Genomic DNA, 229,708 nt, shown 5'->3' with positions numbered 1-229,708 from the left:
ACCAATTTCGCCTCGGTGCTGCGGCCGGCGCTGATGCAGGCCGCCGGCGCCGCCATGTCGTCGACCGCGACTTCCGGTTCGCGTGCGATCGAACCAGCGGGCCGCGCGGTGCGCATCGCCAATGCCGGCCTGCAGCGCGTGCTGGCGACGCGGCTGGTGCAGCGCGTCGCTGCGCCCTTGCTGACGCACGACTTCAACACCTGGATGGAAGTGCAGGCCTCGACCGAGCCGCTCGACGACGGCGCGCACAGCCTCGTGCCGCAACAGGAGAAGCTCGCCGCGATGGGCATACAGCCGTCGCGCGGCGCCGGACCGCAGGCCGAGAACTGGGCGACGCGCACGCCCAACGGCTATGCGCAACTGTCGCTGCTGCAGGTCGACAAATCGCATCTGCCGCCGGAACTGGCTAGGCGCTTCGGCAAGCAGCCGTTCCAGGTGGCGGCGGCGATCGTCAATACCGCCGAGCGCAAATAGGCCGGCGCAAGGCTGCCGGGCTACGAGCTCAGCGTCAGGCCCAGCGCCTGCAGCGTTTCAACGGTCAGACCGCCTTGCGTGAGGCCCTTGCTGTCCTGATAGGCGCGCAGCGCCTGGCCCGAACGTGAGTTCCAGCGGCCATCGGTGGCGCCCGGGTTGAAGCCTTCGCTGGCCAGCGCCTGCTGCACGCGGCGCAGCAGCTGCGGCGTGGCATTGGTGTCGCAGACCACGCTGACCCACTGGTTGCGCGCCGGCGCGACTTCGATCACGCGCACCACGTCCTCGTACACCGGCGGCGTCGGGATGCGGATCTGGCGTGCGGGCTCGACCAGCTCGCGCACGCGGCGTTTGATGCTGCGCTCGGGCGCGTCGACCAGCTTGGTTTCAGCCGGCGTGATCAGCTTGCGATGGCGCACGGTCTTGTACACGGCCGGCTGCTCGACCGGCTCGCTGCGCGCGGGCTCGACCAGCAGCTTGCGTTTGACGATCTGGAATTCGACCGGCCCTTCGACCGCGCACATTTCGCCGCTGACCGGATCCGGCTTGAGCACGGTGCCGGTGCGCGTGACCACGCGCTCCTCGATGGTTTTGTACTGCGCCGGCCGCACTTTGTCGTGAGAACCGGCGGGCCGCACCAGCACCTGTTCTTCGCTGACTTCGTACTCGGCGGCCCGGGTCACGACACGGCGTTTGCCCGCCGGCCGGATCTCGGTCTTCTCGACCCATTGGTAGCGCGCCGGCACGGTTTGGACGCGCTCTCCGGCCGGGGTCTTCAGCACCGACTCGGTCTTGCGCTGGTAGCGCGCCGGCTGCACCAGCTGCGCCCAGCATTCGCCGGGCTGCGCGCGCGGTGGTTCGGCCAGCAGCAGGCCGTCCTCGGCGGCGCTCGCGGCGAAGCACAGCAGGCCGGATGCGAACAGCAGCGCGGCGCGACGCAGTTTGCGGTTCAAGACAGGGCGCCTCAGCCGGCCGTGGCGCGTCCGGCGGAGGGCACGCCGAGGCGTTCCAGCGTCTCCAGCGTGATGCCGCCCTGGGCCATGCCCTGCGAGGCCTGGTAGCGACGCACGCCCTCCGCGGTGCCGCTGCCGATGCGGCCGTCGAGCGGGCCGCTATAGAAGCCGGCACTCTTGAGCGCCTGCTGCAGCGCGCGCACGGTGTCCGGCGTCGCATTGGTTTCGCACAGCACGCCGCGCCATTGCATGTGGCCGTCGGCGACCTTCTCCTGGCGCGTCACGGTCTGGTATTCGGCGGGGATGGCGATGCGGTTTTCGCGCGCCGGCTCCGCCAGTTTGCGCACTTTCACCGTCTGGTATTGCGCCGGCACTTCTTCCTTGCGCACCTCGGCTTCCTTGACCAGCACCTGGCGGCGCACGGTCTGGTATTCGGCCGGGACCGGAATGCTGCGCGTGCTCGCCGGGCGGTCGACTTCCTGATGCGTGACGTCGCGGTACTCGGCCGGAATCTCGACCAGGCACATGATGTCGCCGGTCAGGTTGTCGACTTTCTCGACCAGGCCGCGGCCGCGCTTCCATTCCTGCGACGCCGGCTTGACCAGCTGGCGCTCGGTGGTGGTCTTGTAGGTCGCCGGAATCTGCTCGATCTTCTCGCCGGCCGGCTTGACCAGCACCTGCTCTTCTTCCCAGCGGTACTGTGCCGGCACGACTTCGACGACACGCTCGCTGGCCGGCTTGACCATCACCGTCTGCTCGTCCCATTCGTAGCGTTCCGGCAGCACGTCGATGCGCTCGGACGCGGCCTTCTTCAACACCGTTTCGCTGACCGTCTTGAACTGCGGCGGCGTGTAGACGCGGGCATAGCATTCGCCCGGACGCGCACGCAGCGGCAGGCTGGTATCGAAGCCGGCAGCGGAGGGAGCTTCCTGCGCCAGGGCTGGCGCGGAGACGGAGGCCGCTGCCAGCAGGCCGGCGGCAAAACGGTGGCGAAGCATGGATTCTCCCGGGTGTGCGGCAAGCCTAGCCGGGCACCGCAGCCACGCCAAGCGGACAATCCATACCGGTCATCAATTTCCCAGCGATCCCTTGCTTCTACGCGGCGTTCACAAAATCCCGTTCCTCCCGAGTAGCGCCGCAGGCGCGTATCGAGGGACACAGCGGCGATGCGTCCCTCGATACGTTCGCTGCGCGAACTACTCGGGAGGAACGAAGGGCCGCTGGGTGGTTACAACCGCACCTTGAGCAGCGCGCGCGAGCGCGTCCAGATGTAGCCGACCACGGCCAGTGTCGCGATACCGCCGGCGATCACCGAGGGCACGGTGCCGAGCAGCTTGGCGGCGAGGCCGGATTCGAAGGCGCCGAGTTCGTTCGACGCCGAGATGAAGATGCTGTTGACCGAGGACACGCGGCCGCGCATGTGGTCCGCCGGCAAGGTCTGCAGCAAGGTGTTGCGGATCACCACGCTGACGCTGTCGAAAGCGCCGCTGGCGAACAGCGCCGCAGCCGACAGCCAGAACGTCTCGGAGACCGCGAACACCAATACCGCGACGCCGAAGCCGGCGACCACGGTCAGCAGCGTTGCCCACGGACGGCGCGTCGGCGGATACCAGTTGCAGGCGATCACCGTGATCAGCGCGCCGGCTGCCGGTGCCGCGCGCAGCAGGCCCAGGCCCTGCGGCCCGACCTTGAGAATGTCCGCGGCGAAGATCGGCAGGATCGCGACCACGCCGCCGAACAGCACCGAGAACATGTCCAGCGAGATCGCATACAGCAGGATCTTGGTCTTCCAGACGTAGGCGATGCCCTCGCGCAGGCTGGCCCACAGCGCCACCGGGTTCGGCGCCGGCGCCACCGGCTGCTTGGGGATGCGCCCGATCAGCACGATGTTGAGCAGCACCATGCCCAGCACCACGCACAGCGTTCCGGTCAGGCCAAGCAACACGTAGAGGAAGCCGGCCAACGCCGGGCCGGCGATCGCGCCGGACTGGAAGAAGGTCGCGCTCCAGCTGGCCGAGTTCGGATAGATCTCGCGTGGCACCAGGAACGGCCGCAGCGAGGCCGAGGCCGGCGAGTAGATGCCGCGCGCCAGGCCGAGCAGGAATACCGAGCTGTAGATGATCGCCAGCAGCGCCGGCTGCGGCAGCATCGCCTGAGTCGAAGGCAGCATCGCCCAGATCAGCAAGGCCGAACCGGCGGCGATGACGCTGCCGGCGATCTGCATCAGCCGGGTTTTTTCGCGGCGGTCGGCGAGATGGCCGCCGAACAGCGCCAGCGCAATGAACGGCAGCGCCTCGGCGAGGCCGACCAGGCCCAGCGCCAGCGGATCGTGGGTGAGCTGATAGAGCTCGTAGCCGATCACCACTTCCTGGATCAGCGTGGCGGTGCTCAGCAGCAGGTTGGCGGTGATCAGCCGGCGGAACGGCGCCAGCCGCATTGCAGCGTAGGGATCGTGAGCAGGGCGATTCATGAAGTCGCGCAGGGTACAGATACCGGCGGAAAAGCGCAGCCGGTTAGCGATGCTTTTGTAGGAGCGGGTCCTACCCGCGACTGAGGCCCCACCGGCGCAGTCGCGGGTAGGACCCGCTCCTACAGGGGCAGCTGCGTTTTCTGTCGCCCACGAAAAAGGCCGGACGGCTTGCGCCGTCCGGCCCTGGTTACCGCTTGACGCTGAGGCTTACTTCGCCAGCACGCGGAACTCGACGCGGCGATTCTGGGCGCGGCCCTCGTCGGTGTCGTTGGTCGCGACCGGCTTGGTCTCGCCGTAGCCCTTCGCGGTCAGGCGGCTGGCCGGGATGCCCTGGGTGACCAGGTAGGCCTTGACCGAGTTGGCGCGGTTCTGCGAGAGCTTCAGGTTGTAGGCATCGCTGCCCTTGCTGTCGGTGTGACCGGCCAGCTCGACCTTCATGTTGGGATCGCTCTTCAGGCCAGTGGCGACACCGTCGAGGACGGTCTTGCTGTCGGCGGTCAAGGTTGCCTTGTTGAACTCGAAGTTGACGTTCTGCAGCACGATGGTCTGGGCTTCGCGGACGCAGCCTTCGGCATCGACCTTCAGGCCGTACGGGGTGTTCGGGCACTTGTCGGCGTAATCCGGCACGCCGTCGCGATCGCTGTCGATCGGGCAGCCGCTGGCATCAACCGTGGCGCCACGCGGGGTGTTCGGGCACTTGTCGAGGTAGTCGGCAACGCCGTCGCCGTCGGAGTCGACCGGGCAGCCCTGGGCATTGACCGGCGCACCGCGCGGGGTGTTCGGGCACTTGTCGAGGTAGTCCGCCACGCCATCGCCGTCCGCATCGAGCGGGCAGCCGCGGCTGTCGACCTGGACGCCGGCCGGGGTGTTCGGGCAGGCATCGTTCGGGTCGACCACGCCGTCGCCGTCGGCATCGAGCGGCTTGCGCTTGCCGATGTCGGCCTGCAGCGCCAGACCCACTTCGAGGTCATACAGCGGGCTGTCGTCGCCGCTGGCCGAGCCGTGGTCGCTGAACACGGCGACGTAGCGCGCTTCCGGACGCAGCTTCAGGCCTTCGGTCAGCGGCACGAAGAAGCCCAGGCCGACATTGGCGTAACCGGCACCGCCGTTGTCGCCATTGACCTTCTCGCTGGTGTAGCCACCGCCGGCGAGGATGAACGGCTGGAAGCCGCCGGTGGTGAACGGGAACACGAAGTCGCCGCCGCCGCCCCAGGCCGAATCCTTGCCCGAGCCGACGTCGCGCTTGCCCTGCAGGCCAAACACGTTGCCTTCGAACATCAGGCCGCTGTCGAGACGCGTACCGATGAAGGCGCGCGAGCCCCAACCGTCGTCCATGTTGCGGTTGGAGTCGGGGTGATTCCAGAAGGCGCCGCCGCCGATATAGGCTTTGGGCTCTTCATAACCGGCAGATTCGGGTTCTGCGGCGATCGATTTTTGCGTGAATCCGGCAACTGCGCAGAACGCGGCAGCCGAAAGCGCAAGACAACGCAGTCGGGACGACATGGGCAACCTCCTGTTAGGGGTAAACAACAGCTCGATATTTTTTGGACTTTGTTCGCCGTCAACCCCGGGAGATCCCTCCCCCCGAATGTCGCGCCGGCCACTCAACAGCCGCTATGGTTAGCTGAACGAATTAATTTAACCTGAATGGGGCGAATGTAAGCCTCGGTATAGAGAGCAGTTTCTGCTCTTTCGCCGCGTTTTTCCGTCGACGCTACTGGGCGCCGCCGTGCTCTTTGGTGTCGAGAAAACGGACGTCCGGGTGGCGCTCCTGCGTCATCGACAGATTGACGCTGCTGGAGGCCAAGTAGACCAGATCGCCGTAGTGGTCTTTGGCGATGCGCGTCTCGTTCTTGTCGACGAAGGCCCTGAACAGCTTCTCGTCGGTCCCCACCACCCAGCGCGCGCAGTACACCTGTACCGGTTCGAACACGCATTCGACGCTGTACTCGTCGCGCAGCCGGAACTGCACCACGTCGAACTGCAGCGTGCCGACGGCGCCGAGGATGATGTCGTTGTTGGTCAGCGGCCGGTAGACCTGGGTCGCGCCTTCCTCGCTGAGCTGGTCCAGGCCCTTGTTCAGCTGCTTGGCCTTCAGCGGGTCCTTCAGCACGACGCGGCGGAACAGGTCGGGCGCGAAGTTGGGAATGCCGGTGAAGCGCAGCGCCTCGCCTTCGCTGAACGAGTCGCCGATCGCGATCGTGCCGTGGTTGTGCAAGCCGATGATGTCGCCCGGATAGGCTTCCTCCACCGACTCGCGGTCCGCGGCCATGAAGATCAGCGCGTGGTTGACGCGCACCGGCCCGCCGAGGCGCACGCTGTGCAGGGCCATGCCCTTGCGGTAGACCCCGGAGCAGACCCGCAGGAACGCCACGCGGTCGCGATGCTTCGGATCCATGTTCGCCTGGATCTTGAACACGAAGCCGCTGAATTTCGGCTCGGTCGGCATCACTTCGCGGCCTTCGGTCAGCCGCGGCAGCGGATCCGGCGCCCAGTCGGTGAAGCCGTTGAGCAGCTCGCGCACGCCGAAGTTGTTGATCGCCGCGCCGAAGAACACCGGCGTCAGCTTGGCCGCGCGATACCGCTCCAGATCGAAGTCGGTGCCGGCCATCTGCAGCAGCTCGATTTCGTCCTGCAGCGTCTTGAAAACCGCACCGAAACGTTCGGCCAGCCCGGGCGTGGCGATACCGTCGATGGTCTCGATTTCGGAGACGCGGTGCTTGTCGCCGGAGTACAGGTAGAAGCGGTCTTCGAGCAGGTGATACACGCCCTTGAAATCGCGGCCCATGCCCAGCGGCCAGGTGATCGGCGTGCACTGGATGCCGAGCACTTTTTCCACTTCGTCGAGCAGCTCCAGCGGCGGCCGGCCTTCGCGGTCGAGCTTGTTGACGAAGGTGATGATCGGCGTGTCGCGCAGCCGGCACACTTCCATCAGCTTGATCGTGCGGTTTTCCACGCCTTTGGCGGCGTCGATCACCATCAGCGCGCTGTCGACCGCGGTGAGCGTGCGATACGTGTCCTCGGAAAAGTCCTCGTGGCCCGGCGTGTCGAGCAGGTTGACGATCTTGCCGTTGTACGGGAACTGCATCACCGAGGTGGTGATCGAGATGCCGCGCTGCTGTTCCAGCGCCATCCAGTCGGAGGTGGCGTGGCGCGTCGCCTTGCGGCCCTTGACGGTGCCGGCCAGCTGGATCGCGCCGCCGAACAGCAGCAGCTTCTCCGTCAGCGTGGTCTTGCCGGCGTCGGGATGGCTGATGATCGCGAATGTGCGGCGGCGCAGCGCCTGCTCGGCAACGGTGGACATGGGGTGCAGCCTGAATGCGGGGTGCGAATTGTAGCGGTGTGTGGGCCGTCGTAGTCCGGGTGAAACCCGGGTGCACGATCCCGGGCTCCGCCCGGGCTACGTCAACCGACAGCGCGTCGATGCACCGCGAACAGCGGGTGCGCACCGAATTTTTTCGCCAGCTCCAGCTCGCCGGCGTACTCGGCCGAGAAGCGCTCCGGCGATTCCAGCATCAGCTGGGCGACGAAGGCGTCGGAGCCGAACACCGTGCCCGGCGGCGTCACCGGCTCGATACGCGCGGCGAAGCTGATCTGCGAACCGTAGAACACCGGCGTGCCGCGCAGCGCGTCGACATCCTCGAAAGCCGGCGCGTAGTGCGCGGCGACGCGCAGCTCCAGCTGCGCCGCGACGCCGCGTTGGCGGCGCTGCGCCTCCAGCGCGGAGAGGATGTCGGCGGCGATCTCGGCCGCGGTGGTGGCGTCGCAGGTCACCACGTGCAGCGCGTCACCCCAGGTGGCGCTGTGCAACACCTTGCGGCCGTAATGGCCCAGGCGCGTGCTCATCGTGCCCATGATCTCGCGCCAGAAGCGCGGCATGTCGGTGTCGGCGATGCGGCCGAAGCCGACGAAATCGGCGAACAGCACGCCGACCATGCGCCGGCCCGCTGCCGGCACCGGCCCTTCGACGTATTCGCCGACCTGGCCGGGCCGGCAGAACACGCGCGTCTGCCGGCGCTCGATCCAGGCCGAGCGCCATTCGCAGCCCAGCCTCAACGCGGTCTGCAGCGATGCGCCGAGCGCGGTGCAGGCGAGCTGGTGCGCACGCCACGGCACCTCGTCGTCGAGAAAGCCGGGCACGATCGCGACACGCTGTGCGCGCGCCAGCACCTCGCCCAGGCGCTGTGCCGTGGCCTCGCCCCACTGTGCGTTCCAGCTCGCGCGCGCCTCGGCCGCGGGCTGGCTCAGCGTCGGATACAGATGCACGCCGCGCTCGAGCAGCAGCGCGGCGATGGCCAGGTCGACGCGGTCGAGCAGTGGCATGAACACCAGCGCGCCGCGGGGAATGTCGGCCTCGATGCGCAACTCCAGCGCGGCTTCGTCGTCCACGCCGGCGCCGCTGTCGGGGCGTCGCCGCAGCAGCATCAGCGGCGGCATCCGCAGCGGTTCGAGCAAGGCCGGATCGACCTGCAGTTTCCGGCACAGCCGGCGCAGCTGCTGCAAGGTGCGGCCGCGGCGCACCACGTCGTTGACGCAGCGTTGATTGGCCTGGGCGAGGCGCTCGCGGCACAGCGTCTGGTTGCCCAGATGCAGTGCGGCTTCGGCGCCGGAAACCAGGTGAAAGAACTGCTCGAGCTCGCGCTCCGGCTGCAACTCGGCCAGGCGCTCCTGCACCTGTTGCGCCAGCTCGCGCGCCGGCGCCGGCCGCCCGGCCATCAGCAGCATCGTCGCCGCGTTGATGCCGCTGTACGGCCCGTGCCAGCGCCGGAACGAGTCCGCGTAGGCCTCGGCCGCACGCAGGAAATGCGCGACCGCTTCGTCGCCGCTGTTGGCCAGGCCCAGATCCTTTTCGAGCCGGCCGTGCAGCGCCAGCCAGTCCTCGTCCAGCTCCTGCGGCAGCAGGACCAGGCTGCGGTAGTGCTCCATCGCCAGCCGCGTGCCGCCAACGTTGGCCAGCGCCAGGATGCGCAGATATTCCATGCGCCGGGACCGCAGGCCGCGTTTGAGCGCGCGCGACAGCAGATCGTGGCAGCGCAGGTCGTTGCCGTCGCGCATGGCCGCCTCGGCTTGCGCCAGCAGCGCCTCGGCCTGGCCATCGGCCGAACCGTTGCCGCGCTCGGCCGCGGCCTCGACGAAGGCGACGCCGGGGTCGATCACGATCAGCGGGTGATGGCGGGCGCGCTCGCTGGCCGCGTCGGCGAGCGTCGAAAAGCGCGTTGGAATGCGCTGCGGATGGCGCCGCCATTCCACGACCTCCGCCGTGCCGCCGGGCTCGCCGAGCTTCTGTGCGCGCAACACCGCGACCAGCACGTCGGACTGCTCGGCCAGGCAGGCGGCGAGCGCCCGATATTGCTCGGTGCGCCACTTGCTGGAGGCGGCGAGCGCGTCCAGATCGGGCTCGGCCGGGTCGTACAGCAGCACGCGGCTCTGCGCATCGGCGAGCAGCTTGTTGATCGCATCAAGGCAGCGTTCGCGCGCGCCGTCGCCGAGAGTCTGCCCGTCTGCTTCGGCGCGCAGCAGCCAGTCGCGGAACAGCCATTGCGGCGGCACCGGCAGCAGCGCGACGCTGGCGCATTCGATGCCGCAGCGCTGGAACCATTCGCTGGCGGTGCGATTGAATACCAGGTCGATACCGGGGGCGGCGCCGGTCATCAACACCACTTTGCGGATCGGCGCCTGCCGGTCGATGTCCGGCAGCACGCGGTGCAGCAGGTGCGCCCGGGTTTGCGCCTCTTCCAGCGGAGACAGCAGCAGGTGGCCAGTGCCGCCGAGCACCAGCGCGGCGTCGCCGCCGCTGCCCGCCAACTGGCGGCGCTGCGCCAGCCATTGCTTGAGGCCGATGTGATCGTGGATCGCCGGTTTCACGTTCCTCTCCACCATGGGCCGTCGACGGCGTGGCGATGGACTGTCGATGCAAGTCTAGCGGCTGATATCGGGAAACCGTGTCAGCAAATGACGCTAGACGCTATACAGCTGCGCTGCTCACACTGCATGTCGGGGATGTCATGTGCAAAGTAGCCGCGAGGGGATTGCGTGTCTGAGCAGCCGTACCGGTATTGGGCGTTCATCAGCTACAGCCATCACGACGTGCGCGCGGCCGAGCAGTTGCACCGCTGGCTGGAGCGCTATGCCGTGCCGCGCCGGCTGGTCGGCCGTGCGTCACCGGCCGGGCCGTTGCCGCGGCGCTTGTTCCCGATCTTTCGCGACCGCGACGAGCTGCCGAGTTCGGCCGAGCTCGGCGGCGTCATCAACCGCGCGCTCGGCGAGTCGCGCTACCTGATCGTGCTGTGCTCGCCCGAGGCCGCGAAGAGCCGCTGGGTCAACGAGGAAATCCGCCAGTTCAAGGCGCTGGGGCGCGCCGATCGCGTGCTCGCGCTGATCGTCGACGGCGAGCCGAATGCGCGCGATCCGCAGCGCGAGTGCTTTCCGCCGGCCTTGCTCTGCGACGAGGCCGCCGATGGCGTTTCGGCGCCAATACCGGTCGAGCCGATCGCCGCCGATGCGCGTCGCGAAGGCGACGGTGAGGTGCTGGCGCGGATGAAACTGGTCTCGGGCCTGCTCAATGTCGGCCTCGACGAACTGCTGCGCCGTGAGCGACGCCGCCGCATCCGGCGCCGCATCGGCTGGGCCGCCGGCATTGCCGCGGTGATCGCGCTGGCCGCCACGTCGCTGGCCATACAGCGCGATCGCTTTCGCGAGACCGAGCGCCTGCGCCGACTCGCTCAGCTGGTCGAAAACGGCCGGCGGGAACTGCTCGCCGGCTCGCAGATGCGCGCCGCGGTGTTTCTGTCAGCAGCCTACAGCGAAGGCGTCGACACGCCGGCGCTGCGTTTCATGCTGCACCAGGCGATGCAGCCGATCGACGCGCTGAACCAGGTAATCGACAGCGGCGCGCCGGTGCTCAAGCTCAAACTCAGCGGAGACGATCACACGCTGGTGACGCTGTCCTCCGCCGGCGAACTGCGCGCCTGGTCGCTGCCCGACGCCAAGCCGATCGCACGGTTTCCGGTGCTGGATGTCGGCGGGGTGCAGAGTTATTGCGGGCCCACACTCAGTGAAGACGGGCGACGAGTAGCGCTAGCCAGCATCGCGGCTTCAGGCGATCGCGGCGTGCTGAAAGTCTGGTCTTTGCCCGATGGCGAGCTGTTGCTGGATCAAGCGATTGCGGCGATGAACTGCTCCATGGCATCGCCGTTCAATCGTGACGCGTCAGCCATCGTCGCAATTGCGCCGGACGAGAGACCGCGCGTGTGGTCATTGAATAGTGGGGTGAGCTGGGCGCCGCCAACGTCAATGCTGGCAAGAACTAGCGTCGCGAGCTTTAGCCCAGATGGGCAATGGCTTGCTGCCGGTAACCGGGACGGAAGCGTCTGGCTATGGAAGTACGGTGAAATCGCATCCGCGCGCCGTCTGATCGGGCTCAACGACGTAGTAATAGGCGTGGATTTCTCAGCGGCGGGTGATCTGCTGGTAGCAAGTTCGGACGATGGCGCAATGCGTGGCTGGGATCTTCCTGATGCCAAAGTCGCTTTCGCAGGTGGTCACGCGCAGCAGGTTTATCGAGTGGAACTGGCGAGCCGAGCGAAACGGCTTCTGTCTTCCGGCCTCGATGGCGAGCGTGTCTGGCGTACCGACACCGGCGGTTTGCTGTATGCCGGTACCATAAATACTCGTACTTCCAGCGCGCTGCGTAGCGACGGCGAGCAGCTTTGCAAGATCGACTGGCGACAGGCGGTTATAGCAGACGTTGTGAGTTCAAAGCCGCTGTTTAGACTGGATACGGACACGACGTCGGCGCTGTTCACTCGCGGCGGGACACAGCTGCTAAGTGCGGATTCGGCCGGCAATGTGATGCTATGGAGTGATCATTTCCGCCCACTGGCCAGCGCCACGCATGGCAATAAAAAGGGTGAACCGCCGACTTGGTGGTCGGCGTCGGTCGATTTCACACAGATCAGCGACGGTCGCCTCGTTAGTGGGGGGCAGGACGGTCGGTTGCTGCTATGGAGCGCGCGTGACTTGACGCCGCTTAGAAGCCTCGGTGAACTGAGTGCGGCGATCACGACGATTGCGAGCGATGGAACCCGGGTCGCAGCAGCGAGCGTTGCCGGCGAAATCGGTGTGTGGGATGTAACCAATCAACGCGAGCTGCTGCGCCTGCATGCCGGCGGCGTGTTCGTCAGTACCTTGCTTATGAGCCGCGATGGCCGTTACTTGTTCTCGGGCGATCGATCGAATAAGGGCAAGCTATGGCGCATCGATGACGGACAGATGCTGTCGGAATATGCAATGGATTCGCGGTTTGCGGCTGATTTCAGCCCCGATTCGCGGCATCTGGCAATCGGCCAGCAGCGCGAGGTTCAGCTGATTGAACTGGCGTCGCTCACCGTTGAGCAAAGAGTTCCATTGTCCAATGACTCTCCCCTAGTAGGCTGCGTCAATTTTGCGGCGGACTCTAAGCAACTGGTCGCCATGGCCGACGACGCCAGCGGCGTGGTGCGCTTGCTATCCACGCAGCAACCGCAGCAAAGACAGACTGTTGTCAACAACTCGACTGGTTGTTTCAAAGCCGAGTTTTCGCACGACGGCAAGAAAGTGCTGCTCGAAGGCACTGGCTTATCAGCGACAATCTGGGAGCCGGAAACCGGAAGACTGCTGAAAGTTGGGGAGCATGCAGGAACAGTGTTCGACGCTCGTTGGAGCGCCGACGATCGTTTCGTAGTTACGGCTGGCACTGATGGCCTGGCTCAGCTGTCGGATGCAAGCAGTGGCATCTTGTTGCAGAATCTGGCGATTCACGCTGGTCAAGTTACTGCTGTGGCCTTTTCGGCCGATGATGGGACGGTATACAGCGCAGCCGACGACGGGCGCCTGCGCTCTTGGGATGCACGCTTGGAATCGAGGCCCGCCAGCAGTGTGGCTGACCGGCTCGCTTGCATTAGCCCTTGGCGACTCGAGGGGGTTGCTTTGGTGCAGCGACCGCTCAACCTCGGCGTTTGTTTCGGCAAGGTGCCGTCACCTTAGCGAGGTCTATTCGGTATCGGGATCGTTGGAGCCTCGCCCTCCGGCACCGGCGTCGGACGCGGAGGTGCAACCGGCGGCGTGGACGGGATCTTTGTCGCATGGCTGTGCAGACGCATGAGTCTCTCCGTATCAGGGCTAAATCCGGCCCGGCTACAGTCTGCTGCGACATTTTCTTACAGAGAGTGCGCTATTTCTCGCTTGCTTCTCACCATGTTTTCGCCGAATTCCAGAACGCCGCGCCGCCGCTGAGATTGGGATCGGCGCTCTGGTTCCAGCGATAGCTCGGCGTCGCATTCACCAGATCGGAACCACGCTGCTGCTGCGTCAGCCACGAGCGCAGATCCAGGCCCAGTGCGAGCGCGTCGATCGGGCTCGCCGTGCCGGGCACGAACCATAGCGGGTTCACGTCGCGTTGCCAGCCGCCGGTCGAGCGCTAGATTCAGGCGGAGCGCGACCCAAGAATGATGTCGCGCTCGACAAGGCCGTACAGCAAGGTAGATCCGGCTTCGACAATGGCCTGCGGATCGGTGTTTTCCAGCTCTGCCGCGAGCGTCTGCAGCAGCTCGCGCGCGCTCAGCTCGGCCTGCGCTTCGATCGCGCGGATCAGCAGCAGGGTCAGCGCGTTGATCTCCATGAAGCGCACCGCATCGGCGCGATCGCGATAGACGATCAGGTACGTGGCCGCGTCCGGCGCGGTCTGCGGCTGATATTCCGCATTGAGCCGATGCACCGGGAAGCGATAGCTCAAGGTCCAGGCCAGCGGCGACAGCAGCGGCGGCCTCTCCAGCGAAAACAGCGTCTGCGGCGTCTTGCGCGGCAGCTCGATCGCGTCGCTGGCCAGCGCCAGTTCCACCCATTCGTAATGACACAGCTCGGCGAGCCACGGCGGATCGCCTGCGCGCTCGCCGGCGCTGGCGTCGAGCCAGGCGATGAAGTCTTCGGCCAGATGCCGCAGCTCCGGGTTCTGGCAACGATGTTCGGCAAAAAAGCGCTGCACGCGCGCATGCCAGACGTCGTCGGCACTGATCGCGCGCAGCACCGGGAACGCGCGGCTCAGCGCGCGCTCGATGTTGTTGTAGACCAGCCGCCGATAAACCTGCAGCGCCTGCGGCGCGATGCCGTCGGGCGCAGGCAACTGCGGATCGCGCAGCGCGGCGGTCAGCGCGTATTGCATCGTCGCCAGATCAGACATGCGGCGGCTCGTTCGAGGCGCGCGCCTGGTGCTCGCGCACCGCCTGCAGCTCGGCCATCAGCTCGGCCCACGGCGGCAGATTGAAGTCGCGCTCCAGCACCGTCGGCAGCACGCCGTATCGCGCGTAGGCTTGGGTCAGCAGCTTCCACACCGGCGCGATCACTGCCTCGCCATGCGTGTCGATGCGCAGACCGTCGGCCTGCAGCTGATGCCCGGCGATGTGCAGGCCGCGGATGCGCCCCGCCGGCAACGCGTCGAGCAGCGCGATCGCGTCTTCGCCGTGATTCATCGCGTTGACGTAGACATTGTTGATGTCGAGCATCAGATCGCAGTTGGCGCGATCCAGCACCGCGTTGATGAACTGCGCCTCGCTGAGTTCGCCCGGCAGGCGCGCGTAGGCGCTGATGTTCTCCAGCGCGATGGTGCGTTCCAGCACGTCCTGCACGATCGCGACGCGCGCGGCGACATGCTCCACCGCCTCGGCCGTGAACGGCAGCGGCAGCAGCTCGTAGAGCTGGCCGTCGTCGCTGCAGAACGACAGGTGATCGCTGTAGTCGTCGATATCGTGCGCGTCGAGGAAGGCGCGCACGCGTTTCAGCCAGTCGATATCCAGCGGCTGCGGCCCGCCGATCGACAGCGCCAGGCCATGCGCGCGCAGCGGATAGCGCTCGCTCAGCGCCCGAAAGCGGCGGCCGAGCGCACCGCCGACTTCCATCCAGTTTTCCGGCGCGGCTTCGAGAAAATCGGGGCCGCTGCTGGCCGCTGCGCCGGTGGCGGCGTCGGCCTGCGACAAATCGTCGAGCAGGGCCCGACGCAGGCCGAGCCCGGCTCCGTCCATCATCGGCCGCTTACTGCTTGGCCGGCGGCTGCTTCTGCTGCTGCTCGGACGCGACCTTCTGCTTCGCCGCGGCATCGGCAGGCTTGGCGTCGGCCTTCTTGTCGGCGGCCGCGTCGGCGCCCATGTCGCCACCGCAGCCGCCTTCGCCGCAGCTGTGCTCGGCCGGCTTCTTGGCCGCCGCGTCTTCCGCTGAGGCAACCGCGTAGCCGGAGGCCAGGTCCGTGGCCTGGAAGGTCGCCGCCTGCGCGCCGATCGCGCCCAGGCCCAGGCCGGTGCCGATCAGCAGCGCCAGCGGCTTGTTGCGGAGGCTCGGTTTGTTCATCGCTAAAACTCCAGGGCGGGGTGCTAGCACCGCGTGAATGGGGGTGGGCCGGCGGCCCGGCGCTCATGGTAGCGGCCCGCCGCCGGGCTGTCCCGCCGCGCGCCGGTTCGCGCACGGTGATCGGCTATCATTTGCGACCCGTCGACGCGCTCCGCGGGCCGCAGCACGGGCCTTTAGCTCAATTGGTTAGAGCAGGGGACTCATAATCCCTTGGTTGTCGGTTCAAGTCCGACAGGGCCCACCATTTTTCGTATGGCTCCGGCAGTTTGTGCGGGTAACTAGGGTTTGAAACATCGTTTCAAACCTCGATGGAATTTGCCGAAGGTTTGAAACAGCTTGTGTGGTTTTCAGCATCGAGTGAGACCGGGTCTCACCGGATGGTAGAAAGCGCTGCCCCGACCCGCTGGACCTTCCCGGCGTGACAGCCGGGATATACCTCCCCGTATCTCTAAAATCGACCGGCTGGACCGATGGCGGCGGGGAAGGTGCCTCCGAAGGCCGCCAGTACCACACGATGCGTTTCGGGCTTCTGCTTCCCGTGGGCCACCAATAGGCATTCCTCCCTGTTCCGCAGCCCATAGCTGGCGCAAACTGGCGCGTGACGGGTCACGGTAGAGGGGCCGTGACGCGGCAAGCGACGTGGGCCAAGAACAGGGGACGTGGGTGAACTCAGCCGAGCAGAAGCGAATCGTGACAGAACAGTTGTTGGCTGCTTACAAAAAGCCGGTGCCGGCACCGGCAGAATTTCCCGGATTCGAGCTATCGGTGGACGAGGAACGGTTTCCCGCCGTCGTGCAGGAGACCTCCTACAAGGCCTTCGCTCCGGCGAACGTCGGCGTCCACCTCCCACGGTTCCAGGCACTGGCCGAAAAACTAGCGTCTGAGCGTCCGGCCGTCGTGCGGGCGCTGATCGAGGAGGAAATCGAGTGGGCGGCCGGTATCGAGGCGGGCTTTTCTCCCGAACTTCGTCCCCGCTCGCTCAGGCGATACCGAGCCGCCCTCTCCGTCCTGGTCGATCTGCTGGGCCAGAATTGGGCCTATCGCTTTCGCGACCACCAACTCGAGATGGCTCCGCCCGACTTCACGGAGGCGTCAAGTTCACCCGAGGGCATCGCGAAGCAGAAGCGGCAAATCCGGCTTGCAATGAAAACTGAGAGGCTGGCACAGCTTCAGCCCGAATCGGTTCGTCGATTCATTTCAGAAATGGAGACGACCCGATCCCACTACGGGAAGCCGGAATGCTCGATCCTGGACTTGGTTGCTGACGGCCAGGCGTTGGTCACCGACCTGACCGCCGCCAAGGTCGCCTTGGACGCGGGCAATGCCGAACCGTTTCTCGGCGTCGTACAGCCTTACCTGCAATTGGCGGCCGAGGACGATCGCTGTCCCGAGACCGGCCTCCGGCTGATCGATATCTGGCGGTACTTCCGCTATTTCTGGTCGCTGCCGTATTTCAGTACACCAGGCCGCAACCTGTTTTACTTGGTCCGGGACCGGGCTCGTCCGTTCCATCCCGTGATCGGCATCGCGGCGCTCGGCAACTCAATCGTCCGCCTGGCAGACCGGGAGCGGTTCCTCGGTTGGGACATCGAAGGCATCCAAGCATCGGTCGACGCCGCCACTGATCCAGTTGAGCGGCAGACGCTCCTGGAACATCTGTATCGCCATTATCTACAACAGCTCGAAACCGATATTGCGTCGCTGGATCCTAAGGGCCTCGTAACCGCGGCCGAGCTTGCGGCGCCGACCATGGATTTGGTCCAGCGGCTACTTTCTGATGCCCGCGAGAGCGCCTACCGCAGAAAAGAATTGCTGCGCTCACATGAGGCGCGGGCGCCCGGGCAGGCCGGTGACCGCGCCCGCCCAGTAGATCCGTCCAAGCTCAGCAGCATCCCCGAGAACGTCCGCTCGCTGGCGGACAAGAGCGTTGAGGAACTGTTCAAGCAGAAGCGCGCCGCCCAGTACGCCGAGTTGCTGCGAGCGAAGCTGGTATTCCGTTCTGCGGCGAAGGCCGGCGAGTCGGAAGGCATGTCGATGCTGCTGCGCGACGAGGAGGGTCGCCGTGCTCTCGGCATTGCCATCCGGACGGTGAAGCAGTCGCACATCGGCTCCAGCATCATGGATATCATCATTGCCGGAGCCGTGCCGCCCTATAACGAGCTGCTGGGCGGCAAACTGGTTTGCATGCTGCTGGCCAGCCCGCAGGTCCGGTACGACTACTTCCAGCGCTACTCGAATTCGCCGAGCGAAATCGCATCGAAAATGCGTGGCGCGGCCCACGCCCGAGCAGCTGACCTGGTCTTTCTCGGCACCACCAGCCTGTATCACGTGGGCAGTAGCCAGTACAACCGTGTGCGGGTGCCGGCATCGATACGCGGCGAGAGCGCCCCTGGCGAGGTGAAGTACCAGCGCCTGGGCGAGACCCGCGGGTACGGCTCAGTGCATTTCAGCGATCGCACCCGTGATCTGCTGGAAGAAATGCTCAAGGACGAGCAAGGCGCGACGTTCATTACCCGCACGTTTGGCGAGGGGGTCAACCCCAAGCTACGCCTGGTGCGAGAGGGCCTGAACGTGATCGGGCTGGACCAAGATCACTTTCTTCGTCACCAGTGTCGACGGATCATTTACGGCGTGCCACTCGCGCACAACACCGGCGCCTACCTTCGTAACGAAGTGGACACGCCCCAATACATTCTTCCCTCGGAAACCCAGGAAGAAGCACTGCGGTGGAGCGATTCGATTGCGGACCACTGGAAAATTAGGTGGCTCAGCAACCGGATCAAGAACGCCGACGTATTGAGCCGCGTCGCAGCATCGTCGAGCCGGGAAGAGATTCGGATCAGCCAATCCATCGGGCCAGGCGAGTCACCCTTCAACGCACCTCAGCGGGGCAGCGTCGGTAAGGGTGGTGCCGGCGGGGTTGTCGGCGGCAGCGGTGGTGGAAGTGGCGGCACGCCGCCGCCACCCGCCGGCGAGATCGGCGTCCGCTTTATCCAGCAGCTCTACAACCATCGCAACTGCTATGCGGACCGACTGAGCGAAACGCAACTGGATGCGATCCATGTCGAAACGACCCTTGAGCCTTTTATCCTCGAACTGCTGAAAGCAGGTAAGGACGTCATCCTCACTGGCAACCCAGGCGACGGCAAAACGCATCTGATCATGCGGATGATGCCTCGCATTAAAGAGTTGAAGGCTGAGTGTCATGCCGACGCCACGGCTGAAGAGTCGTATGAAACCTTGCTCGATCTCTGGAAGGCCGCACGAAAGCGAAGAAAGCCGTTCTGCCTCGCGATCAACGAGTGGCCGTTGCTTGAGTTCGTGAAAGCCCATGGGGATGAGTTCAAGCCCTTGCAGGAGATCAGGAGCCAGGTCGAGAAGGGCGTCATCTACCAGGATGAACCGGCCAAAGCGTTGAGCGTGGTGGTCATCGACCTCAACAACCGCAACCTCGTCACGAAAGCTGTTTACGAGCGTCTGGTGGCCACGCTGACCTCGGACCGGTTTTACCCGGAATGCCCGCAGTGCCCAGCTCGTTACACGTGTGATGTGCCGAGGGCCCGCACTGCACTGCAGCAGCCACGCGTTGCGGACCGACTGTTCACCCTACTCGAACTGACGACCAAGCGCGGCCATCACGTCACGATGCGCGACCTACAGGGGTTTCTCGCCTTCGTCCTCACCGGCGGCCGATCCTGCGAGCAACTGGTCAGCCCAGAAAGCGAATCCGCGCATCGGGCCTATTCAGACCTTGCCTTCGAAGGGGAAAGCGATCTGTTCGATGCCGTGCGTGCCGTGTTCGACCCTGCTCATGTGACGCATCCCCTGTACGACGATGCACTCTGGATGGGCGACCTGGATCCGTCCGGCTGGACCCCGCTTGGCCCACCGTCACCGCCACCTAGCCGAGTTCCGGATCTCAGCCTGACAATCGAGGCGATGCGCACGGCGAAACGCCGCTTCTACTTCGAAAACGAAAGCGGCGCAGACCTGCTCAATTTGCTCCCGGCAGATGAGATGTATTTCTATAAGGCCCTGCAGAACGCGGCCACCGACAACGAGGGTGTCGTCCGCGAGTTGACGCGCTTGATCAATCGCTTTTTTGACCCTCGCGATACCAAGGACAACGCTGTACGTCTGTGGAGTCGCCACTGCTATGACGCCCGTTGGTCGCCTACCTACATCTCGGTGCGTTCGATTGGAACCGATACCTTCCGCATCCAGATTCCGAGGCTGCCAGCACACACGACACCGGCGTTTCACTTCCAGGCCGATCACCTGATCTTTGCGGCATACCAGAACGACAAAATGGTCGCTCAGTTGACGGTCGATCTGCCGCTGTATCAGACCCTTTACGACGCCCGTCGCGGTCTGCCGATGGCATTGCGCTCGGCGGAAGTAACCAAACGTCTGGATAAGTTTTTTAACGAGTTGGGACGCTCATTTCAGAAGGCGCAAAACATCGAAGAAGTCCACATCAAAAATTTCAAGTCCGGGGCCAGCCTTGAGTTCCGTGTCGATCGCCGCCAAATGCGCTACGCGCTGTAATTTCAATGAATCTCCAGGACTATTTTCGCGAGGGCGTGGTCGCACCGCTCGGTTATTCGCCCAACTCGTCATCGATCAAGCCGGTCCACATAACCAACGGCCTGTGTCGCGCCGCCCTTGGTGAATACTACGACCCGAAGCTGCTGAATCACGCGCTGATACGCTGGGCCAAGAAGGGCACGGAGGAGCGGCATCCCACCAGTGATCTCATCGAGGATGCCAGGGATCATCTGGGCGACTTCGCCGAACCCGGTCGTATCGGGCAACTCAATGACCTTCGGGAACTACTCAAGGGTGTATTGGGTGCCGACAAAGCAGTGTTCGACAAGAACGAGTATTGCTCCTACACGCTTACGCACAAAACCCACGTCACACGCGACAGCAACGACCGTGACACCGGTGACTTTCTGTACGGCGTCCTGGCTGCAGATGTCGGGGCGGGCGAAAGCCCGATGCTCGCTCTCATCCGCGAACTGCTGAGCGACGCCTCCGACGAACTGTCGGTTGTCTCGCTGCCCCTTATTCAGGGGGTAGAGCCTCGCGAATACGATCCGGCCGCCGACGAGGCGCCGGACTCATTGGCGCTGCGTCGGCCTGCCCAGGGCGGCGGCTTCAAGTCCCATATCCTGCGCGATATCAGGAAGAGCTTCGATACGCTCGCGGTTTTCGAGCGTGCCAATGGCAGCAAGCTTCATTCGTTGCGCCGGCTCGCCTGTTTCTCGACCTTTGCCTTATACCTTCATCTGACCCATCGCGGTCTCGAATATGAAGATGGTCGCCAGTACGCAACGCAGCGGCCGCTCATGCTTACCGACTTCACCAGCAGTGGATGGTCGGCGGTTGCCGCGGCCAGTCATGCCAGTTATAACCTCGCGTCGAAGCGGATCGAAACGCTGATTCAGCACGGGGTTCGCGAGGTGCTGATCCGCGAGCATCGAGAGCGCTGGACGGGCAAGCAGATTGAAGAATTCATCGGTGAGATCGGCCTGAAAGGCACGCAGAAGAAGCAAGATCACGTCCGCGCCCATTTCTTGGAGGTGTTCCGCTCTTACTCGGTAGGCAGCACCAACCTTGAAGCGTTGGTCAACGCGATCGTCGACATCATGCTGGAAGAGTTGTCGGGCACGCCCACGGATTTTGCGCGCGCCCTCGGCGTGTGCGGCGGACTACTCGCGCCTCGTGGTCAACGCGCCGTTAAAAAGCGGTACGCCCCTAGCCCAGAACTGTTGGAAGTCCTGTTGGCGACGTGCGTAGAGCCGGGTCAAGAACTCGAGTTGTCGGAACTCTCTGAGATTTGGCGGGACCGCTTCGGCATCGTCACCGGTGCACTGCCTGGCGATTCAGCCGACCTCGCAAAATTCTCGATCATGGATGCCACCAGAGAAGACCTTGTCGGCAATGCCAACGCGTTGCGTGACACCTTGATCGATATCGGGTACGCCCGTCGTTATGCCGATGGCGTGACGATTATTCGCTTGGACAGGGCCACCAAATGAGCAGCATCGAAACGACCACGGGCGAGGTCATTGCCCGGGCGGTCATTGCGCAAGCGAAGAACCAAGCCTTCGGCGTCCTGGTCAAGGATATGCCGGCATTTGAGCCGTTGGCTCTGTTGCGAGGACTCAGCGTTTCTCAATCCCGTATTCGCGTTCGGCTTGCCATGGCGGGGTACAGCCCCGCGATCACGAAGATCCTGAAGGAGGCTGCGGTAACGGCGGGTTACATCACCGATTTCTTCGTCACAACGGTGGAAGGTGCAGAGCGCTGGCGTAATAAGGCCGAGGTCAAAGAGCCCATCGTCGTTGTAACCCCGAAGGACTTAGCCAAGCTCACGTCGCTGAACCGCTTCAAGACCCTTCGGTCGGAAGATCTCTACGACCAACTCTGCACGGAAGGGCGTGAGAAGTTCGGGGTGAATGACGCGCAGCGCCAGTTGTGGAAGGCGCTGCAGCACAAGAAAGTCCGGCAGTCGGTGCCGCTCGAGGGATTGCTGGCCTACTTTTCCGCCCTCAGCGCCTGCGTCCTTGAAGGCGAGATACCCGACAGTTCGAAGAACAACCTGTATTCGATTGGCCTGCTCCCCGACGCCGAACTCTTTGTTGTGCCCACGGCCGCAAAAATATCGCAGCGCCTGGAAGAAAACCGGCGAATCGTTGGGCAGATCGAGGTGTTGTCGAAAACGGATCGCCAGCGCATTTCGAAGGCGCTCGCGGTCCAGAAAGATACGACTGCCGGCGTGGAACTGCAAAAGATCTACCGCAAGGTGATGGAGTTCTACAAAAACCAGGACCCAGCCCGCCTCAGCGAACTGAGCCTGCAGGCCGTAAAACGACTCTTCCAGGCCAAGATCCAGGCAGACCAACCGCCCAACCCCACCGGAGACCCAATCCCGGAACCTGGCGACGACACCAACATTGGCGGCGGCGGCGACGACAGCGCCATCCCGGATCGGCCGACACGCAGCCCCACCATTCGGTGCGTCGACTTCATCCTCGATGGCAACGATGACGCGCTGGATTCTCTGGGAGAAGCCGTCGATGAAGCGATCAACGCCGAAGATGACGACGACGCGCCGGAGGTCAAAGACCCCGAGTCCGGCGCTGTCCTCAACGTCGAGTCCAAGCACCCGTTCCTGAGGCTGGTCGAACTCACCGTCAGTGAAGATGCCTGGGGCGGAAAGCTTCTGATCCCAGGCGAAGCCAAAACCCTCGACGAGGCTCTAGCTCAGGTCGAGAAAGCGGACCGGATCCTGTTCAATCCGACAGATGAGGAGTTCGACCTGCGCGGAATGCTGCAGGAAGTTACCTCGGTCCTGCAGGGCGATACCACGCTACTCAATGCGTTCGATAGCTTCAAATCGACCCGCCTTACCTTGGCCGCGCATGTACGCGGCCTCGTGCTGGAACCGCTGATCAAGCTCAATGCGAGCCCGACCATGCGAGCGGCGGCGCAGGAATATCTGCGCTCCTACGAAGTTCTGGTGGAAGGCTTGAAGCGGTCCTACGAGGCCATTTCCGAGTCGTCACCTGATGGCGTGCAGATCCTTTGCTCGCGCTTCCTCTCACTGGACACCATCATTCTTCAATGTGGAGGCGTCACGCGCGTGGTGTTGTCGCCGCTGCACCCGCTGCATCTGTGGAAGTTCATCGAGTTGTCCCATCAACTCAGAATCCAGGCCGGAAACATCACGCAGCAGGAGCGCGACCTGCTGCGTAGCCGCGTCGAGGAACTACCCAATTTCCTGACCACGCTATTCGTGCCGGCGCTGGTCACGGGCGGCGTGCACCAGATCTTGCCCGAGGCCGGCGTCCGCCAGGGCATTCCATATTTCGAACTCGCGGCCCACCAGTACGCCGGCCGCGATGGTCTCGCCGAGATCGCCAAGCTCTTCGACAAGTTCTGCACGCTTCACCCCCACGCTCGCCTGGGACTGCGCCTGGCATTTATCGATCCGCCCGACATTGACTTCGTTCTCAAGGAAGTTGTGCGGCTGACGGACAACTCGGCCAGCGAACTCGAACGGGTTCACGTTCGCCTGTTCTTCACCCAGCGGGTTACGCCCGCGGTGGGCGCGTTGGGTGGCGGTGCCGAAGATGAGGAAGGCGCCGAGCGGTTCAAGGGCATCGGCTCAGCAGGTGGCTTCACCTTGGAGGTCGATGACGAGGTCAAGAAGATCGACCAGATTGCCGAGGACCTGAAGAAGCAGCCGGCGCACATCGCAGTGCTGTTTGATCCGTCGAATGCCAAGACCTTGCGACTCAGCCGCATGCCGTCGCTCGCGGTGCATCCGATCTGTCTGCCGATGCAGTTCAAGTTCGACAAGATCACCAAGTCGGTCCGCGTAGTGCCGGCTGCCGACGGTGGACTGTTCGGCGATCACAACGACCTGCGGAACCGGGTCAGCAACGTCATTACGGGATCCTTCTATGGCGTCGCCGCTGAACTGCGAACCGAGGCACAACAGCTCCAGAAGCTGACCCAGGGATGCGTGTGGCTGGTCGTGGCAGACCGCGCCCAGGAGGGTGCGCTTTCCATTGGCGTGCCGCGGATTTCTCTCAAGCGTGCCGGCAAGCGCGACATCACCGTCTACGCGCGCGACAAGGCCAAGTTCGTCGCCGAGTTCGATCGGCAGTTGCGGAAGGCCAACTACACGCCAAGCAAGATGGCGGTCGAACGCTTGATCGACGATCTTGGCGGGCTGCTAACCGATGGGCTCCTGGCACTGGTGTCCAAGGGCGGTACCGTGTTGGATGAGCGCCGGACTCAGGGGCTGGTCGGAACACTCGTGAGCGCCGCGTGGTACCGGCGCAACCACGAGAAGAATCTCCTGGTAAGCATCGACAGCCCAGAAGCGCGCCGCTGGTTGGAATTGAGAGAGGACGCAACGAGGGCTGATCTCTTCGGCATCTGTGACGAAGCCGACGGTTCCTGCGTTCTCGACATCATCGAGGTGAAGACCTACGCCGAGCCGGACGACGCCTATCACGTCGTCAATGGTGAGGTGTCTGGCAAAGCGGTTGACCAGCTCGTCAACACCGCCCGCATCATCGACGAGATTTTTCAGCTGGATCCAGGCGCACAGAACATCGTCGCGCCCCAGCGGCGTGAGGTGCTGCGGCAGCACCTGTTCCGTGAGTGCTTCCTGGAAGGGCATACCGACATCCAGAAGGACTACTGGAGCCAGCGGCTCAACGCGATTTTCGCGTTGGACGTGAAGCCGCGTGTTCGGCTCTCGCTGGCGGTGGTCGGTCTTACGCAGAGCCGCCAATCGTCGACGCGCGTCCTGAAGGCCGGCGGTCGTGACGTTCGGCTGATTGAACTGACGGAAGATGAAGTCCGTCGTCACATCAGCGATCAGGTTGTGCCGTTGGCATCGTCGCCGGCGGCGAAGGCTGTCCCGCCAGATGCCGAACTGACTCCGACACCGGCGGCGCCGACCAAGCAAGCACCGGCAGCCCCGAAGGCAGCAACTCCGACCGCCGCGCCACGTTCGACTCCATCGCCTGTCGTGCCGGCGACGCCGAAAGCGAGCAAATCGGCACCGCCAGCCGCGGCCGCGTCAGAACCAGCGCCCGAGTTGCCTGATGTCGAAACTATCGGGGACGAGGAAAGCCGGCTCATCGTGAAGCAGGCCGAACATTTGAAGCGGATCCTTCGCGAATACGGTGTGCAGGTTCAGGAACTCGACTCGGCCAAAGCCCAGATCGGGCCCAGCGTCATTCGATATCGCGTCCGGCTGAAGGCCGGCTCGCAGGTCAACAAGCTACGTTCGCGGGCAGAAGACATCGGCCGAGAGCTCGCATCGCGGACAACGCCCTTCATCGACAACATCGCGGGCGAAAACTATGTCGGCATCGATCTGGAGCGTCCGGTACGCCAGATGATGCCGTTGCAGGCGGCGATCGACGAGTTGGCGCCACCCTCCGGCCTGCAGTTGCCGATCGCAGTCGGTGTCAGCCCGTCGGGCGAGCATATCCGCCTCGACATCGTTCAGCTGCCGCATCTGTTGGTGGCCGGCTCGACGATGTCGGGCAAGACGGTCTTCCTGCATGCCATCTTGCTGTCGCTGATTTCCAAGTTGGGGCCGGACGGGCTCGAGTTGATCATCATCGACCCCAAGGCCACGGACTTCGTCCTCTACAACGGACTGCCTTACCTGCGCGGTGGCGTCGTCATCACCGAGGCCGAGGACGCGATCGAGGAACTGCGGCGCCTGACTGGGGACGAACTGCGCGAGCGGACCCGGCTGTTGCAAACGGCCCGGTGCCCGAACGTCTCGGAATACAACCTCACGCACCCGCTGACACCGATCAAGCCCATCGTCGTGGTCATCGACGAATACGCCGACCTGATGGCGGTGCTGAGCAAGAAGGATCGGCAGGACTTCGAGCGGGAGATCAATCGGCTTGCACAGCGGGCGCGATCGGTGGGCATCCACCTGATCCTGGCGACGCAGCGGCCGACGGCGGATATCGTCACCGGCCTGCTAAAGGCGAACATGCCGTGCCGCGTTTCGTTTCGCCTGCCGCAGCGGGTCGACTCCCAGACAATCCTCGACCAGACGGGCGCCGAGAACCTGTTCGGCAAGGGCGACATGCTCCTGCTGCTGAACGATCGGCTCCTGCGACTCCAGGGCTACTTCATGCCGCCCACGGAGATGAGCGAATTGCTCACGGCTCGTTTCCCAGGCAGCGGCATGCCGACGTTTCCCGAACCCATCGACGATTCGGTGGATTTGACCGTCGACGACTCGGATCGGGCCAATCATGAAGATCTCGTCGGTGAAGTCACCGGGCTGACGGTCGACGGGCAGTCGAGTCGCCTCGACAGCGGTGCCGCCATGACCATCGAAGTCGTCGTTAAAAATGGTGAGGAGGTCGAGGTCACCGGATCATCCGGCGAAGTCCTGAAGCAGTCGATCGTGGCCGCCTGGCGGCATGTCCAGCAATCCGCCAAAGCCTACGACATCCCCGAAAAAAATGTGAAGGGCAAAGGCGTCAGCGTCCACCTCGTGAATATCGCCGAGTATCGCGAAGGGCCTTCTGCCGGCCTTCCGTTCGTTGCCGCTATGGTCTCGGCCCTGACCAACCGAGCCGTGCGCCACGGTGTTGCGCTAACTGGCGAGGTGTCGCTAAAGGGGAAGGTCGGAGCAGTGGGTGGCATCCCGCAGAAGATCGTGGCGGCCTATCGTGCCGGCCGGCAATTGGTCTTAATTCCTGCGGCGAATGCGGCTGACCTTCGTTACGTGCCGACGCAGGTCACGGACACCATCGAAGTAAAAATGGTGGATACGGCGGCGGCCGCTATCCTGGCTGTGCTGGTTGAGTAAGTATCGGCGCTTATGGCGACTACTGTCCGAATTATGGCTTTCGTTAGCTTCTGATTTGCAGTCTGAATTCAGTTACGGCCAGAATTCTAATCCTTTCACATAGATCTGAAAATGTCCCTACCCGAATTTCTTGCTACTGCAACCGCAGACAAGGGTGTTCGCTCCACGAGTTCCAGACATCATCCGGCTTCGGATTTCAGGCAGTACACGATCCATTAGGGAACCTCTGAATAACTCACCGAAAGTCGATGCGGTGACTGCGGCGCTGCCTTCATGATTGTTTTCTGCGAAGCCGACTGATTCATTTATCGGCCTGAGCTGATCAAAAGACGCTTACCGGTGACAATTCATCCCACATTGAGTATCAGCGGGCGCAATTCCCCCGTCATCGACAGCAATTTCTTTCGCACCATCCACAGATTCGACAGCGCAAACAGGGTCATCACCTGCGCCGTGTTTTTCGCCAGGCCCTTGAAGCGCACCTTGTTGTAGCCGAACTGCCGCTTGATTACGCGAAACGGATGCTCGACGAAGGCGCGAACGCGAGCCTTGGCATATTCCGCCTGCTGAGCCGCGCGCTTTTGACTGCCTTCCGGCATCGCACGAATCCGGCTTGAGCGAGCCGCGATCTGCCACTGCAGTTTCTTTCTCACCACGCGCTTGTCTGCGCCCGTGTAGCCCGCGTCGGCATAGACTACTTGCTCCCTGCCGTGCAGCAACTCGTCCACCACCGCGATGTCGGCTTCATTGGCAGCGGTTACCACCACGGTGTGCACCAAGCCAGAATCCACGTCCGCGCCGATGTGCGCCTTCATGCCGAAAAAGTACTGATTGCCTTTCTTGGTCTGGTGCATCTCGGGATCGCGCTCACCGTCGGCGTTCTTGGTCGAACTCGGCGCCGAAATGATCGTGGCATCCACCATGCTGCCGCGCTTGAGCAGCAAGCCTTTGCGCCCCAGGTAGGCATTGATTCGGGTGAAAAGCTCCAGCGCTAACCCATACGTTTCCAGCAGGTGTCTGAAATTCAGAATCGTGGTCTCGTCCGGAATCGGCCGCGTCAGCGACAGCCCGGCAAACTGACGCATCGAGGCGACTTCGTACAGCGCCTCTTCCATCGCCGGATCCGACAATCCGAACCAGTTCTGCATGAGGTGAATGCGCAGCATCGTCGCCAGCGGATACGGCGGCCGTCCATCGCCGCCCACCGGATACACCGGCTCGATCAGCGACAGCAGCAGCTTCCACGGAACCACCTGGTCCATCTCGGCTAGGAAAATCTCCCGACGTGTCCGTTTTCGCTTGCCCGCGTACTCCGCGTCCCCGAAACTCAACTGCATTGCTCCCGCTCCGATTCTTTTCTAGCCACAGATCGCAGCAACCATCACGCCACTCGCAATGGGTTTTTCAGACCTTCCTTAGCAGAGGGTGCGGACTTTAAGCTGGCTACCAGATTAAGAGTGCAGTGACCGGGCTAACTACTCGCCTTCAGATGACCCACGAGCGGCCAAGAGGCGAGAGAGTTGAAACCGAATTGAACATGTCGAAACTTCCAGCTCTGCTTTTACCAGTGAGACCACTTCGTCATGACTGGCTATTTGACCAGACAGATACTCTGGGATCGCCCAGCTTTCAAGCGCGACACGAATTTTAAGCGTCCGATCTGCTTTGCGCCGCGCGATAGCCTCTGCCCGCCTTTTAACAAGGTCGTGGGACAATTTTTCGAACCAGCAATAAGCAGTTGCGGTATTGATGCGGAAATCTCGGCATAGCCGCTTTAGAGCGACCGGAACGGCATCGCTGCCATCGCTGAGTGCGCTTTCAATCACCTGCTTGAACTGATTTCGCTTTCCCCGAGTCCTAAAGGCTCGAGGTCTGACGGTTGCTGTAGATGACATCGCGGACGAGAGGCGAGCGATTCGGGCGGCCTCCAAGGGCGAGTCGAGTATTAACGGCAACGGGACTTCTGTCGTCAGGGACAGATCAATCAATGAACTCAACGCCGGCTGTCTCCTCGGCGTTCGGAAACGCTCGACTCTACCGCCGACAGCAGATTTTCTTACGTTTCCCGCGCCGGCGCGTCGAGTGTATTCATTCATGAACAACGCAGTAGAGTCGGACTGGTACCGAAACGTCGGTTCTGATGCGCCCAATGCAATGATGGATAGCAGATCAGATTCGCCCGCCGTTGGACGCCGTTGCGTAGTCCACGCAGATGCAGGCGCTATAAGATCACAGCAACAGCGCTTGCACTGACTCATGCGACGCGCCTGATAGTCGAGTTGACGCTCTCCACACGATGCGCAGGTCGAATGCAAGGACAACCGGTGCTCGCGGCACCGCGTGATCATCTGCAACGACCATGAGAGCTTTTCATACTCTGGACTGCCGATGGCGCGCATTTCATTTACGCACGCGGGGCACCAGGACCGATACTGTCGAAGTACGCCGGGGCCGAACGTGGGTAACAAACTCTCGAAGATCAGCAGGGTCATCGAAGAGATGTCACGCCTATCCAGGCCGAATTCCAACCATCTGACGGTTGTCCGCGCGCTAGAACCGAAGCCGTTCATCATCAGGGACTGAGGGCCTGCGCACCGCCCGGTAATCCCTTTTCCGAACGCTATGATTCCTGTCCGTGATCTGAGGTGATTCGCGAGCTGATAGGAACTCACCCCGTGCAAAGCGGCGAGCCTGCAGAAATAGCTTGCTAATCCTTCTACTTCACAACCGATTCCTAACTCGGTTCCCAGTGGTCGACTCACGCAAGACACCGTGAAGCTCGTATTTCGTAAGAGAAACTCTGCATTCGAACGCTACTTGTACTGGGTGCTGCGAACACCCGGCTATCGGAGCTATTGCGCTGGACGAGCGATGGGCAGTGCCGTCGTCGCCTTGAGGCGAGAGGATTTTCTCGCTTACAGAAGTCGCAACCACTGTGATTCACCTTGGCAAAGGCGACATTGATCAGTTCCGGGTCGTCGTGCCGCCGGATTGCAAAGCAGAGTCGTTTGGGAAGCTCTGTCAGCCCATGTACGACAAGATCGTCGCCGGCAAGCAACAGTCGGCCTCCCTTGAAGCACTGCGGGACACGCTACTCCCACGCCTCATCTCCGGCCGTCTGCGCCTCCCCGACGCCGAGCGTCTCGCGGCCTCCGTGTGCTGAGCTTTTCATCCGCCGCGCCTCGTTGGCAGTATCTGCCAACGAATGCTAGGGTACGGTCATTCCATCGGCACCGGAGATCGAGCCATGCCTACCCGTAATGTGGTGCTCAGCGATCATCAGCACGCGCTGGTCGAGTCGCTGGTGCAGTCGGGCTCCTACCAGAACGCGAGCGAGGTGCTGCGTGAGGGCTTGCGCCTGATCGAGCAGCGTGAGCGCCTGGACGCCGCCAAGCTCAAGGTCCTGCAACAGGCGGCGAATCAAGGCTGGGATGACATCGCCGCCGGCCGTTACGTGGATGTCGCCAATGACCAGCTGGCCGACTTCATCCGCGCTCTCGGCGTCGAGGCCGCGCGCCGGGTACGGCCAGCCGGCTGATGCAGCCCTACCGGCTGTCCGCTGCGGCGCGAGCCGACATCGTCGACATCCTGGCTTGGTCGCTGGAGCAATTCGGTGAATCGGCGAGCCGGCGCTACGAGGCACTGCTGGTTGCGGCCTTGCAGGACGTGGCCACTGAGCCTGCAGGAGCGGGCAGCCGGAAGCGACCGGAACTGGGGAAGGGCGTACGCGCCTGGCATCTGCTTTCCAGCCGGGATCATGTGACGATGGATCAGGTCCGTCAGCCTCGGCACTTCCTGATCTACCGTGTGGAGCCAGGCCTGATCGTGATTGGCAGAGTGCTGCACGAGACGATGGACCTGGCCCGCCACCTCGACCCCGCGTCCTGGGAGTGAGTGCCTGATGGCCTTCCTGTCCGAAGCTGCAATCGAACAAGCCCTGCTGGCGCAGCTGCGCGGCCTGGGCTATGCGATCGCCCGCGAGGAGCTGATCGGCCCGGATGGCAGCGCGCCGGAGCGTGAAAGCCACGATGTGGTGCTGCTGCACCGGCGGCTGCGCGATGCCGTGCACCGCCTGAATCCGCAGCTGCCCGCGGACGCGAGGGCCGAGGCGCTGCGCCGGCTGACGCAAACCGAATTCCCGGGCCTGCTGGAGGAAAACCGCCGCATCCACGGCCTGCTGACCGAGGGCGTGGCCGTGGAGTACCAGGGCGAACGCGGCGAGGTCAGCGCCGGCACCGTCGCGCTGATCGACTTCGAGCAGCCCGAGCGCAACGACTGGCTGGCGGTGCAGCAGTTCGTGGTCATCAGCGGCCAGCTCAAGCGGCGGCCGGACGTGGTGCTGTTCGTCAACGGCCTGCCGCTGGCCGTGATCGAACTGAAAGCGCCCGGCAGCGCGGGCGCGCACCTGGCGGGCGCGTACAACCAGCTGCAGACCTACAAGCAGCAGATTCCGGCGCTGTTCCACACCAATGCGCTGCTGGTGACCTCGGACGGCATCGCGGCACGCGTGGGCTCGCTGTCCGCCGATCTCGAACGCTTCATGCCCTGGCGCACCACCGACGGCCGCGACGTGCTGCCCAAGGGCCAGCCGGAGCTGCCGACCTTGATCGAGGGCCTGTTCGAGCCGCGGCGCTATCTGGACCTGCTGCGGCACTTCACGGTGTTTGGCGAGACCGGCTCGGGGCTGGCGAAGATCGTGGCGGGGTATCACCAGTATCACGCGGTGAACCGGGCGATCGAATCGACAATCCGCGCCTCCGGCGGGCCAGCGGCCATTGCCGAGGAGCCGGCCGCTTACGGATTGCCGAGCGTGACCACACAGGCCAGGGGCGACCGGCGCGCGGGCGTGATCTGGCACACGCAGGGCTCGGGCAAGAGCCTGCTGATGGCGTTCTACGCCGGGCGGCTGGTGCAGCACCCGGCGATGGAGAACCCGACGCTGGTGGTGCTGACCGACCGCAACGATCTGGACGACCAGTTGTTCGGCACGTTCTCGATGTGCAAGGACCTGATCCGGCAGACGCCGGTGCAGGCCGAGAGCCGCGAGGATTTGCAGAAGCTGCTGGCGCGCGCTTCGGGCGGCGTGATCTTCACCACCTTGCAGAAGTTCGGCGAGCAGGCCGAGCCGCTGACGACGCGCCGCAACGTGGTGGTGATCGCCGACGAGGCGCACCGCTCGCAATATGGTTTTCGCGCCAGGCTCGATGCCAGGACGGGCGCGGTGTCCTACGGCTTCGCCAAATATTTGCGCGATGCGCTGCCGAATGCCTCCTTCATCGGCTTTACCGGCACGCCGATCGAAGCCACCGACGTCAACACGCCGGCGGTGTTCGGCCACTACATCGACATCTACGACATCAGCCGCGCGGTGGAAGACGGCGCGACGGTGCCGATCTACTACGAGTCGCGGCTGGCGCGCATCGAGCTCGACGAAGCCGAGCGGCCGAAGATCGACGCCGAAATCGAGGCGCTGACCGAAGACGAGGCGCAGGACCAGCAGGAAAAGATCAAGCGCAAGTGGTCCACCGTCGAGGCGCTGGTGGGCAGCGATAAGCGGCTGGAACGGGTCGCGCAGGACCTGGTGACGCACTTCGAGGATCGGCTGGCCGGCCTCGACGGCAAGGCGATGGTGGTGTGCATGAGCCGACGCATCTGCGTGGCGCTCTACGACGCCATCGTCAAGCTCAGACCCGACTGGCACAGCGCCGACGACAACGCCGGGGCGGTGAAGATCGTGATGACCGGCGCGGCCAGCGATCCCCCCCAATGGCAGCAGCACATCGGCAACAAGACGCGACGCGATCTGCTCGCCAAGCGCGCGCGCAAGGCTGGTGACCCACTCAAGCTGGTGATCGTGCGCGACATGTGGCTGACGGGCTTCGATGCGCCGTCGATGCACACCATGTATGTGGACAAGCCCATGCAGGGCCACGGCCTGATGCAGGCCATCGCGCGCGTCAACCGCGTGTTCCGCGACAAGCCGGCGGGCCTGATCGTGGACTACATCGGCATCGCGCAGAGCCTCAAGTCGGCGCTCGCGCAGTATTCGCAGCGCGATCAGGACACGACCGGCGTGGACGAGGCAGAAGCAATCGCCGTGCTGCTGGAGAAATACGACGTGGTGCGGGCCATGTTCGGGCCACAGGATGGCAAGGGCGGCTTCGATTACGCCACGGCACTGAGCGGGTTACCGCAGCAGCGGCTGGCGATGATGGCGGGCGCGATCGAATGGGTGCTCGACCGGCAGCAGGCGTGGGCCGCAGCCGAGACCACGAAGGACGGCAAGAAGGCGGCGCATCGCCGCTATCAGGACGCGGTGCTGGCCTTGTCCCGCGCCTATTCGCTGGCCTCGGCTTCGGACGAGGCGCGAGATATTCGAGAGGAGGTCGGGTTCTTCCAGGCGATCCGCGCGGCGCTGGTGAAGTCCGCCACCGGCTCGGGAGCGATTTCGCAGGAACGTGACTTTGCGATCCAGCAGATCGTGAGCCGCGCGGTGATCTCAACCGAGATCGTCGACATCCTGCAGGCGGCCGGCATCCAGTCGCCGGACATCTCGATCCTCTCCGACGAGTTTCTGGCCGAAGTGCAGCAGATGCCGAAGAAGAACCTGGCACTGGAAGCCCTGCGCAAGCTGCTCAACGACGGCATCCGCTCGCGCAGCAAGTCCAACATCGTCGAGACCCGCGCGTTTTCAGAGCGGCTGGAAGATGCGATTGCGCGCTATCACGCCAACGCCATCACGACTGCCGAGGTGTTGCAGGAGCTGATCGGGATTGCCAGGGACATCCGCGCCGCGCGCCAGCGAGGTGAGGAGCAGGGGCTATCCAACGACGAAATCGCCTTTTATGACGCGCTGGCCGAGAACAGCTCGGCACGCGAGGTGATGGGCGACGAAAAGCTGCGGGTGATCGCGCATGAGCTACTGAAAAGCCTGCGCGAAAACGCGTCGGTGGATTGGGCACACCGCGATTCCGCGCGCGCAAGAATGCGAGTGTTGGTCAAGCGCATCCTGCGCAAATATGGCTACCCGCCGGATTTGCAGGATGCGGCAGTGCAGATGGTCTTGCAGCAGGCCGAAGCCTTGTCATCGCAATGGAGCGAGTGACCGCTCCCGGCACCAAGCGGTCGGCGTCGCAAGGTTTAACCCCCTATCGGAGCAGCCAGGCTATTCCGATAGGGGTTTCAGATGGCCGCGTGCCCGCTACGAGTTCGTATAGCGGCTTACAAATGCCCAAATCTCCTCAGTGGCATCGATATCAGCGCTGGTGCGGCCGATGATCGGCACCGGCAAATATTGCCAGCCGCCGGGCCAAGCATGGCCGCCGTCATTGACCGTGTAGAGACGGACCTCGCCACCGCTCCCGCAGCCAGAATTCTGAGTGAGGCTGACCGTGGTCGCGTCATTGGCAACGTCGGGAAGATTGGTGACAACCGACGCTGACGCGCTGCAGTTGAGCAAGGACAGCCAGAAGTCGAACGCGTATGGCGCGGACTGCACGCCGATGCGCCCGCCGTTATAGGGAACGATGGGGTCCGCTGCGCCCGACATGAACATGATGGGGCGAGGATTCGCCGGCGAACAGGCGCGTGAAAGCCCACCGGTAATCGTTCCGGCAACCAGGGCGGTCGCTGCGATCAGATCGGAACGCTCACAGGCGAAGCGCTCGGCCATGAAGGCGCCCATCGAGAGCCCGCTTGCGTAGATTCGCGACGCATCAGCGCGAAAGTTATCCGTCAGGATCGCAATTGCATCAGCGATGAAGCCTACGTCGTCGATCCCGGTCGGATTGGCCGGATCGCCGTTCCAGGTTCCATTGAGGGCGTCGGGCAGAACAACCCAAACACCTTGGGCTGCGACCAAATCAGCAGCGTTGGTGATGTTGCCCTGGTTTTCAGCCGTGCCCCCATTGCCATGCAGCATGAGGAGGATCGGGGCATTTTCGAGCGCGGGTTCCGGGCGAATGACGACGAAGCGGCGTTCCGATCCATCGTGCGTAAACCTGATATCGAAAGCGGCCGTACCGCGGGCCAATGTCAGATTGCGACCCTGTATGCGAATCACCGTGCGCGCGAATAAAGGACTGGCGGATTGAGCAACGCCAACCAACACATTTCCTACCGGACTTGTCACCGTGCCCGAGATGTTGGCCAGCGTTCGCAGAACCGTACCGGTCGTCGTTTGAACCAGGCCGGCCTGTGGAGCGGCCGAAACTAGGAGTAGCGGAATAACGAGCGCGAGACGCAGTGCCGACTACAGTAGAGATCCTTTCATGACAGCTCCTTTGGCAGTTCACAGCGAAAACAAAAATCGGTTTAAATAAGGCCTCGAAATTTTGCCTCGTCCATTCGGATTAGTTCCCCTGCGAACCCGGAAAGCAGGCTTGTGGTAGCGCGCTCGATGCGATCGACCGCGATTGCCAGATTCATTTCGTCCGGCACCGCAGAACGCTATCGAACGGACCACGGCCACCAGATCGGGCGACCGGCTGCAGCCGGTGCACTTCGAGGGCACTGAACGACACATCTTTGCTACAGATCTTGGCCGCTTGCGGACGATTCAAAAAAAACGGCACTTGATGAAACTATTAATAATCCTGAAGTGGCCGCTTATCGGATTAGCCCGTGCACTGGCATCAACGCGCCGGCGCAGACGCCAGTAAAACGTTCTGCCCGCATGGCGTCGTCGGCAGGGCTCTGAATCGGATCGACCAGAGGCGCCGGTCGTTCCCGATCTCAGTTCAGCTTTGAACGATTGAACACCAGCGCGCCAAGGGCGGTCGCGGTCTTGTCGTCGCAGCGCGGCGTTTTTGCGAACTGCGGATAAGTCTTCAACAGGTTCTCGGTGGTCATCACATCGCGCCAGCGCGTGTGGGCCACGCACACCGCGCCGGTGGGGCTCCAGCCCGCCTCGAATCCGAACTGCGGGTCGGCCTGCGACTCCGACGACTGGATGCCGATGTGGTCGTACACATCGATATCGGTGCCATTTTTTGTGTGCGGGGTGCCGTCGCCGACGTAATCGGCGCGGACCATGTGCACGCAGGCTGCGTGGTACGGCAGCAGATCTTCGCCATGCGGGCCCTTGGCCCAGGGCTTGTAGCCGAAGCGGACGCATTTACCGACTGCACCCGATGAGCAGGTCAACGTGATCGGGGCTTCGCGGCCGGGATGGCCTTCCGGCAGCGCAATCGGAAAACCCCAGGTTTCACCGTAGAAATTGGCTTGGCAGGCGGGCTTCCATTCGCCGGCTTCGTTCTGCACCTGGAACTCGTGACGCAGGATGTCCGGGTCTTTCGGGTCCGGCACGATCGAGGCAAGCTTGATCGACGCCACTTTGCCGCCCTCGATCGCCATGTGCACGATCGCGCCCTGCATTTGCTGGCCGCTGAGCACGCGGCCGTCCGCCAGCTTGAGCACGAAGCCGGTGTGCTCGGCGGTGAGGTCGGGCGCCGTCACGGTATCCGCCGCGATCGCGCGAGGGCCGGCAACGGTCAGCATCAGGGATAAGCAGGCCAGCAGGGTTCTGAGTTTCATGGGCGTCCAGGGATAAGAAAAAGGCACCGGCCCAGCCGTCTGGACCGGTGCTGCTTCGGGCAAGGAGCATCCTGCCGGTAGGCTTACTTGGTTTCGCTGGCGACTTCCGGCAGCGTGACCGCGACGATCTGGTGATTCTGGATGCCGGTGAGGGCGGTGCCGTTGAAGGTGATGCCGTTGAGGTTCACGCCGTTGAAGGTGATGCCATTGAAGGTAATGCCGTTGAGGTTCACGCCGTTGATGCTGAGGCCGTTGCGAACCACATCGGCATGGGCCGGGGCGGCGATGGCGGAGGCGGAGAGGACGAGGGCGGCGGCGAGGGTCTTGAAGGATTTCATGGTGAGGCTCCTGAGCTGGGTTTGGGTAAGTGGCCGAAGCGCGTCGCTTCGATGGATGCCAAGTTACGCCGTACCCGTATCAGGAATAGTTCCGATCGCTGAAACATGATGTCAGCCGAATTTCGATCCGCACTCGATGCCGACGTAGCGAGGATCGATTTCCTCGTGGCAGACCGATGCGCTGGCGGTAATGGAGCCGCCTTCCGGCTCCCTCAGCAGAGCGCCGACGGCGCCGACCTCGCCCGGCGTCCGTGACTTGGTCGCTCTGCAGCCTCGGCAGTGCGGGCATCTCCGAGGTGGGCGTCGTCGCAACACGGCAGGTCGGCGGGCTGCCGTAGCTTGAACGCCACTGATGCCGGGCAGTGCGTATCCGCCTCGCCGTCTGCGACAATCGACGGAGTCCGGCTCCAGACCTGCCTTGAAACAGCGCTCCTTCCTCACCGAGCTGCAACGGCGCAACGTGCATCGCGCCGTGGTGTTCTATGCCGGCGCGGCCTGGCTGCTGATGCAGGTCATCACCCAGGGCGGGCCGGTGTTCGATCTGCCGGCGGCGACGCAGCGCTGGGCGATCACCGCGCTGCTGATCGGTTTTCCGTTCGCGATGCTGTTCTCGTGGTTCTACGAGTGGACGCCGCAGGGCATCAGGCTCGAGAGCGAGATCGAGCGGGGCGAGTCGGTGACGCGCCGGACCGGAAAGGCGATGGACCGCTGGTTCATCGCGGTGCTGTCGCTGGCCGTGGTGCGGCTCGATCCGTCCCGGGATCCGCTGCGCGAGGAGCCGGCGTTCAAGCAGCTGCTCGCCGACGACGCGGCGCCGCCGGCCGCGGCCAGCGCGCCCTGATCAGCTTCGCCTCAGAGTGCCGACAGGCGCTCGACGCCCAGCGCCGCGGCGCTCAGCCCCATATCCGCCATTTCCTGCGGCGTGCCGCGGCCGAGCAGCTGCGCGGCGGCGTAGCGCGACAGCGCCGGCGCGGTCTGGATGCCGTAGCCGCCCTGGCCGGCGAGCCAGAAAAAGCCCGGTGCATCCGGCGCAAACCCGGCGACCGGCGAGCGATCGGCGACGAAGCTGCGCAGGCCGGCCCAGCGGCTGTGCATGCGGCGGATATCGAGCGTGGTGGCGCGCTCGATGCGATCGACCGCGATCGCCAGATCCATTTCGTCCGCTACCGCGTCGCAGGGCTCGCTCGGGGTTTCGTCGCCGGGCGAAATCAGCAATCGCCCGGCGTCGGGCTTGAAGTAGAAGTCCTCGTCGATATCGAGGGTCAGCGGCCAGCGATCCATGCCGTCGTGGCGCGGCACGTCGACCAGTGCCGCGGTGCGGCGCAAAGGCTGCAGGCCGATGCGCGCAACGCCGGCCAGCGCCGCCAGCTCGTCGGCCCAGGCGCCAGCGGCGTTGACCAGCAGCGGCGCCTCGAACATGCCGGCGGCGCTGTACACGCGCCATCCGCCGTGATGTCTTTCGATCGCGGTGACGCGCGCATCGCACAGGATCCGGCCGCCGTTACGCCGCAGCATCGCCGCATAGCCCTGGTGCAGCGCGTGCACGTCGATGTCGCTGGCGCCGTGGTCCAGCAGTGCATCGGCGACGTAGTCGCGACGCAGCAGCGGCATGTGTTCGCAGGCCTGCGCCGCGCTCAGGCGGATGCCGGTGCCGAGCATGTCGCCCTGGCTGGCGAGCGCCTCCAGCTCGGCGCGCTGATCGTCGCGCGCAACGAACAGAAAGCCGCGCGGCGTCAGCAGCGCGTCGGCGGCGAAGCCGGCCGGCGGCTGCGTGAAAAAGGCGCGGCTGGCACGCGACAGCAGGCGCACGGTCGCGCCGCCGTAGCTTTCGGCGAACACCGCGGCCGAGCGGCCGGTGGTGTGATAACCGGGTTGCGATTCCTGTTCGAGCACCAGCACGCGCTGGCGCGAGCCGAGTTGGGCGGCGGCACCGACACCGGCGATGCCGGCGCCGACCACGATCACGTCGAAGGGCTGCGGAGCTTGAGTCATGCGCCATGCTAGCCAGGGCGTGGCGGCCGGGCATCTGTGCTTTTACCGGTACCGGCGGCCGATACTGGGTGCCGATCCGGCTCCCGGTGTGGTTTCAGGTGATATCACGGACTCAAATGCGGGCGCACTGCCGAAATAATCGAAGCATCGGGCTGCACTGCGCAGGCCGTCCTGCCGATGGCCTGGTGATGAAAAAATTCTGCGCGCGATGCCTTTGCATGGTGCTGGGGCTGATGCCTGGTGTGCTGATGGCGCAAGCCGCCGAGACGGCGACGGTGACGCCGGCGGCCGCTGCAAGCGACGAGGCCGAGCCCTCGCTGGCGGTGATCCCGCTCGCCGCGCAGGACGAAGCCGCCGCGCCACTCAAGCGCGCCAGCGACGATCAGCCGGTCGAACTGGAAGAAGTCGTGGTGACCACCACCAAGCGGCCGCAGGCGGCGCGCGCGATCCCGATCAGCATGGCGGTACTCGAAGGCGACAAGCTCGAAGAGCTCGGCGTGCGCAAGCTCAAGGACATTTTCGCGCTGGTGCCGGGCGTCAACATGCAGGACGAAATCGGCGGCCTGCAACGCAAGATTTCGGTACGCGGCGCCGGCCCCGACACCGGCACCAACCAGACCGTCGGCGCGGTGTTCGGCGACATCCCGATCTCCGATCCTTATGGCGCGACCACGATCGTCGATCCGAATCCCTGGGACATGAGCACGGTGGAAGTGCTGAAAGGCCCGCAGGGAACGCTGTTCGGCGCCACCTCGCTGGCCGGCCTGATCCGCTACGTGCCGAACTATCCCAAGCTCGGTACCTGGGAGGGCAAGGGCTTTTACGAATACACCTCAGTGGATCGCGGCGGCGCCGCACCGGCCTACGGCGTTGCGCTCAACGCGCCGGTCGGCGACACGATCGCGCTGCGCGCCTCCGGCATCCTGCAGAAAACCCCCGGCGTGATCGACAGCGACAATCCTTCGCGCGAGCAAAAGGACATCGACAAGGGCCGCGGCTGGAACGGCCGCGTGATGGCGCTGTGGCAGCCGCTCGAAGCATTCACCGTCAACGCCTGGTACACCAAGGAGGAGCGTCGCGCCGACGACTTCAATCTGGTCACTTACGCCGACGGCACGTACACGCGCAACGACGCGCCGACCGCCTCGCCGTACGCCAACGGCTATCAGCTCGGCACGCTCGACCTGCGTTACGCCTTCGACTGGGCGACGCTCGTATCGCTGACCGGCTATCAGAAAAAGCATAGCGAAAACGACATTGATTCCAGCTACCTGGTGCAGCCGCTTGCGCGCGCCGGCGTCAGTTTCCTGCGCGGCGATCGCCAGGTGAATACGCACGGCCTGCTGCAGGAGCTGCGCCTGGTATCGCCCAACGACGGCCGCTTCACCTGGGTCGGCGGCGTCTACTACAGCACGTTCAGCGAGAGCATCCGCTCGCGTCTGAATGTGTCGAACGATCTGATCGACCAGGCCACTGCGCTGCTGCCGGTGGAGCAGCTCGCGAGCCTGTTGCCGCTGCTGTCGTCGCTGCCGTCCCTGATCAGCGACGACGGCATCAGCGCCTCCAACAGCGGCTACGATCCCCTGAAGGCCGACGAGCAGGCGATTTACGGCGAGGCCAACTACGACTTCAGCGATCAGTGGCGGCTGACACTCGGCAGCCGCCTGTACCAGACCAAGGTCGAGGGCACGCTGATCGCCAGCGGTGCGTCCAGTGCCAACAACGGCGCCTCGCCTGGCAGCACCGAAAAAGGCTGGAGCCCGAAGATCGCGCTGACCTATCGGCCGTTCGAGGACATCATGCTGTACGGCAATGTCTCGCGCGGCTTCCAGTTCGGCGGCTTCAATCTGCCGACGGTGCCGTCGCCGGCGGTTCCGCTGACGTTCGAGTCCAGCACGCTGTGGAATTATGAAATCGGCGCGCGTACCGACTGGTTCGATCGCAAGCTGCGCGTCGACGTCACCGCGTTCTTCCTGGACTGGAAGAATCCGCAGGTCAGCCAGACCGCGCCCGATGGCCTGAGCACCTATGTCGACAACGTCGGCGGCACGCACAACATCGGCGTGGAAAGCACGCTGCGCTGGAAGACGCCGCTGCCGGGCCTGGTCATCGAGCAGAGCGGCTCGTATATCGAGGCGCGCACCACCACCGAGTTCACCGACAGCTCCGGCAACGAAATCCCCAAGGGCACGCTGTTCCCGAGTTCGCCGCTGGTACAGGCGGTGACCACGCTCAGCTACAGCCGCATGTTCGGGCCGTGGCTGACGCAGCTGTCGCTGATCAACTCGCTGCAGGGCAAGGCCTACAGCAACATCGCGCACACCGTTACCGTCGGCGACTACGATCTGCTGAATCTGGTGGTGAATCTCGGCCGCCTCGACTGGCCCGGCTCGCCGACGCTGACGCTGGCGGGCAACAACCTGACCAACGAGCAGAAGCTCGCCGCCGGTTTCGGCCCGGCGCCCGGCGCGTCCTCGCCGACGATGAGCCTGGTCGCGAACTCGTCCTACGTTTACACGCTGCCGCGCTCGGTCGCGATGCGGCTGTCGCTGGAGTTTTAGAAAGCCGCGATGATCGAAGACCGCCATATCGATGTTGGCGCACAGCGTCTGCATGCGCACATCGGCGGCGTCGATGGCGCGCTCCCGACCATCGTGCTCGAAGCCGGCGGCGGCAGCATCCTGCCGACCTGGAGTGGTGTCGAGCAGGCGCTGGCGGCGCAGACGCGCGTGCTCAGTTACGAGCGTGCCGGCATCGGCGAAAGCAGCGGGCCAGTGGACAGCGTGTCGGCGGCGGCCGTAGCCAGGCGGCTGGATACGCTGCTCGAAGCCAGCGATATTCGCGGCCCGCTGATCCTGGTCGGGCATTCGCTGGGCGGCCTGTACATGCGCTACTACGCGCAGACGCGAGCCGACCGCGTCGCCGGCCTGGTGCTGCTCGACACTACGCCGCAGGATCTGCCGTTTGCGCGCTTTTTCACGGTGAAGCCGACCCTGGTGCTGTGGCTGCTGCATGGCCTGGCGCGTGTCGGTGTGCTGCAGTGGCTGGTCAAGAGCTTGACCCCTTCAGGCAAGACCGCGGAACTGTCGGCCGAGCATCTGGCCGCGCTGAGCCGCTTCCGCCACGTCAAAACCGTGCTCGGCGAAATCGGCGCGCTGCGACAGATCCAGGCCGAAGTCACGGCGCTGCCGCCGGCACTGGCGCTGCCGACCTTGACGATCAGCGCCGGCCGCCACGACAAACGGATCAAGCCGGCGCAGGCCGAGCACTTCCGCCGCAGCCACGAGCAGCTCGCCGAGCGCGGCGCTGCGCCATTCAGTCATCATCAGCGCATGCAGGATGCCACGCACATGTCGATGCTGACCGATCCGTCGCAGGCCGCGATCGTCGCCGCGACGATCCTCGACTTCGCGCGCCAGCTCGCCCAAAAGGCGCGTGCATGAGCACGACAGAGCCGGAACGCATCTCCGCGATCGACACGCTGCTGCAGGCCAGCGCACGCGGCGACGCGCCGGGCTACATCGTCGGCATCGCGCAGCACGGCCGGCTGCTGGTTCGCCGTGCCAGCGGCCTGGCCAGCGTCGAGCAGGCGGTCGCCAACACGCCGAAGACGCGCATGCGCATCGGCTCGGTCAGCAAGCAGTTCACCGGCCTGGCGATGATGCTGCTGGTCGAGGACGGCAAGCTCGATATCGACCAGGCCGTTCGCACTTATTTGCCGGAGCTGAGCGGGCCGAACGGCGCGCCGACGCTGCGCCAGTGCCTGAATCACAGCAGCGGCCTGCGCGATGCGCTCGATGGCGCCGCCTACTTTCTGACCGAGGGCCTGTTTCCGCAGATCCCGGCGGGCCTGTCGCATCGCTGGTCCTCGCGTTTCAGCGACGCGCATTTCGCGCCGGGCGAGGCCTGGAACTACAGCAATTATGGCTATCTGTTGCTGTCGCTGGTGATCGAGAAAGTCTCGGGGCTCACGCTGGGCGACTTCATGCAGCAGCGCCTGTTCGCGCCGCTGGGCATGGTCGACAGCCAGCTGTTCCCGGACGACATGGAACTGCTGCAGGGCCTGGCGAACTCGCATATCCGCATGCCCGACGGCCGCTACCGGCGCGGCATCTATCCGAGCGCCGAACTGCTCGGTGCCGGCGGCATCGTCTCCACCGTCGACGACATGCTGCGCTGGGCAGCGAACCTGCGCGAACCCAAACTCGGCAGCGCGGCGAGCTGGGCCGAGATGCTGCGGCCGCCGCGCTTCAACAACGGCAGCGAACACAACTACGGCTTCGGCATCAAATGCCAGCTGCATCGCGGCGTCGAGCTGCGCTGGCACGACGGCTCGACTTTCGGCTCCAAGAGCGCGCTGCTGAGTTACCCGCAGCAGGGCCTGGACATCGTGGTGATGGCGAACCGCTCGGACGCCGAGCCCGGCGCCATCGGCATCAGGATCGCCGAGACCTTGCTGGCCGACGTGCTGGCCCCGGCCAAGCTCAACGTGGACGCCGCCGGCCGCGAAGCGCTGATCGGCCATTGGTACTCGCGCGAATCGCGCCGCGTCTTCAGCATCAGCCCGCATCAGGGCAAGCTGATGTTCGCGATCAATGCGTCGCCGGAAGGCCTGTTGCGCGTCGAGGACGACGGCGCGATCGGCAACGATTCCAGCGCCGGGCCGCTGCGTCTGCTCAGCGCGGTCGAGGATACGGCCACGCAGATCGACGTGCAGCTGTGCGGCCAGCGCGAGACCTATGCGCGTCTGCCGGAGACGGCACCGCCGCTCGACGAACTCGCGGCGCAACTGGTCGGCCACTATTACCTGCAGGATTTCGCGACGCCGGTGCGCATCGTCTTCGAGCGTGGCGAGCTGCATATCGACCTGGACTCGCGTTATCAGCCTTGCCGCATCCGGCTGACGCCGGTGTCCGACGAGGTGCTGCTGTGCTCGCTGAGGTTCTTCGGCGCGCCTCTGCAGGGAACGCTGAGCCTGCAGCGCCGCGACGGCGCAGTCAGCGGTTTCTACTTCAGCCTGCAGCGCAGCTGGAATCTGTACTTCGCCCGCAGCGAGGCGCGATGAAAATCTTCGTCGCGACGCTGGCGACCGAGACCAATACCGCCGCGGTGGTGCCGACCGGCCGCGTCGACTTCGAGGCCTACGGCGTCTATCGCACCGACGCCAGCCTGCACGCGCCCGACGGCGTCGGCGTGCTGCACGCCGAAATCAAGCGGCTGGCGACAGCGGACGGGCACGGCGTCGTCGAGAGCCTCGCCGCCGTCGCGCAACCTTCGGGCCTGACCTTGCGCGCGCTGTACGAGGAATATCGCGACGGCATTCTCGACGATCTGCGCGCGGCGCTACCGGTGGACGCGGTGCTGCTGAACCTGCACGGCGCGATGGTCGCGCAGGGCTATGACGACTGCGAAGGCGATCTGATCGAGCGCGTGCGCGCTATCGTCGGGCCGCAGGTGGCGATCGGCGCCGAGCTGGATCTGCATTGCCATTACAGCGCACGCATGCACCGGCACGCCGACATCATCATCGCGTACAAGGAATATCCGCACACCGACAGCATCGAGCGCCTGCGCGAGCTGTATGCGCTGCTGGTGCAACAGGCGGCCGGCAAGATCCGGCCGACCAGCGCGGTGGTGGATTGCAAGATGATCGGCATCTGGCATACCACGCGCGAGCCGATGATGTCCTTCGTCGAGCGCATGCGGTCGCTGGAAGGCCGCGATGGCGTACTGTCGGTGTCGCTGGGCCACGGCTTCCCCTGGGGTGATGTCGCCGACTGCGGCGCCAAGCTGTGGGTGATCACCGACGGCGATCTGCCGAAAGCCGAAGCGCTGGCGCAGCAGCTGGCTCGCGAGTTCCGCGAACTGCGTGCACAGACTTACGATCCGCCACTGTCGATCGCCGACGCACTGGCGCAGGCCAGTGCCGCCGCGCAAGGCCCGGTGGTGCTCGCCGATGTCGGCGACAACGCCGGCGGCGGCGCGATGAGCGACAGCACGTTCCTGCTGCGCGCGATGCTCGATGCCGGCATCGGCAACGCGGCGATCGGCATGTTCTGGGATCTCGGTGCGGTGGCCTTGTGCCAGAGCGCCGGCGTCGGCGCCGAACTGATGCTGCGCATCGGCGGCAAATGCGGGCCGATGTCCGGCGATCCGGTCGATGTCAACGTCACCGTGCGCGCGATCGTCGAAGGCCACGGCCAAAGCGGCCTCGGCTCGTACCGCCCGCTCGGCACCGGCGTGTGGCTGCGCAGCGAAGGCGGCATCGACATCGTGCTGAACACCTCGCGCGCGCAGGTGCTGTCGCGCGAATGCTTTGAGAACCTCGGCATCACGCTGATCGACAAGCAGATCATCGTCGTCAAATCGACCCAGCACTTTCATGCCGAGTTCGCACCGATCGCCAGCCAGGTGCTGTACGTCGGCACGCCCGGCTCGACCTCGCAGGCCTTCGCCGAAATGAGCTTCAGCAAGCGCGACAATGATTTCTGGCCGCGCGTCGAGAATCCGTGGTAACGCGAAGCCAGCTGTAGGAGCGGACCCTGTCCGCGACTGTGAACTCGCAGGTCGCGGACAGGGTCCGCTCCTACAACGCGAAAACGAACAAACGCGGAGCCTCCATAAAATCACCGAACCTGTAGGAGCGGGCTCGCCCGCGACTGTGCTCTTCCAGCGCCGGGTCGCGGGCAAGCCCGCTCCTACACGTGCAGCGCCACCAATCCCGAGACTCACGCGCCAGCCACCGCCCCACACTCGCCACACAGTCCTCATCCGCGCAACGATCAGCTACGACTACGCCGTGATCGGCGCCGGCATCCGATTCGACCTCGCAGGCCTTCGCTCAGATGAGCTTCAGCAAACGCGACGCCAGCTGTAGGAGCGGACCCTGTCCGCGACTGTGAGCTTGCAGGGTCGCGGACAGGGTCCGCTCCTACACTCCGAAATCGGGCCGACGCGGAGCCTCCATAAAATCACCGAACCTGTAGGAGCGGGTTTGCCCGCGACTGTGCTCTTCCAGCGCCGGATCGCGGGCAAGCCCGCTCCTACCGGTGCAGCGCCACCAATCCCGGTACTTCCTCGGATACCCACGCGCCAGCCACCGCCACACCATCCTTCTCCGCGCAACGATCCGCATGCCCGCCCTCCTGGCCGCGCGTCGAGAATCCGTGGTAACGCGACGCCAGCTGTAGGAGCGGACCCTGTCCGCGACTGTGAACTCGCAGGGTCGCGGACAGGGTCCGCTCCTACAACGCGAAAACGAACAAATGCGGAGCCTCCTCAAAACGCTGCACCTGTAGGAGCGGGCTTGCCCGCGACTGTGCTCTTCCAGCGCCGGGTCGCGGGCAAGCCCGCTCCTACACGTGCAGCGCCACCAATCCCGGTACTTCCTCGAATACCCACACGCCAGCCGCCGCCCCACCATCCTTCTCCGCGCAACGATCCGCATGCCCGCCCTCCTGGCCGCGCGTCGAGAATCCGTGGTGACGCGACGCCAGCTGTAGGAGCGGACCCTGTCCGCGACTGTGAACTCGCAGGGTCGCGGACAGGGTCCGCTCCTACAACGCGAAAACGAACAAATGCGGAGCCTCCTCAAAACGCCGAACCTGTAGGAGCGGGCTTGCCCGCGACTGTGCTCTTCCAGCGCCGGATCGCGGGCAAGCCCGCTCCTACCCGTGCAGCGCCACCAATCCCGGTACTTCCTCGGATACCCACGCGCCTGCCACCGCCCCACACTCGCCACACAGTCCTCATCCGCGCCACGATCCGCATGCCAGCCCACTACGACTACGCCGTGATCGGCGCCGGCATCGCGGGTGCCGCTTTTGCCGCGCGCATCGCGCCGCAGGCCAGCGTGCTGCTGCTCGAGGCCGAGGCGCAGCCGGGGTATCACAGCACCGGGCGCTCGGCGGCGCTGTACACCTCGCTGTATGGCAACGAGCTGATACGCGCGCTGTCGCGTGCCAGCCGCGACTTTCTCGGCGCGCCGCCGCCGGGATTCACCGAGCATCCGCTGCTGACATCGCGCGGCCGGCTCTATGTCGGCGGCGAACACGAGCGGCACATCATCGAAGGAATCGCCGAGTCCCCGCTCGCGCGAACGATGAGCCCGGCACAGGCGCGCGCCTGGGTGCCGGTGCTGCGGCCCGAGGCGGCGGCTCACGCGGTGCTCGACACCAGCGCCCACGACATCGACGTCAACGCGCTGCATCTGGGCTTCCTGCGCATGGCGAAGGCGGCCGGCGCGCCGCTGGTGTGCAATGCCGGCGTGCAGGCACTGGAGCGTGGCGACGGTTGGCGCATCACCACCGCCGCCGGCGAGTTCCGCGCGCGCGTCATCGTCAATGCGGCCGGCGCCTGGGCCGATACGCTCGCGAGCCTGGCTGGCGTTCGTCCGCTGGGCATCGCACCGCTGCGCCGCACCGCGATCCTGATCGACAGCCCCGATGCGGCGGGCAGCGCCGCATGGCCGGCGGTGATCGCGGCCAGCGGCGCGTTCTACTTCAAGCCCGACGCCGGTCTGATTCTCGCCTCGCCCTGCGACGAGACGCCGAGCGAGCCCTGCGATGCGCAACCGGAAGAACTGGATATCGCGATCGGTGTCGATCGCATCGAGAGTGTGACCACGCTGGCGATCCGCCGCGTCGCGCGCGCCTGGGCCGGCCTGCGCAGCTTCGCGCCGGACCGCTCGCCGGTGGTCGGCTACGACGCCGGCTGCGATGATTTCTTCTGGCTCGCCGGGCTCGGCGGCTACGGCGTGCAAACCGCGCCGGCGCTGTCGACGCTGGCAGCGAGCCTGGCATTGCGTCGTGCGGCGCCGGCGATATTCGCCGAAAGCGGCATCGACGCCGCGGCGATGTTGCCAGCGCGTCTGACGGCCGTCCCGGTTTCCGACAAGGAACAAGCATGAAAATATTCGCCGCGACGCTGGCCACCGAAACCAATACCTTCACGGCGGTGCCGACCGGCCGCGTCGATTTCGAGGTCTATGGTTTTTATCGCGGCAACGGCAGCGTGGCATCGCCGCAGGGCATCGGCGTTTTCCACGCCGAGCTGAAAAGACTCGCGCAGCAGGACGGTCACACGGTGATCGAAAGCATCGCCGGCTTCGCCCAGCCTGCAGGCCGCACCCTGCGTGCCGTCTACGAGGACTATCGCTCGCAGCTGCTCGAAGACCTCGCCGCCGCGCTGCCGATCGACGCGGTTCAGCTGTACCTGCACGGCGCGATGGTCGCTCAGGACTACGACGACTGCGAAGGCGACATCATCGCCCGCGTGCGCGATATCGTCGGCAGCGCCGTGCCGATCGGCGTCGAGCTGGACCTGCATTGCCACACCACCGAGCTGATGCTGCGCAGCGCCGACCTCATCATCTGCTACAAGGAATACCCGCATACCGACAGCCTCGATCGCCTGCGCGAGCTGTATCGGCTGACCCTGCAGCAGGCTGCCGGCCAGATCACGCCGGTGACCGCGATGTACGACTGCCGCATGCTCGGCATGTGGAACACCACGGTCGAGCCGGTGAAGTCGTTCGTCGCGCGCCTGCAATCGTTCGAGAGCAAAGACGGCGTGCTGTCGGTGTCGCTGGGCTACGGCTTCCCGCTGGGCGACGTTGCAGACGCCGGTGCGCGGCTGTGGGTGGTCACCGACAACGACCTGGCCAAGGCCGAAGCACTCGCGCAACGGCTGGGCCGTGAATTCTGGGACATGCGCTTTGATGCGCTGCAACTGCCGACACCGCTGCCGCAGGCCATCGCGCAGATCCGGGCGCACCGCGACGGCCTGCTGGTGATGGCCGACGTCGGCGACAACCCCGGCGGCGGCGCGATGGGCGACAGCAACTTCGTGCTGCAGGCGCTGCTCGATGCCGGCATCGGCGACTTCGCGATCGGCTGCTACTGGGATCTGGGCGCGGTCGCGCTGTGCAGAAGCGCCGGCGTCGGTGCGAGCCTGGATCTGCGCATCGGCGGCAAATGCGGCCCGATGTCCGGCACGCCGATCGACCTGCGCGTCACCGTGCGCGCCATCGTCGAGAACCACAGCCAGTTCGGCCTCAACGCGCGCTACCCGATGGGCTGCGGCGTCTGGGTGCAGGCCGACAAGGGCATCGACATCGTGCTGGTCACGCAACGCGGCCAGGTGCTCGCGCCGGAAGCGTTCGAAGGGCTCGGCATCAAGCTCGGCGACAAGAAGCTGGTCGTCGTCAAATCAGCCCAACACTTCTTTGCGACCTTCGGCGCCATCGCGGCGGAGACGATCTACGTCGGCGCACCCGGCGCGACGGCCAAGGACTTCAGCGTGATTCCGTACAAGAAGCGCAGTCTGGATTTCTGGCCGGTGGTGGAGAATCCCTGGAGCGCCTGAGTCGTACCGATACCGGTGGTTCTCGCTGGCGAAGCAGACGGTTGAGACTTATGCGACGTATCGCAATGACACGCTGAAAGACGCCGTTAAAGTGAGGCTCGCCCTTAGCGGACGGTCGCCGCCATGCCGCAGCAGTTCTCACTGTTGGAAACCGAGCCTGATTCTGCGGCCCAGTCCGCTGCCGCGATCACGCCAGCCGGAAAGTTCAGCAACTTCATCGTCTATGTCGACGAAAGCGGCGATCATGGCATGCAGACGCTCGATCCGAATTATCCGGTGTTCGTGCTGTCATTCTGTGTGTTCTACAAGCGCCACTACGCCGAAAAAGTGGTGCCTGCGCTGGAGAAGTTCAAGTTCAATCATTTCGGACACGATCTGGTGCTCCTGCACGAACATGAGATACGCAAGGAGACGGGACATTTTCTGTTTCCAAGCCGCGAGCACAAATTTCATTTCATCGATCAGCTCAGCGGCATTATCGAGTCGAGCAACTTCATTCTGATCAGCTGCGTGATCGACAAGCAGCGGCTGCGCGGCAGCGGCAATGCAAGGCCGGAAAATCCTTATCACCTGGCGCTGGGCTTTTGCATGGAAACGCTTTACGAGTTCCTTCAGGAGAAAAATCAGGATGGCAGGACGACACACGTCGTCGTCGAGTGCCGAGGCAAGAAGGAGGACGCCGAGCTCGAACTCGAGTTCCGACGCATTTGTGATGGAAGCAATCGGATGGGCAAGAGTTTGCCTTTCCAGATCGTCTTCGCCGACAAGCGGGCCAACTCATCCGGCTTGCAGCTGGCGGACCTGGTGGCACGGCCAATTGGCCTCAACTTTCTGCGGCCAGAGCAGCCCAACCGTGCCTTTGACATGCTCAAGAGAAAGTTCTACTGCGCCGGTGGCCGCGAGCATGTTGGGGTCGGCTTCGAGAATTGGGGCCTGAAGCTTTATCCGGTCCCAGAAAGCGAAAAGCCCCGGTGATCTCACCGAGGCCAGACGCCGACCGGGATCTCCCAGTCCACTTGCGCGCAGCTTAAAGGATTGGATTTTGCGGGGCAACACGGTGCCCTGTCAGCGGTTTTGGACGATCAGCTCAGCGCCCGCACCAACTCCGTCCTCGAACTGATCTCCAGCTTGCGATAAATCGAGTTCAGCTGGAACTCGATCGTGCGGCGCGAGCGCGACAGGTGTTCGGCGATCTTGTCGTTGCGCAGGCCCTGGGCGACGAGTTGGGCGACGCGGCGTTCGGTCGGGGTCAGGCGTTGCAGCGCGAGCATTGCCGATTGCGACAGCGCCTCGGACGCTTCGCCGGCGACCGGCTCGTCGAGGAAGGTCAGCACATAGCTCGGGCTCATCTGCAGGCCGGCGAACTGCCAGTTGCGATCGATCTTGACCGACAGGCCTTTCAGTGAGGGATGCGACAGCCGCACCGAGGCGGCAGCCTGATCGTCGGTGTTGCTGCCGGCGGCGCCGTCGAACATCGCTTCGACGCCGCCGGGCAGTGCAAAGCGCGCTTCGCCGGGCTCGGCGGCGCGCAGGCCGCGATTCCAGCGGCCGCATTGTTTCTCGGCCTCGTTGTTGGCGAACATCGATTCGCCGGCGGCGTTGACGAACATCACCGTCAGCGGCACCTGTCGCAGAAAATGCTCGTAGCTGATGCGCCGGCTGTGCTCGCTCTCCATCGCGCGCACGCGGCGCAGGCTGGCTTCGATCATCGGGTGCAGCTGTTCGAGAAAAGCCTGTTCGTCTGCACTGATCAGCGAGTGATCCGGTGGCCGGTGGATGCTCAGCACCGCGTCGGGCCGCGCCTCGTGCCAGAACGCCAGATGGATGAACTCGTTCCATTCCGGATCGGGCTCCTGGTCCAGGCGCCGGCGATGCGCATCCGGATCTTCCGACACGATCTGCGAGTAGGTGTAGAGCTTGATCTGCGGATGCCGCGCCAGGTAAGGGCCGGAAACCGTCAGGCTGGTGGCCGGCACGTAGTCGGCGTTCTTCGGCGCGACGACGTGGTGCCGCGCTTCGGTCGGCTCGTAGTTGACGATGTTGAACATCAGGCTGCACGAGCGGTGCGGCAGCTTGCTGGCGACGAGCTTCAGGCAGGCCTTCCAGATGCTTTCCAGATCGAGCGCGCTTTGCAGGTCAACGACCAGCGCGTGGTGCGGGTCGGTGGGCGCTGCGCGCTGCGGGGTCAGGGCACTCATGGCTTGCAGATTAGCAATCGGCATCGGTGCTATCCATCGTGAGCCCCACCTGTAGGAGCGGACCCTGTCCGCGACTCGCGCTGCCCGAGCACAGTCGCGGACAGGGTCCGCTCCTACAGGGGTGGCGACGACTCGGCGCCGTCGCGCGCCTGCAGCGCTTGCCGCGTCGCCTGCTGGCGCGCGCGGTCGATCGGGAAGCGCCAGATCAGCGCGGCGCCGCAGGCCATGCCGACGGTCGGCAGCCAGGCCGCGATCAGCTTGATCGCGAACGCGCCCTGCGCGGTCTGCTCGGTGGCCGAGGCGCTGAAGCCGAGCACGTCGAGCAGATACAGCCCCGCCGCACCGGCGACGCCGGCCATGGATTTGCCGGTGAACGCGGACACCGCCGAGTACAGTCCGCCGCGATCTTCGCCGCTACGCAGGCGCTCGTCGTCGACGACGTCGCCCATCATCGACGGCACCGCGATTGCGGTCGCCATCAGGCAGAAGTTGGTGATCGCGTTCGCCGCCGCCACCAGCCAGAGTCCGTCGGTGCCGATAGGCGCGAAGCCGATGGTGCTGTAGGCCAGCGCGCTCAGTACCAGCGACACCGCCCACACCCGGTGGCGTTCGAACTTCATGAAGATCCAGCCCCAGAACGGAAGGCCGAGCAGCGCGAACGGCGTGGCCACGAGCATGATGGTCGGCAGCTGTTCGGACAGATGCAGATACGAGTCGATGAACAGGTAGTTGACCGCCACCGCCATGCTGCAGATGAAGGCCACCGGCACGAACGCCGACAGCAGATGCAGCATCGCGCGGTTGCGGGTGATCGCGCGGACCAGGCCGCGCCAGTCGCCGAGCGCGAGCGGATTCTGGCTCGGCAGCGGCGCGTCGCCGTTGGGCACGCGTGCCAGCGCATACGCATTGATCAGCGGCACGCAGACGGCGATCGCAATGGCCGCGAACGACAGGGTCTGCAGATTCATTTCGCTGCTCGCGGTCAGGCCCAGCGCCTTGGACAGTTGCGGCACCGCGAAGAACACCATGCCGCCGACCACCATCGCGATGCTGCGCCAGACCTGCACGCGAGCGCGCTGCGCGTAATCGCCGGACAGTCCGTAGCTCCAGGCGCCATACGGGATCTCGGTCAGCTTCCAGCCGACGTAGGTGACGATGGTCCAGACCGTGTAGTAGGTGATGCTGACGTTCGCCGGCGGCCGGTACAGAAACCACAGGCCGAGCACGGTGACGAGGGTGCCGGCCGCGATCCAGGGCTTGCGGCTGCCGGTCTTGCGGTAGGTGTAATCGGAGAGCTGGCCGATCAGCGGATAGGTGATCGCGTCGAAGATCCGCGACAGCAGCATCGCGCTGGCGATGGCCGACAGCGACAGGCCCGCGTGCTTGGCGTAGATGCCCTGCACGCTGGACTCGGGCGCGTGGGTGAAGCCGAGCATGATCGCCGGCAGCGCGAACGCAAACAGCAGGCCGCGGCCCAGCACGGTGTCCTGTTTCACGGGTTCCTGTTGACGCGGTTCATGGTCGGTTCTGGCTGCGAATGGTGGTGCCTGCGGCCAGTACAACAGCCGGCCGCCTGCGCCAGCCACAGTGAAACTACCTGAATATCGCGCGCGGCGGCGCAAAGGCTGTCGATGGCCGGAACCGGCCACTAGGATGGCGTCTTCGCGTTGTGACGACGGTTGCGGAGCATTCCATGGACTCAGTGCTTTTCGAAAATGCCAGGCTGTTCGACGGCCACTCGCCGGAGACGCCGGACGGCATGTTCGTGCTAGTCGAGGGCTCGCGCATCCGCGAAGTGTCGGATCGCCCGATCCGCGCCGACAACGCGCACAGGATCGACTGCAGCGGCAAGACGCTGATGCCCGGGCTGATCGACAACCACGTGCACATCTACGGCGAGTCGCTGAAGCTGGCGCCGCCGGAGCCGCCGATCACGTATCGCGCGCAGTACGCGCAGAAATTCCTGCGCCATATCCTGTCCTGCGGATTCACCAGCGTGCGCGATGTCGGCGGCGGCGATCACGGCATGGCGATGGCGCTGCGCGACGGTTTTCTCGACGGCCCGCGCTTTTTCTACGGCGGCGTCTTCATCACCCAGACCGGCGGCCACGGCGACATGCGGCCGATGCACCAGGGCAGCGACTTCTGCAATTGCGGCTCGCTGCGCAACTCGTTCTCGGTGGTCGCCGACGGTGTCGTCGAATGCACCAAGGCAGTCCGCGAAGAGCTGCGCAAGGGCGCGCACCACATCAAGATCATGGGCTCCGGCGGCGTGGTCTCGACCACCGATCCGCTGGACCGCTGCCAGTATTCGGACGCCGAGATCAGCGTGATGGTCGAGGAGTGCCGCCGTCACGGCGCCTACGTCGCCGCGCACTGCCACCCGGCGGAAGCGATACGCCGCTGCGTCGCACTCGGCGTGCGCAGCATCGAGCACGGCACCCTGATCGACGAAGCCACCGCCGAGTTCGTCGCCGCCAGCAAGGCCTACGTGGTGCCGACGATGGCGACGATCTTCGCGCTCAAGGACATCGGCCGCGAGATCGGCCTGAGCGCGGATTCCTACGACAAGCTGTTGATGGTCGCGGACCGTGCGGTCGCCGGGCTCGCGGTGATGAAGCGTGCCGGCGTCAAAATGGGTTTCGGCACCGATCTGATGGGCCAGGCGCATACGCGCCAGGGCTCGGAGTTCAGCCTGCGCCGGCAGGTGCTGCAGCCTTTCGACATCCTGCATTCGGCGACCGCGATCAATGCGGAGATCCTCAACATGCAGGGCCAGCTTGGCGTGGTCGCGCAGGGCGCGTTCGCCGACCTGCTGGTCGTCGACGGCAACCCGCTGCAGGACATCGAGCTGCTCGCCGCCAACGGCGCGCATCTGCCGGTGATCATGAAGGATGGGCGGTTCGCCAAGCTGCAGATGTAAACCACGATTTCCCAACTGTAGGAGCGGACCCTGTCCGCGACTCTGCTCTGCAAGGGTTCAGTCGCGGACAGGGTCCGCTCCTACAGGTCCATCCAACAGGAGCAGTTCAAATGATCCAAGCCATCGGCACAGCGCGCGCGCTCTCCAACGGTCTGTCGATCCCACTGACACCCGCGATCCGCGCCGGTGATTTCGTTTTCGTCTCGGGCCAGCTCGGCATCGACGATGCCGGTGTGGTCGTCGCCGACGATGTCGCCGCGCAGGCGCGTCACGCGATGGAGCGCATTCGCGCGGTGCTGGCGCTGGCGAATGTCGAACTCAGCGCGGTGGTCAAGATGTCGGTGTGGCTGACCGACAAGGCCGACTTTCCCGCGTTCAACGCGGCCTATCGCGAGTTCTTCCCGGATCGTCCGCCGGCGCGCTCGACCGTGGTCAGCGATCTGCTGATTGCCGGCGCCAAGGTCGAAATCGACGCGATCGCTTACGCCGGCTGAAGCTTTAGCCCCAGAAGCCCGGCCACGGCGGCGACATCAGGCCGCGCACGCAGGCCGGTGCGCCGGGCCAGTCGCCGACTTGCAGCATCGGGCCGTCGAGGTCGTTGATCTCGCACAGCTGCGCCAGCACCAGCGACGGCGCCATCGCCAGCGAGCTGCCGCACATGCAGCCGCTCATCAAACGAAAGCCGAGCTTCTGCGCGGCGCGCGCCAGTTGCAGCGCCGTGGTCAGGCCGCCGGTCTTGTCGAGCTTGATGTTGATGAACTGGTAGCGGCCGATCAGCCGCGGCAGATCGGCCGCGGTGTTGATCGACTCGTCGGCGCAGATCGGGATCGGGCTGGCGTAGCCGTACAGCGCGTCGTCGAGCCCGACCTTGACCGGCTGTTCGAGCAGATCGACGCCGAGCTCGACCAACGCCGGCATGTAGGTTTGAAGTTCGGCTACGGTCCAGGCCTGGTTCGCGTCGACGACGAGTTTCGCTTTCGGTGCCGCCGCGCGCACCGCGCGCACCGCCGCGATCGGATCGCGCTGCGCGACCTTGATCTTGATCCACGGATGCTCGGCCAGCGCGCGCGCTGCCTTGTCGTACTCGGGCAGCGTGCGAATGCCGATGGTCACCGCGCTGGTGATCGCGTTACCGCGATCCAGGCCAGCGCCGCGCCAGGCTGGAATGCCGCTGAGCTTGGCTTCCAGATCCCACAGCGCCGCGTCGAGCGCATTGCGCGCGCCGCCGGCCGGCAGCAGCTTCAGCAGGTCCTGGCGGTCGGCGCCGGCTTCGATCGCGGCGCGCACGCCTTCGATGTCCTGCAGCAGCGTCTGCTGCGTTTCGCCGGCGTAGGGCACGCCATGCGCTTCACCGCGGCCGGTCGCGCCTTCACACGACAGCTCGACGACGACCATGTCCGCCGTGGTCTGCGTGCCGCGTGCGATCACGAACGGCTCGATCATCGGCCAGGCCTGCGCGTAGGCCTTCAGCGTGCGCTTCATGCCGCGAGCATCCGCGCGATCACCGCGTCCAGCGAGGTCTTCAGCGGGTCGAAGCAGGGCAGGCCGAGTTCGGCTTCGGTCTCGGCGAACAGCCTCGCGCGCTGCTCGTCGTCCAGCGCCGAGCTGTTGAAGCTGATGCCGACCATGCGCGCCTTCGGGTTGGTCAGCCGCGCCGCCTGCAGGTATTGCTCGATCGCGATTTTCAGCGACGGCGTCGGATAATCCGGCGAGCCCCAGATGTGCGTGCGATGCGGGTCGTGGCACAGCACCATCGCATCCGGCTGCGAGCCGTGGATCAGCCCGAGCGTGACGCCGGCGTAGGCCGGATGGAACAGCGAACCCTGGCCTTCGACGATGTCCCAGTGATGCGCGGCCGCATCCGGCGACAGGCATTCCGCCGCGCCGGCCACGAAGTCCGAGACCACCGAATCCAGCGGGATGCCGCTGCCGGCGATCATGATGCCGGTCTGGCCGCTGGCGCGAAAATCCGCGGCGATGCCCTTTGTTTGCAGCGCCCTGGTCAACGCGAGTGCCGTGTACTTCTTGCCGAGCGCGCAGTCGGTGCCGACCGTCAGCAGGCGCAGGCCGCTGCGTTTGCGGCCGCTGCCGACCGGCAGATTCTCCGGCGGCTTGCGTACGTCGATCAGGCGCACGCCGCGCGCCGCTGCCGCGTCGGCCAGGCCCGGAATATTCGACAGCGGGCTGTGCAGGCCGCTGACGATATCCAGCCCGGCCTCGATGCCGGCGAACAGGCTGGGAATCCAGCTCGCCGCGACCTGTCCGCCGATCGGCGCGATGCCGATCAGCAGCGAGCCCGCGCCTTTTTCCGCGGCCTGCGCCGGCGTCATTTCCGGCAGCTCCAGCGACACCTCGCAAGCCGGCAGGCTGAGCTGCGCGATGCAGGCTTCCGGCGCCCAGTCGCGCAGGCCGAAGGCCGTCTTGGCGCGCGAAAAATGGCGGGCTTCGCCGAGAAACAGCAGATAGGGCTTGCGCAGCACCACCGTGGTGGCGAAGGTCGGGGCGGCTTGCGGGTTCAATGGGATCTCGTCAGTGAATTGTTGACCAGGCCAGTAGAGCAGCCGCGAGCGCCGGGCTACATCCGTGAAAATGCTGTAATGCCGCGCGCTGCACCGTCATGCCCGCCTTCGCGGCAATGACCCGGCGTTCCGGTGTTTTCATCGATGGCGCCGGCGGCGCCGTCGCTGCACAGTCGGCAACAGCGGGCGACTCCGACTCCGTTCCTGCCGAGTTGCGGGCCTGCCTGCGTACCCACTCGGCAGCGTAGCGGTGACGCTCGACAATCAAGGGCACAAAGCAATGCAAGCGAACGCCACGACTGCCGAGAAACTCGACGCGCTGTTCCAGCCCTGGAACCGCAGCGATGCGCCCGGCCTGGTCGTCGGCGTCGCGCAGCACGGCCAGCCGATCTATCGCCGCGGCTTCGGTCTCGCCAGCGTCGAGCACGGCACGCTCAACACGCCGCAAACGCGCATGCGCATCGGCTCGACCAGCAAGCAGTTCGTGGTGCTCGCGGCCTTGCTGCTCGCCGAAGACCGGCTGATCGATATCGATGCGCCGATCAGGCAGCTGCTGCCGGAGCTGAGCGGGCCCGCCGGCGATCCGACAGTGCGTCAGCTGATGCAGCACACCGGCGGACTGCGCGATCCCTACGATCTGCCGGGCCTGCTGTTCTGCCGCAGCTTTCCGGTGATGCTCCACGCCGGTGCCGGGCTGGAACTGAGCCAGCGCTTCGGCAGTGCCAACGACGCGCCCGGCGAGCGCATGGTTTACAACAACAACGGCTATCACCTGCTGTCGCTCGCGGTGGAGCGCGTCGGCCAGATGCCGCTGGCCGGGTTTCTGCAGCAGCGCATCTTCGATCCGCTCGGCTTGCGCGATACGCAGCTGCTGCCCAGCGACATGAGCATGATCGCCGGCATCGCCTCGCTGCATCTGCCGCAGGCCGATGGCCGTTATCGTCGCGGCCTGTACCCGTCCGAAGAACTGCTGGGTTCCGGCGGCATGGTGTCGAGCATCGACGACATGCTGCGCTGGCTGGCGCATCTGCGCAGCGCCGACAAGCTCGTCGGCCGCGCCGCGAGCTGGCAACAGATGCTGCAGCCGGCGCGCTACAGCAGCGGCGCCAGCGGCGAGTATGGCCTGGGCCTGATTTGCGAGACCTATCGCGGCGTCGGCATCGTGCATCATGCCGGCGCGGTGCTCGGCGGCACCTGCCAGATGCTGAGCGTGCCGGAGCACGCGCTGGACATCATCGTGATGTTCAACCGCATGGATGGAAACGCGTCGGCGATGGCGCTGAAAGTGATCGACAGCGTGCTCGGCGATGCACTGCCCGCGGCTGACGTGCTGCCGATCGCCGAAGGTCGCGACGACGTCATCGGCCGCTGGTACTCGAGCGCATCGCATCGCCTGTTCGGCATCGTCGCGCATCCGCAGGAAGGCCAGCCGCCGGTGTTGGCGCTGTCGGTGCATCAACAGTTGATGGGCGTGCTGAAAACCAGCGAGGCCGGGCTGCGCATGAACAGTCCCGCGCACGGCGCGATCGAGGTGCTGCTGGCGGCGGGCATCGACGGGAAACCCGGGCAGCTGGCCTTCACCGTCAGCGGCCACCGCGAATCGTTCACGCGCCTGCCGGATGCCGGTCCTGCCGCCGCCGATCTGGCTGCGGATCTCGTCGGCCGCTATCGCTACGACGACTTCGATCGCGAGCTCGCGGTGATTTTAGAGGACGGCGCGTTGTACCTGGACCTGCGCCCGGACTACGGCCAGAGCCGCCTGCGGCTGACGCCGTTCTCCACAGCGGTCTGCGGCTTCGAGCTCGGCGGCACGTTCCCGATCCCGCTGCCGACCCTCGGCAGCCTGTCGGTCGAGCGCCGCGACGGCCGCGTTACCGGCCTGTGGCTCAACAGCGCGCGTACGCGCGATCTGTGGCTGCAGAGAACCTAGGGAACCTACTGCAGGCTCAACTGCATGCGCACGTCGCCGTCGCTGCCGCTGCTGGCGGATTCGCGCGCGGTCAGGAACAGGCGTTCGGGCTGGATTTCGCCATGCGCGAGGATCGCGGCCTGCACCTGGCGCGCGCGGTCGATGGCGAGACGTTTGAGCTGCTCGGCGTCGGGTTTGAGTTTGGGTATGAGCGCGGCTTCGACGAAGGCGGTGCGCGCGGCGAGCTTGTCGTCGGCGTTCGGTTCCGGCGACAGCGCGCTGTAGTCCGGATCGGCGCCCAGCAGCTGGCGATGCTGCTGCTCCAGCGCTTTCAGTCGTTGCCTGGCGTCGGCATCGGCTGCGATCGGGCCGAGCAGCTGCTGTCGCGCCAGCGCGGCGCCGTCCTCCGAGTCCAGCGCGGCCAGCGGAATGTCGAGCTTCAGCTCCGGTCTTTCGATCAGCGCATTCGCCAGCTGATCGAGCTTGCGCCGCTCGGCTTCGCCGAGCTCGGCGCTGCCGGCGGCGAAGCTGACATAGGCCAGCTCTTCGCCATTGCCGCCGAACAGCGAGGCCAGCGCGGTGAACGGCGCGGACACCGCTTTGACCAGCAGGTTGCCGAGTACCTTGCCGACCATCGCGCCGATGTCGAAGGCCGGGTCGTCGAGGCTGCCGCGTACCGGCAGCGCGAGGTCGATGACGCCGTGGCGGTCCTTGAGCAGCGCGGCGGCGAGCTTGATCGGCAGCGGCACCGCATCCTTGGAGCCGGTGGCATCGCCGAACTCCAGCTGGTCGAGGATCACATGGTGTTCGGCGGCCAGCTCGCGGTCGCGGATCTGGTAATGCAGCTCGGTGCTGAGCTTGCCCTTGACGATGTTGTAGCCGGCAAAACGGCCGGAATACGGGTTGAAACGCACCAGATCCATGTTGTGGAAGCTCAGCTTCAGATCGCTGTAACGATCGAACTGCGACGGCGTCAGCTCGCCGCTGATCAGCACCGGCGCGAACTCGTCGACCTTGCCGGCGAGCTCGATGGTCGCGCGCACCGCGGCATCGCTGCCCAGCGCGCTGATGTCGCCGGCCAGCGCGAAAATGCCGGCGGAAAAGTTCGGATCGATCGACCGGTCGGTGAACTGCATCTGGCCTTCTTCGACGTGAATCCTGCCGATGGTCCAGGGCAGCGCCGGCGAGGTTTTTTGGGTGACGCTTGCTTTGTCCGCTGCATCGGGCGCGGGAGTCGGCGGTGCAGAGCCGGGCGCGGCCAGCGCGGTGGCGATGTTGATTTCGCGCGTCGCTGAGATCGTCACACGGGTCTCCGGCGCCAGCAGATCGATGCGCTCGATACTCAGCCGCGCCGGCATGCTGCGGTAGTCGATGCCGGCGACGCGCAGCTCGCGCCACTTCAGCAGCTCCTGTTTCAGCGCTCGGTCCTGGACATCGAGTTGCGACAGTGCGGCGCTGCCGTCGAACGCGATCTGCGCGTCGGCCGGCGCCGGTGGCTGCGCGTACCGCAGCTTGCCCTTGGCCGACAGCAGCCCGGATTGCAGCGCGACGCCGCTGTGCATCGCGACATAGGGCTGCAGCACGGTCAGATCGATGCCGCTGGCGTCCAGCGCCAGGTTTGCCGACAGCGGCTGCGGCACCACGTCGCCCAGCGCGCGCAGTTTGCCGCTGCGACCGAGCGTGCCGGACAGCTCGATCTGCAGCGCGGCGCTCAGATCGGACGACACATTGCGCAGGCTGGCATTCAGCGGCGACAGCGAAAGCTGCAGTGCCGGCTCGACACTGTGATCGCTGACGCGAATGTCGTTGTCGATAAGATCGACGCGTTGCACCGCGACGCTCCATTGCGGGCCGGCCGGTGAGCCGGACGCGGCCGGCGGCGTATACAGCCGCGACAAATTGAGGCTGCCGTCGGCCGCGCGCTGCGCGTCCGCCTTGAGCTGGTTGATCTCGATGCGCTGCAGCTTGACCGCGCGCTGGCCCAGGGAGACATCGAGGCCCAGCAGCGACAGCTCGGCGATCGACAGGGTCGGCGCCGCTTCGCCGGCCTCGGCCAGGGCCAGCCGATACAGGCTGATTTTGGGGATGCGCAATTCCAGCGACGGCGCGTCGGCCAGTGACAGCTGATAGTCACCGCTGAGTTCGCCGCTGCCCGACACCAGGTGTACCGGCAACGGCTGCTGCAGAAAGCGCGTCAGCGTTGCGGCCTGCAGTTTGCCCAGCACGAAATGGCCCTGTGACGTGAGCGGCTGCAGGCTGAAGTCGCCGGACCAGCTCAGGGTTTCGCCGCTGCTGGCGGCGGCGCTGAACTGGTAGCGGTTCCGGTGTGCCGGCGCGGTACGGAAATCCTGCAGCGTGAATGCGATCGGCGAGATGACGCTGCTGAAGGTCTCGGGCCGGCTGCGATCCTCGAACCAGAGGCGGCCTCTGGCGATGCTCAGCTCCGTGACGCGCAGCGCCGGCAGCGCCGACGGCGGCTCGGCGCTATCGGCGGAAGGCGGCAACAGGCGCTTCCAGTTGAGGCTGCCACCGGCGTCGATCAGCAGCGCGATATCCGGCGCATCGCAGCGTACCGCGCTCAGCACCGCGCCGCGCTCGAGGATGGAATGCAGCAGGTCGAGATCGACATACAGCGCATCCAATGCCACTAGCGGCTGGCCGTCGGCTTCGCTGAGTTTGAGCGCGTCGATGCCGAGTTCGAACGTAAACGGATTGACGCGGATCGCGCCGATCTGGAGCTGGCGGCCGAGCCTGCCGGCCTGCTCTTGCGCGAGCGTGCGCAGCAGCCACGGCAGGCCGACGAAGCCGGCCAGCGCATATGCCAGCAGCAGGATCGCGGCGGCGATGGGCAGCCGCCACCAGCGACGGCGTGGAAGGCGATCGGTCGGCATCGGGCTGGCAGGCTCCGCTTCGGGTGGCGGTCGGGGTCGTGAAAGCAGCGCCTACTCTAGCTCGCGCCGGCACGGCTTACCGGCCTATGCTGTGGCCGGGCACCACGCCCGATTCCCTGGGGAGGGGATACATGAAGAAGCGGTGGATGGGAGTTTTGCTGGCACTGGCCAGTGCAGCGGTGTCGATGTCGGCTCAGGCCGCCAAAGGCGATCTGCTTTTCAAGCTGAAGAACAAAACCTCGGCAGCCTTGACCGAGTTTTATGCCTCGCCGCCGGGCACCGAGGACTGGGAAGAGGACATTCTCGGCCAGGACGTGCTCGAGCCCGGTGAAAGCGTCAAGATCACCATCGGCGATCGTCGCGAGGATTGCCGGTATGACCTGAAAGGCGTGTTCGAGGACGGTGAGGCGGTCGAGCAGCGCAAGGTCGACTTGTGCGACACCGAGGTCTACGAGTTCACCGAGTAGCGGGCACTGAACGTCGGTCGGCAAGGGAGTGCCGGCCTACCGTCGGGCGTCGCCGCCACGGCCAGCGCCGACGCGATCAGCGCGAGCAGTACTACAGCAGCTGCAGTGCCGCCACCGCCGCGCCGCAAATCAGCAGGAACGGAAGCGAGAACGCGTGCAGCACGCGCATGCCGCCGGGCGCGCCCGACAGGCGCAGCGCGATCAGGTTGGCCAGCGAGCCGATGAACAGGCCGAAGCCGCCGACGCTGACGCCGGCGGCCAGCGCCGGCAGATCGTGCACCAGCGGCGCCAGCAGGATCGCCGCCGGCACGTTGCTGACCAGCTGCGAACTCAGCAGCGCGGCGAGATAGCCATTGAGACCGCTGGCGATCGGCAACGACGCCAGCCAGGCCGCCACCGCCGGCAGCGACGCCAGCAGGCGCATGTCGACGAACATCAGCGCGATGATCGGCAGCAGGCTCCAGTCCACCTGGCCAAGCACGCGGCGATGCGCGATGACGAACACCAGCGCGACGATCGCCAGCGCCGGCCACAGCAGGCCGAAGTTCAGCGCCAGCACGAACGGTGCGAACAACCCGGCCGAAGTCCACAGCAGGCGCTTTTGTGGCGGCGTCTGCGGCTCGCCGCCGCGCAGCGACACGGTCGCATCCGGTAGCGCGAACCAGGCCACCGGCAACAACAGCGCCAGCATGATCGCCACCGCCGGCAGCATCATCACCACGAACTCGCCGAAGCCCATGTGCGAGAACTGCCACAGGAACAGGTTCTGCGGATTGCCGATCGGCGTCAGCGCCGAGCCGGCGTTCACCGCCAGCGCCTCCAGCGCGACGATGCGCGCCAGCGGCAGCTCGGCCTGCTGCGCCAGTGCGCGCGTCAGCGGCACCAGCAGGAACAGGCAGACGTCGTTGGTGACCACCGCCGACAGCGCCGCGGCCAGCGCGGTCAGCATCAGTGCCAGCGCACGCAGGCGGGTCACGCGCTCGAGTACCCGGCGCGCCAGGGCCTGCAGCGCGCCGCTGCTTTCGATGCCCTTGGTCAGCATCAGCAGGCCGGCGAGTGCGGCGATGGTCTGCCAGTCGATCAGCCGCGCGACCGCCAGCGGCGGCTGCGGGCGCAGCGCCAGCAGCAGGATCGCGGCGACGGCCAGCGTCAGCAGCAGCCAGTCATCGCGCAGGACTCGGGACAGGGTTTTTCTCATGCGGAGGCGAATCGTCGCATACCGCCAAGGGTTCCACCCGAACCCCGGGATGGCGGATTCAGGCTTGCGTCAATCCGCCGCCACCGCATGCGCCGCGCCGCGAGGCCGCCGCGTGAACCACACCAGGCCGGCGACGGCGAAGCTGATCCAGCCGCAGATCCAGAAGAAATCCAGCGCCGACATCAGATACGCCTGGCCAGTCATCGTGCGGGTCAGCGCGCCGACCGCCTGCTGATCGTTCAGGCCCAGGCCGTTGAGCCCGGTGACCGCCTGCTGCAGGCGCGGATCGTAAATGCTCGTGGCCTCGGCGAGCCGCGTCTGGTGCAGCGCCGCGTGGCGATCCCAGAACGTGGTGACGATCGAGGTCGCGAACGCGCCCGCGGTGATGCGCAGAAAGTTGGACAGGCCCGAGGCCGCCGGGATTTTGTTGTCCGGCACGCCGTCGAGCAGGATGGTCAGCATCGCGACGAAGAACATCGACATGCCGATGCCCTGCACCAGCAGCGGAATCATGTACGTCAGGTAGCTCGCGTCGGCGGTGTAGCCAGCGCGCATGAAGTACGAAATGCCGAAGATGATGAACGCGGCCATGCCGAACAGGCGCGGATCGAAGCGGCCGATGTTCTTGCCCACCAGCGGCGACAGCAGCACGGCGACCACGCCGCTGGGTGCGGCGACCAGGCCGGCCCAGGTCGCGGTATAGCCGAGCCAGGTCTGCATCCACAGCGGCTGCAGCACCACCGAGCCGAAGAACAGCGCATAGCCGACACAGAACGCGAGCACGCCGAAACTGAAGTTGCGGTTCTTGAACAGGCTCAGGTCGATGATCGGGTTCTTCTCGCCGAGTTCCCAGATGATGAAGGCGACGAAACCGACCGCGGCGACGATCGCCTCGACCACGATCGCGCTCGACGCGAACCAGTCATGATCCTTGCCGGTGTCGAGCATGATCTGCAACGCACCGACCCAGACCACCAGCAGGCCAAGGCCGACGCTGTCGATCGGAATCTGCCGCGTCGGTGTCTCGCGACCCTTGAGCCCGCTCCAGCAGATCGCCGCGCAGAACAGGCCCACCGGCACGTTGATCAGGAAGATCCACGGCCAGGAATAGTTGTCGGAAATATGGCCGCCGAGTATCGGCCCGCAGATCGGCGCGACCAGGGTCGTCATCGACCAGATCGCCAGCGCCGTGCCTTTCTTGTGTGGCGGGAAAATCGACATCAGCAGGGCCTGCGATCCGGGAATCATCGGCCCCGACACCGCGCCCTGCAGCACGCGAAACATGATCAGCGACGACAGGCTCCAGGCGACGCCGCACAGGAACGAGGCGATGGTGAACGCGAGCACCGACAGCACGAATACGCGCACCACGCCGAAGCGCTGCATCAGCCAGCCGGTCAGCGGCACCGAGATGCCGTTGGCGACCGCGAACGAGGTGATCACCCAGGTGCCCTGATCGCTGGACACGCCCAGGTTGCCGGAGATCGTCGGAATCGACACGTTGGCGATCGTGGTGTCGAGCACCTGCATGAACGTGCCGACGGCCAGCGCGGTCGCCACCAGCGCATGCGAGCCCTTGACCGGCGGCAATGCCGGCGGCGCGCCCGCAGCTGCATTGCTACCGGCGCCGCTCATTGGCTGCGGCCGGCCGCATCGACCGCCAGGCCGGCGTTGTCGGCGATGATCCTGGCGATCTTCGCGTCGATCTCGTCGTTATGGTCTTCCGACATCACCGTGCGCTGCGGCTGCGCCCGCACGGTGGAGGCGACCAGCGAGCCGGAGGTGTCGTGCAGATCGACTTCGACTTTCATCGACAGGCCGACGCGCAGCGGATGCGCGGCCAGCTCCTGCGGATCGAGCGCGATGCGCACCGGCACGCGCTGCACGATCTTGATCCAGTTGCCGCTGGCGTTCTGCGCCGGCAGCAGGGCGAAGGCGCTGCCGCTGCCGGCGCCGAGGCCGGCGATCTTGCCGTGATAGGTGACGTCGCCGCCGTAAAGATCGGCATGCAGCTCCACCGGCTGGCCGATGCGCATGCTCGGCAGCTGCACTTCCTTGAAGTTGGCGTCGACCCAGGCCTGGTCCAGCGGCACCACCGCGAGCAGCGGCGTGCCCGGCGCGATGCGCGAGCCGATCTGCACGCCGCGGCGCGCGACCACGCCAGCGACCGGCGCATTGATCCTGGTGCGCTTCAGCGACAGCGCCACTTCACGCACCTTGGCCGCGGCCGCGAGCACCTGCGGATTGCTTTCGATCTGCGTGCCGCTGATCTGCGCCTGCGTCGTCACCAGGCTTTCGTTGCTGACGTTCAGCGCGGCGCTGAGGCTGGCAACCTGGTCCTTGGCATGCTGCAGTTCCTCGGCCGAGACGCTGCCGTCGCCGGCCGACATCTGCCGGCGCTTGAGGTCGGACTGTGCGGCACTCAGTGCAACCTGGCGCTCGCGAATCTGCGCCTTGATGCCGTCGGCCTGCGAGAACACGCCGCGCACGCTGCGCACGCTGCGCGCGAGTTCGGCTTCGGCCGAGGCCATCGCCACTTCCGCGTCGGCGGGATCGAGTTCGAGCAGAGCCTGGCCGCGTTCGACGTGCTGGGTGTCGTCGACATGTACCGCGATCACGGTGCCGGCGACCTCGGAGGTGATCTGCACCAGATCGCTTGCGACGTAGGCGTCGTCGGTGCCTTCGAAGAACCTCGCGTGCGTGTACCAGTAGATGCCGTAGCCGACGAGCGCGGCGACGACGACGATGCCGAGCACGATCAGCCGGCCGCGGCGCTTGTTGTTGTTCGGCGCAGCAGCAGGCGCGGCCGCGGGATTTTGAGGGGTCTGATTCATGATTGCGCTCCGGAACCGGCGGCGGCGGAAGTAGGGGAAGTAGCGTTATCGGTATTGATCGCGGCGCTGTCGGACGGCGGCTCGAAGCTGCCGCCCAGCGTCAGCAGCAAGGTCACGCGCGAGATCACCAGATTGGCGTTGATGCTGATCATGTTGGCGCGCAGGCCGAGCAACTGCGTCTCGGCATTGAGCACGGTGAGCTGCGAACTCAGGCCGGACTGGTAGCGGCTTTTCGCCAGGTCGTAGGCAGCCTGCGCTGCGCTCAGGCTCTGCGCCGATTCGCCATGCTGGCGCATCAGCGAGTCGCCGCGGCTGAGCGCGTCGGAGACATCGCGCACCGCGCCGAGCACGGTGTCGTTGTACTGCGACACCGCGCCGTCGATCTCCGCGGTCGCGCCGATGTAGCCGGCCTCGAGCCGGTGCGCGTCGAAGATCGGCAGATGGATCGCCGGGCCGGCGCCATAGGCGGCGCTGTTGGAATCCAGCAGCTTGTCCAGGCCGACAGCCTGAAAGCCGGCGAAGGCGCGCAGGCTGATGTCCGGATAGAACGCGGCTTTGGCGGCGGCGCGATCGGCGGTGGCCGCGTCGATGCGCGTCTTCGCCGCGATCACGTCGGGTCTGTGCGCCAGCAGATCCATCGGCAGCGCGTCGGGCAGCGGCAGTGCCGCGTCGAGCTTCAGCTGCGGGCGCTGGATCTTGTCGTACCAGTCGGCGCCGTGGCCGGCGAGCGCGGCCAGGCGATGCACGGCGACGTCGCGCTGGTTTTCGGCCATCAGCCTTGCGAGCCGCGCCTGCGGCAGCATCGCCTCGGCATTCTTCACTTCCACATTGGTATCGAGCCCGGCGCGCACGCGGCTCTGCGCCAGCTGCAGCAGCGAGGCGCGCTGTGTCTCGGCGTCGGCGGCGACATCGGCGAGTTCGTAGGCGCGATACAGGTCGACATAGGCCTGCGCGATCGAGCCGGCCAGCGCGAGCCTGGCGCTGGCGCGATCGAGTTCGGCTGCGTAAGCCTGCATTTTCGCCGCCTGCAGCAGGCTCGCCTGGCGGCCCCAGAAATCCAGGTCCCAGCCCAGGTTCAGGCCGAGTTCGCCGATCCAGTAGACGCCACCGCCACCGGCGCCGAAGCCGACGGATTTGGGTGGCGCCGTGTAATTCTCGGACAGGCGCTGGCGCGTTTCATTGCCGTCCAGCGACAGCTGCGGCTGGCTGCCGGCACCGGCGGCGAGTGCCTGCGCCTGCGCGCGGCGCACCCGCGAGATCGCCTCGTCCAGCGTCGGGTTGCGCGCCATCGCCTCCTCGATCAGCGAGTCCAGCTGCGGATCGCCGAAGCCCTTCCACCACTGCTGATCGACCGCGAGCATGCGTTGCTGCGACAGGCCGAGCTGCTGCGCGTCGACCGCCTTGATCGCCGGCTCGGTCTTGGGCACCGCGGCGCAGCCGGCCGCCAGCAGCATCGCGGCAGGCGCCAGCACGGTCGCCATGGTCTTGAGTGTTTGCATCAGGATTCTCCGGCGCCGGTTGCCGCCTGCAAGGTGTCGATGAGCTTGGTCAGCAGACGCGACAGTTCGTTGAATTCGGTTTTGCTGAAGCCGGCCAGCGCGGTGTTCAGGCGCTCGACGACGATCGGTGTCAGCTGGTCGGTGATACGCGTGCCGGCTGCCGTCAGCGCCAGGCGCACCACGCGGCGGTCTTCCTTGCTGCGCAGGCGCGAGACGTAGCCGCGTTCCTCGAGCTGGTCGATCATCCGCGTCAGCGCGCCGGTGTCGTGGCGCAGCGCGCGGCACAGATCGCTGGCTGTGACTTCCTTGCCTTCCTTGAGGCGGATCATCACCACCCACTGCACGAACGACAGATCGTGGCCGGCAAAGGCCTCGGTGGCGCGGTCGACCATCAGCAGATGGGCGAGCTTGACCAGGTAACCGATGCTCTTGCCGGAGCTGAAACTCTTGACGTCGTAATGCTGGGCCATCTGAATTAGCTGCCTAGGCAGATATTGACGCGGCAGATACTGATCCTGCAGAAACTGCCTGTCAAGATTTTTTCAGAGGGCTCCCGGCAAGGGGCAGGGCTGCAGCCGGTGGTGTGCTCCGGTGCCGCGCCGGCGAGCCGGCGCTGATCAGGCCGCGGCGGACTCAGGCTCGCGGACCAGATAGAGCCGTGCCATCAGGCTCACGAACAGCAGCACCCACATGCCGTTGAACGTGATCACCGCGCCCAGGTCGGCGCCGGTGTCGCGGTAGGTGCGGATCTCCCAGACCATGTAGAAGGTCATCGCGTAGGCCATCATGCCGCTCATGAACGTGGCCAGCGCGCGGTAGCCGGGATGCCGCTGGCGGCCGCGCAGGAACACGATCAGCGACAACAGGTAGAACCAGCCGAAGAAGTAGGTATCGAACTCGTTGACCATCTGCAGCCAGATCGGAATGTTCGAATACAGCGGCTCGACCTGGGTGTAGGCCAGCCAGCCGCGCCCGGCCCAGCTTGCGGCGCACGGTCCGTCGGCGCCCAGTGCCAGCCCGTCCCAGCCGCAGCCCAGCAGGAACAGTGGGGTGTAGACCAGGGACGTGAACCCGGCCAGTGCGAACAGCAGCATCAGAAAGCGGTCGAGCCAGCGCGCCATGTCGGTTTCCCCGTGGTTTTGATGCAGCGTGATCGGGAGCCGGCATCGGCGCGTAGTCCGTGCGGGGGATGAACCGCGGGGGCGGCTGCGGGAGACTGCTGGCATGAGCCCGGATGCCGCCGAAACCGCCGTCGTGCCCGCCGCCACGCCGGGCCGTGTTGGCCGGCCGCCGCGCGTCAACCTGCAGCTGATTCTCGACGCGGCGCTGGAAATCGGCCTGGACCGGGTCAGCTTGCCGATGGTCGCCGAGCGGCTCGGCGTCGGCTCGTCGACGCTGTACCGCCACGTGCGCAATCGCGACGAGCTGCTGCGGCTGGCCACGGTCAGGCTGGCGATGGAACGGCGGCTGCCGAGCGCGGCCGATCTGCACTGGTCGCAGCTCGCCGCGCGCTACGCCGAAAACCTGTTCGAATCGCTGGCGCGCGAACCGCTGGTGATCCAGGAGCTGATGCGCGGCCGGCTGGGGCCGGACATCGAGGTCGATTACCTGGAGCCGTTTCTGGCGGCGATGCACCAGCACGGCTTCTCGCCCGCCGAAGGCCTGCATCTGTTTCGCGCGATCGGCATGCTGACGGTCGGTGCCGCGGTCGCGGCGACCGCGCAGCGTGCCCGTGCCGATGCGGGTGACGAGCAGGACGCCTTCGTGCGCGCGCTGGCGGACCGCGCCGCCGACGAGTTACCGCTGATACGCGCGGCGGTTGCGGCGCAGGTGGATCTGGGTTCCGGCGACTGGAAGCGGCTGTTGCAGCATCTGCTCGCCGGTGTCGCACAAACGCGCGGCGAAACGCTACCCCCGCCACTGTAGGAGCGGACCCTGTCCGCGACTGTGCCCCCGGAGCCTCAGTCGCGGCCAAGGCCGCTCCTACAGGTTCACCTCATTGCCGGGGTACTTATTTCGGATGATGTAAGCCCGCCGCAGCCATCAGAGGATGCTGACGACCCAGCATCTTTCGATACGAATACGAGCCCGGCGCAGCGGTACACCGCCAGGGCTCACGCGATGAGGAGAACGGTATGAAGCGTGGAATCCGCCTGAGCGGCTGTGTGGCCCTGATCGCCGGCTTGCTGTTGCCGATCACGGCAAGCCTGGCCAAGGTCACGCCCGAAAAGGCCGCCGAACTCGATGGCCCGCGGCTGACCTGCGGCGGCGCCGAGCGCGCCGGCAGCGCCACCGGCGTCGCCGAATACACCGGCAAATACGTCGGCAAATGGCCGGGCATGAAGGGCCCCAGCGGCTACGAGCCCGGCCCTTATGCCGACGAGAAGCCCAAGTTCACGATCACCGCCGCCAACATGGCGCAGTACGCCGCCAATCTGACCGAAGGCCAGAAGGCGATGCTGAAGAAGTATCCGAACTACAAGGTCAACGTCTATCCCAGCCATCGCGACTTCGGCTTCCCGTCCTGGGTCTGCGATACCTCGAAGAAGAACGCGGTCAGCGCCGAGCTGGTCGACGACGGCCGGGGCGCCACCGGCACCGGCGGCGCCTCGTCGTTCCCGATTCCGCAAAGCGGCCTGGAAGTGATCTGGAACACCACGACCTCGTTCCGGCCCAGCACCGAGAAAGCGGTCTGTGATATCGCCAACGTGTACGCCAACGGCAGCGTCGCCTGGGGTCGCAACAAGTTCATGACCTACAACCTGATGAACGATCCCGCCAAGCGCCTGCAGTTTGTGGATCAGCGCATCAATGCGTATTTCTACACCGGCTACTCGCTGCCGGAACGCGACAAGGGCTATGTCGCGGTCGGTTTCCAGCCGAACAATTTCGCCAAGGATCACACCCAGGCCTGGCAGTACCTGCCCGGCACGCGGCGCGTGCGCCAGGCGCCGGAAATCGGCTTCGACTACCCGGTGCCCCCGGCCGGCGCACGCACCATCGACGACGACTACGGCTTCAACGGCTCGCCGGAACGCTACACCTGGAAACTGGTCGGCAAGAAAGAAATCTACGTGCCGTATCACAACTTCAAGATCAACGATCCGGCGCTGAAGTATTCCGACATCATCAAGCCGAACGTGCCCAACCCGGACTACATCCGCTACGAAATGCATCGCGTGTGGGTGCTCGAGGCGACGTTGAAGGAAGGCGTGCGCCACATCTACAAAAAGCGCCAGATCTACGTCGATGAGGACAACTGGCAGGTGCTGTGGGCCGACAACTACGACGGCCGCGACCAGCTGTGGCGCATCTCGATGATCACCTATCACTACTCGCAGGAATCCGCGAGTTTCCACCGCGGCGCCTCGTTCTACATGGACCTGACCGCCGGTGCCTACGAAGCGGGTTATCTGGTCAACGAGCGCGGCAACGACTGGTGGCGCATCAACACGCCGATGTCGGCTTCGCTGTTCACGCCGGAAGCGGCAGGCCGCGCCGGTCACTGAGTCGGGGGTTCGACCATGAATGCTGCTACCGATATGCCGATGCAGGCCGATGCGATCCGCGCGGTGTTCGATCGCGTCAAGGCGATGGCGCCGGCGCTGGTCGACACCACGGCCGAGCAGCGCATCGCCAAGATTCAGCGTCTGATGAAGACGATGATGAAATATCGCGAGCAGATTTATGAAACCGGCAGGCTCGAACGTGGCCTGACGCCGCCGGACATGGACGGCGAGCTGGTGATGCTGAAGTTCGAGGCCGATTTCATCGCCAAGAACCTGCGTGACTGGATGACGCCCAAGCCGGCGCCGGCCTCGCTGATGACCCTCGGCAAAAAGTGCTACGTGCGCTACGAGCCCAAGGGCACGGTGCTGGTGCTGCCGAGCTGGAATGCGCCCTATGTGATCGGTTTTCTGCCGGTGCTCGGCGCGATCGCCGGCGGCAACAGCATCATCATCAAGCCCAGCGAGCTGTCGCCGCATTCCTCCGCGCTATGCGCGAAGATCGTCAAGGAGGCGTTCCCCGACGGCGAGCTGAGCCTGATAGAAGGCGGCGCCGAAGCCGCGCAGGCGCTGCTCGCCTGCCCGTTCAATCACATCTTCTACATCGGCAACAACCACGTCGGCCGCATCGTCATGAAAGCGGCGGCGGATCATTTTGCCTCCGTCACGCTGGAGATGGGCGGCAAGAATCCGAGCATCATCGACGTCAGTGCCGACGTCGAGGACGCGGCACTGAAGACCAGCTGGGGCCGCATGTGCAACGCCGGCCAGGCCTGCATCGCGCCGGATTACGTGCTGGTGCACGAGTCGGTCGCGCATCGCTACACCGCTGCGCTGGTGCGGGAAATCAGCGCGATGTACAACCCGCGCGGCAGCGGCTTCGAAAACAACCCCGAGTTTCCGCGCATCATCAACGCGCGTCACTTCGAGCGCATCAAGGGCCTGATCGACGATGCGCGCGCCAAGGGTGCGACGTTCGAAATCGGCGGCGACTATCGCGCCGAGGATCGCTACATCGCGCCGACCGTGGTCACCGGCGTGACCGAGGACATGCGGCTGATGAAGGAAGAAATCTTCGGGCCGGTGATCGCGATCGTGCCGTACCGCGATCGCCAGGAAGTGATCTCGTATATCGCGGCTCGCGACAAGCCGCTGGCGCTGTATGTGTTCTCGAAGGATAAAGAGGCGACCGAGTTTTTCATCCGCCACACGACCTCGGGCAGTAGCGTGGTCAATCACAATGTCGTGCAGTCGGGCACCAATCCGCATCTGCCGTTCGGCGGCGTGAATTCCAGCGGCATCGGCCGCATGGTCGGCTTCGCAACGTTCAACGAGTGCTCGAACGCGCGCGCGATCGTCGAGGAAGGGCCGCCGCTGCAGGACCCGCGCGAGATGTTTCCGCCGCTGACGGACAAGTACAAGAAGCAGCTGTCGGGGCTGGTCACCGCCGAGAAGCCGATCCCGTCGTTTGTCGTGCCGATGATCACGGCCGTGATCAAGCTTCGCTCCCTGTTCTTTCCGAAGCACTGAGCTAAGGCTGCGCTTCCCGATCGGCGGCAGTCAAAAGCGCCGCGCTCGACCTGTAGGAGCGGACCCTGTCCGCGACTCACACTCCGACGGCGCAGTCGCGGACAGGGTCCGCTCCTACAGGTTCGGATACTTCGCTGTACCGGGTTCCAGGGTGTGCCTTCTTCGGCCACGCGGGCGAGGCCTGCAAACCCGCAGAGCACAACAACACGACAGCGACAGCCAGCACCGCTCGCTCACGACAGATTCAGACACACCGCCCCATTCTGAAACCATGGATGGCGCGATCCCCGAACTGCGAGCGACGAACGCCGAAACGACCGAAGCGGCCCAAACCGCCGCGCGCGCCGCCGGCCTGCGCTACGTTTCCGATCGCGACCCCGGTATCACCCGCATCAAGACCAAGGCCGGTTTCCGCTACCTCGATGCCCGAACCAGAAAACCGGTAAAGGACGACGACACGATCGCGCGCATCATCCAGCTCGCGATCCCGCCGGCATATAAAGACGTCTGGATTTGCGCCCAGCCAAAAGGTCATCTGCAGGCCACCGGGATCGACGCCCGCGGCCGCAAGCAATACCGCTATCACGCGCAATGGCGCGCCGCGCGCGACGGCAGCAAGTTCGAACGCATGATCGAGTTCGGCGAGGCGCTGCCGAAGCTGCGCCGCAAAATAAAGCGCGATCTGGCGTTGCCAGGCCTGCCGCGCGACAAGGTGCTCGCGGTGCTCGCCGCGCTGCTGGATTCGACGCTGATTCGCGTCGGCAACGTCGAGTACGCGCGCAGCAACCAGAGCTTCGGCCTGACCACCTTGCGTGACCGGCATGTGCAGTTCGTCCGCGATGGCCGCGCGATGTTCCGCTTCCGTGCCAAGGGCGGGGTCGATCGCGAAGTCGTAATCAGTGACAAGCGCCTGGCGCGCATCGTCCGTGCCTGCCGGCAGATTCCGGGGCAGCAGCTGTTCCAGTATCTGGACGACGACGGCCAGCGTCACGGCGTCGATTCCGGCCAGCTCAACGACTACCTTCGTACCGCGCTCGGTGCCAGGGACGGCGACGAAGGTTTCACCGCAAAAGACTTCCGCACCTGGGGCGGAACCCTGCGTGCGATCGCGCTGATGGGCTGCACGCCGCTGCCTGCGGTCGCCAGCGAACGCGCGCTGACCACGTGCATCGTCTGCGCGATCAAGCAGGTGGCGAGCGAGCTGGGCAATACGCCGGCGGTCTGCAAGAAGTCCTACATCAACCCGGTGGTGTTCGAGGCCTGGCGCGCCGGCCACCTGCACCGGGTGATACGCGAGGACCTGCGCCACGCGCCGCGCAGGGCCGAGCAGCTGGCACTGAGTTTTCTGAAGCAGCAGGCGCGCCGCAGTGCAAAGAAGTGAAATACGGATGCCGCTGGCGCGAGCGCATGAAACGATCGGTCAGCGGGGCTCAGCTGGTTAAGGCGGACTCCCCGCGGAACCGATGAATCCGGGATTCAAGTGGAGTCGCGCAGATCGGCGGTCGCGGACGGGGTCCGCTCCTACAAGGGCGTGATGGATGCGTGTAGGAGCGGACCCTGTCCGCGACCGGGCAAGCGGGTCACTTCAACGCGTCGCGGACCCATCCGGCGCGCGCTGCGCCACGTTCAGCGATCCGCCGGTGGGCCGCGACAAATCCGCGGCGCTTTGCAGGCCGAGCAGAATCAGGGTGGCGGCGGCGATGGCGATCAGGATCGGTTTCATGATGGGTTGCTCGCTCACGAGGCACCGGTCCTGGCGTCCTGGCCGAACAGAATTTTCTTGGCGGCTTCGTCCACGGTCGGTGTCTGGTTGATGCGCTCTGCGAGCTGATATGCGCGAACCGTGCCGGGCCGCGCGGCGATCGCGTGGAACCAACGCGAAAGATGTGGAAAATCTCCCAGATCCTGGCCCTGATTTTCGTGAGGCACGATCCACGGGTAGATCGCCATGTCGGCGATGCTGTAGGCCTCGCCGGCGATGAACGCCCTGTCAGCCAGGCGCCGGTCGAGCACGCCGTAGAGCCGGTTGGTCTCCTTGACGTAGCGCTGGATCGCGTAGGGCAGCTTTTCCGGCGCGTACTGGCTGAAATGATGGTTCTGCCCGGCCATCGGCCCCAGGCCGCCCATCTGCCAGAACAGCCATTGCAGCACTTCATTGCGGCCGCGCAGATCGGCCGGGATGAACTGCCTGCTCTTGTCCGCCAGGTACAGCAGGATCGCGCCGGACTCGAACAAGGAGATCGGTGCGCCGCCGTCGGCCGGCGCCTGATCGACGATCGCCGGAATGCGGTTGTTCGGCGCGATGCTCAGGAACTCGGGCCTGAACTGCTCGCCGCGGCCGATATGCACCGGCAGCAGGCGATAGTCCAGCGCGCTTTCCTCGAGGAATAGCGTGATCTTGTGGCCGTTGGGCGTGGTCCAGTAGTACAGGTCGATCATGGCGCGGCGCTTTGCGGCAGGTAGGTGGTGTTGAACGAGCTCCAGCTGGCCAAAGCCCTGGCTTTCTTCGGCGCGTTCGCGGCGGACAAGGCCAGGCGCTGTTGCTGCTGCGGCGCCGAGACCGCGACCGGCTGATCGTTCAGCGATTTCACCGGCGCCTCGTTCCAGCCGCCGCCGAGTGCCTTGTACAGCGCGATCAGGCCGGTCGCCGATCCGGTGCGGGCCTGCACCAGGCGATCCTGCGCCTCAAGCTGCGAGCGCTCGGCGTCGAGCACGTCGAGGAAGGAGCTGGCGCCGCCATCAAAGCGGATGCGCGCGAGTTCGGCGGCGCGATCGCTGGCGGTGACGCTGTCGCGCAGATGGTCGAGCTGCTCGCGCGAGCGGCCGTAGGCGACCAGCGTGTTCTCGGTCTCTTCCAGCGCGCGCAGCACGGTCTGCTCGTACAGCGCCAAGCTGCCGTCGCGGCGCGCCTTGGTCTGGTCGATGCGTGCCTTGACGCGGCCCAGATCCAGCGCGGCCCAGCTGATGCCCGGGCCGTAGCCCCAGGTTTCGCCGACCGAATGGCCGATCTGGTCGGTATCTTTGACTGCGAATCCGACTTCACCGGTGAAGGTCACGCGCGGGAACAGGTCCGCGGTGGCGACGCCGATGTCGGCGGTGCTCGCGGCGAGGCGACGCTCGACCGACCGCACGTCGGCGCGGCGGCGCAGCAGGTCTTCGGGCCGGCCGATGCTGGTCACGCGCGGCAGTTCCGGCAAGGCCGCAGCCGGGCGCAGCTCGCTTTGCAGCGCGGTTGGCACCTGGCCGCTGAGCACCGACAGACGATGGATGGTGTTCTCGACCGTGGTCTCGATCACCGGAATCGCGGCCAGCGTCGTCGACAGCTGCGCGCGGGCGCGCGACACGTCGAACTCGGTGCCGCCACCGGCGTCGAAACGCGCCTCGGCGTAGCGCACGGTCTCAAGCTGGTTGGCGGCGTTGCGACGCGCCACGTCCAGGCGTTCCTGCGCGCCGCGCAGCTCGAAGTAGTTGCGCGCGACTTCGGCGGCGACGCTGATCTGCGCGTCGTGCAGGTTCGCGGCCAGCGCTTCTTCGCCGGCCTTCACCGATTCGTTGGCGCGACGCACGCGGCCGAACAGGTCGAGCTCCCAGTAGGCGTCGAAGCTGCCGTTGTAGACGCCGTTTTCACGCTGGTCGCGATCGTAGCCCGGCGCCTGCGCCGAGGCTTGCAGCGAGCGCGTGTAGCCGCCCTGCGCGGTGATCGTCGGCAGATAGTCGAAACGCGCCTCGCGACGCAGCGCGCGTGCCTCGTTGAGATTCGCCAGCGCGATGCGCAGATCGTGATTCGCGCCCAGCGAGCGGTCGACCAGCGCGCTGAGTTCGCGATCGTCGAACAGCGTCCAGAACTGCAGCTGCGGATTGGCCGCGTCGTAGACGCCGTCGGTGGCGGCGACGTTCATCGCGCTGTCGCTGTTGCCGACGATCTGCGGCGCCTCGGGCTTCTGGTAGTCCGGTCCGACCGCGCAGGCGGCGAGCAGCGCGCTCAGCAGCGCAGCCGCGGTTTTGGTGTACGGAATCTTGAAATGATTTTTATGCGTGTTCATGGGTTTTTCCCTCATAACGCGGGTAGTCGGTGTAGCCCGACGCGCCGCCCGCATACAGCGTGCTGAAATCGACCTCGTTGAGCGGCGCGCGCAGGCGGAAGCGCTCGACCAGGTCGGGATTGGCGATGTAAGGCTTGCCATAGACGATCGCGTCGGCGAGGCCGGACTCGACGTCGGCTTCGCCGGATTCGCGCGTGTAGCCGCCGTTGAGCAGCAGCGGCACGGTCAGGATGTTGCGCGCGATGCCGGCCAGCTCCAGCTCCTTCGGATCGCTGTGCTGGTTGTGGCGCAGCTCGAAGAAACCGCCGCGACGCTTCTCGAACTGTTCGGCGACATAGCGCACCAGCTCCACCGGATCGGAATCGCTGACGTCGTTGTAGGCCACCAGCGGCGAAATGCGCAGACCGACGCGACCGGCGCCGTAGACGGCGATCGCGGCGTCGACGACTTCGAACAGCAGCCGCGCGCGGTTGGCGATGCTGCCGCCGTATTCGTCCTTGCGGTCGTTGACGCTGTCGCGCAGGAACTGGTCGAGCAGATAACCGTGCGCGCCGTGAATCTGCACCGCGTCGAAACCGGCGCGCTTGGCGTTCTCGGCGCCCTTGCGGAATTGCGCGACGATGCCCGGCAGCTCATCTATGCGCAGACGCCGCGGCGTTGCCTGCGGCTGCTTGCCGGCCAGCGTGTTGATGCCGTCGTCGCGGATCGCGCGGTCGGTGGACGACACCGACTCGACGCCGTCGTTGTTGTACGGATGCGTGGCGCGGCCCGGATGCCAGATCTGCATCGCGATCAGCCCGCCCTTGGCGTGCACCGCATCGGTGACCTTGCGCCAGGCGGCGATCTGCGCGTCGTTGAAGATGCCCGGATCGGTGATGAAGGCCGAGGCGTCGGCGCTGACCATCGAGCACTCGGTGATGATCAGGCCGGCGTCGGCGCGCTGCGTGTAGTGCTCGACCATCAGCTCGCTGGGAACATGGCTGAGGCTGGCGCGCGTGCGCGTCATCGGCGACATCACGATGCGGTTGCGCAGCTGCAGGTCGCCGAGCTTGACGGGGGTGAGGAGTTTGTCGGTCATGGTTTGTTCCTTGTGCAATGGGTCTGAAGTCTTGCGACGCTGTCGATGTAAGACTCCCCGTTCGTCCCGAGTAGCCGCTTGCGGCGTATCGAGGGGCCCGATTCAGCTCGACGTGTCCCTCGATACGCTCACGGCGTGAGCTACTCGGGACGAACGGGGGCGGTTGCGCAATCTGATTCGTCTTTGTTTTACCAGGGGATCGTTTCACCCAGGTGGGTGAAGCTGCCGCTGGCGCCGTCGTCGCCGATCAGGGCCATCTGCACGCTGGTCCTGGCGCCGTCCGGCACCTCCATTTCGCCGCCGCCCTGGTTCATCTCGGTCTTCACATAGCCCGGATGGATCGTGTTGACCTTGATCTTGCTGCCCTTGAGTTCGTAGGCGAGCTGCGCGGTCCAGGCATTCACCGCGGTCTTGGACACGTTGTAGGCCGGCACGAACTTCATGTCGTAGATCGACGAGCCCGGTTCGAGATGCTGGGCGATCGAGCCGAGCAGGCTGGACACGTTGACGATGCGGCCGGCGCCGGACTTGTGCAGCAGCGGCAGCAGCGCGTTGGTGACTTCGACCAGGCCGAACAGGTTGATGTCGAACACCTGGCGCCAGCTCGGCAAGGTCTGCTGGCTGGGCTTTTCGACCTGGTCGCCGAGAATGCCGGCGTTGTTGACCAGGATGTCGAGGCGGCCGTGGCGCTTGCCGATTTCGGCCGCCGCCGCCTGGATGCTCGCCGAGTCGCCGACGTCGAGCTGCAAGGCTTCGGCGTCGAAGCCGGCCTGCTTGATCTGCTGCACCGCCTCGTTGCCCTGCTCGATGCGGCGCGCGCCGACGATCACGTGGACGCCCTGCTGCGCCAGCTGCAGCGCGGTCTGGTAGCCGATACCGCGGTTGCCGCCGGTGACCAGCGCGATTTTCCTGTTGTCCTTGCTCATGGTTTTTTTCCGATTGATTGATTGCGGATTAGTGGGAGTGCAGCGGCTCGGCCGGCGGCAGTGCAGCCGCGGTGGCCTTGCGCTCGCGGCGCTCGACGAAGTGACGTAGCGCGACGTAGAACAGCGGCGTGAAGAACAGGCCAAAGAAGGTCACGCCGATCATGCCGAAGAACACCGCGATGCCCATCGCCTTCTGGATCTCGGCGCCGGCGCCGCTGGCCATTACCAGCGGCAGCACGCCGAAGATGAAGGCGAAGCTGGTCATCAGGATTGGCCGCAGACGCAGGCGGCAGGCTTCCAGCGCGGCTTCCACCGCATTCATGCCCTTGGCCTGCAGATCGCGGGCGAATTCGACGATCAGGATCGAGTTCTTCGCCGACAGGCCGATCAGCACGAACAGGCCGATCTGCGTGAAGATGTTGATCTCCGATTTCATCGCCAGGATGCCCAGCGAGGCGGACAGCAGGGTCATCGGCACGATCAGGATCACCGCCAGCGGCATCGCCAGGCTCTCGTACTGCGCGGCCAGCACCAGGAATACCAGCAGCACGCTCAGCGGGAAGATGAAGGCGAGCGCGCCGGCGCCGTTGCCGACCTGCTGATAAGTGATCTCGGTCCAGTCGAAGGTCACGCCCGGCGGCAGCGTGTCGTGCGCCAGCTGCGTCATGATCTGGATCGCTTCACCCGAGCTGACGCCCGGCGCCGGCGCGCCGGCGATGTCCGCCGACGGATAGCCGTTGTAGCGCTGCACCGTGCTCGGGCCGAAGCTGTTGCGCAGCTTCAGCACGCTGCCCAGCGGCACCATGTCGCCGGCCGCGTTGCGCGTCTTCAGCAGCAGCACGTCTTCGGGCCGGTCGCGATACTGCTCGTCGGCCTGCGCGACCACGCGATAGGTGCGGCCAAAGCGGTTGAAGTCGTTGATGTAGTACGAGCCCAGGTAAGTCTGCAAGGTCTGGAACACGTCGCCGAGCTGTATGCCGAGCCGCTTCGCCTGCACCCGGTCGATGTCCGCGAACAGCTGCGGCGAGTTGATGTCGTAGTTGCTGAACACGTTCATCAGCTTCGGGTTGGCTCGCGCTTTCGCCAGGAAATCCTGGGTCATGTCGTACAGCGCCTTGGGGTCGCCGCCGGTGCGGTCTTCCAGCTGCATCTTGAAGCCGCCTGCCGGGCCGAAGCCCTGAATCGGCGGCGGCGCGATCGTGAAGATCATCGCGTCGTCGATCGCCGACAGTTTCTGGTTCAGGCCGGCCGCGATCGCCGGGCCGCTCAGGCCCTTGCCGCGTTCCTCGAAGGGCTTCAGCGTCCAGAACACGATCGCCGAGTTCGAGTTACGGGTGAAGCCGTTGATCGACAGGCCCGGGAACTGCACCGCGTGAATCACGCCGTCCTGCTTGAGGCCGATTTCGCCGATTTTCTGCACGATTTTTTCAGTGCGTTCGATCGAGGTCGACGGCGGCAGCTGCACGATGGTGATCAGGTAGCCCTTGTCCTGCGCCGGCACGAAGCCTACCGGCGTGGCCTTGAACGCGCCGCCGGCAAAGATCACCAGGCCGACGTAGATCGCAAGACCCACGACGCCGGTGCGGATCAGCCTGCGCACGCCGGTCTGATACTTCGAGCCGGTGGATTCGAACACGCGGTTGAACGGGCGGAACAGCCAGCCGAGGCTGCCGTCGATCAGGCGCTGAAAGCGGTCGGGCTTGTCGTGATGGCCCTGCAGCAGCAGCGCCGCGAGAGCGGGCGACAAGGTCAGCGAGTTGAACGCCGAGATCACCGCGGCAAACGTGATTGTCAACGAGAACTGGCGATAGAACTGGCCGTTGAAGCCCGGCACCAGCGCCGGCGGAATGAACACCGCGCACAACACCAGCGAGATCGCGATGATCGCGCCGCCGACTTCGTCCATCGCGCGATGCGCGGCCTTGTGCGGCGTCAGGCCTTCGGCGATGCCGCGCTCGATGTTCTCGACGACGACGATCGCGTCGTCGACGACAATGCCGACCGCCAGCACCAGGCCGAACAGGGTCAGCGTGTTGAGTGAGAAGCCGAAGATCTGCAAAGCGGCGAGCGTGCCGACGATCGAGATCGGCACCGCGATGATCGGGATCAGCGCGGCGCGCCATTTCTGCAGGAACAGGATCACCACCAGCACCACCAGCAAGGTGGCTTCGAGCAAGGTCTCGATGACTTTCTTGATCGAGTCGCGCACGAACACCGTCGGGTCGTAGACGATCGAGTAGTCGACGCCCTGCGGGAAGCGCGTCTTCAGCTCGGCCATGGTCTTGCGCACGTTGTCGGCCAGTTCCAGCGCGTTCGCGCCGGGCTGCAGGAACACCGGCAGCGCCACCGCGGGCTTGCTGTCGAGCAGGCTGCGCAGCGCGTAGTCGCCGGCGCCCATCTGCAGGCGGGCGACGTCGCGCAGATGGATGATTTCACCATCGGCGCCGGTCTTGATGACGATATCGCCGAACTGTTCCTCGCTCTGCAGGCGACCCTGCGTGTTCACCGGCAGCTGGAACTCGACGCTGTCGCTCATCGGCGCGCCGCCGACGGCACCGGAGGCGACCTGCACGTTCTGCTCGCGCACCGAGTTGATCACGTCGCTGGTGGCGAGGTTGCGCGCGGCCATCTTCTGCGGATCGAGCCAGACGCGCATCGCGTAGTCGCCGGAGCCGAACAGCTGCACGTCGCCGGCGCCGGGCAGGCTGACCAGCTGATCGCGCACCTGCAGCAGCGCGTAGTTGCGCAGGTACAGGCCGTCGTAACGGCCGTCCGGAGAGAACAGGTGAACCACCATCGTCAGGTCGGGCGAGCTCTTGCGTGTGACCACGCCGTAGCTGCGCACTTCCTCGGGCAAGCGCGGCAGCGCCTGGCTGACGCGGTTCTGCACCTGCACCTGGGCGCGATCGATGTCGGCGCCGATGCGGAACACCACGGTGATCTGCAGCGTGCCGTCCTGCTGCGACTGCGAGTTCATGTAGATCATGTCCTCGACGCCGGTGATCTCCTGTTCGAGAGGAGACGAGACCGTGTCGGCGATGATCTGCGGATTGGCGCCCGGATAGCGCGCGGTGACGACCACGGTCGGCGGCGCGACTTCCGGATATTCGGCGATCGGCAGCACGAACGCGGACACCGCGCCGGCGATCAGCAGCAACAGTGACAGAGCGCCGGCGAATATCGGCCGCTCGATGAAGAAATGAATGAATCTCATGACAGTGCTCCCTTGGAAGCAGATCTTGTTGTTGCAGCGAACCCTTGAATTCCCTCCCCCGCGTGCGGGGGAGGGTTAGGGTGGGGGCGGAAGTCGCGGTGCTGCCCTATGCGGCAAGGCCCCCATCCCGGCCTTCGCCCGCACGCGGGGGGAAGGAGACAAGCTGAGAAAAACTAAGGAGCCGATTCCGCGACTCGCGCACCGATCGTGGCCTTGGCCGTTGCCGGCTCCGGCGCTTCCTGGGGCGCGACCTTGGCGCCAGGGCGGGCGCGCTGCAGGCCGCTGACGACCACCCGCTCACCCGGTTTCAGGCCGGCACGGACCACGCGCTGCTCGTCCTGGGTGGCACCGAGCTCCACCGCGCGGTACTCGACGGTGTCGTCCTTGCCGACCACCAGCACGTAGCGGCGATCCTGATCGGTGGCGATTGCCGAGTCCGGGACCAGGGTCGCCTGGTAGTGCTCGCTGCCGGGCAGGCGCACGCGGGCGAACAGGCCGGGCGTGAAGCGGCGGTCCTTGTTGTCCATCAGCGCGCGCACGTGGATCGTGCCGGTCTGCGGATCCAGCGCGTTGTCCAGGAAGTTGAGCTTGCCCTGGTGCGGGTAGCCGTCCTCGTTGGCCAGGCCGACGAACACCGGGCCGGCGGTGGAGCCCTGGCTCGAGCCGCCGCCGAAGCCGGCGCCGGCGACGCGGCTCTGGTACTTCAGGAAGCTTTGCTCGTCACCGTCGAAGGACACGTAGATCGGATCCAGCGACACCACCGAGGTCAGCACATTGCTGCCGGCGGTGACGTAGTTGCCGGCGGTGACCACCGCGCGCGACACGCGGCCGGCGATCGGCGACGTCACCTGGGTGAATTCCAGGTTGAGCCTGGCGGCGTCGACGGCGGCCTGGGCGGAGCTGATGTCGGACAAAGCCTGGCTGTTCTGGCTGACGCGCTGGTCGCGCTCTTCCTGGCTGATCGCACGCGCAGCGAGCAGCTTCTCGGCGCGCTGCGACTCGCTCAGCGCCAGTGCGGCCTGCGACTTGATCCGCGCCAGCTCGCTCTGCGCGCGCTGCAGCTCGATCTTGTAAGGACGCTGGTCGATCACGAACAGCACCTCGCCCTTCTTCACTTCCTTGCCCTCGACGAAGCGCACCTCGTCGATATAGCCGGAGACGCGCGGGCGCAGCTCGACTTTGTCCACCGCCTCGAAGCGGCCGGTGAAGTCGTCGAAGTCGGTGATGTCGCCGACGTTGGCGGTGGCGACGGTGACCGCCGGAGCCGGCGGCGGCGGGATCGGCTGCTTGGACTCGGCGCGGCTGCAGGCGGCAGCGGCGAGCGAGGCAAACAGAACGCCGGCAACCGCGAGGCCGACGTGTTCGTTGAGGAATCGGTTCATTGGCGTATATCCCTTTCAGCGTGGAACTGGCAGAAGTACGCTGCTGCCGGCGCCACCAATACCTTCTAAACTGCCGCCTGGCCGATGGTTTTTGACGCCGGCCCTGAGCTAGTAGAGAATGCCCTGGTGTGTTACCGGTAAGTAACGTAGTGCTATAGTTACTGACCGGTAACACCCCTGTCAAGAGGTATACGCGATGAAAGTGGAAGCCAAGAGAATCGAGAACACGGAAACCGGCGGTGGCGCCGAAGCGGCGCCTTGCGCCGGCGCCAAGACCCGTGTCCGTGACCGCATCTTCGAGACCGCCTGCGACCTGTTCTACAAGCAGGGCATCCGCGGCGTCGGCGTCGATGCGATCGCCAGCGAGGCCGGCACCAACAAGATGAGCTTCTACCGAAGCTTTCCGTCCAAGGACGAGCTGGTCGCCGAATACGTGCGCGACGCCGCCCGCCAGTTCATGCAGTGGTGGGACGAAGTCGTCGCGCCTTACCCGAACGACCCGCGCCGCCAGGCCGAGGCGCTGTTCGAAGCCACCGTCAACAAGCCGGTGGAACAGTGCGACCGCGGTTGCGCGATGGCCAACGTGATGGTCGAGATCCAGGAAGAGGATCACGCGGCGCTGGTGGTCGTGCGCGCGCACAAGGCCGAGATCCGCGAGCGCCTGCGCAAGCTGGCGGCCGACATGGGCGCGCGCAATCCCGACAAGCTCGGCGATTCGCTGATGCTGGTGATGGGCGGCAGCTTCCAGGCGCGGATGATCTTTCCGCAGGGTTCGAGCAGCCCGGTCGACGTCGCCGGCTGCTGCGCCAAGGTGCTGATCGAGGCGCACCTGGGCAACAACGGCGCCTGTTCGGGCTAAAGCCCCGCTTTCGACGTGGAGACCGCGCGCAGTCGTCGGTCTCTACGTCGCCACCGCGCTCGGCTGGCTGTTGCGGGCCGACAGGGTGCAGCCGACTCTGGCCGCTCTGCTGGGTGTCGCGGTGATCCTGCTCGGCGCGGCAATCATCATGTTCGCGGCTGTAACCCAATTGCAGGAGCGGGCTTGCCCGCGACTGAAGACTGACAGTCGCGGGCAAGCCCGCTCCTACACATTCGCGTCTTAAATGACGCTGAGCTTCACGTCGATATTGCCGCGGGTCGCGTTCGAATACGGGCAGACCTGATGCGCCTTTTCGACCAGCGCGGTGGCTTCTTCCTTGGCCAGGCCGGGCAGCGACACCGCCAGCGACACTTCCAGCCCGAAGCCGCCCTCGCTGCGCGGGCCGATGCCGACCGTCGCCTGCACCGTGGTTTCCGCCGGCACTTTGGGGCCGCCCTGCGAGGCAACGAACTTCATCGCGCCGAGGAAGCAGGCCGAGTAGCCGGCCGCGAACAGCTGTTCCGGGTTATTGCCGGCACCGCCGGCACCGCCGAGTTCCTTGGGCGTGGCGAGCTTGACCGAGAGGCTGCCGTCGTCGGTGGCGGACTGGCCGTCGCGGCCGCCGTTGGCGGTGGCGCTGGTGCGATACAGGACGTTGGTTGACATGGTGGACTCCTTGTTCGGGGTTTTGGTGGGTGCTGCGTAGTACGTGGGGCAGACATTATTCGCAATTCAATTGCGTGCAAAGTAATTATTTGGAATAAACAGCACCTCTTTTATCGCTATTTGATTGTTGGCAATTGAATTGCGAACATGGCGTGGCCATCTTTCAGGCTGCCTTTCCTCGCTGGAGCCATGTCATGGCCAAGAAAAAAGCCGCCGCCGTGCCGGAGTCGCTGCGGCTCGCCAACCAGATCTGCTTCGCGGTGTATTCCACCGAGCTGGCGTTCAACGGCATCTACAAGCCGCTGCTGGACGTGATCGGCCTGACCTATCCGCAATACCTGGCGATGATGGTGCTGTGGGAGCGCGACGACGTCGCGGTGAAGGACATCGGCGCCTTGTTGCATCTGGATTCCGGAACCTTGACGCCGCTGCTGAAGCGTCTGGAGAGCGCTGGCCTGGTGCGGCGCACGCGCAATCCCGAGGACGAGCGCCAGGTGCGCATCACCTTGAGCGATGCCGGACGCGCGCTGCAGAAGAAAGCCGAGGCCGTGCCGATCGGCGTCGCCGGTGCCTGTGCGATCCCGTGGGACGAGATGGCCGCGATCCGCGACCAGTTGCTGGCGCTGCGCGACCGGCTCAATGCAGCGGCCGCTGCGCGCCGTATCAGCTAGGCTGCGCGCGATGAAATCCCGACTCTCGCTATGTCATCGCCCGGCGCTGATCGCCATCGCGCTGCTCTCGGCCGCACCGGTGCGCGCGCAAAGCCCCGGTATGCGCGTCGAAACCCACAAGCTCAATGAAACCGTGAATCACACCGCCACAGGCAGCTTCGAGGTCAAGCTGACGCCGCAGGCCCTGGAAGACGCCGTCGCCGATCCGCTGCTGTCGCGGCTGCTGATCGCCAAGCAGTTTCATGGCGATCTCGAGGCGAGCAGCAAGGGCCAGATGCTCAGTGCCGGCACCGCCGAGAAAGGCTCGGCCGGCTATGTCGCGATCGAAAAAGTCAGCGGCACCCTTGACGGAAAAAGCGGCAGTTTCGTGCTGCAGCACAGCGGCACGATGGACAGGGGCGAGCCGGAGCTGAGCGTCAGTGTGGTACCGGATTCCGGCACCGACGAACTCGCCGGCATCAGCGGCACGATGAGCATCGACGTCAGCGGTGGCGCTCACGCCTACACCTTCAGATACAAGCTGCCGCTGAAGCGCTAGCTAGCGATCGTGCTTGTCGCGCTGGCCGGTGCTGCCCTGGTGTGCGCCGTTCATCACGTCTTCGCGGTGCGGGTCGTTCACCGGCGCGCCATCGCGACGCTTCAGGTCGGGTTTGCTGGTTTTCTCTGCGGTTTTTCCGCTGTTTTGTGTGGTTTTCATATCGTCTCCTGACGGTGCATCGTGTCTCGCAGGCCTAAAGCATCGCGCGCTGCGACGGGCTGCCGGATGAATGCCGCCGTGTTCCAATGACCGCTGCCTGTTGACCGGGGAACAGCATGCTCAGCCGCGACGATCTGGACCTGCTCGACGCGATCCGCAGCGCCGGCAGTTTGTCGCGTGCGGCGGCGAAACTCGGCAAGGCGCCGTCGACGATTTCATATGCGGCGAGGCAACTGGAGGCGCGCTTCGACGCGTTGCTGTTCGACCGGCGTCGCTATCGCATGGCGCTGACCCCGGCCGGCGCCCTGCTCGCCGAAGAGGCGGCGCGTATCGGCGCCGATGCCGAGCGCCTGGAGCGTCGTGTGCGCCAGATCGCCGGCGGCTGGGAAGAGCAGTTGCGCATTCACGTCGACGAGATCCTGGACTTCGCGCCGCTACGCGAAATCATCCCGGCCTTCGACGCGCTGGGCTCGAACGTCGCACTGCGTTTCGGTTATGAGGTGTTGAACGGCACCTGGGAGGCATTGGCCGATGGCCGCGCCGACCTGGTGATCGGCTCGACCAACGAGGCGCCGACCATCGCCGGCCTGCAATGGAAGGAACTCGGCGTGATCGACTGGGTGTTCGCGGTCGCGCGGCGTCATCCGCTGGCGAAGATCAATACACCGCTGACGCGCGAGCAGCGGCTGGCGTATCGCGCGGTCGTGGTCGCCGACACCTCGCGCGCCTCCGCAGGCAAACGCAGCTACGGCATCCAGGGCGGGCAGCCGGTGCTGGCGATGCCGTCGATGCGCGACAAGATCGAGGCGCAGTGTGCCGGCCTCGGCGTCGGCTGGCTGCCGCGCAAACGCGTCGCCGCGCTGCTGGAATCGGGGCAACTGGTCGAGAAAGCCACCGAAGATCCGCGCGAAGCGAACACGCTGTACGTCGCCTGGGTCGGCCGCTCCGGCGAACAGCGTGCGCTGCGCTGGTGGCTGGAGCAGCTGGATCAGCCGCGCCTGCGTGAGCGGCTGCTGCACGGACTCCCGTTGTAGGAGCGGATCCTATCCGCGACCGGGGCTGCGACGGCGCAGTCGCGGATAGGATCCGCTCCTACAGGTTCCGCCTGATCGTACGTCAACGATCGATCGTCACCATGCCCGAAGGCGCATAACGCGCCCCGACCACCGGCGCTTCCCACAGCACGCCCTGCAGTCTTTCCATCTGCGCATCGCCGAGTTTCAGCGAGCAGGCAGCGGCGTTCTCGTCGAGCCGCGACACGCTGCGCGTGCCCGGGATCGGCACGATGTCCGGCGCGCTGTGCAGCAACCAGGCGAGCGCGACCTGCGCCGGCGTCGCGTCGCATTGCCGCGCGACTTCGCGGACCACGTCGACCAGCTTCATGTTCGCGGCGAACGCGCCGTTGACGAAGCGCGGACTCTCGCGACGATAGTCGTCCGCCGCCAGATCCTCGATGCTGCTGATCGCGCCGGTCAGAAAGCCGCGGCCCAGCGGGCTGTAGGGCACCACGCCGATGCCGAGCTTCTGGCAGACCGGCAGCGCATCGCGGTCGAGGTCGCGCGTCCACAGCGAGTACTCGCTCTGCAGCGCGCTGATCGGATGCACCGCGTGCGCACGCTTGATGGTCTTGCCCGAGGCCTCCGACAGGCCGAGGTAGCGAATCTTGCCGGCCTTCACCAGCTCGGCCATCGCGCCGACGGTGTCCTCGATCGGCACGGCCGGATCGACGCGATGCTGATAATACAGATCGATGTGATCGACACCCAGCCGCTGCAAGCTGGCGTCGCAGGCCTGCCGCACGTATTCGGGGCGACCGCTGAGCGAGCGCTCGCCGTCGGCGCCGCGACGGATGCCGAACTTGGTCGCCAGCACCACCTCGCTGCGCCGCGTCGCCAGCACCTGGCTGAGCAGGCGCTCGTTGGCGCCGACGCCGTACATGTCGGCGGTATCGAGAAAATTGACGCCGATGTCGATCGCGTGATGCAGCACTTTCAGGTTGCTGGCCTCGTCGGCCGGGCCGTAGAAGTCCGACATGCCCATGCAGCCGAGACCGATGGCAGACACCTGCAGGCCCTGCTGGCCGAGACGGCGACGGGGAATGGGTGGGCTCATTGCTTGCTCCTGGCGTGAATGCAGCCTCGGCCGTGGCCGGCTGCGGTAGCACCAGGGTAGGAGTGCAGGTGACTTGGCCGTTAGAACATTGCTGCGCGGTTCTTGCCCGATCCTGCTGTGCTGCCGGGGAACCCGATACAGCGCGCCGGGGTCGGCTTAGTATCGTGCAGACTCTTCAATCGAGCAGAAAACCGTGCTGAAGCCGATAAAAAGCCCGTTCTTCGACGCCAGCTCGGCGGCCATGCCGACCGACGCGCGGCACAAGGAGCTCAGCGACCGGGTTGCCCGATTGGCGATCCAGGAGGGTGTCAACGAAACCGGCTTCGGCGCGCTGGCGATGATGCGCGGCAGCCGGCCGTCGATCGCGATGCCGGTGGTGTATCAGCCCAGCGTCTGCATCGTCGTGCAGGGCCGCAAGCGCGCACTGCTCGGCGAAGAGGTTTTCCACTACGACCCGCTGAACTATCTGGTGGTGTCGGTGACCCTGCCGGTGGTCGGCCAGATACTCGAGGCCACGCCCGAGCATCCCTACCTGTGCATCCGCCTGCAGCTCGACGTCGAGGAGATCGGCCGCATGCTGCTGGAACTCAGGCAGCGCCCGGCGCTGGCGTCGTCGGCGGACCGCGGCCTGTTCGTGGCGCGGGTCAACGAGTCGCTGCTCGACGCAGTGCTGCGCCTGGTGCGGCTGCTCGACACGCCGGCCGATCTGCCGGTACTCGGGCCGATCGCGCTGCGCGAAATCTACTATCGCCTGCTCACCGGCGAACTCGGCCATCGCCTGATGGACCTGGCCGAAGGCGGCGGCAACACGCATCGCATCGGGCGCGCGATCGACTGGCTCAAGCAGCACTACGCCGCGCCGCTGCGCATCGAGGATCTGGCCAGCGCGGTGCACATGAGCCCGTCGGCGCTGCATCACCGCTTCAAGGCCGTGTCGGGCCTGTCGCCGCTGCAGTTCCAGAAGCAGCTGCGCCTGCACGAGGCGCGACGGCTGATGTTCGCCGACGGCCTGGAATGCGCCGCGGCGGCTCACAGGGTCGGCTACGAAAGCCCTTCGCAATTCAGCCGCGAATACCGCCGCCTGTTCGGCGCGCCGCCGCGGCAGGAGATCGCGAAGTTGAAGGAGGCGGGGCAGGCGGCCTGAGCTGATCGCCGCATCTGTAGGAGCGGATCCTATCCGCGACTCAGGCTGCGAAGGCAAAGTCGCGGATAGGATCCGCTCCTACAGGTGCAGCCTCAGACCTTCAGCCGATAGCCCACGCCCGGCTCCGTCAACAAATACCGCGGCGCCGCCGCATCGTCCCCGAGCTTGTGCCGCAACTGCCCGACGTACACGCGCAGATACTGCGTGTCGTCCTCGTGCACCTTGCCCCAGACGTCGCGCAGGATCTGCGGCTGCGTGACGACGCGGCCGGCATGCTTGGCCAGTACCGCGAGGATCGCGTATTCCTTGCGCGACAGTTTCAGCTCGACACCGGCCAGCGTCACGCGGCGCAAGCTCAGATCGATCTTCAGCTCGCCGCTTTCGACGATCGGCTGCGCGCCGCTGGCCAGCAGCCGGTGCCGCAGCGCCGCGCGGATGCGCGCCAGCAATTCGCCGGTGCCGAAAGGCTTGGTCAGGTAGTCGTCGGCACCAGCGTCGAGCGCGCGCACCTTGCCGGCCTCGTCGTCGCGCACCGACAGCACGATGATCGGCAGGCTCGAAGACTCGCGCACCTGCGGAATCAGCTCCAGGCCGTCGCCGTCGGGCAGGCCGAGGTCCAGGATCATCAGGTCGGGCTTGTCGGCGCGCAGCGCGCTGCGGGCTTCGGCCAGGCTCGCCGCTTCGAATACCTGCATGCCTTCGGCCGACAGGCTGACGCGCAGAAAGCGCCGGATCTGCGGCTCGTCGTCGACGATCAGTACGCGCAGCGATTCATTCATCGCCTATCACCGGCACCGCCTCGCGCGGCAGACTGATTTCGATGACGGTGCCGCCATTGCCGTCGAGCGGCGACAGCGCGCGGATGCTGCCGCCGTGGGCCTGCAGGATGCCGCGACAGATCGCCAGCCCCAGGCCGGTCCCGGGCGCGGTGTGATCCTGCGACTGCACGCGGTAGAACATGTCGAAGATTTTCTCGCGGTCGCCGGCCGGAACGCCGGGGCCATGATCGCGCACTCGCAGCTGCAGTGACGAAAGGCGCGCGCTCAGCTCGATTTCGATCGCCGATTCCGGCGGCGAATATTTGCCGGCGTTGTCGATCACGTTGACCAGCACCTGCTCGATCAGCAGCGCATCCACATGCGCCAGCGGCAGATCCGGCGCTGCCGTGATCACGACGTCGCGCCTGGCCAGCTCGCGACGCAGCCGCCGGCGGGCGCGGCCGAGCAGCTCCAGCAGATCGCACCATTCGCGACGCGGTTCCAGCTGGCCGTAGCCGAGGCGCGTCATGTCGAGCAGGTTCTGCACGAACCGGTTCAGCCGCTCGGCTTCCTCGATGATGGTTTCGACGAGCTCTTCGCGGCCCGCCGCGGGCAGCACCTCGTGCTGCGCCTGCAGGCTGCTGGCTGCGCCGAGAATCGACGACAGCGGCGTGCGCAGATCATGCGACACCGAGGACAGCAGCGCCGAGCGTAGCGCCTCGCCCTGGTTGTGGACGCGCTGGTCCTCGATTTGTGTCGCCAGTAGTACGCGCTCGATGGCGACGGCGGCCTGGTCCGAAATCGCATCGAGCAGACGACGCTGCCCGGCCGACAGCGGCCGCCCGCGCTCATGCAGGTGCAGGCCGAGCAAGCCGACCACGCGCTGCGCGGTTGCCATCGGCACGAACAGCCACTGCGAGTTCGGCAGGGTTTGCGTCGAGTAGCCCGCGGCCTGACGGTGTTCCCAGCTCCACGCGGCGGCCGCGCGATCCGATTCACGGAACTGATAGTCCGGGCTGATGCCGCGGCGCAGGCCGGGCATCAGCGCCTCGGTCGGCGAATCGAGCACGCAGGCGCAGGGAACGTCGAGCGTGGCGTGCACGTGTTCGACGGCGGCGGCGCCGACCTCGTCGCGGCCCAGGGCGCCGGCGACGCGGCGCGCGAACTCATTGAGATTCGCGTTGCGCCTGGCGGTCTTGCGCAGCGCTTCCATCTGGCTGCGCAGCTGGCCACCGAGCCGGCCCATCAGTACCGCGACGATCAGGAACACGACCAGCGTGACAATGTCCTGATGGCGGGTCATCGACAGCGTGTAGCGGGGCTCGGTGAAAAAGAAGTTGAAGCATGCGGCGCCGATGAAGCTCGCCGCGATCGCGGGCCGCGGACCGGCGCGCACCGCGCTGATCAGCACCGCGAGCAGGTACATCACCGCAAAATTATCCAGGCCGAGCAAGGGATCGAAGATCAGGCCGATCACGGTTGCCACGGCGGGCAGGCCCACCGCCATCGCGGTATCGCGCCAGGTCCATCGCGTGCGCGGACTCGGCTCGGCTGCAGCCGCGGCTTTCGGGCGTTCGCCGGGAATCAGCGTGATTTCGAAGCCGCTGGCGACGCGTAGCAGCTCGCTGGCAACCGAGCGCCGGCGCAAGCGGCTCCACAGCGGCCGCTGCGCGCGGCCGAGCACGATCTGCGTGACGTTGCGATTGCGTGCGTAAGCCAGCACCTCCGCGGCGACATGCTCGCCCGGAATCGTCACCGCTTCGCCGCCGAGCGATTCGGCGAGGCGCAGTGTTTCGGCAACCCGATCCTTCTCCGCGTCCGGCAGGCGATTGGCTCGTGAATCGATCACATGCACCGCAATCCAGTCGACGCCGCGCAGATCGGCGAGACGCGCCGCCGTACGGATCAGGCTGCGGCCGACACTGTCGCCGCCGACGCAGACCAGCAGGCGGTCGCGCGTCGGCCACGGGCCCTGCACCTGGTGACGGCGCATGTACGCGAGCATCTGCTGATCGACGCGCTCGGCGGCGGCGCGCATCGCCAGTTCGCGCAGCGCCGTCAGATTGCCGCGCGAAAAAAAGCTGTCGCGTGCGCGCAGTGCCTGTTCGCCGAGATACACCTTGCCGGCTTCGAGCCGCTGGATCAGCTCGTCGGGCGGCAGATCGACCAGCTCGATCTGGTCGGCGCGTTCCAGCACCGTGTCCGGCAGCGTCTCGCGCACGCGCACGCCGGTGATGCGCAGGATCACGTCGTTGAGACTCTCCAGATGCTGCACGTTCAACGTGGTCAGCACGTCGATGCCGGCGGCGAGCACGTCGTCGACGTCCTGCCAGCGTTTCACGTGACGGCTACCGGCGAGGTTGGTGTGTGCCAGTTCGTCGATCAGCGCGAGGCGCGGACGGCGCGCGATCAGCGCGTCGATATCGAGCTCTTCGAAGCTGCGATCGCGATAGGCGATGCGCTTTCTCGGCAGCACTTCCAGGCCGGCCAGCTGTGCCTCGGTTTCGGCGCGGCCATGCGTCTCGACGATGCCGACGACAACGTCGATGCCGGCCGCCTTCGCCGCGTGCGCGGCGCGCAGCATGTCGTAAGTCTTGCCGACGCCGGGCGAGGCGCCGAGAAACACCTTGAGCCGGCCGCGGCCTTCCCGGCGCGCTTCGTCCAGCAGCGCTTCCGGCGAGGGGCGACGGTCATCGGACTCGTTCATGGCGGCCATTGTAGGTTGGGGTGAGCGCAGCCATCCCAACAGTGGGGACCGCTGCGCTCACCCAAGCTAAGGAACCTCTGATCAAGTCCTGCACGCGGCCGCGCAGGACTTGATCAGAGGTTCCCTAAGGCTGCAGCGCGTCGAGCGCGAGATTCAGTTCCAGCACGTTGACGCGCGGCTCGCCGAGGAAGCCGAACTGGCGTCCCTGGGTGTGCGCGTCGACCAGCGCCGCGACGCGTTCGGCCGGCAGCTTGCGGGCGGCTGCGACGCTGTTGATCTGATAGCGCGCGGCGGCCGGCGACAGGTGCGGATCGAGCCCACTGGCCGAGGCCATCACCAGATCCGCCGGCACGGCCTGGCTGTCGTGCTTCACGCCGGCGACGCGTGCGGCGACCGCGTCGTTGTTGCTGCTGGTGGCGACACCGAAATTGGAGCCGCTGGAACTGCTGGCGTCGTAGCCGTTGGTGCCGGCTGCGGAAGGACGCGGGTGGAAGTAGCCGGCGCCGGTAAAGCTCTGCGCGATCAGGGACGAGCCGACCACCTTGCCGTCCTGCTCGATCAGGCTGCTGTTGGCCTGGGCGGGAAAAACCGCCTGCGCCACTGCGGTGACGATCAGTGGATACGCGACGCCGGTGATCAGCGACATCAGCAGCAGGAATCCGGTGACTTGGCGTAATGAGGTCAACATGGCGATTTCCTTAGACGAAGCCGAGCGCGTTGATGGCCAGATCGATCAGCTTGATGCCGATGAAGGGTGCGACGATGCCGCCCAGACCATAGATGCCGAGGTTGCGTGCGAGCAGTTGCGAGGCGCCAGCGGGTTTGTAATCCACGCCGCGCAGCGCCAGCGGAATCAGCGCGACGATGATCAGCGCGTTGAAGATCACCGCCGACAGCACCGCGCTGCCGGGCGTCTGCAACTGCATGATGTTCAGCGCTTGCAGCGCCGGATACGCGGTCACGAACATGGCCGGCACGATCGCGAAATACTTGGCGACGTCGTTGGCGATCGAGAACGTGGTCAGCGAGCCGCGCGAGATCAGCATCTGCTTGCCGACGAGCACCACGTCGATCAGCTTGGTCGGATCGCTGTCGAGATCGATCAGGTTGGCCGCTTCGCGCGCCGCCGACGTTCCGGAGTTCATCGCGACACCGACGTCGGCCTGCGCGAGCGCCGGTGCATCGTTGCTGCCGTCGCCGCACATCGCGACCAGGCGGCCGTCGGCTTGCGCCTTGCGGATCAGCTCTAGCTTGTTCTCTGGCGTGGCCTCGGCGAGGTAGTCGTCGACGCCGGCTTCGGCCGCAATGGCCGCCGCCGTCAGCGGGTTGTCGCCGGTGATCATCACCGTGCGGATGCCCATCTGGCGCAGTTCGTCGAAGCGCGCCTTGATGCCCGGCTTGACCACGTCGGACAAGGCGATGATGCCGAGAATCGTCTTGCCGTTGGGGCCCTGGCGCGACACCGCGAGCGGCGTACCGCCGCCGCGCGCGATTTTCTCGACGATGCGCGTGGTTTCGGCATCGGCGCTGACGCCGCTGTCCCTGAGTACGGTGTCGACGGCGCCTTTGCGTACCGCGGCGCCGTCGTGAAGATCGGCGCCGGACAGGCGCGTCGAAGCGGAGAACTCGATGTAGCGCGCGATCTGCGCGGCATCGGCTTCTGCGAGCTTCTGCGTGCGGATCAGCTCGACGATGGATTTGCCTTCCGGCGTCTCGTCCGCGAGCGATGCGTACAGCGCGGCTTCCGCAAGTTGTTCGCGCGTCGCATCGCCGACCGGGATCAGGTGCGTCGCACGGCGATTGCCGAACGTGATCGTGCCGGTCTTGTCGATCAGCAAGGTGTCGACGTCGCCGGCGGCTTCGACCGCGCGGCCGGATTTGGCGACGACGTTGCGCTTGACCAGGCGATCCATGCCGGCGATGCCGATGGCCGACAGCAGGCCGCCGATCGTGGTCGGAATCAGCGTGACCAGCAGTGCCGCGAGCAGCGGCACCGACAGCGTGATCTTCGCGTACGAAGCCCAGGCCGGCAGCGTTGCGACCACCAGCAGGAAGATCATCGACAGGCCGATCAGCAGCACGGTCAGCGCGATCTCGTTCGGCGTCTTCTGGCGCTGCGCGCCTTCGACGAGTGCGATCATGCGATCGAGAAAACTCTCGCCCGGATCGGCGCCGATGCGCACCACGATCTGGTCCGACACGACGCGCGTGCCGCCGGTGACATTGCTGCGGTCGGAGCCGGATTCGCGAATCACCGGCGCCGATTCGCCGGTGATCGCGGATTCGTCGACGGACGCAATGCCTTCGACGACTTCGCCGTCGCCGGGAATCAGCTGGCCGGCCTCGACCAGCACCAGATCGTTCTTGCGCAGGCTGCGGCTGGAGACTTTCTGGATCTTGCGATCGGTCAGCGAGGCGATCACCTGTGCCTCGGTCTCGGACTGGGCGGCGCGCAATGCGTCGGCGCGCGCCTTGCCGCGGCCTTCGGCCAGCGCCTCGGCGAAGTTCGCGAAGATCACGGTGAACCACAGCCACAGCGCGATCTGCAGGTTCAGGCCGAGGGCGCCGGCCGCGCTGTTGAACGAGGCGAGCGTCGACACGGCGGCGACGACCGCGGTCATGAACATCACCGGGTTGCGGAACAGATGGCGCGGGTCGAGCTTGGTGAAGGCTTCGAGGATCGCGGGGCGGATCAGCTCCGCTGACAACAGCGGCGCGTCCTTGGATTTTGTTTCGGTGACGGTGGCGTTCATTTCGGTGACCTTGATGTCGGAACCTGTAGGAGCGGGCTTGCCCGCGACTCGACCTTGAAGAGCACAGTCGCGGGCAAGCCCGCTCCTACAGTTGCGGTAGGAGATCGTTCAGTACTGCTGGCCGGCCAGCGTCGAGAAGTGCTCGGCGACCGGCCCGAGTGCGAGTGTCGGGAAGTAGGTCAGCGCGCCGACGATGACGATCACGCCGATCAGCAGCGCGACGAACAGCGCGCCGTGCGTCGGGAACGTGCCGGCCGATGCGGGCACCCGTTTCTTGGCGGCGAGCGAGCCGGCGATGGCCAGGATCGGAATGATCGGTCCGTAGCGGCCGATCCAGATGGCGATCGCCAGCATCACGTCGTGGAATGGCGCGTTGGCCGTCAGGCCCGCAAACGCAGAGCCGTTGTTCGCGGTCGCCGATGTGTAGGCGTAGAGCATTTCCGACAGGCCATGCGGCCCCGGATTCAGCAGGCCGGCGAGGCCGATCGGCAGTGCAATCGCGAACGCCCCGATCACCAGCGACCCGATCGGCATCGGCAGCAGGCCGGCGAACACCGCGAGTTTCACTTCGCGCGCCTCGATCTTCTTGCCCAGGTATTCCGGCGTGCGGCCGACCATCAGGCCGGCGACGAATACCGTCAGGATCGCGAACACCAGCATGCCGTAGAGGCCGCTGCCGACGCCGCCGAAAATCACTTCGCCGAACTTCATCATCACCATCGGCACCATGCCGCCGAGCGCGGTGAAGCTGTCGTGCATTGCGTTGACCGCGCCGCAGCTCGCGGCCGTGGTGATCACCGCGAACAGCGCGGAATTCACCGTGCCGAAGCGCACTTCCTTGCCTTCCATGTTGTGCAGCGCGGGATCGACGCCGTTGGCCACTGCGAACGGATTGCCCTGCAGTTCCGCCCAGTAGCAAAGCCCAACCGCGATGGCGAACGGAATGAACATCGCCCAGAAAATCGCCCAGGCCTGGCGCTGGTCCTCGATCATGCGGCCGAACAGGAACACCAGACCGCCGGCCAGTGCGAGGATGGACAGCATCTGCAGGAAATTAGTCAGCGGCGTCGGGTTTTCGAAAGGGTGCGCCGAGTTGGCATTGAAGAAGCCGCCGCCGTTGGTGCCGAGTATCTTGATCGCTTCCTGCGACGCCACCGGGCCGGTCGCGATGTTCTGCTGCACGCCTTCCAGCGTCGTCGCGGTCACGGATGCGTCGAAGGTCTGCGGCACGCCTTGCCACACCAGAACCAGCGCGAACACGATCGAGATCGGCAGCAGCACCCACAAAACCGAGCGCGTCATGTCGACATAGAAGTTGCCGAGCCGCTTGCTCTCGCGGCGAGCGAAGCCGCGGATCAGGGTCAGCACGACGGCGATGCCGGTCGCCGGCGACAGGAAGTTCTGCACCGTCAGCCCGCACATCTGCGAGAACACCGACATCGTCGACTCGCCGCCATACGACTGCCAGTTGGTGTTGGTGACGAAACTCACCGCCGTGTTCAGCGCCAGGTGCCAGGACAGGCCCGGCAGCGCGGCCGGGTTCATCGGCAGGCGATCCTGGAACAGCAGGATCAGCAGCAGCAGCAGAAAGCCGCCCAGGTTCACCGACAGCAGCGCCCCGAGGTACTGCTTCCAGTGCTGCTCGCGGGTTTCGTCGACGCCGCAGACACGATAGATCGCGCGCTCGACGATATTGAATCGCGCACCGCCCGGCGCGAGCGTGGCGTGCAGGTAACGCCCGACCAGCGGGCTGATCAGGATCAGCGCCGCCGCGTAGGCGGCGAGCTGAACCATGTCGGCAAACGGCATGGTCATGGTCTAGAACCTTTCTGCGTTGAGCAGTGCATAGACCAGATAAGCGAGCAGGCCGACGGCGATCACGCCGCCGCACCAGGTTTCAATCGTCATTGGAGCGGGCCTCGTATCAGAGGCGCGCAGTGTCCGGCCGGGGTGCGCTAAGGCACCATTCGAATTTGCCCGCCGGCGCGTAAAGGGCGCGTAAAAATAATCGCGGGGCGACCGCACCGAAGCGCGGCGCCGAGGTCGTACACTGCGACCTTCTTCGTCCGTTCCAGATCGAATGCCGACCCTGCCTTCCCGCTTGTTCGCCGCCGCATGGCTGGCGGTGCTCGCCTCGTCCTGCGCCAGTGATCCGCAGCGCGATCGGTCGCCGATCAAGTTCAAGGTGTTCGAGGACGCCGATACCGACCACGACGGCAAGCTCAACCACGCCGAAGTCGCCGCCGTGCCGGAGCTGGAGCCGCTGCTGCGCATCTTCAACCGAGTCGACACCGATCACAGCGGCTTCCTGTCGTGGAACGAGGTGCGCGCCGCTCGCTTCCCGGTTTTCCGCGAGCCGCGCCTGCCGCAGCCCGAGGGGGAATAGCGGGGTTGTGACTTTTGCTTGATTAAAACTCGCTAAGTCGATAAGTTCCTGCGAACTGCCTTCGCGGGAAACGGCTTGACCCCACTTCTGCTCATGGTTGCGACACTGGCGGGCCTGCTGCTGATCGTCGCCGGCATCGTCGGCTCGCATCCGCGCCCCTCCGACGGCAAATGGCAGCCGCTGTCGCCCAGCGTGCGTGCCGGCCTGACCGTGGTCGGCCTGGTGGTGATCCTCGGCGGCTGGGCGACGAACCAGGGCTGGTTCAAGGCCCCGCCGAGCACCGCCAGTGCCGCGGCGCCGCGCTATTCCGACGCGCGCGGCGACCGGCCGACCGACACCTTGTGGAACGAGGCCGAAGTCGCCGAGCGCGAGGCGCGCCAGCATCCGCGGCCGTCGCTGCCGCCGACCGCGAATTCGCTGCCGGCGATGCCGCAAGCCGAGCCGGTCGCGGCGGCACCGACACCGGCACTCGAACCGGTTCCGGCACCGGCGCCACAGGCCCTTGCGGCGCCGCCCGCAACGCCGGCACCGGCGCCGGCCGCCGCCGCGCCCGCGTCTGTCACCGCTGCGCCCGCGGCTCCGGCTGCCGCGCCGACGACGCGGCTCGCCGCCGCCCCCACAGCATCGCCAGCGGCGTGCAACTGCGATCAGCCGGGCGCTGCAAGGCCGGCCGCGCCCAGGCCCGCATCGCGACCGCGTTCGCTCGCGGGCAGCCGTGGCCGCAATGCCGGCGGCGGCGACATCGTCAGCGTCTGTGCGCTGCAGCAGCAATACGGCATCGCGCCGGCATCCAGTGCGAGCGATCGCATCGGCAACACCCGCAGCGGTGGCACGGCCAGCCTGCGGGTGCAGGATCGGCTGGGTCCGGATCAGCGTCGCGAGCAGTTGCGCATCAGCATCGACGGCGGCGCCTCGGCGACCTTGAATCTCGGACCGTCGAACAGCAGCGGCTCGGTCAGCCTGCGCGCGCCGCGCGACGGCGCGCGTTATCGGCTCAGCGGCTTCACCGAGTATCGCGACGGCCGCCGCGTGCCCTTGTCCGGCGAGGGCGTACTCGACGGCGACGCCTCGCGTTACGAGCTGCGCCTGGCCGACGAGTCCGGTGGCGCCGTGTTTCTGGAGCCGGCTTCCTGACAGCGGCGACGGCGCGTCTACAATGCGCCAGGCCGACACGGATGCCCGCATGACCGACCGCAACAACACCAGCGACTCCGCGCCGGCTGCCACCTCGCTGCCGGCCTCGCGACGCAGCGCGCACTCGGCGGTGCGCGAGCAGGTCTACATGATTTTTCCGAACGATCTGAACAACAACGACACTGTGTTCGGCGGCCTGATCATGTCGCAGATGGACCGGTTGTGCGCGGTCGTCGCCGACCGCCATGCCGGCGCGATCTGCTCGACCGTCGGTGTCGACGCCGTGCATTTCCTCAAGCCCGCGCGCCGCGGCGACGTGCTGATTTTCAGCGCCTGCGTGAACCGCGCCTGGAACTCGTCGATGGAAGTCGGCTGCCGCGTCGAGGCCGAGACCGTCGCCGGCACCGAGCGCCGGCATATCCTGTCGGCGTATCTGACTTTCGTCGCCCAGGATGCCGACGGCCGGCCGCAGCCGGTGCCGGCCCTGGTCGTGGAAACCGATCAGGAGCGCCGCCGCTTCGGCGAGGCGCAGCTGCGCCGCGAATCGCGGCTGGCGCATGCCGAGGCAGTCAAGCGCCTGCGCACGCCGACCACCACCGGCCCTGCGGCCTGACAACGAAAAAAGGGAGCTGGCACAAATGAAAAAACTGTTTGATTTCTGCGCGCGCGCCATCGCGATCGCGCTGCTCGCCGTGACGCTGTCCGGCTGCGCCGGCCACAAGCAGATCGAGGCGACCTCGCCCGACGTGGTGATCGAAGGCGTCAACGTCGGTGACGAGGTCAGCATCAACAGCAAGGCCGGCAAGCACTATCGTTTCGTCATCACCAAGATCACCAACAAGGCGCTGTACGGCGAAGGCGTGCGCGTCACCTATGCCGAAATGAGCACCGTCGAAACCAGGAACAAGGACGGCGTGTTCAAGCGCATCGGCAACCTGTTCTGAGGTGGTGTATCCCTCTCCCTCCGGGAGAGGGTGGCCCGAAGGGTCGGGTGAGGGTGCAGACGGCGCAAAGCGGCTTGATGCCTGCGAGTCCCTCACCCCTAGCCCCTCTCCCGGAGGGAGAGGGGAATCAGTTCTTGCCGCTGAAGGCGTCGTCGAGATCGTCGTCGAGGTTGTGGAAGGCGACCCGCAGCAGCACATACAGCACAGCGACGATGCCCGCGGTCAGCCCGGCGGTCTTCCAGCCGTCGAACTGCCGCGTTTCGAGCTGCTCGATCTGGTCGTAGCGCACCGACCAGGCCTTGTCGGACGAGTCGCGGCCGACAAAGGAGGCCTCGTCCACCGACGTGACTTTCAGGTCGTAGTGATGCTGGGTCGTGGTCAGCACGCTGACCTGTTCACCGACCTTGAGCCGGTGCTGCAGCGCCGAGGCAGCCGGCCTGTCCATCACCTGCATCGACGTTCAGCCGAGCAGCGAAACCGCCGCGAGCGCGGCGATCAGTCCTCGAAACATTTGCAATTCCCCGTTACCGCGCGCGGACGAAGCGTCCGCTTGAATCCCCGGTCAGGAAACTACCAGCGCCTGCGGCTGTTGCGCCAGCGAGCGGTGCACCACATCTGCGACCTGCGCCACATGCTTGCGCAGCTCCGGCACCGCGGTCGCCTCCCAGTGCTGGGCGCGCAGGAACGGGCCGACGTAATGCATCGTCGGCGAGGAATGGCCCTGGCGGTCGATCAGCCGGTAGTCGCTGTCGACGATCAGGCCCAGGCCGAGTTCGTCGGGTTTGATCAGGCCGGCCTCGCGCAGTTGCGCGATCAGCGGTTCGGCGCAGCTGCGCGTATCGCTTTCCGGGCCGGTGCAGTTGATCACGTAGCCGGCGGAGAGTCGCTTGAGCTGCAGCTTGCCGCGCGGCCGCCACAGCACGTCGACGCTGTCGGCGTGCTCGTTGTAGCCCATCACGCGGCCGGCATGGACGATCAGGTTGCGCTCTTCGCGCTCGGCATCGAGCAGCCGGCCAAGGGCCGGGGCGCAGCGGTGGCGGTGGGTGTCCCAGAAGGTGCGCAGGTGACGGATGAAGCGCCGGCGCTCGCGCGTCGACAGCACCTGCCACAGCTGCGGCGTGGCGCCGCGCAGGCCGCCGATGATGTCGCGCCAGTCCACGTCCTCGGTCTTGGCCAGTTCCAGTTCGTGGCGCAGGCCGCGCAGGTAGTCGCGCACGTTCGGCGTGCCCGGCAGGCGCTTCGGCAGGCCGGTTGTGTAGACCGGGCGGATTTCCAGCTCGCGATGCGGCTGCGGCAGCAGGCCGCGCCGCGACAGCGCGTGGATCGGGGCGCGGTGGCCGCGTGCGCGCAGGCTCAGCAGCGTGTCGAGCATGGTCAGGCCGGTGCCGATCAGGAACACCGGTTCGTCGGGCTTGACCACCCACAGCGCGTCGGCGCGCCAGGGATCGCGCACGTAGCGCGGGCTGCTGTAGAAATTCTCGTACTGGCCGTCGACTTTCGGGTCGCCCGGCGCGAAGTTGCCCAGCGCCAGCACCACGCGATCGGCTTCCAGCACCTTCTTGTTGCTGAGGTGGATGCGCGCGCCGGCGGCCAGCGGCTGGATGCGCTCGACGTCGCCGACCATCGGCTTGTAGATGCTGCCGGCAGGCGCGGCGCGGGCGGCTTCGCGCACCAGATATTCGAGATAGTCGCCGAACAGGCGGCGCGATACGAAACTGTTGGCGGAGATGTCCGGGTCTTCGCGCTGGGCGTAGCGCAGGAAGCTGTCCTCGTCGTCCGGATAGGCGCTCATGCGCCCGGCCGGCACGTTGAGCACATGCTCGTCGGTGCGCGTGCCGTAGGCCAGACCGCGCGCCATCAGGCCCGAACGGTTCAGCAGGATCACTTCCAGCGGCTCGGCGGCCTTGCGCAGTAATTGCGCAGCGGTGACGGCACCGCAGAACCCGGCACCGATGATGACGACAGTTCTCATGTGAGGTTCGTGTCCTTCGATCCTGACGGCAACTTGCGCGGGGCGCATCGAGTACCCGGTGCGTCGCAAGACGTATGCCTTGGAGGCTAAATGCAGGGTCGGCCGGCGCACAAATAGCCAGTACGTCTAAGAAATCAGGAACACCAACCGCGTAGGAAATTACCTACACGAGATGCCGGGCTTCGCCGGGCTCGCCCGGCGCGGTAGCCCGGGTGAAACCCGGGGATCACGAACTCGCGGTGCTTACGGCAGATCGGCGAAGCGATCCGTCGCTGCGACCAGGCGCGACAGCACGCCGGGCTCGCTGGCGGCGTGGCCGGCGTCGCCGACGATCTGCAGATCGGCCTCGGGCCAGGCGCGGTGCAGGTCCCAGGCCGATTTGATCGGGCAGACCACGTCGTAGCGGCCCTGCACGATCACGCCCGGAATGTGGCGGATGCGGTAGGCGTCCTCCAGCAGCTGGTCCGGCGTGCGGAAGAAGCCGCCGTTGACGAAGTAGTGGCACTCGATGCGCGCGAAGGCCTCGGCGAACTTGTCTTCGCCGAAGCGCTGCACCATGTCGCGGCTCGGCAGCAGCTTGCTGGTCGCGCCTTCCCAGATGCTCCAGGCGCGCGCGGCTTCGCGGCGCTCGTCGTCGTTGCTGCTGGTCAGGCGGCGGTGGTAAGCGGCGACCATGTCGCCGCGCTCGTCTTTCGGAATCGGCCGCAGGTAATGCTCCCAGGCATCCGGATAAATCCAGCTCGCGCCCTCCTGGTAGAACCAGCGGATCTCCTCGGTGCGCAGCAGGAAGATGCCGCGCAGCACCAGCGCGCGGGTCTGGTCCGGATGGGTCTGCGCATACGCCAGTGCCAGGGTCGAACCCCAGGAGCCGCCGAACACCACCCAGCGATCGATGCCGAGCGTCTTGCGGATCAGCTCCATGTCGGCGACCAGATCCCAGGTGGTGTTGTCGCGCAGCTCCGCGTGCGGCGTCGAGCGGCCGCAGCCGCGCTGATCGAACAGCACGATGCGATACGCCTGCGGATTGAAGAACTGCCGATGCCAGGGCTCGGTGCCGCCGCCGGGACCGCCGTGCACGAACACCACCGGCTTGCCTTTCGGATTGCCGCATTCCTCGACATAAATCTCGTGCAGATCCGAGACCTTCAGGCGCTGCGTCTTGTACGGCTCGATCGCGGGGTAAGGCTGGGCCATGGGATGCGCTAGTGTCCTGGTCTGGAGAAATGATCGCGGCCATCCGTGGCGGCGCCAGCGTCTAGCTTAATCCACCTGCGCGCCGCGCTCGCGGGCAGCGCGGCGGCGGTCTTGTAAATGATCGTAAAGGCCCTGCTACCGCGTCGCTGAGCCGCTCGCGTTGAGCGGCGGCAGTGCGTCGGCTAGCATCGCCGGACAGCGGTCTTGTGCGTTTCGGAGTATTGAGTGTCGTTCAGTTTTAGCTGGTATCGCGCAGCATCCGTCGCCACCTTGCTGGCAACCGGCACCGTGTCGGCGCAGCAGGTACCGCCGCCCGCTGCGCCGTTGCAGCCGTCCCCGGCCACTGCCGTCAACCCCGCCGCGGCGGATGCGGCGTCGGCGACGGCCGTCCCGGCCGAAGCGGTGCTGCCGCCGGTGGCCACGCCGGAACCGTCGCTGCCGACGGTCGCGGTGCCGGCGCCGATCGCGCCCGATCCGGCCGCTACCGCGCCCGGCGCGCAGGGACCAGCGGTCACCGTGCGCCGCCTGCCGCCGGCGCCGGTGATGGACGAGCGCCTGTTCCCGCGCTACGACATCCTCGCGCCCAACGTCGCGTTCTGGACGCGCGTGTTCGGCGAGTGGTCGGAGAACCAGAGCGCGGTGCACTCCACCGAATACCCGAACAAGGTGTTCGAGGTGCTGGACTTCCGCAACGAGGCGCTGGAAATGAGCCCGGTGCAGCTGTCGCGCTACAGGGCGGCGCAGGAGAGCGACGCCAAGGCGCGCATCGACCGGCTGCTCAAGCAGGTTCACGAGCTGCGCAACGCGCCGGAGCAGATGAACGAGCAGCAGCGCCGCGTCTATCGCCTGTATGCCGACGTCAACGGCGACAACCGCTTCAAGAACGCGATCGGTACGTTCCGCGCCCAGCGCGGCCTCAAGGAGCGCACCGCGCTGGCGCTGCAGACCTCGGGCAGCTATCTGCCGGAGATGGAAAGCATCTTCGGCAGCTACCGCCTGCCGATCCAGCTGACACGGTTGCCGCTGGTGGAGTCCAGCTTCAACGTCGACGCCTATTCCAAGGTCGGCGCGGCCGGCCTGTGGCAGTTCATTCCGTCGAGCGCGAAGATCTACATGCGCCTGAACGAGCTGGTCGACGACCGCCGCGACCCGTGGACCAGCACCGACGCCGCCGCGCGCCATTTGCGCGACGACTACGCCGCGCTCGGCGCCTGGCCGCTGGCGCTGACCGCGTACAACCACGGCCGCGGCGGCATCGCCAAGGGGCTGCGCGAAACCGGCGGCACGAGCTTGCCGGACCTGATCCGCGGCTACGACGCCAAGAGCTTCGGCTTCGCCTCGCGCAACTTCTACGCGGAGTTCCTCGCGGCCAGCGACGTCGAGCGCAACTGGAAGCAGCACTTCGGCGAGATCGTGCGCCGCGAGCCGCTGCGTTTCGACACCGTCGAGACCAAGAACTACGTTCCTTACGAAACCCTGCGCCGGCTGTGCAATGCCGACGACGACGTGTTCCGCCGGCTCAATCCGGCCTACCGGCCGGAAGTCATCGAAGGCAAGCTCTATGTGCCGCCGGGCCATTTGATCCGCGTGCCGGCGGGCCACGCCAATGCCTTCAACGTCGCCTATTCCAAACTCGGCAGCTCCGAGCGTTTCGACACGCAGCGCAGCTTCTTTCTGCTGCACAAGGTCGGCAAGGGCGACAGCATCGGCAAGATTGCACGGCAGTACGGCGTCAGCCAGGCCGCGATCAAGAGCGCCAATGGCTTCAAGGACGCCAACCCGAAGCTGCGCCTGGGTGCGGTGCTGAAGGTGCCGCCGCGCGAAGAAAGTCGCCCCGGGCCGGTGGTGGTCGCGCTCGGCGAATCCAAGCCGACCTTGACCCGAGAACAGAACGACGAAGTCGTCGCCGAGCGCATCCGCGACGAGGAGCCCAAGCCGGCGCAGAAGAAAAAGAAAGCCGCACCGCGCCTGCACAAGGTGCGCTCCGGCCAGACGCTCGGCGAAATCGCCAAGCAGTACAAGGTCAGCGTCGCCGACATCCGCGCGGCCAACGGCCTGAACGAGCGCGGGCAGATCAAGGTCGGCCAGCAGCTGAAGATTCCGCCCGCTGGTTGAGCGGCCGTCATCCCCGCGCAGGCGGGAACCCGGTGCGGCGAGCGTCGCACTTTTCGTCTCTGGATTCCCGCCTGCGCGGGAATGACGGTTTCGGTTAGTGCAGGTGCAGGATGCCGATCACGCCGATCGCGATCAGGTACAGCGCGACGACGTAGTTCAGCAGGCGCGGCATCACCAGGATCAGCACACCGGCGATCAGCGACAGCACCGGGACGGTTTCGATATGCACGGTCATTTGCAGATTTCCTTATCGGGTTGAACAGTCGGAAAAGGCGAGTCTCAAATCAGCCAGACGAAGGCAAACACGCCGATCATCGCCAGGCCCAGCGCCAGCTTGGCGACGGTGCCGAGCAGCAGACCGATCCAGGTGGCGACACCGGAGGCGGCGGCCTGATCGAGACTGCGGCGCGCGCCGATTTCGCCGATCACCGCGCCGATGAAAGGCCCGAGAATCAGTCCCGGCAAGCCGAAGAAAATGCCGACGACGCTGCCCAGCGTTGCGCCCAACACGGCTTTGGGACTGGCGCCGACTTTTTTCGCGCCGAGGCTGCCGGCGACGAAGTCCAGCACGAGGCCGATCAGCAACAGCACGGTCAGCACGCCGATGGTGACCTTGCCGACATGCTCGAAGCCGTCGCACCAGGCCGCGAGCAGCAGGCCGCCGAACACCATCGGCAGACCGGGCAGAATCGGCAGGATCGCGCCGGCCAGTCCGCCGAGCACCAGCAGCACCGCGACGATGCCGAACAGGGTCTGCATCATCGGGTCCATCGGCGTCACGGTGGCGCCGATGCCGTGGGCAGGCCGTCGATCAGCGTCTTCGCGATCAGCGCGTAGTTGCCGTCGAAATGATGGCTGCCGGGCAGCACTTTCACGTCGAAGCGCCTGGCATCGAGCTTGGGGCAGATCGCGTCTTCGTCGTCCTTGCCGCAGACGACCTGGAAGTCGTGACGGCCGGCGAGTTTCTCGACTTCCGGCATCGTCTCCAGACCACTGCTCTGTCCTGCCCAGGCGCCGACATGGAACTCGAATGCGGCATGTTCCGACAGCGCCACCGCGCTGCTCAACGCGATCTGGCCGCGGGTCGCGTCGCTGAGCCGGTTCAGCGCGAACGGCAGCACGTCGGCCCCCTGCGAATAGCCGATCAGCATGACTTTCGGCCGCTTCCAGGCGTCGCTGTAATGCGCGACCAGCCGGTCCAGATCTTTGGCCACGTCCTCGGGTTTACGCTCGGTCCAGAAGTAGCGCAGCGAGTCCATGCCGATCACCGGAATGCCGGCCGCAGCGAGCGCGTCGGCTACTTCTTCGTCGAGGCCGGCCCAGCCGCCGTCGCCGGACATCAGCACCGCGAACACGTCGCGATGTTCGCCGAGGTGGTTGGTCGCCGGGATTTCGACCAGCGGCAGATCCGGCAGCGCCTCGGGCTTGCGATGCGCCGGCGCGATGTTCGCGGCGAGCGTGCCGTAAGCCACCAGCGCGGCGCCGGCGGCGCTCGGCGCACCGGAGCGGCGACGCACCGGCCAGCGCATTTCCGCGTCCGGCACTGCGTCGATGAAAGCGCGCGCGCCGCAGGCGTCGCTGGCCGGCGTGATGACGGCGAAGAACGGTGACTGCAGTCGCGAGCTCTTCAGGATTTCATTGCCGCCGTTCGCGGTCTTGCTCTGCTTCAGCGCGGTGCCGGCGCACAGCGGCGGATGCAGCGGTGACTGCGGGCAGAAGCCGACGCCGACGCCGCCTGAGAAGCTCTTCTTCGGCGCCTGTGCGAGTACGCCGAAAACCAGTGCCGCGGCATCGTCGAAGCCCAGCAGCAGCGGCGGCAGATAATCGTCCTGATGCGTATAGGCCTGGATGAAGCGGCTCAGGTTGTCGAGATCGCCGTCGAGAAATTCGCAGTTGTCGCCGTCTTCGCCGAGCTTCTTCATCAGCGCCGGGCTGTCGATGCCGGCAACCAGGGTCTGGTTGTCGCGCAGCGCCCGTGCATAGGCTTCGGCGCGCGCGTCCCAGCCCTGGTTGCCGGAGAACAGCAGCGCGGTGCTGCGCGCCGGGCCTTCGGGCTTGTACAGATGCAGCTTTTCGATGCGGCCGTGATCGATGACTTCGTCGCGTGCCGGATCCGGCGGCGGCGATGCCAGCGCGCTTCCGATCAGACCGCAGCCGAGCAGCAGGGCGGCGACGCGCGGCAGCTTCACTTGCGCACCATTTCGCGCATGCCGCCGGCAATCAGCGAGGCGGTGTCGAGCATGATCCGCGGCAAGGCCAGGCCGCCGGGCGAGGCCAGATAACGCGGCCGCCACACCGGCTGATATTTTTCCTTGTAACGACGCAGGCCGTCGAAGTTGTAGAAGGATTCGCCGTAGCGATGCACCAGCAGGCCGAGCCGGTGCCACAGCGGTGCCAGCGGATGATGTTCCAGGCCCGCGAGCGGCGCCATGCCGAGGTTGAACCACTGGTATTGGCGCTCCTTGCCCCACAGCAACAATTCGACGAACAGATAATCCATCACGCCCTTGGGCGCGTCGTCACCGTAACGCATCAGGTCCACCGACAGCTCGCTGCCGTCGCCGGAGCGCCACAGGTTGGCGAAGGCGACGATGGCGTCGCCGCGCATCGCCACCGCGCACGGAAAATAACCCATGTAGGCGCGGTCGAAGCGGCCCACCGAGAAGCTTTTCTCGGCGGCGGACTTGTCGTCGAGCCAGGCCCGGGAAACCTTGTCCAGCTCGTCCATGCGCAGCAGCACCTGCTCGGGTTCGAGCACTTCGAAGTGCAGGCCTTCGCGCGCTCCCTTGCGCTGTGCGGTGCGCAGTTCCGCACGCGGCTTGCCTTCGAGACTGAAGTTGGCCAGCTGCACGCGCGCTTCTTCGCCGAGCTTGGATAGCGACAAGCCCAGGTCCAGATACAGCGGCAGCTTGTCGGCGGTGACCTGGTAGAACACGCACCAGCCGCTGTGCTTGTCGCAAAGTTCGCGAAAGCGCCAGGCGAGTTCGGCGTGACGCTGGGGATTGCCGGCCGGGTTGCCGAGCGCGATCCATGAACGGCCGCTGCGGCGATACATGATGAAGGCATCGCGCTGATCGCTGAACAGGATCTGCTTGTCGCCAAGCAGCACCAGGTTGGGCACGCTGTCGGAGCCGACTTTCAGGCATTCGCGCGCCGCTGCCAGCTGCAGCGCATCGGGCATTTCCGGCTCCGGGCGCGCCGAACCGAGCAGCGACCACAGGCCGTAGCTCAAACCGACCAGCACCGCGACCAGGCTGGCGCGCAGCATGCGCGGCGCATTTTCGTCGAGTGCGAAACGCCACCAGATTTCGTCGTCGTACTGCACGTCGCGGAATACGACGAAGCCGATCCAGATCGCGGCGCCGATCACCAGGCCGACGTTCAGCAGCCACAACGGCGACAGCTTGGCCTCGGTCAGGGGTGCGTGCCGGTAGAAGCGATCGCGCGATACCGCCAGCACCAGCAGCACCACCAGCAGGATCAGCGCCTCCTCGAAATCGCCGCCCTTGAGCAGCGACGCGGCAATGCCGCCGACCAGCAGGATCAGCGTCAGCCACCAGGCCGCCGCCAGCCGGCGATACAGCCCGCGCGCGATGATCAGCAGGCCGACGCCGAAAGCGCTGCCGGCCAGATGCGAGGCCTCCAGCACGCCCAGCGGCAGCGCCTGCGCCAGCCATTCGACGCGCGAGCCGATCGCCGGCAACGAGCCGGATATCAGCAGTACCGCGCCGGCGGCGAAAGTCGCCACCGCGACCGCCTGAGGCACCATCGACTCGAACGAGCGGCGTAGCTGCGTCGCCGCGCGCAAGGTCGCGCGCAGCGCCCGGACTTCGCGCGATGCCAGCAGCAGCAGCGCCAGGGTGAACGGCGCGATGTAGTAGACGACACGGAACAGCAGGATGGAGCCGAGCAGCGGGCCGGGCTCCGGCGTCGGCAGCAACAGCAGCAGCGCCGACTCGAACACGCCCAGGCCGCCGGGCACATTGCTGACCGCGCCCAGCGTGACCGCAATCACGTAGACGCCCAGGAAGGCCGGGTAGTGCGCGCCGACCTCGTGCGGCAGCAACACGTACAGCGCTGCGGCCGAGCAGGCGATGTCGAAGCCGCTGACCAGGAACTGCGCGGCGACCTGCGGCGGATTCGGCGTCGCGATCCGCCAGTTGCGCAATTGCAGCGGCTTGCGGCGGAACGAGGCCAGCGCGGCGTAGCCGACCACGAACAGCAGCACGACGCCGCCGACCACCTGGGTCCAGATCGGCTCGATATGCAGCAGCCGCGCCGCCGCATGCGGTTCCAGCAGCAGCGAGCCGCTGAGCAGGGTCCCGGCGCCGATCAGAAAGGTCAGCGAAAACAAGCCCTGGACCAGCGCAATGTCGGTGGCCGACAGGCCCTCCGCCGAGTAGGCACGCAGCCGCACCGAGCCGCCGGACAGCGACGACAGCCCCAGCGAATGCGCCAGTGCGCAGGCGATGAACGAGATCGAGGCGACGCGGCGGTAGCGCAACGGCTTGCCGATGATGTCCAGCGCCAGCGCGTCATACAGCGTCAGCGCGAAGTAGCTGGCGGCGGTCCAGCCGATCGCCGCCAGCACCTGGGTCAGCGACAGGCTCTTCAGTGGCAGCAGCAGGTCGGCCGGGTCGAGCTTGCGCAGGCTGTCGTCCAGCACGAACAGCGCGACGGCAAAAATGCCGAGCGTCATCAGGGCCGCGGCGATCGCGCGCGCCTTTCCAGGGTTCAGTCGTTGCATGCCGCGCATTCTATGAAGTGTGAGGCAGGTATGGCAGCGGCAGTAGGGATTTACGAAGGGGAGTGTAGGAATTAACCCGGATCGACCGGATGCCGGCGAGCTGAATGGCCGAAATTCCGCCAGATTGTGCCGCTGGTCCGGAAGTCAGGTACCAGTCATCGGTGGGCTCTGCACCATGCAGGCAAGTGCCCGTCCGCCGCGAGCGTCTTTTTTAGCGTGGCGACGGAGTAAACCAACCAATTGCCATGCAAGGGATGCCCACCGTCATGAACCAGCCGCTGACTCCGTTGATGCTCAAGGCCCTCGTCCCCGCGACCGCCCGCGGCGAAGCCACACGGCGCAAGCTGCTTGCCGCCGCCGAAGTGGAGTTTGGAGCCCGCGGCTTCCATGCTGCCTCGGTCAGCTCGATCACCACCCGTGCCGACGTCGGCCAGGGTACGTTCTATCTGTACTTCCACAGCAAGGAAGAAATCTTCATCACGCTTGTGCGCGAAATCGGCCGCGCGCTGCGCACGTTCGCCGCCAAGGCGGGTGCCGCCGCACCGACGCGGCGCGCCGGCGAGCGCGAGGGCCTGGTGGCGCTGCTGCGCTACACGCTGGACTATCCGGGCCGCTACCGCATCGTGCAGGAATCGCAGTTCGTCGACGAAACCGTGTTCCGCGAATATCACGAGCGGCTGGCGCGCAGCTATGCGCAAAGCCTGATCGAGGGTGCCGAGAGCGGCAATTTCAAGCAGGGCGACGCCGACACGCGCGCCTGGGCGATCCTCGGCATCGGCCAGTTCCTGGCGCTGCGCTACTGCCTGTGGACCGGCCGCATGCCGCCGGACGAGGTCATCGACAGCGCGATGGACATGATCGAAAGCGGCATCATGGCGCCCAACCCGCTGAGCTCGCCGGTGCGCGTCGCCGCCTGAGTTGGATCATTGATCCGCAGGCACAGCCATCCCGGCCTGCGCGGCGGATCACGCCGCTGAGCGCGTGTGCGGGTGGCCGCCGCGGTTGGCGGGGCGGCGCCTGGAACCGACCGCGGTCACCACATGCGCCGCGTTGCCTCCCGCATGCTTGACTTGGTAAAGCGCTAGGTCGGCGCGTCGCTGCAGGTCGGCCAGTTCCAGGGTCGCGCTGCGTCCGGTGCAGGCACCGAGGCTGATGCTCGGATGCGCTGCTTGTGGGCCCAGCGTCTTGGCTTCGATTGCCTTCACCAGCGCGGCGCAGCGCTTGCGCGCCTCGGCCGGCCCCAGGTCGTACCAGAGCACCGCGAACTCGTCGCCGCCCAGGCGCACCACGCAGTCCAGCGGACGCCGCGCAAAGCGCTTGAGGCTGTCGGCGACCGAGCGCAGCGCCGCGTCACCTGCGGCGTGACCGTGCTCGTCGTTGACCTTCTTGAATCGGTCGACATCGATCAGCGCCAGGGTCACCGGCCGCTGCTCGCGTCGCGCATGCGCCAGCAACTGTTCGCCGGCGCGCTGGAACGCGCGGCGGTTGCTCAGGCCGGTCAGCGGGTCTTCCAGCGCTTCGCGCGTCCGCCCCCAGTCGTGGCGATGCAGGCTCTGCAGACGCAGTGAGGTCGCGCTGCCGACCAGTGCCGCGGTCGCGTCGCCGAGCAGGCTCAGGTGGGCGGGCAGAGTCCAGCCGTGACGCAGGTAGGCGAGCCCGGAGTCGATTGCCAGCAGCCCCAGCGCCAGAGGGAGCAGATGTTCCGAGCGCACGCCGCTCAGTGCCAGTGCGCCGAATATGAAAATCACCAGAAAGTACGAGGAAAACGGCGTGCTGCTGGCAAACCACAGGCTGGAGAGCGCGAGGATGCCGAAACCGACGCCGGCGATCGCGATCGCAGCGCCGGTCTCGGCGATGCCCGCGGCGGCTCGCTGCGACACGCCGCCGCCGATGCTCGACGCCAGGATGACGATCAGGCTCAGGTATAGGCCGCTGTCGGCGGCCGGGCTGACCAGCGTCGCCACCATCAGGGCCGCGGCCAGCGAGAACAGCGCCGAGCTGGCGAACAGCAACCGGGTCGACAGCCGCGTCAGCTCGATGCGATGGTCGCGCGATGCCGCGGCGTCTTGCCTGGCCCGGTCCGAGCCCACGGCCTTGCGGCGGCCCAAAGCCAAGGACTTACCACCCAGCGACGCTTGCGACATTCACGACTCCCTGTGAAAGCTTCGTCAGACTGCTGTCGAAGCCCGGTCTCGTCCTGAGACTTGTTGCGTCCGCCTTCTGGACACCTGTTTTCGATGCTGAACGGCGGCGGATGAACCCCGCCTGAGCCGCGCCACGGCAGGGCCATACTGCCACCGGTCGCATGGACCCGCCAAGCGGTCGCATTTCCTTGTTTATTGATTATTTTTTGTCACAAGAGTGCGGTAAAAGCGCTGTTAGAATGGTTGCGTTCCGGCCGTATTGCCGGTGCTTATCGAGGGCTTCATTCCTCCATGTCTTCGTCTCCCGTAGTCGATTCCTCCAGCCCGCCGGCCGCTGCCCACCAGCGGTCCTACAACTGGCCCGCGATCATCCTGTTCGGCGTCACTACGACGCTGGCCGTGACGGTGGCCCCCTGGTATGTCTGGAATCACGATTTCAGCGGCGCCGCCTGGGTCTGGTTCGCGCTGTTCCTGTATGCCAGCGGCCTGTCGATCACCGCCGGCTACCACCGCCTGTATTCGCACCGTTCTTACCAGGCTCATTGGAGCCTGCGCCTGTTCTACGCCCTGTTCGGCGCGCAGGCGCTGCAGAACAGCATCCTGGTGTGGTGCTCGATGCACCGCGTGCATCACCGCGAAGTCGACGACGTCGATCACGATCCGTACTCCGCCCGTCGTGGCCTGTGGTATTCGCACATGGGCTGGATGCTGCGTGACGAGCCCTGCCACCAGTTCGACGACAAGATCGGCCGCGATCTGAACAACGACCCGATCGTGCGCTGGCAGCACAAGCATTACCTGGCGATCGCGCTGGCGATGAACATCGCACTGCCGGCACTGGTCGGCTGGGCCAGCGGCGACCTCTGGGGCACCGTGGTGCTGGCCGGCCTGTTGCGCCTGGTGGTCAACCATCACTTCACGTTCTTCATCAACTCGCTGGCCCATTACTGGGGCCGCCAGCCTTACACCAACGAAAACACTGCGCGCGACAACGATTTTCTCGCGTTGCTGACCTACGGTGAGGGTTATCACAACTTCCATCACCTGTTTCAGTGGGATTACCGCAACGGCGTGCGCTGGTACCAGTGGGATCCGACCAAGTGGCTGATCGCCGCCTGCTCCTGGGTCGGCCTGGCCAGCGGCCTGCGCCGCACGCCGGAGTTCCAGATCCAGCGCGCCAAGCTGCAGCGTCAGTTCGAGCGGGCCAAGGAGCGCCTGGCCAAGGCCGAGGCCGGCGGCCGCTTCGCGCATCTGCAGCTGCTGCTCGAGCACGAGCTGCAGACCTTCTCGGCGACGATGTCGGAATGGGCGCGTCTGCAGCAGGAGAAGTTCGAGCACGCCAAGCAGCAGCTGTCGGAGCACTGGGAAACCAGCGAAGTCCGTCGCCGCGTGCAGCATCTGGAAGAAGCGCTGCGCCACCAGCAGCGCCGCGTGCGCCTGCTCAGCGTGCAGGCGATGGCCTGATCGCTTTGCTTCGCAGCAAAAAGCCGGCGAAAGCCGGCTTTTTTGTGGGCGCCCGATGTGGACGGGTCGAATGTCAGGCACAAAAAAGCCGGCCATGGGAGCCGGCTTCTCTGTCCTGCTGAAACGCTTAGTGACGACGATCGTAGCGATCGTATTCAACGCGGCGGTCGTAGCCACCGTGACCACCGTGGTAGTGCACGTCACGCTCGTAATGCACGTCGCGACCGCGCGGCGGGCCGTAGTAGCGCGGGCCGTAATAGACCGGACGCGGCGCGTAGTAGACCGGGGCCGGGTAATAGACGCGTTCGCGATAAACCGGAGCCGGGTAGTAAACCGGAGGCGGCGGGGGCGCGTAGTAGCCGCCACCGTAAACAGCCACGCCCGGAAGCGGCACGCCGATCCCGATCGATACATCGGTGCGCGCATTCGCGACACCCATACCAGCGACCATCAAGGCAGCTGCGGCAAGCCATTTGTGTTTCATCGAAGCGCTCCGAGAGTAGTGCAATCCTGCAGCTACTAAATTAGCGTCTTGCAATGAACACGATCTGAACCGAGCTTAACGGCAGAATGCAGGATCGCCCGCATTCTGCCGCTTTGCTTGAACCGTCTTTAGACGACTACTCAGTCACCTTGAATTCGACGCGGCGATTGTTATCGCGGCCGGCCTCGGTGTCGTTGGTGTCGATCGGCACCGACTCGCCATAGCCCACTGCCTTCAGACGCTGGGTCTTGACGCCCTGCGTATCCAGGTAGCGGATCACCGAGTTCGCACGGCGCTCGGACAGACCGAGGTTGTACGAATCCGTGCCCAGGCTGTCGGTATGGCCTTCGACGTCGAGCTTGATCTCGGGGTAGGCCGACAAGGTCGACGCCACGTCGTTGAGGATCAGCTTGGCCGGCGCGGTCAGGCGGTCGGAGTCGAACTCGAACTTGACGCCGCGCAGCACGAAGCGCTTGTCGAGTGCGCAACCGCGGGCGTCGACCGCTTCGCCCGGACGCGGCTTGCGGCAGTCGCCGACCGGCGCGCAGCCGTCCGGCAGCACCTTCAGGCCCGGCGGCGTGTTCGGGCAGGCGTCCTCGGAATCCGGAATGCCGTCGCCGTCGCTGTCCAGCGGGCAGCCGTCGGGGCCGACCTGCTGGCCGCGCGGCGAGTTCGGGCATTTGTCCAGATCGTCCGGCACGCCGTCGCCGTCGGAATCGCGGAAGTCGCAACCATTGGCGTCGACCTTGATGCCGCGCTGGGTGTTCGGGCAGCGGTCCAGGTAATCCGGTACGCCGTCACCGTCGGAGTCCATCGGGCAGCCGTTCGGGCCGACCGGGGTGTTCGGCGGAGTGCCGGGGCACTGGTCGAGATTGTCCGCCACGCCGTCGCCGTCGGAATCGATCGGGCAACCGTCGGCATTGACCGCCACGCCGGCCGGCGTACCCGGGCACTTGTCGAGATAGTCCGGGACGCCGTCGCGATCCAGGTCGGTCGGGCAGCCGTCGGAGTACACGGTCACGCCGGGCGGCGTGTTCGGGCACTTGTCGAGGCGATCCGGCACGCCGTCGCCGTCCGCGTCCGAGCCGCCGGTGCCGAGCGCGTAGCGCAGCGACAGGCCGACGTTCTGCGACTGGTATTCGCTTTTCAGCGACTGGCCCAGCGCGCTGCGGTACTTGGGCTGGTCGGCATCGACATAGCGATAGTCCAGCGACAGCGTCAGGTAATCGGTCAGCAGCAGGCCGAGGCCGCCGCCGATCTGGAAGCCGAAGGTGGTGTCCTTGCCGTCGATCAGCTGCGGTACGTCGGTGTCGGTCTGCTGGAAGCCCAGACCGCCGCCGAAGTAGGGCTGCACGATGCCGAGGTCGAGGTCGTACCAGGCGTTGGCCATCATCCGCAGCGCCTTGACCTTGCCGTCGTAATCTTGCGGCGAGGAATCAGCCGGTGTGCCGTCGGCATTGCCGAAGCCTTCCTGCAGACGGATCGTGTCGACATCGGCCTGGCTGTAATTGATGTTCAGTTCCGGCCGGAAGCCGCCTTCGAACGCGTAGCCGAAGGTCAGGCCTCCGCCGAAGCCCCACTTGAAGTCGTAGGTGAAGCGCTGCGCCGGGACGCCGGGAATCGCCGGCGTCGGGTCGGTCGGATCGGTCGCCGGCACGTTCGGGCCGAGCACGCAGAAGCCGCCGAGGCCGACGCCGACACCGAGCAGGTCCAGCGGCAACAGGCAGGTGGTGCCGTCGGAGCCGGGCGTGCCCGGGATGCCATTGCTGCCGGGGACGCCGGGCGCACTGGCAGTAGCGGAGTCGGGATGAGTGCCGAAGCCCTCGACACCGAAATACCAGCCGGGCTGACCGGCAGCCTCGGCTGGCGAGGCGAAGGCGGCAGATGCCGCACACACGATAATGGCCGCACGAGTGGCGGCCTTGAACTTGTAAAACATTGTGATCCCCCTAAAGCGCCCGATAGGACGTCGTCATCCCTGACTGACGTTACATGTACGCGCGATATTTAGGGGGAACGCTGTCGCAAATGCAAGTAAGGCCGGGCATTTTCCCCGGCCTTACTTGGAGACAGCGTGATGCGCTTCAGCCCGAACGCTTGCGCTCGTGTTCCTTCAGGAACTTCTTGCGCACGCGGATCGAGGTCGGCGTCAGCTCGACGAGTTCGTCCTCGTTGATGAACTCCAGCGCCTGCTCCAGCGAATGCTTGACCGGCGGCGTCAGCAGCACCGCTTCGTCCGAACCCGAGGCGCGCATGTTCGTCAGCTTCTTGCCCTTGAGCACGTTGACGACGAGGTCGTTGTCGCGCGAGTGGATGCCGACGATCTGGCCTTCGTACACCTCGACCGCCGGGTCTACCATCATGCGGCCGCGCTCCTGCAGGTTGAACAGCGCGTACGGCGCGGTCTTGCCGGTTTCGTTGCTGATCAGCACGCCGTTGTGGCGCTGGCCGATGTCGGCGTTGTCGGCCTGCGGGCCGAAATGGTCGAAGTTGTGGAACAGCAGACCGGTGCCCGAGGTCATCGACATGAACTCGGTCTGGAAGCCGATCAGGCCGCGCGACGGGATCATGTAGCTGAGGCGGACGCGGCCCTTGCCGTCCATGACCATGTCGAGCATCTTGCCGCCGCGGCCGGCGAGGCCGGTGATCGCGCCGCCCTGGTTGGCTTCCTCGACGTCGGCGATCAGCGATTCGTAGGGCTCGCAGACCACGCCGTCGATTTCCTTGAGGATGACCTGCGGACGCGACACCGCGATTTCGTAGCCTTCGCGACGCATGTTCTCGAGCAGGATGCCCAGGTGCAGCAGGCCGCGGCCGGAGACGCGGAACTGGTCGGGCGCTTCGCCCGGCTCGACGCGCAGCGCGACGTTGGTGCGCAGCTCGCGCTGCAGGCGGTCGCCGATCTGGCGGCTGGTGACGAACTTGCCTTCCTTGCCCGCGAACGGCGACTTGTTGACCTCGAACACCATGCTCATGGTCGGCTCGTCGACCTGCAGCGTCGGCAGCTGTTCCGGCACCTTCGGATCGCAAATCGTCTCGGAGATGCCGAGTTCTTCGATGCCGGTCAGCGCGACGATGTCGCCGGCCTCGGCCTCGGGCACTTCGATCTTGTCCAGGCCCATGAAGCCCAGCACCTGCAGCACGCGGCCCATGCGCACCTTGCCGTCACGGTTGACCACCGAGACCGGCGAGTTCGCCTTGATCTTGCCGCGCGAGATGCGGCCGGTGCCGATCACGCCGACATAAGAGGAATAGGCCAGCGAGATGACCTGCATCTGGAACGGGCCGTCCGGATCCACCGCCGGCGGCACGACCTTGTCGACGATGGTCTGGTACAGCGGGTCCATGTTGCCTTCGCGCACGTCGGAGCTCATGCCGGCGTAGCCGTGCAGCGCCGAGGCGTAGACGATGGGGAAATCGAGCTGGGTGTCGTTGGCGCCGAGCTTGTCGAACAGGTCGAACACCTGGTCGACGACCCAGTCCGGACGCGCGCCGGGACGGTCGACCTTGTTGATGACGACGATCGGGTTCAGGCCCATCGCGAACGCCTTCTGCGTGACGAAGCGCGTCTGCGGCATGGGGCCGTCCTGGGCGTCGACCAGCAGGCAGACGCAGTCGACCATGCTCAGCACGCGCTCGACTTCGCCGCCGAAGTCGGCGTGGCCGGGGGTGTCGACGATATTGATGCGGTACTGGGTGTCGGTGCGCTTGTCGAGCCAGCGGATCGCGGTGTTCTTCGACAGGATGGTGATGCCGCGCTCGCGCTCCAGGTCGTTGGAGTCCATCACGCGGTCGCCGAGGTTCTCACGGGCGTCGAGGGTCTGGGACTGGCGCAGCAGCTTGTCGACGAGAGTGGTTTTGCCGTGGTCGACGTGGGCGATGATGGCGATGTTGCGGAGATTCTGAATCACGAGAAGGACACCGGCTAAAACACTTGAGAAGAATGCAAAGTTTTAAGTACGGGGCAGCGACGCTGCCCCGTGTTGACTGTCCAGGCCATGGATGGCCTGGTCTTGGCCAGGACGGCAAATAGCCCAGGGATGGCCAAAATGGCCGCGGAGTATACGCGCAGCCGCTTGACACCGCATCTGTCATGCCATCACGGACGCGCGTTCCCGACTAGAATGTCGGTTTTCCGCCCGCCCCGAGCTGCCAGCGATGACGTTTCAGCCATGAGCATCCTGAAATGAGCATGCTGAACAAGGCGCGCCGGGTTCTGGTCGGCGAGAAACTCGACCCCTTCGACCCCAAGGTCCGGCACAACATCGCGCTGGTCGCGATCCTGGCCTGGATCGGCCTGGGCGCCGACGGCCTGTCTTCGTCGTGTTATGGCCCGGAAGAAGCGTTCCTGGCGCTGGGCGAGCACACCAGCATCGCGCTGTTCCTGGCGCTGGCGACCGCAGTGACGGTATTCGTCATCGCCGCCAGCTACAACCAGGTCATCGACCTGTTCCCCTCCGGCGGCGGCGGCTACAAGGCCGCGACCAAGCTGATCGGGCCGAAAGCCGGCCTGATCAGCGGCTCGGCGCTGATCGTCGACTACGTGCTGACCATCGCGATTTCGGTGGCCAGCGGCGCGGATGCGCTGTTCAGCCTGCTGCCGCAAGGTCTCCACGGCTGGAAGCTGGCGACCGAGGCGCTGCTGGTGGTCGGCCTGCTGGTGCTCAACCTGCGCGGCATGAAGGAATCGATCCGCGTGCTGGCGCCGATCTTCCTCGGCTTTGTCGTCACCCATGTCGCGCTGATCGTCTACGGCATCGGCGCGCATGCGAGCGCGATCGGCACGCTGTGGCCGAACAGCGTCGCCGAGGCGGAAAAGATCAGCAAGGAAAGCGGCATCCTGTTCGTGATCGCGCTGTTCCTGCGCGCCTACTCGATCGGTGGCGGCACCTATACCGGCATCGAGGCGGTGTCGAACAACATCAACATGCTGGCCGAACCGCGCGTCAAAACCGGCCACTACACGATGTTCTACATGGCGGTGTCGCTGGCGCTGATGGCCGGCGGCATCATCATGCTGTACCTGCTGTGGGACGCGACGCCGACCCCGGGGCAGACGCTCAATGCCGTCACCTTTCGCGATGTCATCGAAAGCGTCTTCGGCGCCGGCCAGGTGTCGAACATCGCCCTGGGTACCGTGCTGCTGCTGGAAGCGGGGCTGCTGATGGTCGCCGCCAACACCGGCTTTCTCGGCGGCCCGGCCGTGCTGGCGAGCATGGCGTCGGATCGCTGGGTGCCGCGCCAGTTTCGCCAGTTGTCCAATCGCATGGTCACGCAGAACGGCGTGCTGCTGATGGGCATCGCCGCGCTGGTCATCGTGCTGTCGACGCGCGGCCGCGTGTCGCTGCTGGTGGTGCTGTACAGCATCAACGTGTTCATCACGTTTACGCTGACGCTGTTCGGCCTGTCGCGGCACTGGTGGCAGCAGCGCCGCTACATCCTCAAGTGGAAAGGCCCGCTGCTGCTGTCGCTGATGGGCCTGGCCGTGACCGCGTTCATGCTCACCGTGATCATCGTCGAGAAGTTCCTGCTCGGCGGCTGGGTCACGCTGCTGATCACCGGCGCGGTCGCGGCGCTATGCATCATGGTGCGCCGCCATTACGACGACGTGCGCCGGCTGATGACACGCATCGACCAGTACGCGCCGCGCGTGAGCTGGCTGGAAGAGCTGCAGTCGCCGCCGCTGGATCCCAAAGGCTGCACCGCGATCATCCTGGTCGGCGCCAATCGCGGTGCCGGCTATCGCACGCTGGAATGGGTGCTGGACAAGTTCCCGGGCAAGTTCCGCAACTTCGTGTTCGTCGCCGTCGGCGAAGTCGATCGCGACGCCTTCGACAGCGAGCGCAGCCTCGCCGCGTTGCAGGCGCGCCTGCAGAATTCGCTGGCCTATTTCATCGGCTACTGCGCCAGCCAGGATATCGCCGCGACCAGTTACGAATCCTACGGTGCCGATCCGCAGAGCGAGCTGACCCAGCTGGTCGACAAGGTGTTCGAGGACTATCCCGACAGCGTCTGCTTTGCCAGCCGCATCGTGTTCCGCGACGAAAACCTGTTCACCTCGCTGCTGCACAACCAGCTGCCGCTGGCGGTGCAGCGCCATCTGCACGAGGCCAGCCGCGAGATGATCGTGGTACCGGTCAAGCTCAGCGAAGAAGACATCATGCCGGCTGCGCCGCCGCGCGCGCCGGTGCACTAGCCAGATGCGGCCGGCGCGCCGATGAGTGACATCCGCGTACTCGCCTTCGACGTCTTCGGCACCGTCGTCGACTGGCATGCGTCGATCAGGGCCGAGGTAGCGCAGCTGTTACCGCAGGTCGACGCCAATGCCTTCGCGCTGGCCTGGCGCGACGGCTATCAGCCGGCGATGGACAAGGTCAACGCCGGCACGCTCGGCTGGACCCTGATCGACGATCTGCACCGGATGATTCTCGACGAGGTGCTGCGGCGGTTTGGCGTCACCACGCTCGGCGAAGCGCAGATCCGCCATCTCAACAAGGCCTGGCATCGCCTGGCGCCGTGGCCCGATGCGGTGCAGGGCCTGACGCGGCTGAAGACAAAATTCACGATCTGCACCTTGTCCAACGGCAACCTCGGCCTGCTCAGCAACATGGCCAAGCACGCCGCGCTGCCTTGGGACTGCATCCTGTCGGCCGAGGTTTTTCACCGATACAAGCCGGACCCCGCGACCTACCTCGGCGTCGCGAAAATTTTCGACCTGCGCCCGGAGCAAGTGATGATGGTGGCCGCGCACCACAGCGATCTCGATGCAGCGCGCGCCTGTGGCCTGAACACCGCGTACATCGAACGGCCACTGGAATTCGGATCGACGCGGACGAAGGACGTGGCGGACAACGGCGCCAATGGCTATCACGCGAAAGACATCGAGGCGCTCGCGTCGATGCTCGGCGTCTAGCCGACGCTGACTTTCGCCGCCGCGCGCCGCGCTTTCGCACGCGCCGACTCGATGTCCTTGTCCAGCGCCAGTGCCACACCCATGCGGCGCCGGCCGACGATCTCGGGCTTGCCGAACAGGCGCAGCTGCGTGTCCGCTTCGGCCAGCGCATCGGCGATGCCGCTGAACGTCGGCGCGACGCGATCGCCTTCCATCAGCAAGGCGCAGGATGCGGCGGCGCCGCGCTGCGCAATGTTCGGAATCGCCAGGCCCAGGATCGCGCGCGCATGCAGCGCGAACTGCGACAGATCCTGCGCGATCAGCGTGACCAGGCCGGTGTCGTGCGGGCGTGGTGAAACTTCCGAGAAAATCACCTCGTCGCCCTTGACGAACAGCTCGACGCCGAACACGCCGCGGCCGCCGAGATCGGCGGTGATCGCACGGGCGATCTGCTGCGCGCGCTCCAGCGCCCTGGCCGACATCGCATGCGGCTGCCAGCTTTCGCGGTAATCGCCGTCGATCTGCAGATGGCCGATCGGCGCGCAGAACGAGGTCTGGATCTCGTCCTGGTTCGCGCCGTGACGCACGGTCAGCAGGGTAATTTCGTAATCGAAGTCGATGAAGCCTTCGACGATCACGCGGCCGGCGCCGGCCCGGCCGCCGGCCTGGGCGTAGTCCCAGGCTTTTTGTATGTCGGCGTCGCTCTTGACCACGCTCTGGCCCTTGCCTGATGAGGACATCAGCGGCTTGATCACGCAGGGCGTGCCGAGTGCGGCGACCGCGGCGCGGTACTCGGCCTCGTTGTCGGCGAAGCGATACGGCGAGGTCGGCAGCCCCAGCGTTTCCGCGGCGAGGCGACGGATGCCCTCGCGATCCATCGTCAGCCGCGCGGCACGCGCGGTCGGTACCACGTTCCAGCCTTCGGCTTCGAGCTCGAGCAAGGTCGGCGTATGGATCGCCTCGATTTCCGGCACGATCAGATGCGGCTTTTCCAGCTCGACGATGCGCCGCAGCTCGGCGCCATCGAGCATCTTGAACACGTGGCGGCGATGCGCCACCTGCATCGCCGGTGCGTTGTCGTAACGGTCGCAGGCGATGCATTCCACGCCGAGCCGCTGCAGTTCGATGACCACTTCCTTGCCGAGTTCGCCGGAGCCGAGCATCAGCACGCGGGTCGCGTTCGTGGACAGCGGAGTTCCGATGGTCGAGGGCATGGGCGTTCAGTCGGGCAGAGAGGCGGTAATTATGCCCGCCGTGCGATTCAGCGGCAGGCCAGCCTCGACGCCTAGCCTGAACGATCTGCAAACGAAAAAGGCGGCGGACAACAGGCAAGCCGTCCGGCATCGTCGTTCAGTGAACACATGGAGGTGCTCATGAACACACAACGCGCCATCGGCGCCCCGGCCCCCCACGCGCCGCTGCGCGCTTCGCATCTGGCGATTCCGGCCGCAGTGGCTTTGGCCGCGCTCGGCTATGCCGGCATTGCTCATTTGCGCAGTCTGGCCGCCGACGCCAAGCCGGTGCAGGACAGCCCGGGCTGGTACAGCGCCGATGTCGTTGAGAGTGATTCGCCGCGCGCGCGCCGGTACAGCGAGCATCGCCAGCTGGCGGTGCATCTGCCCGACACCAGTCCGGCGAAAGTCGCGGTCAGCGGCGGCGAGCCACAGGCACTGTTGCTGCCACCGTCGAACACCCTGGCCGACAGCCGCGAGCGCGCGCTGCAAGCCGGCGCGGAGGTCGATCGCAATCGCAACGTGGTGCTCTCGGCGGTGACCAACGAGGGCGCGCGCATCGAGTTCGTGTTTCACGACGATGGCAAAGCGTTCGCTTCGACCCCTCGCTATGCGCCAGCTGACGGACGCTGATTCAGCGCTGGCACTTCGGGCAGAAGAAGCTGGAACGCTGCCCAATGACCAGGCGTTTGATCGGCGTCGCGCAGCGGCGGCAAGGCAGCGTGTCGCGGCCGTAGACGTACAGATCCTGCTGGAAATATCCCGAGGCGCCGTCGGCACCGGCGAAGTCGCGCAAGGTGGTACCGCCTTGCACGATCGCCTCGTTGAGCACGTCGCGAATTTTCTGTGCCAGTACGTCGTAGCGCGGCCGGCTGACATCGCCGGCCGCGCGCGTCGGCCGAATGCCGGCGCGGAATAGCGATTCGGCCGCGTAGATGTTGCCGGCGCCGACGACGATGCGGCCGTCCATGACGAAAGTCTTCACCGCTGCGCTGCGGCCGCGCGACAGCCGGTGCAGATAGGTGCCGTCGAACTCGTCCGAGAACGGCTCCGGGCCCATGCCGATCAGCAGCGGATGCGCGGGCTCGTCATGCAACCACAGCAGCACCGCGCCGAAGCGCCGGGGATCGTGGAAGCGCAGCAGCTTGCCGTCGTCGAGTTCGATGTCGACATGGTCGTGCTTGACCAGCGGATGGCCGTGATCGAGCACGAACAGCCGGCCGGACATGCCCAGATGGATCAGCAGGCGATCGCCGCTGTCCAGATGCAGCAGCAGATACTTGCCTCGGCGGCTGGTGCCGACGATCGTGCGGCCCTGCACCTGCTCGTTCAGCAGCGCCGGCACTGGCCAGCGCATCCGCGATTCGCGCACGACCACGCTCCGGATGCGGCGGCCCTCGACGAAAGGCGTGATGCCGCGTCTTACGGTTTCGACTTCGGGCAGTTCGGGCATCGCGCGCTGTCGTTTACGGCGTCTGCGTTTCCGCTGGCGGCGTCGCTGTCGATTGCGGGCTCGGCGATGCGGCGGCCGGCGTGTCGACACCCGGCGTTGTCGCCGGCGCCGTGTTGGCCGCAGCCGGCTCGGCTATTTTCAGCAGGCCGTCGATGTCGGCTTTCGACACCGTGTAACGCACGCCCAGATCGGCGCGCGACAGCAGCAGCTGCGGCTCGCGACTGACGATGTTGAAGCCGAGCGTGCGGCCATCGGCCAAAGTCACGGTGACGGCTTGCGCTTTCGCATCTTCCGGCTCGATGCGCGCGTTGAACATCGCCTTCGCGTTCTTCCAGGCCTCGACCACGGCGAGCAGCTGCTCGGGCCTGGCCTGCGGATGATCCGGCGACGACCAGACGCCGCCGGCGGTTTTCTCGATGCTCAGACCGGGAGCGGCGATGCGCGTGATGTCGGCATGGGCCGGCAGCAGGTTCTTCGCCACCAGATCCGAGTAATCGGCGTCGAACGCGGCGCTGCCCGGATCGTCGATCAGCGCGATCTGCTTGCCGTCGACCAGCACGTAGCGCCGATATTTCAACGGCTCTTCGCCGCCGAAATCGATGGTGTGCTCGTTGACGGTGATGCGATAACGCGCCGGTGCCAGGCCCAGTTCCTTCAGATCGCCTTCGGCCAGCGTCTGCTGCACGCCGGTGTCGGCCAGACCGATCAGCGCGTTGGTCTCGAAAGGATCGGTCTCGGCCTGCACCGGCGCGGTCAGCATCCACACGTCGTTCTGCTTGGCGAGGCGAATCGCCGGCGAGCCGGGATGCTCGATGACGATGCTCGCGACCGCGCTCTTGTCCAGCGTGGTCAGCGGCGGCTTTTTTTCTTCGGCCTTCTTCTGGCCGAACCAGACCGCGACGCCGAGGCCGGCGACGACGACCAGCAGCGCGATGTTCAGATGGTGGCGTTTCATGCGATTTCCGGCTCGACTGTTTTCAGCACTGTTTTCAGCGACACCCCGTTCGTCCCGAGTAGCCGCAACGCGGCGTATCGAGGGATCCAAACGCAAGGGCGGTGCGCTCTCTCGATACGCCCGCGCAAGCGCAGGCTACTCGGGACGAACGGAGGATGGTGCGGATTCATCTGCGAACGTGGCTATTTCCGGCGCCGCGCAAACCAGCGGCCGATGCCGATGCCGAGCAGCAGCAGCGGCAGCGCAATGACGAAGCCGCCGGCGAGCACGGCGATCGCCCAGTCCGGCAGGAACAGGTCGACGTCGGGCGCCTTCGGAATGTCGATGTTCATCTGCCCGTCGCGCGCCGCCAGCCACTGGACCGTGTTGAGTCCGAGCTGCTGGTTGCCGAGCTGGCCGAGGTAGGCATTGGAGATGAAATCGGCGTCGCCGATCGCGACCACGCGCTGCTGTGGTTTCGGTGGCGGCGGAGCATCGGGCGCAGCCGGCGTGGCCGGCGGCGTCGCATTGGGGCGATCACGCGTCAGGCTCATGCCGATGTTCAGCGGGCCGGGAATGTCGCCTTTTTCCGGCTCCATCTGCACCGGGCCACCGTCGAGCGCGCCGGTTTCCAGCCACGCGGTTTCGGTGGTCACCAGCAGCGGCGCCGCGGTCCAGCCGCCGTCTTTCTTCGCGACCAGCGAACGCACCAGCGGGAACAGCGTGACCTGCTGCAGGCCATCGGTGATCGCCGAGGGCGGATAGCCGAGTGCCGCGTAGATGCCCGGATGACCGGTGCCCAGCGCCTCGTATTCCGGAAAGATCGCGTAACCGTTCTGCCAGGTGATGCCGAGCGTGTCGGCGACGGCTTTCAGACCCGGATCGTTGTCCGGATCGGCCAGCCACAGCAGGTTGCCGCCCTTGGTGACGTAGTCGTTGACGATCTTGATTTCGCCTTCGAGCAGCGCCGAACGCGGGCTGGCGATGACCAGCACCGAGGTGTTGTCCGGAATCTGCGGCGTCTTCACCAGGTTCAGGCCCTGCACCTTCAGGCCCTTGTCCTTGAGTACCTGCGCGAACTGCGAGAGCGCTTCCGGGCCCTGGCTGTTGGTGTCGCGCTCGCCGTGGCCTTCCAAAAACACGATCCAGTTTTCGCCGGTGTAGCTCAGGCGCTGCAGCGCGGTGGTGATCGCCTGCTCGGACAGACCCCGCAGGTTTTCGCGGCGGCCCTGATATTCCAGCACCACCTCACCAGCGGAGCTGATGTTGTAGTCGCGCACCTTCTGCGGCGATGCCGAGGGATCGATGAACTGCACTTCGATGTCCGGCTTGACGCGCTTGTAGCGGTCGACGAAGAACTCGATCGACGCGCGCTCGTCCGCACCCGGATAGGCGAAGGCGATGAACTTCAGCGGCTCCTTCATCGATTGCAGCTGCTTCTGGCTGGCTTCGGTGAGCGTGTTGCGCTTGCCCGCGGTCCAGTCCCAGTGCGCGTCGTAGCGCAGCGACAGCCAGCCCAGCATCACCAGTACGATCAGGAACAGCAGGCCGCTGATCGCCTGCTGCAGATAGAGGTTTTTCTTTTTCATGTCAGTTGCGCTCCATGTCGAGGCGGAGCACGGTCAGCCACAGGAACAGCGCAGTGAACAGCAGGTAGTAGACGACGTCGGAGGCATGGAACAGGCCGCTGATCAGATCCTGGTAGTGGCTGATCAGCGACAGGTATTCGAAAGCGCTCTTGAAGCCGCTGTCGAAACTCGCCGGCATGCGCAGCAGCCAGATCAGCAGCAGCAAACCGAACGCGCCGATCGCGGCGATCGTCGGCTCCTTGGTCAGCGAGGAGATGAACATGCCGGCCGCGCCGAAGGACATCGTGATCAGGAACAGGCCGAGCAGGCCGGCCGCGAGGCGGCCCAGATCCAGATGCACCGCCGGCAGCAGCGCCGCCGGCATCACCGCGAGCAGCAGGATCAGCGCGGCGACGAAACTCAGCAGGCCGAAGAACTTGCCGAGCACGATGTCGGTCAGCGATACCGGCGCCGAGAACAGCAGCGTCAGCGTATTGCTTTTGCGCTCCTCGGCGAACAGCCGCATCGTCATCAGCGGCATCACCAGCAGCAGCACGATGGTCGCGGTGCCGTAGAGACCGCCGCCGATGAAGTCCGAGACGCCGGTGTACTGGTCCGCGGTCTGATAGTTCTGGATGTACTGCATCAGCATGCCGATGTAGACCCAGCCGAAAATCACCTGCGTGATCGCGAGCACCGCCCAGGCCAGCGGCGAGACGAAAATGCGCCGCGCCTCGTGGCGCGCGATGGTAAAGACCGGGCTCATGCTGCTTCCCTCAAGGTGGCGTCGCCCGATGTCAGTTCAACGAAGATTTCCTCCAGCGTGCGCGTCTCCAGCCGCAGCTCCTGCAGGCCCCAGTTGCGCTGCACCGAGGTCGTCACCAGTTCGCTGCGCGGATCGGCGCCGTCGGCGAGTTCCAGCAGAAAACGTCCGGCCGGGCCGTTGTCGACTTTCTGCACGCCGGCGAATTTCAGCTCGCTGGCCGCCGGCGGATTGGTGAACGCCGCGACCAGGCCGCGCCTGCCCAGATGCGCGTCGATGCTGGCGTCGTACACCAGCCGCCCCGCGTTGATGATCATCACGCGGCCGCAGACTGCGGTGATCTCCGGCAGGATGTGACTGCTCAGAATCACGCTGTGATTCTTGCCGAGCTCAGCGATCAGGCTGCGGATTTCGCGAATCTGGATCGGATCGAGGCCGACCGTGGGCTCGTCGAGCACGATCACGTCGGGGCGATGCACGATCGCCTGCGCCAGGCCGACGCGCTGCTGGTAACCCTTGGACAGGTTGCCGATCAGCCGCGAGCTCATATGCGTCAGGCCGCAGTCGCGTTTGGCCTGCGCGACGGCCTCGCTACGCTGCTTCTTGGCGATGCCGTGCAGGCCGGCGCAGAAGCTCAAGTATTCATCGACGGTCAGCTCCGGATACACCGGCGGCTGCTCAGGCAGATAGCCGAGATGCCGCTTGGCCGCCTGCGGCTCTTCGCGCAGGCTGATGCCGCGTATCAGTACATCGCCGCTGGTAGGCGCGAGGTTGCCGGTCAGCATTTTCATGCTGGTCGACTTGCCGGCGCCGTTGGGGCCGAGCAGACCGAGCACTTCGCCTTTTTTCAGCGTCAGATTGAAGTCGCCCACCGCGAGGTTGGGGCCGTAACGGCGCGACAGGCTGCGCGCCTCGATCAACGAATCGCTATCCATCATTCGGGTTTCAGTTTTTCTGGTGAAGGATCGTGACGAACCGGCAGGCCGCGTTCGCGGCTCGCCGGGCCGCGGTGGGACCGCGGCGGCGGCAGCGGGTTCCGTGACGGCGCTGCGGCGCGGCCATTGTACGGTCAGCCGTCGATCGGGCATGGTCGGTACACTGTGCGCCGTTTGCCCGCTGCCGCGCCGGAGTTTGCCCATGCTGGACCCGCAGAAGATCGAAGACGTCGCCGCCCGCCTGGCCTCGGTGCTGCCACCGGGCCTGCTCGGCCTGCGCCGCGAGCTGGAAGAAAACTTTCGCGCGGTGCTGCGCGCCAACCTGGAGCGCTTCGACCTGGTGTCGCGCGAGCGCTTCGACATCCAGGCACAGCTGCTGTCACGCACCCAGCAGCGGCTGCTGCAGATGGAACAGCGCCTCGCCCAGCTCGAAGGCGAGCCGGCGTTGCCGCCGAAGACGGTGCAGGTCGGCGAAGGCGAGATTTGAGCGCCCCGATCGCACCGAATTTCCAACCGACCCCCGTTCGTCCCGAGTAGCCGGGCTCGCCCGGCGTATCGAGGGAGCGGACCGCGGTCGGGTCCCTCGATACGGCTCGCAAGCGAGCCTGCTCGGGACGAACGGAGATCAGCTCAGGCGGCAATGACGGCAACAACGGCCTCGCCCGGCTCGAAGGCGAGCCGGCCGCGCCGCCGAAAACCACGCGGGTCGGCGAAGGCGAGATTGAAGCGCCCCGATCGCACCGAATTTCCGACCAAACCCCGTTCGTCCCGAGTAGCCGGGCTTGCCCGGCGTATCGAGGGAACGGACCGCGGTCGGATCCCTCGATACGGCTCATAAGCGGGCCTACTCGGCACGAACGGGGATCAGCTCAGGCGGCAATCGCGAGCCACAAATGAGCGCTGGTTCCACGCGGTGATTGCGGCGCAGGCGGCATGCTCGCCGCATGTCGCTCGCCACCGTGCTCAGCCGCGCCCAGAACGGATTGACGGCCGATCTCGTGCGCGTCGAAGTGCACTTGGCCAACGGTCTGCCGGGGCTTGCGATCGTCGGGCTTCCCGAGGCTGCGGTTCGCGAGGCCAAGGACAGGGTCAAGGCCGCGATCACCACCTGCGGCTACGAATTTCCGAACCGCCGCATCACCTGCAACCTGGCACCGGCCGATTTGCCGAAAGAGGGCGGGCGTTTTGACCTGGCCATTGCGCTCGGCATCCTCGCCGCTTCGCAGCAGATCCCCGCCGAAAAACTCGACGGCCTGGAAGTGCTCGGCGAGTTGTCGCTGTCCGGCGAGTTGCGCGCGGTGCGCGGCGCGCTGCCGGCGGCGCTGCAGGCAAAACGCGCCGCACACGCGCTGATCGTGCCGCTGGCCAATGCCGAGGAGGCGGTGCTCGCCGCCGGCGTGCGCGTGATTGCCGCGAGGCACCTGAGCGAACTCTGCGGCGCGCTGCATGCCGGCGAACTGCCCGAGTTCTTCGCGACCCACGCGCCCCCCGATGCCAGCCCCGATGCACCCGACATGAGCGAAGTGCGCGGCCAACCGCTGGCGCGGCGCGCGCTGGAAATCGCCGCCGCTGGGCAACATTCGCTGCTGATGATCGGTCCGCCGGGTTCCGGCAAAAGCATGCTCGCCGCGCGTCTGCCCGGCCTGTTGCCGCCGATGAGCGAGGACGAGGCGATCCAGATCGCCGCGATCGCCTCGGTCGCCGCCAGCGGCTTCGATCCGCGGCTGTGGAAGCGTCGCCCGTTTCGCTCGCCGCATCACACTGCCAGCGGCGTCGCGCTGGTCGGCGGCGGCTCGTCTCCACGTCCCGGCGAAATCACATTGGCGCACCTCGGCATTTTATTTCTGGATGAGCTGCCGGAGTTCGATCGTCGCGTGCTCGAAGTGCTACGTCAGCCGCTGGAGACCGGCGAAGTCACGGTTTCACGCGCGGCCAGACAGGAAGATTTTCCAGCCCGGTTCCAGCTGATCTCCGCAATGAACCCCTGCCCCTGCGGGTTTCTCGGCGATTCCGACAATCGCTGCCGCTGCACGCCCGACCAAGTCGCGCGTTATCGCGGCCGCGTGTCGGGGCCGCTGCTGGATCGCATCGACCTGCAGATTTTCGTGCCGCGCATCGAGCGCCAGGCGCTTTTGCAGCCGGTCGCCGCGGCCGAGTCCAGCGCCCTGGTGCGCGCGCGCGTCTGCGCCGCACGCGAGTTGCAGATGCGCCGCGCCGGCAAGCCGAACCAGCTGTTGAACGCGACCGAACTGGAGCGCGATTGCGCGATGGATGCGGCGACGCGCGCACTGATCGAGGCGGCGATGCAGCGCCTTCATCTGTCGGCTCGCGGCTATCACCGCGTGTTGCGTGTCAGCCGCACGATCGCCGATCTGGCGCAGCAGCCGCTGCTGACGCAAGCCCATGTCGCCGAGGCTTTGCGCTATCGAGAATTCGAGCGCGGACCTTGAAGCGGGCAATAAAAAAGGGCTGCCGAAGCAGCCCTTTCATGAAACAAACATTGGCGCGCGTGCCGGTGAGCCGGTCGCTTGCGCCTTCGTCTCAATGCTTACAGATCGAACGCCTTCTTCAGACCCACGACGACGGTCTCTTTGCCGAGCGTGTCGTCTTCGGAGTTGCCGATCACGGCGAAGCTGAAGGTGTAGCCGCCTTCAACCGTCTTGGCCAGCGTCAGGCTGTAGTCGAAGTAGTCCTTGAACGCGCCGCCGAAAGCGGTTTCGATGCCGTCGCCGGCGCTATAGCCGACCTGCGGCGTCAGGGCCAGGGTTTCCGAAATCGCCAGCGCGTAGCTGCCGGTGATGTAGTAGGCCGAGTCCTGCGTGGCGCCGAATTCCGGGCTGTAGAAGAACTTCGCGCTCAGGCCCGAGAACGACAGGCCGCCGTAGACTTCCGAGTAGTTCAGCACCGGCGCATCGCGGTAGCCGTAGAAAATGTAGCCGACATCGTAGCCGAGGTCGCCGGCCTTGCCGGAAAAGCCCACGTAGCCGTCGGTCTCATAGGTGCTGCTATCCAGGCTCGACACCCAGGTGCCGATGTACAGACCGGATTCGTGCGCGTAGTCCAGGCCGCCGTAGACCTGAGCCGAGCCGCCGCCGAGCGACTGTTCGACGCCGCGGAACAGATAGTCGCTGACGACACCTGCGTTGCCCGTGGCACCGGCGAATGCGCTGCTGCTTGCCAGCGTGGCTGCGGCGGCAACGAGAACCTTCATCTTCATATCAAAACCTCTCCTGTGGAATGAAATAACCGCGCGCCAAGGAACTCCCCAACAGGCCGGCGCCGCCCGTGAAAGGCCGAGACGGCCCTTCAAGCTTTCTACAAGTCTGTGATCCCGCAACCCCGGTCGACCGGCGACCCCTGTGAGTGAGGCCGGTTTTCCCTCATTTTTTGCCCGGCCAATTCCCTAGTGCGAGCTGTCAAGCAAACGTCATGCCGACCGGCTCAGCGCGGATTCAGGTGGTCGGGCAAGAAAAAACCCGCTTCCGCGGGTCTTTTCGGGAATCGGCGTCTTAGCCGCCGCTCTTTTTGAGCATGAATTCGACGGCGGCGTGGACTTCGTCGTCGCTCAGATCCGGATCGCCACCGCGCGCCGGCATGCTGTTGATGCCGGAGATCGCCTTCTTGGTCAGGCCGTCGAGCCCGCCCTGGCTCTTGGAGCGCTCGCTCCAGACCGCGGCGTCGCCGATTTTCGGCGCGTTGAGCACGCCGCTGCCATGGCAGGCGGTGCAGACCTTGGTGACGATTTCTTCGCCGCTCATCGCGGCGCGGGCCGGCTTGGCCGTGGCCTTGAGCAGCGCGTCCGGGTCGGTGAACACCTGCGTGACCGGCTTGACGCGGCTTTCGAGCGCGGCGATCTGCTCGGCGTTCGGGCCTTCGGGCGTCGGGATCAGCAAGCGGGCAACGGCCGCAATCACGATCGCGATGCCGGCAAGAATGCCGAGCACGACACTGAAATTGACGAAGAAAACCTTGTCGTGATTCTGGTGTTCCAAAACTGGCTCCCCTACGAGGTGGCTTGGCCCCAAAGCGGCGCGAAGTATAACGGGCAAGTGATTCAATGAGTAAGCAGGCAATGGCGCTGGAGGCGGTTTCGGCCGATTGGCGACAACAATCGGCGCCCGGAGCGCACTTCAAGCTAGCCGGAACGCCGGCTCGTTGTAGAATCGGCGCCACGCGCTCGTAGCTCAGCTGGATAGAGTACTGCCCTCCGAAGGCAGGGGTCACTGGTTCGAATCCAGTCGAGCGCACCAAATCAGCCCTTAAGGCCTCAGCCGCGATGTCGGTTGGGGCCTTTTGCTTTGTTGTGGCTGTTCCTGACCTGGGCAGATCGATCGGGCACCGAGACCGCTGCTCGATTTTGGTGCGGCAACCGGCTCGATCTGAGACGCGCGTCCGGCGCGATCGCTTCACTCCGTCGCGCTGGGGGCGCTGCCGCCTTCGCTTTCCCAGCGCCCGACTTCTTCAGCCGGCGCGGTCGCCACGCCGGCCTTCGTGCGCTCGCGGTAGGACCACAGCACCGATCCCGCCAGCGCCGTGATACCCAGCGCCGATGCCCGCGCCACGTTGTTGATCAGTCCCGTCGCGGAACCGCGGCTCAGCCAGCCCAGGGCCATGCTCGCCAAAGCGGCGGCCGCCAGCGATTCCCTGGGATGGGCGACCAGCTGTGCCTCCAGCTCGGTGGCCGCAGTGCGCGAGCGTTCTTGCACCTGTCTGGGCAAGTCGCTGAGCCGCTGGGTCGCCGAGGCCAGACTGGCTTCCAGCTTGCCGCGCGCGAGCGTCACCGCATCTTCGGTCAACAGTCGGGTGGCCTGAAGCAACTCCTGCGCATGCGTGGTCAGCGTCTGCATGTCCACGATCAGCTGATCGCGGGCGTCGCTGACCAATTCGGTATCCAGGCTGGCTTGATTCATCGTGCACATCCTTATGAGCGAGGGGTGGGGGCGGAAGCTCCGCCAGGCCAAGGCTGCCTGCTCTGGATTATTGCGCCTGCCGCTGGCAGCGGGCTGAACCAGCCGAATCGTGCACTCAGTTTTCGCTCCTGATCCTCAGGAACACCGGAATGGGTCTTTCGATTTCACCGTCGGCCTTTACCGGGTCCGGGCCGCCCACGATCGGCCTCGAACCCGGGGTGCCCGAGGGTCTCGTACGAGCGGGCATCCTCAAGGGCGCTGCGGCGCATGGCACGCCGCGGATCACGCCTGACAGACGCCGGGCGGTGCCGGCTCTGCATCTACTTATTGGCCGGGGGCGAATGTCTTAAGGAATTAATATGAAGAATCTAGACTTCTTCATACACGGACATCAGGGGGCACGGCGATGAAGCGAGCGGCAGGCGGGTTGATGGCGGTTTGCTGCGCCTGGGCGCCGACGCTGCTGGCCGGCGGCGTGCCGGTGGTAGAGCTGCCCGAGATCCAGGTCAATGGCGAGACGCCGCTGGAGGGCACCGCGACTTCGTCGACTCAGGGTTATGTCACCGCCGACCAGCTCGCCGAGCGGCCGATTTCGCGCAGCGGCGAGCTGCTGGAATTCGTGCCGGGCCTGATCGTCACGCAGCACAGCGGCGAGGGCAAGGCCAACCAGTATTTCCTGCGCGGCTTCAATCTCGACCACGGCACGGACTTCTACACCGAGGTCGACGGCCTGCCGGTCAACATGCGCACGCATGGCCACGGCCAGGGTTACGCCGATATCAATTTCATGATTCCGGAGCTGATCGGCTCACTGGAATATCGCAAGGGTCCTTACTACGCCGACGTCGGCGACTTCGGCGCCGCCGGTTCGGCCAAGCTGCGCTACGTCGACGAAGTGCCGGCGACGATGGCCAAGGCCACGCTCGGCGAATACGGCTATCGCAGCGCGCTGCTGGCGGCCTCGCCGCAGCTCGCCGGCGGTTCGCTGCTGCTGGCCGGCGAGGCCACGCATTACGACGGTGCCTACGATCTGAAGCAGGACGCGAAGATCTACAAGGGCATCGCGCGCTACAACCAGGGCACCGACGCCGACGGCTTCACGCTCGGCTTCCAGGGCTATGGCATCGACTACTTCGCACCCGACCAGATTCCGCTGCGTGCGGTCAAAAGCGGCCAGATCGACGAGTTCGGTTTCATCGACGGCAGCGACGGCGGTGACGTGCGCCGCTTCAGCCTCAATGCCGAGCTGCGCAAGCCGGCGGCGCTAGGCCACTGGAGCGCGAGCGCCTACGCGCTGAGCTACAAGATGCAGCTGTATTCGGACTTCACCTATTTCTTCAGCGATCCGGATGACGGCGATGACCAGCCGGACGACCAGTTCGAGCAGTACGACGATCGCAAGGTCTATGGCGCCAGCCTGAAGCGCTACTGGCTGTTGCCGTTGAAGCTGCCGATCGACATCGAAGCGGGCGTACAGGGCCGCTACGACGACATCTCGCCGGTAGGCCTGTATCTGACGCACCAGCGCCAGCGCACCTCGACCGTGCGCGAGGATCACGTCAAGGAAGGCAGCGTCGGCCTGTATCTGAGCAGCCGCCAGCAATGGACGCCGTGGTATCGCACCGAGTTCGGCGTGCGCGGCGACTGGTACGACTTCGACGTGAACAGCGATCTGGCGGCGAACTCCGGTACCGCCGACGATCATCTGCTGGCGCCGAAAGCGGCGATGGTGTTCGGGCCATGGAAGCGCAGCGAGCTTTACCTGAACTACGGCGAAGGCTTTCACAGCAACGATGCGCGCGGCACCACGATCACGCTCGACCCAACCGATGCGACGCACACCACGCCGGCCGATCGGGTGACGCCGCTGGTGCGCGTGCGCGGTGCCGAGGTCGGCGTCACCACGGCGGTGATTCCGCACACCAAGCTGACCGCGACGCTGTGGCAGCTCAAATCGGATTCCGAGCTGGTCTATGTCGGTGACGCCGGCAACAGCGAAGCGGGTCCGCCGAGTACGCGTCGCGGTGTCGAGCTGTCGGCCTACTACGAGCCGTTTACATGGCTGGCGATCGACGCGGATTACGCGTATTCGCATGGACGTCTCGATGTCGCCGCCAGCGAAGGCGACCGCATTCCGAATTCGATCGAGGACGTGATCTCGTTCGGCGTCACGATTCCCGAGACGCACGGCTGGAGCGCCGGGCTGCGGGTGCGGCGCCTCGGCGAAGCCGCGCTGGCCGAGGACAACAGCGCACGTTCCAGGCCCACCACCGTGGTCAACGCGCAGGGCAGTTATCGCTGGCAGCAGAAGTATCAGATCCAGCTCGCGGTGCTGAACCTGTTCGACAGCGACGACAACGACATCACCTACTACTACGAGTCGCGGCTGCCCGGAGAGCCGGCCGAAGGCGTCGCCGACTATCACTTCCATCCGGTGGAACCGCGCGCGGTTCGCGTCAGCCTCGGCGCGAGCTTCTGAGCAACCGCGTCTCAGCTTTCGGCGAGCAGGTAGCGGTCCAGCTCCTGGTGCATGTTCAGGATCATTTTCTCCTGATTGATCGCCAGCCAGGTCTGTCGAATGCCCTTGGAATGCAGGCCTTTCTGCATGCGCGGGATATTGCCCAGATCCTGGCGCGGGATCAGCAGCACCTGCTCGGGGTCGTACATGTCGGTAACCTGCACGACTTCGGCGCGCTCCACCTGATGCCCTTGCGGATAGGTCGTCGTCGACATGATCTCGAAGATGCAGCTGTCCGGATCGTTGCCGTTGGGACGCACGCGGTAAATCATCGCGTTGCCGGCCTGCGGCAGGATCATCACGTTCGGGAAGATGAAAACCTCGCCGCCCCACATGCCGAGATTTTCCGGCGTCGGCGCCGGCATCGGCCGCTTCAGCTGCGCGGCCTGGGTGTACAGCGCCTTGATGTATTCGCCGCCCAGGCTGGAACCTTCCGGAATCTCCTTGCCGCGCAGTGACAGCAGCACGTCCACGTCCTTCTGCAGCACCTGCGCGTCCATGCCGGTGACCAGCAGCGACAGTCGCGCCGCCATCGATTCCAGCAGGGTGTCGGCGCGCATGTCGCTCATGTGCCCCTGCATCGGCGTCTTCTTGCCGCCGATGAAACGGCCGTGGCCCTTGTCGAAGGTTTCGTAGACGACATTGCGATGGGTGAAGTCGACGAAGTCGGTTTCGGGCGCCAGCCCGCTGACCACCTTGGCGCCCTTGACCTCGAGCTGCGGGTGCGTCGCCGGCACGTGGAAGGCCTCGAAGAATGCCTCCTGCGCGACTTTCCAGTTGGCCGGCACCGGGATCGACTTCCACCAGTAGTGGCGCATGTCGCTGATCGCCATGCCGTCGATGATCGCGCGCACTGGCGCGATGAAATCGTCGAAGCTCTGCTGCGGGTTGCGGTCCAGGTTGATGAACACGAATCCGGCGTAGACCACAGAATGCACTTCCTTCAGTGCGACGTGCTCGTCACGCAGATCGCCGTTGCGGAATTCCTGGCGCTCGAGGATGAACTGCACCTGGCCTTTCAGATTCCAGCGCCAGCCGTGGAACGGGCACATGATGCGGCCGTGCTCGAAGCTGCCACAGCCCGAGCCGAGCGCGGTACCGCGATGCGGGCAGACGTTGTGATAGGCCTTGATCGTGTCGGCATCGACGCGCACCAGCAGCACCGACTGGTCGCCAATGTCGTACACGGTGTAGTCGCCGGCCTTCGGCAACTCGTCCAGGCGCGCGGCGGCCTGCCAGACCTTGCTCCACAGCTTGTCGTATTCCAGCTTGGCGAAAGCCGGATCGATATAGCGGCCGACGCTGATGCCGTGGGGCATCGTGTTCCAGCTCGGTGGCCAGGAGGTGCCACCCTGCGCCGCACTTTTCTCGGCCGATCGTGGTGCCAGCTCGTTCATTGTTATGTGTCCTCCATGGGCGGACTCGCGCCGCCGTGTGCACGGAATCTACGCCGACGCCAGCGCCGATTTCAAGCGCAGTGTGGCGCAAAAACCAGTCTGAAGCGGCAAATGCACATCACTGATGACCATAATCGGCATCGTCGCCCGAGCGCCTTCCGGGCACCTGCCGCGCCGGTTCCCGGCGCTGGCGGCAAATGGGGGTTGGTTTTGCCGGGCGCGCATATCGGACGGCGTCCCGGAGCCTCTGCGCCAGCGCGCCGGCGGTTTCTGCAATGGCCGGCCGGCCTTGACGTCGCCATCCGCCGCCGCATAGGCCGTCGCTGGCGAATGCTATATATTTCAAGTATTAGGCGGACGTGCGAAACCCGAACCCAGCGTGTATGGCGGTTTTATGTCGGTTTCGAGCAATATCCGCTAGCATCGCGCGATTAACCTTACAGGCTGGGGATGGCATTGAAGAAGAACGACACGGCTGCCGCCAAACCGCGGCGTCGGCGGGATCCCGATGGAACGCGTGCCGCGATCCTGGAAGCAGCCGGCACGCTGCTGGCGAAGGATGGCCCTGAAGGCTTGAGCGTGTCCCAGGTGGCCCAGCTCGCCAAGGTCAACCGCGGCACCGCCTACCAGCACTTCCAGACGCGCGAGCAGCTGGTCGATGCGACCACCGGCTGGGTCAGCGAGAGGCTCTGCGACGCAGTGTTCGGCGACAAGCTCAATGGCCCGATCGAGCTGGTCGATCCCCAGGAAGTCAGCGAGCACATGACCCTGTTCGCGATGGAAAACCCGGAGCTGGGCCGCGCCTGGCTGTTCCATGTGCTGAGCTCGCCGCATCCGGCCAGCGACCCGTTCTGGAAGCTGTACCGCCAGCGATTCCAGAAGTTCGCCAAGTCCGATGCGGCCCAGCCCGGGATCGATGTCGACGTGCACACCGTGCTGATGATCATTGGCACCTTCCTGTGGCCGGTGTGGGCGCGCGCCCACACCCGCACCGCCAAGGAGCGCACGACCATGGCCAAGCGCTTCTCCAGCGAGATCGTGCGCCTGAGCCTGTACGGCAACATGCGGCCTGAGAAGTATCCGAGCCTGGCCGCGCAGATTCCGAAAAAACCAACGAAGAAAGCCGCCGGCGCAACCAGCCGCAAGGCCAAGTAGCCGGCTGCGCGGCGAAGACGCTCCAGGCGCCTTCGCCGCGGCTGTGCCGGCCGCTCATCAACACTGCTGTTGAATCGGCGCTTGATTAAGCATCGCCCCCTGCCCTAAGTTTTGTGTTCGCCTCGGCACGCCGGCGGCGAATCAAACCTTACGACAGGAGAGCGCTGCATGTCTTTCGACGGAAAAGTCGCCATCGTCACCGGGGCTGCATCGGGCATCGGTCTGGCCACGGCCAAGCGCCTGGCCCGTGACGGCGCGCGGGTCGCGATCTGGGATCTCAACGAAGCCGGTGCCGCCGCCGCCGCAGACGACATCCGGCAGGCCGGTGGCCAGGCGATCGCCAGCCGTGTCGATGTGTCGCGCCGCGATCAGGTCGACGCCGCCGTGCAGCAGGCGCACACGCAGTTCGGCGCGATCGGCATCCTGGTCAACAATGCCGGCATCACCCTGTTCCGCAGCTTTATGGAGATGGATGAGGAGACCTGGGACAAGGTCATCAGCGTCAACCTGAAGAGCATGCTGGTGTGCACCCAGGCGGTGCTGCCGGACATGCTGCAGGCGAAGTGGGGACGCGTCATCAATGTCTCGTCTTCCAGCGCGCAGACCGGCTCGGCGCAGATGAGCTGCTATGCGGCGTCCAAGGGCGGCGTGATCGCTTTCACCAAGGCGCTGGCGCAGGAAGTCGCATCCAGCGGCATCACCGTGAACAACGTGCCACCGGGTTTCGTCGACACGCCGATGCTGCGCGGCAGCCCGATCGGCAGCGTCGTCGATCAGGTTGCCGCGGCTTCGCCGATGAAGCGCGCGGGACGGCCCGAGGACATGGCCGCCGCGATCGCGTTCCTGGCGTCCGAAGACGCCGGCTACATCACCGGCCACACGCTCAGCGTCAACGGCGGCCGCTACTCGAACTAGTCCGACCTTGCGCAAACTCGGCGCGGCGATGCGCGCTGGCGCCTGATGCGAGCGCTCGCCGTGTCCGAAGCGGCTTTTGACGAAAGGCATTGTGCAAAGCTGTCAGCGCTCTGCCGCCATTGCGCGTGCGAGCAAGCACATCGCGACGTGCCGGCTTAGCGCCCCGTATTGACTGCGCGTTCATTGCGCGCAGGTACTCGCCATCTTCCTGTCGAAACCCGGCCATTGCGATGGCGTTGTGTCGCCGTCTGGCAGCCGCTGCGATGCCGGCTATCGGTTGCAACTCAACAGCGTTGACTGATAGCGATTTCCGGGAGTAGCGTCCATTGCCGTCGCGTTGCGACGGTGTGCAGGCGTCCGAAGAGTCGCACTGCGCGCTGCTAGTCCGGTGAGCGCAAAAAAAGATGGTGTGGCGGAGAGGGGTTCCTGGTTGCAGCACCCGAATGGCGTGGTGTCCTTGCAGTCGCGTGGCCGCATAACGCGGACGTGGCGGCATTGACGTGGCGCGCTCTGGTTCTGGACCCGTGGCGAAACTTCTCGCTCCACCGGCGCCCGATGTACGCCGATCAGCGCGCACAAGCGAGTGCTGCCATCCAATGGTGTGAGGAGAAGTGATGAACGACAGAAACAGCAGGGTGCCGTTGTCGGGTTCCTTATGCGCGATGCTGGCCCTGGGGCTGGCATGGCCGGCCGTCGCGCAGCAGACGGCGGTGGAAAGCGAAGCGGCTCCGAGCGCCGAGGCGGCAACGCCGGCAGCGGAAGAACCGGCGGCCGATGCCACGCCCGCGGCGCAAGCCGGCGGCGCCCCCGATGACATCGGCGAAGTCATCGTCACCGCACGTCGCATCGAGGAAAAGCTGCAGGACGTGCCGATTTCGATCACGGTATTCAACCAGGATCAGCTGAGCGATCTCAACGTCACCAGCGCCACGGACCTGGCTGCGTTCACGCCTTCCTTGACTGCCAACAACAACTTCGGCGGCGAGAACGCGAGCTTCGCGATCCGCGGCTTCGTGCAGGACGCCGGCACCGCGCCCTCGGTCGGTACTTATTTCGCCGACGTCGTCGCGCCGCGCGGGCCGACGCAGGGAACCCAGGCCGGTGACGGCGTCGGACCCGGCAGCTTCTTCGATCTGCAGAATGTGCAGGTGCTCAAGGGCCCGCAGGGCACGCTGTTCGGTCGCAATACCACCGGCGGCGCGGTGCTGCTGGTGCCGCAGAAACCCACCGGCAATACCGAAGGCTATGCCGAAGGTTCGATCGGCAATTACGGCATGCGCCGCTTCCAGGGCGTGTTCAATACGCCGTTCGGTGAAGGCGCGCGTTTTCGCGTCGCCTACGACCACCAGACGCGCGACGGCTATCTGAAGAACGTCGCCGATGTCGGCCCGAGTGCCTACAACGACATCGACTACGACGCGGTGCGTGCGAGCCTGGTGCTCGACCTGAGCCCGTCCGTCGAGAACTACACCATCGCGTCCTACAGCAAGTCGGACACCAACGGCAGCGTGCAGAAGCTGATCGACTGCAACCCGGCGGGCGCTGCTCCGCAGAGCCAGGCGGACTTCGCTACCGGCCTGCGCAACTTCATCGGCGTGTTCTCATGTGGACAGCTCGACGCGCAGAAAGCTGCCGGCAAGAACGGCTTCTACGACGTCGCGGGCGCGGTAGACGGCGCGGTGTCGCGCATCGAGCAGTGGCAGGCGATCAACACCACGACCTGGAACGCCAGCGACAATCTGACGGTGAAGAACATCGCCAGCTACGCGCAGTTCAAGGACTACCAGAAGACGCCGCTGTTCGGTATCAACTGGGATGTCGCCAACCTGTCACCGGCCTACCAGCCGCTGTTTTTTCGCGGCATTCCGCAGATTTTCACCGGCATTTTCCCGGCGCCGGGCCACCGCACTGCCGACCAGTCGACCTACACCGAGGAAGTGCAGCTGCAGGGCGGCTCTGACGACAACCGTCTGACCTACCAGACCGGCGTCTACCTGGAATGGAGCGACCCACTGGGCAAGTCCGGCAACCAGTCGCCGCAGCTGGTCAACTGCGCGGACGTTGGCACGCTCGACTGCTTCGACTCGCTGGGCAGCACCTTTACCGCGCTGTCGGGCTTCGCGCAGGAAACCCACGTCGGTTCGGTCAACTACACCGTGGGCGAAACCACTTATCGCAATCAGGGCATCTATGCGCAGTCGACCTATGCGCTGACCGAGCAGCTGAAGCTCACCGGCGGTATCCGCTACACCCGCGACAAGCAGACCAACGACGCCACGCGCATCACCTACCAGTTCCCGGTGGTGCCGCCGTATACCGACGCGCCGACGGCGACCTGCACCGATGCGGCCAGCTCGCCCGGCTGCGACGCGGCGTTCGAGAAGAAATCCAGCAAGCCGACCTGGCTGATCGACCTGGACTACTTCCCGATGACCGATGTGCTGACCTACGCCAAGTACGCGCGTGGCTATCGCGCCGGCGGCGTGTTCTCGAATGCGCCCAGCGGCCTGCGCACCTTCGATCCCGAGAAAGTGGACAGCTTCGAAGTCGGCATGAAGACCAGCTTCCACGAGGTCGTGCGCGGCACCTTCAATGTCGCCGCCTTCTACAACGATTTCTCCAACCAGCAGCTGCAGTACGGCTTCAATGCCAGCGTCGACGAGAACGGCACGCCGTCGCCGGTTTCGCCGACCACCGGCATCGTCAATGCCGGCAAGTCGCGCATCTACGGCGCTGAAGTCGAAGGCTCGATCAACCCGTTCAGGGGCCTGACGCTGCAGGCCAGCTACACCTATCTGAACGCGACGATCCGCAAGATCGACCCGGTGGTGAGCGCCGATCCGAACTACGTCGCCTCGACTGCGATTGCGCCGGGTGATCCGCTGGCGCTGTCGCCGAAGAACAAGCTCAGCCTGGGCGGCAGCTACACGCTGCCGCTGGACGCCAGTATCGGCAAGGTGTCGCTGGGCCTGAACTACGTCTACACCGACAAGCAGACCACCAACTACATCTACGACGACGCGACGACCGCGATCTACGGCAGGAGCTACGCGCAGATCGACAGCCTGAACCTGCTCAACGCGAATGCCGGCTGGGAGCAGTTCTTCGGCACCCCGGTGGACCTGTCGCTGTTCGCGACCAACCTGACCGGCGAGAAGTACTACCAGTTCATTCCGGGCCTGGGCAACAACGGCGCCGAATTCGCCACGGTCGGCGAGCCGCGCATGTACGGCATGCGCCTGCGCTATCGCTTTGGCTAGCGCGACAGCGAGGTCGTGAACCAGAAAGACGGCGGCATTAGCCGCCGTCTTTTTTGTAATTCGTGCTCAGCCGGCGCCTCGGTGCTGGTAATCAACAGCGATGCTCAGCAAAATAGGAGGACAAGAAAACGATATGCGAGGAGAAGCACGGTGAGCAAGACAGCATTGGTGACGGGCGCGGCGGCCGGTATCGGCCGCGCCTGTGCGCTGCGCCTGGCGCGCGACGGTATGGCAGTCGGCGTGCTCGATCTGAATATCGAAGGCTGCGAGAGGGTGGTCGCCGAGATTCAGGCGGCCGGCGGCAAGGCGATCGCGCTGAAAGCCAGCATCGCCGATCGCGCCCAGGTCGTCGCTGCCGTCGCCAAACTGCGCGAGGCTTTCGGCGCGGTCACGGTGCTGGTCAACAACGCCGGCATCACCGGCTTTGCCGCGTTCGAGGATCTGACCGACGCGGCCTGGGACCGGATGATGGAGGTCAACCTCAAAGGTCCGTTCATCGTCACCCAGGTCGTGCTGCCGGACATGAAGGCAGCGAAGTGGGGGCGCATCATCAACCTGTCGTCGTCGAGCGCGCAGACCGGCGCGGTGCGCATGGCGCACTATTCCGCGTCCAAGGGCGCGATCGTCGCGCTGACCCGATCGCTGGCGCGCGAACTCGGCCCGCTCGGCGTCACCGTCAACAACATTCCGCCGGGTTCGGTGATGAACACCGAAATGTCGCAGGCTTCGTCTGCGGCCGGGCAGATGAACATCGCCCAGGACGAGCTGTTGAAGACCTTGCCGGTGCGCCGCACCGGCGAGCCCGAGGACATCGCCGACGCCTGCGCCTGGCTGGCATCGGAGGGCGCCAGCTATGTCACCGGCCAGACCATCGGCGTCAACGGCGGCCGCGTGGTGTCGTAAGGCCGCGTGACGCGCTCAGCTGCGCAGCCGCTGCACGAGCGCGATGCAATGCCGCGCCAGAGCCGCACGATGTTCGGCGGTCTTCATCACCGTCGCTGCGACGTCGAAGCGGGTATCGCCGTCGGCCAGCGCCGCATCGGCCACGTCGACGATCACCGCATCGACGAAGTCCGCATACAGCTCGGCGATGATCCCGGCCTGAGGCTGCACGCCGAGCTCGCGCATGATCTTCGCGGTCGGGCCCTTGATCGCGTCGCCGGCGACGATGGGCGACACCGCGATCACCGGCGCGGCGACGGTGCGCAGCAGCTCGCGCAGCTCGGCGATGGCCAGCATCGGCGCCAGGCTGAGGTAGGGATTGGACGGGCAGACGATGACGCCGGCGAGATCGTCGCCGGTGAGCAGTTCGCGCACCGCCGGCGCCAGCCGCGCCTGAGCCGCCCCGACGAAATCCAGCGCGCGCAGTACCGGCGCGCAGCGCAGGCGCACGAAGTAATCCTGAAACGCGAGCGCACCCTGGTCGGTGTAAACCGTGGTGCGCAGCCGCTGGTCGCTGACCGGCAAGACCGTAACGTCGACGCCGAGCCGGCGCGCCAGCTCGTTGCTGACCTGGCTCAGGCTCAGGCCCTGCGCCAGCAGCTGGCTACGCAGCAGGTGCAGCGCGATGTCGCGATCGCCGAGCGTGAACCAGTCCGGGCCACCGAGGCGGCGCAGCTCGTCGAGCACGCCCAGGCTTTCGTCGGCGCGGCCCCAGCCCTGTTGCGGATGGACCACGCCGGCCAGCGTATACAGCACGGTATCGAGATCGGGGCAGATGCTCAGGCCCAGATGCTCGAAATCATCACCAATGTTGACCGCGACCATCAGCGCCTCGGCAGGCAGCACCTGCGCCAGTCCGTGGACCAGCTTGGCGCCGCCGACGCCGCCGGACAGGGCGAGGTAGCGCGTTGGTTTTTTGGCGGCGGAAAGCGGGGGCATGCGGCGCGGTCCTCGGTGCCATCTTCGATTTGAGCCGTTCGCCGAGACGGTTTTCATCACCACCAGCGCGCCGCGGTGTCGGCGAGCGCAGCGAGACAGGAGTCTGAATGAGCGCACTGGAGTCTGCCAGCCCGGCCGCGCCGGCACAGGCCGCGTATCCATCTTCGGCCGTGGGCTGGTACGCGACCGGCGTGCTGGCGCTGTTGTACTGGTTGTCGGTCCTCGACCGTTTCATCATCGGCCTGATGGTCGATCCGATCAAACGCGATCTCGGGCTGACCGATCTGCAGTTCGGCGTTCTCCACGGCTCGGCATTCGCGATCACCTTCTCGGTGGTGGGCCTGCTCGCCGGTGCGATGGCGGACCGCTTCAATCGCCGCTGGGTGATTTACGCGGGCGTGATGATCTGGTCGGCGGCCACCGCTGCCTGCGGTTTCGCCGCGAGCTTCTGGCACATGCTGTTCGCGCGCGTCGGTGTCGGCGCCGGCGAAGCCACACTGAATCCCTGCGCGACCTCGATGATCACCGACCTGTTCCCGCGCCAGCGCCTGACCACGGCGCTGGCGGTGTACGCGATGGGCTCCACGGTCGGCTCCGGGTGCGCCTATCTGTTCGGCGGCCTGATCGTCAGCCTGGTGTCGAAGTCCGACACCCTGGTACTGCCGCTGGTGGGCGAGGTGCGCTCCTGGCAGGCGACGTTCTTTATCGTCGGCGTACCGGGTGCGCTGCTGTCGCTGCTGATCTTCGCGGTGCCCGAGCCGCTGCGTCGCGGTCGTCGCGCATTGCAGCGCCGCGCCGGCGCGTTCTGGCGCGATGCGGTCGGCTACTACGTCGCGATGCTGCGCTTCATTCGCGGACGCGGGCGTTTCTTTGCGTATCACTACGCCGGCTTCGGTCTGGCGGCGATGATCGTCACCGGTTCGGGCACCTGGTATCCGGCCTACATGGGCCGCAGCTTCGGCTGGAAGGCCGACAGGATCGGCCTGTATCTCGGCATCACGCTGGTGCTGTCCGGCATCGTCGGCAAGCTGATCGGTGGGCTGGCCGTGGACGCGATGTATCGCCGTGGCCGGCGCGACGCGCAGTTCCGCTGGTATGCGGCGGCGCTGCTGCTGGCGACGCCGGCCGGCGTGATCGCGTTCACCAGCAGCAGCCCCTGGCTGTTCCTGGGCTTCATCTGGCTGTTCCTTGCGGTGCTGTCGCCATTTGTTGCCTGCGCCAATGCCGCGCTCAATCTGGTGACGCCGAACGAACTGCGCGGTACCGGCGTCGCGTTCTTCAACGCGACGGCCGGGCTGATCGGCGCCGACGTCGGGCCCATCCTGATCGCCGCGCTGTCCGACAAGGTGTTCGGCGGCGCTGCCAACGGCGGGCGCAGCATCGGCCTGGGGCTGGCCACGGCGGTTGCGATCTGCTGCCCCCTGGCCGCGGCGCTGCTGTTTCTCGGCATGAAGGCGATGCGCCAGGCGGTCATGCAATCGGAGGCGGAAGAATGCAGCGTCAACTGAGCGGGCAGCAGGGCAGGACGACGCAGGTCGACGCCGATATGGCTTTGCGCATCGGCCGCGTGCAACTGGTGCGCAACTCCTGGGATGCGCCGATCGACACCTGCAAGGCCGGCACGCAGCATCACCTGGAGCTGTCGATGCTGCCCCGGGTCGGCGAGCAGCGCGGCTGCTTTCCGGAGCTGTGGGGCGCCGATCGCTTCGAGCCGATCGGCGAAGTGTTTCTGCTGCCGGCCGCGCAGCTGTTTCATGCGCGCAGCCAGTGCCGTCAGCAGCATTCGCTGATCTGCCGGCTCGATCCGCCGGCCGTGGCCGAGTGGTTCGAAGGCGAGCTGCCGTGGACCGAGCGGCGCCTGCGCGGCAGCCTGGACATCGGCAGCACGCGCATCCGCCATCTGCTCGCGGGCATGGCCGCGGAACTGCGCGAGCCGGGCTTCGCCAGCTCGGCGATGATCGAGCTGATGGCGGCGCAGACGGCGATCGAGCTGTCGCGGCACCTGTTCGGCATCGAGCAGCGGGCGCGGCCTGCCGGCGGCCTGGCAGCGTGGCGCTTGCGGCTGATCGACGAGCGCGTCAGCGGCGATCCGCTTGCGCCCTCGCTGTCGGAGCTGGCGCAGCTCTGCGGCGTATCGGTGCGCCATCTGACGCGTTCGTTTCGCGCCAGCCGCGGCTATTCGATCGGCCAGTACCTGGAGGAGCAGCGCATCGCGCATGCCAAGCGGATGCTGGCCGCCGGCCGCAGCGTCAAGGCGGTTGCTTATACCTTGGGCTTCACTGCGCCGACCAACTTCGCCGCGGCGTTCCGACGCGCTGCCGGCGAATCACCACGCCAGTATCAGCAGCAGGCTGGCCGCGCGCGCCTGCAGGCGACCGCGCCGCGCTGAAACCGCGCCACGTGAAGCAACGTTCCGCTAAGGAACCTCTGATCAAGTCCTGCGCGCCCGCGTTGCCCCGGAAATGCCGCCAGGCAAGGCGCGAGTCCCGCGGTTTGGTGATTCCAAACAAGGGACGAGCAACGCGGCATGGCGACATTTCCGGGGCAACCCGAAGGGCCGGCGTCAAAACCGGCACGCTGCGGCGTCAGTCGCTCCTCATGTAGGTCCAATACACATCGTCGCGCCTTCCTTGCATCGCGCCGGTTTTGACGCCGGCGCGGACGTGCAGGACTTGATCAGAGGTTCCCTAAGGCCGCAGCTCCAGCACTTTCCAGATGCCGTCGGCGCTGGCCACGGTCCTGTCCCCCGCCTTGATCAGGCCGCGCACGAACACCATCTGCGAAGTGCGCCGCACCAGCTCCGCCTGGCAGCTGATGAAGTCGCCGACCTTGGGGCTGGCGACGAGCTGGATCGCCAGCTGCGCGGTGACGCAGCGCGTATGGCCGAGCGCGTCGGCCGCGACCCAGCCCAGGCCGATGTCGGCGAAGGTCATCAGCGCGCCGCCGTGCACGGTCTGCTGGTAGTTGGTGTGGCGCTCGTCGGCAAGAAAGCCGACCGCGCGGTCCACGCCCGGCGTGCCGCGCCGCCACAGCGGCGCGATGTAGCCGGTGAAACCGCTGGCTTCCATCGAGGCCCAGCCGGCCGCGCGCAGCGCTTCTGCATCCATGCGCGGCTTACTTCGGCTGCATGCGGATGGCGCCGTCGAGCCGCACGGTTTCGCCGTTGAAGTAACCGTTGCGGATCATCTCCAGCGCCAGGCTCGCGTACTCCGGCGCTTCGCCCATGCGCGGCGGGAACGGCACCATCGCGCCCAGCGCCTGCTTCATCGCCGGCGTCGCGCGCGCCATGGCCGGCGTGTCGAAAATGCCGGGCTGGATGGTGTTGATGCGGATGCCTTCACGCGAGAGATCGCGCGCGATGGTCAAGGTCATGCCGACGATCGCGGCCTTTGCGGCGGAATAGGCAGCCTGGCCCATCTGGCCATCGGTCGCCGCGGCCGAAGCGGTGTTGACCATCACGCCGCGCTCACCGTCGATCGGCTCCAGCGTCATCATGCCGGCCGCCGAGCGCGTCACGCAGCGGAACGTGCCAACCGTGTTGAGCCTGAGCACCCACTCGAACTTGTCCGACGGGAAGATGGAAATCTCGCCGGTGGTCTTGTCCCGCTTGGCGGTGAGAATCGAGTTGCCGCCGCCGGCGCAGCACACCAGCGCGCGCTCCTGGCCGTGGGCGGCGCGCGCCTTGGCGAAAGCGGCGTCGACGCTGTCGTCGCTGAGCACATCGCACTGGCAGAACAGCGATCCGGTGTCGGCCGCGGCCTTTTCGCCGGCCTCGGGGTTGAGGTCGAAGATCGCGACTTTGACGCCGGCCGCACGCAGCGCCTGCACCGTGGCATAGCCCAGGCCCGAAGCGCCGCCGGTGACGACGGCAGCCAGCGATGAGTCGATTTTCATGATGTCTCCTGTTGTATGTTCTTAGCCGATCGTGGTCAGGCTTTCGTGACTGGACCGCTCGACCATGCCGTAGGCGCTTTGCCCATCCCAGGTAAAACACGCCGCGCCCTGCTGCAGGTTCAGGCCGCCGATATCCGGGTTGCCGACACGGAACGTCGACAGCGTGGTGAGGCCTTCGATGCGCGTCAGTCCGAGCTCCGATTGTAGCTCGACCGATACGTCATCGCCTGCAAAAACGATACGCCGCAGGAACGGCGCCTTGACGATGCGCGCCGGGTACAGCTTGCCGTCCTGGTAAACAACAGCGTCGTTGTATGAGTATTCAGTTTGCCCGGCCTGCGGCGGATATGCCAGACAGCCGAAGGCGCGGCCGTCCGGGAACAGCGCCGAAAGCCAGCAATGGCCGTAGAAGCCGTCGAGGCGACGGATGCTCTGGCGATGGATGCGCGTGCCGGTGCCGGTGAAGTCGCGCGTTCTGCCGTCGATCTGCAGCCTGCCGCGGGCGCGGAAGTGGTGCTCGAAGCGGTAGCCCAGGCCCATTGCCTGCGCATTGGCGAGTTCCTGCGCGCTCATCTTCGCGTTGTCGGCGCAGACTTCCTGCACCCAGGCCGGCGTCACCATCGTCATGTCGACGTCGAGCTTCACCGGTGCGGTCCTGCTCGTGGTCTTGAAGCTGCCGTCGGCTTGGTCGGCATGAGTGCCGTCGCGAGCCGGACCGTCGAAGTGCATCGTCCAGCGCCTGAACGGCTCGATGCACCGAAAGCGCAGCGCGCCGGCGCCGATGATCGCCGGCTTGCCGGCGTCGTCGATCGCAGAAGGCGCCGCCGCGCGGCCGGCGCCGCTCATCACCCGGCCGTCGGTAAATGCGAAGTTCGCTTGCAGCAGGCGCTTGTCCCAGGACTGCGACTCGGCCTCGATGCCGCCGCGCGGAAACGCGAACTGGCCGCTGTCGTCGAACAGCCACACCGACACGCTTTCGCGCATCTCCGGATGCTCGGGCTGGCCGGGGAGCACCCAGTCCTTGTCCAGCGCCAGGCCGCCGCTGAGTTGCTGTGGGCTTAGAGTCATGGCTGTCTCCTGCATGCGTTTGATGATTCCACGAAACCCCGTTCGTCCCGAGTAGCCGCTTTGCGGCGTATCGAGGGACCCGAGCACGGTGTGGTCTGCTGGGGACGGACGGGGTTTCTCGTCTACTTCAACTGGAAACGGCGATACCGAAGCGCTCGGTATAGAAAGCAAAGCGTTCGCGAAGCTGGCCGAGGTCGATGCCGAAATCGGCCGCGTCGTAATGGTGCTCGCCGTGCTGGTCGCGCGGCGTGTCGCGGCGCCAGGCCTGCATGCGCTCCAGCGCCTCAGCGCCGAGCGGCTCGCCGAGAAACTGGTAGAGCTTCGCGATCGCCGTGAACGGATCTTTCTGGAACGGCACGAAATGAATGTCGAAGAAACGCGAGTCGTTGCCGGCGTCGCGGAACGCGATCAGCTTGCGCATGCCGAGCTCGCACCAGTGCGCGCTCAGCTCTCCGATATAGGTCTTGTCGACTTGGTCCGACGAGGCCCTGATCAGCTCGTGGTACAGGTCCGCGACCGAAGGAATCACCTTGCCGATATCGCGATGCGTCATCCAGTAGCGCGCGTCGGGGAACACTTCGTCTAGCGCGTCGATGAACACGATGTGGCTGGGATTCTTCAGCCGCCACCTATGCGGCGGGCAGCGCCATTGCAGCAGCTTCAGCACGCGCTTGACGTAGCGATACGTCGGCACCAGATCGGCGTCGTGGTTGAGCCACCGCGCATACGACGGTACCTGCCACAGCGCCTGGAAAAGATGGCTCTTGAAGTCGTAGCCCATATAGGTCTGGCACTCGGTCGGCATCGTCGCCGACGACGGCAGCATCGCCATCTTGCGCGGGAACATCTGCTGGCGCTTCAGCACGAGGCGCTGCGCGATTTCGATGCGCGGATCGCTGAACTCGGTCGCGGTCTCCGGCGGCGGGCAGGGCATCAGCGCCTCCCAGTTGCGGATCGAGCGCACCTGCGGATCTTCGGCGAGCAGGCACGACAGCGCCGTCGAGCCGGTGCGCGGCAGGCCCAGGCCAATCAGCGGCGCCACGATCTGCTGCTCGTCGATTTCCGGATGCAGGCGATACCAGTGCTCGACCTGCAGACGGTTGACCAGCAGATCGACGACCTGCAGGTCGAAGCCGATGCGGCCGCGTTCGCTCAAGCGCGCTTCGCGGTCGACGGCATCGACCAGGCGCTCCAGGCCTTCGCGGAAGCTGTCCTCACCAAAATCGTCGAGCGCGCTCGTCGAGCGCGCCTGGCGCAAAAGCTCGGAAACTCGGCTCACTGGTTCTTGCTCCGTGGCAGCGCACCGGGCGCCGGTTCAGGCTACCCAGCGTCTTTGACTGCGGCAATGCTGCGATCGGCTGCAATCGGGCCCTTGCGATGATGTGGGGCCGGCTGCGTATGGCGGCAGCATTTCAACATCGACGAAAGATGGCCGGATATCGACATTGCGTCGCGGCATCGATATCGATGCACTTCGAATGCTCGAATGGTGAATAAAGCCGGCCGTAGCCTGCTGTGCCGTGTCCTTTAATCGATATCAGACAGCGCGCAAAAGCCCGTCAATTGCTGGCATTTAAATGCCATCAATGTCGGCTTTTCAACGGGTAAAAACCGCGATCATCAGATAATCGACAACTGTGTTGACTGGCAGCGATGCGACGGGTAGCGTTGCGCCAGGTTTGTAACGATTCGTTCGCTAGCGGCGGATGAATGTTCCAGACCGGATGCCAAATAAAGGTCGCCTTCGTTTCGTGGGCGGGCCTAAAAATCACGCGGCGGTGAGGAGAGAATGCATGAGCAGTAGCATCAACAAGGGAAGGCTGTGCGCGACGACTTTGGGCTTGCTGGCCTGCGCGGCCGCAGTGGCCCAGGAGGCCCCGGCGACCGATGTGCCGGTGGCCCCGGCAACCGAGCAGGCAGCGCCGGCCGCCGAGGCAGCTCCCGCTGTAGAGGCTGCCACCGCCGAAGCGCCCGTAACCGCGGACAACACGAATGCGGATGACGGCATCGGCGAAGTCATCGTCACCGCACGCCGCGTGCAGGAACGCCTGCAGGACGTGCCGATCTCGATCACCGTGTTCAACCAGGAACAGCTGACCGATCGCAACGTGAATTCGGGCACCGACCTGGCGACGTACACGCCGTCGCTGTCGAGCAATTCGCGCTACGGCGGCGAGAACGCCTCGTTCGCGATCCGTGGTTTCTCTCAGGAACAACGCACCACGCCGTCGGTCGGCATCTACTTTGCCGACGTCGTCGCACCGCGCGGCGGCAGCGCGGTGCCGGGCGGCGAAGGCGCCGGCCCCGGCTCGTTCTTCGACCTGGCCAATGTGCAGGTGCTGAAAGGCCCGCAGGGCACCCTGTTCGGCCGCAACACCACCGGCGGCGCCGTGCTGCTGGTGCCGCAGAAGCCGACCGGCGCCTATGAAGGCTTCGTCGAAAACAAGCTCGGCAACTACGACATGCAGCAGACCACGGCCGTGGTCAACGTGCCGTTCAATGACAGCGTGCGCTTCCGTCTCGGCGTCGATCGCAATCATCGCGACGGTTATCTGGAGAGCAAGTCCGGCATCGGCCCGACCGACTTTGCCGACGTCGGCTACACCGCGGCTCGCGCCAGCCTGGTGGTCGATGTCACCGAGAACGTAGAGAACTACACCATCGCCTCATGGAGCAAGTCCAGCACCAATGGCGTGATTCCGAAAGTGATCGCGACGATCACCCCCGGTCCGACCACCAACCCGTATTTCGCGCTGCTCGCCAACATGGCCGACGCGCAGATGCAGCGTGAGGCGGACGGTGGCTACTACCGAGTCGGCAACGACGAGAAGGACGCCCACACCGAAACCGAGCAGTACCAGCTGATCAACACCACCACCTGGACGGCGAGCGATACGCTGACGGTCAAGAACATCGCCAGCTACGCGGCGCTGACCAATGATCTGAAAGAAAATCTCTACGGTTCCAACTTCCTGGCTCCGGACGGTAGCCATGAATTCCCGGCGGGTTCGGGCACTTTCCTGAACTACGGCACCGACGCGGTCGGCCGTCCGCAGGACGCCGGCCTGAGCATCTATGGCGTGGGCTCGGCGCCGGCTGCCGGCGGCCACACCGTCGACCAGTCGACTCTGACCGAAGAGCTGCAGTTCCAGGGCAACGCGCTGGACAGCCGCCTGGTATGGCAGGCCGGCGGCTACTTCGAGTACAGCGAGGGCCGTCATCCGAACGGCTCGCGCTCGCAGAACACCGTGCATTGCGACAACCCGGATACGCTCGATTGCTACGACGTGATCGGTGCGCACAATCCGCGGCTCGGCCTGGTCGGCAACGTCGGCTATCAGCTCGGCACGATCGACTACACCGACTTCGGTCTGTACACGCAGTCGACCTATTCGCTGACCGATCAGCTCAAAGTGACCGGCGGCGTTCGCTATACCAACGACAAGGTCGAGTCGGACGCGATCAACGCGCGCTGGCTGTTCGGAGGCCCGGGCTACGATACGCCGCAGCTGTATTGCTCGAACCCCGATACCGGTCAGGCCACCAGCCCGCGCGGTGGTGCACCGGCCGCGTCGCTGGAAGACTGCCGTCTGCAGTACAGCAAAAAAACCGACGCCTTTACCTGGGTGCTGGGACTGGACTACAAGCCGACCGACGACCTGTTGCTGTACGGCAAGTGGTCGCGCGGCTATCGCCAGGGTGGCGTCGCGCCGTACTCGGCATCGGCTGCGATCAGCTATGACGCGGAGCAGGTCGACACTTACGAACTCGGTAGCAAGATCGTGTTCCATGGTCCGGTGCGCGGCACGTTCAACGTCGCGGCGTTCTACAACGACTTCCAGGATCAGCAGCTGTCAAACGGCTTCGCCAGCTCCACCGGCCAGTTGCCCGGCAACGTCGGCATCGTCAATGCCGGCAAGTCGCGCATCTACGGCGCCGAAGTGGAGACGGTGCTGATTCCGGTGCGCGGCGTGAACCTGAGCCTGAGCTACGCCTACCTCAACGCCAAGATCGAGAAAGTCGACACGATTCCGGCCAGCCCGCCATACGACATCACGGTGCCGCTGGCGGTGGAAGGCGATCCGCTGCCGTACACGCCGAAGAACAAGCTGGCGGCGACGCTCGCTTACACCTTGCCGTTCGACGCGAAAGTCGGTGATGTGACGGCAGCAGCGACCTACACCTACCAGAGCAGCTTCCTGGTCAATCGCTCGTCGCCCTACGGCAAGAGTCTGAGCCCGCGCTCGCTGACCAACCTGAACCTGAGCTGGAACTCGATCTACGGCGGTCCGGTGGATGGTGGCCTGTTCGTGACCAATGTGTTCGACAAGGAGTACTACTCCACCGTGACCGGCGGCCTCAACAGCTTCGGCTTCGAGTCGGCGTATCTGGGCGAGCCCCGCATGTATGGCGCCAGGGTGCGGGTGAACTTCTGAGGTTCACTGCGGTAAATAAAAAGGCGCGACTTAGTCGCGCCTTTTTTGTTTGTACCGCCCCGTCGCCGGGCAGGCAGTAAGCCGCCGTGGGTGAGGCTCAGCGAAACAGATCCTGCGTGATCGGCCGGATCAGCTCGGCCGCGCCGTGCTCCTCCTCGCTGAAATATTCCGCCGCGACGCCGCGCGCGATGACCATCGGCCGGCCTTCGGCGGCTTCGCCGCAGACCAGGGTCGCGGTCGCGCAGAGCTGGTCGGCGATCGCCAGCTGCGTGACCTGCAGCGCGCGACCGCTGCGGTCCAGGCGGCCGCGCTGGTCGACCAGCGCCCGCAGGCCCGAGCAGCCGACGCAGACGCCGCAGACGCCCATGCGCCAGGCGCGGCCGAAGCTGTCGGATATCAGCACCGCGACGCGGATGCCGTATTGCTGCTGCAAACTCGCACGCAAGGCGCGCGCGGATGCATCCGGATCCGCCGGCAGCAGCAGCGCGCGCTCGCCCTGCTGCGGCAGGTTGGACTGGTCGATCGCCGCATTGGCGACGACGTGGCCGAGGCGGTGACGCACGATCAGCACGCCGGGCGCGACGCGCAGCACCTCGCTGGATTCGCGCAGCACCAGCTCGACCAGGCGCGCATCCTTGCCGCAGCGCTGCGCCAGGCTGCGCGCCTCGATGCCGGGTTCGATCGCGGCCAGATCGACATAGCGATTCTCCGCCTTGGAAACGATCTTCTGCGCGACCACCAGTACGTCGCCATCGTGCACGGCGGGATTGCCATCATCGAGCTGCGCATGCTGCAGCAGTTGCACGAGATCGTCGCCGGGCTGGACTTCCGGCAGGCCGGCGATCGGCAGGAAAGACAGCGCGCTCACGCCGGCAGCGCAGCGCTGCGGCGCATGACCGGCGCGTTGACGACGTCGCCCAGCGGCGCGGCGATGCAGGCGCGCGCGATGCGCTCGGCGCTGGCATCGCCGTAAAGCGTGGTGCGTTGACGCCAGGGCCGGCCGATGTCGGCGATCAGCCGTTGCATGTCCGCCGGCGCCAGCTCCTGGCCATGCGCGGCGCCGGCGGCGCGGCTGATCGATTCGTTCATCAGCGTACCGCCGAGATCGTTGGCGCCGGCCCGCAGGCAGCGCTGCGCCCACTGCGGCCCGAGCTTGACCCACGAGGCCTGCACGTTGGGGATCAGCGGATGCAGTACCAGGCGCGCCACCGCATGCATCAGCAGTGCCTCGCGCAAGGTCGGGCCGCGGCGCGCGCGCCCGCGCAGGTACATCGGTGCTTCCATGTGCACGAAGGGCAGCGGCACGAACTCGGTGAGTCCGCCCGTGCGCTGCTGCAGGCGGCGCAGCGCCAGCAGATGCCGCGCCCAGTGCTCGTAGCCTTCGACGTGCCCGAACATGATGGTCGACGTCGTCGGCAGCCCGGCGCGATGCGCCTGCTCGACCACGTCGAGCCAGCCCCGAGTGTCGAGCTTGTCCGGTGCCAGCTCGCGGCGGATGTCGTCGTCGAGAATTTCCGCCGCGGTGCCCGGCAGTGAACCGAGCCCGGCGTGCTTCAGCTCGGCGAGAAATTCGCCGACCGAGATGCCGAGTGTCTGCGCGCCATGGCTGACTTCCAGCGGCGAGAACGCATGCACGTGCATCTGCGGCACCGCCTGCTTGGCGGCGCGGCAGATGTCCAGATAAGTCTGGCCGGTGAACGAGGGATGGATGCCGCCCTGCATGCACACTTCGCTACCGCCGCGATCCCAGGCCTCGATCACGCGTCGCCTGATTTCGCCTAGGTCCACCAGGTAAGGCTTGCCGCGCAGCTCCTCGTGCGCACGGCCTTTGGAGAAGGCGCAGAAGCCGCATTTGTACACGCAGATATTGGTGTAGTTGATGTTGCGGACCACGGCATAGCTGACCGTGTCGCCCAGCATTTTCTGGCGCAGTGCATCGGCCGCGCTGCAGACGCTGACGAAGTCAGCACCGCGCGCGGTGAACAGCCCGGCGATTTCATGCTCGGCGAGTTCGACGCCGGAGCTGGCGCGCTGAATCAAATCCGCGATAGAACCCCTCTCCCTCCGGGAGAGGGGCAGGGGTGAGGGACTCGCCGTGATAGCCAAACCTGGTTCGTACTCGGAGCCCCTCACCCGGCGCTGCGCGCCACCCTCTCCCGGAGGGAGAGGGATATCGCGCAGATCGTCGGCGCTCGCTGCCTCCGCGCTGCCTGGTGACCAGACACCGGGACGCGCGAAGCCGGCGCCGTCGGACAGGCGCAGCACCGGCGCCTGCAGTTCGTCTGCGAGCCAGGCGCGGCGCTCGCGCACGTAGCGCGGATAGATCGTGAGTCTTTCCACCAGGTCGCCGCCGCCGCGCGCGGTATCGGCGGCGAGCTGGTCCAGATGCGGCCACGGCGCTTCCGGGTTGACGTGATCCGGCGTCAGCGGCGACACGCCGCCCCAGTCGTTGATGCCGGCCTCGATCAGCTCGGGCAGATCGCCGCCGTACAGGTTCGGCGGCGCCTGGATGCTCATCGCGCTGCCGAAAATCAGCCGCGCGGCGGCGATGGTCCAGCACAGATCGTCCTGCGTCGGCTCGGCCGCGGCGTGCATCTTGGTGCCGGCCTTGGCGCGAAAATTCTGGACGATGATTTCCTGGATGTGGCCATGTCGATCCGACAGCTCGCGCAGCGCCAGCAGCGCATCGATGCGCTCGCGCCGCGTCTCGCCGATGCCGATCAGGATGCCGCTGGTCATCGGCACGCGCGCTACGCCGGCGAGGCGCAAAGTCTCGAGCCGGCGCGCGGGATTCTTGTCCGGCGAGCCGTAGTGGGCGCCGCCGCTCTCGCACAGCCGCGACGAGGTCGACTCCAGCATGATGCCCATTGACGGCGCGACATGACGCAGCCGGTCGAGCTGCTGCGCACCCATCAGGCCGGGATTCAGATGCGGCAGCAGGCCGGTTTCACGCAGCACGCGGCCGGCGATGTATTCGAGATAATCCAGCGTGCTGGCGAAGCCCAGCCGCTTCAGCGCGTCGCGGGCGCTGGCATAGCGTCGCTCCGGCTGATCGCCGAGCGTGAACAGCACTTCCTTGCAGCCCAGTGCCGCGCCTTCGTGTGCAATGCGCAGCACGTCGTCCGGCTCCAGATACGGCTTGGCGAGCTTGCGCGGCGTCTGCGCGAACGTGCAGTAGTGGCAGACGTCGCGGCACAGCTGCGTCAGCGGCACGAACACCTTGCGTGAGTAGCTGATGCGCGTGCCCCAGCCCTGCTCGCGCAGCTCGATGGCCCGCGGTGCGAGAGTGCGCCAGTCGGCGTGATCGAGCAGGGCGTAGGCCTGCTCGGTCGTGGGACGAACGTCGAGCCAGTGCTGCAGTGCCGTTGCGGTGCTGCTCATCGCCAACCTCCAGCTCGGATTCGGTCGCGGGCAAGCCCGCTCCTACGGGTGAGGATTGTAGGAGCGGGCTTGCCCGCGAGCTTTCGCAGCTCAGCCGGCTGCCAGTCGCTTCGCCGCGAGCTCGCGCAGATCGCTGAGCTTGATCTTGGAACTGCCGGTCAGGCTCAGCTCGTCCTCGCGCACGAACACCACGCGCCGCGGCACCTTGTAGCTGGCCAGCAGTGCCTTGGTGAAATCGCGGATCGCGGCTTCGGTCGGTGCCGTGCCTTCGCGGGCAACGATACAGGCCACGATCATCTCGCCGAGCGTATCGTGCGGCACGCCGACGCTGCGCACCATCTTCACCTGCGGATGCGTGGCGATCGCCGCGTCGACTTCCAGCGGCGACACGTTGGCACCGCCGGTCTTGATGATGTCGTTGAGCCGGCCTTCCCAGTACAGCCGGTTTTCGGCGTCGACGTAGCCGCCGTCGCCGGTGCGGAAAAAGCCTTCGTCGTCGAGCGTTTCGTCCAGCGGCACGCCGAGATAGCCGAGCATCAGGGTCGGGCCCTTCACCGCGAGTTCGCCGCGCTCGCCCATCGGCACCACGGCGCCGCTCAGGGGATCGACGACCTTGAACACGTTGCCCGGCTGCGGCTCGCCGCTGCTCTTGTTGATGCGCTCGCGCGAAGTGCCGGAGGGGAAGATCGACGAGATCGTGAACGTCTCGGTGTTGCCGTAAGCCGCCATCGGCTCCTGCCAGTCGGTCTTCACGCTCGGATGCCGGCCTAGCGGCGTCGATGGGTCGACATAGTGCAGCGAGGACAGATTCACGCTGGCGAAATTCGGCGCTTCTTCAAGCTGCTTCCACTGATGCGGCCAGGCCACGGCCAGCGTCACTTTCTCCTGCTCCATCAGGCGCAGTGCCTCGTCGGCGATGAAGGTCGATTGCAGCACCAGGCTGCCGCCGCTGGACAGCGCGCCGCCCAGGGCCTGCGCGAAATTGCCCGACCAGAAAAAGCCATTGGCGGACCAGCAGCGCACATCGTCCGGAGCCTGTGCCACGTCGTCGCCGTGCTTGAGCATTCCGTAGAAGCGCAGCCAGCGCCACAGCTGCAGGCACACGCCGCGATGCGCGTTGATGATGCCCTTGGGCTTGCTGGTCGAGCCCGAGGAGAAGAACAGCAGGCCGGGATCGGCTGGCGTCACCGTCGCCGCGGTGGCGTCGATGATCGCGTCCGGCACATCGGCGCCGCGTTCGAGAAAGCGCTGCCAGTTCTCGATCGAACCCTGGGCATCGCCGACGCAGGCCAGATATTTCAGGAACGGGTACTGGGTGCTGCGCACCGCTCCGGGTTGTGCCGAACCGATCAGCGGCTCCAGATCGCACAGGATTTGCGCGAAGTCCTTCTTCAGCACATGGCGCTCGAGCAGCAGCACCGACACGCCGGACGAGCGCAGCAGGTAGTCGAGTTCGGCCGGTGTCGAGAACGTGCTGATGCCGGCCGCGATGCCGCCGGCCATCGTCGCGCCGAAGCAGCCGGACAGCCATTCCGGGCGATTGGTCATCATCACGCCGACCCGCTCGCCCTTGCCGATGCCGCAGGCGTTGAGCGCCTTGGCCACCGCCAGCGACTGCTGCCACAGCTCGGCGTAGCTCCAGCGCGTGGTGCCGCCGGCCTCGTGCATCACCATGGCTTCGCGCTGTGCGTAGCGCTGGGTGACTTCGCGCAGGTAGCCGGGCAAGGTCAGCGCGCCGAGGCTCTGCTCCTCCTCGGCCGGCATGCCGTGAATGATGGACAGCATCGGATTCCTTGCGGCGCTATTCATGGTGACAATCTCAGCTGACCGGCAGTTCGACCAGCGCGACCGCGTCGACCAGGGTGCTGCCGTCCTGGTTGGCGAGCTTTACTTTGACTTTGACCAGCGGCAGTCCCCAGCTGCTTTCGGCCTGGGTCTCGACCACCTCGGCGCTGAAATAGGTCACGTCGCCTTCGAATGCCGGGCCGCGGAAATCGGATTTGCAATAGCGCACGAAGCCCTTGTTGCCGGCCCAGTACGCCAGGTAGTCGACGACCCAGGCCTGCATCGTTGCACCGTAGCCGTAGGCGCGTGCCATGCCGATCTCGCCGGCCTTTTCGTCGTCGACATGGCCGCGTGACGGGCCGAGATACAGGCCATCGCGTTTGCGCGGATCGATCTTGGCGCCTTCCTCGTCGAAGCCGAAACCTTCGACCCAGCCCGGGTCCTGGTTGATCCACGGATCCTTCTGGCCGGGCACGCCGACCCACTCGAAGCTGCCCCAGGCGTTGAAGATGAAGGCGCGATATTCGGTGGAGAAGCTGGCGATGGAATGCGGGCCGATCACGCGCCTCGGCAGACGATCACCGACTTTGACTGCGCTGAACAGCGGCGACACGCCTTCGCGATTCGACAGGATCCAGTCGTGACGCAGCTGATCGACTTCGGCGATCTGCGCGGCCGTCCATTTCGGTTTCGGCGGCAGTTTCTCCGCGTACATCTTGCGCTTCTCGGCCTCGGCGGCCAGATAGCGGATCGTGGTCGAGCGTGATTTGGCGACCATCGTACCGTGCTGGTTGCGATGGTCAGTGTCGCCGCGCTGGAACATCGTCGGGCCGGCAAACTGGGTGTCGGCGACCTTGTAATCGATGAAGCGACGCTCCTGGAACAGCTGGTCGCCCGGACGTACGCGATAGCCGTAGTACCACCATTCCTCGCCGCCGAAAATCAGATGCGAGCCCGGAATCTTGCCGACGCAGGCCGGCTGGCAGCCATGGCCGAAATCCAGAGCCACCGCCATCGACTGCGGCGCCACCAGGCCGCCGAACTCCGAGGCCCTGGCAAACTGCTGGTCCCAGTGGATCGGGTTGGGATAATCCATCGCCATGACCCAGCGGCGGATATCGCTGGCCGCGCAGGGCTCCCACAGCTGGCCACCGCCGACCCGCTGGCCGACACGGTGATCGACGTCGCTCAGGTCGAGCCGGACGTCGCCCTGCGCTGCTGCGGAACTTCCCATCGCAATCTCCTCGGCTGAGCTGTGCCTGCTCGTATTTGGTCTTATGCTGGGCAACATCATAAACAACAGCGTTGTTCGATGCTGCCGGCTGCCTACGATACTACGCGGCGCGTATCGCCTGTTCTACCGACGACCCCGACGACGACTCCGCCGTCGGCGGCGCCGCCTGCAGTGCCGCGAGTAGCGCCTCGGCGCAGGACCCGCACTGCAGGCGCAGCGCCTCGAAATCCGCCGGCAGGTCCAGGTCCAGCGACAGCGCCGGGTCCTGCATCACCTGGATCGCGACGCCGGCTTCGCGGGCGGTGCTCAGGTGACGGCGCAGACTGTCGGTGCCGAAACAGGGCGGCAGTGCCTGAGGCGGCGCGCACAGCAGCGCATTGCTGCCGACGCCGTGGCGATCGGCCACCACGATCGCGTGTGGCGCCAGCAGCCGGCGATCGAGCAGGCGCTGCAGCGCGGCCGGCGTGATCAGCGGCAGGTCGCCGCTGATCATCAGCAACTGGCTGGCCTGATGCCGGCGCAGCGACTGCACCGCCGTATTGAATGCGCCGGCCGTGCCGGTTTCCACCGCTTGCACCAACACGCGCGCTCCCAGCGCGCGGGCAAAGGCGGCGACTTCGCTGCTGGCGGTGACCACGGCGACCGTGTCGATGCCGGCAGTCGCCTGCAGCGCGCGGATCACACGCTCGGCCAGCAGGTACTGCAATTGGCGGCGCTGAGCCGGGCCGAGCATCGCCGACAGCCGCGTCTTGGCGCGCTCCGGAGACTTCAGCGGCACCACCGCCAAGAGATGCTCAGGCTCGTTCAAGCTTCACCTGCTGCGGCGCAAAGTGCTGCTGCACCGCGGACTTGAACCAGCCGATGAAGAACGCCTTGGCCCTGCGGCTGATCGCGGCCTTGGGCGCGATCACGTCGAAGCCGTGGTACGCGCCGTGGAACAGCTCGAAAGCGACCGGCACGTCGGCGGCTTTCAGCTGCTCGACGTAGCGCAGGGTCTCGTCGCGGAACGGCTCCAGATCACCGACGAAAGTGCAGGTCGGCGGCAGCCCGCGATAATCCGTGGCGCGCGCCGCGGCGGCGTAGGCCGGCACATCGTCGCGGCCGTAGAGATCGCCGAGATACACCTGCCAGGCGACGCGGTTGGCCACCGAGTTCCACACCGGCGCGTCGTTGTCGCGTGCCGATTCGCCGAGCATGCGATCGTCGATCATCGGATACAGCGGCAGCTGGAATGCGATCCGCACCTCGCCCTGGTCGCGCGCGTACAGCGTCAGCGCCGCGCACAGGCCGCCGCCGGCACTCGCGCCAGCGACCGCAATCTGGTCGTCGCGCACGCCCAGTTCCGCCGCGTTGTGCCTGATCCACAGCAGCGCGTCGTAGCAGTCGTGCAGCGCTGCCGGATACGGCGCGTCGGAGCCCAGCCGGTAGTCCGGTGCGACGATCACGCAGTCACCCGCCGCGATCAGATCGCGGTAGCTGCCCTTGTCCTGCTCCGGCACGCCAAGCACGTAACCACCGCCGTGCAGCCACAGCACGACCGGACGACCGCTGCGTGCCGACAGCGGCTGATAGATCATCAGCCGCTGTCGCTCGCCGTCGCGGCGCGGTATCCAGCGCTGGCTGACGCGCATGTCGGTGGGCCACCTGGACTTGATCGTGCGCCGGCTCAGGCGCTTCAGCCGCAGGAAAGCGGCAGGCGTCTTCGGCCGCAGCAGCAGGCGCATGACCCTGCCCATGAAACGCAGTTCCGGATCGATCATGCTGTTGCCAATTTTCATGCGCACGCCGGCTCAGCCGTTGTCGATTTTCGACAGCACGTTTTCGGCAAAGCTTTGCGCCTTGTCGCGCCATTCGGCGCGCGTGCCGGCGATCAGGCCGTAGGCGCAGCCGCTGATGCCCATTTCGCTGTACTGACCGATCCTGTCGATCAGCTCGGCCGGCGCGGGTTTCTCGCCGGGCGCGACGAGGCTGCCGAGCACGACCGTCGGCTTGTCCTGACGGCCGATCCTGTCGCAATGTTCGCGCAGATAGCTCAGGCCGCCGGCGAGGTCCTCTTCGGTGTTCATCGCCGCGGTGCGCGCGGTGTTGGACAGCTGCGCGCCGGTGAAGAACGGATACCAGCCGTCGGCGAGTTCGGCGGCGCGGCGGATCGCGCGCTTGGAATTGCCGCCGACCAGCAGCGGCGGATGCGGCTTCTGCACGGCGCCCGGAATCGTGCGATTGCCGAGCGCCTCGTAGCCGGTCCCCTTGAAGGTGAATTCCTCGCTGCTCAGCGCGGTCTTCAGCGCGATCAGGTATTCGTCCATGATGTCGTTGCGGCGCTCGAAGTCGACGCCGAGCGCCTTGTATTCGCCTTTCAGATAGCCCGCTCCCAGCCCCAGCGTGACGCGGCCGCGCGAGTACAGATCCAGCGTCGCCACCGCGCGCGCGGTGATGAAGGGATTGCGATATGGCAGCACCAGGATGCCGGTCTGCAGCCGGAATCGGGTGGTCGCCGCGGCGACGAAACTCAGCATCACGAACGGGTCCTGCGCGTGATGGCCGCCGCCGTCGAGCCAGCGGCCGGTCGGGCAGGGATGATCGGTGACATTGCCGCCGTCGTAGCCGAGCTTTTCGGCGAACTGCGCGATCTCGACCACTGCTTCCGGCGTCAGGAACTCCTGCGGATTGTCGATGTGATCGAACGGCAAGCTGATGTTGATCTTCATGTCGGTCTCGTGCTTTTTCTGCGCCGCTCAGGTCGAGCCGATGTCGCCGGTCAGCGTCCACTTGCCGGCGCTGTCGCGCAGCCAGCCCGAAGACGCCCAGGAGCCGCCGTCGACCGGAATCACCGTGCCGGTGACATAGCTGCTCATCGCCGACGCCAGGAACACCGCGACACTGCCGCATTCGCTGTCCAGGCCTTCGCGGCCCAGCGGAATGCGCCGGCCCATCGCCGCGATCTGCGCGGCGCTCGGATGCAGCCACTTCGACTCGTCGACCGGTCCGCTGTGATTGCCGCGGATGCCGGGTGTCACCGTCACGTCCGGCGCGATGCAGTTCAGCCGGATGCCGTGGTCGGCGAATTCCAGTGCCAGGCTGCGGGTCAGGTTGTTGATGCCGGCCTTGCAGGCGGCGTAGACCGCGAAGCCCGGCGCGGCGCGCGAGGCCTCGATACTGGTGACGTTGATCACCGTGCCGCCGCGACCACCACGAATCATCACCGGCACCGCTGCCGAGGTCGCCGCCAGTACGCTGACCAGGTTCAGATCGATGTGCTTGCGCCAGGAGCGTTCCGACTGTTCCAGAAACGGTCGGCGGCTGACACCGCCGGCGTTGTTGACCAGGATGTCGATGCGGCCGAAATGTTCGGCGGTCCGGTCGACCAGCTTGCGGATCTGGTCGGTGTCGAGAACATCGGTCGGCAGCGCCAGTGCACGCCGGCCGAGTTCGCATATCCGCGCCGCGGTTTCCTCGCAGCGCTCGGCGATGATGTCGCCGATCGCCACGTCGGCACCGGCCGCGGCCAGCGCCAGCGCGATCGCCCTGCCGATGCCGCCGCCGCCACCGGTGACGATGGCGACCTGGTCGCGCAACAGCAGCTCGGCTTGCATGCGTCGTTCTCCTGTCGCAGGCGCCGGCAACCGTGCTTTGCGGATGCATGGCTTTTGCCTGGTTTTTGACCTTATCCGCTAGCTGCGCGGCGGGTCAACAGCACTGTACGTCAGCAGGTCCGGCACGAATTCATACGTCCCGATTTCATGTTTTTCTCCTTCCCTCGCAAGCGGGGGAAGGCCGGGATCGGAGCGAGGCTTTAAAGCGCCGCGCCGCGCCGTGACGAACGCCCCCACCCTGGCCCTCCCCCGCTCGCGGGGGAGGGAAGTGATTCAGCCCATCACGCGCGTGCCGATCGCCTTGACCTCAAGGAATTCCTCGATGCCCTCCAGGCCCCATTCGCGGCCCATGCCGCTCTGCTTGTAGCCACCGAAAGGCAGGTCGCCGGTGATGCTGACGCCGCCGTTGACGCTGAGCGCGCCGGCGCGGATGCGCTTGGCGATTTTGGTCGCGCGCTCTTCGCTGCCGAAGATCGCGCCGCCGAGGCCGTAGATGCTGTCGTTGGCGATGCGTACCGCGTCGTCATCGTTCTCGTACGGAATCACCACCAGCACCGGCCCGAAGATTTCTTCCTGCGCGATGCGCATGTCGTTGCGCACGTCGACGAAGCAGGTCGGCTCGATGAAGAAGCCCTTGCCCTTGTCGGTGCGCACGTTGCCGCCGGCGAGCAGGCGCGCGCCTTCGGCCTTGCCGATGTCGACGTAGCCCTTGACGCGCTCGAGCTGACGCTTGGAAATCAGCGGGCCCATGATGCAGGTCGGTTCGTCGAAATGGCCCCACTTGCTGGCGAAGCCGGCGTAGGCCATTTCCAGCGCTTTCACCGCTTCCTCGTAGCGCGACTTGGGCACCAGCAGGCGCGTCGGATAGGCGCAGCCCTGGCCGGCGTGGAACACCACCATCGAGCCCATCACCGTCATCGGGAAGTTGGCCGCGTCGTCGAGCACGATGAAGGCCGACTTGCCGCCGAGTTCCAGGAACACGCGCTTCAGGGTGTCGGCGCCGTTCTGCATGATCTTCTTGCCGACGCCGGTGGAGCCGGTGAACGAAATCGAGTCGACGCGCGGGTCCTTGGTCAGCATCTCGCCGGCCATCGCCGGATCGCTGGACGTGATCACGTTCAACACGCCCGGCGGCAGGCCGGCTTCGAGTGCGAGCTCGCCCATGATCGCGCCCATCGCGGGCGTGTCCGGCGCCGGCTTCAGGATCACCGTGCAGCCGGCCAGCAGCGCCGGAATCACCTTGCCGACGTTGACGTACAGCGGCACGTTCCACGGCGTGATCGCGCCGATCACGCCGACCGGTTCGCGCAGCACGGTGCGCTTGGTGTCGAAACCCATTTCGTTGCGCACGCCCAGGTCTTCTTCCCATTTCACTTTCGGGAAGCAGTCGAGCACGCCGTCGGCGCCGTTGAGCGCGCCGTCGATCTGCGCGCGGAACGCCGCGCCGATCGCCGAGCCGGCTTCAAGCCGCGCGATCTGCACCAGGCGGTCGCGGTTGGCGAACAGCAGGTCGCGATATTGCTTCACGAGTTTCAGGCGCAGCTCGCGATTGGTCGACCAGTCGGTGTCGTCGAAGGCGCGGCGTGCGGCGGCGATCGCCTCGTCGACGTCGGCGGCCGATGCGTCGGCGGCCTGGCCGATCACTTCACCGGTCCAGGGGCCGATGTTGTCGTAGGTCTTGCCGCCCTGGGCCGGGCGCAGCTTACCGTCGATATACAGCAGGGAATCTGGCAGTTGCATGGTTCGTCCTTTGAGCGTGTTTGAGTGTGCTGCGTGATCAGCTGGCGGCAGCGGCCAGCGCGTGGCGCGCGGCCAGATAAGCCCAGGTCATGGTCGGGCCGATGCTGCCGCCGGGGCCGCCTTCGACCGCGCCCATCACCGAGGCCGTCGAGGTGCCGGTGGCATACAGGCCTGCGATCACCGAGCCGTCGGCGCGCAGCACGCGCGCCGCGGTGTCGGTGACCAGGCCGCCGAACGTGCTGACGTCGCCGGGATACATCGGCATCGCGTAATACGGGCCCTGCTCGATCGTGCCGATGGTCTTGGCGTCGGCCTTGAGCGGATCGCCGGACCATTCGTCGAAAGCGTGTTCGCCCCGATGGAAGTCTTCATCGACGCCGCGTCTGGCGCCGGCGTTGTAGCGCTCGACGGTGGCACGCAGCGCCGCGGCGTCGATGCCGCATTGCGTCGCCAGCTCGTCGATCGAATCGGCCTTCAGCAAGGTCTTGCTGTCCAGCCAGGCCTGCGGTTTTTTCGGACCCGGCATCGAGCCGGCGAGCATGTAGGTGTTGATGTACTGGCTGTCGGCGATCAGGTAGCTCGGCACCGCCGGCACCTGCGCATTGCGCTCCAGCATCTTGCGACAGATGTCGGTGGGCGCGCCGCTTTCGCGCATGTAACGCACGCCACTCTGGTCGACGACGATGCAATGCGGCTTGGACGTGTCCAGGTTCGGCTTCACGCGCTTGGCGCCCGGTGGCAGCGTGATCTGCATGCCGACGCGCTGATCCATCTGCGCCACGGCCGCGCCGATCTTCTGGCCGGCTTCTATCATCTCGCCGAGGTCTTCCTCGATCACACTGGACCACTCGGCTTTCACGCCGCTCTGGTACTGGTCGAGCATGCGCTGGTTGCGCGCGAAGCCTCCGGCGTTGATCAGCACGCCGAGGCGCGCGGCGATGCGCCTCGCCTGTCCGTCTTTCTGCGTGATCACGCCGACGACGCGCCCGCCCTCGACGATCAGTTCAGTCACCGGCGACTGCAGGCGGATTTCGGTGCCGGCTTTCAACGCCGCATTCAGCAGTTGCGCCTGCAGCGCAGCGCCGGCGGTGACGCGTTGTTTGCCGATGAGCTTGTCGGCGAGCGCACGGCCGATCACGCGAAACAGCACTTTCTTGGCTGCCTTGCTGCGTTTCATCAGCGGCAGCTGCATCGCCTCGTCCAGATTCGCCGGCAGCGGCAGGAAGCCCGGCCGCAGCTTGCTGCGCCATTCGCCGAGCTGCCTGGCGTCGAACAGTTCGGAGACCACGGTGCGGCCCGGCACCGAGGCGCCGGCGACGCTGTAATGATCCGGGTACGAAGGCAGGCGGCGCAGGCGTATGCCTTTCTCGACAAGGAAATCGATCATCTGCGGCGCGGCGTCGACGAAGGCCGCGCGGCGTTCGCGGCTGGCGCCGGGCCTGTCGGCGTGGTCGCCGACCGCAGCGTCCATATAGGCGATCGCCTGCTCACGGCTGTCGGGCACGCCGGCCGCTTTCATGTAGCGATTGTTCGGTATCCACATCACGCCGCCCGACGTCGCCGTGGTGCCGCCGACCAGCTCCGCCTTCTCCAGGATCAGCACGCTCTTGCCGGCGCCACGCAGCACCAGTGCGGCGCACATCGAGCCGGCGCCGCTGCCGACCACGATGAAATCGAAAGTCTCGTCTGTCATCGGTCGGCTCGCGCTCGATCAGCCGCGCTTGCGCGCGTGCAGATGCACGACGGCGGCGTGCACGTCCGGCGGCAGGTCGAGCAGCGGACGGAAGGCCTCGGCGACCGAGTTGACGTGGCTGATCGCGCGTTCGCGCAGGTTGAGGCCGGCTTCCATTGCCGCCTTGCCGAAGCGCATCGCCATTTCCGGCGCAAAGCTCGAGGTCTTGCCTTCTTCCATCATCATGCCGGCACGCACGTTGGTGACGCGGATGCCCTGTGGCAGCAGCTCGTGATACAGGCCTTCGCTGAAGCGATCCAGGCCCGCCTTGGTGCTCTGGTAGACCACCAGGTACGGAAACAGGAAGCCGACCGATTCGCTGCTGACGTTGAGGATGTGGCCGCCCGGGCCCATCAGCGCGATCGCCTCGCGCGAGCACAGCATCGGCCCGGCGAGGTTGGTGGTGATCAGGTTCATGATCTGCGCGTCGCTGGCCTCCGCGATCAGGAAGGGCTCGTACAGCGCCGCGTTGTTGATCAGCACGTCGATCTTCGGATGGCGCCTGGCGATCGTCGCGAACGCAGCCTTGACCGATTCCGGCGAGGCGACGTCGCACTCGACTGCCATCGCACTGCTGCCGAGTTCATCGGCGACGCCCTGCACTTTGGACAAGGTGCGGCCCAGCAGTACCAGCTGGTCGCCATCCTTGGCGAAGCGACGCGCCAGCGCGCGGCCGAGGCCGACGCCGGCGCCGGTGATGACGATGATCTTGGACATGTTCGGGTCTCCTGTTGCGATTCGGTGAGGGCTAGCGCTTGTCCGGATAGACCGACAGATCGCCGGCGTAGGCGATGCCGCCTTTCCAGCGCTCGCCGCTGATCTTGTTGAAGTAGTGCACCGTGCGCGCGGTCGAACCCGCGGCCGAGCGCGGCAGCATCGCCACGCCGCTGGGGCTGCGGCCGCCAGCGCGCGCGGAGAAGTCACGGATTGTGAACAGCAGGTCGTCGCTCTGCTGCGCGCACAGCACCAGCTGGTCGCCGGGGCAGTAGCGCCGGGGTTCGAGCTGCAGCTCGGACAGCTGGCCGCGTTTCATGCCGACATGGCCGGGCACGTTGATGACTTCTCCGCTGTGGATATTGTCGTACCAGTCCTGGTATTCGGCGAAGCGGCCGATGGTGTAGTTGGCGAGGATGATGCTGACGCCCGACAGCGGCTGGTCGCGCTGCCAGTTCGGGCTGATTTTCCAGTCCGAATACATCCTGTAGCTGTACAGGCGTTCGCTCTCGTCGGCGTCGTCGATCAGGCCGGCGACTCGCGCCTCGTCGATCAGCGGGCCCAGCGCCGGCAGGTCGATCGCGGGCCTGGGCAGGTCGAAGTCGTAGACGCTCAGGTAACGCCAGGGCTGCGGGATGTCCGGCATGATCTGGATCGGCGACACCTCGTAGCGCTCGGCGGTGAGCAGGCCGCGCAGGCGCTGTAGCGCGTCCATGTGCGCGCCGTCGAACCAGGCCGCGTAGTCGGCTTCGCGGCCGGCCGGCACGTTGTGCAGATGAATCGTGGTGTAGAACGCCATGGTCTCGTGATCCGGATTGTGCTGTGGCTCAGGTGCTGGTCGCGGCGTGCATCTCGAGATGCAGGCGAGTCAGCCTGGAGGCGGCGATTTTCCATTCGCCGTTTTTCTGGCGCCGATAGCGCTCGTGATAGTGACCATAGCCGGTGAGGCCGGTCGTGCCCAGGCGCGCCACGCGCTCGGCGTCCCAGCGCAAATGGTCCTGCATCGCCCAGATCACGCGTGCCTCGTCGCGGCCGAGGAACTCGATCTCCGGCCCATGCACCTGGTGCGCGGTGCGTGCGCCGCCGATCGAGGCGCGGATCTGCTGGAGCGCCGCATCGCGGCCGTGGATCACCGGCAGCGAGGTGCCTTCGCTGACGTCGAGTTCGAAGTCTTCGGTGAACAGGCCGGCGTAAGCATCCCAGTCCTTGGTGTCGAGAAAGCGGCAGTAGCGTGCCTTGACCTGGCTGATCGCCAGATGCGCGCTGATCTTCTCGAGATCGGTCATCGGTTCGGTCTGCGTGCTCATGTCAGAGAGGCTCCTGCGTCGACGGTGAGGCTCTGGTTGGTAACGTAGCGCGCCGCGGGCGAGGCGAAGAACAGCACGGCGGCGGCGATGTCCTGCGGCTCGCACATGCCCAGCGGCGGCTTGCGCCGGCCCGGTCCTTCGGTTGCCGGCCCGCGTGCGGCCATCGCGCCCGGCGTGATCACGCCACCCGGCAGCACGCTGTTGACGGTGATGCCATGCTCGACCAGCTCGAACGCGCTGCTCAGGCTCAGCGCCAGCAGTGCGCCCTTGGATGCGGCATACGAGCCCAGGCCTTTGACCGAGGGCACGCGCGCGCTGTTCGACGCGATGTTGACGATACGGCCGCCGCTGCCGGCGTCGACCATCGCGCGCGCGATCTCGCGTGTCATCAGCATCGGCCCGCGCGCGTTGACCGCCATCATCCGGTCCCATTCGCTGCTGCGCGTGTCCAGCAGCAACTCGCGATCCTGCAGGCCGGCGTTGTTGACCAGCAGCCACGGCGTGCCATGACGGCGCAGCAGATCGGCGCAGGCCGCGACCACCGAGGCCTCGTCGGCGAGATCGAGGATCACCGCATCGGCTTCGTGGCCCTGCTGGCGCAGCGACTCGACACTGCGTGCCGCGGCGGCTTCGTCACGATCGGCGATCAGCAGCCTGGCACCGGCCTGCGCCAGCGTCAGCGCGATGCCGCAGCCGATACCGCCGCCGCCGCCGGTGACCAGGCTCAGCTTCCCGTGCAGATCGAAACCTGGCGATGCACCGCTCATGCGTTTGCTGCTCCTCCATCGTTCGCGCGGCCGGTGGCGGCCGCTACGTCGCTAGTGGCGCCGGTCTTGCGATCCGCCGGTGCCTGTATTCCCTGCGCGGTGTCGACCGGCGCAGCGTCATGATCAACACAGTCGATCATGAACGTCATCAGCCGCCGTTGCACAGGACAAGGCGGCTTGCCGCCTGGTGCAATTAATTGTCTGCACCGGGCCGTGACGGGCGGCTTTGACTGGTCGACACTGTTGTTGGTACAGCGATTCTAGGATACATTCACTTAGCAGGCTCAGCAAATACAATGTAGCCGACGACAGGCCCCGCGTCCGCCGCCGTGGAGGCAGTCCGTCACCGCTGGACCGGCCTGTTGCCCGACGACAAAATCAGACGCGAAAACTCAAACAGCGTCAGGAGGAAGAACCATGAAGATCCGCATCGAGAAAGCAGCCTGCGTCGGCAACGCGCGTTGTGCGCACGTGTCGGAAGCGCTGTTTCCATTGAACGACGACGGCTACATCGCGGTCGATCATGTCGACGTGCCCGAAGGCCAGGAGCAGCTCGCCAAGCGCGGCGCGCGCGCCTGCCCGGAACGCATCATCTTCATCGAAGAAGAATAGGCGGCATGGCGGCCCCGGCCGTCCGGCGTCACAAAAATTGATCTAAAAAAACCTTAGCGAAGGCAGGAGCGCCAGATGAGCGAGTTTCTCGGATATAAGGGCAAGCGGGTCGTCGTCAGCGGCTGTTTCTCCGGCATGGGCGAGGCCACGGCCAAGCTGCTGCTGTCGTTGGGCGCCGAAGTGCACGGCCTGGACTACAAGCAGACCCAGCTGAGCCTGGCCTCGTTCAACAACGTCGACCTGCGTGACCCGGCGTCGATCGACGCCGCGGTGGCGAAAATCGGCGGCAAGGTCGATGCGCTGTTCAACTGCGCCGGCCTGCCGCAAACCTTCCCGGCGCTGGACGTGATGAAAGTCAATTTCGCCGGCACGCGTCACCTGACCGAGAAGATGCTGCCGCTGATGTCTTCCGGCGGCGCCATCGCCAGCATCTCCAGCAACGGCGGCCTCGGCTGGAGCCGGCGCATTCCGGTGCTGATGCAGGCGATCGGCATCCAGGGCTTCGACGCGTTCATGAAATGGTGCGAAGAGAATCCGGACACGGTGCGCGAAGGCTATTCGTTCTCCAAGGAACTGGTCATCGCCTGGACCATGCTGATGTCGCAGAGCCTGATCAAGAAGGGCATCCGCATCAACTGCACGATGCCCGGCCCGACGCAGACGCCGATGATGGCGCACTTCGAATCGGCCAGTAAGGCCTCGGTGCTGGAGGCCGCGGCGCAGCCGATCAACCGCCGCTCGACGCCCGAGGAGCAGGCCGGTCCGCTGGCTTTCCTCAACAGCGATGCAGCGACCTACGTCAACGGCCTGTGCTTCTATGTCGACGGCGGTTTCATGGCCGGCCTGGCCACCGGCCAGATCGACATCCGCTCGCTGATGGGCGGCTGATCCACCAACATGCAAGCGCGCCAAACAAAAGCTGGAGAGTTTTCAAGATGACGAACGCAGCCCTGAGCCCCGCCGTCCCGAAGCCCGCCCACGTCGCCGACGCGGCGGTGTACGACTTCGACATGTTCAAGGACCCGGCCTATGTCGCCGATCCGCACAAGCGCGTGCTCGACCTGGTCAGGAACGCGCCGCCGGTATTCTGGACGCCGCGCAACGGCGGCCACTGGATGCTGATCAGCCACGAGGCCAACTTCAATGCCTCGCGTGACACGGACGGTTTCTCGAATGGCTTTGCGACGCCGGACGAGCTCAAGGCGATGTCGTCGCGGATGCCGCCGGGGACGCCGCACATTCCGCTACCGCTACCGATCAACATCGATCCGCCGGATCACGGCAAGTACCGCATGCCGCTGCAGCGCGTGTTCTCGCCCAAGACCATCAACGATCTGAAGGACAGCATCCGCCAGCTCGCCGGCGAGCTGATCGACAAGGTCGCGGCGCAGGGCCGGTGCGAGTTCATGAGCGCGATCGCCGAGCCGCTGCCGGTGGTGGTGTTCCTGAAGATGCTCGGCCTGCCGGTGTCGCGCATGGAGGAATACCGCGCGCTGGTCGCCGAGCACATGTCCGATCCGACGCCGGATCCGATGGACAGCATCAAGAAGCTGTGGAGGATCACCGCGCTGCTGCGCGACGATGTGATCGCACGCAAGGATGCGCCGAAAGACGACATCATCAGCATGCTGTGGAAGGCGGAAATCGACGGCAAGCCGACGACGATGGACGACATGGAGAATTACATGGTGCTGCTGTTCCTCGCCGGGCTGGACACGGTGATGAACGGCATCGGCCACGGCATCCGCCATTTCGCCAGCGACCTGCCGCTGCAGGACGAGCTGCGCAAGAATCCCGAGCTGGTCGGCGACGCCACCGAGGAAATGCTGCGCCGCTACACGTTCACGGTGCCGCCGCGCTTCGTCAAGAAAGACATGAGCTTCATGGGCCTGGACATGAAGCGCGGCGAACGCGCGATGCTGTTCCTGCCGGCCGCCGATCTCGACCCGAAAGTGTTCCCGGGCGCTGATACCTACGACCTGAAGCGCGAGAACAAGACTCACATCGCGTTCAACGCCGGCCCGCACCGCTGCCTGGGCTCGCACCTGGCGCGCGTCGAGCTGCAGATCGTCTACGAGGAAATGCTGGCGCGGCTGCCGCAGTTTCGCATCGACCCGGCGACGCCGCCGACTTTCCACTGCGGCCACGTCGTCGGCGTCAGCACGCTGAACCTGGTCTGGAACGTCTAGCAGTGGCCGGCTACAACACCGCCTCCACGCGTCCCTTGCCGCGGCTGGACGCGGACAATCGCGCGTTCTGGACCGGCGGTGAAGTCGGCGAGCTGCGCATTCATCAGTGCCAGGACTGCAAGGGCTACGTGCATCCGCCGCGGCCGGTGTGCCGGCATTGCCTGTCGGACAAGGTCGCGCCGGTTGCGGTCGCCGGCACCGGCGTCGTCGACACGTTCACGGTCAATCACCAGAAATGGTTTCCGGCGATGGAACTGCCGTTCGTGATCGCGAGAGTCGCGCTCGACGGCGCGCCGGGCGTGATCCTGACGACGAACATCATCGGCTGCGAAGTCGATGCGGTGGATATCGGCGACCGGGTGCGCGTGCACTTCGAGCAGCACGGCGACGTCTGGCTGCCGCTGTTCGAGAAAGTCGCATGAGCGCGCGCAAGGTTCCCGAGGCTTACATCACCGGCGTCGGCCAGTCCGAAGTCGGCGTCAAGCTGACGCGTCATCCGCTGCTGCTGACGGTCGACGCGGTGCGCGAGGCGCTGGACGAGGCTGGTTTGAGCATCGCGCAGATCGACGGCGTCTCCACGTATCCGGGCCGTGTTGCGGCGATGCCGGGCTTTTCGCCAGTCGGTGCCGACGAGCTGGTCGACGCGCTCGGTATCCGCGCGAGCTGGTATGCCGGCGGCGGCGAGATCACCTCGCAGCTCGGCGCGGTGACGGCGGCGGTCGGTGCGATCCGCAGCGGCCAGGCGCGTCACGTCATTTGTTTCCGCACCGTCTACGAAGCCGCGGCGATGGCGCGTCCGGACGAATATCCGATGCAGCGCCGCGATCGCAGCGAGGGCAACTCGCAGTGGTTCTCGCCGTTCAACGCGCTGTCGGCAGTGACCTGGACCGCGCAGTACGCGATGCGCCACGTCAAGAAATACGGTCTGACACGCGAGCAGCTGGGGCAGATCGCGCTGACCGATCGCGCGCACGCGGCGCTGAATCCTCGCGCGCTGGTGCGCGAGCCGCTGAGCATGGACGAATACCTGTCGGCGCGCATGATCAGCTCGCCGCTGTGTTTGTACGACTGCGACCGTTTCACCGACGCCTCGACGGTGCTGATCGTGTCCGCCGGCGACGCCCTGGACGAAGTACGCTGCACGCCGATCCGCATCGAGGCCATGGCCGGCAGTGTCGAGCGCCTGAGCTGGGACCAGGCCGAGTGGATGGCCTGCTATGCGACCGGCAGGGATCTATGGAAGCGCACGGACTACAAGCCGTCGGATGTCGATACCGCGCAGCTCTACGACGGTTTCAGTTTCCAGGCACTGGCCTGGATCGAGTCGCTGGGTTTCTGCGAAGTCGGCGAAGGCGGCAAGTTCATCGAAGGTGGCCAACGCATTGCGCTGGATGGCGAGCTGCCCTTGAACACCTTCGGCGGCCAGATCGGCGCCGGACGCCTGCATGGCTTCGGCTTCGCGCACGAGGCGGTCACGCAGCTGCGCGGCAGCGCCGGCGCGCGCCAGGTCAGGGGCGAGCCGAAAGTCGCGGTCGCGGCTTCCGGCGGTGGCCCGCTGGCCACCGCGCTGCTGCTGGTGCGGGACTAGGGATTTTCTGATGAAGTCCTGCGCGCCCGCGTTGCCCGGTTTCCGCCGTCGCTTTCGGGTGACGCCGGCGCCGGGCCAGGTGCGCAGCGAGGTCGAGGACGATTTCCATTGCATGAGCGTCGTGCTGCATCACGACGGCAAGACCATCAACACGGTCGACGCCGATCTGATGCGTGCGCCGTGGAGCACCTGCCCCGGCGCGACCTTGCAGCTCCAGCAGACGTTCACCGGTGTCGCGCTGGACGCGGTCGCCACGCGCGGCGACAAGGCGGCCAACTGCACACATCTGCACGATCTGGCGCAGCTCGCCGCGGCCCACGCTTTCGACACCCAGCCGATGATTTACGACGTGCTGGTGACGGACGCGGTCGACGGCCTGCGCCGCGCCGAACTGCGTCGCGACGGCGAGGTGGTGCTCAGCTGGGCCGAGGCCTCGTTCCGCATCGTCGAGCCGGCCGAGCTGGCCGGCATGACCCTGGACAAGCTGCGGCCGTGGATGGACACGCTGAGCGCGCCGCAGCAGGAGGCGGCGCGGCTGCTGCGCTGGGCCAACATGATCGCCAACGGCCGGCGCATTCCGATCGGGCATCAGTCCGACGCCTCGCGCATGCCGCCGAACTGCTACACGTTTCAGCCCGAGCGGGCCGTCATCGCGCGGCGTGTCGGCGTGATTCGCGATTTCAACCAGGGCAAGGCGCAACCACTCGACGGAATGCTTTTGAATTCCCGCGTCTAGCGGGCCAATCTAGCCCCGCGAGCAAAACAGCGAGCACAGGAGAGCGGTATGAATATGAATGACCTGGTGATCATCAGTGTCGATGATCACATCAGCGAGCCGCCGGGCATGTTCGACAAGCATCTGTCGGGCGACGACCTGGCCAGCGCACCGAAGCTGATGACCAGCGACAACGGCACCAACTACTGGGAATACCAGGGCATGAAAATGCCGTCGGTGGGCCTGAACGCCGTGGTCGGCCGTCCGCTGGACGAGTACGGCATGGAACCGACCGCGATGGAGCAGCTGCGCAAGGGCACCTACGACGTGCACGCGCGCATCGACGACATGAACGTCAACGGCATCGCCGCCTCGCTTAACTTCGGCTCCTGCGTCGGCTTCGACGGCGGCCGCTTTCACAAGGCCGCGGACAAGGCCAAGGCGCTGATCCACATGCGCGCCTACAACGACTGGCATATCGACGAATGGTGCGGCGCCTATCCGGGCCGCTTCATTCCCTGCGGCATCGTGCCGACCTGGGACATCAAGGCCACCGTCGAGGAAATCAAGCGCATCGCCGCCAAGGGCTGCACGACGATTTCGATCAACGAGAATCCGACCACGCAGGGCCTGCCGAGCATCCACAACGCCTATTGGGAACCGCTGTGGAAGATCGTCACCGATCTGGACATCGCGATCTGCCTGCACATCGGCGCCGGCAACCCGGCGCCGCATGCGTCGATGGAAACGCCGATCGAAGCCTGGATCACGACGATGCCGATGTCGATCTCGACCGGCGCCGCCGACTGGCTGAACCTGGCCGCGCTGGAGCGCTATCCGACGATGAAGATCGCGCTGTCGGAAGGCGGCATCGGCTGGATCCCTTACTTTCTGGAACGCGCCAACTTCAGCCATGAGCGCCACAAGGCCTGGACCCATTCCGGGTTCAAGGGCACCAAGCCCAGCGAGGTGTTCCGCAAGCATTTCCTGAACTGCTTCATCGACGACGAGTTCGGCCTGAAGAACCTGGATTTCCTCAACGAGGACATGGTCTCCTACGAATGCGATTACCCGCATTCGGATTCGCTGTGGCCGAACGTGCCGGAGCGGCTGTGGGAAACCATCCAGCACCTGAGCGCCGAACGCATCGCCAAGATCACGCACGGCAATGCGATGCGCTTTTTCCGCTTCGACATGTTCAAGCACATCCCGCGTGAACAACTCAGCGTCGGCGCGCTGCGCGCCGCCGCGCTGGCGGCCGGCGTCGACGTCACGCCCAAGTCTTCCGGTGGCGCCTCGCCGCTGGCAGAAGGCGAGGCGCCGCGCGCGATCACCAGCGGCGATCTGATGCGCATGTTCTCGCATCACGCCAAGGCCGCCTGATCCGGCGGCCCATCAACAACAACGAGCCGCCTGCATCAACGCAGGCACGCAACCAGCAAACAGCACAGAGTCGAGAGGTGACATCATGAGCGACGACAACCGCGCAGACGAGCTTGCAAACCAGGCGCGCAAATACTGGTCGGCCGAGGGTTATACGGCCGGTGGAATGATTCGCGAAGTGGACTACGCGTCCCAGTCCGCGGGTCTGGACCCGAGCCTGAAAGGCATCAAGATCGTCGACTGCGACACGCATGTCACCGAAGCGCCGGACCTGTTCATCAAGCAGGCGCCGGCCGCGCTGAAAGGCCGCATGCCGCATGTGAAGCGCGTCAAGGGCGTCGACCGCTGGTTCGTCGGCGAGCGCGATTTCGGCACGCTCGGCGGCAACGTGATCCGCGCCGACAACAACAAGCTGCTCGGCCGTCTCGCGTTCCAGACCATAGACGAAGGCCATGCCGGCGCGCACGACACCAAGGCGCGCCTGCAGGCGATGGACGACATGGGCGTCTACGCGCAGATATGCTTCCAGAACTCCGGCGTGACCCAGCCGGGTTCGCTGATGGCGCTCGGCGATCCGGAACTGGCGCTGGCGATCATCAAGGCCTACAACGACGCCGCCGCCGAGCGTCAGCAGGAAAGCGGGCAGCGCCTGTTCACCCTGGCGCATCTGCCGATCTGGGACAAGAAGGCGATGGACGCCGAAGCGCGCCGCTGCGCCGACATCGGGCTGAAAGGCTTCGTCGTGCCGGATACGCCCGAGCGCATGGGCCTGCCGTCGCTGATCGAGGATCACTGGACCTCGTTCCTGGAACTGTGCGAGCACGAGGCGCTGCCGATCAACTTCCATCTGAACGTCGCCATCGATCCGACCGCGCTGACCTGGAAGGGCTTTGCGTTCGAGCAGACCTTGTCGGTGGTCGCGACGATGTTCTCGATCTGCAACGCCGCGACGCTCGGCAACTGGATCGTCAGCGGCCGTCTCGATCGCCACCCGAAGCTGAAGATCGGCCTGATCGAAAGCGGCATGGGCTGGATTCCGTTCGCGCTGGAAGCGCTCGAACACCAGTTCGACGAAATGATGGGCGCCAAGCGCAACATCGCCAAGCGCCGTCCCTGGGAATATTTCAAGGATCACTTCTGGGTCACGTACTGGTTCGAGAAAGTCGCGCCGAAGCTGCTGCTGGAAACCATCGGCGTCGACAAGGTGCTGTTCGAAACCGACTTCCCGCACCCGACCTCGCTGTATCCGGGCGTGCAGGCGCATATCGTCGACACGCTCGGCGGCTATAGCCACGAAGTGAAGAAGCGTGTGCTCGAGCGCAACGCGGCGGAGCTGTACAAGCTGCCGTTCTAGAATCCGCATCGCTCCGACTGCGCCGGCAATGCACCGGCGCAGCGGTGAACGCGCCGGCATCGAATTGTCGGTCGCAGGAGAGAGACGATGGACGCTCACCGTTTGCGTGTTACTGCGGCCGCCAGCTTGCTGGCTCTGGCGGCGGCCGGCTGTGGCTCGGGTTCGCCCTCGGCGCCGGTCGTCGTGCCGTCGAGCGCGGCGACGCCCAAGGCCCAGTGCGGTGCCGGCTCGCAGCCCGAGACCGGCATGCAGGGCCGTGTCAGCCAGGCCGATCACGACAGCGGCCGCGCGGCGCAGGGTTACACCTGCAATACCGAGCTGGTCGGCTCGTATACGAAAGCCAACGTGATCGGCAGCGTCGGCGGCTTCAAGGTCGAGCGTTACATCGACCCGGCCGGCCACGAGTGCGCGTACTACGACACCACGATCCTGTTCCCGACCAACGTGCTGGACGCGAACGTCGGCGTCAACGTGATCGACATGAGTGATCCGACGCAGCCGCAGCTGACCGCGCGTCTGATCACGCCGGCGATGCTGTCGCCGCACGAATCCCTGGTGGTATCGCAGCAGGCCGGCATTCTGGCCGCGGTGATGGGCAATCCGGCGCTGTATCCGGGCATCGTCGACGTCTACGACCTGTCCGCGGATTGCCGTCATCCCAAGCTGCGTTCGTCGGCACTGGTCGGCGTGTTCGGTCACGAAAGCGGCCTGGCGCCGGACGGCAGGACGTTCTACTCCTCGTCACCCGGCACGCCGACCCTGACCGCGGTCGACATCGCCGACCCGTCGCGGCCGAAGATGCTGAAAGTCACCGACTACAAGTCGCATGGCCTGAGCATCAGCGACGACGGCAATCGCGCCTATATCGCCTCGGGCATCAACACCGATACCGGCCTGGTGGTACTCGACGTCTCCGAAATCCAGGCGCGCAAGCCGGATCCGGAAGTACACGAAATCGCGCGTCTGGACTGGGGCAATCGCAGCATTCCGCAGAACGCGATTCCGTTCACGCGCAACGGCAAGCCCTACCTGCTCGACATCGACGAGTTCTCGGTGACCGAGACCGGCAAGTTCATCCCGGCCGCCAACGGCGCCGTGGTCGGTGCCGCGCGCATCATCGATATCAGTGACGAGACCCAGCCTTTCGTCGCCTCCGAAATCCGCCTCGAAGTGCATCAGCCGGAGAACCGCGCGGCGCTCGCCGACGATCCCGGCGCGTCCAGCCTGCTGTCGGGCTACGCCGGCCATTACTGCAACGTCCCGAGTCGCGTCGATCCGCCGATCGTCGCCTGCAGCATGCTGCTGTCGGGCTTGCGCGTGTTCGATATCCACGATCCGCTGAAGCCGCGCGAAATCGCCTATTTCAACGCGCCGGTGCAGCCGCGCCTGCTGCCGATACCGGCAGCGGCCAGCAACCAGGCGCTGTCCAGCCCGGCGTTTGCGCCCGAGCGCAAGGAGATCTGGTACACCGATGCGTACAGCGGTTTGTACGTGGTGCGGGTTACCAACGGCGTGTGGTGATTTGAATGTTCCCCTCTCCCTCCGGGAGAGGGGCTAGGGGTGAGGGCCTTGCCGATCACAAACTGGGTTGTAACGGAGAGTCCCTCACCCGGCGCTACGCGCCACCCTCTCCCGGAGGGAGAGGGGACCCAATCGCCGCATCGACCGCGGCGATTTCCGACTTCAGCCACATCGTCTCGCTCAGGTTGCCGCCGCTGGATTCTTTCAGCAGCAGCTGCAGCGCGTCCTTTTTCACGCTCAGCGAATCGGCATGTGACGGCTCGGCGCTCAAGGCGATGTCGAGCAGGTGCAGTGCTTCCAGCGGCTGGGCCGAGTCGAGTTTGACGCGCGCACGTGCCGCGAGCGCCGCGGCGCCGCCGGCGAGTTCGGCGATATCCGCATTCACCGCCGAACGCGGCACGCCATACAAGCCGGTGGTGGAGTCCTCGTAGTGGAACCAGCCGGCGTGTTCATCCCAAATGCTGCGCACGGCCCAGCGCACATTGCCGTGGAACTCGCCGATCTGCAGCTCGGCCGGCAAACGGACTTCGCGCATCAGCGTGTGCACGGTCTTGCCGGCGTTCATGCCGTCGACGACCGCCTGTTTCACGAACGACACCGCGGCGTGCATCTTGTCCAGGCTGGTGCGAATGGCGTCGGCGCCGCGAATCGGATCGCCGTGCCCGGTGATCAGCAGCTCGGCACCGAGCCGGCGCACGAGGTCCAGCGAATGCAGGTAGCGGCTGACCAGGCGCGGCCGGTCGCCGCGTATCGTCACCAGGTTCGGCATCGCCAGGAACACCGGCCCGAACAGGTTGCCGGTGAAGACGATGCGCTCGTCGGGCATCCACACCACCAACGATTCCAGTGCTTCGCCGCCCGGCGTGGAAATCACCTCGAAACGGCGGCCGCCCTGTTCGAACTCGTAGCGACGGTCGACGACGATGTCCGGAATCACTCGCGGCGGTTCCGGCGGTCTGGTGCCGCGATTCAGCGTGTTCGCCCACAGCTTGGCCGAGCGCCGGCGCAGGAAAGGCGCCAGCTGATCGAAGTAGTTCCAGTTGTCGACGAAGCGCTTCTCGGCGACCACCTGCGTCGTGCCCGGCTCGCTCAGCGCCGGCACGCCACCGTAATGATCGGCATGCGCCTGGGTCAGGATGATCCGGCGCAGCGGTCCGCTGCGTCGCGGCGCGAGCAGGTTGCGGGTGCGCTCGGCGTTGTCCATGAAGCCGCTGTTGACCATCACGTCGCCATCGCCGGTGTTGATCAGGTAGGCGTTGGAAATGTCCTTGGCCATGAACACGAAATCGGTGATCGCTTCGGCTTCGGTCTGCTGGCTGCCGGCCATGACCAGCTTGGCCAGCAGCGGCTTGCCGCCGTCTTTGGCGTCGGCGCCGCTCATGCGTCGAACTCGACCACGACTTTGGCCGACTGCGGCGACGCCGCCACGCCGAAAGCCTCGACCACTTTGTCGAACGGAAAGCGATGGCTGATCAGGCTGGCGACGCGCTCACGCAGCCGCGGCAGCGCCGCGATCACGTCCGGCATTTCGGTCGGATAACCCACCGCGGTGGTGATCGTCATTTCGGTGGTCAGCATCGCGCCCAGGTCCAGCGGCACCGGCTTGCTGTGCGCGGCGGTGATCACCAGGCGCGACTGGAACTTGGCCATGCGCACCACGTCGGAGACGATGTTCGGTGCGCCGGCGACGTCGATCCAGGCATCAGTGCCGACGGTTTCGCGGCTGAAAACGCGGCCCTTGCCGTGCAGCTCGATCAGCCGTGCGCGCAGATCCTCCTTGGTCGGATCGAAGGCGGCGCGCGCGCCGAGAGCGCGGGCGCGTTCGAGGCGCTCCGCTGCCAGGTCCAGCGCGACCACGTCGGTGATGCCGCGGTCGACCAGCCACAGGATCATGCCCAGGCCGATGGGACCGCAGCCGAACACGACGACCTTGTCGCCGGCCTTGACCTGCATGCGGTTGACGCCGTGCAGCGCCACCGCCAGCGGCTCGGTCATCGCCGCGATGTCGTAGGGCAGGCCGTCGGGAATCGCCAGCAGGCTGTCGCCGAACCTGGCGCCGCGCACCAGCAGCTCCTCGGTGAATGCGCCTTCGGGGCCGCCGCTGCCGACATGGCTCGGCGTGTTCATCGGGTTGATGATCACGCGCTGGCCGACGGACAGATTCTCGACTTCGCTGCCGACATAGCTGACTTCGCCGGCCGCCTCGTGTCCCAGCGGCGTGACGCCGCCGGGCTTGCGATGAATGCCGCCGACCTTGATGTAAGTCAGATCGCTGCCGCAGACGCCGCAGGCCCTGACCTTGACCACCACGTCTTTTGCGCCGGGCTCCGGCCGCTGATAGTCATCCAGCCGGAAGTCGTCGACCTCGTGAATATTGAGTACGCGTCCCATCGCCTTGCTCCTGTCTGCCGCCGGGCACTGCTACATCATCACCATCGCGCCGCCGTCGACCGTGATGGTCTCGCCGGTGATGAACGCGGAAGAATCGCTGGCCAGAAACGCGGCGATACCTTCGAAGTCCGCCATGTAGCCGGGCCGCGGGATCGCGTTCTTGGCGAGCATGTACTTGTCCAGCGGGCTGAGCTCGTCGGCGGTGCCGGTCATGCCGGTCTTGATGTAGCCGGGTGCGATCACGTTGGCGCGGATGCCGTGCTTGCCGAACTCCGCGGCCATGCCGCGAATGATCGCGCCGACCGCGGCCTTGGACCCGGCGTAATGCGGTTTGCCGGCCAGGCCCTTGAACATCGACAGGCTGCCGCAGGCGATCAGCGAGCCGCCGGGTTCGCCGGCTTCCGCTCGCTGGACCATCACGCGTGCGCCTTCGCGCAAGGTGTAGAACGCACCGTGCAGCGCCACGTCGAGAAACCGGTGGTAGTCCTCGGTGGACAGGGTCAGCGAGGACTGCGAAGCCGGCGGCGGGCCGGCGTTGGCGACCACCGTGTCGACGCGGCCGAAGTCCTTCAGCACCGCGGCATAGCCGGCGACGATCTGCTGTTCCGACGATACGTCGACGACTCGCGTCGCGACGCGCACGCCGAGCGCTTCCAGCTCTTGCTTCGCGCTCGCATTCTTTTCTTCGTTGCGTGCCCAGATCACCACGTCGCCGCCCTGCCTGGCGATGCCGCGCGCAAAGCCCAGCCCCAGGCCGCTGTTGCCGCCGGTGATCACCGCTACCTTGCCGCCGAGGTCGAACAGACCTTTTGCCATTTTGCGTTCTCCTGTCGCGTGCGCGCCGTGGCTTTGACCCGGCGGTCATGCAAGGCAGTGTCGGCCAGCCACCGGTGCGGGGCAACGCGTAACAATGTCGATGGCGGGACGCAATGACGCGGCAGGGACGCGCCGCCACACGCCTAAAAAAAAATGGCGGCGTCACCTCGTCAGGTGACGCCGCCAATCCCCCTTGCGGCGGCAACGACCGCGATCGTTGCCGCTCCCCCGCGAAGTGATCAGTCGCCGAAGTTGTAGCGCAGACGTGCGCCCATCATGCGCGGCAGGCCGACGGCGCGTGAGTCGAAGCCCAACGTGTAGTAGGTGCCCGAGCCATACGTCGTGTACTTCTCGTCGAGGATGTTGGTCGCGAACAGCGACACATCGAAGTGCGACATGAAGATCGACGTCCAGTTGATGTTGGCGTTGAGCAGGTCGAACGGATCGAGCACGTCGTCCGGGCTGGAGCCGGTGGCCGAGGAGCGACGCTTGCCGGTGTAGACGTAGGTCGCGCCGACATCGACGTTGCCGATCTCCGCCGGCAGCGGCAGCGACCAGGTCAGCGAGGTGACGACGGTGTGATCCGGCGCGAACGGCAGCGTGTCGCCCTCGACCGCGATCGGCGTCGCCGTGCCCGGGATCGCCACCGCTTCGACGGCCGGCTGGTTGGTGTCGAACTTGACCAGCTTGGTATTCAGGTAGGAATACGAGGTTGCCCAGATCACACCCGGCAGCGGCTGCAGGAAGGCCTCGACCTCGACGCCGCCGATGCGCGCCTTGCCGGCGTTGACGATGGTCGTCGTGGTCTGCGAGTCCCTCGATACATAGCCGTACTGCAACTGCATGTCGGTCAGGTCGTTGTAGAACGCGGCGACGTTGAAGCGGCCCGGGATCCAGCCGCGGAAGCTGGTCTTGGTGCCGATTTCGTAGCTGTTGACGTGTTCCGGCTCGAAGGTGTCGATGCCCGGATCGGCCGCCAGGATCACGTTGCCCTGGCGATAGCCGCGCACGTACTTGGCGTAAGTCATCACGTCCTTGATCGGCTTGTAGCTGAACTGCACCTGCCCGGTCGGCGCCTGGCTGCTGACTTCCGGATGGCTCTCCGACACGGTCGGGCTGTTCGGCAGTTCGGCTGCGAGCAGATAGGTGTAGCGCGTCTTGATGCCGTAACCCTCGGTGTGATCCCAGGTGTAGCGCATGCCGACCGTGGTGGCGAACTTGTCGGTGAAGTTCCAGGTGCCTTCGGCATACAGCGCACGGTTCAGATACGTGGTCTTGTACTGCTGGGCGAGCAGGCCGCCGAGCGCGCCGCCCAGCGGATCGAAGCAGTCGTAGCCGGAGGGCTGGCCTTCGACGCTGGCGAGATTGCACGACACCAGCGCGATCGAGTTGTTGCCGGAGAAGCCGTCCGGCAGGCTCTTTTCGAAGTAGGCGCCGGTGGTCCATTCAAACGCGCCGCCGAAGGACGTGCCCTGCAGCTGCAGTTCCTCGACGAAGGTCTGCTGGCTGGTCACCGGCTCGTCCGGATTCGGCACCGAAATGCCGATCTTGAATTCACGATTCGGGTTCAGGTCGACCGGCACGCCGGCGAGTTCGTAGTGGAACTGGGTGCCGAAGATGTCCGAGCCGTTTTCGGTGTGCAGGTGCGCGAAGCTGAAGATGTTCTTCAGATGCAGCTCGTCGTTGATCGCCCAGGTCGTGGTGTTGATCGCGCGCAGCGTCTTCTGCAGGTTCAACGGTGTCTCGATGGTGCTGGCCAGATCGTAGAACCCGCCGTTACCGGCGGCCTTGGCGTCGTCGAGCTGCTGCTGGCACTGCTGGCCGACGAACAGGTAGAACGGATTGCCCTGCAGGCTCGGGTTGCACTGATACAGCGTCGAGGTGCTGCCGTGGGTCTTGGAATAGGCGTAGCTGAAAATGGTGTAGTTGTTGACGCTGTCGGTGATGTCCCACAGCGCGCTCAGGCGCCCCGAGGTGTAGTTGACGTTGCCCAGGTCGTCGGCACCGATGCCGGTGTAGTTGTGCAGATGGCCGTCGCGATGATTGCTGTCGACGCCCAGACGCAGCTTGAAGTTGTCGAACAGCGGCGCGTTGAACACGCCCTGGATGCGCTTCAGGTTGTAGTCGCCGCCGGAGGCCTCCAGATAGCCCTCGTAGGCATCGGTCGGCTTCTTCGGCACGATCAGCACCGCGCCGCCGGTGGTGTTGCGGCCGAACAAGGTGCCCTGCGGGCCTTTCAGAACCTGCACGTTTTCCAGATCGAACAGCTCGCCGGGGCCGGCGCCGTCGCCGGAGGTCTGCGAGCTCTGGCCGCGCGGCGCGACCACTTCGGCGAAGTACACGCCGACCGAAGCGGTGGTGCGCAGATCCTGCGTGAAGCCGCGGATCGCGAACGTCGCCGATTCCGGGCCGAAGCGCTGGTTGGTCGACAGCGACGGCGTATAGGTCGCCAGGTCGGACGAGTTGGTGATGTTGGCGTTGGAGATCTGCTGCGCGTCGAGCACGGTGATCGACACCGGCACGTCCTGCGCGCTCTGCTCGCGGCGCTGCGCGGTGACGATGACTTCTTCCAGGCCACCGCGTTCGCGCGTCTGATCGCGCTCTGGCGTCTCGGCCGCCTGCTGCTCCGGCAGCGTGATCGTGTCCAGGGGCGCGGCGGCCTCGGCGGCCGCCGGCGCAGGCGCGGCGGCAGGTGCGTCGAACGGCGCCGCCGCTTCCGCAGGTGGCGGCGCAGCCGGTGCCGCCGTCTCCTGCTCCGGCACGGAAATCTGTGCGCTGGCTGCCGTGGCGATCACCAGGGTGGCGGCCGCCGTCATCGTTGCCGCGATCATCGTTTGTTTCATGTTCCCTCTCGCTGTCTCTTTATCTTTCTAATCGGGTGCGAGACGCCGTCTGGCGCACGCCCCAGTTGCCCGCTAACGCTTGAGCTGGTGCGCCATCACCGGATTACCCTTGCGGGAGCCGTACATGCCGTGCCCGCCGGTATGGACTTCCCTGGCGGCCTGCAACTGATCGACGTTGCCGGCGTTGATCTGAGTCAGCGGCGAATACTTCAGACCCATTTGCCGATGGTCGGTGAACCGCTCGGCCGCACCGGCGGGCGCTATGGACAACAGCGATGACCACAAGGCCGGCACCTGGCCGCTGCCCAGAACGAGGCTGGCAGGGCTGCGGCGCTTGAAATTCGACCTTGACGGCCGGATCGCGGGTGTAAGCAAGGTGCCTCTCTCCTCAGCGTCGCCGCCGTGGCGTAACAGGCCCGGCGTTCTTTTGAACTGATATTGAAGCAGATGCTATCGCTAATGGACATCAGTGTCCATTAGCGATTCCGTGCTGCGTTGCGGCGCCCGCCTGGTGCCGGCCTGCGTTCTCAGGCCGGAGGCTCCACGAAAATCCCGTGGCGAAGGATGCGAGTCCATTCGGCAGTAAACCGCCGCGCCATCTTATCGACATCACTGTTGTCTTGATAACTCAGCATGATGATAGAAGCGACCACTCCGACCAGGATCGAGGACAGGATTTCCAGATCCATGTCCTGGCGCGCATTGCCACTGGTCCTGAACCGCTCCAGCGAGTCGAGCAGCAGGCGGTACAGCGGATGGTCTTTCTGCAGATCCTTGCCGGCCATCGCGTCGGCGATCAGCAGTCGCGAGGCCTCGCGGTTGTTCATCACCTGCCGCGCCACGCCGTAGACGCGATCCTCCATCGTCGCCGGGTCGAGTTCGCCATGCAGCGATTCGCTCAGGCGCTCCGACAGCCAGGCCTTGGCCTCGCGCAGCAGGTGATCGCGGTCGTCGAAATGCTGGTAGGCGACGCCGCGGCTGACCTTGGCCACGCGCGCGGCCTCTTTCAGCGACAGCGCGTCGGCGCCTTTTTCGGCGACCAGGTCGATCGTCGCCTGCAGCAGCCGGGCACGGGTCTGTACCGGGTTGCGGCTGCGCGGCTTCTGCGGGATTCGGCTGCTCATTGACCCAGGCTTGCATGAACGGACGGGCGCCAGCATCGCCCGCCGCCGATGCCGGGTCCATAGACGCCGCGGTGCCGGCGACGGCAACGTCCCGACCGCGACATTGTGTCCGGTCGTCGTATCCGAACGCCGTTGCGGGCGACGAGGCGGCGGTCGAAGATCGTTTGCCCTGGGAGCCGCCGCCGATCGGCCCGAATCGTGGAGAGAGCAAAGACATGGCGCAGAAAATGGTCGCAGACGAACTGGTCGAGCAGGCCCGCAAGGCGACGCAGCTGGAGCGCTTCGACAGCGACAGCTTTCACGAGGGTCTCGAGGTGTTTCTCGGCGACGTCAACGCCTGCACGTATACCGAGGCCGGTCTCGAGCGCGTCCGCGGCAGCGTCGTCGGCGCGCTGGCGACGCGGCTCAAAACCACGGCTTATCTCGACCAGCGGCCGGAGTTGCTCAAGCGCGCAATCGAGCGCCCGGTGTTCGTTTTCGGTGTGCCGCGCACCGGCACCACGCTGCTCAGCAACCTGCTCGCCGCGGACCCGAACCGGCGCTCGCCGCTGACCTGGGAGATCGACGACCCGATCCCGCCGCCGACCCGCGCCACGCTGTTCACCGATCCGCGCGCGCTCGCGCGGCTCGAGGCCGAGCGCCAGATGCTCGCGGCGCGTCCGGAGATGGGCAAGTACTACCGCAACTCGGCGATCTATCCGAACGAGTGCATGTTCTTCGTGATGCAGGACTTCAAGGCCCTGGTCTGGGAATCGCGCGGCGTGCTGCCGAATTATCGCGACTGGCTGTTCCAGGCTGACCTGACATCCACCTACGAGTATCACAAGCGTTTCCTGCAACTGCTGCAGGCCGATGCGCCGGGCGTGTGGAACCTCAAGCAACCCTCGCACGCCTTGTGGCTGGAGACGATCCTGAAGGTTTATCCGGATGCGCGCTTCGTCTGGACGCACCGCGACCCGCTGACCGCGACCGGCTCGTTCTGCAGCCTGCTGTCGCTGTCGCACAATGCGTTCATGGGCCGCGTCGACGCGAAGTGGCTCGGCGAAAACTGCTCGTTCCAGGCGGTGGAGCACGCCGAGCGGATCATGAATTTCCGCGACAAGTTCGGCGAGGACAAGGTCATCGACGTGCACTACGCCGACCTGATGCGTCAGCCGATCGAAACCATGCGCGGGCTCTACAAGGCGCTCGGCGACGACTACACCGCCGAGGCCGAAACCGCGATGACGAACTGGATCAACGACAATCCGCAGGACAAGTTCGGCCGCCACGAATACAAGCTCGCGCAATACGGCCTGACGCCGGACGAGCTGCGCGGCCGCTTCGAGCGCTACTCGTCGCGCTACACCGTGGAAGCCGAAGGCTGAGGCCTTCGCAACGACAGGGGACGCCGCATGCTGCTCGCCAACCACTACCAGAACGCCTACGTCACGCGCGACATCGAAAAGGCGATCGGCTACTTCCGCACGCACTACGGCGTGCCGGACGCCCGGTATTTTCAGGCCGAGGTCGAGGTGACGACGCCGCGCGGCACCGGCATCGCGGTCAACAAGGTCGCCTTCATCTGGGTCGGCAACCTGCAGTACGAGCTGATCGAGCCGGTGTCCGGGCCGGTGGAGCTGTATCGCGAGGCGCTGCCCGATCAGGGCCTGCGCTTTCATCACATCTGCATGCGCAGCTTCGACTGGGACGCGACGCTGGCCGAAGTCGAGCGCCAGCAGCTGCCGATCGTCTACCGCGGCGATACTTCCAGCGGCCTGCGCTTCGTCTACGCCGACGCGCGCGCGACGCTCGGCCACTACCTGGAATTCACCTCGGTGCCGCCGGCGGTATGGACGGCGATGGGTGGACGCTGAGCCCACGCGGCGGCGCTCAGAACTGGCTCACCGGAAGGCGCACGACCAGGCCGTCCAGCGCCTCGGTCATCGTGATCTGGCAGGTCAGCCGGCTGTTGGCCTCGGTGTGCAGCGCGCCGTCGAGCATCGCATCTTCGCCGTCGTTCCTGGGCTCCACCTTGTTGGCCCAGGCCGGGTCGATATAACCGTGACAGGTGGCGCAGGAGCAGGCGCCGCCGCAGTCGCCGATGATGCCGGGCACCATGCGATCGACTGCGTTCTGCATCACGCTTTTGCCGGCTTCGGCGTCGATGAGGTGCTGCTTGCCGCTGTGCTCGATGAAAAGAATCTTGGGCATGGCTCTGTCGGCTCTGGACGCGCCTGGCTGCGCTTGCAGACCGGCTCGTGACCGGTGGGCCCGGTCGATTATCGTGGTGCCGCGGCACCCGCCGGCGCTGCTGGAGCGGGCGTTGCGGGCGTGGCGGTGGCTGCGCGGCTGGTCTCCACCGCCGCGCCGCATAAATGTACATGCGTGTTCATTAATGCGCAATGCGCATCCGGCCTCCGGCTGCGCGCTCCAATAAACAACAGTGTCGAATTGTGGATGCGGCGGCCCAGCGCATATAGTCCACAAGCGCTATATTGTGCTCAGACCGGCAATAGACCGGCGCACTGCTGGAGGAGAAAGTCATGGGACATCCGTTCGCCGATATGACGATAGACGCCGAGATCCGCGTGCCGATGGCGACGGCGCAGCTGGTGCGCTTCGACGTCTTCGGTCCTGCCTCCGGCGTGCTCAGGCCGACCGGCGATTACCGGGTCGACCTGTCGCTGACGCCGCGGCCCAGCAATGCCCGTGGTTGCTACGACCGGCACTGGAACCCGCATCGCTACGAGCGCCTCGGCAAAGTGTTCCTGGTGCCGCCGGGCGAGGTGATGCAGGCGCGCAGTGACGGCGCTTCGACGCAGACCTCGATGCTGCTGCACATCGATCAGCAGCTGATTCCCGACCGGCTGGAATGGACCGAGCGCCGCCTCCAGGCGAGCATGGATATCCGCGATGCCAACGTCCGCGGCCTGATGCTGCGCCTGGCACACGAGACGCGCCATCCGGGTTTTGCCAGCGGCATGCTGGTCGAACTGGTCGTCGCGCAGCTCGGCATCGAGCTGGCGCGTTACTGCGCGCGCGTCAACGAGGCGCCCGGCAGCGGTGGCCTGTCCGCGTGGCGGCTGCGCCTGATCGACGAGCGCCTGCGTGAGGTGCGCGATGCGCCGACGCTGACCGAGCTGGCCGAGCTGTGCAAGCTGTCGGTACGCCAGCTGACGCGCGGCTTCCGCGCCAGCCGTGGCTGCTCGATCGGCCACTACGTCGCTGCGTCGCGCATCGATCACGCCAAGCGCATGCTGCTGTGCGACAACAGCGTCAAGGCGATTTCGTATTCGCTGGGCTTCTCGTCGCCGTCGGGCTTCTGTTATGCCTTCCGCCGCGCCACCGGCGTCACGCCGCGCGAGTTCCGCCAGCGCGTGCCGCGGACGGCGGCGCTCAACTCCTAGCCCGGTCCAAAAGGATTGCACCGGGTTTCGACGGGGCACGTCTGTTTGCCGACAGGAAGGCCGGCGTTCGCCATCGATCGCCGTTGCCAGCAGCCTGCCGTGTCCGCAGCATCGCGGTGATCCGCAGCAGGGAGTCGACAACATGAGTCAGCGTTTTCTGGATCGCGTGGTGCTGGTCACCGGCGCCGCCGCCGGCCTCGGCCGCAGCTTCGCCGAACACTTTGCCGGCGAGGGTGCGCGCCTGGTGCTGGCTGACATCGACGAGGCCGGCCTCGCCGACACCGCGGCGATGCTGCGTAGCCGAGCAAGCCAGTGCAGCACGCATCGCGTCGATCTGTCCGACGAGGTGCAGTTGCAGGCTTTCGCCGCCGAGGTCTGCGCGACGCATCCCCAGCTGCACGCGCTGGTCAACAACGCCGGCCTCGCCTACGGCGAAATCAGTGCCGGTTTCACCCAGCTGAGCCAGCAGAAGTGGCTGCGCTATTTCGCGATCAACACGGTCGCGCCGCTGCTGCTCGGCCAGGCGCTGCGCGTGCCGCTGGCGGCCGCCCAGGGCTCGGTGATCAACATCACCTCGATGGCGAGCTATCAGCCGGCGAGCGCCTACGGCGTCACCAAGGCGGCACTGGCGTCGATGACTTACGGCATGGCGATGCACTTCGGCGCCGACGGCATCCGCGTCAACGGCATCGCCCCCGGCATCATGGAAACACCGGCATCCAAGGGCAGCCTGTCCGCCGACACCTATGCGCGCGTGCAGGGCCAGCAGGTGCTGAAGCTGCATGGCAACGCTGACGACATCGCGCGGCTCGGCCTGTTCCTGGCCTCCGACGAGGCGCGTTTCATCACTGCCGAAATCGTCAACTGCGACGCCGGCAACCGCATGCGCGGCTGGCGCGGCTAACGCGCCTCAGCCGCCGCGGCGGTGACAGGCGCTGCGCTGATCGTCGCGCCGCGCTCAGCTCAGCGCGACCCGCGCGCCGCCGCTGGCAGCGGAGGCGCGTATCGCGTCGAGCACCTGCATGCCGGCAACGCCGTCGGCGAAGGTCGGTGGCGGCACGGCCGAGTTCGGCCTGCCATCGATAGCGGCGCGTAGCGCTTCGCACAGGCGAACGAACGGCGGCAGCAGCAGGTTGCGCGGATCGCCGCCGACATCCGGCAGCTGCAGATCGTCCGGTACCGCGAGTTCGCGCGTGCCTTCGCGATCGGCCAGGTGTACACGGCCGTCTTCGACCCATAGCGTGCCGCGAGTGCCGGCGACGCGCGTCATCGCCGCCGGCGATCCCCAGGCGCCCGCGGTCTGTTGCAGCACGCCGCTGACGCCGTTGGCGAGTTCGAAGCTCAGCGAGTACGAGTCCTCGGCAACGCCGCTGCGATCCGACACCATCGGCAGGCTCGCGCTCAGGCTCGCGAACTCGCCGAGCCAGCAACGGATCTGGTCGATCATGTGCGAGCCGTGTGCGCCGAGCCAACCGCCGCCGACCTCGCGGTCGAACCACCAGCGCGGCATCTTCGCGTCGGCGCTGGCGAGTTGGGGCATGTAGCCGCTCATCGTCAGCATGCGCGGTTCCCCGATCAGGCCGTCGGCGATCGCGCGTGCCAGCAGGGCGCGATCGGGGCCCCAGCGGAATTCGTGCGCGATCAGATGCACGACGCCAGCGCGCTCGGCCGCGGCCAGCATCGCGCGCGCCTCGGCCAGGTCTTTCGCGAACGGTTTTTCGCACAGCACATGGCAGCCGCGCGCGAGCGCGGTGAATGTCAAAGGCGCATGCGTATGCGGCGGTGTCGCGATACTGACGACGTGCGCGCCGGTACGCGCGATCGCCTCGTCGAGATCGGTAAAGCTCTGCGCAACGCCGCTGGCTTGCGCGCGCTTGCGCGTGCGTTCGATGTCGGTACCGATCAGGCCGACGACATCGAAGCCGGCCGCGCGCAGCGCCGGTACGTGGATGCGGCAGCCAAAGCCGGTGCCGACGACCAGCGCCGGCGGCAGCGAGCGGGAATAGGAGCTCATCGCGTCATACCTCGTGTAGATGCAGCGGATCGAGGCGCGCCGCGTGCATCGCCGCGACATAAGCCCAGGTGAAGGACGGGCCGACACTGCTGCCGGCGCCGGGATAAGCGCGGCCCATTACCGACGCGGTGGATACGCCGGTGGCGTAGAGCCCGGTGATCACCGAGCCGTCGGCGCGCAGCACGCGCGCATGTTCGTCGGTGACCACGCCGCCGTAGGTGCCGACGTCGCCGGGGTATACCGCGACCGCGTAGAACGGCGCGCGCTCGATGCTGCCCAGCGATGGCGACGGCCGATGCAGCCAGTCGCCGAGCCAGCGGTCGTAGGCGCTCTCGCCTCGATGAAAATCCTCGTCGCAGTTGCGGCACACGAAGCCGTTGAAGCGTGCAAGCGTCGCGCCCAGCGCGGCGGGATCGATGTCCAGCAGCGCGGCGAGCTGCTCGATGCTGTCGGCCTTTTTCAGGTAGCCGGAGTCATACCAGCTTTGCGGCTTCCTGCTGCCGGGCATCGTGCCGGCGAGCATGTAGCGCTGCATGTACTGGCTGTCGAAGATCGCCCAGCTCGGCACCGCCGGCACGCTGCGATGGCGCTCGAGCATCGCCTTGGCATAGGCCATGTACGAGCCGCCTTCGTTCATGTAGCGCGCGCCGCTCTGGTCGACCAGCATGCAATGCGGCGCCGCGGTCATCGCCTGCACGGTCGGCTTGGCTTCGCTGTCCTCGGCGCCGGGCGGCAGCGTGATCTGGTTGCCGACCCGTTCGTCCATCTGCGCGAGCGCGGCGCCGATGCGCTGCATCTCTTCGATCATTTCGCCGGTGTCGCCGGGCGCGGCCATGCTCCATTTCACCGAGGTGCCGGGCGCGTAGCGGTCGCGCATCGCCTGGTTGCGCGCGAAGCCGCCGGCGTTGACCAGCACGCCGAGCTTTGCGGCGACGCGCCAGGGCCTGCCGTCCCTGATCGTCAGCACACCGGTGACGACGCCGTCCTCGACGATCAGCTCGCCGACCGGCGCCTCGCTGCGGATGTCGACGCCGGCTTTCAGCGCCGCCTGCAGCATGCGGCCCTGCAGCGCCGCGCCGCCGGCGACCCAATGCTTGCCACTGAACTTGGCCAGCAACAGGCGCAGCGCTAGTTTCAGCATCAGCAGCCGGACCTGCCAGGAGCGCTTGTATGCAGGCAGCTCCATCATTTCTTCCAGCGTTGCCGGCAGCGGCGCGACGATGAAGCTCGGCCTCAGCCGCTTTGCCCAGTCGCCGAGTTGCTTGAGATCGAACAGCTCGGCGACCACGGTGCGCCCCGGCACCGAGCCGCCGGGCAGCTGGTCGTAGTAGTCCGGCCATTCGCGCACGCGCGTGAAGCGCAGACCCTGGCGGATCAGGAACTCGACCATGCGCGGCGCCTGCTCGAGATAGGTGCGGCGGCGCAGCGGCGTCGCGCCCGGCGCATCGACCGCGTCACCGCAGACCTGGTCGAGATAGCGGCTCGCGGCATCGAAGCTGTCGGCGATGCCGTCGCGTTGCATGACCGGATTGTTCGGTATCCACATCACGCCGCCGGAGCGCGCCGTGGTGCCGCCGAGCAGCGCGGTCTTTTCCAGGATCAGCACCGACCTGCCGGCGGCGCGCATCACCAGCGCCGCGCACATCGAGCCGCCGCCGCAGCCGGCGACGACGAAGTCGAAAGTCTCGTCCCAGTGCTGCACGCCGCGCTCCTCGTCTCTTTCTGTCGTCGCTCCCGCGAAAGCGGGGGGCAGCGACGCTATGCCCGTACTGTCGCCGGCGCGGGAATGCCGTCTGCAGTTTTTATATGCCCTGGCCGACAGGTCTGTCTATTAGCCGGCCCGCAGTATGCGCAAGCCTGCAGCTAGCGGTCGAGTTCGCCGTGCATGTCGAGGATCAGCTGCTGCCGGCACTCGGCCGGCGCGGGATGCATGGGTGCAGCCGGATCGCGGCCTTAGTGCCCCGCGACGTACCCGCCGTCGACCGGCAGCGCGACGCCGGTGATGTACGAGGCCTCGTCGCTGGCCAGGAACAGCGCGGCGGCGGCGAGTTCGGTGGCCAGGCCCCAGCGGCCCATCGCGACGCCGAACGGTGGCCGCGCATCCGGCGGCGGCGTCGCATGGATCGCCGAGGCTTTCACCAGGCCGGTCCAGACCATGCCGGGACAGATCGCGTTGATGCGGATGTTCTGCTGCGCATATTCGAGCGCGGCGCTGCGTGTCATCTGCACCACGCCGGCTTTGGCCGCGCCATAGACGCTGTGGTTCTTCCAGCCTATCAGGCCGGCCGCCGAAGCCGTGTTGACGATGGCGCCCCCGCCGCTGCGCAGCATCGCCTCGATGCCGTATTTCATGCCGAGAAACACGCCTTTCAGGTTCACCGCCTGAACGTCGTCGTAGAGTGCTTCGGTCTGCTCGTGCAACGGCGCCATGCCGCCGCCGAAGCCGGCGTTGTTGACCAGCACGTCGAGGCGGCCAAAGCGCTGCTCGGCCAGCTTGATCATGTTCTGCACGTCGGCGCTCAGCGCGACGTCGGCGTGCACTGCGACCGCGGCCTCGCCGATCGCGGCCGCGACGCTGTCCTGCATGCCGCTGCGATCGGCGCAGACCACTTGCGCGCCTTCACGCGCAAACAGCAGCGCCATCTCCTTGCCCATGCCGGAGCCGGCACCGGTGATCAGCGCAACCTTGCCTGCCAGACGTCCCATGCGGTTTCTCTCGTGTGTGAGCGCGTGTCGTCAGCGCGAATCAGACCAGCGCTTCTTCGGCGACCAGGGTCGTGCGATGCATCATGCGGCCGCTGTCGAGCGGGTAGGGCACGACGCGATGCATCGTGCCGGTGTTGTCCCAGATCAGCAGGTCGCCCAAGGTCCATTGATGCTGGTAGACGAACTGCGGCTGCGTCGCCCAGGCGGTCAGCTCCTCGATCAGCCTGCGGCCGGCTTCCGGATCCATGCCTTCGACATGCGAGGAGGTCGAGCCCAGCACCAGCGACTTGCGGCCGCTCTGGTGATTCCATACCAGCGGATGCGCCTTCGGCGGATAGCGCTTCCAGCTCGCCTCCTGTTCCGGCGTCGGCGCGTCGTAGATCTTGCGCTGTATGGTTTCGACGTGATGCACGATTTTCAGCTTGGAAATCGCCTTTTTCTCCGACTCCGGCAGATCATCAAAGGCGGCGTAAGTGTTGGCGAATTCGGTCTGGCCGCCGGTCGGTGACAGGCGTCGCGCGTTCAGCAGCGAGGCGCGCGTCGGCACGTCGTCGGTGGTGCCGTCGATATGCCAGTAGAACGCACCGCGCAGATAGTCGGCCCTGTCGTTTTCTTTCTTGTCGAGCGTGACCTTGTAGATGCCCTTGTTGCCTTGCGGGATGATTTCGCCGAGCGTGCCGGCGAAGGCCACCTGCTGCTCGTCGTCGAGATGGATCTGCTTGAACACGACGACGCCGCGCTGTTCGAGTTGCGCGCGGATCTCCTGTGCGCGCCTGCCGCTCAGCAGCGTTTCCTGGCTGACGCGGATTTCGGTGGCGATGCGCGGCGACAGGTCGATGAACTCGATGTCTTTCATGCGTGGGTTTCCTTCTACGGATTCTTCGTGGTTCAAGCCGAGGTATCGATCGTGGGGCGGATCGACAGCTCGGAAATACTGGTGCGGCGCGGCAGGCTGACGACCAGCAGCACCGCCTCGGCGACATCGCCGGCTGCCATCGCACCGTCCTTGCCGACGTGCTGCTGCATCGTCGCGCGCATCTTCGGGTCGCTGACGTTCTCGAACACCGCGGTCGCGGTCGCGCCTGGATTGATGATGCAGACGCGGATCCCGAAGCCGCCGACTTCCTGGCGCATCGCGTCGGTCATCGCGTTCAGCGCATGCTTGCTGGCGGTATAGGCATTGAAGAGCTTGGCGGCCTTGCGTCCGGCCAGCGACGAGATGTTGATGATGTCGCCGCTGCCCTGCGCCTTCATCGCGGCGATCGCGGCGCGGCAGGTGTAAACCGTCGCCAGCAGGTTGATGTCGATCACGCGCCGATACTCGTCGGTGTCGACATTCTCGACGCCGCCGGCCTGGATGATGCCGGCCGAGTTCACCAGGATGTCGATACGGCCGAAATGCGCGATGGTCTTTTCCACCGCCGCGGTGGCGACCGCCTCGTCGGCGACGTCGCCGGACAGCGCCAGCGCCTTGCCACCATGGGATTCGATGCGCTGCACCAGCTGATGCAGCCGCTGCTCGCGCCGTGCCGACAGTGCCACGCTGGCGCCGGCCGCGGCCAGTGCCAGCGCCGTCGCCTCGCCGATGCCGGACGATGCGCCGGTGACCAGCGCCACGCGGCCCGCAAGCACTGCTGTCATTGCGCTCTCTCCTGTATCGCTGCGTGTGTGGGTGCGCGCCTGGCTTCAGCCGGCGTCGCTTCGTTGTATGAACATGGTTGTTCATTGGAAATCCAGGCGTCAATCGTCGTGGTGTTTGAAACCTGCTGTTGTACAGGCCGATGATCCGCATGCACCGCGAGGGCGAGGCGCCGATTTCGAGATCCCGCAAATAGATGGTACAAAAGACCCTGTCCAATCCTGATCGGGTGCGATCGATGAAGCAGCTGCGGCGTAGCCCCGCCGAAGTACGGCATGCGATCCGGCACAGTGACGACAGCATTCGCCAGCTGGCCCTGCGTTACGGGCTCAATCCGAAAACCGTCGCCAAATGGCGGCGCCGTGCATCGCCGGACGATCGCAAGCCGGGCCCGCGCGATCCGCGCTCCTCGGCCCTGAGCCTGCGCGAGGAGGGCATCGTCGTCGCCTTGCGCCAGCATCTGCGCCTGCCGCTCGACGGCTGTCTGCAGGCTCTGCGTGGCTTCATTCCGCAGCTGAGCCGTTCATCGCTGCACCGCTGCCTGCAGCGGCACGGCATTTCGCGTCTGCCCGCGAGCGGCGACGAGGCTGCGGCCGGGTCTGCCGAAGGGCTGTGCTTCGACCTGAGCAGCGCGCAACTCGGCGAAAAACGCCGCTACCAGCTGATCGTCGCGGTCGAGCGGCGCAGCCGTTACGCATTTGCGCAGCTATACGACGCCGGCGCTGCGGCGTCGGCGGTCGAATTCGTCGCCGCGCTGATCGCCGCGGTGCCGGGCCGCATCGGTAGCCTGATGGCCGACGAGACAATCGCCGCCGATGCCTCGTTTGCACCGGCCTGCGCCGACGCGGGTATCCGCCAGCGCGGCCTGAAGCTGCGCCAGCGCTGGACCGGCGCGCAGGTCGAGCGCATGAACCGGACCATCGCCGCCGCGGCCGTGGACGGGCGCGGCTCCGTGTCGCTGGCGCAGCTGCAGCGACAGCTCGCCGCGCTGCTGTCGGCCTACAACTCGAGTTGTGAGCTGGAGCTGCTCGGCGGTGCGACGCCGCAGCAGTCGCTGCTGCGGCCCTCGCGTACGAGTGCGAGTCGTGCCATCAGATTGCGGGACTCATCACCAGGGTCGCGGCCGGTGCGGAAACGCGCCGCGTCAGCGCGCAAGCCGCGCCGTTCGCCGGACCCCGCGAGCACGCGGGAAGCGATCCTGCAGGCGGCGCGACGCTGCCTGGCGCACGACGGCCCCGAAGGCCTGAGCCTGGCCGAGGTGGCGCGCATTGCCGGCGTCAATCGCGGCACTGCATACCAGCACTTCAAGACGCGCGACCAGCTGATCGCGGCGGCCGCGGTCGGCGTATCGGAGAAACTGTTTCAGGCGGTGTTCGGGCCCGCCGGCGCCACCAAGGACCGCAAGGTCGGCTCGGTCGACGTCGCGGCCTTGAGCGACCGGCTCGCCGGTTTCGCGATGGACAACCCGGAGCTGTGCCGCGCCTGGCTGCTGAATGTGCTGTCGTCGCCGGAGCCGGCACGCGATCTGTTCTGGCGTGAATACCGCAGCTCGGCGGAGCGCTTCGATTCCACCGCGCTGTCGCAGGACAACGTCGATACCGAAGTGTTGTCGGTGATTACGCTCGCCGGTGTGTTCCTGTGGCCGGTGTGGGCGCGCGCGCAATACGGTGCGACTCAGGATCTGGCGCCGCTGGCGCGGCGTTTCGCCGAGGAGTCGCTGCGCATCTCGATGTACGGCAACCTGCGTCCGGAGCGTTATCCGGAGGTGGCGAAACGGCTGGCACAACGGCCGCGGTTTCATGGGCCGCAAAAAGCCGGCGGGGCGTGACCCGCCGTGTGATGCCATCCGCTTTTGTAGGGCGGGTCGCGCCCGCCGTGACGGCGTCACCGCTCTGCGTTCGTCCCGGGTAGCGGGCTCGCCCGCGTATCGAGGGACCGGACCGCGATCGGATCCCTCGATACGCCGCTAAGGCGGCTACTCGGGACGAACGGAGGACGGAGATGACAGCCGTCTGCTCAGCCGAACAGCTTCTTCACCTCGCGCCGCAGCAGCTTGCCCATTTCGTTGTACGGCAGCGCGTCGACGAAGACGATGCGCTCGGGCACGCGCGAGGAGCGCAGGCGCTCCTTGATCAGCGCCTTGAGTTCCGGCTCGCCGGGTGCGGCATAGCCCGGCCTGGTCACGACCGCGAGGCCGACCGCTTCACCCCATTCCACTGACGGGATCGCGACCGCAGCGGATTCGGCGACCGCCGGGTGCGTGGTCAATACGTCCTCGATTTCGCCGGGCGAGATGTTCTCGCCGCCGCGGACGATGACGTCGTCGGCGCGGCCGGCCAGAAACAGATAACCCTCGGCGTCGATGTAGCCGGCGTCGCGCGTCGGGAACCAGCCCTGTGCGTCGAGCGCACTGCGGCCGCGGTATTCGCCGGAGACCTGCTCGCCGCGCACGTAGATTTCGCCGCGCTCGCCGGCCGGCAGCACGCGGCCTTCTTCGTCGCGGATTTCGATCTCGACCGTCGGCAGCGGACGGCCGACCGAGGCCAGGCGCGCGCGTACCGCCGAGTCGCTGGACGACTGCGCGCTGCGATGATCCTCGGGGCCGAGCAGTGCGATCGTCGAACTGGTTTCGGTCAGGCCATAGGCGTTGGTGAAGCCGGTGGCCGGGAACAGCACGAGCGCGCGCTCGATCAGCTCCAGCGGCATGCGGCCGCCGCCATAGGCGATCGACTGCAGCGACGACAGATCGGGCGCATTCCCGGCGTCGATGCTGGCGATGATCCGCGACAGCATCGTCGGCACGACGAAGGCGTTGCTGGCGCGCTCAGTGGCGGCGAGTGTCAACCAGGTGTCCGGATCGAAAGCCGGCAGCAGCACGATGCGGCGCATCGCGTAGATCGAGGACAGCAGCGCGGCGATGCCGGCGATGTGATACGGCGGCACGCAGACCAGCGCCGCTTCGTCTTCCGAAGCCGCGCCGAATTCGACCGTGCCGAGAATGTACGACAGCAGGTTGGCGTGGCGCAGCAGCGCCGCCTTCGGCGCCGCCGTGGTGCCGCTGGTGAAGATCTGCGCGGCGATACCTTCGCCTTCCTGCTCGTCGGCGGATGCGGTTTCACCGAGCTTTTCGGCCTCGGCGACGAAGTCCGCGCGCGAGCGCGTCTTGTGCGCGGCCCCCGGGTTGAGCCGCTGCACGCGTGCGACGTCGCCGATCAGATAAGCCGGCTCGATGCGCAGCAGCAAGGCCGCCAGATCGGCGTCGGCGAGGCGATAGTTCAGCGGCACGTAGGGCACGCCGGCGAGCGCCGCGCCGAACAGCGCGATCGATGCCGCCTCGCTGCTTTCGTCGAGCAGGCCAACGTACTGGCAACCGGCATCGGTGATCGCCTGCGCGGCGCCGCGTGCGGCCTGCAGCAACGCGCCGTAGGACCAGCGTCGTCCATCGCAGACCAGGCCGATGCGGTCCGGCTCGGCGTCGGCCGCCATCTGCAGGATCAGCGCAATATTCATCGGTGCTGCCTTAGTCGGAAGAAGGCAGCGGCTTGGCGTCCTTGGGCTGCAGCGCGACGCCGGCAATCGACAGCGAGCCGGCGCCGGCTTTCACGCACAGCAGTTCGACGGCGCCGCTGGCGTCGACGTAGCGCTTGCCCATCTTGGTGCCTTCGGCGAACGCCGGATTGATCGCGGCGCGCTCGGCCGGACGATCCGCGGCCATCGGTGCGCCACCGCATTCGAGTGCGACATCGGCGCCCTTGATGACCATCACCTCGGTATCGCACACCGCGCTCTTGAGTTTGCTTCCCGCTTTCATGGATTCCTCGACGTCTTTGTTTTTTTCAATGCGACGGTGATCAGGCGATCGCGCCGGAAGCCTTGAGCTGTTCGATGCGATCCCAGTCCAGGCCCAGCTCCATCAGAAAGGTTTCGGTATGTTCCGAAGCCTGCGGCGCGCGCGTGGTCTTCAGCGGCTCGTGATTGAACTGCACCGGGCCGCGCACCACCTTGAACGGCTTGCCGTCGTCGCCTTCGAGCTCCACCAGCATGTCGTTGGCCAGGGCCTGTTCGTCCGAGGTCAGATCGAGCAGGCTCTGGATCGGCGCCCACTGGCCCTTCATCGTTTTCAGGTGCTGACGCCAGTAGGCGAACGGCTTTTTGGCGAACGCGGCGACGATCAGATCGCTCGCCGCCTTGGAATTGGCGATCAGCGTCTTGACGTCGGCGAAGCGCGGATCGTCGGCGGCTTCGGGGATGCCGAAATGCTCGAAGGCGTCGCGGATCAAGCCGGTCGGGCTGACCATGCACAAATTGATCGTGCCGTTGTCCGCGGTGCGGAAATTGCCCATCAGCGGATTGCGTGCGGCACCGCCGGAAGTCGGCATCGAATTGCGCGTGGTCTGCCCGGTTTCCAGACCCTGCGCGATGTTCGCGCCCGAAGCCCACCATGCGGCGCTGAGCAGCGACACGTCGAGCTCGACGCCTTCACCGGTGCGTTCGCGATTGAACAGCGCGGCGGAAATGCCGCCGGCGATGAACATGCCGCCGATCGAATCGCCGAAGGCCATGATGCCCTGCGACAGCGGCCCTTCCATCTCGGCCGGCGTCATCGCATAGCCGACACCGCTGCGCGACCAGAACGCGGTGCCGTCGAAGCCGCCGGTGTCGCGCTCGACGCCCTTGTCGCCATAGGCGCTGCCGCGCGCGTAGATGATCTTCGGATTGACCGCGCGAATGTGCTCGATGTCGAACTTGTTCTTCTGCCGCACGCTGGGCAGGTAGTTGGTCAGGAACACGTCGGCGGTCTTGGCGATTTCGTAGAGCAGCGCCTGGCCTTCGGCGGTGGCGAGGTCGATGCCGACGCTACGCTTGCCGCGGTTCGGATGCTCGACCAGCGGGTTACGGTTCGGGTCGACCGCGATGCCGCCCATGTTGATGAAACCGCGCTGGGTATCGCCGCGCACCGGATGTTCGATCTTGATCACGTCGGCGCCCCAGTCGGCGAGGATCGCGCCGGCCGCGGGCACGAACGTGAACTGTGCAACTTCCAGCACGCGTACGCCCTTCATCACCTGCGTCATACGGTCTCTCCATCCATTTTTTGTCGCCGCGGCTATTGAACACCGCTGTTGCTCTAAATGATATCCCGTTTGCGCAGCCGGCGGCGACAGCGCGCCGCGCCGCGCTGCACGGTCAAGCGAAAATGCCGATCCACGCTAGGGCGCGCTGTTTTTTTTGCGGCGAGCAGGAAATGAGCGTCGTGGAGTTTTGGAGCGCAATGGCTAAGCCGCGAGCGTGGTGCAAGGGCTCTTCGTGCTTCGGCAAAGGCTGGCGCATTCGCCGCGCAAAGCGTTCGCGCTTCGCGCGGCGGCGCAGTACCGGATGAGGGTGTCCCGGATCCGGGTCGGGTTGGCGACTGAAAGTCCCTCACCCCTTGGCCCTCTCCCGCAGGGAGAGGGCGACACAGGCTGCTGCCTACTGCCTGGAGATGACGTCCGACTTGGACAGGCTGGTGGTCAGCTTGCCGTCGACCATCGCCAGCGTGCTCGCCGGCACGGTGCGCATGCTGCCGTCCAGGATCAGCTGTACGGAGCCGTCGTCGGACACGCGATAAACCGAACCCAGGCGGCCGCCGTTGGTGGCGTACAGCATCTTGCCCTTGGTCGCGATCGGGCCGGCCGAGGCGGTTTCCTGGGCAGCGGTGGCGACGCTCATGAACGCGAAAAGCGAAACGGCCAGCAGGGACTTCTTCACGGTGAATCTCCGGACTTGCAAGGGGAAAGATGATTCCGTAGCATCGAAACCATAAGCTACGTTAGTATTCGCCCCAGGGCAGTGTCAAGAGAAATTTAAGTTTTTAGTTAATTTTCTTTTTCGGCTAGCGTTGATTCGGTCCGGCGATGTTGCTGGCGACCACGTCGAGCAGGTTTTCCAGCCGCTCCAGGTCCTCGTCGCTGAGGCCGGCGAAGGCCTCCGCCTCGTAGCGGGCGGCGGCCTCGCCGAGACGGTCGAGCAGCGGCTTGGAGGCCGGTGTCAGGAACACGCAGTAGCCGCGACGGTCCTGGGCGTTCTCGCGCCGCTCCAGCAGGCCGTCCTCGCACAGCCGGTCGATCATGCGGCCGGCGGTGACCTCGGTGACCTCCAGCATCGCCGCGATCGAGCGCTGCGTGGTGCCGGGGTTGCGCGCCACCGCCGAGATCAGCCCCCACTTGGCGCGCGACACGCCGGCGCCCTGCACGTTCTGGTCGAACTGCTGCCACAGCTGGCGCGAAATCACCGTCAGCTTGCGGCCGATGGCGCGTTTGCGCGGGTTGGGCGGCGTGCCGCTGGGTGGTTCTTCTCCCGTCGTTTTCAAGCCGTTTTCCTGGTTGCCGGTGTGCGATCGATACGCGGTTCAGACGCGCTCGATGATGATCGCCGGCGCCATGCCGCCGGCTGCGCACATGGTAACCAGAGCGCGCCGCAGATCGCGCCTTTCCAGCTCGTCCAGCACGGTGCCGATCAGGATCGCGCCGGTGGCGCCGATCGGGTGGCCGAGCGCGATGGCGCCGCCATTGACGTTGATGCGCTCGCGGTCGATATGCAGATCGCGGATGAACTTTTCGACCACCACGGCGAAAGCCTCGTTGACTTCCCACAGGTCGATGTCGTTCACGGTGAGGCCGGCGCGCGCCAGGATCTTGCGCGCGGCCGGTACCGGCGCGTTGAGCATCAGCGTCGGGTCGTCGCCGATGTTGGCGGTGGCGATCACGCGCGCGCGCGGTTTCAGGCCGTGCTTGCGCACGTAGGCATCGGATGCCAGCAGCAGCGCGGCGGCGCCGTCGACATTGCCCGACGAGGTGCCGGCGTGATGGAAGGCGCCGATCTTCAGGCCCGGATAGACCGAGTTGATGATCTTGCGGAAGGTGTTGCCGTTTTCGTCGATCGGCATGTCGGCGATCTGGCCGAACGAGGGCTTCAGCGCGGCCAGGCCTTCCAGCGTGGTGTCGGCGCGCGGATGCTCGTCCCTGGCCAGCACCAGCTTGCCGTCCTCATCGAACACCGGAACGATGGACTTGTCGAAATAACCGTTGGCGATCGCGTGCGCGGCGCGCCGCTGGCTTTCGACGCCGAAGGCATCGAGGGCTTCGCGGGTGATGCCTTCCATTGATGCGATCGCGTCGGCGCTGACGCCCTGGTGCGACTGCGGATACCGCGCCTGCAGCCGCGCGTTGCCGGTGCCCAGGCCCGGCGATTTGAGCCCGGCCGCGGCCTCGGCCTGCTGCATGGCCGCGATCTGCGAGGTCATCTCGGTGCCGCCGGCGACGATCAGGTCTTCCATGCCGGCTTTCAGCTGCGCGGCGGCGAAGCTGACCGCGGTCAGACCGCTGCCGCAGAAGCGATCCAGCGTGACGCCGGCAACGCTCTTGTCGTAGCCGGCATCGAGCGCCGCCATGCGGCCCATGTCGCCACCCTGCTTGCCCTTCTGCGCGCTGGTGCCCCAGATCACGTCGTCGACGTCGCGGGTGTCGAAACCGTTGCGCTGCTGGATCGCCTTGAGCACGGTCGCCGCCAGATGCTGCGGATGCATGTGCGCCAATGCGCCCTTGCCGATTTTGCCGATGCCGCGCGGCGTGCGCACGGCGTCGATGATGAAGGCTTCCGGCATGAAGATTCTCCTGTTCGTTTCGCTTTGAGTATGAACTGATGACGAGGTGATGAAGCCGCCTGCGCGGCGTTCAAGGCCCGAAGACGCTGTAGTTGTCGCGCTGCGGATCCGGCACGTCGGCGCGCCAGCGCACCGATCCGAACGGCCGTTCCAGGCGCCGGCGCACGCGCAGCTCCGAGCTGTCCATGTTGAACGCGCTGGCCTGCTCCTGCAGATCCAGATCGGAATGGGTGAAGCGTTCGCGCTGGCGCAGGTAGTCGCCCCAGGTCGCGCAGTGATAGCGCTCGGTCCACAGCGACAGCTTGGCGATGTCGCGCGACAGCGACCAGTCGTAGGCGCCGTTGCGTCGCCGCGCATGCTGCAGCTTGAGCATCGCCGCGTAGAAGTCGCGCGCGTGCTCGGGGTCCACCGCGTAATCGATCTCGATGACGATGGGGCCGCTGCGCGGTGTCAGCTGCAGCGACACTTCCGGCTCGTGGCCGAGATCGACCACCTCGATTTCCTTGAGCGACACGCGCGGCATCGGCAGTACCAGGCCGAGCAGCGAGGTCAGCGCGAGCAGTACGCCGGAGGCGACGATCGCGACATCCACTCCCCAGGCGCCGGTGACCTGGCCCCAGATCCAGGCGCCGATGGCGATACCGCCGGTGAGTGCCGAGGAATGCAGTGCGATCGCGCGCGCCGCGACCCAGCGCGGCGCCGACAGCTGCACGCCAACCGAGAACAGCGACACCAGCAGCATATTGGCCGCGCCGGAAACCACCAGCAGCAGCGCGGTCAGGATCACGTGATGGCTGAAGCCGATCGCGATCACCGCCGGGCCGCCGACCAGCGCGCACAGGCCGACCGCGCGCTCGGCGCTGAAGCGCTCGCGCACCTCGCTGACCGCCAGCGCGCCGATCACCGCGCCGACGCCGGTGGCGCCGAGCAGCAGGCCGAACGTGCTGGCGGTGCCTTGCAACATGTCGCGCACGATCAGCGGCACCAGCGCCGCGGTCGCCGCGGTGCACAGTCCGAACAGGAATGCGCGAATCAGCACGATGCGGATCGGCGGCGAATGCAACGCATAGCGCGCGCCGCCGACGATCGCGCGATCGAGCCGTTCCGGCGGCAGCCGGTTTATCGCCTGCTGACGCTTCCAGAAAAAGAACGTGATCAGCAGCGGCAGATAGAACAGCGCGTTGATGCCGAACGCGCCCTTGGCGCCGACCAGCACGATCACCGCGCCGCCGATCGCCGGGCCGAAGCTGCGCGCGATGTTGTAGCTGACCGCGCCGAGCGCGACCGCGGCCGGCAGGTGCTCGGGCCGAACCTGCTCGATGATCGATGACTGCCAGGCCGGGCCGTACAGCGCGACGCCGCCGCCGATCAGAAAGCAGAACAGCAGCAGCAGCCAGGGCGTGGTCAGGCCGAGCATCGCGATCGTCGTCAGCACGGCGGCCGCCAGCGTGGCGAAGGCCAGCCCGGCCATCGCGGTCTTGCGCCGGTCGAACATGTCGGCGATCGCGCCGGCCGGCACGGCGACCAGCATCAGCGGCAGCATCATCGCCGACTGCACCAGCGCGACCATGCTCGCCGAGGTGGTCAGCCGGGTCATTTCCCAGGCGGCGCCGACGCCGAGCACCAGTTGGCCGAAATTCGACAGCAGGCTCGCCGTCCATATATTGCGGAACGTGGCTTCGCGTAGCGGCGCGAACGCATTCCAGCCCGCGGCCGGCGGCGATTCGTCGTGCGCATTCATCGAATCACGTCTCCTTTGCCGCACTGCCGGCGATCGATGGCCGCTGTATGTTTTTGATATTGCGCGCCGCAGCATCGCAGCGCGGGTGGAGAAACGGCGGCCAAGCTTGCTAGGCTGCGCTTCTAGTGTACACAGCAGTGCTGTTCATAAGCATCGTGCCGCCATTCCACAGCTCGCTGCGTTGCGCCGCAAGACAATAATATTTCGAGGAGAAACGCATGACACGTCCCAGCGCCGCGGTTCTGACGTCACGGCCGGCCCGGCAGTATCGCGTGGTGCAGTGGGCCACCGGCAACGTCGGCCTGCGGTCGCTGCGAGCGCTGATCGAGCACCCGGCCATGCAACTGGTCGGGCTTTACGTGTACAGCCAGGACAAGGCCGGGCGCGACGCCGGCGAACTCTGTGGTCTGCCTGCGATCGGCGTCAGTGCCACGCGCAGCCTCGACGACATCGTCGCGCTGAAGGCCGACTGCGTGGTGTACATGCCGCAGAACATCAACGTCGACGAGCTGTGCCGCCTGCTCGAAGCCGGCAGCAATGTCGTCACCTCGCGTCCCGAGTTCGCGCTGCCGTCGCGGTTGGCGCCGGATGTGCGGGAGCGTATCGAAGCGGCCTGCCGCGCCGGCAACAGCTCGATCCACAGTACCGGCAGCAGCCCGGGCTTCATCACCGAGATGATGCCGCTGACCCTGCTCAGCCTGCAGCGCCGGCTCGACGGCCTGCACATCAACGAATACGCCGATTGCAGCTCGCGCGACTCGCCGGAGATGCTGTTCCAGATCATGGGTTTCGGCCAGGCGCCGAACCCTCAGGCCGAAGCCGGCCGCGTGCATTATCTGCGCGAGGAATTCGGCCCTGCACTGAGAGTGGTGGCCGACGCCGTCGGCCTGGATTTCGACAGCATCGAGGCTCGCGGCCAGGTTGCGCTGGCGCGAAACGACATCGAGATCGCCGCTGGCGTGGTCAAGGCCGGCACCGTCGCCGCGCTGCGCACCACGGTGTCGGGCATGCGCAACGGCAAGCCGCTGATGACGTTCACCGCGAACTGGTTCGTCGGCTACGACATCGACGCCGACTGGAAGCTGCGCGGCGATGGCTGGCAGGTGGAAGTCGAAGGCGATTGCCCGCTCGACATGCACCTGTATTTCACCGTGCCGCTGGAGCGCAAGGCCGCGACCACGCCCGGGTATACCGCCCACCCTGTGGTCAACTCGGTGGCCTATGTCTGCGAAGCGGCGCCGGGCATCCGCACCTCGGCGCAGCTGCCGCGGATCATTCCGGATTTCGGCGGCGCCGCTTAGTCTGCGCCCGCGACCCTCGATGCGCCGCGTCGCGGCGACTCGGGAGGAAACGGGGGCAGTGGAAACCACAAGCACACCGTTCCCCCGAGTAGCGCCGCAGGCGCGTATCGAGGGACGCAGACGCCGGCTCAGTCGCGGATGAACAGGCGTTTCAACGCCGGCCGGTCGACCTTGAACGACGGTGTGCGCGGCAGCGCGTCGACGTAGCGCCAGTGCAGCGGAATATGCGTAGCCGGCAGATGGGCGCGCAGATGCGCCTCCAGCTGCGCGACGCTCGGCGTCTCGTGCTCCGGCTTGATCTGCAGCGCCACCGCCGGCACCTGACCGAGACGCGCATCGTCGATACCGGTAGCGGCCGCGGCCGAGATCGCCGGATGCAGCAGCAGCGCGCGTTCGATGACTTCGGGCAGCAGCTTGAAGCCGCCGCGCATGATCGCGCCGTCGGCGCGGCCGCGGCAGAACAGGAAGCCGTCGGCGTCGAGTACGGCGATGTCGGACGTGCGGATCCAGTCCGGGCCGATGCGCGGCGACACCACTTCGAGCAGGCCTTCGCTGCCGGGCGGCAGCGGTGCGCCGCTGTCTTCGTCGACGATGCGCAGGCGCGCGCCCGGCAGCGCGCGGCCGACGCTGCCGAACTTGGCATCGCCCCATTGCGCATGCAGATCGGCGGTCATCGCCGACACCGGGCCGCCGAATTCGGTGGCGCCGTAGGACAGCAGGATCGGGATGCCATAGCGCGCCTCGAAAGCGCGCTGCACGTTCGGATCCAGCGGCGCCGCGCCGGTGCCCAGCGCGCGCAGGCTGGACAGGTCCTCGGGCGGAATCTGCGCGTCCAGCAGCATCTGCAGGCCGGCCGGCGGCATGCCGCTGTGCGTGGGGCGGAAACGCTTCACGTAGTCGTGCCAGCCGGCGACGCTGAACCGATCCAGCAGCACCGCGCGCTGGCCCTTGATCAGCGGCGGAATCGTCGAATAGATGCCGGTGATGTTGCCCAGCGGAAAGCACAGCAGCGCCGGTGGCTGCTGCGACAAGTCGCTGAGCGCGCCGACGTGATGGCGCGCGATCAGTTCGTAGCTGACGCTGAAAGGCTTGGGCGGACCGGTGGTGCCACTGGTGAGGATATCGATGCGCGGCTGCACGCGCGTGTCGCGGCTGTCGCGGCGCCGGCCGCGCTGGATCGTGTCGATCGCGACCGCGTCCATTTCGCTCAGGGCTATGCCGACGATCTGCCGCTGTTGCAGCACCGCGCGCAGCTCGTCTGAGAAGTCTTCGGCTGCGGCGACGACGATGGCCGCATCGAGCTTGCCGATATCGCCTGCGATCGCGGCCGGTGACTGGAACGCGTAGACCATGCGCAGCTGGCGGCCTCGTGCGAGCAGGCCGAACAACGCGGCGATCGCGGAGGGCCGGTTGCGCGGCACGAAGGCGACCGGGCCGTCGCTGCCGCTGGCGTCCATCAGCGCTTGCAGTCGCTGCGCGACACGGCGCATCTCGCCCCAGTCGTACCAGCGCTTTTCGTACTCGATCGCCGCGTGATCGGCCGCGCGCGCCAGCGCGCGGGCGCAGAGCGATTCCAGGGTGCCGCTCATGCCTTGCCCTGCACCGCCGACGGCTTCAGGCCGGCGCCAGCTCGGCCGCGAGCACCGCCTGGCGCATGTGCTTGCGCCCGGTCAGCAGCATCGCCGCGGCCAGCGGAAGAAAGATCGCGATCACCACGGCCATGCCGTAGCCGATCGCGGCTTCGCTGTGGAATACGTGATCCGAGATCGCGCCCATCAGCAAGGGCCCGACGCTGACGCCGATCAGGCCGGCGGTCGCACCGTAGAACGACACGCCGGTGCCGCGCAGCGCATTGGGCGTGACCAGATTCAGCGCCGCGTTGCTGCAGGCGGAGATCGAGCTGGTCAGCAGCTGGAACATGGTGATGAAGACGATGAAGATCAGCGGCGACGTCGACGTCAACGCGACGACGCCCGCAGGCGCGGCGAGGATCAGGCAGCTGCCGTACCACAGGAACTGCGCGTCGCGCTGACCGCGGCGGACCATCACGTCGATAAAGCGGCCGCTGACCAGCGGGCCGAAGATGCCGGAGATGGCGACGATGGCGCCCAGCACCAGGCCGATCTGGCCGAAGTGCCAGCCGAACGTGCGACCCATGAAGGCGGCGAGCCAGCTGCCGGTGCCGGTGATCGTCGCCGACACCAGGCCGAATCCGACGTAGTGGCTGACGAAGAAGCGCGGTTGCGTACGCAGAAAGCGGATCAGGTCGCGGTACGCGGTGACGACGAAAGTCCAGCTGGTGTTGACCGCGAGGCGGCCGCGACGCAGCGGCTCGGGCACCGTGAACATCAGCAGGGACATCAGCGCGCCGGGAATGCCGACGATGAAGAATACCGCCTGCCAGGAGCGCACTTCGCCGATCAGCGGCAGCGCCACCGTGGCGTGCTTGGACACCGCCTCGATGATCAGGCCGCCGAACAGGTAGGCGCAGCCCGAGCCGATGGTCGAGCCCAGCGCGAACACCGCGAACGCCAGCGTCAGGCGGTCGCGCGGGAACAGGTCGGTGAGCATCGACGTCGCCGCCGGCGACAGTGCCGCTTCGCCGGCACCGACGCCGACGCGAGCCGTCAGCAGCGAGCCGAAGCTCTGCGCAGTGCCGCACAGCGCGGTGGAGATCGACCAGATCGAGACGCCGCTGAAGATCACCCAGCGCCGGCTGAAGCGATCCGCGACCGCGCCGGCGAGCAGGCCGAACAGGCAGAAGGTGATCGCGAAAGCGAAGCCGTTGAGCAGCCCGAACTGCGTGTCGGAGATGCCCAGGTCCGCCTTGATCGGGCCGACCAGCAGCGAGATGATGAAGCGGTCGAGTACCGACAGCCAGTACATCGTGGCCAGTACCGCCGCTGCATACCAGGCGACGGCGCTGCGAGGGTAGGCAAGCTGCTGGGCCGGCTCACTGGCGGAGGCAACGCTGGCTTGGAACATGATGAGGCGTCTTCCGTGGTGCGCGGGGCGCTGCGAGGCTACTCGCGTTGCGTCGCAACAATCAACAATAGTGTTGGATAAGGCCGGGCCGATCGGTGTCTCGCGCGGTGAGGTCGCGACAATGCATGGCCGGATCGCTACATTTCGCGTCGCGCCGCCGCTTTGCCTCGACGGCCGGCGCTGGCATACAATCCAAGTGAACAGCGCTGTCTATAATAAGCAAGGTCAGTGACTCGGCTCCGCCTGCCGGCGGCACCATCGTCGTGACTCGCGGAGGAGCTTTCTTGACTCAGGATCATCCGGCGTCGCCGCGCATTGTTCCCCAGCTGCCATCGGACTGGGATGAGGCGGCAAAACAGGCCCTGGCGGCCTTTCCGAAGAGTTACGAATTCGTTATCAATGGCTGGAACGCGGGCGAGCGCCAGGTGCGCGGCATGAACGTGCTCGGCCTGTTGGCCCATTACCCGGCGCTGGCCAGGGCCTTCATGACGCTGAACGCCCACGTCGCCGGCGCCAGCAGCCTGCCGTATCGCGATCGCGAGATCGTGATCCTGCGGCTGAGCTGGCTGATGCATTCGGAATACGAGCTGGTGCAGCACATGATCCTGGGCAAGCGCGCGGGCCTCTCCGACGACGAGATTCAATGGCTGCGCCAGGGCCCGGACGCGGCCGGCTGGCCGGCCGGCGATGCCGATCTGGTGCGCGCCGTCGACGAGCTGCACGCGCTGTCGCGGATCACGCCGGCGAGCTGGTCGCGGCTGTCGCGGCGCTACGACCACAAGCAGATGCTCGACCTGGTGTTCCTGTTCGGCTGCTACGGCACGCTGGCGCTGGTGATCAACAGCACCGACATGCCGATCGAGGGCAGCGCGCCGCCGCTGGACCCGGCGATACGCGAGCAGCTGCTGAACTCGCAGGCGCGACCCTGATCGCGATGTCGCCGCGCATGTCCCGTTACCTGTTCATGGTTCACAGCAACGCGGCGCCGGGGCTGGACGCGGAATATCGCGACTTCATCGCCCGGCACTTCGACGACATCATGGCGCTGCCGGGCGTGATCTGGGGGCGTCGCGGCGCGGTGGCGGCGACGCAGGTGCGGCCGGCGCCGGACGCGCATCGCTACGTCGCCGTGTTCGAAGTCCAGACCGATGACCTGCAGGGCTTCATCGACGAGATGAATGCGCGCGTGATCAGCGGGCGCATGCCGCGCAGCGCCGCGGTCAGCGACGCGCAGCCGGTGTTCTGGGAAGTGCTGCAAATGGATGCCGCGAGCGCCGCCTCGCCCGATCGCCTGTCAAACATAGAGACCAAGACATGAGTGACACCAAACCGCCTGCCGCGCCGCTCGCGCCCTTGCCCTGGCCGGCCGACGACCTGTCGGTTTTCGGCCCGGTCGAGGCGCGCCCGGTCGGCAAGATCCAGCACTACGTCGGCCGCGTGATGCAGCGCAACTGGAGCACGATTCCGCATGTGACGCACAACGACGAGGCCGACATCACCGGTTTCGAAAAGCGGCGCAAGGCCTGGAACGCGGCGCATCCGGATGCCAAGCGCACCCTGCTGCCGGCGATGATCAAGGCCGCGGTGGCCTGCCTGCAGCGCTTCCCGGTGTTCAACAGTTCGCTGAGTGCCGACGGCGCCACGATCTACTCGAAAAAGTACTACCACATCGGTATCGCCGTCGACGTGCCGACCGGCCTGCTGGTGCCGGTGGTGCGCGATGCCGACAAGAAGAGCATCGGCGAGATCGTCGAGGAAGTGACGCGCGTGTCCGAGAAGGCGCGGACCAAGGGCCTGTCGATCGCGGAGATGTCCGGCGGCTGTTTTTCGCTGTCCTCGCTCGGCCATATCGGCGGCACCAGTTTCTCGCCCATCATCAATGCGCCGGAGGTGGCGATCCTCGGCATCACCCGCGCCCAGGATCGCTTCCTGCCGGACGCCGAGGGCCGGCCGGTGCTGCGCCAGCTGCTGCCGCTGTCGCTGAGCTACGACCACCGCGTGATCAACGGCGCCGACGCAGCGCGGTTTACCCGGGCGTTCGCCGAGCAGCTCGAGGCCTTCGAGTTCAGCTGAGGCGCTGCCGCAGCTTTGCCGGGCCTATTGAACTACACTGTTGACTTCAGGGCGGGCGATCGATCAGGGCGCTGCACGGGCTTACGGAATCGACGCACCGACCAACGAAACGAATCAGGACGAGAGCATGCAAGTTAAAACCGGAAGTGGCGCGGCTATCGATTCGGCGACCCTGGTCGAAATCTATCGCCAGATGGCGCGCATCCGCGCCGTCGACAAGGGCATCCAGGCAGGGCTGTCGGCCGGCAAATTTCTGTTTGCCTACTGGCCGGCAACGGGTCAGGAAGTGATCCCGGCGACGATTTCGCAGCTGACCAGCAAGCGCGACTACATGGTGACCACCTATCGCGGCATCCACGACCAGGTGGCCAAGGGTCTGGATCTCGAAGGCCTGTTCTCCGAAGCCCTGGCCCGCGTCGGCGGCGTCAACAAGGGCAAGGGCGGCGCGCCGCATATTTCCGACCCGGCCTCGGGCTCGATGCTCACGACGGCCATCGTCGGCGCTGGCGCACCGATCGCCAACGGCCTGGCCTTCGCCGCCAAATCGCGCGGCGAAGATCGCGTGACCATCGTCAATTTCGGTGACGGCGCCACCAGCATCGGCGCCGTGCACGAAGCGATGAACTTCGCCGGCAGCTGGAAGCTGCCGGTGATCTTCCTGTGCCAGAACAACCAGTGGGGCGAATACACCCCGTACGCCGGCTACACCGCCAGCAAGGACCTCGCCTCGCGTGCCGCCGGTTACGGCTTCAAGGGCGTGAAACTCGACGGCAACGATCCGGCCGCGTTCTACAACGGCATGAAGGACGTCATAGCGGAGATTCGCGCCGGCAACGGCCCGATCTTCGTCGAAGCCACTACCTATCGCCTCGGCCCGCATGCCGGCATCGGCGACAATCACAACGCGCCGAAAGAAGAATTGCTCGCGGGCAAGGAGGCCTGGCCGGTGCCGCGCACCCGCGCGCTGCTGATCGAGTCCGGCGCCGCCACCGAAGCCCAGCTGGCCGAGATCGAAGAGGCCGCGCGCGCCGAAGTGGAGGCCGCGATGGCCAAGGCGATGGCGTCTCCGTCGTGCCCGAAAGAAGAGATGCTGCTCGACGTCTATGCCGACGTCGGCAACGTGCCGGTCCGCGGCCAGTATCCGCGGCGCGAGGCGGAGGTCGAGCCGACCGGCGAAACCAAGAACATGCTGATGCTGGAGGCGGTGATCCAGGCGCAGGCCACCGCGATCGAGCTGGACAAGGGCGTGTTCTCGTTCGGTGAGGATGTCGGCAAGCCGGGTGGCGTATTCGGTACGTCCAAGGGCCTGCAGGCCAAGTACGGTGCCGACCGCGTGCTGGATACGCCGATCGCCGAGCAGGCGATCATCGGTTGCGGCGTCGGTGCCGCGCTGGTCGGCATGCGGCCGATCGCGGAGATCATGTTCAACGACTTCGCCGGCGTTTGCATGGACCCGATCTTCAATCACGCGGCCAAGCAGCGTTTCATGTCCGGCGGCGCGACCCACGTGCCGATGGTGATCCGCATGATGGTCGGCGGCGGCCTCGGCGGAAATGGCGCCCAGCATTCGCAGTCGCTCGAAGCCTGGTTCACGCATGTGCCAGGCCTGAAGGTGGTCATGCCGAGCACGCCGTTCGACGCCAAGGGCCTGCTGCTGAGCAGCATCTTCGACGAGGATCCGGTCATCTTCCTCGAATCGATCAAGCTGCTGCGCGGCAGCAAGGGCGACGTGCCGGTCGAGGACTACCGCATCCCGCTGGGCGTGGCCAAAGTGCGTCGCGAAGGCAGCGATATCACGCTGGTGTCCTACGGCTGGGAAGTGCACGAATGCCTGGCCGCCGCGACCGAGTTGCAGAACGAGGGCATCAGCTGCGAGGTCGTCGACCTGCGCAGTCTGGTGCCGATAGACTATGCGCGCGTACTGGATTCGGTGAAGAAGACGCGGCGTGCACTGGTGGTGCACGCGGCCACCGAGTTCGGCGGCTTCGGCGCCGAAATCGCCAGCACGATCGGCGAAGAACAGTTCTCCACGCTGAAGGCGCCGGTGGGCCGCCTGGGCGCGGTGTTCGCGCCTATCGGCTATTCGCGCGAAGTCGAGTTCAACCAGATTCCGTACGCCAAGGACATCGCGGCGCGCGTGCGGCAAATCGTCGCTTTCAAGCACTAATTCAGGCTAGTCAAGGAACGCAAACGAGATGGCGACTGTACTGACGATTCCGAAACTCGAAATGTCCATGACCGAGGGCACGCTGACCGAATGGCTGGTCGCCGACGGCACCCAGGTCAAGGAAGGCGATCCGATCTACTCGCTGGAAACCGGCAAGTCGGTGCAGGAGATCGCAGCCCCTGCGTCCGGCAAGCTGGTGCAGAAACTCCCCGCCGGCGACGTGCTCGACGTCGGCACCGTGATCGGCGAGATCGTTTAAGGCGACGCCGTCATTCCCGCGAAGGCGGGAATCCAGGGACGCCTGGCGCGGCTCTCGAAGCACTGGATTCCCGCCTTCGCGGGAATGACAGGCCAGGACGCCGTGCAGTAGTTCAGGCAATAAAAAAGCGCGGAGCCGAACAACCGGCCCGCGCTTTTTTGTGCTCGCTACTGCGCCGTCGGCATCACGAACTCCGGCCCTTTCGATGTGCTGTCCGGCCAGCGCTGCATGATGCTCTTGTAGCGCGTGTAGAAGCGCACGCCTTCCATGCCGTAGGCATGCGTGTCGCCGAACAGGCTGCGCTTCCAGCCGCCGAAGGAATGCCAGGCCATCGGCACCGGGATCGGCACGTTGATGCCGACCATGCCGACCTGCACGCGGCGCGAGAATTCGCGCGCGGTGGCGCCGTCGCGGGTGAAGCAGGCAACGCCGTTGCCGAACTCGTGCGCGTTGATCAGCTCCAGCGCGGCCGCGAAGTCCGGCACGCGCACCACGCTCAGCACCGGCCCGAAAATCTCCTCCTTGTAGATCGTCATGTCCGGCTTGACATGATCGAACAAGCTGCCGCCGATGAAGAAGCCATTGTCGTGGCCGGGCACCTTGAAGCCGCGGCCGTCGACCACCAGCTCGGCGCCTTCCTTGATGCCGGTGGCGATGTAGCCCTCGATCTTGGCCTTGTGGATGCCGGTGACGACCGGGCCCATTTCGGCGCGCGATTCGACGCCGTTGCAGATGATCAGTTGCTTGGCCCGCGCCGCGACCTTGGCGACGACCTCGTCGGCGATGTCGCCGACGACCACCGCCACCGAGATCGCCATGCAGCGCTCGCCGGCCGAGCCGTAGGCGGCGCCGATCAGGGCGTCGACGGCCTGGTCGATGTCGGCGTCGGGCATGATCACCATGTGGTTCTTGGCGCCGCCGAGCGCCTGCACGCGCTTGCCGCGCCGGGTGCCTTCGCTATAGATGTATTCGGCGATCGGCGTCGAGCCGACGAAGCTCAGCGCCTGCACATCCGGATGCGCGAGCAGGCCGTCGACGGCGAGTTTGTCGCCCTGCAGCACGTTGAACACGCCGTCCGGCAGGCCGGCCTGCTTGAGCAGCTCGGCGACCCGCAGTGACGGCGAGGGATCGCGCTCCGAGGGCTTGAGCACGAAGGTGTTGCCGCAGATCAGCGCCATCGGGAACATCCACATCGGCACCATCACCGGGAAGTTGAACGGCGTGATGCCGGCGACCACGCCCAGCGGCTGGCGCAGGTTCCAGTTGTCGATGCCGCCGCCGATGTTGTCGCTGTGCGAGCCGGCGAGCAGGTGCGGCGCGCCCATCGCGAACTCGACCACTTCGATGCCGCGCGTGACTTCGCCGGCGGCGTCGCTCAGCACCTTGCCGTGCTCGGCGGTGATCAGCCGGGCCAGCTCGTCGCGATTGGCTTCGAGCAGCTCGCGGAACTTCATCAGGATGCGCGCGCGGCGCAGCGGCGCGGTCGCCGACCAGGCCGGGAACGCAGCGGCGGCGGCGGCCACCGCGGCATCGACGTCGGCCTGCGTCGCCAGGCTCACCTTGCCGGTGACGGCGCCGGTGGCCGGGTTGAACACGTCGCTGGTGCGCGCATCGGCTGCGCTGCGCACGGCGCCGCCGATGTAGTGGCCGAGAGTCGCAACGCGGGAGTCAGACGAAGTCATGGCAGTCTTGTGTCGCTTGGTGGGGCGCCATATTAACCCGTGGCGTCGTCGGATAAGAAACAGCAGTGTTGCTTAGCGGGTCCTGGTCTTGTGATTGGAAAAGCACACGACCACCCCCGTTCGTCCCGAGTAGCCGCTTGCGGCGTATCGAGAGACTTGATCACCCTTGTGTCCCTCGATACGCGGGCACGCCCGCTACTCGGAAGGAACGCAGGGGTGCCAGCTTCCGATTGCTGCTGTTAACCCGGCTTCCTGCTCGAAGCCGCCGCCTGCTTGTCGACCAGCGCCTGCACCGCGGCGCGGTGCTCCGGCGAGCGCACGCTCAAGGATTCGTAGGCGACGCCGGCGTCGAGCACCGCGTGGGCGATGCGCTTCAGCTCCAGGTTCATCAGCACCTTGGTCCAGCGCAGCGCATTGGTCGACGTCGCCAGCAGCCGGTCGCAATGCGCGTCGACCACGGCGTCGAGTTCGGCCGCCGGCACGCTGCGGTTGACCAGGCCGATCGCCTCCGCCTTGGCCGCGGTCAGCAGCTCGCCGGTCATCAGGTACTCCTTGGCGCGGCCTAGGCCGATGCGCTGCGCCCAGATCGCCGCGCCGCCGTCGCCGGCGACCAGGCCGATGTTGACGTGAGGATCGCCGATCTTGGCGCTGTCGGCCGCGTAGATCGTGTCGCACAGCAGCGCCAGCGTCGCGCCCAGGCCGACCGCGTGGCCGTTGAGCCGGCACACCAGCGGCTTGTCCAGGTCCAGCATCGAAAACACGATGCGCTTGGCGCAGCGCGCCTCCCAGTCGAACAGCTCCGGGTTGGCGGCGTTGCGGGTGATGTGCTGCATGTCGCCGCCGGCGGAGAACGCGCGGCCGGCGCCGGTCAGCACGACGACGTCGCTATGCGGATCGCGTGCGGCGAACACGAACACTTCGGCCAGCTCTTCGTGCATCGCCAGATTGCAGGCGTTGAGCAGCTCCGGACGATTCAGCGTAATCGTCAGGCGGCGTCCCTGCCGCGTCAGCAGCAGCGTGCCGTATGTCGGAATCGAGTCGGTCATGGAGGGTGGGTCGCTAAGGGTTCGGGGGCGGGCGCTGCCCGATTATGCCGCGGTCCTGTCGTGGCCGGCCGGACTTCGGCCCGAACCCGATGCGTCGGCAGACAATCCGGCACTCGTGAACAACGCTGTTGACATATTATGATCCCGACAGCGCGGCATATCCTGTACCGACCGCCGCAGGCTGTACAGAAATTCTAATAACCAGACCGGGTTGGACAACACCGATGGATTTCAACTGGACTCCGGAGCAGCTGGAATTTCGCGCGACCGTGCGCGCCTTCCTGGCCGAACATCTGCCGCCGAACTGGGAAACCGTCGCGCACGGCCCGGCATCGGAAGTGCAGAGCGAATTCGCCGATGTGTTCTGCCGCAAGCTCGCGCAGGCCGGCCTGCTGGTGCCGCACTGGCCGCTGCGTTGGGGCGGCCGCGACGCCGACGCCTGGACCGCCTTCATCCTCGCCGAGGAAATGTGGATGGCCGGCGAGCCGCGCGGCGGCCAGTACATGAACGTGAACTGGATCGGGCCGACGCTGATGCGCCACGGCTCCGAAGAACAACAGCAGCGCTACATCCCGCCGATGGCCGGCGGCGCGACGATCTGGTGCCAGGGTTTTTCCGAGCCCGAGTCCGGTTCGGACCTGGCATCGCTGCGCACGCGCGCCGAGAAAATCGGCGCGAATTACCGCATCAACGGCCAGAAAATCTGGACGTCTTATGCCGGTTACGCCGACACCTGCTTCCTGCTGGCGCGTACCTCGCCAGGCAAGAACGGCATTTCGATTTTCCTGGTGCCGATGGAAACGCCGGGCATCACCGTGCGCCAGATCCCGAGCGTGATCGGCGAGGGCGATATCCACGAAGTGTTCTTCGACGACGTCGAAGTACCGGAGACCGCGATGCTCGGCGGCGAGGGACAGGCCTGGGAGATCACGCGCACCGCGCTGTCGCTGGAGCGCGTCGGCATTCCGCGTTTCGCGCTGGCCTCGCTGATGCTGCGGCGTAGCGTCGATCGGCTGAAAAAAGCCGGCCGCTACAGCGGCTCTGCGGTCGAGCAGTCGGCACGCGCGCATGCGGCCTGCGAATCGGCAAGGCTGTACAGCTACAACATCATCGACCAGCGGGTGCGTGGCATCACCGCCGGCCCGGAGGCGAGCGCCGGGCGCTTCGCCACGGTCAATGCCGAACGCCTGGTCGGAGAATTCGTCGTCGAGCACTGCCCCGAGGCGCTCGCCGGCGGCGAACCGATGCTGCAGGCGCATCACCAGCGCGCCATCGTGGCGGGCATCGCCTCGGGTGCTGCCGAGATCCAGCTCAACATCATCGCCACCGACTTGCTGAAGCTGCCGAGGGAGCCGCGCTGATGGACTTCACACTCGATTCCGACCAGACCGCGCTGACCGACGCGATCGACCGCATCGCCGCGCAATACGACGCCAAGCCGACCGAGTTTCACGGCTTCGCACTCGCCGGCACCGCGCTCGAGAACGAATTGGCAGAAGGCGAATATTTCGATATCGCGCAAATTCCCGAATACGGCCCGCTGACCGCGGCGCTGGCGGTGGAGCGCCTGGCACGCACCGCATATGCGGCCGAAACCGCGCTGTCGATGCTGCTGCGCGCGCAGCTGCCGGGCGAATGGCCGCGGCCTCTGGCCGTGGTCGAAAACGGCCGTCCCGGCCGCTTCGTGGCGACCGCCAAAACCCTGATCGTCATAGACGGATCCAAGATCAGTCTGGCGCAGCCGGCGGCAGGCGACGTCGAGGCGGTCGAGTCCTTGTTCGCGTATCCGATGGGCCGGCTGATCGGCCAGCCGCAGTTGACCGCGCTGTCCGACGCCGACGCGGCGACCGTGCGCACCTGGCTGCGCGTCGCGCTGGCTGCGGAAGCCAGCGGGCTGATCCAGGCCGCGATCGATTCCACCGTCGAGCATCTGTCGGTGCGCAAGCAGTTCGGCCGTCCGCTGGGCAGCTTCCAGGCGCTGCGCCACCGCATGGCCGAATGCGCGGTGCTCGCCGGTGGCGTGCGCCACCTGACGCGCAAGGCCGCGGCCAGCGGCGACGCCGGCGACGCCGCGCTGGCCGCGCTGCACGCGCAGGACACGGCCACGCGCCTGGTCTACGAAATGCACCAGATGCTCGGCGCGATGGGCATGACGCTGGAGCATCCGCTGCACCTGTGGACGTATCGGCTCAAGGCGCTGCTGTCCGAACTCGGCGGTCGCGGCGGTCAGGCGCAGGCCGTGGCCGAGCATTGCTTCGCATAAGCCCGACCGGAGGAAACGATGCCCGCCTACCTGTTGTTCCTGCGCGAAGCACCGGTACGCGACGCCGCCGAAATGGCGATCTATGGCGAGATGAACCGCAGCAACCCGCGCGATCCCAAGCTGCTGCCGCTGTCGGTCTACGGCGCGATCGAAGCACTCGAAGGCGAGGCGCCGGACGGCGCCGTGCTACTGCAGTTCCCCACAGCCGAAGACGCCCGGGCCTGGTACGAATCGCCCGCCTATCAGGCGGCGAAAGTGCACAGACTCAAGGGCGCCGACTACCGCGCGATGATCATCCAGGGTCTGTGACGCGGTCGGTGAGCTCGCGCCTCAGGCTGCGAGATTGACGCCGACCCGCGCCGCGAGCGCCTCGCTCTCCCGCCACAGGCGTCCGGCCGCTACCGAATCCTGTGCAGCCGGCGAACTCTCCACCCGCTGGCACTGATGGTAATAGCCGCCGCTGTCGCGGCCGGCTTCGTCGGCAACCGCCATGTGCACGAGCGTCTCGGCTGCGGCCTCGGAGCTGACCGCGACCTTGTCCTGGGTCGCCATGTAGCGCTGCACATCGTCGGCGGCGTGGTTGACGAAGTTGCTGTCGAGCACCACGCCGGGCTCCATCGCATGGGCGACGATGCCGTCGGCGGCCAGCCGTTTCGCCAGCTCCAGGGTGAACAGGATGTTCGCCAGCTTGGCGCTGGTGTAGGCGGCCGTGTTGTTGTAGTCGTGCCTGCGCTGCAGGTCGTGCCAGTCCATGCCGGCGCAGACGCGATGGCCGCTGGAAGAGGTTGCCAGCACGCGCACCGTGCCGGCGGGCTTGCCGGACGCGGCCTTGCGCAGCAGCGGCAGCAGCCGATGGGTCAGCACGAACGGCCCGAGATGGTTGCTGGCGAAGGTCGCCTCGTTGCCTTCGTCGGTGATGCGCTGTGCGCTGGCGACGCCGCCGGCATTGTTGATCAGCACGTCGATGCGATCGGTCAGCGCCGCGATCGCGTCGGCGGCCCGCGCCGCGTCGCGTAGCAGCGACAGGTCGACGCGGATCATCGCGATAGGCGCGCCTGGCGCCGCGGCGCGCAGCTCGGCTTCGGCTGCCGCACAGCGCGCGGCATCGCGACCCAGGCCGATCACGCGCCAGCCGCGCCGTGCCAGTGCCTTCGCCGCGGCCTTGCCGATGCCGGAACTGGCGCCGGTGACGACGGCGACGCGTTCTGTCGGGCTCTGGCTCATGTGAGCTCCTCGTTCCTTTTCCATGAATCGCACAGTACTGTTGATTATGGTTTTACGATAGCCAGGCACGCGACCGTGCTGCCGGATAGAGGAACGATGAACGCATCGACGATGAAATGCTGGAGCTGGCAGCGCTTCGGCTCGCTGGACGGTCTGCAGCAGGCGACGCGGCCGCTGCCGCGTCCCGGTCCTGGCGAAGTGTTGCTGCGAGTCCACGCCAATTCGCTGAACCAGCGCGACCTGATGGCCGCGCGTGGCGCACTGCCGCGTAACGGCCAGACCGGCGTGGTGCCGCTGTGTGACGGTGCCGGCGAGATCGTCGAAATCGGCGAGGGCGTGGGCAGCGTGGCGGTCGGCGACCGCGTGATCGCGACGTTCTTCCAGCGCTGGCTCGCCGGCGCGCTGCAGCCCGAGCATGTCGGCACCACGCTGGGCAGCGATGTCGACGGCCTGCTGCGCGAATACGCGGTGTTGCCTGAGAGCGGCGTGCTGCGTTTTCCGGCGCACCTGAGTTTCGCCGAGGCCGCGACGCTGCCCTGCGCCGCGGTCACGGCCTGGTCGGCGCTGTTCGTCAAAAGCGCGCTGCAGCCCGGCGAAACCGTGCTGAGCCTGGGCAGCGGCAGCGTGTCGCTGTTCGCTCTGCAACTGGCCAAGGCGGCCGGCGCGCGCGTGATCCTGAGCACGTCCAGCGACGCGCGCGCGGAGCGCCTGCGTCAGCTCGGCGCCGACGCGGTGGTCAATTACCGCGATGCGGACTGGCCGCAGCAGGTGCGCGCGCTCAGCGCCGGCAAGGGCGTCGACGTGATCGTCGAGAACGGCGGCGGCGCGAGCTACGTGCAGTCGCTGGGCGCGGCGGCCTGGCATGCGCGCGTCGCCATCGTCGGCCTGATTTCCGGCTTCGTCGATCCGGGCGGCAGCCTGATGCCGATTCTGCTCAACGATCTGACGGTGCGCGCGGTGCAGGTCGGCAGCCGCGCGGACACCGAGGCGCTTCTGCGCTTCATCGCCAACCGCCAGCTGCGGCCGGTCATCGACAGCCGCTTTGGTTTCGACGACGCGCTCGGCGCTTACACGCGCATGGCCAGCGGCGAGGCTTTCGGCAAGGTCGTGATCGAGCACTGACGCTGCTGTTCCCCTCTCCCTCCGGGAGAGGGTGGCGCGGAGCGCCGGGTGAGGGCATCTCCGGCTCAAGCCGGGTCGGTATCTGCAGCGCCCTCACCCCTGGCCCCTCTCCCGAAGGGAGAGGGGAAGCGCTACAGCATCGCGTAGCGCTGACGGATGGCGTCGAAGCGCGCGTGCAGCTGCCCGATACGTTGCGCTGGCGTGACTTTGGCGCTGTCGGCCGGCAGCGCCGCCGAAAGTTCGCTGCGCTTGACCAAGCGCGTGCCGAACTGCGTCGCCGCGTTGCTGAGCAGCGCGCGATAGGTGATGTTGCCGCGCACGAAGCCCTGCGTGTCCAGCCAGTTGTGATAGCCGCAGTCGTCGTGGCTGAGGATCAGCCGGATCTTGCCGTCGCCGTCGACCGTCGTGCGGCTCGGGGTATAGCTGACCGGGCGATACAGGTAGTCCATGCTGTTGAAGAACACGCCGGCGTTGCTCAGCATCCAGAAGCCGTCGTGCGCATCGAACTCGATGATCAGCGCCTCGTCGGTCGCGAGCTGCCAGCACAGATGCGCGATCGCGCGGCCGCGCCTGGCGTCGGCCGCATCGCCACCGGCGGAACCCGGAAACCGGTTGAGGTTGATTGCATCGACCACCGGCGCGCCGTACTGGTAGGGATGATCCGGCCAGTCGCGCATCAGCCCGGTGACGAAGTCGCCGGCCCAGTCCATCGCCGCGATCATCGTCTGCGGCGTCGGCAGCGGCCGCGGCTCGCTCATGCCGACGCGCTCGATGCGCAGCCGCGCCGGCTGCTCGTCCCAGCGATCGAAGCCCTGGCGCAGAAACAGCTTGCGCGAGCCCGGCGTCGTCGGCAGCCAGTTCGCGCCCTGCTGCGCGCCACCGATGTAAAGCTCGAAGTTGCCGCCGGTGTCGGTCTGCAGCTGGTGGCCGAACAGATTGGCTTCGGGAATATCGCCGAAAGGCTGGTGCAGGCTCGGCACGTCCGTGCCCGGCTGGTGCTCGGGCCGCGGGCCCTGCACGGTGAAATTGAGGAAGCGCGCCGTGCCCTTGTGGCCGCTGATTCGGTACACCGATGTGCCGTCTATCCAGGCCTGCTGGTAGACCAGGTCCGCCGCATCGCCGCCGAGTTTGCGGCCGGGCCCGCAGAACGCATGCAGCGCCGGGAACTGCGTGTCCCTGGTCTCCAGCGCGAGGTCGAAAGCCTGGCCGAGATTCTGCGTCAGAAAGCGGAAGGCGTCGGCGCGATGCAGCGGTGTCGCCGGATTGTGATCCTTGAACGCGCGCTCGCCGGCCTGCTGCAGCTGTGAGCAGAAACGCTGCCAGGCGCTGCGCAGGGCGTCATCGTCTTGACCGGCACCAAAGCTCATCGAATGCTCCCTGGGAGAATGGCAACAAGGCGCTACGCACCCAACACCTGCAGCAATTCGCCGAGTTTCCCGGCGCCGCGCGCCACCGCCGGCACCCGCCCTTCCCGGTCGATGCGCGGCCCGATCAGCTCCAGGTCGAACGCGCCTTTGTAGCCGGCAATCAGCACCCATTCCAGCAGACGTTGCAATGGAATCACGCCGTCGCCGGGCACCGCGCGCGACGGCAGCGAACGATCGCCGTAGACATAATCGCTGACCTGGACGATGTCGCAGCGCGGCACCGCGCGATCGATGGTGTCGCGCAGGCCGGCCTCGGTCCAGCAGGCGAAGAAATCGATGCAGACGCCCAGGCCTGCCATCTCGGCCAGCGCCAGCGTGTCGCGCAGGGAATGCGCGATATGCAGATCCGCATGCAGCACCGAGGCCGGTTCGATCAGCAGCGAAACGCCGGCGGCCTTGGCCTGCGCGGCGCAGGGCGCGACCGCGCTGCAGAAAGCTTCCGCGGCCTGTTCCCAGCTCAGCGCGCCATGGCCGCCGGTCAGCAGGTAGATCGAGCGCGCGTTGATGGTTTTCGCTATCCCGATCAGCTGCGACAAGCGGGCGCGCGGTTGCTGCCAGCTCGCCTCGTCCGGCGACAGTTGCTGGCCCGGCATGAACACGTGGGTGATGGTCTCGACTTTATAGGCGCCGTCTTGCAGAACTTGCTGCACTGCTGTCAGCGGCTCGGCCAGCAGCGTCGGGCTGACGAAGCTGATGCGCTGCGGCTGCAGCTCGCGCCAGTACGCGGCGAGCTGCGCGAGGCTGGCGTCGGGGAAGGAGGTCTGGCCGGCGGAGATTCTCGGGTGCATCAGCTGCTCCTGTCGGCGATCACGCAACAAAACCCCGTTCGTCCCGAGTAGCCCGCGCTGTCGCGGGCGTAGCGAGGGATCCGACCGCGGTCCGATCCCTTGATACGCCGCAAGCGGCTACTCGGGACGAACGGAGGGTAGTTGGCGCTGTAGTTCACCGCACTACTTCCGCTGCTCGATCTCGATGCCGAAACGCTTGCGAAACGGCGCGAATTCGCGGTGCAGCTGCTCGATATCCACGCCGATCACGTCCGGAGAATAGGTGAACTTGCCATAGCGGTCGCCGCGATTGTTCGCCAGATAATGGCGCATCGCCGCTTCGGCTTCGGCGGTCCAGGCCACGCCGCTATGCTCGTAGAAGCGCCGTATCGTGCCGACCGGGTCGGCGGTGAAATCGGTGTAGCGCACGTGCTGGATGCGCGGATCGCCCAGCATCGGCGCCTGCATCATCGCGGCCATGCTGGCGCGCGCATCGGCGAGCTGGATCGCGGCCTGCTGCTGCAGATCGACATGGCCGATCATGCCCTCGACCAGCTCGGCGGCCATCATGATGCGCGAGGCGATCACCTGTACCGGATCGCGGTGCGTCCAGATCAGGCTCGCGTCCGGATAGGTCTCGAACAGCGCCTCCAGCCGCGCGCCGTGAAAGCCTTTCAGCACCCAGTATTTCCCGGGCCGCGCGTACTGGAACTGCTGCAGCATCATCTTGTGGATCGCGTACTGCGCGCGCGGATCCAGCGGCAGGCCGCCGATCTTCATGCCCATCGGCACGCGCCACCAGGCGGTCGGCGTCATCACCCGGAAGTCCAGCGCCCAGGTGCGCTCGTCCTCGGGCAGGCCGTCGCCGAGCATGTCGTTGTACGGATGGCTGAGCAGCCACTTCGGAATCTTGGCGTTGATCTCGCGCCAGTCGGCGTCGGCGCGTCCGCGGCGCTGATCGTCGCCGCCATCGCTGAGTCCCGGTGGCGGCGACGGATACATCGTCTCCCAGAAGCGCAGCGAGCGTGCGTTCGGATCGACCGACATCAGCGCGTGCAACAAGGTCGTGCCGGAGCGCGGCTGGCCGGTCGCGAACAGCGGCCTGACGATCTGCTCGTCGGCGATCGGATAGCGCTCGCGGTCTCCGACCAGTTGCAGCCGTGAAACCAGCAGCCAGTGGCAGGCGGCAGCGGCGGCCCGCTGGCCGGCTTCGTCCATGCCGATGCTGTTGATGTGATCGACGGCGAGACCGAAGCGCGTCCTGAAGCTGGCGTCGTCGCCGTAGTCGGCCAGGCCGGTTTCATTCTGCGCAGCGGCGAGCAGCGCGTCGGCTTCGAGCTTGGGGGCGCTCACTTCAGGTCTCCGGCGAGCATCAAGAGTTCGTCTTCGGCTTCACGTACTTTCTGCGCCGATGAGGCGGCGTATTTCAGGCCGGCCATGCCGCCGTAGTCGAGAATCTTCGGCACTCGCAGGCCGGCGTCGCAGTAGCTTTTGACGATCTGCGCGATCTTTTGTGGCGAGCCGTGCGGGATCACGGCCAGCAGCGCCTCGGCTTCGAACTTCGCGAGCATGTCGAGGATCCGCTCGCGCGTCAGCACGCCGGGGTCGATGTCCTGGTAGCCGCGCCAGCTCTCGCCGAGCGGATGCCGGTAGCCGCGCGCCTTGAGCAGATCCGCCGGTATCTGCATCACCAGCGACTGCACCAGTGGCTGCTGCAGGATCGTCGCCAGTTCCGCGTCGTCGCCGATCAGGCAGATCTGGATGAAGGCCGGCACGATCGCCATCGGATCGCGGCCGGCCTTGTCGGCGGCACCGCGCACCACCGCGAGCTTGTCCGCGTAATCCTGCGGCGACCAGGCGCCCGCCGGCCACCAGCCGTCGGCGTAGCGTCCGGTGATATCGAGCATGCGCGGGCCGCTGGCGCCGATCCAGATCGGCGGGTTTTTGCCTTGATAGGGTTCGGTGTCGAGGCGCGCGTGATGCAGCTGGTAGAACTGGCCTTCGAAGTCGACCGGGCCATCGCTTTCCCATAGCAGCCTGATGACTTTCAGCGATTCCTCGAAGCGGCTCACCGACTTGGCGAAGTCGAAGCCGTACGGCACGGTGTTCTCGGTTTCGCCGCTGCCCAGGCCGAGCACGAAGCGGCCCTGGGACAAATGGCTGATGGTCAGCGCGCTCTGCGCCAGCAGCGAAGGATGGCGGCGCACGGTATCGACAACACTGGTGGCGATCGGCACGCGCTGCGTCAGCACCGCGGCGGCGGCAGCCACCGCCATGCCGTCGAGATGGCGGTGCGGTGACGGCGAGGCGCTTGCCAGATCGGTGAACTCCGGCGTCCAGATCGCGTCCGGCCAGAAGCTGACCATGTGGTCCGGCAGCCAGATCGAGTGGTAGCGGCCGCTGTCCAGGTCCGCCAGCCGCGACAGATCCAGCGGCAGGGTCGTGCGAAAAAACGCGGCGGGCTGCACCTTCATCGGATTTCCTGTCGCCGTGGTTCGTCGCGAAAACTACAGGCGGCGGGGTGCAAAGCACAACGTCATATCTGGAAAAGTTATTCACAGTGCCACACGGGTCATTGCCGCGTTCGCGGCCATGACAGCGCGGTTAGCGTGGCAGCTGTCCGTGAATTTGCTGCGTGACCGTCGCTGCTGCCGCGCAAAGACGCTCGACATGCCGCGACACCGTATCCGCATCGAGCTCCTCGGCGAAGCCCGACATCGAAATCGACAGCAGCACCTCGCCGCCAGGCGAAAACACCGGCGCCGAGATATAGGCCAGCCGGATCGCGCCGGGCTGGTCCAGCGTCAGCAGCTGCAGCTCGTCGCGGGACAGGCCTGCGAGCAGGCGACGCATCTGTTCCCAGTAGCGCTCGTCGCGCAGACGGGCCGCCTGATCCCAGATCGCCTGCCACACCGAGCGCACGGCCGGGCCGTTGGCGGCCATCGCATAGCCGCGCTGGCGTATCACCTCCAGTGATTTGAGCAGGAAGCCGTGCGTCGGATGATCGGGCCGCGCGGCGCCGCGGGCGAGATACGCAGCGGTTGTCTCTGCACCGGCCCAGGCGACATGGCCCAGGCCCAGAGGCGGGATGAAAGGCCGGCGCTCGCCGGCGCGGCGAATGCCGTGATCGCCCGGCGGTACGCCGGTTTTGACCAGCGACACCAGCTCGTCGTCGACGCGCGTGGTGGCCACGCATTGCAGGCCGAGCTCCGCGGTCAGCCGCGACATTTCCTCGCGGGCCAGGCTGACCGCCGGGTGCCGTTCCAGCGCGGCCTGGCCGATCGCGACCAGGGTCAGCCCCAGCGAATAGGTCTTGTGCCTGGGATGTCGCGACAGGTAGCGCGCGTCGGTCAGCGCCTTCAGCGCGCGGTGCGCGGAGCCGAGGCTGATCGGCAGATGTTCGACCACGTCCGACAAGGTGAACGCCTCGGTCGGATGCGCGGCGAAGAAATTGATCAGATCGATGATGCGGTTGCCGGTTTCCTCGCTCACGCCGGTTCGCTCCGCGTCTCAGGCCACGATGATCTTCTGCGCCTCGAGCGGTGCGCGCCAGGCCTGCGGCAACGCGATGGCGCCGTTGGCGTCGCGCGCCACCTGCACCACCTCGGCGTAGGCGCCGATGCGGCCGTGCTGGCAGGCGATCTGGCCGATGCGCAACGAGCTGCGTCCGATCTCGATGACGCCGACCGCAATCTCGATCGGCTCGGGATGGAACAGGTCGCCGGCGTACTCGAAGCTGGCGCTGGCCACCACCAGATCGCATTGCGCCAGAGGGTAGATGCCGCTGGCGTGGATGAAGCGATTGCGGCCTTCCTGGAAAATCGACGCGATCGCGACGTTGTTGACGTGGCCGATCTTGTCCACGTCGGCAAAGCGCGTCTGGATCTCGCAGGCAAACACAAAGCCCGGGCGCTGCAGCCGCCTGCGGTCGATTCTCATGGGTGTGGCGGGTTCCTGTTGAGGGCGCGCGGCTGGCCGACGGCAGCCTAGCACCATCGTGTGCCGGCATCGCGCCGTGGTGCGATGCGAGACCGCGTATCGTCATTGTGGCCGGCTGTCGACGTCATCCGTGCTTGGCGCAACACGCGTGCTGCGCCAAGCTCATGGATTGCGGCGGCTCCAACCGGATGTCGCCCACTAAGCGATGGAGTCAACTCGATGAGCGACGCGGCCTTCGTCGGACGCTACGGCCCGGTGGCGCTGGTCACCGGCGCCTCTTCCGGCATCGGCGCCGCGTTCGCGCAGCAGCTGGCGGAAAAGGGCATGGATCTGGTCGTGGTCGCACGCCGGCGCCAGCGCCTGGATGAATTGGCGACGCGCCTGGCGTCCGAATACGGCGTCGAAGTCAGCGTCTGCGAGGCCGACCTGTCCGCGCCCGACGCGGTGAGCCGCATTGCCGATGCCTGCGCCGCGCTCGACATCGGCCTGCTGGTCAGCAACGCCGGTTTCGGCTTCAAGGGCGCGTTCGACAGCGGCGACGCGGCGCAGCTGTCCGAGATGCTGATGGTCAACTGCCATACGCCGCTGCTGCTCGCACGCGCCTTCGTGCCGCGGCTACGCCAGCGCGGCCGTGGCGGCCTGCTGTTCACCAGCTCGGTGGAAGGCCTGATCGGCTGTCCCTACTCGACCACGTATGCGGCGACCAAGGCCTTCGTCAACAGCCTCGGCGAAGGCTTGTGGGCCGAGCTGACGCCCGAAGGCATCAGCGTGCTGACGCTGTGCCCCGGCGCCACCGACACCGAGGCGCCGCGGCTGCAGGGCATCGATCCGGCGACCTTGCGCAACCTGATGTCGCCCGGCGAAGTCGCTGCGCTGGCGCTGCAGAACCTGGACAACGGCCCGGTGTATCTGCCCAGCGAGCACTACCGGGCGAGCTTCGAACAATTGCTGGCGATGCCACGGCCTCAGGCGCTGATGGCGATGGCCGGCAGCATGAAAAAATGAGCCGCCCGCCGGTGTCCGCGACGGACAGGCTCGGCATCGAGGCGCTGACCACGTTCAGCCTGCCGCCGCTGTGGTGAAGCGACCGACTCCGGCAGGTGCAGCAAAAAGAAGTTGAAACCCGGACGCTAGTGGACAACCATGTTGATGATCGAGGCATAAATGGAATGCGCTCAAGCCGGCGACAGCCGGCGGGCCCGGCCACAAGACCACGACAGGATGCACACGGCGGATCGAGGAGAGCGGCAGATGGCGCAGCAAAGCGGGCGTTTTACGACGACGACGACTTATCTCTCCGCCGCCGGCTGGACGCTGGAGCGGATGACCGCGCCGAGCCGGCTGTTCGGCGCCAACGGCCTGCGCACCGGTCCTGATGGCCGCATCTACGTCGCCCAGGTTTCCGGCAGCCAGATCAGCGCGATCGATGTCGACACCGGCGCGATCGAGGCGATCAGCCCCAAGGGCGGCGACATCGTCGCGCCGGACGATCTGGTGTTCGATCCCGCCGGCAATCTGTATGCGACCGAAATCACCGAGGGCCGCGTCAGCGTGCGCGAGCCCAACGGCCATACGCGCGTGGTCTACGGCGACATGCCGGTGGCCAATCCGATCACGTTTCACAACGGCCAGCTGATCGCCGGCGAGTGCCGGGTCGGCGGCCGCATCATGCAGCTGGATCTGGACGGCGGAGCGCCGCGGCTGCTGCTCGACAACGTGCCGATGCCGAACGCATTCGACGTCGGGCCCGATGGCAAGCTCTACTTCCCGGTGATGGGCACCAACGAAATCTGGCGCATCAGCCTCGACGGCAGCGGCGCACCGGAGGTGGTGGCCAAAGACCTGGGCGTGCCGGATTCGGTCAAGTTCGATGCCCGGGGTTTCATCGTCTCGACGCAGGTGCACAGCGGCCAGGTGCTGCGCATCGACCCGCGCAGCGGCGACAAGACCGTGCTCGCGCAGCTGACGCCGGGCCTGGACAACGTCACCTTCGTCGGCACGCGGATGTTCGTCTCCAACATTTCCGGCTACGTCACCGAAATTCTCGGCGACGGCAAGACCCGGGACCTGGTGCCCGACGGCTTCAGCTGGCCGCTGGGTCTGGCCATGGATAGCGACGGGCTGATGTACGTCGCCGACGGGCCGTTCTCGTACACGCTGCGCCCGGGCCAGCCCCGCGAGCTGGTCGGCATGCTGTTCACGCCGGGCTATCCGGGCTATTCGCGTGGCGTCGCCGCGGCCGCGGCCGGCGAATTCGTCATCACCACCGCCAACGGCGACGTCGCGCGCTACTGGCCCGCGCAGCAGCGCAGCGAGATCATCGCCGGCGGTTTCGACCAGCTCTATGGCGTCGCGATCGCGCCGCGCGGCGCGGTGAT

At 66.1% G+C, this 229,708-nt stretch carries 191 protein-coding genes, 2 tRNA genes and 1 pseudogene (2 of these 194 running past the window's edge); 79 read left to right on the top strand and 115 right to left on the bottom strand.

The genetic code is table 11. The annotated features are described in order from the left end of the window. A protein-coding gene (locus ACQZF9_RS20215) for a hypothetical protein (protein ID WP_428310766.1) crosses the window boundary here: on the top strand, positions 1-474 show its 3' portion. 195 nt of this gene lie to the left of the window's left edge; 474 of the gene's 669 nt are visible here — the last part of the coding sequence; its start codon lies off the left edge, out of view; its stop codon occupies positions 472-474. 20 nt (positions 475-494) lie between these two features. On the opposite strand, the gene ACQZF9_RS20210 is transcribed toward ACQZF9_RS20215, so the two are convergent. From ACQZF9_RS20210 to ACQZF9_RS20185, 6 genes are all read right to left on the bottom strand, one after another. Beyond that, the gene (locus ACQZF9_RS20210) at positions 495-1,424 is read right to left on the bottom strand and encodes a peptidoglycan-binding domain-containing protein (RefSeq protein ID WP_428310765.1); all 930 of its coding nucleotides are present in this window, start codon (positions 1,422-1,424) and stop codon (positions 495-497) included. A gap of 11 nt (positions 1,425-1,435) precedes the next feature. Beyond that, on the bottom strand, positions 1,436-2,422 hold the full coding sequence (locus ACQZF9_RS20205; RefSeq protein WP_428310764.1) for a peptidoglycan-binding domain-containing protein: 987 nt from the start codon (positions 2,420-2,422) through the stop codon (positions 1,436-1,438). Between the two features lie 230 nt (positions 2,423-2,652). Beyond that, positions 2,653-3,894 (bottom strand): MFS transporter, encoded by a 1,242-nt coding sequence (locus tag ACQZF9_RS20200; protein WP_428310763.1) that lies wholly within the window; start codon positions 3,892-3,894, stop codon positions 2,653-2,655. Between the two features lie 207 nt (positions 3,895-4,101). Next, complete coding sequence (locus tag ACQZF9_RS20195; protein WP_428310762.1) at positions 4,102-5,397, bottom strand: OmpA family protein; 1,296 nt, start codon at positions 5,395-5,397, stop codon at positions 4,102-4,104. Positions 5,398-5,608: 211 nt separating this feature from the next. After that, positions 5,609-7,198 carry a peptide chain release factor 3 gene (locus tag ACQZF9_RS20190; protein WP_428310761.1) on the bottom strand — a complete coding sequence of 530 codons (1,590 nt, stop codon included), beginning with the start codon at positions 7,196-7,198 and terminating at the stop codon, positions 5,609-5,611. A gap of 101 nt (positions 7,199-7,299) precedes the next feature. After that, entirely contained in the window at positions 7,300-9,759 is a 2,460-nt protein-coding gene (locus ACQZF9_RS20185) for a TRAFs-binding domain-containing protein (RefSeq protein WP_428310760.1), read from the bottom strand. Positions 9,760-9,927: 168 nt separating this feature from the next. Between ACQZF9_RS20185 and ACQZF9_RS20180 the strand changes: the two genes are divergently transcribed. Beyond that, a complete protein-coding gene (locus tag ACQZF9_RS20180; protein ID WP_428310759.1) occupies positions 9,928-12,918 on the top strand; it encodes a toll/interleukin-1 receptor domain-containing protein in 2,991 nt (996 codons plus the stop codon). A 205-nt stretch (positions 12,919-13,123) separates the two neighbouring features. Here ACQZF9_RS20180 and ACQZF9_RS20175 read toward each other — a convergent pair whose 3' ends face one another. Genes ACQZF9_RS20175 through ACQZF9_RS20160 form a run of 4 tightly spaced genes read right to left on the bottom strand, consistent with a single transcriptional unit; the run spans position 13,124 to position 15,270 of the window. After that, positions 13,124-13,324 (bottom strand): hypothetical protein, encoded by a 201-nt coding sequence (locus ACQZF9_RS20175; RefSeq protein WP_428310758.1) that lies wholly within the window; start codon positions 13,322-13,324, stop codon positions 13,124-13,126. A 33-nt stretch (positions 13,325-13,357) separates the two neighbouring features. Next, the gene (locus ACQZF9_RS20170) at positions 13,358-14,110 is read right to left on the bottom strand and encodes a DNA-binding domain-containing protein (protein WP_428310757.1); all 753 of its coding nucleotides are present in this window, start codon (positions 14,108-14,110) and stop codon (positions 13,358-13,360) included. Further along, the gene (locus tag ACQZF9_RS20165; protein ID WP_428310756.1) at positions 14,103-14,951 is read right to left on the bottom strand and encodes an HvfB family MNIO-type RiPP peptide maturase; all 849 of its coding nucleotides are present in this window, start codon (positions 14,949-14,951) and stop codon (positions 14,103-14,105) included. The genes ACQZF9_RS20170 and ACQZF9_RS20165 overlap by 8 nt, the downstream gene beginning before the upstream one ends. A 7-nt stretch (positions 14,952-14,958) precedes the next feature. Continuing rightward, positions 14,959-15,270: a hypothetical protein gene (locus tag ACQZF9_RS20160; RefSeq protein ID WP_428310755.1), complete on the bottom strand. Its 312-nt coding sequence runs from the start codon at positions 15,268-15,270 to the stop codon at positions 14,959-14,961. Between the two features lie 167 nt (positions 15,271-15,437). On the opposite strand from ACQZF9_RS20160, the gene ACQZF9_RS20155 reads away from it, so the two are divergent. The 4 genes from ACQZF9_RS20155 (at position 15,438) to ACQZF9_RS20140 (ending at position 26,647) form a co-directional block, all read left to right on the top strand. Next, positions 15,438-15,514: transfer RNA gene (locus ACQZF9_RS20155), tRNA-Ile, on the top strand. Positions 15,515-15,933: 419 nt separating this feature from the next. Continuing rightward, the gene (locus ACQZF9_RS20150) at positions 15,934-19,818 is read left to right on the top strand and encodes a Druantia anti-phage system protein DruA (protein WP_428310754.1); all 3,885 of its coding nucleotides are present in this window, start codon (positions 15,934-15,936) and stop codon (positions 19,816-19,818) included. 5 nt (positions 19,819-19,823) lie between these two features. After that, positions 19,824-21,314: a hypothetical protein gene (locus ACQZF9_RS20145; RefSeq protein ID WP_428310753.1), complete on the top strand. Its 1,491-nt coding sequence runs from the start codon at positions 19,824-19,826 to the stop codon at positions 21,312-21,314. Next, the gene (locus ACQZF9_RS20140; protein ID WP_428310752.1) at positions 21,311-26,647 is read left to right on the top strand and encodes a DNA translocase FtsK; all 5,337 of its coding nucleotides are present in this window, start codon (positions 21,311-21,313) and stop codon (positions 26,645-26,647) included. Before ACQZF9_RS20145 ends, ACQZF9_RS20140 begins: the two co-directional genes overlap by 4 nt. A gap of 347 nt (positions 26,648-26,994) precedes the next feature. Here ACQZF9_RS20140 and ACQZF9_RS20135 read toward each other — a convergent pair whose 3' ends face one another. From ACQZF9_RS20135 to ACQZF9_RS20125, 3 genes and pseudogenes are all read right to left on the bottom strand, one after another. Further along, complete coding sequence (locus ACQZF9_RS20135; RefSeq protein ID WP_428310096.1) at positions 26,995-27,984, bottom strand: IS5 family transposase; 990 nt, start codon at positions 27,982-27,984, stop codon at positions 26,995-26,997. 138 nt (positions 27,985-28,122) lie between these two features. Beyond that, positions 28,123-28,644: a hypothetical protein gene (locus ACQZF9_RS20130; RefSeq protein ID WP_428313505.1), complete on the bottom strand. Its 522-nt coding sequence runs from the start codon at positions 28,642-28,644 to the stop codon at positions 28,123-28,125. A gap of 375 nt (positions 28,645-29,019) precedes the next feature. Then, positions 29,020-29,319: pseudogene (locus tag ACQZF9_RS20125) on the bottom strand (hypothetical protein); the annotation flags it as partial. A gap of 356 nt (positions 29,320-29,675) precedes the next feature. On the opposite strand from ACQZF9_RS20125, the gene ACQZF9_RS20120 reads away from it, so the two are divergent. From ACQZF9_RS20120 to ACQZF9_RS20105, 4 genes are all read left to right on the top strand, one after another. Next, the gene (locus ACQZF9_RS20120; protein WP_428310751.1) at positions 29,676-29,810 is read left to right on the top strand and encodes a hypothetical protein; all 135 of its coding nucleotides are present in this window, start codon (positions 29,676-29,678) and stop codon (positions 29,808-29,810) included. 84 nt (positions 29,811-29,894) lie between these two features. After that, on the top strand, positions 29,895-30,185 hold the full coding sequence (locus ACQZF9_RS20115; protein ID WP_428310750.1) for a type II toxin-antitoxin system ParD family antitoxin: 291 nt from the start codon (positions 29,895-29,897) through the stop codon (positions 30,183-30,185). Beyond that, positions 30,185-30,541, top strand: coding sequence for a type II toxin-antitoxin system RelE/ParE family toxin (locus ACQZF9_RS20110; protein WP_428310749.1), 357 nt, complete (start codon positions 30,185-30,187; stop codon positions 30,539-30,541). The genes ACQZF9_RS20115 and ACQZF9_RS20110 overlap by 1 nt, the downstream gene beginning before the upstream one ends. Positions 30,542-30,548: 7 nt before the next feature. Next, on the top strand, positions 30,549-33,752 hold the full coding sequence (locus ACQZF9_RS20105; RefSeq protein WP_428310748.1) for a type I restriction endonuclease subunit R: 3,204 nt from the start codon (positions 30,549-30,551) through the stop codon (positions 33,750-33,752). A gap of 96 nt (positions 33,753-33,848) precedes the next feature. Here ACQZF9_RS20105 and ACQZF9_RS20100 read toward each other — a convergent pair whose 3' ends face one another. The 3 genes from ACQZF9_RS20100 to ACQZF9_RS20090 form a co-directional block, all read right to left on the bottom strand. Continuing rightward, a complete protein-coding gene (locus ACQZF9_RS20100; protein ID WP_428310747.1) occupies positions 33,849-34,757 on the bottom strand; it encodes an alpha/beta hydrolase family esterase in 909 nt (302 codons plus the stop codon). A gap of 623 nt (positions 34,758-35,380) precedes the next feature. After that, positions 35,381-36,181 carry an ADYC domain-containing protein gene (locus tag ACQZF9_RS20095; protein WP_428310746.1) on the bottom strand — a complete coding sequence of 267 codons (801 nt, stop codon included), beginning with the start codon at positions 36,179-36,181 and terminating at the stop codon, positions 35,381-35,383. Positions 36,182-36,264: 83 nt separating this feature from the next. Further along, the gene (locus ACQZF9_RS20090) at positions 36,265-36,519 is read right to left on the bottom strand and encodes a hypothetical protein (RefSeq protein WP_428310745.1); all 255 of its coding nucleotides are present in this window, start codon (positions 36,517-36,519) and stop codon (positions 36,265-36,267) included. A 418-nt stretch (positions 36,520-36,937) separates the two neighbouring features. On the opposite strand from ACQZF9_RS20090, the gene ACQZF9_RS20085 reads away from it, so the two are divergent. Then, positions 36,938-37,360, top strand: a complete 423-nt coding sequence (locus ACQZF9_RS20085) for a hypothetical protein (protein WP_428310744.1) — start codon at positions 36,938-36,940, stop codon at positions 37,358-37,360. Positions 37,361-37,371: 11 nt separating this feature from the next. Here ACQZF9_RS20085 and ACQZF9_RS20080 read toward each other — a convergent pair whose 3' ends face one another. Beyond that, positions 37,372-38,511, bottom strand: a complete 1,140-nt coding sequence (locus ACQZF9_RS20080; RefSeq protein ID WP_428310743.1) for an NAD(P)/FAD-dependent oxidoreductase — start codon at positions 38,509-38,511, stop codon at positions 37,372-37,374. 188 nt (positions 38,512-38,699) lie between these two features. Between ACQZF9_RS20080 and ACQZF9_RS20075 the strand changes: the two genes are divergently transcribed. The 7 genes from ACQZF9_RS20075 to ACQZF9_RS20045 all read left to right on the top strand — a co-directional run bounded on the left by ACQZF9_RS20075 (position 38,700) and on the right by ACQZF9_RS20045 (position 49,851). Beyond that, positions 38,700-41,072, top strand: coding sequence for a TonB-dependent receptor (locus ACQZF9_RS20075; protein ID WP_428310742.1), 2,373 nt, complete (start codon positions 38,700-38,702; stop codon positions 41,070-41,072). Between the two features lie 9 nt (positions 41,073-41,081). After that, the gene (locus tag ACQZF9_RS20070) at positions 41,082-41,954 is read left to right on the top strand and encodes an alpha/beta fold hydrolase (protein WP_428310741.1); all 873 of its coding nucleotides are present in this window, start codon (positions 41,082-41,084) and stop codon (positions 41,952-41,954) included. Further along, positions 41,951-43,576, top strand: coding sequence for a serine hydrolase domain-containing protein (locus ACQZF9_RS20065; protein ID WP_428310740.1), 1,626 nt, complete (start codon positions 41,951-41,953; stop codon positions 43,574-43,576). The genes ACQZF9_RS20070 and ACQZF9_RS20065 overlap by 4 nt, the downstream gene beginning before the upstream one ends. Further along, positions 43,573-45,027: a M81 family metallopeptidase gene (locus ACQZF9_RS20060; RefSeq protein ID WP_428310739.1), complete on the top strand. Its 1,455-nt coding sequence runs from the start codon at positions 43,573-43,575 to the stop codon at positions 45,025-45,027. The genes ACQZF9_RS20065 and ACQZF9_RS20060 overlap by 4 nt, the downstream gene beginning before the upstream one ends. Before the next feature lie 1,252 nt (positions 45,028-46,279). After that, complete coding sequence (locus tag ACQZF9_RS20055; protein WP_428310738.1) at positions 46,280-47,419, top strand: NAD(P)/FAD-dependent oxidoreductase; 1,140 nt, start codon at positions 46,280-46,282, stop codon at positions 47,417-47,419. Beyond that, entirely contained in the window at positions 47,416-48,876 is a 1,461-nt protein-coding gene (locus tag ACQZF9_RS20050) for a M81 family metallopeptidase (RefSeq protein WP_428310737.1), read from the top strand. The genes ACQZF9_RS20055 and ACQZF9_RS20050 overlap by 4 nt, the downstream gene beginning before the upstream one ends. Before the next feature lie 123 nt (positions 48,877-48,999). Next, positions 49,000-49,851, top strand: coding sequence for a DUF3800 domain-containing protein (locus ACQZF9_RS20045; RefSeq protein WP_428310736.1), 852 nt, complete (start codon positions 49,000-49,002; stop codon positions 49,849-49,851). Between the two features lie 107 nt (positions 49,852-49,958). On the opposite strand, the gene ACQZF9_RS20040 is transcribed toward ACQZF9_RS20045, so the two are convergent. Together ACQZF9_RS20040 and ACQZF9_RS20035 are read right to left on the bottom strand one after the other, a co-directional pair. Further along, entirely contained in the window at positions 49,959-51,074 is a 1,116-nt protein-coding gene (locus ACQZF9_RS20040) for a helix-turn-helix transcriptional regulator (RefSeq protein ID WP_428310735.1), read from the bottom strand. Between the two features lie 113 nt (positions 51,075-51,187). After that, positions 51,188-52,570, bottom strand: a complete 1,383-nt coding sequence (locus tag ACQZF9_RS20035) for an MFS transporter (RefSeq protein WP_428310734.1) — start codon at positions 52,568-52,570, stop codon at positions 51,188-51,190. A gap of 197 nt (positions 52,571-52,767) precedes the next feature. Here ACQZF9_RS20035 and ACQZF9_RS20030 point away from each other — a divergent pair, with 197 nt between their 5' ends. Both ACQZF9_RS20030 and ACQZF9_RS20025 read left to right on the top strand, forming a co-directional pair. Next, positions 52,768-53,997 (top strand): amidohydrolase family protein, encoded by a 1,230-nt coding sequence (locus tag ACQZF9_RS20030; protein ID WP_428310733.1) that lies wholly within the window; start codon positions 52,768-52,770, stop codon positions 53,995-53,997. A 110-nt stretch (positions 53,998-54,107) separates the two neighbouring features. Further along, positions 54,108-54,491, top strand: coding sequence for a RidA family protein (locus ACQZF9_RS20025; protein ID WP_428310732.1), 384 nt, complete (start codon positions 54,108-54,110; stop codon positions 54,489-54,491). 4 nt (positions 54,492-54,495) lie between these two features. On the opposite strand, the gene ACQZF9_RS20020 is transcribed toward ACQZF9_RS20025, so the two are convergent. From ACQZF9_RS20020 to ACQZF9_RS20010, 3 genes are read right to left on the bottom strand one after another with little or no spacing between them, the layout of a single operon-like run. Further along, positions 54,496-55,479, bottom strand: a complete 984-nt coding sequence (locus tag ACQZF9_RS20020) for a dipeptide epimerase (protein ID WP_428310731.1) — start codon at positions 55,477-55,479, stop codon at positions 54,496-54,498. Continuing rightward, the gene (locus tag ACQZF9_RS20015) at positions 55,476-56,516 is read right to left on the bottom strand and encodes a DUF1611 domain-containing protein (protein ID WP_428310730.1); all 1,041 of its coding nucleotides are present in this window, start codon (positions 56,514-56,516) and stop codon (positions 55,476-55,478) included. Before ACQZF9_RS20015 ends, ACQZF9_RS20020 begins: the two co-directional genes overlap by 4 nt. Positions 56,517-56,526: 10 nt before the next feature. Further along, a complete protein-coding gene (locus ACQZF9_RS20010) occupies positions 56,527-56,658 on the bottom strand; it encodes a hypothetical protein (protein ID WP_428310729.1) in 132 nt (43 codons plus the stop codon). Between the two features lie 138 nt (positions 56,659-56,796). Here ACQZF9_RS20010 and ACQZF9_RS20005 point away from each other — a divergent pair, with 138 nt between their 5' ends. Next, positions 56,797-58,446, top strand: a complete 1,650-nt coding sequence (locus ACQZF9_RS20005) for a serine hydrolase domain-containing protein (protein WP_428310728.1) — start codon at positions 56,797-56,799, stop codon at positions 58,444-58,446. A 5-nt stretch (positions 58,447-58,451) separates the two neighbouring features. Here ACQZF9_RS20005 and ACQZF9_RS20000 read toward each other — a convergent pair whose 3' ends face one another. Beyond that, a complete protein-coding gene (locus ACQZF9_RS20000) occupies positions 58,452-61,316 on the bottom strand; it encodes a DUF748 domain-containing protein (protein ID WP_428310727.1) in 2,865 nt (954 codons plus the stop codon). A 131-nt stretch (positions 61,317-61,447) separates the two neighbouring features. On the opposite strand from ACQZF9_RS20000, the gene ACQZF9_RS19995 reads away from it, so the two are divergent. Next, positions 61,448-61,783 carry a hypothetical protein gene (locus ACQZF9_RS19995; protein ID WP_428310726.1) on the top strand — a complete coding sequence of 112 codons (336 nt, stop codon included), beginning with the start codon at positions 61,448-61,450 and terminating at the stop codon, positions 61,781-61,783. A 91-nt stretch (positions 61,784-61,874) separates the two neighbouring features. Here the strand turns inward: ACQZF9_RS19995 and ACQZF9_RS19990 are convergent, their stop codons facing one another. The 6 genes from ACQZF9_RS19990 to ACQZF9_RS19965 form a co-directional block, all read right to left on the bottom strand. Beyond that, positions 61,875-62,981 carry an SLC13 family permease gene (locus tag ACQZF9_RS19990; RefSeq protein WP_428310725.1) on the bottom strand — a complete coding sequence of 369 codons (1,107 nt, stop codon included), beginning with the start codon at positions 62,979-62,981 and terminating at the stop codon, positions 61,875-61,877. A 69-nt stretch (positions 62,982-63,050) separates the two neighbouring features. After that, positions 63,051-64,616, bottom strand: a complete 1,566-nt coding sequence (locus ACQZF9_RS19985) for a DHA2 family efflux MFS transporter permease subunit (RefSeq protein WP_428310724.1) — start codon at positions 64,614-64,616, stop codon at positions 63,051-63,053. After that, positions 64,613-65,815, bottom strand: a complete 1,203-nt coding sequence (locus ACQZF9_RS19980; protein ID WP_428310723.1) for an HlyD family efflux transporter periplasmic adaptor subunit — start codon at positions 65,813-65,815, stop codon at positions 64,613-64,615. Before ACQZF9_RS19980 ends, ACQZF9_RS19985 begins: the two co-directional genes overlap by 4 nt. Continuing rightward, on the bottom strand, positions 65,812-67,314 hold the full coding sequence (locus ACQZF9_RS19975; RefSeq protein WP_428310722.1) for an efflux transporter outer membrane subunit: 1,503 nt from the start codon (positions 67,312-67,314) through the stop codon (positions 65,812-65,814). The genes ACQZF9_RS19980 and ACQZF9_RS19975 overlap by 4 nt, the downstream gene beginning before the upstream one ends. Next, positions 67,314-67,784 (bottom strand): MarR family winged helix-turn-helix transcriptional regulator, encoded by a 471-nt coding sequence (locus ACQZF9_RS19970; RefSeq protein WP_428310721.1) that lies wholly within the window; start codon positions 67,782-67,784, stop codon positions 67,314-67,316. Before ACQZF9_RS19970 ends, ACQZF9_RS19975 begins: the two co-directional genes overlap by 1 nt. 147 nt (positions 67,785-67,931) lie before the next feature. Further along, entirely contained in the window at positions 67,932-68,435 is a 504-nt protein-coding gene (locus tag ACQZF9_RS19965) for a hypothetical protein (RefSeq protein WP_428310720.1), read from the bottom strand. A gap of 103 nt (positions 68,436-68,538) precedes the next feature. Between ACQZF9_RS19965 and ACQZF9_RS19960 the strand changes: the two genes are divergently transcribed. The 4 genes from ACQZF9_RS19960 to ACQZF9_RS19945 all read left to right on the top strand — a co-directional run bounded on the left by ACQZF9_RS19960 (position 68,539) and on the right by ACQZF9_RS19945 (position 73,731). After that, the gene (locus tag ACQZF9_RS19960) at positions 68,539-69,240 is read left to right on the top strand and encodes a helix-turn-helix domain-containing protein (RefSeq protein WP_428310719.1); all 702 of its coding nucleotides are present in this window, start codon (positions 68,539-68,541) and stop codon (positions 69,238-69,240) included. Between the two features lie 209 nt (positions 69,241-69,449). Then, positions 69,450-70,823 (top strand): DUF1329 domain-containing protein, encoded by a 1,374-nt coding sequence (locus ACQZF9_RS19955; protein WP_428310718.1) that lies wholly within the window; start codon positions 69,450-69,452, stop codon positions 70,821-70,823. A gap of 15 nt (positions 70,824-70,838) precedes the next feature. Continuing rightward, positions 70,839-72,350 (top strand): aldehyde dehydrogenase family protein, encoded by a 1,512-nt coding sequence (locus ACQZF9_RS19950; RefSeq protein ID WP_428310717.1) that lies wholly within the window; start codon positions 70,839-70,841, stop codon positions 72,348-72,350. 271 nt (positions 72,351-72,621) lie between these two features. Further along, positions 72,622-73,731, top strand: coding sequence for a DNA topoisomerase IB (locus tag ACQZF9_RS19945; RefSeq protein ID WP_428310716.1), 1,110 nt, complete (start codon positions 72,622-72,624; stop codon positions 73,729-73,731). Positions 73,732-73,935: 204 nt separating this feature from the next. On the opposite strand, the gene ACQZF9_RS19940 is transcribed toward ACQZF9_RS19945, so the two are convergent. The 7 genes from ACQZF9_RS19940 to ACQZF9_RS19910 all read right to left on the bottom strand — a co-directional run bounded on the left by ACQZF9_RS19940 (position 73,936) and on the right by ACQZF9_RS19910 (position 82,993). After that, positions 73,936-74,073 carry a hypothetical protein gene (locus ACQZF9_RS19940; RefSeq protein ID WP_428310715.1) on the bottom strand — a complete coding sequence of 46 codons (138 nt, stop codon included), beginning with the start codon at positions 74,071-74,073 and terminating at the stop codon, positions 73,936-73,938. A gap of 14 nt (positions 74,074-74,087) precedes the next feature. Then, a complete protein-coding gene (locus ACQZF9_RS19935) occupies positions 74,088-74,789 on the bottom strand; it encodes a glutathione binding-like protein (protein WP_428310714.1) in 702 nt (233 codons plus the stop codon). Further along, positions 74,786-76,393: an efflux transporter outer membrane subunit gene (locus ACQZF9_RS19930; RefSeq protein ID WP_428310713.1), complete on the bottom strand. Its 1,608-nt coding sequence runs from the start codon at positions 76,391-76,393 to the stop codon at positions 74,786-74,788. The genes ACQZF9_RS19935 and ACQZF9_RS19930 overlap by 4 nt, the downstream gene beginning before the upstream one ends. Then, positions 76,380-77,471 carry an alkene reductase gene (locus ACQZF9_RS19925; RefSeq protein WP_428310712.1) on the bottom strand — a complete coding sequence of 364 codons (1,092 nt, stop codon included), beginning with the start codon at positions 77,469-77,471 and terminating at the stop codon, positions 76,380-76,382. Before ACQZF9_RS19925 ends, ACQZF9_RS19930 begins: the two co-directional genes overlap by 14 nt. Positions 77,472-77,659: 188 nt before the next feature. Then, the gene (locus ACQZF9_RS19920) at positions 77,660-78,397 is read right to left on the bottom strand and encodes an SDR family oxidoreductase (protein ID WP_428310711.1); all 738 of its coding nucleotides are present in this window, start codon (positions 78,395-78,397) and stop codon (positions 77,660-77,662) included. Between the two features lie 28 nt (positions 78,398-78,425). Then, a complete protein-coding gene (locus ACQZF9_RS19915; RefSeq protein ID WP_428310710.1) occupies positions 78,426-81,611 on the bottom strand; it encodes an efflux RND transporter permease subunit in 3,186 nt (1,061 codons plus the stop codon). A gap of 173 nt (positions 81,612-81,784) precedes the next feature. Beyond that, positions 81,785-82,993 (bottom strand): efflux RND transporter periplasmic adaptor subunit, encoded by a 1,209-nt coding sequence (locus tag ACQZF9_RS19910; RefSeq protein WP_428310709.1) that lies wholly within the window; start codon positions 82,991-82,993, stop codon positions 81,785-81,787. Between the two features lie 196 nt (positions 82,994-83,189). Here ACQZF9_RS19910 and ACQZF9_RS19905 point away from each other — a divergent pair, with 196 nt between their 5' ends. Together ACQZF9_RS19905 and ACQZF9_RS19900 are read left to right on the top strand one after the other, a co-directional pair. Continuing rightward, on the top strand, positions 83,190-83,852 hold the full coding sequence (locus ACQZF9_RS19905; RefSeq protein ID WP_428310708.1) for a TetR/AcrR family transcriptional regulator: 663 nt from the start codon (positions 83,190-83,192) through the stop codon (positions 83,850-83,852). Positions 83,853-83,937: 85 nt separating this feature from the next. Continuing rightward, positions 83,938-84,096, top strand: coding sequence for a hypothetical protein (locus ACQZF9_RS19900; RefSeq protein WP_428310707.1), 159 nt, complete (start codon positions 83,938-83,940; stop codon positions 84,094-84,096). On the opposite strand, the gene ACQZF9_RS19895 is transcribed toward ACQZF9_RS19900, so the two are convergent. Next, positions 84,093-84,518: an organic hydroperoxide resistance protein gene (locus ACQZF9_RS19895; protein ID WP_428310706.1), complete on the bottom strand. Its 426-nt coding sequence runs from the start codon at positions 84,516-84,518 to the stop codon at positions 84,093-84,095. The two genes, ACQZF9_RS19900 and ACQZF9_RS19895, sit on opposite strands and share 4 nt — an antisense overlap. Before the next feature lie 194 nt (positions 84,519-84,712). Between ACQZF9_RS19895 and ACQZF9_RS19890 the strand changes: the two genes are divergently transcribed. Together ACQZF9_RS19890 and ACQZF9_RS19885 are read left to right on the top strand one after the other, a co-directional pair. Beyond that, on the top strand, positions 84,713-85,189 hold the full coding sequence (locus ACQZF9_RS19890; protein ID WP_428310705.1) for a MarR family winged helix-turn-helix transcriptional regulator: 477 nt from the start codon (positions 84,713-84,715) through the stop codon (positions 85,187-85,189). 10 nt (positions 85,190-85,199) lie between these two features. Next, positions 85,200-85,727 (top strand): DUF3224 domain-containing protein, encoded by a 528-nt coding sequence (locus ACQZF9_RS19885; RefSeq protein WP_428310704.1) that lies wholly within the window; start codon positions 85,200-85,202, stop codon positions 85,725-85,727. On the opposite strand, the gene ACQZF9_RS19880 is transcribed toward ACQZF9_RS19885, so the two are convergent. Then, the gene (locus tag ACQZF9_RS19880; RefSeq protein ID WP_428310703.1) at positions 85,728-85,886 is read right to left on the bottom strand and encodes a hypothetical protein; all 159 of its coding nucleotides are present in this window, start codon (positions 85,884-85,886) and stop codon (positions 85,728-85,730) included. A gap of 116 nt (positions 85,887-86,002) precedes the next feature. Between ACQZF9_RS19880 and ACQZF9_RS19875 the strand changes: the two genes are divergently transcribed. Continuing rightward, positions 86,003-86,920: a LysR family transcriptional regulator gene (locus tag ACQZF9_RS19875; RefSeq protein WP_428310702.1), complete on the top strand. Its 918-nt coding sequence runs from the start codon at positions 86,003-86,005 to the stop codon at positions 86,918-86,920. A gap of 82 nt (positions 86,921-87,002) precedes the next feature. Here ACQZF9_RS19875 and ACQZF9_RS19870 read toward each other — a convergent pair whose 3' ends face one another. Then, entirely contained in the window at positions 87,003-87,998 is a 996-nt protein-coding gene (locus ACQZF9_RS19870) for an aldo/keto reductase (protein WP_428310701.1), read from the bottom strand. A 241-nt stretch (positions 87,999-88,239) separates the two neighbouring features. Between ACQZF9_RS19870 and ACQZF9_RS19865 the strand changes: the two genes are divergently transcribed. Further along, complete coding sequence (locus ACQZF9_RS19865; protein WP_428313463.1) at positions 88,240-89,142, top strand: AraC family transcriptional regulator; 903 nt, start codon at positions 88,240-88,242, stop codon at positions 89,140-89,142. A gap of 92 nt (positions 89,143-89,234) precedes the next feature. On the opposite strand, the gene ACQZF9_RS19860 is transcribed toward ACQZF9_RS19865, so the two are convergent. The 6 genes from ACQZF9_RS19860 to kdpF all read right to left on the bottom strand — a co-directional run bounded on the left by ACQZF9_RS19860 (position 89,235) and on the right by kdpF (position 97,268). Next, entirely contained in the window at positions 89,235-89,921 is a 687-nt protein-coding gene (locus ACQZF9_RS19860) for a response regulator (protein WP_428310700.1), read from the bottom strand. Continuing rightward, positions 89,914-92,607: a DUF4118 domain-containing protein gene (locus ACQZF9_RS19855; protein ID WP_428310699.1), complete on the bottom strand. Its 2,694-nt coding sequence runs from the start codon at positions 92,605-92,607 to the stop codon at positions 89,914-89,916. The genes ACQZF9_RS19860 and ACQZF9_RS19855 overlap by 8 nt, the downstream gene beginning before the upstream one ends. A gap of 124 nt (positions 92,608-92,731) precedes the next feature. Beyond that, the gene (kdpC, locus tag ACQZF9_RS19850) at positions 92,732-93,295 is read right to left on the bottom strand and encodes a potassium-transporting ATPase subunit KdpC (protein ID WP_428310698.1); all 564 of its coding nucleotides are present in this window, start codon (positions 93,293-93,295) and stop codon (positions 92,732-92,734) included. A 10-nt stretch (positions 93,296-93,305) separates the two neighbouring features. Then, positions 93,306-95,360, bottom strand: a complete 2,055-nt coding sequence (gene kdpB, locus ACQZF9_RS19845; protein ID WP_428310697.1) for a potassium-transporting ATPase subunit KdpB — start codon at positions 95,358-95,360, stop codon at positions 93,306-93,308. Positions 95,361-95,468: 108 nt separating this feature from the next. Beyond that, entirely contained in the window at positions 95,469-97,169 is a 1,701-nt protein-coding gene (gene kdpA, locus ACQZF9_RS19840) for a potassium-transporting ATPase subunit KdpA (RefSeq protein ID WP_428313462.1), read from the bottom strand. Between the two features lie 9 nt (positions 97,170-97,178). Further along, the gene (gene kdpF, locus ACQZF9_RS19835; RefSeq protein ID WP_428310696.1) at positions 97,179-97,268 is read right to left on the bottom strand and encodes a K(+)-transporting ATPase subunit F; all 90 of its coding nucleotides are present in this window, start codon (positions 97,266-97,268) and stop codon (positions 97,179-97,181) included. Between the two features lie 172 nt (positions 97,269-97,440). Between kdpF and ACQZF9_RS19830 the strand changes: the two genes are divergently transcribed. The 4 genes from ACQZF9_RS19830 to ACQZF9_RS19815 all read left to right on the top strand — a co-directional run bounded on the left by ACQZF9_RS19830 (position 97,441) and on the right by ACQZF9_RS19815 (position 99,824). After that, positions 97,441-97,746, top strand: coding sequence for an EF-hand domain-containing protein (locus tag ACQZF9_RS19830; RefSeq protein ID WP_428310695.1), 306 nt, complete (start codon positions 97,441-97,443; stop codon positions 97,744-97,746). A gap of 93 nt (positions 97,747-97,839) precedes the next feature. Beyond that, positions 97,840-98,880: a hypothetical protein gene (locus tag ACQZF9_RS19825; protein ID WP_428310694.1), complete on the top strand. Its 1,041-nt coding sequence runs from the start codon at positions 97,840-97,842 to the stop codon at positions 98,878-98,880. Between the two features lie 49 nt (positions 98,881-98,929). Continuing rightward, positions 98,930-99,493 (top strand): acyl-CoA thioesterase, encoded by a 564-nt coding sequence (locus ACQZF9_RS19820; RefSeq protein ID WP_428310693.1) that lies wholly within the window; start codon positions 98,930-98,932, stop codon positions 99,491-99,493. 25 nt (positions 99,494-99,518) lie between these two features. After that, entirely contained in the window at positions 99,519-99,824 is a 306-nt protein-coding gene (locus tag ACQZF9_RS19815) for a hypothetical protein (RefSeq protein WP_428310692.1), read from the top strand. 127 nt (positions 99,825-99,951) lie between these two features. On the opposite strand, the gene ACQZF9_RS19810 is transcribed toward ACQZF9_RS19815, so the two are convergent. From ACQZF9_RS19810 to pip, 3 genes are all read right to left on the bottom strand, one after another. Next, positions 99,952-100,278, bottom strand: a complete 327-nt coding sequence (locus tag ACQZF9_RS19810; protein WP_428310691.1) for a hypothetical protein — start codon at positions 100,276-100,278, stop codon at positions 99,952-99,954. Between the two features lie 108 nt (positions 100,279-100,386). After that, the gene (locus ACQZF9_RS19805) at positions 100,387-101,796 is read right to left on the bottom strand and encodes an FAD/NAD(P)-binding protein (protein WP_428310690.1); all 1,410 of its coding nucleotides are present in this window, start codon (positions 101,794-101,796) and stop codon (positions 100,387-100,389) included. A gap of 243 nt (positions 101,797-102,039) precedes the next feature. Continuing rightward, positions 102,040-102,990, bottom strand: a complete 951-nt coding sequence (pip, locus tag ACQZF9_RS19800) for a prolyl aminopeptidase (protein ID WP_428310689.1) — start codon at positions 102,988-102,990, stop codon at positions 102,040-102,042. 225 nt (positions 102,991-103,215) lie between these two features. Here pip and ACQZF9_RS19795 point away from each other — a divergent pair, with 225 nt between their 5' ends. Continuing rightward, positions 103,216-105,105 carry a LysM peptidoglycan-binding domain-containing protein gene (locus tag ACQZF9_RS19795; protein ID WP_428310688.1) on the top strand — a complete coding sequence of 630 codons (1,890 nt, stop codon included), beginning with the start codon at positions 103,216-103,218 and terminating at the stop codon, positions 105,103-105,105. A 94-nt stretch (positions 105,106-105,199) separates the two neighbouring features. Here ACQZF9_RS19795 and ACQZF9_RS19790 read toward each other — a convergent pair whose 3' ends face one another. The 4 genes from ACQZF9_RS19790 to mprF are packed head-to-tail and all read right to left on the bottom strand — an operon-like array spanning position 105,200 to position 109,852. Then, positions 105,200-105,340 (bottom strand): DUF3096 domain-containing protein, encoded by a 141-nt coding sequence (locus ACQZF9_RS19790; protein WP_428310687.1) that lies wholly within the window; start codon positions 105,338-105,340, stop codon positions 105,200-105,202. A 44-nt stretch (positions 105,341-105,384) separates the two neighbouring features. After that, positions 105,385-105,876 carry a DUF456 domain-containing protein gene (locus ACQZF9_RS19785; protein WP_428313461.1) on the bottom strand — a complete coding sequence of 164 codons (492 nt, stop codon included), beginning with the start codon at positions 105,874-105,876 and terminating at the stop codon, positions 105,385-105,387. 5 nt (positions 105,877-105,881) lie between these two features. After that, complete coding sequence (locus tag ACQZF9_RS19780; RefSeq protein WP_428310686.1) at positions 105,882-107,294, bottom strand: virulence factor family protein; 1,413 nt, start codon at positions 107,292-107,294, stop codon at positions 105,882-105,884. Continuing rightward, complete coding sequence (gene mprF, locus ACQZF9_RS19775; RefSeq protein WP_428310685.1) at positions 107,291-109,852, bottom strand: bifunctional lysylphosphatidylglycerol flippase/synthetase MprF; 2,562 nt, start codon at positions 109,850-109,852, stop codon at positions 107,291-107,293. Before mprF ends, ACQZF9_RS19780 begins: the two co-directional genes overlap by 4 nt. Positions 109,853-110,118: 266 nt before the next feature. Here mprF and ACQZF9_RS19770 point away from each other — a divergent pair, with 266 nt between their 5' ends. Then, the gene (locus ACQZF9_RS19770; protein WP_428310684.1) at positions 110,119-110,769 is read left to right on the top strand and encodes a TetR/AcrR family transcriptional regulator; all 651 of its coding nucleotides are present in this window, start codon (positions 110,119-110,121) and stop codon (positions 110,767-110,769) included. A 48-nt stretch (positions 110,770-110,817) separates the two neighbouring features. Here the strand turns inward: ACQZF9_RS19770 and ACQZF9_RS19765 are convergent, their stop codons facing one another. Next, on the bottom strand, positions 110,818-111,996 hold the full coding sequence (locus ACQZF9_RS19765) for a diguanylate cyclase domain-containing protein (RefSeq protein WP_428310683.1): 1,179 nt from the start codon (positions 111,994-111,996) through the stop codon (positions 110,818-110,820). Between the two features lie 291 nt (positions 111,997-112,287). Here ACQZF9_RS19765 and ACQZF9_RS19760 point away from each other — a divergent pair, with 291 nt between their 5' ends. After that, positions 112,288-113,460: an acyl-CoA desaturase gene (locus ACQZF9_RS19760; protein WP_428310682.1), complete on the top strand. Its 1,173-nt coding sequence runs from the start codon at positions 112,288-112,290 to the stop codon at positions 113,458-113,460. 127 nt (positions 113,461-113,587) lie between these two features. Here ACQZF9_RS19760 and ACQZF9_RS19755 read toward each other — a convergent pair whose 3' ends face one another. The 3 genes from ACQZF9_RS19755 to typA form a co-directional block, all read right to left on the bottom strand. Then, positions 113,588-113,944 (bottom strand): hypothetical protein, encoded by a 357-nt coding sequence (locus ACQZF9_RS19755; protein ID WP_428310681.1) that lies wholly within the window; start codon positions 113,942-113,944, stop codon positions 113,588-113,590. A 136-nt stretch (positions 113,945-114,080) separates the two neighbouring features. Next, entirely contained in the window at positions 114,081-115,883 is a 1,803-nt protein-coding gene (locus ACQZF9_RS19750) for a thrombospondin type 3 repeat-containing protein (RefSeq protein ID WP_428310680.1), read from the bottom strand. Positions 115,884-116,028: 145 nt separating this feature from the next. Further along, entirely contained in the window at positions 116,029-117,855 is a 1,827-nt protein-coding gene (typA, locus tag ACQZF9_RS19745; RefSeq protein ID WP_428310679.1) for a translational GTPase TypA, read from the bottom strand. Positions 117,856-118,130: 275 nt separating this feature from the next. On the opposite strand from typA, the gene ACQZF9_RS19740 reads away from it, so the two are divergent. Both ACQZF9_RS19740 and ACQZF9_RS19735 read left to right on the top strand, forming a co-directional pair. After that, a complete protein-coding gene (locus ACQZF9_RS19740; RefSeq protein WP_428310678.1) occupies positions 118,131-120,140 on the top strand; it encodes an APC family permease in 2,010 nt (669 codons plus the stop codon). Positions 120,141-120,161: 21 nt separating this feature from the next. Then, positions 120,162-120,857 carry a haloacid dehalogenase type II gene (locus tag ACQZF9_RS19735; RefSeq protein WP_428310677.1) on the top strand — a complete coding sequence of 232 codons (696 nt, stop codon included), beginning with the start codon at positions 120,162-120,164 and terminating at the stop codon, positions 120,855-120,857. Here the strand turns inward: ACQZF9_RS19735 and purT are convergent. Continuing rightward, positions 120,854-122,050 carry a formate-dependent phosphoribosylglycinamide formyltransferase gene (purT, locus tag ACQZF9_RS19730; RefSeq protein ID WP_428310676.1) on the bottom strand — a complete coding sequence of 399 codons (1,197 nt, stop codon included), beginning with the start codon at positions 122,048-122,050 and terminating at the stop codon, positions 120,854-120,856. The two genes, ACQZF9_RS19735 and purT, sit on opposite strands and share 4 nt — an antisense overlap. Before the next feature lie 159 nt (positions 122,051-122,209). Here purT and ACQZF9_RS19725 point away from each other — a divergent pair, with 159 nt between their 5' ends. Further along, a complete protein-coding gene (locus tag ACQZF9_RS19725) occupies positions 122,210-122,701 on the top strand; it encodes a hypothetical protein (RefSeq protein ID WP_428310675.1) in 492 nt (163 codons plus the stop codon). A 1-nt stretch (position 122,702) separates the two neighbouring features. Here the strand turns inward: ACQZF9_RS19725 and mutM are convergent, their stop codons facing one another. The 5 genes from mutM to ACQZF9_RS19700 form a co-directional block, all read right to left on the bottom strand. Beyond that, complete coding sequence (gene mutM / locus ACQZF9_RS19720; protein ID WP_428310674.1) at positions 122,703-123,521, bottom strand: bifunctional DNA-formamidopyrimidine glycosylase/DNA-(apurinic or apyrimidinic site) lyase; 819 nt, start codon at positions 123,519-123,521, stop codon at positions 122,703-122,705. Between the two features lie 13 nt (positions 123,522-123,534). Beyond that, a complete protein-coding gene (locus ACQZF9_RS19715) occupies positions 123,535-124,476 on the bottom strand; it encodes a DUF4340 domain-containing protein (RefSeq protein WP_428310673.1) in 942 nt (313 codons plus the stop codon). A gap of 182 nt (positions 124,477-124,658) precedes the next feature. After that, positions 124,659-126,044 (bottom strand): GldG family protein, encoded by a 1,386-nt coding sequence (locus ACQZF9_RS19710; RefSeq protein WP_428310672.1) that lies wholly within the window; start codon positions 126,042-126,044, stop codon positions 124,659-124,661. 1 nt (position 126,045) lies between these two features. Then, the gene (locus ACQZF9_RS19705) at positions 126,046-126,789 is read right to left on the bottom strand and encodes an ABC transporter permease (RefSeq protein WP_428310671.1); all 744 of its coding nucleotides are present in this window, start codon (positions 126,787-126,789) and stop codon (positions 126,046-126,048) included. Further along, a complete protein-coding gene (locus ACQZF9_RS19700; protein WP_428313460.1) occupies positions 126,786-127,721 on the bottom strand; it encodes an ABC transporter ATP-binding protein in 936 nt (311 codons plus the stop codon). The genes ACQZF9_RS19705 and ACQZF9_RS19700 overlap by 4 nt, the downstream gene beginning before the upstream one ends. A 202-nt stretch (positions 127,722-127,923) precedes the next feature. Between ACQZF9_RS19700 and ACQZF9_RS19695 the strand changes: the two genes are divergently transcribed. Next, positions 127,924-128,208, top strand: a complete 285-nt coding sequence (locus ACQZF9_RS19695; protein WP_428310670.1) for an accessory factor UbiK family protein — start codon at positions 127,924-127,926, stop codon at positions 128,206-128,208. 457 nt (positions 128,209-128,665) lie between these two features. Then, positions 128,666-130,171 (top strand): YifB family Mg chelatase-like AAA ATPase, encoded by a 1,506-nt coding sequence (locus ACQZF9_RS19690; protein WP_428310669.1) that lies wholly within the window; start codon positions 128,666-128,668, stop codon positions 130,169-130,171. 98 nt (positions 130,172-130,269) lie between these two features. Here the strand turns inward: ACQZF9_RS19690 and ACQZF9_RS19685 are convergent, their stop codons facing one another. Beyond that, positions 130,270-130,938 (bottom strand): TorF family putative porin, encoded by a 669-nt coding sequence (locus ACQZF9_RS19685; protein ID WP_428310668.1) that lies wholly within the window; start codon positions 130,936-130,938, stop codon positions 130,270-130,272. Between the two features lie 292 nt (positions 130,939-131,230). Next, a complete protein-coding gene (locus ACQZF9_RS19680) occupies positions 131,231-131,713 on the bottom strand; it encodes a c-type cytochrome (protein ID WP_428310667.1) in 483 nt (160 codons plus the stop codon). A 181-nt stretch (positions 131,714-131,894) separates the two neighbouring features. Between ACQZF9_RS19680 and ACQZF9_RS19675 the strand changes: the two genes are divergently transcribed. Further along, positions 131,895-131,971 (top strand) — tRNA-Arg (locus ACQZF9_RS19675). Positions 131,972-132,127: 156 nt separating this feature from the next. Here the strand turns inward: ACQZF9_RS19675 and ACQZF9_RS19670 are convergent. Further along, positions 132,128-132,631, bottom strand: a complete 504-nt coding sequence (locus ACQZF9_RS19670; protein WP_428310666.1) for a hypothetical protein — start codon at positions 132,629-132,631, stop codon at positions 132,128-132,130. A gap of 406 nt (positions 132,632-133,037) precedes the next feature. On the opposite strand from ACQZF9_RS19670, the gene ACQZF9_RS19665 reads away from it, so the two are divergent. After that, positions 133,038-135,110 carry a TonB-dependent receptor gene (locus ACQZF9_RS19665; RefSeq protein ID WP_428310665.1) on the top strand — a complete coding sequence of 691 codons (2,073 nt, stop codon included), beginning with the start codon at positions 133,038-133,040 and terminating at the stop codon, positions 135,108-135,110. 11 nt (positions 135,111-135,121) lie between these two features. Here the strand turns inward: ACQZF9_RS19665 and ACQZF9_RS19660 are convergent, their stop codons facing one another. Beyond that, positions 135,122-136,546, bottom strand: coding sequence for an aromatic ring-hydroxylating oxygenase subunit alpha (locus ACQZF9_RS19660; RefSeq protein WP_428310664.1), 1,425 nt, complete (start codon positions 136,544-136,546; stop codon positions 135,122-135,124). 450 nt (positions 136,547-136,996) lie between these two features. Between ACQZF9_RS19660 and ACQZF9_RS19655 the strand changes: the two genes are divergently transcribed. From ACQZF9_RS19655 to ACQZF9_RS19640, 4 genes are all read left to right on the top strand, one after another. Continuing rightward, positions 136,997-137,701, top strand: coding sequence for a TetR/AcrR family transcriptional regulator (locus ACQZF9_RS19655; protein WP_428310663.1), 705 nt, complete (start codon positions 136,997-136,999; stop codon positions 137,699-137,701). Positions 137,702-137,869: 168 nt separating this feature from the next. Next, positions 137,870-138,616: an SDR family NAD(P)-dependent oxidoreductase gene (locus ACQZF9_RS19650; protein ID WP_428310662.1), complete on the top strand. Its 747-nt coding sequence runs from the start codon at positions 137,870-137,872 to the stop codon at positions 138,614-138,616. A gap of 614 nt (positions 138,617-139,230) precedes the next feature. Further along, the gene (locus ACQZF9_RS19645) at positions 139,231-141,876 is read left to right on the top strand and encodes a TonB-dependent receptor (protein WP_428310661.1); all 2,646 of its coding nucleotides are present in this window, start codon (positions 139,231-139,233) and stop codon (positions 141,874-141,876) included. Between the two features lie 150 nt (positions 141,877-142,026). Further along, positions 142,027-142,779 carry an SDR family NAD(P)-dependent oxidoreductase gene (locus ACQZF9_RS19640; RefSeq protein ID WP_428310660.1) on the top strand — a complete coding sequence of 251 codons (753 nt, stop codon included), beginning with the start codon at positions 142,027-142,029 and terminating at the stop codon, positions 142,777-142,779. Between the two features lie 15 nt (positions 142,780-142,794). Here the strand turns inward: ACQZF9_RS19640 and cofD are convergent, their stop codons facing one another. Beyond that, a complete protein-coding gene (gene cofD, locus ACQZF9_RS19635) occupies positions 142,795-143,757 on the bottom strand; it encodes a 2-phospho-L-lactate transferase (RefSeq protein WP_428310659.1) in 963 nt (320 codons plus the stop codon). Positions 143,758-143,864: 107 nt separating this feature from the next. On the opposite strand from cofD, the gene ACQZF9_RS19630 reads away from it, so the two are divergent. Then, a complete protein-coding gene (locus tag ACQZF9_RS19630; RefSeq protein ID WP_428310658.1) occupies positions 143,865-145,265 on the top strand; it encodes an MFS transporter in 1,401 nt (466 codons plus the stop codon). Further along, entirely contained in the window at positions 145,250-146,146 is an 897-nt protein-coding gene (locus ACQZF9_RS19625) for a helix-turn-helix transcriptional regulator (protein ID WP_428310657.1), read from the top strand. Before ACQZF9_RS19630 ends, ACQZF9_RS19625 begins: the two co-directional genes overlap by 16 nt. Positions 146,147-146,444: 298 nt before the next feature. On the opposite strand, the gene ACQZF9_RS19620 is transcribed toward ACQZF9_RS19625, so the two are convergent. The 4 genes from ACQZF9_RS19620 to ACQZF9_RS19605 form a co-directional block, all read right to left on the bottom strand. Then, positions 146,445-146,864, bottom strand: coding sequence for a PaaI family thioesterase (locus tag ACQZF9_RS19620; RefSeq protein ID WP_428310656.1), 420 nt, complete (start codon positions 146,862-146,864; stop codon positions 146,445-146,447). A 7-nt stretch (positions 146,865-146,871) separates the two neighbouring features. Continuing rightward, positions 146,872-147,651, bottom strand: a complete 780-nt coding sequence (locus ACQZF9_RS19615) for an SDR family NAD(P)-dependent oxidoreductase (RefSeq protein ID WP_428310655.1) — start codon at positions 147,649-147,651, stop codon at positions 146,872-146,874. Between the two features lie 21 nt (positions 147,652-147,672). Continuing rightward, complete coding sequence (locus ACQZF9_RS19610; RefSeq protein WP_428310654.1) at positions 147,673-148,719, bottom strand: hypothetical protein; 1,047 nt, start codon at positions 148,717-148,719, stop codon at positions 147,673-147,675. A 127-nt stretch (positions 148,720-148,846) separates the two neighbouring features. After that, positions 148,847-149,998, bottom strand: a complete 1,152-nt coding sequence (locus ACQZF9_RS19605; protein ID WP_428310653.1) for a sulfotransferase family protein — start codon at positions 149,996-149,998, stop codon at positions 148,847-148,849. Positions 149,999-150,512: 514 nt separating this feature from the next. On the opposite strand from ACQZF9_RS19605, the gene ACQZF9_RS19600 reads away from it, so the two are divergent. Next, complete coding sequence (locus ACQZF9_RS19600) at positions 150,513-153,155, top strand: TonB-dependent receptor (RefSeq protein ID WP_428310652.1); 2,643 nt, start codon at positions 150,513-150,515, stop codon at positions 153,153-153,155. A 97-nt stretch (positions 153,156-153,252) separates the two neighbouring features. Here the strand turns inward: ACQZF9_RS19600 and cofE are convergent, their stop codons facing one another. The 14 genes from cofE to ACQZF9_RS19530 form a co-directional block, all read right to left on the bottom strand. Then, positions 153,253-154,023 carry a coenzyme F420-0:L-glutamate ligase gene (cofE, locus tag ACQZF9_RS19595; protein WP_428310651.1) on the bottom strand — a complete coding sequence of 257 codons (771 nt, stop codon included), beginning with the start codon at positions 154,021-154,023 and terminating at the stop codon, positions 153,253-153,255. Further along, on the bottom strand, positions 154,020-156,536 hold the full coding sequence (locus tag ACQZF9_RS19590) for a bifunctional FO biosynthesis protein CofGH (RefSeq protein WP_428310650.1): 2,517 nt from the start codon (positions 156,534-156,536) through the stop codon (positions 154,020-154,022). Before ACQZF9_RS19590 ends, cofE begins: the two co-directional genes overlap by 4 nt. A gap of 90 nt (positions 156,537-156,626) precedes the next feature. Further along, positions 156,627-158,345, bottom strand: coding sequence for a class I adenylate-forming enzyme family protein (locus ACQZF9_RS19585; RefSeq protein WP_428310649.1), 1,719 nt, complete (start codon positions 158,343-158,345; stop codon positions 156,627-156,629). A 10-nt stretch (positions 158,346-158,355) separates the two neighbouring features. Continuing rightward, positions 158,356-159,555, bottom strand: a complete 1,200-nt coding sequence (locus tag ACQZF9_RS19580; protein WP_428310648.1) for an FAS1-like dehydratase domain-containing protein — start codon at positions 159,553-159,555, stop codon at positions 158,356-158,358. A 100-nt stretch (positions 159,556-159,655) separates the two neighbouring features. Continuing rightward, positions 159,656-160,363, bottom strand: a complete 708-nt coding sequence (gene cofC, locus ACQZF9_RS19575) for a 2-phospho-L-lactate guanylyltransferase (protein WP_428310647.1) — start codon at positions 160,361-160,363, stop codon at positions 159,656-159,658. Next, positions 160,350-161,333, bottom strand: a complete 984-nt coding sequence (locus ACQZF9_RS19570) for an alpha/beta hydrolase (protein ID WP_428310646.1) — start codon at positions 161,331-161,333, stop codon at positions 160,350-160,352. The genes cofC and ACQZF9_RS19570 overlap by 14 nt, the downstream gene beginning before the upstream one ends. 12 nt (positions 161,334-161,345) lie before the next feature. Continuing rightward, a complete protein-coding gene (locus ACQZF9_RS19565; RefSeq protein ID WP_428310645.1) occupies positions 161,346-162,263 on the bottom strand; it encodes an LLM class F420-dependent oxidoreductase in 918 nt (305 codons plus the stop codon). Positions 162,264-162,290: 27 nt separating this feature from the next. Next, positions 162,291-163,148: an SDR family NAD(P)-dependent oxidoreductase gene (locus ACQZF9_RS19560; protein ID WP_428310644.1), complete on the bottom strand. Its 858-nt coding sequence runs from the start codon at positions 163,146-163,148 to the stop codon at positions 162,291-162,293. 273 nt (positions 163,149-163,421) lie between these two features. Continuing rightward, entirely contained in the window at positions 163,422-164,888 is a 1,467-nt protein-coding gene (locus ACQZF9_RS19555) for an aldehyde dehydrogenase family protein (RefSeq protein WP_428310643.1), read from the bottom strand. A gap of 37 nt (positions 164,889-164,925) precedes the next feature. Next, positions 164,926-166,581 (bottom strand): FAD-dependent oxidoreductase, encoded by a 1,656-nt coding sequence (locus ACQZF9_RS19550; protein ID WP_428310642.1) that lies wholly within the window; start codon positions 166,579-166,581, stop codon positions 164,926-164,928. An 18-nt stretch (positions 166,582-166,599) separates the two neighbouring features. After that, the gene (locus ACQZF9_RS19545; RefSeq protein ID WP_428310641.1) at positions 166,600-167,337 is read right to left on the bottom strand and encodes an SDR family oxidoreductase; all 738 of its coding nucleotides are present in this window, start codon (positions 167,335-167,337) and stop codon (positions 166,600-166,602) included. Positions 167,338-167,368: 31 nt separating this feature from the next. After that, positions 167,369-168,133: a hypothetical protein gene (locus tag ACQZF9_RS19540; RefSeq protein WP_428310640.1), complete on the bottom strand. Its 765-nt coding sequence runs from the start codon at positions 168,131-168,133 to the stop codon at positions 167,369-167,371. Positions 168,134-168,161: 28 nt separating this feature from the next. Further along, a complete protein-coding gene (locus tag ACQZF9_RS19535; RefSeq protein WP_428310639.1) occupies positions 168,162-168,641 on the bottom strand; it encodes a nuclear transport factor 2 family protein in 480 nt (159 codons plus the stop codon). Continuing rightward, positions 168,638-169,408, bottom strand: a complete 771-nt coding sequence (locus ACQZF9_RS19530; RefSeq protein ID WP_428310638.1) for an SDR family NAD(P)-dependent oxidoreductase — start codon at positions 169,406-169,408, stop codon at positions 168,638-168,640. Before ACQZF9_RS19530 ends, ACQZF9_RS19535 begins: the two co-directional genes overlap by 4 nt. 417 nt (positions 169,409-169,825) lie before the next feature. Here ACQZF9_RS19530 and ACQZF9_RS19525 point away from each other — a divergent pair, with 417 nt between their 5' ends. The 9 genes from ACQZF9_RS19525 to ACQZF9_RS19485 all read left to right on the top strand — a co-directional run bounded on the left by ACQZF9_RS19525 (position 169,826) and on the right by ACQZF9_RS19485 (position 178,770). Next, positions 169,826-170,020 (top strand): ferredoxin, encoded by a 195-nt coding sequence (locus tag ACQZF9_RS19525; protein ID WP_428310637.1) that lies wholly within the window; start codon positions 169,826-169,828, stop codon positions 170,018-170,020. Positions 170,021-170,095: 75 nt separating this feature from the next. Continuing rightward, complete coding sequence (locus ACQZF9_RS19520) at positions 170,096-170,908, top strand: coniferyl-alcohol dehydrogenase (RefSeq protein ID WP_428310636.1); 813 nt, start codon at positions 170,096-170,098, stop codon at positions 170,906-170,908. 47 nt (positions 170,909-170,955) lie between these two features. After that, positions 170,956-172,209 (top strand): cytochrome P450, encoded by a 1,254-nt coding sequence (locus tag ACQZF9_RS19515; RefSeq protein ID WP_428310635.1) that lies wholly within the window; start codon positions 170,956-170,958, stop codon positions 172,207-172,209. 2 nt (positions 172,210-172,211) lie between these two features. After that, on the top strand, positions 172,212-172,631 hold the full coding sequence (locus ACQZF9_RS19510; RefSeq protein ID WP_428310634.1) for a Zn-ribbon domain-containing OB-fold protein: 420 nt from the start codon (positions 172,212-172,214) through the stop codon (positions 172,629-172,631). Continuing rightward, entirely contained in the window at positions 172,628-173,797 is a 1,170-nt protein-coding gene (locus ACQZF9_RS19505) for a thiolase family protein (RefSeq protein ID WP_428310633.1), read from the top strand. Before ACQZF9_RS19510 ends, ACQZF9_RS19505 begins: the two co-directional genes overlap by 4 nt. Before the next feature lie 10 nt (positions 173,798-173,807). After that, positions 173,808-174,533 (top strand): DUF2889 domain-containing protein, encoded by a 726-nt coding sequence (locus ACQZF9_RS19500; protein ID WP_428310632.1) that lies wholly within the window; start codon positions 173,808-173,810, stop codon positions 174,531-174,533. Between the two features lie 48 nt (positions 174,534-174,581). Beyond that, complete coding sequence (locus ACQZF9_RS19495; RefSeq protein WP_428310631.1) at positions 174,582-175,895, top strand: amidohydrolase family protein; 1,314 nt, start codon at positions 174,582-174,584, stop codon at positions 175,893-175,895. Positions 175,896-175,980: 85 nt separating this feature from the next. After that, complete coding sequence (locus tag ACQZF9_RS19490; RefSeq protein ID WP_428310630.1) at positions 175,981-177,249, top strand: amidohydrolase family protein; 1,269 nt, start codon at positions 175,981-175,983, stop codon at positions 177,247-177,249. Positions 177,250-177,336: 87 nt separating this feature from the next. After that, positions 177,337-178,770, top strand: a complete 1,434-nt coding sequence (locus ACQZF9_RS19485) for an LVIVD repeat-containing protein (protein WP_428310629.1) — start codon at positions 177,337-177,339, stop codon at positions 178,768-178,770. 94 nt (positions 178,771-178,864) lie between these two features. Here the strand turns inward: ACQZF9_RS19485 and ACQZF9_RS19480 are convergent, their stop codons facing one another. The 6 genes from ACQZF9_RS19480 to ACQZF9_RS19455 form a co-directional block, all read right to left on the bottom strand. Beyond that, complete coding sequence (locus ACQZF9_RS19480; protein ID WP_428310628.1) at positions 178,865-180,151, bottom strand: MBL fold metallo-hydrolase; 1,287 nt, start codon at positions 180,149-180,151, stop codon at positions 178,865-178,867. Further along, positions 180,148-181,161 carry a zinc-dependent alcohol dehydrogenase gene (locus tag ACQZF9_RS19475; RefSeq protein ID WP_428310627.1) on the bottom strand — a complete coding sequence of 338 codons (1,014 nt, stop codon included), beginning with the start codon at positions 181,159-181,161 and terminating at the stop codon, positions 180,148-180,150. Before ACQZF9_RS19475 ends, ACQZF9_RS19480 begins: the two co-directional genes overlap by 4 nt. A gap of 30 nt (positions 181,162-181,191) precedes the next feature. Further along, entirely contained in the window at positions 181,192-181,977 is a 786-nt protein-coding gene (locus ACQZF9_RS19470) for an SDR family NAD(P)-dependent oxidoreductase (protein WP_428310626.1), read from the bottom strand. 239 nt (positions 181,978-182,216) lie between these two features. Continuing rightward, positions 182,217-184,820, bottom strand: a complete 2,604-nt coding sequence (locus tag ACQZF9_RS19465) for a TonB-dependent receptor (protein ID WP_428310625.1) — start codon at positions 184,818-184,820, stop codon at positions 182,217-182,219. 72 nt (positions 184,821-184,892) lie between these two features. Then, the gene (locus tag ACQZF9_RS19460) at positions 184,893-185,195 is read right to left on the bottom strand and encodes a hypothetical protein (protein WP_428310624.1); all 303 of its coding nucleotides are present in this window, start codon (positions 185,193-185,195) and stop codon (positions 184,893-184,895) included. A 152-nt stretch (positions 185,196-185,347) separates the two neighbouring features. After that, positions 185,348-185,944, bottom strand: a complete 597-nt coding sequence (locus tag ACQZF9_RS19455; RefSeq protein ID WP_428310623.1) for a TetR/AcrR family transcriptional regulator — start codon at positions 185,942-185,944, stop codon at positions 185,348-185,350. Between the two features lie 215 nt (positions 185,945-186,159). On the opposite strand from ACQZF9_RS19455, the gene ACQZF9_RS19450 reads away from it, so the two are divergent. Then, positions 186,160-187,311, top strand: a complete 1,152-nt coding sequence (locus ACQZF9_RS19450) for a sulfotransferase family protein (RefSeq protein ID WP_428310622.1) — start codon at positions 186,160-186,162, stop codon at positions 187,309-187,311. Between the two features lie 27 nt (positions 187,312-187,338). Next, a complete protein-coding gene (locus ACQZF9_RS19445; protein ID WP_428310621.1) occupies positions 187,339-187,800 on the top strand; it encodes a VOC family protein in 462 nt (153 codons plus the stop codon). Between the two features lie 16 nt (positions 187,801-187,816). Here ACQZF9_RS19445 and ACQZF9_RS19440 read toward each other — a convergent pair whose 3' ends face one another. Further along, positions 187,817-188,137 (bottom strand): 2Fe-2S iron-sulfur cluster-binding protein, encoded by a 321-nt coding sequence (locus tag ACQZF9_RS19440; protein ID WP_428310620.1) that lies wholly within the window; start codon positions 188,135-188,137, stop codon positions 187,817-187,819. A gap of 332 nt (positions 188,138-188,469) precedes the next feature. On the opposite strand from ACQZF9_RS19440, the gene ACQZF9_RS19435 reads away from it, so the two are divergent. Next, positions 188,470-189,333: a helix-turn-helix transcriptional regulator gene (locus ACQZF9_RS19435; RefSeq protein WP_428310619.1), complete on the top strand. Its 864-nt coding sequence runs from the start codon at positions 188,470-188,472 to the stop codon at positions 189,331-189,333. 142 nt (positions 189,334-189,475) lie between these two features. Then, positions 189,476-190,237: an SDR family NAD(P)-dependent oxidoreductase gene (locus ACQZF9_RS19430; RefSeq protein WP_428310618.1), complete on the top strand. Its 762-nt coding sequence runs from the start codon at positions 189,476-189,478 to the stop codon at positions 190,235-190,237. A gap of 54 nt (positions 190,238-190,291) precedes the next feature. Here ACQZF9_RS19430 and ACQZF9_RS19425 read toward each other — a convergent pair whose 3' ends face one another. The 5 genes from ACQZF9_RS19425 to ACQZF9_RS19405 form a co-directional block, all read right to left on the bottom strand. Then, entirely contained in the window at positions 190,292-191,347 is a 1,056-nt protein-coding gene (locus tag ACQZF9_RS19425) for a Gfo/Idh/MocA family protein (RefSeq protein ID WP_428310617.1), read from the bottom strand. Between the two features lie 4 nt (positions 191,348-191,351). Continuing rightward, positions 191,352-193,049 carry an FAD-binding protein gene (locus ACQZF9_RS19420; RefSeq protein ID WP_428310616.1) on the bottom strand — a complete coding sequence of 566 codons (1,698 nt, stop codon included), beginning with the start codon at positions 193,047-193,049 and terminating at the stop codon, positions 191,352-191,354. 251 nt (positions 193,050-193,300) lie between these two features. Continuing rightward, positions 193,301-194,053, bottom strand: coding sequence for an SDR family NAD(P)-dependent oxidoreductase (locus tag ACQZF9_RS19415; protein ID WP_428310615.1), 753 nt, complete (start codon positions 194,051-194,053; stop codon positions 193,301-193,303). A 40-nt stretch (positions 194,054-194,093) separates the two neighbouring features. Further along, a complete protein-coding gene (locus ACQZF9_RS19410; protein ID WP_428310614.1) occupies positions 194,094-194,909 on the bottom strand; it encodes a TauD/TfdA dioxygenase family protein in 816 nt (271 codons plus the stop codon). Between the two features lie 32 nt (positions 194,910-194,941). Next, positions 194,942-195,694, bottom strand: coding sequence for an SDR family oxidoreductase (locus tag ACQZF9_RS19405; RefSeq protein WP_428310613.1), 753 nt, complete (start codon positions 195,692-195,694; stop codon positions 194,942-194,944). A gap of 236 nt (positions 195,695-195,930) precedes the next feature. On the opposite strand from ACQZF9_RS19405, the gene ACQZF9_RS19400 reads away from it, so the two are divergent. Further along, positions 195,931-197,520, top strand: a complete 1,590-nt coding sequence (locus ACQZF9_RS19400; RefSeq protein WP_428310612.1) for a TetR family transcriptional regulator — start codon at positions 195,931-195,933, stop codon at positions 197,518-197,520. A 188-nt stretch (positions 197,521-197,708) separates the two neighbouring features. Here ACQZF9_RS19400 and ACQZF9_RS19395 read toward each other — a convergent pair whose 3' ends face one another. From ACQZF9_RS19395 to ACQZF9_RS19365, 7 genes are all read right to left on the bottom strand, one after another. Next, positions 197,709-199,202: a class I adenylate-forming enzyme family protein gene (locus ACQZF9_RS19395; protein ID WP_428310611.1), complete on the bottom strand. Its 1,494-nt coding sequence runs from the start codon at positions 199,200-199,202 to the stop codon at positions 197,709-197,711. A gap of 10 nt (positions 199,203-199,212) precedes the next feature. Further along, a complete protein-coding gene (locus tag ACQZF9_RS19390; RefSeq protein ID WP_428310610.1) occupies positions 199,213-199,503 on the bottom strand; it encodes a hypothetical protein in 291 nt (96 codons plus the stop codon). 40 nt (positions 199,504-199,543) lie between these two features. Then, positions 199,544-200,767 carry a CaiB/BaiF CoA transferase family protein gene (locus tag ACQZF9_RS19385; protein WP_428310609.1) on the bottom strand — a complete coding sequence of 408 codons (1,224 nt, stop codon included), beginning with the start codon at positions 200,765-200,767 and terminating at the stop codon, positions 199,544-199,546. Between the two features lie 394 nt (positions 200,768-201,161). Continuing rightward, complete coding sequence (locus ACQZF9_RS19380) at positions 201,162-201,440, bottom strand: hypothetical protein (RefSeq protein ID WP_428310608.1); 279 nt, start codon at positions 201,438-201,440, stop codon at positions 201,162-201,164. A gap of 124 nt (positions 201,441-201,564) precedes the next feature. Beyond that, the gene (locus tag ACQZF9_RS19375) at positions 201,565-202,041 is read right to left on the bottom strand and encodes a MarR family winged helix-turn-helix transcriptional regulator (protein ID WP_428310607.1); all 477 of its coding nucleotides are present in this window, start codon (positions 202,039-202,041) and stop codon (positions 201,565-201,567) included. Positions 202,042-202,080: 39 nt separating this feature from the next. Continuing rightward, positions 202,081-203,334: an acetyl-CoA C-acetyltransferase gene (locus tag ACQZF9_RS19370; RefSeq protein WP_428310606.1), complete on the bottom strand. Its 1,254-nt coding sequence runs from the start codon at positions 203,332-203,334 to the stop codon at positions 202,081-202,083. Between the two features lie 70 nt (positions 203,335-203,404). Further along, positions 203,405-205,075 carry an MFS transporter gene (locus ACQZF9_RS19365; protein ID WP_428310605.1) on the bottom strand — a complete coding sequence of 557 codons (1,671 nt, stop codon included), beginning with the start codon at positions 205,073-205,075 and terminating at the stop codon, positions 203,405-203,407. Between the two features lie 218 nt (positions 205,076-205,293). Here ACQZF9_RS19365 and ACQZF9_RS19360 point away from each other — a divergent pair, with 218 nt between their 5' ends. Then, positions 205,294-206,376 (top strand): NAD(P)H-dependent amine dehydrogenase family protein, encoded by a 1,083-nt coding sequence (locus ACQZF9_RS19360; RefSeq protein ID WP_428310604.1) that lies wholly within the window; start codon positions 205,294-205,296, stop codon positions 206,374-206,376. A 128-nt stretch (positions 206,377-206,504) separates the two neighbouring features. Here ACQZF9_RS19360 and ACQZF9_RS19355 read toward each other — a convergent pair whose 3' ends face one another. Then, on the bottom strand, positions 206,505-207,965 hold the full coding sequence (locus tag ACQZF9_RS19355; RefSeq protein ID WP_428310603.1) for a class I adenylate-forming enzyme family protein: 1,461 nt from the start codon (positions 207,963-207,965) through the stop codon (positions 206,505-206,507). A gap of 25 nt (positions 207,966-207,990) precedes the next feature. Beyond that, the gene (locus ACQZF9_RS19350) at positions 207,991-209,361 is read right to left on the bottom strand and encodes a spinster family MFS transporter (RefSeq protein ID WP_428310602.1); all 1,371 of its coding nucleotides are present in this window, start codon (positions 209,359-209,361) and stop codon (positions 207,991-207,993) included. Between the two features lie 284 nt (positions 209,362-209,645). On the opposite strand from ACQZF9_RS19350, the gene ACQZF9_RS19345 reads away from it, so the two are divergent. The 5 genes from ACQZF9_RS19345 to ACQZF9_RS19325 all read left to right on the top strand — a co-directional run bounded on the left by ACQZF9_RS19345 (position 209,646) and on the right by ACQZF9_RS19325 (position 213,860). After that, positions 209,646-210,290 carry a carboxymuconolactone decarboxylase family protein gene (locus ACQZF9_RS19345; RefSeq protein ID WP_428310601.1) on the top strand — a complete coding sequence of 215 codons (645 nt, stop codon included), beginning with the start codon at positions 209,646-209,648 and terminating at the stop codon, positions 210,288-210,290. A 17-nt stretch (positions 210,291-210,307) separates the two neighbouring features. After that, complete coding sequence (locus ACQZF9_RS19340; protein WP_428310600.1) at positions 210,308-210,679, top strand: hypothetical protein; 372 nt, start codon at positions 210,308-210,310, stop codon at positions 210,677-210,679. Further along, entirely contained in the window at positions 210,676-211,434 is a 759-nt protein-coding gene (locus tag ACQZF9_RS19335) for a 2-oxo acid dehydrogenase subunit E2 (RefSeq protein ID WP_428310599.1), read from the top strand. Before ACQZF9_RS19340 ends, ACQZF9_RS19335 begins: the two co-directional genes overlap by 4 nt. A 127-nt stretch (positions 211,435-211,561) precedes the next feature. Then, positions 211,562-213,601: an alpha-ketoacid dehydrogenase subunit alpha/beta gene (locus tag ACQZF9_RS19330; RefSeq protein ID WP_428310598.1), complete on the top strand. Its 2,040-nt coding sequence runs from the start codon at positions 211,562-211,564 to the stop codon at positions 213,599-213,601. 28 nt (positions 213,602-213,629) lie between these two features. Then, entirely contained in the window at positions 213,630-213,860 is a 231-nt protein-coding gene (locus ACQZF9_RS19325; RefSeq protein WP_428310597.1) for a biotin/lipoyl-containing protein, read from the top strand. Between the two features lie 167 nt (positions 213,861-214,027). Here the strand turns inward: ACQZF9_RS19325 and ACQZF9_RS19320 are convergent, their stop codons facing one another. Together ACQZF9_RS19320 and ACQZF9_RS19315 are read right to left on the bottom strand one after the other, a co-directional pair. Then, positions 214,028-215,542: a CoA-acylating methylmalonate-semialdehyde dehydrogenase gene (locus ACQZF9_RS19320; RefSeq protein ID WP_428310596.1), complete on the bottom strand. Its 1,515-nt coding sequence runs from the start codon at positions 215,540-215,542 to the stop codon at positions 214,028-214,030. Between the two features lie 239 nt (positions 215,543-215,781). Further along, positions 215,782-216,588 (bottom strand): enoyl-CoA hydratase/isomerase family protein, encoded by an 807-nt coding sequence (locus ACQZF9_RS19315; protein WP_428310595.1) that lies wholly within the window; start codon positions 216,586-216,588, stop codon positions 215,782-215,784. 224 nt (positions 216,589-216,812) lie between these two features. On the opposite strand from ACQZF9_RS19315, the gene ACQZF9_RS19310 reads away from it, so the two are divergent. The 3 genes from ACQZF9_RS19310 to ACQZF9_RS19300 are packed head-to-tail and all read left to right on the top strand — an operon-like array spanning position 216,813 to position 219,160. Further along, a complete protein-coding gene (locus ACQZF9_RS19310) occupies positions 216,813-217,949 on the top strand; it encodes an acyl-CoA dehydrogenase family protein (protein WP_428310594.1) in 1,137 nt (378 codons plus the stop codon). Beyond that, complete coding sequence (locus ACQZF9_RS19305) at positions 217,949-218,851, top strand: acyl-CoA dehydrogenase family protein (protein ID WP_428310593.1); 903 nt, start codon at positions 217,949-217,951, stop codon at positions 218,849-218,851. The genes ACQZF9_RS19310 and ACQZF9_RS19305 overlap by 1 nt, the downstream gene beginning before the upstream one ends. A gap of 18 nt (positions 218,852-218,869) precedes the next feature. After that, the gene (locus ACQZF9_RS19300; RefSeq protein WP_428310592.1) at positions 218,870-219,160 is read left to right on the top strand and encodes a DUF1330 domain-containing protein; all 291 of its coding nucleotides are present in this window, start codon (positions 218,870-218,872) and stop codon (positions 219,158-219,160) included. A gap of 21 nt (positions 219,161-219,181) precedes the next feature. Here the strand turns inward: ACQZF9_RS19300 and ACQZF9_RS19295 are convergent, their stop codons facing one another. Next, a complete protein-coding gene (locus tag ACQZF9_RS19295) occupies positions 219,182-220,075 on the bottom strand; it encodes an SDR family NAD(P)-dependent oxidoreductase (RefSeq protein WP_428310591.1) in 894 nt (297 codons plus the stop codon). 96 nt (positions 220,076-220,171) lie between these two features. Between ACQZF9_RS19295 and ACQZF9_RS19290 the strand changes: the two genes are divergently transcribed. Continuing rightward, positions 220,172-221,197 carry a zinc-dependent alcohol dehydrogenase family protein gene (locus tag ACQZF9_RS19290; protein WP_428310590.1) on the top strand — a complete coding sequence of 342 codons (1,026 nt, stop codon included), beginning with the start codon at positions 220,172-220,174 and terminating at the stop codon, positions 221,195-221,197. Between the two features lie 131 nt (positions 221,198-221,328). On the opposite strand, the gene ACQZF9_RS19285 is transcribed toward ACQZF9_RS19290, so the two are convergent. From ACQZF9_RS19285 to ACQZF9_RS19260, 6 genes are all read right to left on the bottom strand, one after another. Beyond that, entirely contained in the window at positions 221,329-222,564 is a 1,236-nt protein-coding gene (locus ACQZF9_RS19285; RefSeq protein WP_428310589.1) for a DUF1214 domain-containing protein, read from the bottom strand. A 32-nt stretch (positions 222,565-222,596) separates the two neighbouring features. Then, positions 222,597-223,412 carry a sugar phosphate isomerase/epimerase family protein gene (locus tag ACQZF9_RS19280; RefSeq protein ID WP_428310588.1) on the bottom strand — a complete coding sequence of 272 codons (816 nt, stop codon included), beginning with the start codon at positions 223,410-223,412 and terminating at the stop codon, positions 222,597-222,599. Positions 223,413-223,574: 162 nt separating this feature from the next. Then, complete coding sequence (locus ACQZF9_RS19275; RefSeq protein WP_428310587.1) at positions 223,575-224,744, bottom strand: sulfotransferase family protein; 1,170 nt, start codon at positions 224,742-224,744, stop codon at positions 223,575-223,577. After that, positions 224,741-225,865, bottom strand: a complete 1,125-nt coding sequence (locus tag ACQZF9_RS19270; RefSeq protein WP_428310586.1) for an LLM class flavin-dependent oxidoreductase — start codon at positions 225,863-225,865, stop codon at positions 224,741-224,743. The genes ACQZF9_RS19275 and ACQZF9_RS19270 overlap by 4 nt, the downstream gene beginning before the upstream one ends. A gap of 130 nt (positions 225,866-225,995) precedes the next feature. Continuing rightward, complete coding sequence (locus ACQZF9_RS19265; protein ID WP_428310585.1) at positions 225,996-226,883, bottom strand: IclR family transcriptional regulator; 888 nt, start codon at positions 226,881-226,883, stop codon at positions 225,996-225,998. A gap of 18 nt (positions 226,884-226,901) precedes the next feature. Further along, the gene (locus ACQZF9_RS19260) at positions 226,902-227,330 is read right to left on the bottom strand and encodes an acyl-CoA thioesterase (protein ID WP_428310584.1); all 429 of its coding nucleotides are present in this window, start codon (positions 227,328-227,330) and stop codon (positions 226,902-226,904) included. Positions 227,331-227,549: 219 nt separating this feature from the next. Between ACQZF9_RS19260 and ACQZF9_RS19255 the strand changes: the two genes are divergently transcribed. Next, entirely contained in the window at positions 227,550-228,335 is a 786-nt protein-coding gene (locus ACQZF9_RS19255) for an SDR family NAD(P)-dependent oxidoreductase (RefSeq protein WP_428310583.1), read from the top strand. A 246-nt stretch (positions 228,336-228,581) separates the two neighbouring features. Then, on the top strand, positions 228,582-229,708 hold the 5' portion of the coding sequence (locus ACQZF9_RS19250; RefSeq protein ID WP_428310582.1) for an SMP-30/gluconolactonase/LRE family protein. Its footprint extends 472 nt past the window's final position; the window shows 1,127 of its 1,599 coding nt (coding positions 1-1,127); the start codon lies at positions 228,582-228,584; its stop codon lies off the right edge, out of view.

Origin of the sequence: Hydrocarboniphaga sp., assembly GCF_965279055.1 — a bacterium.
In the GTDB taxonomy this organism is placed as follows: Bacteria; Pseudomonadota; Gammaproteobacteria; order Nevskiales; family Nevskiaceae; genus Hydrocarboniphaga.
This window is presented reverse-complemented; position numbering and strand designations above follow the sequence as displayed.

Excerpts from the sequence above, each read along its gene's own strand:
- cofD (WP_428310659.1), bottom strand. The coding sequence starts at position 143,757 with ATGCCCCCGCTTTCCGCCGCCAAAAAACCAACGCGCTACCTCGCCCTG.
- ACQZF9_RS19550 (WP_428310642.1), bottom strand. The coding sequence starts at position 166,581 with ATGACAGACGAGACTTTCGATTTCATCGTGGTCGGCAGCGGCGCCGGC.
- ACQZF9_RS19620 (WP_428310656.1), bottom strand. The coding sequence starts at position 146,864 with ATGGATGCAGAAGCGCTGCGCGCGGCCGGCTGGGCCTCGATGGAAGCC.
- ACQZF9_RS19505 (WP_428310633.1), top strand. The coding sequence starts at position 172,628 with ATGAGCGCGCGCAAGGTTCCCGAGGCTTACATCACCGGCGTCGGCCAG.
- ACQZF9_RS20025 (WP_428310732.1), top strand. The coding sequence starts at position 54,108 with ATGATCCAAGCCATCGGCACAGCGCGCGCGCTCTCCAACGGTCTGTCG.
- ACQZF9_RS19820 (WP_428310693.1), top strand. The coding sequence starts at position 98,930 with ATGACCGACCGCAACAACACCAGCGACTCCGCGCCGGCTGCCACCTCG.
- ACQZF9_RS19340 (WP_428310600.1), top strand. The coding sequence starts at position 210,308 with ATGTCCCGTTACCTGTTCATGGTTCACAGCAACGCGGCGCCGGGGCTG.
- ACQZF9_RS19945 (WP_428310716.1), top strand. The coding sequence starts at position 72,622 with ATGGATGGCGCGATCCCCGAACTGCGAGCGACGAACGCCGAAACGACC.
- ACQZF9_RS20005 (WP_428310728.1), top strand. The coding sequence starts at position 56,797 with ATGCAAGCGAACGCCACGACTGCCGAGAAACTCGACGCGCTGTTCCAG.
- ACQZF9_RS20200 (WP_428310763.1), bottom strand. The coding sequence starts at position 3,894 with ATGAATCGCCCTGCTCACGATCCCTACGCTGCAATGCGGCTGGCGCCG.
- ACQZF9_RS19255 (WP_428310583.1), top strand. The coding sequence starts at position 227,550 with ATGAGCGACGCGGCCTTCGTCGGACGCTACGGCCCGGTGGCGCTGGTC.
- ACQZF9_RS20070 (WP_428310741.1), top strand. The coding sequence starts at position 41,082 with ATGATCGAAGACCGCCATATCGATGTTGGCGCACAGCGTCTGCATGCG.
- ACQZF9_RS19485 (WP_428310629.1), top strand. The coding sequence starts at position 177,337 with ATGGACGCTCACCGTTTGCGTGTTACTGCGGCCGCCAGCTTGCTGGCT.
- ACQZF9_RS19690 (WP_428310669.1), top strand. The coding sequence starts at position 128,666 with ATGTCGCTCGCCACCGTGCTCAGCCGCGCCCAGAACGGATTGACGGCC.
- ACQZF9_RS19710 (WP_428310672.1), bottom strand. The coding sequence starts at position 126,044 with ATGAAAAAGAAAAACCTCTATCTGCAGCAGGCGATCAGCGGCCTGCTG.
- ACQZF9_RS19280 (WP_428310588.1), bottom strand. The coding sequence starts at position 223,412 with ATGCACCCGAGAATCTCCGCCGGCCAGACCTCCTTCCCCGACGCCAGC.
- ACQZF9_RS19725 (WP_428310675.1), top strand. The coding sequence starts at position 122,210 with ATGAACACACAACGCGCCATCGGCGCCCCGGCCCCCCACGCGCCGCTG.
- ACQZF9_RS19260 (WP_428310584.1), bottom strand. The coding sequence starts at position 227,330 with ATGAGAATCGACCGCAGGCGGCTGCAGCGCCCGGGCTTTGTGTTTGCC.
- ACQZF9_RS19875 (WP_428310702.1), top strand. The coding sequence starts at position 86,003 with ATGCTCAGCCGCGACGATCTGGACCTGCTCGACGCGATCCGCAGCGCC.
- ACQZF9_RS19540 (WP_428310640.1), bottom strand. The coding sequence starts at position 168,133 with ATGGCGTTCTACACCACGATTCATCTGCACAACGTGCCGGCCGGCCGC.
- ACQZF9_RS19750 (WP_428310680.1), bottom strand. The coding sequence starts at position 115,883 with ATGTTTTACAAGTTCAAGGCCGCCACTCGTGCGGCCATTATCGTGTGT.
- ACQZF9_RS20090 (WP_428310745.1), bottom strand. The coding sequence starts at position 36,519 with ATGAAATCCTTCAAGACCCTCGCCGCCGCCCTCGTCCTCTCCGCCTCC.
- ACQZF9_RS19925 (WP_428310712.1), bottom strand. The coding sequence starts at position 77,471 with ATGACCGACAAACTCCTCACCCCCGTCAAGCTCGGCGACCTGCAGCTG.
- ACQZF9_RS20080 (WP_428310743.1), bottom strand. The coding sequence starts at position 38,511 with ATGACTCAAGCTCCGCAGCCCTTCGACGTGATCGTGGTCGGCGCCGGC.
- ACQZF9_RS19470 (WP_428310626.1), bottom strand. The coding sequence starts at position 181,977 with ATGGCAAAAGGTCTGTTCGACCTCGGCGGCAAGGTAGCGGTGATCACC.
- ACQZF9_RS19410 (WP_428310614.1), bottom strand. The coding sequence starts at position 194,909 with ATGAAAGACATCGAGTTCATCGACCTGTCGCCGCGCATCGCCACCGAA.
- ACQZF9_RS19285 (WP_428310589.1), bottom strand. The coding sequence starts at position 222,564 with ATGAGCTTTGGTGCCGGTCAAGACGATGACGCCCTGCGCAGCGCCTGG.
- ACQZF9_RS19930 (WP_428310713.1), bottom strand. The coding sequence starts at position 76,393 with ATGAACACGCATAAAAATCATTTCAAGATTCCGTACACCAAAACCGCG.
- ACQZF9_RS20110 (WP_428310749.1), top strand. The coding sequence starts at position 30,185 with ATGCAGCCCTACCGGCTGTCCGCTGCGGCGCGAGCCGACATCGTCGAC.
- ACQZF9_RS19330 (WP_428310598.1), top strand. The coding sequence starts at position 211,562 with ATGCAAGTTAAAACCGGAAGTGGCGCGGCTATCGATTCGGCGACCCTG.
- ACQZF9_RS19520 (WP_428310636.1), top strand. The coding sequence starts at position 170,096 with ATGAGCGAGTTTCTCGGATATAAGGGCAAGCGGGTCGTCGTCAGCGGC.
- ACQZF9_RS19825 (WP_428310694.1), top strand. The coding sequence starts at position 97,840 with ATGGTTGCGACACTGGCGGGCCTGCTGCTGATCGTCGCCGGCATCGTC.
- kdpB (WP_428310697.1), bottom strand. The coding sequence starts at position 95,360 with ATGAACGCCACCGTCACCGAAACAAAATCCAAGGACGCGCCGCTGTTG.
- ACQZF9_RS19790 (WP_428310687.1), bottom strand. The coding sequence starts at position 105,340 with ATGACCGTGCATATCGAAACCGTCCCGGTGCTGTCGCTGATCGCCGGT.
- ACQZF9_RS19455 (WP_428310623.1), bottom strand. The coding sequence starts at position 185,944 with ATGAGCAGCCGAATCCCGCAGAAGCCGCGCAGCCGCAACCCGGTACAG.
- kdpF (WP_428310696.1), bottom strand. The coding sequence starts at position 97,268 with ATGACGATTGAAACCTGGTGCGGCGGCGTGATCGCCGTCGGCCTGCTC.
- ACQZF9_RS19660 (WP_428310664.1), bottom strand. The coding sequence starts at position 136,546 with ATGAACGAGCTGGCACCACGATCGGCCGAGAAAAGTGCGGCGCAGGGT.
- ACQZF9_RS19450 (WP_428310622.1), top strand. The coding sequence starts at position 186,160 with ATGGCGCAGAAAATGGTCGCAGACGAACTGGTCGAGCAGGCCCGCAAG.
- ACQZF9_RS20145 (WP_428310753.1), top strand. The coding sequence starts at position 19,824 with ATGAATCTCCAGGACTATTTTCGCGAGGGCGTGGTCGCACCGCTCGGT.
- ACQZF9_RS19700 (WP_428313460.1), bottom strand. The coding sequence starts at position 127,721 with ATGGATAGCGATTCGTTGATCGAGGCGCGCAGCCTGTCGCGCCGTTAC.
- ACQZF9_RS19290 (WP_428310590.1), top strand. The coding sequence starts at position 220,172 with ATGAACGCATCGACGATGAAATGCTGGAGCTGGCAGCGCTTCGGCTCG.
- ACQZF9_RS19855 (WP_428310699.1), bottom strand. The coding sequence starts at position 92,607 with ATGAACGAGTCCGATGACCGTCGCCCCTCGCCGGAAGCGCTGCTGGAC.
- ACQZF9_RS19335 (WP_428310599.1), top strand. The coding sequence starts at position 210,676 with ATGAGTGACACCAAACCGCCTGCCGCGCCGCTCGCGCCCTTGCCCTGG.
- ACQZF9_RS20075 (WP_428310742.1), top strand. The coding sequence starts at position 38,700 with ATGAAAAAATTCTGCGCGCGATGCCTTTGCATGGTGCTGGGGCTGATG.
- ACQZF9_RS19960 (WP_428310719.1), top strand. The coding sequence starts at position 68,539 with ATGAGCCCGGATGCCGCCGAAACCGCCGTCGTGCCCGCCGCCACGCCG.
- ACQZF9_RS19600 (WP_428310652.1), top strand. The coding sequence starts at position 150,513 with ATGAGCAGTAGCATCAACAAGGGAAGGCTGTGCGCGACGACTTTGGGC.
- ACQZF9_RS19440 (WP_428310620.1), bottom strand. The coding sequence starts at position 188,137 with ATGCCCAAGATTCTTTTCATCGAGCACAGCGGCAAGCAGCACCTCATC.
- mutM (WP_428310674.1), bottom strand. The coding sequence starts at position 123,521 with ATGCCCGAACTGCCCGAAGTCGAAACCGTAAGACGCGGCATCACGCCT.
- ACQZF9_RS20140 (WP_428310752.1), top strand. The coding sequence starts at position 21,311 with ATGAGCAGCATCGAAACGACCACGGGCGAGGTCATTGCCCGGGCGGTC.
- ACQZF9_RS19805 (WP_428310690.1), bottom strand. The coding sequence starts at position 101,796 with ATGAGAACTGTCGTCATCATCGGTGCCGGGTTCTGCGGTGCCGTCACC.
- ACQZF9_RS19935 (WP_428310714.1), bottom strand. The coding sequence starts at position 74,789 with ATGATCGACCTGTACTACTGGACCACGCCCAACGGCCACAAGATCACG.
- ACQZF9_RS19425 (WP_428310617.1), bottom strand. The coding sequence starts at position 191,347 with ATGAGCTCCTATTCCCGCTCGCTGCCGCCGGCGCTGGTCGTCGGCACC.
- ACQZF9_RS20000 (WP_428310727.1), bottom strand. The coding sequence starts at position 61,316 with ATGCCGACCGATCGCCTTCCACGCCGTCGCTGGTGGCGGCTGCCCATC.
- ACQZF9_RS19970 (WP_428310721.1), bottom strand. The coding sequence starts at position 67,784 with ATGGCCCAGCATTACGACGTCAAGAGTTTCAGCTCCGGCAAGAGCATC.
- ACQZF9_RS19950 (WP_428310717.1), top strand. The coding sequence starts at position 70,839 with ATGAATGCTGCTACCGATATGCCGATGCAGGCCGATGCGATCCGCGCG.
- ACQZF9_RS19685 (WP_428310668.1), bottom strand. The coding sequence starts at position 130,938 with ATGAAGATGAAGGTTCTCGTTGCCGCCGCAGCCACGCTGGCAAGCAGC.
- ACQZF9_RS19865 (WP_428313463.1), top strand. The coding sequence starts at position 88,240 with ATGCCGACCGACGCGCGGCACAAGGAGCTCAGCGACCGGGTTGCCCGA.
- ACQZF9_RS19870 (WP_428310701.1), bottom strand. The coding sequence starts at position 87,998 with ATGAGCCCACCCATTCCCCGTCGCCGTCTCGGCCAGCAGGGCCTGCAG.
- ACQZF9_RS19995 (WP_428310726.1), top strand. The coding sequence starts at position 61,448 with ATGAAGAAGCGGTGGATGGGAGTTTTGCTGGCACTGGCCAGTGCAGCG.
- ACQZF9_RS19990 (WP_428310725.1), bottom strand. The coding sequence starts at position 62,981 with ATGAGAAAAACCCTGTCCCGAGTCCTGCGCGATGACTGGCTGCTGCTG.
- ACQZF9_RS19755 (WP_428310681.1), bottom strand. The coding sequence starts at position 113,944 with ATGAAACACAAATGGCTTGCCGCAGCTGCCTTGATGGTCGCTGGTATG.
- ACQZF9_RS19670 (WP_428310666.1), bottom strand. The coding sequence starts at position 132,631 with ATGAATCAAGCCAGCCTGGATACCGAATTGGTCAGCGACGCCCGCGAT.
- ACQZF9_RS20190 (WP_428310761.1), bottom strand. The coding sequence starts at position 7,198 with ATGTCCACCGTTGCCGAGCAGGCGCTGCGCCGCCGCACATTCGCGATC.
- ACQZF9_RS20115 (WP_428310750.1), top strand. The coding sequence starts at position 29,895 with ATGCCTACCCGTAATGTGGTGCTCAGCGATCATCAGCACGCGCTGGTC.
- ACQZF9_RS19560 (WP_428310644.1), bottom strand. The coding sequence starts at position 163,148 with ATGCAAGCCGAGCTGCTGTTGCGCGACCAGGTCGCCATCGTCACCGGT.
- ACQZF9_RS19525 (WP_428310637.1), top strand. The coding sequence starts at position 169,826 with ATGAAGATCCGCATCGAGAAAGCAGCCTGCGTCGGCAACGCGCGTTGT.
- ACQZF9_RS19610 (WP_428310654.1), bottom strand. The coding sequence starts at position 148,719 with ATGACTCTAAGCCCACAGCAACTCAGCGGCGGCCTGGCGCTGGACAAG.
- ACQZF9_RS19565 (WP_428310645.1), bottom strand. The coding sequence starts at position 162,263 with ATGAAGATCAACATCAGCTTGCCGTTCGATCACATCGACAATCCGCAG.
- ACQZF9_RS19830 (WP_428310695.1), top strand. The coding sequence starts at position 97,441 with ATGCCGACCCTGCCTTCCCGCTTGTTCGCCGCCGCATGGCTGGCGGTG.
- ACQZF9_RS20095 (WP_428310746.1), bottom strand. The coding sequence starts at position 36,181 with ATGAAACTCAGAACCCTGCTGGCCTGCTTATCCCTGATGCTGACCGTT.
- ACQZF9_RS19515 (WP_428310635.1), top strand. The coding sequence starts at position 170,956 with ATGACGAACGCAGCCCTGAGCCCCGCCGTCCCGAAGCCCGCCCACGTC.
- ACQZF9_RS19880 (WP_428310703.1), bottom strand. The coding sequence starts at position 85,886 with ATGAAAACCACACAAAACAGCGGAAAAACCGCAGAGAAAACCAGCAAA.
- ACQZF9_RS19785 (WP_428313461.1), bottom strand. The coding sequence starts at position 105,876 with ATGGACCCGATGATGCAGACCCTGTTCGGCATCGTCGCGGTGCTGCTG.
- ACQZF9_RS19765 (WP_428310683.1), bottom strand. The coding sequence starts at position 111,996 with ATGTCGCAAGCGTCGCTGGGTGGTAAGTCCTTGGCTTTGGGCCGCCGC.
- purT (WP_428310676.1), bottom strand. The coding sequence starts at position 122,050 with ATGCCCTCGACCATCGGAACTCCGCTGTCCACGAACGCGACCCGCGTG.
- ACQZF9_RS19905 (WP_428310708.1), top strand. The coding sequence starts at position 83,190 with ATGAAAGTGGAAGCCAAGAGAATCGAGAACACGGAAACCGGCGGTGGC.
- ACQZF9_RS19310 (WP_428310594.1), top strand. The coding sequence starts at position 216,813 with ATGGATTTCAACTGGACTCCGGAGCAGCTGGAATTTCGCGCGACCGTG.
- ACQZF9_RS19985 (WP_428310724.1), bottom strand. The coding sequence starts at position 64,616 with ATGAGCGGCGCCGGTAGCAATGCAGCTGCGGGCGCGCCGCCGGCATTG.
- ACQZF9_RS20050 (WP_428310737.1), top strand. The coding sequence starts at position 47,416 with ATGAAAATATTCGCCGCGACGCTGGCCACCGAAACCAATACCTTCACG.
- ACQZF9_RS20055 (WP_428310738.1), top strand. The coding sequence starts at position 46,280 with ATGCCAGCCCACTACGACTACGCCGTGATCGGCGCCGGCATCGCGGGT.
- ACQZF9_RS19355 (WP_428310603.1), bottom strand. The coding sequence starts at position 207,965 with ATGAGCGGCACCCTGGAATCGCTCTGCGCCCGCGCGCTGGCGCGCGCG.
- ACQZF9_RS20045 (WP_428310736.1), top strand. The coding sequence starts at position 49,000 with ATGCCGCAGCAGTTCTCACTGTTGGAAACCGAGCCTGATTCTGCGGCC.
- ACQZF9_RS19955 (WP_428310718.1), top strand. The coding sequence starts at position 69,450 with ATGAAGCGTGGAATCCGCCTGAGCGGCTGTGTGGCCCTGATCGCCGGC.
- ACQZF9_RS19350 (WP_428310602.1), bottom strand. The coding sequence starts at position 209,361 with ATGTTCCAAGCCAGCGTTGCCTCCGCCAGTGAGCCGGCCCAGCAGCTT.
- ACQZF9_RS19890 (WP_428310705.1), top strand. The coding sequence starts at position 84,713 with ATGGCCAAGAAAAAAGCCGCCGCCGTGCCGGAGTCGCTGCGGCTCGCC.
- ACQZF9_RS19415 (WP_428310615.1), bottom strand. The coding sequence starts at position 194,053 with ATGGGACGTCTGGCAGGCAAGGTTGCGCTGATCACCGGTGCCGGCTCC.
- ACQZF9_RS19940 (WP_428310715.1), bottom strand. The coding sequence starts at position 74,073 with ATGAAACCGATCCTGATCGCCATCGCCGCCGCCACCCTGATTCTGCTC.
- ACQZF9_RS19915 (WP_428310710.1), bottom strand. The coding sequence starts at position 81,611 with ATGAGATTCATTCATTTCTTCATCGAGCGGCCGATATTCGCCGGCGCT.
- ACQZF9_RS19715 (WP_428310673.1), bottom strand. The coding sequence starts at position 124,476 with ATGAAACGCCACCATCTGAACATCGCGCTGCTGGTCGTCGTCGCCGGC.
- ACQZF9_RS19495 (WP_428310631.1), top strand. The coding sequence starts at position 174,582 with ATGAATATGAATGACCTGGTGATCATCAGTGTCGATGATCACATCAGC.
- ACQZF9_RS19965 (WP_428310720.1), bottom strand. The coding sequence starts at position 68,435 with ATGGCGCGCTGGCTCGACCGCTTTCTGATGCTGCTGTTCGCACTGGCC.
- ACQZF9_RS20160 (WP_428310755.1), bottom strand. The coding sequence starts at position 15,270 with ATGAACAAACCGAGCCTCCGCAACAAGCCGCTGGCGCTGCTGATCGGC.
- ACQZF9_RS19645 (WP_428310661.1), top strand. The coding sequence starts at position 139,231 with ATGAACGACAGAAACAGCAGGGTGCCGTTGTCGGGTTCCTTATGCGCG.
- ACQZF9_RS19445 (WP_428310621.1), top strand. The coding sequence starts at position 187,339 with ATGCTGCTCGCCAACCACTACCAGAACGCCTACGTCACGCGCGACATC.
- ACQZF9_RS19535 (WP_428310639.1), bottom strand. The coding sequence starts at position 168,641 with ATGAGCACGCAGACCGAACCGATGACCGATCTCGAGAAGATCAGCGCG.
- ACQZF9_RS19585 (WP_428310649.1), bottom strand. The coding sequence starts at position 158,345 with ATGAATAGCGCCGCAAGGAATCCGATGCTGTCCATCATTCACGGCATG.
- ACQZF9_RS19530 (WP_428310638.1), bottom strand. The coding sequence starts at position 169,408 with ATGAGCGGTGCATCGCCAGGTTTCGATCTGCACGGGAAGCTGAGCCTG.
- ACQZF9_RS19555 (WP_428310643.1), bottom strand. The coding sequence starts at position 164,888 with ATGCAACTGCCAGATTCCCTGCTGTATATCGACGGTAAGCTGCGCCCG.
- ACQZF9_RS19570 (WP_428310646.1), bottom strand. The coding sequence starts at position 161,333 with ATGAAAATTGGCAACAGCATGATCGATCCGGAACTGCGTTTCATGGGC.
- ACQZF9_RS19480 (WP_428310628.1), bottom strand. The coding sequence starts at position 180,151 with ATGAGCGGCGCCGACGCCAAAGACGGCGGCAAGCCGCTGCTGGCCAAG.
- ACQZF9_RS19395 (WP_428310611.1), bottom strand. The coding sequence starts at position 199,202 with ATGAATATTGCGCTGATCCTGCAGATGGCGGCCGACGCCGAGCCGGAC.
- ACQZF9_RS19695 (WP_428310670.1), top strand. The coding sequence starts at position 127,924 with ATGCTGGACCCGCAGAAGATCGAAGACGTCGCCGCCCGCCTGGCCTCG.
- ACQZF9_RS19770 (WP_428310684.1), top strand. The coding sequence starts at position 110,119 with ATGAACCAGCCGCTGACTCCGTTGATGCTCAAGGCCCTCGTCCCCGCG.
- ACQZF9_RS19920 (WP_428310711.1), bottom strand. The coding sequence starts at position 78,397 with ATGAGCAAGGACAACAGGAAAATCGCGCTGGTCACCGGCGGCAACCGC.
- ACQZF9_RS19370 (WP_428310606.1), bottom strand. The coding sequence starts at position 203,334 with ATGCCGGAAGCCTTCATCATCGACGCCGTGCGCACGCCGCGCGGCATC.
- ACQZF9_RS19815 (WP_428310692.1), top strand. The coding sequence starts at position 99,519 with ATGAAAAAACTGTTTGATTTCTGCGCGCGCGCCATCGCGATCGCGCTG.
- ACQZF9_RS20135 (WP_428310096.1), bottom strand. The coding sequence starts at position 27,984 with ATGCAGTTGAGTTTCGGGGACGCGGAGTACGCGGGCAAGCGAAAACGG.
- ACQZF9_RS20065 (WP_428310740.1), top strand. The coding sequence starts at position 41,951 with ATGAGCACGACAGAGCCGGAACGCATCTCCGCGATCGACACGCTGCTG.
- ACQZF9_RS19630 (WP_428310658.1), top strand. The coding sequence starts at position 143,865 with ATGAGCGCACTGGAGTCTGCCAGCCCGGCCGCGCCGGCACAGGCCGCG.
- ACQZF9_RS20170 (WP_428310757.1), bottom strand. The coding sequence starts at position 14,110 with ATGTCTGATCTGGCGACGATGCAATACGCGCTGACCGCCGCGCTGCGC.
- ACQZF9_RS20030 (WP_428310733.1), top strand. The coding sequence starts at position 52,768 with ATGGACTCAGTGCTTTTCGAAAATGCCAGGCTGTTCGACGGCCACTCG.
- pip (WP_428310689.1), bottom strand. The coding sequence starts at position 102,990 with ATGGCCCAGCCTTACCCCGCGATCGAGCCGTACAAGACGCAGCGCCTG.
- ACQZF9_RS20060 (WP_428310739.1), top strand. The coding sequence starts at position 43,573 with ATGAAAATCTTCGTCGCGACGCTGGCGACCGAGACCAATACCGCCGCG.
- ACQZF9_RS19590 (WP_428310650.1), bottom strand. The coding sequence starts at position 156,536 with ATGAGCAGCACCGCAACGGCACTGCAGCACTGGCTCGACGTTCGTCCC.
- ACQZF9_RS19980 (WP_428310723.1), bottom strand. The coding sequence starts at position 65,815 with ATGAATCAGACCCCTCAAAATCCCGCGGCCGCGCCTGCTGCTGCGCCG.
- kdpC (WP_428310698.1), bottom strand. The coding sequence starts at position 93,295 with ATGTTGACCTCATTACGCCAAGTCACCGGATTCCTGCTGCTGATGTCG.
- ACQZF9_RS20195 (WP_428310762.1), bottom strand. The coding sequence starts at position 5,397 with ATGTCGTCCCGACTGCGTTGTCTTGCGCTTTCGGCTGCCGCGTTCTGC.
- ACQZF9_RS19665 (WP_428310665.1), top strand. The coding sequence starts at position 133,038 with ATGAAGCGAGCGGCAGGCGGGTTGATGGCGGTTTGCTGCGCCTGGGCG.
- ACQZF9_RS19705 (WP_428310671.1), bottom strand. The coding sequence starts at position 126,789 with ATGAGCCCGGTCTTTACCATCGCGCGCCACGAGGCGCGGCGCATTTTC.
- ACQZF9_RS19490 (WP_428310630.1), top strand. The coding sequence starts at position 175,981 with ATGAGCGACGACAACCGCGCAGACGAGCTTGCAAACCAGGCGCGCAAA.
- ACQZF9_RS19810 (WP_428310691.1), bottom strand. The coding sequence starts at position 100,278 with ATGCAGGTGATGGACAGGCCGGCTGCCTCGGCGCTGCAGCACCGGCTC.
- ACQZF9_RS19580 (WP_428310648.1), bottom strand. The coding sequence starts at position 159,555 with ATGGGAAGTTCCGCAGCAGCGCAGGGCGACGTCCGGCTCGACCTGAGC.
- ACQZF9_RS19910 (WP_428310709.1), bottom strand. The coding sequence starts at position 82,993 with ATGAACCGATTCCTCAACGAACACGTCGGCCTCGCGGTTGCCGGCGTT.
- ACQZF9_RS19615 (WP_428310655.1), bottom strand. The coding sequence starts at position 147,651 with ATGAAAATCGACTCATCGCTGGCTGCCGTCGTCACCGGCGGCGCTTCG.
- ACQZF9_RS19895 (WP_428310706.1), bottom strand. The coding sequence starts at position 84,518 with ATGTCAACCAACGTCCTGTATCGCACCAGCGCCACCGCCAACGGCGGC.
- ACQZF9_RS19435 (WP_428310619.1), top strand. The coding sequence starts at position 188,470 with ATGGGACATCCGTTCGCCGATATGACGATAGACGCCGAGATCCGCGTG.
- ACQZF9_RS20105 (WP_428310748.1), top strand. The coding sequence starts at position 30,549 with ATGGCCTTCCTGTCCGAAGCTGCAATCGAACAAGCCCTGCTGGCGCAG.
- kdpA (WP_428313462.1), bottom strand. The coding sequence starts at position 97,169 with ATGCCGTTTGCCGACATGGTTCAGCTCGCCGCCTACGCGGCGGCGCTG.
- ACQZF9_RS19465 (WP_428310625.1), bottom strand. The coding sequence starts at position 184,820 with ATGAAACAAACGATGATCGCGGCAACGATGACGGCGGCCGCCACCCTG.
- ACQZF9_RS19295 (WP_428310591.1), bottom strand. The coding sequence starts at position 220,075 with ATGAGCCAGAGCCCGACAGAACGCGTCGCCGTCGTCACCGGCGCCAGT.
- ACQZF9_RS19975 (WP_428310722.1), bottom strand. The coding sequence starts at position 67,314 with ATGCAAACACTCAAGACCATGGCGACCGTGCTGGCGCCTGCCGCGATG.
- ACQZF9_RS19315 (WP_428310595.1), bottom strand. The coding sequence starts at position 216,588 with ATGACCGACTCGATTCCGACATACGGCACGCTGCTGCTGACGCGGCAG.
- ACQZF9_RS19625 (WP_428310657.1), top strand. The coding sequence starts at position 145,250 with ATGCAGCGTCAACTGAGCGGGCAGCAGGGCAGGACGACGCAGGTCGAC.
- ACQZF9_RS19885 (WP_428310704.1), top strand. The coding sequence starts at position 85,200 with ATGAAATCCCGACTCTCGCTATGTCATCGCCCGGCGCTGATCGCCATC.
- ACQZF9_RS19360 (WP_428310604.1), top strand. The coding sequence starts at position 205,294 with ATGACACGTCCCAGCGCCGCGGTTCTGACGTCACGGCCGGCCCGGCAG.
- mprF (WP_428310685.1), bottom strand. The coding sequence starts at position 109,852 with ATGCAACGACTGAACCCTGGAAAGGCGCGCGCGATCGCCGCGGCCCTG.
- ACQZF9_RS19655 (WP_428310663.1), top strand. The coding sequence starts at position 136,997 with ATGGCATTGAAGAAGAACGACACGGCTGCCGCCAAACCGCGGCGTCGG.
- ACQZF9_RS19300 (WP_428310592.1), top strand. The coding sequence starts at position 218,870 with ATGCCCGCCTACCTGTTGTTCCTGCGCGAAGCACCGGTACGCGACGCC.
- ACQZF9_RS20040 (WP_428310735.1), bottom strand. The coding sequence starts at position 51,074 with ATGAGTGCCCTGACCCCGCAGCGCGCAGCGCCCACCGACCCGCACCAC.
- ACQZF9_RS19430 (WP_428310618.1), top strand. The coding sequence starts at position 189,476 with ATGAGTCAGCGTTTTCTGGATCGCGTGGTGCTGGTCACCGGCGCCGCC.
- ACQZF9_RS20120 (WP_428310751.1), top strand. The coding sequence starts at position 29,676 with ATGTACGACAAGATCGTCGCCGGCAAGCAACAGTCGGCCTCCCTTGAA.
- ACQZF9_RS19385 (WP_428310609.1), bottom strand. The coding sequence starts at position 200,767 with ATGACGCAGGTGATGAAGGGCGTACGCGTGCTGGAAGTTGCACAGTTC.
- ACQZF9_RS20205 (WP_428310764.1), bottom strand. The coding sequence starts at position 2,422 with ATGCTTCGCCACCGTTTTGCCGCCGGCCTGCTGGCAGCGGCCTCCGTC.
- ACQZF9_RS19545 (WP_428310641.1), bottom strand. The coding sequence starts at position 167,337 with ATGTCCAAGATCATCGTCATCACCGGCGCCGGCGTCGGCCTCGGCCGC.
- ACQZF9_RS19650 (WP_428310662.1), top strand. The coding sequence starts at position 137,870 with ATGTCTTTCGACGGAAAAGTCGCCATCGTCACCGGGGCTGCATCGGGC.
- ACQZF9_RS19500 (WP_428310632.1), top strand. The coding sequence starts at position 173,808 with ATGAAGTCCTGCGCGCCCGCGTTGCCCGGTTTCCGCCGTCGCTTTCGG.
- ACQZF9_RS19400 (WP_428310612.1), top strand. The coding sequence starts at position 195,931 with ATGAAGCAGCTGCGGCGTAGCCCCGCCGAAGTACGGCATGCGATCCGG.
- ACQZF9_RS19475 (WP_428310627.1), bottom strand. The coding sequence starts at position 181,161 with ATGGGACGCGTACTCAATATTCACGAGGTCGACGACTTCCGGCTGGAT.
- ACQZF9_RS19365 (WP_428310605.1), bottom strand. The coding sequence starts at position 205,075 with ATGAATGCGCACGACGAATCGCCGCCGGCCGCGGGCTGGAATGCGTTC.
- ACQZF9_RS19270 (WP_428310586.1), bottom strand. The coding sequence starts at position 225,865 with ATGAAGGTGCAGCCCGCCGCGTTTTTTCGCACGACCCTGCCGCTGGAT.
- ACQZF9_RS19325 (WP_428310597.1), top strand. The coding sequence starts at position 213,630 with ATGGCGACTGTACTGACGATTCCGAAACTCGAAATGTCCATGACCGAG.
- ACQZF9_RS19305 (WP_428310593.1), top strand. The coding sequence starts at position 217,949 with ATGGACTTCACACTCGATTCCGACCAGACCGCGCTGACCGACGCGATC.
- ACQZF9_RS19390 (WP_428310610.1), bottom strand. The coding sequence starts at position 199,503 with ATGAAAGCGGGAAGCAAACTCAAGAGCGCGGTGTGCGATACCGAGGTG.
- ACQZF9_RS19760 (WP_428310682.1), top strand. The coding sequence starts at position 112,288 with ATGTCTTCGTCTCCCGTAGTCGATTCCTCCAGCCCGCCGGCCGCTGCC.
- ACQZF9_RS20010 (WP_428310729.1), bottom strand. The coding sequence starts at position 56,658 with ATGAAAACACCGGAACGCCGGGTCATTGCCGCGAAGGCGGGCATGACG.
- ACQZF9_RS19405 (WP_428310613.1), bottom strand. The coding sequence starts at position 195,694 with ATGACAGCAGTGCTTGCGGGCCGCGTGGCGCTGGTCACCGGCGCATCG.
- ACQZF9_RS19740 (WP_428310678.1), top strand. The coding sequence starts at position 118,131 with ATGAGCATGCTGAACAAGGCGCGCCGGGTTCTGGTCGGCGAGAAACTC.
- ACQZF9_RS20020 (WP_428310731.1), bottom strand. The coding sequence starts at position 55,479 with ATGAAGCGCACGCTGAAGGCCTACGCGCAGGCCTGGCCGATGATCGAG.
- ACQZF9_RS19735 (WP_428310677.1), top strand. The coding sequence starts at position 120,162 with ATGAGTGACATCCGCGTACTCGCCTTCGACGTCTTCGGCACCGTCGTC.
- ACQZF9_RS19320 (WP_428310596.1), bottom strand. The coding sequence starts at position 215,542 with ATGACTTCGTCTGACTCCCGCGTTGCGACTCTCGGCCACTACATCGGC.
- ACQZF9_RS19860 (WP_428310700.1), bottom strand. The coding sequence starts at position 89,921 with ATGAATGAATCGCTGCGCGTACTGATCGTCGACGACGAGCCGCAGATC.
- ACQZF9_RS20165 (WP_428310756.1), bottom strand. The coding sequence starts at position 14,951 with ATGATGGACGGAGCCGGGCTCGGCCTGCGTCGGGCCCTGCTCGACGAT.